The following is a 221,056-nucleotide window of genomic DNA, read 5'->3' on the forward strand; positions in this document are numbered from 1 at the left end:
AGCCGATCACTTCTTCTTGGCGTACCGGACGGAGGACGGGATCATCTCGGTGCGCGCGCCGCTGGCGGCCCGCAGCGCGGCCCGCTTGGGCCCGAGCGGCTCGTCCATGATCTTGGCGTGGATCTTCAGGATCGCGTCCAGCAGCATCTCCGGCCGCGGCGGACAGCCCGGCAGGTACATGTCCACCGGCACGATGTGGTCGACGCCCTGGACCACCGCGTAGTTGTTGAACATGCCGCCGGAGGAGGCGCACACGCCCATCGCGAGCACCCAGCGCGGCTCGGGCATCTGGTCGTAGATCTGGCGCAGCACCGGGGCCATCTTGTTGGTCACCCGGCCGGCCACGATCATCAGGTCGGCCTGGCGCGGGGAGGCGCGGAAGGCCTCCATGCCGAAGCGGCCGAGGTCGTAGCGCGGCGCGCCGGTGGTCATCATCTCGATCGCGCAGCAGGCCAGCCCGAAGGTGGCAGGCCACAGCGAGGACTTGCGCGACCAGTTGACCAGTTTCTCCACGCTGGCCAACAGGATTCCGTTGGGCAGCTTCTCCTCAAGACCCATGACTCAGCTCCAGTCCAGGCCGCCGCGCCGCCACACGTAGACGTAGGCGAAGCCGACCGTGCCGATGAAGAGGGCGATCTCTACCAGTCCGAACAGGCCGAGCTGGCCCGCGGTCACCGCGAAGGGGTAGAGGAACACCATTTCGATGTCGAACAGGATGAACAGCATCGCCGTCAGGTAGTAGGCGACCGGCATCCGCCCACCGCCGACCACCGGCTGGGGCGAGGGCTCGATTCCGCACTCGTACGCGTCGAGCTTGGCCTTGTTGTACCGGCGGGGCCCGATGTAGGGCGCGACCGCGACCGAGCCCAGGGCGAACACCAAGGCCAGCAAGAACATCAGCACGAGGGGGAGGTAAGAGTGGAGCACTGTCCCGCCGCCGTCCTTTCCTCATCCGCGCTCGTCAACGGCCGTGACAGCCGCCGTCCGATGGGCACCCTAGGCACCCGGTGCACCGCCCCTTGTAGTAAGGTTCACCTAACTAGCCGGGATGGTGCTGCCGGAGCTTGTGAACTCGTTCACGAACTCCAATGGGCAAGTGTATGACCTGTCCCACTGCCCCCGCGCGCCGGGATCACGGCCGTCCGCTCCGCCGCCGGGGCTGCGCCATCAAGATCAGTGACTACCACCGAACAGCCCAGCCCGCAGCGTGAATCGCTTGTGGGATCAGGCGGTCCATCGCGTCGCCGTGCTTGGGGGAACAATGGGTATGCGCACTCTGTTCGCCGCGCAGGCGGCCGCGGTCCTGCTGGCCGGTTGTGCACCGGAGGAGGCCGGCTACCCGGAGACCGCGCGGCCCTGCGGCAAGCAGAACCGCGAAGCGGCCACCCAGGCTTACCTCGACGCCCTCAACCGCAATGATCGCGAGCAGGTGAAGGCGGTCAGCGAAGGCGACGGCCCGGAACTGGAGACGGCGATCGACGTCCGGATGCGCGCTTTCGGCGGCCGCGGGATCGTCGTCGAACGGGTGCGGTTCGCCGACATCGTCCCCCACGTCGACAGGGCGCACCTGACCGGGACGATGACCGGTGGCGAGTACCGGGAAGTACTCCCGTTGGCTCGCCGGGCCAGCGGTTGGTGCGTCAGCATCCACGGGCGGCCGGTAATCACCGAAGTCCACTACCCCGCCCACTACCCCACCAGCACGCCGCTGGTGATCCCGCCGCCGTCCAGCACTCGTTAGGCCATGCCGGACGGCCGCGGAACCGGATCAGGCGGTCGGCGCGAGCTTGGTGGCGGCGGTGATCACGCGGTCCATCGCGTCGCCGTCCTTGGGGTCGTACAGGCCGGCCAGCAGCTTGAGCACGAAGCGCATCAGCGGCTTGATCGGCATGCCGTACTTGGTGGCGGTGCGCATGATCGTCGGGTTGCCGATCAGCTTGCTGAAGATGTTGCCGAGCCGGTAGTAGCCGCCGAGGGCCTCGGAGACGGCCACCGGGTAGCGGTGCAGGGCGCGCTCGCGGCTGAGGCCTTCCGGGCGGGCCAGGGCGTGCACGACGCATTCGGCGGCCAGCCGGGCGCTTTCCATGGCGTAGCCGATGCCCTCGCCGTTGAACGGGTTCACCATGCCGCCCGCGTCGCCGACCAGCAGCAGGCCGTTGCGGTAGTGCGGGGTGCGGTTGAAGCCCATCGGCAGCGCGGCGCCGCCGACCTTGCCGATCGCGTTGGGCTCGCGCAGGCCCCACTCCTCCGGCGTGCCGTCCAGCCAGGAGCGCAGCAGCTGCCGGTAGTCGACCTTGCCGTAGGCCTTGGAGGTGGACAGGATGCCCAGCCCCACGTTCACCGTGCCGTCGCCCATGCCGAAGATCCAGCCGTAGCCGGGCAGCAGCTTGGGCTCACCGGCGTTGGACTTGTCCCACAGCTCCAGGTGCGACTCGAGGTAGTCGTCCTTGCTGCGCGGGGACTCGTAGTAGCGGCGCACCGCGATGCCCATCGGGCGGTCGTCGCGCTTCTCCAGGCCGACCGAGAGGGCCAGCCGGGCGGAGACGCCGTCGCAGGCCAGCACCAGCGGGGCGCGGTAGGTGACCGGGGTCTTCTCCTTGCCCGCGTTGGCCGTCACGCCGATCACCCGGCCGGTCCGGTCGTCGGTGACCGCGCCGGTGACGTGCGTGTTCTGCAGCAGCCGGGCCCCGGCCAGCTGCGCGTTCTGGGCCAGCATCTCGTCGAAGTCCTGGCGCGGGCGGACCACGCCGTAGGGCGGGAAGGTGGCCAGGTCCGGCCAGTCCAGCTCCAGGGTGACGCCGCCGCCGACCACGCGCAGGCCGCGGTTGTGCAGCCAGCCCGCCTCTTCCCTGGTGTCGATGCCCAGGTCGATCAGCTGCTTCACCCCGCGCGGGGTGAGGCCGTCGCCGCAGACCTTCTCGCGCGGGAACTCGCTCTTCTCCAGCAGCAGCACGTCCAGGCCGGCGCGGGCCAGGTAGGTGGCCGCGGTGGAGCCGGCTGGACCGGCGCCGACCACGATGACCTCGGCGTCCTCGTGCGGCTGACGTCGGCTGGTCGGGGTGGTCATCGAGGCTCCTCAGTCATCGGGGCGAGCTTGTGAACTTCTTCACGAAGTCCCAAGTCGGAGTGTAGTCGGTGGTCAGGGCTTCACTGCGCGGTGCAGGGCGACCACGCCACCGGTGAGGTTGCGCCAGGCCACGTCCTCCCAGCCGGCGCCCGCGATCAGCTCGGCCAGCTCGCGCTGGTCCGGCCAGGCCTTGATCGACTCGGCCAGGTAGGCGTAGGCGTCGGTGTTGGAGGAGAACCGGCGCGCGATGACCGGGAAGGCGCGCAGGTAGGTGTGGTAGCCCAGCCGCATCGGGCCCCAGGTCGGCCGGGAGAACTCACAGATCACCAGGCGCCCGCCGGAGCGGGTGACCCTGGCCAGCTCGCTCAGCGCGACGCTGGTCTCCTGCATGTTGCGCAGCCCGAAGGACACGGTGACCGCGTCGAAGACCCCGTCGGCGAAGGGCAGCCGCAGGCCGTCGGCGGCCACCATGGGCAGCCCGCGCCGCTTGCCGCGCTGCAGCATGCCGAAGGAGAAGTCCGCGGCCACGCACCAGGCCCCGGTGCTGGCCAGGTCCGCGGTGGAGGTCGCGGTGCCCGCCGCGAGGTCCAGCACCCGGTCGCCCGGCCGCAGGTCCAGCGCGCGGGTGGTCTTGGCCCGCCAGCGCCGGTCCATGCCCATGGCGAGCACCGTGTTGGTGAAGTCGTAGCGCCGCGCGACGCCGTCGAACATCTCGGCTACTTCGCGCGGGTTCTTGTCCAAACCAGCCCTGACCATGGGGGCAGCCTAGGGCCTGCCTGCGGAGCACCGCCTGCGAGAGTCGTGATCGAGGCGGTTCCTGGTGGCGCAGCCGGACCGCCCTCATACCGGGCGTATTCGGGTGGTCCGGCTGTGTCACCAGGGACCGCCTCGGCGCGGCTATCGCGGGCGGTGCTCCGCAGGCAGGCCCTTGCCTATCGGCTGACTTGCAGCGCGTCTAGCATCCCGTCCACCGCGCGCGGCCACGGGAACTGCTCGGCGCGGGCGCGGGCGGCGGCGCGGCGGCCGACCTCCGGCTTGTCCAGCAGTGCGGTGACCGCGCCGGCGAAGGCGCGGGCGTAGTCGGGCACGGCGGCGCCGCAGTTCGGGCGGACGATCTCGCGCAGCGCGGAGGACTGGGAGACCACCACCGGGGTGCCGGAGGCCAGCGCCTCCAGTGCGGCCAGGCCGAAGGTCTCGTGCGGGCCGGGGGCCAGCGAGACGTCCGAGGTGGCCAGCAGGTCGGCCACGTCGTTGCGGGAGTTGACGAAGCCGAGGAAGGTCACCGGCAGCCCGGCGGCCCTGCGTTCCAGTGCCTCCCGGCGCGGGCCGTCGCCGGCGATCACCAGCCGCACGTCGTGGCCGGACTCGTGCAGCTCGGCCAGGGTGTCCACGCTGCGCTCCACGTGCTTCTCCACCGACAACCGTCCACAGTGGACAAGCAGGTTCTCCGCGCCGGCGGCCAGTTCCGCGCGCAGGGCGGGGTCGTGCCTGGCCGGGGTGAAGGTGTCCAGGTCGACCCCGAGCGGCACCCGCAGCACGTTGTCCGCGCCGATCCGGTCGAACTCCTCGCGGGCGAACTCGGTGGTGCACACCACGGTCTCGTACCCGGCGGCCATCCGGGTGTTCGCCCAGTCGGCGACCCGGCGGGCGGCGGGACCCGGCAGGAAGAACTGCTCCAGCAGCCGGTCGAAGCGCTCGTGCGAGATCACCACGTTGGGCACCCCGCGCTTGCTGGCCCAGCGGCCCATGCCGCGCAGGGTGATCCGGTCGGAGACCTCCAGCCGGTCCGGCCGCAGCCTGCTCAGCAGCGACTGCACCCGCAGCGGGTCGACCACCCGGTAGCCGCCCATGAACGGCACCTTCGGCGCGGGCAGGGTGATCCGCCGCACGCCGGAGGGCAGCAGCTCGTCGTCCCGGCGCGGGCCGGGCACGATCAGCACCACCTCGTGCCCCGCGGCCACGTACCCGGCGCCCAGGTGGTTCAGCGCGGTGCGCAGGCCGCCCGAACGCGGGCCGTAGAAGTTCGCCAGCTGCACGATCCGCATCGGGGCACCGGTCCTTGGTAGTCGGGCTGAGCCCTTCCAGGGTGCCCTACGCGGCGTGGCTGTCCGCTTCGGGCAGGGATGTGACCTCGGCGTAGTGACCGAGGAGTTCGTCACACACGGCAGGCCAGGTGCGGCGGAGCACCGATTTCCGGGCCTCCGCGCCGTACTTGGCCCGCAGCACCGGGTCACGCAGCGTGTTGACCGCGGCACAGAGCGCCTCGGCGTGCGCGTCCGCGTCGAAGGGCGGCAGCAGGAAGCCGGTGCGGCCGGGGGTGACCAGGTCGCGCGGGCCGCCGGCGTCCGGGGCCAGCGCGGGCACGCCGGAGGACAACGCCTCCTGCACCGCCTGGCAGAAGGTCTCGTACGGGCCGGTGTGCACGAACACGTCCAGGCTGGCGTAGGCGGTGGCCAGCTCCTCGCCGCCGCGGAAGCCGAGGAAGTGCGCGTCCGGCAGCAGCTTGCGCATGTGCCCCAGCTCGGGACCGTCGCCGACCACCACGACCTGCACCCCCGGCATGTCGTGCAGCGGGGCCAGCCGGTCGACGCACTTCTCCAGCGCGACCCGGCCGACGTAGCCGACCAGCAGCTCGCCGTTGGGCGCCAGCCGGGCGCGCAGCGACTCGTCCCGCTTGCCGGGGTTGAAGCGGACCGTGTCCACGCCCCGGGCCCAGCGGTGCACCCTCGGGATGCCGTGCTCCTCCAGGGCCTGCACGGCCCAGGTGGAGGGGGCCAGGGTGCGGTCGGCCATGGTGTGCAGCCACTTCGTCCACTTCCAGGCGGCGCGGGCGGTGAGCCCGAGGCCGTAGGAGGTGGCGAAGCCGGCCACGTCGGTCTGGTAGACCGCCACCGTCGGGATGCCCAGCTTGCGCGCGGCCACCAGGCCGCGGGCGCCGACCACGAACGGCGAGGCCAGGTGCACCACGTCCGGCCGGAAGTCCTGCAGGGCCTTGAGGATCTTGCGGCTGGGCCAGCCGATGGGCTGGGCCTTCAGCACGGGCAGCTGGAGCTCCGGCACCCGGACCACCGGGTAGCCGCAGTACTCGTTGACGCCGTTGCCGGGCGCGATGACCAGCGCCTCATGCCCCGACCTGCGCAGGTGTTCGAGCACTCGCATGACGGAGTTCGTCACGCCGTTCACCTGCGGAAGGAAGCTCTCGGTCACGATCGCGACTCGCACGGCACTCACGGTGCCGTCACTCGCGGCCCGTGGGTCGACACGGGCGTGACGCGCCGCGTAACTGTTGTCGAACTCCTCGTTGTCCTGCTTCACGACCGCCGCACCTCGCCTGCTCAGCTCCTTCCGACTACCCCGGCAGACGGATGTTCACCCTTGTCGCGGGTGCCCGCCACTCCGGCGCGCCGTGGGCCGAACCGCAGTCTTGACCTGGTGATCCCCGACACGTCATCTTCGCTTCGCGTCACTGACACCGTACGCGGTCAGGCTAGGTCGGCATGACCGTCGTGCCCCCAGCGCCTCCGCACCCCGTCGAACCAGGGCTTTTGTCCAGGGCGCTGGAGGTGGCGGGCCGGCTGGCCAACGACGCCGCCGACGTGATCACCGCCACCGCGGGCCGCGGCGCGCACCCGGAAGCCGGGGACAATCCCTTCGACTGGGTGACCGACACGGATCACACCTTGGAGCGGCACACCCGCCGGGTGCTGGCCAGGGAGTTCCCCGGCATCCCGGTGATCGCCGAGGAGTTCGGCGCCGAGGCGCACCCGCCGGGCGCGGAGTACCGCTGGCTGGTCGACCCGGTGGACGGCACCGCCAACTACGTGGCCGGCATCCCCTGGTGCGCCTACAGCCTGGCCCTGATGGACAGCGCGGGCCCGGTGGTCGGCGTGGTGGCCGACCCCTACCGCGGCCAGATCTACGCCGCCGCCCGCGGCCGGGGCATCCGGGCCAACGGCGCCCCGGTCCGGCTGGACCCGCACGCGGGCGTCTCCGGCGGCATCGTCTGCGCGGAGCTGACCAGGGCCGGGCCCTGGCCGGGGATGGGCGAGTTCATCACCGCCGCGGTCCTGGCGCACACCGGGGTGCGGGTGCTCGGCTCGGCGGCGCTGGCGGTGGCCCAGGTGGCGCTGGGGCACGCGGTGGCCGCGGTGCTGGACAGCTACCGCGAGTGGGACGTGGCCGGGTCGATCGCGCTGGCCCTGGAGTCCGGCGCGGTGATCCTGGACCGGGAGGGGCGCCGGCGGTCGCTGCCCGCGGACGGGATGCTGGTGGCCACCCCGGCCGCGGCCGCCGACGTGCTGTCCTGGTGGCAGGCCGGAACTACTTCTCGCCCTGGCTGACCCCGCCGCTGACGCTGCCCGCCTGCACCGAGCTGTCCATGTTGCCGCCGACGAAGTTCAGCCTGCCGCCGGTGTTGTCGATGTGGTTGTTGATCACCTGGTTGGCGCGGGCCTGGAACTCGACCACGGAGATGCCGCGGGCGGTGAGGAACTCGCCGATGGCCCGGAACGCCCTGGCCTCCAGCAGCTGCAGGTAGCGCTCCAGGTCCTTGCGCTGGAAGTAGTTGGCCACGTCCTCGTCGGCGGTCAGCTCGCGCAGGCTGGCGGCCGCGCCGTACTTGTCCGGCACCAGCATGCCGTGCGGCTGCGGGATCGGCCGCAGGGTGCGGAACAGGGCCTGGATCCGGCGGGGCGCGGTGACCGGCAGGCTGAGCAGGCTGCCGAAGGCGTGCCGGATCGGCGCCCAGGGGGTGGCCGGGCGGCGGTCGGCGACCCGGTAGTGCTCGGCCACCGGGCGCAGCACGCACGGGGTCCACTCCAGGTAGAGCATCTTGTCGTCCGCGGCCAGGTGCAGGTAGATCGAGACCACCAGGTTGCGGTCCCAGGTCTCCACCTGGAAGCAGCGGTAGTAGCGCATCCACTCCAGTGGCCGTTCGCGCAGCTCGGCGACGATCTCCGCGGGCAGGGTGCGCACCGGCGGCCGGTCCACGTCCGGCAGCACCCAGCCGGCCCGCTCGTCGTGCAGGTGGTCCAGCAGGGTCTCCGCGGCCACCACGACCTGGTGCCGCGGGGTCAGGCCGCCCAGCCGGCGTTCCGGGGACAGCGAGGCGGAGCCGCCCAGCTTGGCCAGTTCGGTGCTGACCTGGTCGTACAGCTCGGCGAGGGTGAACCCGGCCGGCTTGCTCGCCCCCGCCGGGTCCAGCGGCAGCGCGATGGACCAGGGCTGGAACGGCGCCCCGCTGCCGACGAAGGGGTGGTAGTCCCGGTAGACCAGCACGTCGCTGTCCTGCTCGGTCTCCTCGAACCGGCCCAGCGCGCGGCGCAGCCGGGGGAAACCGAGGTTGCGGACCAGGCGTTCGCCGGGCCAGGTGCCCTGGGCGGGCGCGGCCTGGAAACCGGGGCCGGGGCGGAAACTCCGGCTCAGCAGCGCGGCCAGCAGGAACTCATCCGCGAGCACCACCAGCAGCGCGATCAGCACGAACACCCAGGGCAGCAGACCGATGTCGGTCGGGTCCGGGGCACGGCGGGAGCCGGTGACCTCCCGTGGCGCGAACTGGTTGGCCACCACTAGCACCGCCAGCACCAGGAACAGGATCAGCGCCCAGCGCCGGATCCGGCGCACCACCTGGAGCTTGACCACCCCGCTCCACTCGCGCAGCAGGGTGGAGCGCTGGCCCGCGGCGTGCCGGGGTGAGAGGTAGCTCCAGGCGATGGCGTAGAGCAGCCACAGCATGAACAGGTAGCCACCGGTGTAGACCACGCCGAGCAGGCACACCAGCAGGATCGCGTCCCGGATCCGGCGGCGGGTGCGGGCGGCCACCGCCTCGCGCAGCACCGCGCCCACGTTCACCCCCGGCATCGGCGGGGCCGCGCGCAGCGGCTCGACCAGGGTCTCCCGGATCGCCTGGTCGGCGAACTCCTGGTCCAGGTGGGCAGCGGCGCACAGGTAGCGGGTGGTCTCGTCCTCCTGCCGCCACGGCGCCCTGGCCGCGTGGCGGGTCCCGGTCCTGGGCCAGGGCAACACGGTGTCGGTCACCGTTCTCCTCCGAATCCGCCGAACGGGCCGGTCGTAGTGGTCTCGCCGGTGGTGGTCGGCGTGGTGCGGCGGGTGGTGGGCCGGGTCGTGCGGGTGGTCGGGCGGGCGGTGGGGAAGTAGGTCGGGAAACGGGTGTCGGAGGGCTCGAAGCTCGGTTCGACGGGATATTCCTGGTAACTGTCGCCGGTCAGCGTGACCAGCGCGATCGCCCCACCGCTGACGGTGAGCCAGCCGAGCGCGAGCACCGCGCCCAGCGCCAAGGAACTCAGTTGCCTGGGGGTTCCGTTCGGAGGCACTCGAGGAAGCTAGCCCCGGCGGCGCAGCCCCACTGCGTCATAGGTCACAGAAGATTCGACCGTTATCGCCAGACTTCACCCATGACCACCGAAGTCCAGGCGGACCGACTGCGCACCATCGTGCGGGCCAAGTGGGGACTGCGGACCCCCGGCTCCTCCCCTGCCGACGAGCAGGTGCTGACCGCCGACGAACTGGCACTGGCGCAGGACCACGAGGCCGCGCTGACCGGCTACCGCACCGCGCTGGCCCAGGACCCGGCCAACGAGGTCGCCGCGCTGGGCGAGGTGGTCGCGCTGCTGGCCACCGGCGCCACCCAGCCGGCCCTGTCGATCATGGAGACCCGGTTCGCCCAGCACCAGGGCGATCCGGTGACCCGCTTCCACCTCGGCCTCGCGCTGTACGCGCACAGCCTGGAGATCAGGGCGCACACTCGAGGTGGCGCGCCGATGATCATCTCCCGGCGGCAGGCGGAGACCTGCCGGGAGCTGGCCGACCGGATCACCGCGCTGGGCCTGGCGGATCCGCTGCTCAACCAGGCCGCGGCGGACCTGCGCGCGGAGGCCGAGGCGGACCAGGCGTGGGTGTGGAGTCCCGGCACCAGGTACGCGCCCTTGGTGATCGGGCTCGGCCTGAGCCTGCTGCTGCTGGCGCTGGGCGCCGCGGCCGAGGACGGCACGCCGATGGCGGCGGGCGGGCTGCTCGGCGCGGTGACCCTGTTCCTGCACGTGGTGCTGAACCGGCGGCAGCGCCTGGACCTGCGCTCCCGCCGGTACGCCCGGCTACTGACCCATCGCGGGGCCTAGAGACCGGCGAGCACCTGCTCGGTGGCCTGGTTCACCGTGCCGCAGTCGGCGGGCGGCACCTGCTTGCCGTTCGGCGGCTTGCTGAAGTCGATCGAGACGTCGGCCTCCACCTTGACCAGGTGGGCGCTGAACTTCACGTCCTTCTGCCCCGGCTTCACCGTGATCGAGTTCAGGCAGCGGCCACCCTTGCCCTGGTCCACGCTCATCACCCGGACCCCCGGCAGGTCGGCCATGGTGATCTTCTCGGCGCGCAGGCCGCCGCTGGAGTTGGCCTCCGGCTCGTCGTCGAGGTCCCAGCTGACGCTGACCAGCAGCTTGAGCGGCTCAGTGGGGCTGGTCAGGTAGATCCGGCAGTCGTACGGGCTGACGTAGTCCACCCGCTGCGGCTGGTAGTCCGGGTACAGCGCGGTGAGCTGGTCCTTCTTGGCGCACGGGTCCTTGCCGAGCAGGCGGCTGTCCGGGGCCGCGGCGCGCGCGGGCGGCGACTCCAGCTTCGGCGCGAGCTGGGCCAGGTAGGCGCCTGCCTGCTGGCAGCGCTCCGGCCAGGGCGCGGGCTTGCCGGTGTTGGGCACCATCCGGGCACGCAGGGTGGCGGAGAAGTCGGTCTGGCCAAGCTGGATCTTGGCGTGGCAGGTGTCGTCCTTGTCGCCGGTGCTGAAGGTGGGGAAGTAGACCTTGCGGCCGCCCACGTCCTCGGCCTTGTCCTTGGCCTTGTCCTTCGGCTCGTACGGCGCGCCCACCTTGAGCTCGAACAGCCAGAAGTGCTCGGCGTTGGGCGTGCCGCCGATCCCGGTGCAGCCGTGGAAGCCCGGCCCGGGGTTGAGGACCACCTTGGGGCCGAACTTCTTCAGGAACTCCTGGTCGTGCAGGGCGCAGATGTCGGCTCCCTGGATCTTCTTCATCAGCGCGACCGCGGTCTCGGAGGACTTGTCCGACTCCACGGGCGCGCCCGGCCGTGCGGTGCTGGTGGGCCGGGCCGCGCCGCTGGGCGTCTGCGCGGCCTGCGGGGTGCCGGGGATGGCGGTGGTGCAGCCCGCCGCGATCACCGCGACAAGGCACACGACTCCGGGGAGGAGGCGGGACATGGCTGACATGGGGTCCTCTGGCGCACTCGGTCTGGTCCTTCCCCCCGTTCGGCGGAACGGTAACAGCGGGACCAGCCCGGCCGCCGGGAAACGAACTGATCAGGCGACGGCTCAGTCCGCCTGACGCAGGTGCGGCAGCTGCTGTTCGAGCAGCTGGAGCTGACTGTCCACCCGCTTGAGGTCGGGCTGGGCCATCAGCTGGGTGATCAGCTCGCCGATCCGGCGCTCGGTGGCCGAGAACTCCGCGGCCGCGGCCACCAGCCGCCGGTACAGCGGGTGCTCGGTGAGCCGGGGCTGCCGGGGCGGGTGCAGGCGGCGGCCGGTCTCGGCCAGCGAGCGCGCGGTGGGCAGCTCGGCCCGCATGGTGGCCACGATCTGGCCGAGCCAGTCCCGCGCGGGCGAGGGCGGCACCTGGGCCAGGGCCTGGTCGCAGCGCCACACCGGCCCCTCGCAGTCGGCCAGCAGCCGGGACCAGGCGTCGTTGACCGGCGGCAGCGGCGGCAGCGGCCGGTGCGCGGGCATCGGCGGTGGCGGCAGCGCCGGGCGGCGGCGCTCCCCCACCGTGCTGACCGCCATCACCACGCCGCCGATGACCAGTCCGGGCAGCCCGCCGATGATGGCTGGGCCGAACAGCAGCGCGAACATCGAGATGACCGCGGTGCCACCGACGAAGGACCCGCTGATGATCAGGAGCAGCAGGAAGGGCAGGAAGACCACGCCGTAGCCGATCAGGAACCCGGTCAGCACCGGGTTGTGCTGGCGGCCGCGCGGATCCCGGTCAGTCATGGTTGATCTGACGCAACAGGGGCAGCTGCTGTTCCAGCATGCGCAGTTCGTCACCCGCTCGATGCAGCCCGGGCGCGCCGGCCAGCCGCACGATGATCCCGCCGAGGTGCCGTTCGGCCGCGGCGAACTCGGCCACCGCCGCGGCCAGCCGCACCCGCGCCGGGTGCTCGGGCCCGGCGTGCAGCCGCCGCCCGGTCTCGGCCAGCGTCCGCGCCGCGTCCAGCTCCGCGCGCATGGTCCGCAGGATCCGGACCAGCCAGTCCTTGGCCGGGGACTCGGGCACCGCCTCGGCCGCGTGCCCGACCCGGCGCAGCGAACCGGCGCACTGCTCGTACATCGTTGTCCAGACATCCGGCGGTGGCGCGCGGTATCCGGCGGGCCGGGCCATCGAGGGCCGCGGCAACGCGACCGGCTGCGGCGCGGGCTCCGGGAGCGCCTCGGCAACCGGGCCACCTGCGCGCAGCAGCCCGAGCGTGGCCCCGGCCAGCGCGCCCAGCCCGCCGCCGGCCAGGCTGATCAGCACCAGCACCGGGAGCACCGGCAGGTCGGGGTCCACGGGCAGCAGCAGGTACGCGCCGAGCAGGGTCAGCACCACCCCGGCCAGCGAGCCGAACGCCGTCGGGGTGGACAGCCAGGAGGCTCGCACACGGGCCAGCGGCGCGCGTGGCCCGCGCTCGGGCAGGCCCGGTATGCCAGGCAGGGTGGTCACCCACCCCAATTTACGGCCTGCCGCAAGCTCAGGCGTCGAAGTCCACCGTCACGGTGTCGGTCACCGGCAGGGCCTGGCAGGTCAGCACGAACCCGGCCTCGACCTCGTGCGGCTCGAGCGCGAAGTTGCGCCGCATCCGCACCTCGCCCTCGGTGACCTTGGCCCGGCAGGTGCCGCAGACCCCGCCCTTGCAGGCGAAGGGCAGGTCGGCGCGGACCCGCTGCGCGGCGTCCAGGATCGGGGTGTCCCTGGGCAGCGCGAGCACGGTCTCCCTGCCGTCGAGCAGCACCACCACCTCGGCCGCATCACCGTCCACAATGGACTCTTCTTCGCGGACCAGCTCCGGCGGCGGCTCGTCGACGTAGAACAGCTCCTGGTGCACCCGCTCGACGGGCACCTGCCTGGCCAGCAGCACGTCCTGGGCCGCGGTGACCATGCCGTAGGGCCCGCACAGCCACCAGTGCGCCACCTCGCGCACCGGGACCAGCAGGTCCAGCAGCTTGCCGATCCGCTCGGCGTCCAGCCGCCCGGCGAACAGCTCCACGTCGCCGCGCTCCCGGCTGAGCACGTGCACCAGCTGCAGACGGCCGCGGTAGGCGTCCTTCAGGTCGGCCAGCTCCTCGGCGAACATCACCGTGTCGCTGCGCCGGTTGCCGTAGAACAGGGTCACCCGGCTGTCCGGGCAGTCGGCGAGCAGGGTGGCCGCGATGGACAGCACCGGGGTGATGCCAGAGCCCGCGGCCAGCAGCACGTGGTGACCGCCCAGCTCGGTCGGGCTGAACCCGCCGGAGGGCGGCAGCACGTCGATCTTCTCGCCCGCGCGGACCTCGTCCACCAGCCAGGAGGAGAACAGGCCGCCGTCCACCCTGCGCACGCCGATCTGCGGGGCCCGCCCGCGCGGGGCGCAGATCGAGTAGGACCGCCGCTCCTCCACGCCGTCGGGGGTGAGCCGGCGCAGGGTCAGGTACTGGCCGGGCCGGAAGGCGAACTCCGCGCCCAGCTCCTCGGGCACCGCGAAGGTGACCGCGACCGCGTCCGCGCACAACTGGTCGACCCTGGCCACCTCCAGGGTGTGGAAGGCCGCGCGAGGGCGCGACATCGCCGGAGCGGCCATCAGATCTCCTTGACGTGCTCGAAGGGTTCGGCGCAGGCCGAGCAGCTGCGCAGGGCCTTGCACGCGGTGGAGGAGAACCGGGACAGCTCGACGGTGTCCCGTGATCCGCAGCGCGGGCAGGGCACCACCGCGCTGGGCGGGTCCAGCCGCAGCGGCACCGGTCCGGCCAGCCGGGGCCCGATCCGCTGGGGCGGCGCGATGCCGTGCTCGAGGAGCTTGCGGCGGCCGTCCTCGCTGATCCAGTCGGTGGTCCAGGCCGGGCTGAGCACGGTGCGCACCTCGACCCGCTCGAACCCGGCCTCGCGCAGGCCTCTGCGCAGGTCGGCGCGCATCTCCTCCAGCGCGGGGCAGCCGGAGTAGGTGGGCGTGATGGTGACCAGCACGGTGTCGCCGCTGACCGCGACCTCGCGCAGCACGCCGAGGTCGGCCAGGGTGAGCACGGGCAGCTCGGGGTCGAGCACCGCTTCAGCCGCCGCGCGCGCTCGCTCTACTGTGGACGGTGCCATGGCGGTCACCACACCGCGTCCGGCTGGGAGCGGGCGATGTGCTGCATCTCGGCCAGCAGGTAGCCCATCGGCTTGGAGTGCACGCCGTCCCGCCCGGCCCGGCCGCCCACGGTGGCCAGCGGGAGCACCTCTGGCCGGGTCAGCGTGGCCGCGGAGAGCACCTGGTCCAGCACCGCGTCCACCTCCGCGCGCAGCTCGCCGGGGTCCACCGCGACCCCGGCCTCGGCCAGCCGCAGCTCCACCGGGTGCGCGGTGAACAGCTCCGCCAGGTACGGCCACATCCGGTCCAGCCCGTCCTGCATCCGCCGGTGCGACTCCTCGGTGCCGTCGCCGAGCCGGAGGGTCCACTGCGCCGCGTGGTCGCGGTGGTAGGCCAGCTCCTTGACGCCCTTGGCCGCGACCGCGGCGAGCACCGGGTCGGCCGAGGCGGACAACCTGGTGAACAGGGCCAGCCGGGCGGTGGCGAACAGCAGCAGGCGGGCGATGGTCTGGGCGAAGTCGCCGTTGGGCTGCTCGACCAGCCGGACGTTGCGGAACTCGGTCTCGTCCCGGAAGTAGGCCAGCCGGTCCTCGTCCCGGCCCGCGCCCTCGGCCTCGCCCGCCCGGCTCAGCAGCAGCCGGGCCTGGCCGAGCAGGTCGAGCGCGATGTTGGCCAGCGCCACGTCCTCTTCCAGCTCCGGCGCGTTCGAGCACCACTCGGCGGTGCGCTGGGACAGCACCAGCGCGTCGTCGCCGAGCATCAGCGCGTACCCGAACAGGTCCTGACGGTCCACAGTGGACGGAAACTCTCTGTCCACAGTGGACATCTCGTCGTGGAAGCCGGAACCATAGGCCCACCGGGCGTCGTCGTGCTCCTCGGCGAGTGCCTGGTAGGCGTTGTCGAAGGACATCAGTGCCTCACAGGTGCGGGACGCCGTCGGGGATGTCGTAGAAGGTCGGGTGCCGGTACACCTTGTCCCCGGCGGGCGCGAAGAACGGGTCCTTCTCGTCCGGGCTGGAGGCGGTGATCGCCTCGGCCGGCACCACCCAGATGCTCACGCCCTCGTTGCGCCGGGTGTAGAGGTCGCGCGCGTTGCGCACGGCCATCTCCGCGTCCGGGGCGTGCAGCGAGCCGACGTGCACGTGGTTGAGCCCGCGCCGGCCACGCACGAAGACCTCCCACAGCGGCCAGGAGGAACGCACCTCTGCCATCACGCGACTCCCTTCGCCCGTGCCGCCCGCTTGGCCGCGTAGGCCGCGGCCGCCTCCCGCACCCAGGCCCCGTCCTCGTGCGCCCGCCGCCGGTGCTCGATCCGCTCGGCGTTGCACGGCCCGTCGCCCTTGACCACCCGCATCAGCTCGGCGAAGTCCGGCGTGCCGAAGTCGTAGTGCCCGCGCGTGGCGTTCCAGCGCAGCTCCGGGTCGGGGAAGGTGACGCCGAGCGCCTCGGCCTGCGGCACCGACATGTCCACGAACTTCTGCCGCAGCTCGTCGTTGGTGTGCCGCTTGATCCGCCAGGCCATGGACCGCTCGGTGTTCGGCGAGCTGTCATCCGGCGGCCCGAACATCATCAGCGACGGCCACCACCAGCGGTCCACCGCCTCCTGCACCATCCGCCGCTGGTTCTCGCTGCCCCGCATCATGGTCATCAGCAGCTCGTAGCCCTGCCGCTGATGGAAGGACTCCTCCTTGCAGACCCTGATCATCGCGCGGGCGTACGGCCCATAGCTGGTGCGGCACAGCGGCACCTGGTTGCAGATCGCCGCCCCGTCCACCAGCCAGCCGATCACGCCGACGTCGGCGAAGGTCAGCGTGGGGTAGTTGAAGATCGAGGAGTACTTCTGCCGCCCGCTGATCAGCTTCTCGGTCAGGTCGGTCCGGTCCGCGCCCAGCGTCGCCGCCGCCGCGTACAGGTACAGCCCATGACCGGCCTCGTCCTGCACCTTGGCCAGCAGGATCGCCTTGCGCCGCAGGCTCGGCGCCCGGCTGATCCAGTTGCCCTCCGGCTGCATCCCGATGATCTCCGAATGCGCGTGCTGGGCGATCTGGCGGATCAGGGTGGCCCGGTAGGCCTCCGGCATCCAGTCCCTCGGCTCGATCCGCCCGTCCGCGGTGACCGTGGCGGTGAACTCGGCTTCCAGCTCTGGCGGTTCGGTTTCGAGCACGGCAGACACCTCCGGCCGGTTCGGGAACACGCTCGATGTTACACCGAATCGCCGAAGTTGGAAGAAAGTGTCACATCAGGTTTGCCGGCGCTTCTCCAGCCAGCGAACCAGGGGATACGCGATCACCCACGCGCCCGCGATCACCGCGATGATCGGCCAGATGCCCATCCAGGCGTGCCTGCCCGCGACGCGGACCAGGTCGTCAGGGGCGTTGAGGTCGTACTCGACCTGGACCATGTTGCCCTCGGCCAGGCCCTGCGGGTACAGGATGCCGCGGCTGGGGCTGTGGATGGCGCCGTCGGGGGTGTTGTAGCGGACGATGGTGCGGCCGAAGGTGACGGCCTGGACCTCGGCGACGGCGGTGCCGGTGCGTTTGCCGATCTTGTAGTCGTTGACCAGCATGGCGCCGAAGAGCACCACGCACATCAGGGTGATCAGGCTCGCGGCCGCCAGCACCGCGACCGAGGTGCGGCGCAGCCTGCGCGGCTTGGGCAGTGTCGCCACGCGACGGCGCAGCCGGTCCAGTAGTCCTGCGTTCTCCGCCACAGCACGAACTCTAGTGCGCGCGGCCGGGCGGGCGCGGGCCATACGCTGCTGGGGTGACCTTCGCTCCGTCTCGCCGCAGTGCGCGCGCCGTGCGGGTGCGCACCCGGGAACTTCCCGCCGGGGTTGACCTGCTCGGACAGCTGCCCGACTCCGATGACGTGCTCGCCTGGGTGCGGGAGGGGGACGGGCTGGTCGGGTGGGGAGTCGCGGCCGAGTTCCGTTGTGCCGGGCCGGACCGGTTCGCGGCGGCGGATGACTGGTGGCGGGAGCTGCGGGGCTCGCTGGCGGTCGAGGACGAGGTGGGACTGCCCGGGACCGGGGCGGTGGCCTTTGTCAGCGTGACGTTCGCGGATGGGCCTGAGGAATCGGTGCTGGTGGTGCCGCGGGTGATCGTCGGGCAGCGGGACGGGCGGGTCTGGCGGACACAGATCGGCGAGGTGGCCGGGGACCCGGTGCGGCCGGTGCGCGGGCCGGGGCTGGTGCGCTACGCCGAGGGCCGGCTGCCGGTGACCCGGTACCGGGAGGCGGTGCGGGCCGCGGTGGCCCGGATGCGGGCCGGGGAGCTGGCCAAGGTGGCGCTCGCGCACGACCTGCTGGCCACCGCGGCCGAGCCGTTCGACCCCCGGTTCCTGCTGGCCGGGCTGGCCCGCCGGTATCCGAGCTGCTGGGCTTACTCGGTGGCCGGGCTGGTCGGCGCGACGCCGGAGTTGTTGTTGCGACGCAACGGGTCCGAGTTCTCCTCCCGGGTGCTGGCCGGGACCACCTGGCCGCGCGAGGGCGCTACCGAGGACGAGCTGGCCGCGGAACTGCTGGCCTCGGCGAAGAACCGGGAGGAGCACGAGTACGCGGTGCGCTCCTTCGTGGACTGCCTCGGTCCGCTGTGCGCCGAGCTGGACGCCCCGGCCACGCCGGAGGTGTTGCGGCTGCGCAACGTGCTGCACCTGTCCACCGACGTGCGCGGCCGGCTGCACGACGACGGGTCGCTGTTGCGGCTGGCGCAGGCGGTGCACCCGACCGCGGCGGTGGGCGGCACGCCGACGCCGGACGCGGTGGCGCTGATCGCCGAGCTGGAGGGCATGGACCGGGGGCGCTACGCCGGGCCGGTGGGCTGGATCGACGGCGCGGGCGACGGGGAGCTGGGCATCGCGCTGCGGTGCGCGCAGCTGGACGGCAACACCGCGCGGCTGTTCGCCGGGTGCGGGATCGTGGCCGACTCCGATCCGGACACCGAGGTGGCCGAGGCGCGGGCGAAGATGATTCCGGTGCGGGACGCACTGGAAGGCGCATAAGGAAACGGCGGGACCCCCTTCGCGGAGAAGGGAGTCCCGCCGTCCTTTGTGGACCTACTTGCCCGCGCGGGCGGACAGGTCGTGCAGGATCTGCTGGTTCTCGATCGCCTTCTTGGCGTTCTTCGGCTCCTTCACCTTGGCCGAGCGCTCGGTGCCCTGAGTGGAGACCTCGGGGTTGAGCTTCGGCTTGCCCTTGGTGAACAGCCAGGTGTTGAAGACCTCGTCCAGCTTCTTGCCGGAGAGCACCTCGGCCAGCGCCTTGAACTCCTCGATGGTGGCGTTGCCGTACTTCTTGTTCTCGGTCCAGGTCTTCACCGTCTGGAAGAAGACCTGGTCGCCGACGGTCTTGCGGATCGCGTGCACGGCCATCGCGCCGCGGTCGTACACCGCGTTGTGGAACTCGTTGCCCGAGCCCGGCTCGCCGACGACGACCTGCCAGAACTGGTCGTTCTCCGGGTAGCGCGCGTAGGTGAAGTCGAACCACTCCTGCGCGGTGCCCTCACCCTTGTGCTCCGACCACAGCCAGGGCGCGTAGGTGGCGAAGCCCTCGTTCAGCCAGATGTTGCGCCACTTGGCCACCGACACCGAGTCGCCGAACCACTGGTGCGCCAGCTCGTGCACCACCACGTTGACGTTGACGCCGTTGCGGAAGAAGCCGGTCGCGTAGGTCGGCCGGGTCTGGTTCTCCAGCGCGAAGGTCAGGCCCTCCTTGGGCACCACCCCGCCCTGCGCCTCGAACGGCCACTCGCCGAAGACGGTCTCCAGGAACTCGATCACCTCGGGCGTGCGCTCCAGCGAGGCCTTGGCCGCGCCCTCGAACTCGCCGAGGCCCTCGGAGTAGGCCGTGATGAACGGCTGGCCCTTGTGCCCGGTGCTCTGGTGGATCTCGAACTGGCCGATGGTCAGGAAGGCCAGGTAGGTCGCCATCGGCTTGGTGGAGCGCCAGTTCCAGCGGGTCCAGCCGCCCGGCTGCACCGCCCGGCTCTTCAGCGAGCCGTTGGAGAGCACCTCCACCCCGGTGGGCACCGCGACGCTGATGTCGAAGGTCGCCTTGTCCGTGGGGTGGTCGTTGCTCGGGTACCACCAGCGCGCGATGTGCGGCTCGTTGATCGCGGTCGCCCCGTCGGAGGTCCGCTTCCACAGCGTCTGGCCGTTGATCTTGACCGTGGAGGGCACGCCCTCGTACTCCACCACCACGGTCAGCAGCGAGCCCTTGGCCGCCAGGCGGGCCGGGGTCACCACCAGCTCGGCCTCCGGCGTCTGGGTGAAGCTCGCCTTGGCCCCGTTGACCCGCACCGACTTCACCGGCAGCGCGAAGTCCAGGTTGAACCGGGTCAGGTCCTGGGTCGGCGCGGCCACGATGGTCGTGGTGCCGGAGAGCGTGTCGCTGGCCGGTTGGTACTTGAGGCGGATGTCGTAGTGCGAGACGTCGTATCCGCCGTTGCCGTCGTTCGGGTGGTACTCGTCACCGATGCCGGGAGTACCGGCCGAATCGATGCCAGCCGACGCCGGCCACGCGAGCAGCGCGACGGCCGCTGCCGTCGCCGCCGCCACGCGGAGGCTGTGTCGTCGAAGCATGGTTGCCCCTCCTGAGTGCGATCGTGCAGGTAATCGCGCAGGCTGGAACATAGTCAGATGCGCAGGTCAGCACCAGGCTGTTACCGGTATGCCCAGGACATGGGATGAGGTGAAACGGAAAAACTGAACGAGATCAGGACGCGGTGATCACGGCCCGCACCCTGGTCCGCAACAGCTCGTGCACGGCGCGCAGCCGTTGCCGGTCCGCGCGCACCTCCACCACCTGGATGCCCGGCGCCGGTCGCAGCGCCGCCCGGAAGTCCGCCCCGTCGGCCGCCAGCCGGTACCGGATGCCGTAACCAGCGCACAGCGCGCCGAGATCCGAGCCGTGCGGGGTGCCGAAGACCCGCTCGAAGGAGTCCGAGTGGTCCGGCGCGCCCTGCTCCAGCAAGGAGAAGATGCCGCCGCCGTCGTCGTTGAGCACCACGATGGTCAGGTCCGGCCGCTGCTCCAGCGGGCCGAGCAGCAGGCCGTTGAGGTCGTGCAGGAAAGTCAGGTCGCCCAGCAGCGCGTAGCCGTGGCCGACCCGGCTGTCCGCGCTGACCGCGCCGAGCACCGCGCCGATCGCGCTGGACACGCTGCCGTCGATACCGGCCACGCCGCGGTTGGAGATCACCACTGGGCCGAGCCTGCGCGCGCCGACCAGGTCGATGTCGCGCACCGGGTTGGAGCTGCCCAGGAACAGCACCGCGTCCTCCGGCAGCTCGCTCATCAGCGTGCGGGCCACGTGCAGCCCGGTGGGCCACTGCTCACCGGCGAGCAGCTCCGCCACCACCGAGGAGGCCAGCGCGTCGGCCTGCTGCCAGTCGGTCAGCCAGTCCGGGTCGCCGGGGTAGGTCTCCACCCAGTTGCGGCTGCCCTGCTCGATGTCCATGGCCAGGTAGTTGAGGTCGTCCAGGCCGAGGTAGCCGGTGACGTGCGTGGCCACGTGCTGCGGGTCGGCCCAGGACTCGCCGTTGCGCACCACGTGCACCACCGGCACCGTCTTGAGCAGCTTCTGCACCCCCCGGGAGAGGGTGGGCCGCCCGATCACCACCACCGAGTCCGGCCGCAGCTGCTCCGGCAGCTCGCCCGCGTTGAGCAGCAGCGAACCGTGTTGCAGCACCACCGCGCCGGAGGCCATTGGCCCGCCCATCGCGGTCGGTTCGGTGATCACCGGCCAGCCCAGCTTGGCCGCCACCTCGCAGGCGGAGTGCGCGGCGGCGGAGTCCGCGTCGCCCACCACGACCAGGGTGCGCGGCCGCAGGTGGAAGATCGGGCCGCCGCCGACCGGGTCGGTGCCGACGAAGCCGGGGCTGACCGAGGTCCAGCGCTCGGACTCCGGCCGCCCGTCCAGCGGTTCCGGCCAGTCGGCGAGGTCCCCGTCCGGCACCAGCGGTTCCCGGAACGGGATGTTGACGTGCACCGGGGTGCCGGTGTCGGCCTGCACCACCGCGCGGCAGACCAGCCCGCGCCACACCGCGTTCTGCCCGGCCCGCCGCTCGGCCACCGGGAAGTCGATGGTGCCGGCCGCGCCGCCGTAGACGCCGTTCTGCTGGATGGTCTGGTTCGCCCCGGTGCCGTAGACCTCCGGCGGCCGGTCCGCGGTGACCACCAGCAGCGCGGCGCCCGAGTGGTACGCCTCCAGCACCGCCGGGTGCAGGTTCGCCACCGCGGTGCCGGAGGTGCACACCACGGCGGCGAACCCGCGCCGGTGCGGCCGGTGCGCCAGTCCCTTGGCCAGGCCGAGGGCGAGGAAGCCCGCACTGCGCTCGTCGATGCGCACGTGCAGGGTGAGCCTGCCTGCCTTCGCGGCCTCGTAGAGAGCGAAGGACAGCGGAGCGTTGCGCGAGCCGGGGCAGAGCACGACCTGACGCACGTCGTTGCGGATCAACTCGTCAACGACGACCCTGGCTTGCGCTGTGGAAGGGTTCACGGTCGCTTCGGGAACTTCCCGAAGTCGGGCTTGCGCCGCTCGGTGTAGGCGTTGCGGCCTTCCTGCGCCTCTTCGGACATGTAGAAGAGCAGGGTGGCATCACCGGCGAGCTGCTGGATGCCGGCCAGGCCGTCGTCGGCGGCGTTGTGCGAGGCCTTGAGCATGCGCAGGGCCAGCGGCGAGTGCTGGAGCATCTCGCGGCACCACTGCACGGTTTCCTTCTCCAGGTCCTTCAGCGGCACCACCGTGTTGACCAGGCCCATGGCCTCGGCCTGGTGGGCGTCGTACTGGCGGCACAGGTACCAGATCTCACGGGCCTTCTTCTGCCCGACCATCCTGGCCAGCAGACCGGAGCCGTAGCCACCGTCGAAGGAACCGACCTTGGGGCCGGTCTGGCCGAACCTGGCGTTGTCCGCGGCGATGGTCAGGTCGCAGACGATGTGCAGCACGTGGCCGCCGCCGATGGCGTACCCGGCGACCATGGCGATCACCGGCTTGGGCGTGCGGCGGATCTGGATCTGCAGGTCGAGCACGTTCAGGCGGCCGATGCCCTTCTGGGCCACCTCGTCCTCGCCGATGTAGCCGTCGTTGCCGCGGATGCGCTGGTCACCGCCGGAGCAGAAGGCCAGGTCGCCCTGCCCGGTGAGGATGATGACGCCGACCTGGTCGTCGTCGCGCGCGCGGTTGAAGGCGTCGGAGAGCTCGAACAGGGTCTGCGGCCGGAACGCGTTGCGCACCTCTGGCCGGTTGATCGTGATCTTGGCGATGCCCTCCGCGGTCTCGTACCGGATGTCCCGGTAGTCGCCATCCGACTTCCAGTCGGCAGCGAGCTCGATCGAGGAGTGGGCGGGGTCGGTCGCGGTCACAAGATTAGGCTAACCCCGATGCGCTGCCGTCCGATTCTGACCCTGACCTGCGACAACACCGCAGGCTCGGCTAGTGATGCTCACCACGCCCTGCGCGCCGCGCTGGACGGCGGTCCGGCGCTGTTGCCGCTGGCCCCTGGCCTGGCCGGACAGCGGGTGGCCGCCGCCCTTAGACCGGAAGAGGGTGAGCAAGACCTCGGTGTGGCACTGATCGTGCCCACCTCCGGCTCGACCGGGACGCCCAAGGGCGTGCTGCTCACCGAGGCCGCGCTGCGCGCCTCGGCGGCCGCCACGCACGAGCGACTGGGCGGTCCCGGCCGCTGGCTGCTCGCGCTGCCGGTGCACCACATCGCCGGGCTGCAGGTGCTCACTCGGTCCCTACTGGCCGGTTTCGACCCCTGCGTGCTCGACTCCGCCACCGGCTTCCGCCCGGCCGCCTTCGCCGCGGCCGCCGAGCCGCTGCTGGCGCAGGGCCGGGCCTACACCGCGCTGGTGCCGACCCAGCTCTCCCGCCTGGTCGCCGAGGGCGGCGCGGCGCTGGCCGCGCTGCGCGGGTTCGCCGCGGTGATCGTCGGCGGCGCGGCCACACCCCCGGCGCTGCTGCGCGCGGCCAGGGACGAGGGCGTGGCGGTGACCACCACCTATGGCATGAGCGAGACCGCGGGCGGCTGCGTCTACGACGGCCTGCCGCTGACCGGGGCCAGGGTCCGGCTGGCCGAGGGCGGCGCGGTCGAGCTGGGCGGTCCGACGCTGGCCAACGGCTACCGGCTGGCCCCGGAGGCCACCGCGGCGGTGTTCGCCGACGGCTGGTTCCGCACCGGCGACCTGGGCCGCTGCACCGAGGACGGGCGGCTGGAGATCCTCGGCCGGGCCGACGACGTGATCATCACCGGTGGCGAGAAGGTGCCACCGGCGCTGGTCGAGCGCGCGCTCACGGACTGCCCCGGCGTGCTGGAGGCCTGCGTGGTCGGCGTGCCGGACCCGGAGTGGGGCCAGGCGGTCGCGGCCGCGGTGGTGCCTGCCGACTGGACCGAGCCGCCCGCGCCGGAGCGGTTGCGCGAGGCGGTCCGGGAGGTCGCGGGCCGGGCCTGCGCGCCGCGCCGGGTGGTGTTCCTGCCCGAGCTGCCCCTGCGCGGACCAGGCAAGATCGACCGGCGCGCGGTGGGCGAGCTGCTGGCCGAACCCGACTAGGCCAAACCGGTTACCAAGTTTCAACTAGTTCATACGATCCGTTGACAACTCACCACATGTCCGGTTTCCCTGTCTGGGCGATCCGGACATGCGGCCCCTGCTGCGGTTGATCCGCTCCGCGTGCTCCGGGGAACGGAGCAGTCATGCGCGTCCCGAACAAGGCCCGGACGCGATTACTGGGCCTCGCCATGCCAACGATTGCCCTGCTCGCCCTGCTAGCCGCACCAGCCATCGCCGCTCCCACCGGCCCGCCTACCTGGACCCCTGACCTCACGGTGGTCGACGAGGACGACAGCAACGTCAGCACCACCGGCGGCGCGGTCACCCTCGGCACCACCGCCGCCGAGCACGCCAGCGCGCGCACCGGCCTGGCCACCGGCTTCCTCCAGCTCACCCCGCACCAGCTCGACCAGCCGGTCAACCGCGTCGCGGCCGCCGTCCGCAGCGAGGTCCCGGCTGACACCGAACTGGCCATCGACGTCCGCGGTCAGCTCGGCGAGGACGAGTGGACCGAATGGGCCGAGGCAAAGCCCGGAGAGCCAGCGGTGATCTCCGCGCCGTCCAAGGTAATCCAGATCCGGGTGGCACTCACCGCACCCAAGGGCCAGACGCCCAAGCTCACCGCGCTCACCCTCACCGCCGACCTCGCGCCCAGCGTTCCGTCGGCGCAGGGCGTGCAGGGCCTGAGCTACCGGGTGTTCGCCACCAGGGAGGGCCTGGTCGGCGGCACCACCGCGAACGGTCACGTGATCGTGGCCAGGGACCACTTCGTCGCGCTGCCGTCCCGGCGCGGCCTGGCCAGCAAGGGCACCGGCACCTACAGCGTGAAGGTGTGCGCGGCCAACGGTCGCTGCGAGTGGGCCCCGGTGTGGGACGTCGGTCCCTGGAACATCAAGGACGACTACTGGAACCCCTCGGCCACCAGGGAGATGTGGAAGAACCTGCCGCAGGGCAAGCCGCAGGCCCAGGCCGCCTACCAGGACGGCTACAACGGCGGCAAGGACGGCTTCGGCCGCAAGGTGGCCAACCCGGCCGGGATCGACCTGGCCGACGGCACGTTCTGGGACGGCCTGAAGCTGACCGACAACTCCTGGGTGACCGTGGAGTACCTGTGGACCGGCGGTGGCACCTTCGGCACCGTGCGCACCGCGGGCGACACGCTCAACGTGCGCACCGGGGCCAGCTCGGCCAACGCCCAGGTCGGCCTGGCCGCGAACTTCGCCAGGGTCAAGGTGGAGTGCCAGGTGACCGGGGAGAACGTGACCGGCACCCAGGGCACCAGCAACGTCTGGTTCCGGATCAGCGCCGGGAAGTTCGTCTCGAAGGCCTACATCGCCGGGGTGGGCACGGTCGGCCGCTGCTGACCGTGGCGCGTGCCCGCCCGCGCGGGGGCGGGCACGCGTTCCCACCAGCCGTGTTGCAGGATGACGGCATGCCGACAGTCGCCCAGTGGGTTGAAGGTGCTCGTCTGCGGACCCTGCCGAACGCGGTGGCGCCGGTGGTGGTCGGCTCGGGCGCCGCCGCCGCGGTGGAGGGCTTCAACGCCCTGCAGGCCGTGCTGTGCCTGGTGGTCGCGCTCAGCCTGGTCATCGGGGTGAACTTCGCCAACGACTACTCCGACGGCATCCGCGGCACCGACGACAACCGGGTCGGCCCGCTCCGCCTGGTCGGCTCCGGCACCGCACCCCCGAAGACGGTGCTGCGCGCCGCCCTCGCCTGCTTCGCGCTGTCCGCGGTGGCGGGCGCGGTGATCGCGCTGACCTCCGGCCACTGGTGGTTCATCCCGCTGGGCGCGGTGTGCATCGCCGCCGCCTGGTTCTACACCGGCGGCAAGAAGCCGTACGGCTACGCGGCCCTCGGCGAGATCGCGGTCTTCCTCTTCTTCGGCCCGGTCGCGGTGCTCGGCACGCTGTACATCCAGTCCAGCGAGCTCACCGGCGCGGGCATCGGCGGCGCGGTCGGCGCGGGCCTGTTCTCCGCCTCGGTGCTGGTGTCGAACAACCTGCGCGACATCCCCTCGGACCGGGAGGCCGGCAAGCGCACGCTGGCGGTGCTGCTCGGCGACCGGGACACCCGAGGGCTGTACACCGCGCTGGTCGTGGTGCCGTTCCTGCTGACCACGCTGATCGGCTTCCGGGAACCGTGGGCGCTGCTCGGGTTCCTGGCCGCGCCGCTGGTGTTCTTCTCGCTGCGGCGGGTGCTGCGCGGGGACACCGGACTCAAGCTGATCCCGGTGCTGAAGGACACCGCACTGGCGATGCTGGTGTGGTCCCTCGGCACCGGGATCGGGCTCGCGCTCAGCTAGTCGTCACCAGGAGTCGTGGCGCAGCACGATGTTCTCGCCGCCGCCGCCGTCGTCGTCATCGTCGTCGCGGCGCCGCTGGGACTGCCGGTGCGCCTCGACCACCTCGTCCAGCGTGTGTCCCTCCTGGAACAGCTGGTAGGTCGTGCCCATCCGGCTCAGGTTCGGCTCCAGCGCCGCGCGCACGTCCGGGTCCGCGTACGCCCTGCCCTCCAGCACGTCCCGCCAGCTGAGGTCCCCGGACTCCACTTTCCGTTGCAGCGCACGGAGTTCCGCCGGCGCGTCGGGCTTGGCCGCCTCGCGCTCGATGGCGCGGACGTCCTCCTCGGAGGCCACCGGCTCTTCGGCGGGGCGCAGGCTGTCCTGGAGCTCCTGGGCTGAGCGGAGCACCTCCTCCATGGCGTCCATGGAGGCGTCCAGCTCGGCCTCGGCGCGCCGGACCTCCGGGGTGCGCCAGTCCTGTTCGGGAGTGGTCATCGCGGGCTCGCTCCAGCCGGTTCGCGCAGGTGGTCGTTGAGGGCCTTGGCGTCCTTGCCGGTTTCCCGGCCGGCCGCGCGGGCCTCCTTGGCCGAGTCACCGATGCCCCTGGCGTCGTCGCGGATGCTGGTGGCCCCGTCCTTGATGTCGGTGGCGGACTGCTTGAGCTCCTTGCCCACCTCGATCGCGTCGCCGACGCTGCGCACGTCCTTGATCTTGGACAGCTGGGACGGCACCTGGGAGACGGTGTCGTGCAGCTGCTTGGCGGTCTCGATGATCCGCTTCACCGCTTCTACGATCTCCATGATCTTGCGGTAGATCTGGTAGGCGTCCCAGATCAGCTCGGCGGCCTTGATCCAGCCGTAGGCGGGGACCCAGGCCTTCTTGATCGCGTCGACCAGCTTGTTGACCAGGAACTTGATCAGGTCCAGTGCCTTCTGGCACAGCTTCTTCGCGCCCTCGGCGACCTTGTCGAAGCCCTTGGCGATCAGCTTGGCGACCTGGGCCTCGGCCAGCAGCCCAGCCTTCCACACCGCCTTGACGAAGACCTCGTGCGCCACCGCGGCCGCGCCCTCCCAGGTCTCGCGGACCTGGTCGACACCGGCGTTGAGGTTGGCGGACATGGCGTTCATCGCCTCGGCGCCGCTGCGCCAGGCGTCGCCGTTCATCTGGATGCGGGTGTAGTCACCGGTGATCGGCATGATCACCTTCTGCACGATGCTCTCGCCGGTGACCTTGGTGAAGGCCCAGTCCACGGCCTGCACCTGCCAGCCCTGCTCCTTGATCAGCTCCTCGATCTTGGCGCCGGAGCTGTCCTCGGGCGCCTTGAGCAGGCCGCCGAGGTCGGTCTTGTCCGCGTATCCGGTGGCCATCAGACGCGCACCTGCCCGACCTGGTCGTTGATCCGGGCGAAGGTCTGCGCGACCTTCTGGTCGGTCTTCTCATAGTCCGCGGCGATCTGGGCCATCCGCTCGGCCGAGCCGTGCATCCGGTCCTGCCCGAAGTCCAGCGCCAGGTCGTAGGCGCCGCGCACCAGGTCCACCCCCGGCTGCAGGATGGTGAGCAGGCCGGTGAAGCCGCTCTTGTCGCAGCCGTGCTCGTGCAGGTACTTCTTGACCTGGTCGAACTGACCGGCCACGGTGCCGAGGTAGGCCGCGTAGGCCTTCAGCTCCTCGGTGTTGTGCCGCTGGACCATGTGGTGGACCCCCGATGCGCGCCGTCACTGACCGCGGTTGGACGGCGCGAGGCTATCGGGGGTTCCCGATCACTGTGCGCCGGGCCACTGTCCGGATCGGTGGAACTCGGTCACGGTCGCGGTCGGCCCGGTCAGGTCCAGCTGCTGCGCGCCCACCCACTCGTCGTCGTAGTAGGTGTTGTCGTAGCGCTCGCCGCCGTCGCACAGCAGGGTCACCACGCTGCCCTGCCGCCCCTGCGCCCGCAGCTCCGCGACCAGCTGGAACGCGCCCCACAGGTTGGTGCCGGTGGACCCGCCGACCCGGCGGCCGAGCACCTCCTCGGCGTGCCGGATCACCGCGACCGAGGCCGCGTCCGGCACCTTGATCATCCGGTCGATCACCTGGCCGACGAAGGAAGGCTCGACCCTGGGCCGCCCGATGCCCTCGATCCGGGAGCCCCTGGTGCCGGTCAGCTCCGGGTCGGCGTCCCGCCAGGCGTCGTAGAACACGGAGAACTCCGGGTCCACCACGGCCAGCCTGGTGCGCAGCTGCCGGTACCGCACGTACCGGCCGATGGTCGCCCCGGTGCCGCCGGTGCCCGCGCCGACCACCACCCACTCCGGTTCCGGGTGCCGCTCCAGCCGCATCTGCTCGAAGATCGACTCGGCGATGTTGTTGTTGCCGCGCCAGTCGGTGGCCCGCTCGGCGTGGGTGAACTGGTCCATGAAGTGCCCGCCGAGCTCGGCGGCCAGCCGCCGGGACTCGTCGTAGATCGCGCCTGGCGAGTCCACGAAGTGGCAGCGCCCGCCCTCCCGCTCGATCAGCGCGATCTTCTCCGGCGAGGTCGAACGGGGCATGACCGCGATGAACGGCAGGCCGAGCAGCCGGGCGAAGTAGGCCTCGGAGACCGCGGTGGAGCCGGAGGAGGCCTCGATCACCGGGGTGCCGCCGACGATCCAGCCGTTGCAGATGGCGTAGAGGAACAGCGAGCGGGCCAGCCGGTGCTTCAGCGAGCCGGTCGGGTGGGTGGACTCGTCCTTGAGGTAGAGGTCGATCCCCCACTCCGGCGGCAGCGGGTAGGACAGCAGATGGGTGTCCGCGCTGCGGTTGGCATCCGCCTCGATGATCCGGACAGCCTCGTTGACCCAGCCCCGGGTCTTGTCACAACAGCGATCGAGCACGGCCATGGGCCGCACTCTAGCCATGGGCCTGGTGTGGCTCAGCTCTCGCCGCGCAGCTGCGCGCGCAGCCGGGCGCGCTCGGTCCGGCGCTGCTCGCCGCGCTCGGCCAGGCCGCGGGCCACCCGCTGACGCAGGCCGCTGAACAGCACGAAGGACAGCGGCAGCGCGACCACGAAGCCGACCGCCAGTGCGACCAGCAGCGGGACGCCCACCGCGGCCAGGACGGCGGCGAAGAGCACGACCATGCCCAGCCGGCCCGCGGTGTACAGCGCCAGGTCGCGGTTGAGGTTGTTGTCCGGCGTGCCGGTGTTCGAGGTGTCGGTGGCCTCCACGGGTGTGAGGCTACGCGCCGGCGCCCGGGGTGTCGCCGGGAGCCGGGTCGGCGATGGAGCCCGGGGTGTTCGGCCTGCCCTCGAACCGGGTGCTGAGCACCACCGTGGTGCGGGTGCGGGCCACCCCGTCGATGCGGCGCAGCCGGACCAGTGAGCGCTCCAGGTCGTCCACGGTGGCCACCCTGATCTTCACCACGAACGCCTCGTCGCCCGCCACCGCGTAGCAGGACTCGACCTCTTGCAGCGCGGCCAGGCTGGCGGCGATCTTGTCCTCGTCGCCGGTGTCCGAGGGGTGGATGCCGACCAGCGCGGTCACCCCGAGGCCGACCGCCATCGGGTCCACCATGGCGTGGTAGCCGGTGATCACGCCGGAGTTCTCCAGCTTGCCCACCCGCTCGTGCACCGCGGAGGCCGACAGCCCCACCTGCCGGCCCAGGTCGGCGTAGGTCGCCCGCCCGTTGGCCCGAAGCGCCGCGATGATCTGCCGATCCACGAGATCCATGGCAGCAGACCCTAGAGCGTGCCCAGATGCTCCCATGATGGGCCGTTCGAGTGACCGATTCGTCCCTTACCTGCCCATTACCTACGGACAAACGTTCGAGTACCTGACGGGTGAAATGCCACCATTTCACCGAGTACGGACCCGAGGACCTCGGGTCCGTGGTGAGGAGGGAAAAGTGACCACCATGCGTCCAGCGCCCCGTCCCGCGGGAGCGGAGCGGCTGCTCACGCCAGGTGAGGTCGCCGGCCTGTTCCGGGTCGACCCGAAGACGGTGACCCGGTGGGCCACCGCGGGCCGCATCGGGTCGATCCGCACGCCAGGCGGGCACCGGCGGTTCCGGGAGTCCGAGGTCAACGCACTGCTGGCCGAACTCACCACCCCTGGTCCCGCGCTCGCCTGACCAGGAAAGAGTGATCGAGATCACCTCGGCGAGAACGGCCGGAAACGGCCCGTTCTCGCCGCTCGGCTTTTACCTCTCTTTACCTTTCGGGTGCACCTCGGGATGCGCCGCCCACCACGCGGCATAGCTCGGGTTCGAGCCCACCAGGCCCAGGTAGGCATCGGCCGCGGCCTCCAGCGCCAGCTCCTCGCCCACCGGCCCGGCCTCGTTCCAGGCCACGTCCAGCCGCCGCACCAGCGGGTCCCCGCGCAGCGGCCGGATCACCAGGCCGAGCCCCTCCCGCGCGGTGGCCTGCGCCAGGCTCACCGCCAGGCCGCTGGAGACCGCGCCGCGGGCCGCGCTGGTCTCGGTGGCGTGGTGCCTGATCAGCGGCTCGAACCCGGCCTCCTGGCAGCGGCGGCGCAGGTGCGCGGTCTCGCCGGAGTCCATCAGCGGGTCCACGATCCAGGGTTCCTCGGCCAGCTCGGCCAGGTCGATCACCGCCTTCGCGGCCAGCGGGTGGGTCTCGGCGACCGCCACGAACACCGGTTCCACCGGCACCAGCGGGGCCCGCCGCACGCCGGCCACCGAGGGCAGCTCGTGCCCGCTGAACTCCTCCACCACCGCCACGTCCATCCGCCGCCCGCCGAGCAGGCCGAGCATGGCGAAGGAGGACTGCTCGGCCAGGCTGTGCACCTCGATCTCGCCCGGGTAAAGGCGTTGCAAAGACAGCGCGAGCCGGGAGGCGATCGGACCGGGCACGCTGCCCACCTGGATCTTGGTCGCCCCGCCCGCGCCACCGGCCTGCCCGGCCCAGGACCGCAGCTCGTCCAGCTCGGCCAGCACGGTGCGCGCCTTGGCCAGCACGAACCGGCCGACCGAGGTGGGCTGCACACCCTCGGCCGAGCGGTCGAACAGCGGCGCGCCCATGCTCGTCTCGATCCGCCGTAGCTGGGCGGACAGGCTGGGCTGGGACAGTCCAAGGGTGCTGGCGGCCTTCGAGACGCTGCCCGCGTCGGCTACCGCGAGCAGCACCCGGAGGTGGCGTACCTCCAGTTCCATAACCCGCATGCTATGGCCAGCCGGGATGTGTGCAAGGTCATTCCTGGCTGCCAGAGTTGAACCCACAGCGGCAGGCATAACGACAAGAGCAGCCCGGGAACCAAGGTGGCCTGGAACCCGAGGCGCCCCTGCCGCAGGACCCCGGCGGGGCCGGTTGGATCACGTAGAGCGATCCGCCGGCTCCACCGGGGTCTTCTTCACGTTGTCACGCCGCCCTTTTGGCACCGACCCGCTCCGGTCAGCTTCGGTTAACCTCGGGAGTGGGTCTGTGAGAGGAGGCAGCGTTGCTGTACCTGTACCTGCTCGCGGTCATCGGGGCGGTCACCGTTGGCGCGCTGATGTGGCGGGCGTTCGGACCAGAACGGCCGAAGAGCTACCGCGCGGCCGGTGGCCCAGTGGCCCCGGACGACGACCCGGACTTCCTGCGCCGCCTGGACGAGAACCGTCGCAGGCAAAACCGCAAGGACTCCGACGAGTGAGCTGAGACCCGCCGGGACGGCCACTGGCCGCCCCGGCTGGCAAAACTAACGAGCCCGGGAGCGGGCGACCGCGTGCGGGAAGTCGTCGGCCACGGTGGCCGCGAGGTCCAGCATGGCCAGCCGGGTGTTCGGGGCCAGGCGCTCCAGCTCGATCTCCGCGCCCTCTTCCAGGTGCGGGTCGAACGGGATCCGGCAGACCGCGCGGCAGCGGGCCGCGAAGTGCTCGCTGAGCCGGTCCAGGTCCACCTTGCCGGAGCCCGGCCGGACCGAGTTGATCACTGCCACGGACCGGGCGACCAGGTCGCGGTAGCCGTGCGCGTCCAGCCAGTCCAGGGTGGCCGAGGCGCTGCGCGCGCCGTCCACCGAGCCGGAGGAGACGATCACCAGCGAGTCGGCGAGCTCCAGCACGCCCTTCATCGCCGAGTGCATCAGGCCGGTGCCGCAGTCGGTGAGCACGATGTTGTAGAAGACCTCCAGCAGCGCCACCGTGCGGCGGTAGTCGTCCTCGCTGAAGGCCTCGGACACGGCCGGGTCCTGCTCGCTGGCCAGCACTTCCAGGCGGCTGGGGCCCTGGGAGGTGTAGGCGCGCACGTCGCTGTACCGGCGGATCCGCTGCGCGTCGCGCAGCAGGTGCCGGACGGTGGCGGTGGTCTCCAGCGGGATCTTCTGCGCCAGCGTGCCGCGGTCGGGGTTGGCGTCCACCGCGACCACCCGGTCCCCGCGCAGCGAGGAGAAGGTGGAGCCGAGGCTGGCCGTGGTGGTGGTCTTGCCGACCCCGCCCTTGAGGCTCAGCATGGCGATCTTGTAGCAGCCGTGCACCGGCTGGTTGACCCTGGCGATCAGGTCCCGCCGCTGCACGTCGGCCGGGCTCTCGCCCAGGTTGAGCAGGTGGCCGGAGGCCTTGTAGACCGCGCGCCGCCAGCCGGTGGACGGCGGCCGCTTGGTCTGCCGGAGCAGCTGCTGGGAGGACAGGTCCGGCGCGCCGGACTGCGGCTGGCGCGGCTGGGCGTGCGCCTGCTGCGGGTAGCCGGGCGGCGGGGCCTGCTGGAACTGCGGCTGGTACTGCTGCTGCGGCTGCGGGCCGGAGGCGGTCTGCTCGACGTAGTAGGCGCCGGAGCTGTTCGGGTCCACCTGGTGCGGACCGGAGGGGCCACCGCTGACCGGGTACGGACCGGACGGGCCACCGCTGACCGGGTACGGACCGGACGGGCCACCGCTGACCGGGTACGGGCCGGAGGGACCGCCGCTGACCGAGTAGGCGCCGGACTGGCCGCCGCCGACCTGGTTGGGTCCGGAGGGGCCGCCGCCGACCTGGTACGGGCCGGAGGTCGACGGGTCCACCCGGTAGGGGCCGGACTGGCCGCCGCCCACCTGGTGCGCACCCGAGGTGTTCGGGTCGACGTAGAGCGGTTCAGGTTGCTGCTGCTGCTTTTCCGGCGGCACCCAGTGCACGTTCTGGGTCTCGGGCTCCTCGTACCGTCCGGTCACCGTTGGAGTCCTCCATCACCGGCGTAGCGTCAAGTCAACGCCTGCGACGGTAGCCGCCAGTGCGGGGACCGTGCGACTCGGGGTCACGGTGTGTCGGATCAAACTCCGGCGTAGGAGTGCAGTCCGGCGACCACCATGTTGATGAAGAACAGGTTGAACACCACACTGGCCCAGCCGAAGATGTTGATCCAGGCGGCGGGCTTGCCGCGCCAGCCGGCGGTGGCCCTGGCGTGCAGGTAGGCGGCGTAGATCACCCAGGAGACGAAGGCGACGATCTCCTTCGGGTCCCAGCCCCAGTACCGGCCCCAGGCGGACTCGGCCCAGATCGCGCCGGCGATGATGCCGAAGGTGAACAGCGGGAAGCAGAACACGGTCACCCGGTAGGCGATCCGGTCCAGGGTGTCGGTGTCCGGCAGCTTGCTGGCGAAGCTGGCCAGCCGGGCCGGGTTGTCCTCGTTGGCCCTGCGCACCAGGTACAGCATGCTGGCCACGCCCGGCAGCAGGAACAGCCCGCTGGCCACCACGATCACCGAGACGTGGATGACGATCCAGTACGAGCGCAGCGCCGGCACCAGCGGCGCGGCCTTGGCGTAGAGCACGGACCAGGCCAGGAAGAGCAGGATCACCATGGGCAGCAGCACGAACATGCCCAGCCTGCGCACGTTGTGCTTGCGCAGCAGCACCAGCCAGGCCACCACCGCGACCAGCACCACCGCGGAGACGTACTCGTACATGTTGCCCAGCGGCCAGCGGCTGGTGGCCAGCCCGCGCAGCAGCAGCGAGCCGAAGTGGAACAGCGCGCCCAGCCCGGTCAGCAGCACCGCGATCCGCCCGGCGCGCTCGGGCACGGTGGCCCTCGGCGGCTCGGCGATCCGGCCCGGCTGCACCGGTTCCGGCGTCGGCGCGCCGGCACCGACCAGCGCGCTGGTCTTGGCCTGCGCCGGCTTGCGGCCGAAGGCGTACTCCGCGGCGTAGGCGGCCATGGCCAGCACGTAGACGGCCAGCCCGCTGGTGTAGGACCAGTCGCTGTAGGTGGACAGGGTCTCGTTGACCGCCATCACTTGTCCTTTCCTGCGAACAGCTGGTTGGCCACGCGGGTGAACTCCTCGCCGTACCCGGCCTGGTCGGTGCGCGCGAGCCCACCGACCTCGACCAAGGTACGGCCGTCCTCGGCGGGCGAGATCCGCACCCACAGCCGCCGCCGCTTCACGATCAGCGACAGCGCGATGCCGATCATCACCGCCAGTCCGGCCAGCAGCACGGCCACCTGCGCCGGGTCGTTGGAGACCTGCAGCGAGACCCACGGCACCACGCCGTCGAAGCGGACCTTGGTGCCGTCGTCCAGGCTGACCTCCTCGCCGAGCGCGAGGTTCTTGCGCAGCACCTTGGTCAGCCGCCCCGACTCGACCATCGACTTGTCGACCTCGAAGATCGACTGGCCGCGGCCGGAGTCCAGGCCCAGGTCGCCGCGGTAGATGTCCACCGCGACCGCGGGGTCGTCGGCCGCGGGGAAGACCGAGGTGAGCACCGAGCCGTGGTAGCCGGCGGTCGGCGCGAACAGCCCGGTGATGGCCAGCTGCTTGCGGCGGCGCTCGTCCGGGTCGGTGACCCCCGGCGGGTCGAACTTGGTCGCACCCTCCGAGAGCAGGGTGGCCTGGTCCATCGGCTTCCACTGGATCAGGCCGGTGCGCTGCTCCCCGCCGGGGAAGGTGACCACGAAGCGCGGCGCGTAGCCGGTGCCGAGCAGGTAGACCCGGTCGCCGGAGAGCCGCAGCGGGTGGTTGACCTCCACGTCGGCGGCACGCCAGCCGGTGCCGTCCAGCTCGTGCGCGTCCTGGTAGGAGACCTTGGCGCGGTAGAGGTCGGGCTGCAGGTTGTCGAAGTAGCGGCTCTCGAAGCCGTCCACCCGCACGCAGAACGGGTTCAGCTCGGTGCCGTCCACGGTCAGGCCCGGCCGGAAGGAGTCGTAGGCGTAGATGCCCGCGTTGCAGAACTGGGAGCCGTTGGCCAGCACGATGACCTGGCCCTCGTAGCCGAACAGCTTGCCGGCCGCCATCCCCAGCAGCAGCGCCACCAGCGCGAAGTGGAAGACCAGGTTGCCCGCCTCGCGGGTGAAGCCGCGCTCGGCGCTGACCGTGGCCACGCCGCCGTCCTCGGTGCGCTCGACCTTGCGCCAGCCGCGCAGCGTGGACTTGGTGCCGGCCAGCACCTCGTCCACCGAACCGTCGACGGTGCCGTAGACGTGGTGCGGCATCCGGGCCAGCTTGCGCGGCACCAGCACCGGCTGCTGGCGCAGCTGCCTGGCGAACTCCACGGTGCGCGGCAGCAGGCAGCCGATCAGCGAGACGAACAGCAGCACGTAGATCGCGGCGAACCAGGGCGCGCCGTAGACGGCGAAGAAGCCGAGGTCGTCCAGGATCGGGCCAAGCGTGGGGTACTGCTTGAGGTAGTCGGCGACCTTGGCCGCGTTCAGCGAGTACTGCGGCAGCAGCGCGCCGGGCATCGCGGCCAACGCGAGCAGGAACAGCAGGATCAGCGCGGTGCGCATGCTGGTCAGCCCGCGCCAGGTGTTGCGCAGGAAGGCGAGGGCGGCGCGCGGGGCGCTCTGCCGGACCGGTGCGCTCACAGCGGCAGCCTGAAGTCGGCGACCAGGCTGATCTGGATCCAGGACACCAGCTGCCCCCACAGGCCGGTGACCAGCAGCACGCCCACCAGCACCAGCATCCCGCCGCCGAAGAGCTGCACGCCGCGGGTGTGCCGCCGCAGCCAGCCGGTGGCCCGCACCGCCCAGCGCGCGCCCAGCGCGAGCACCAGGAACGGCAGGCCGAGGCCGAGGCAGTAGGCCAGGATCAGCACGATCCCGCGCAGGCTGCCGCCGCCGGTGCCCGCGGCCACGGTGACCACGCCGGTGAGCATCGGCCCCATGCACGGCACCCAGCCCAGCCCGAACAACGCGCCCAGCACCGGCGCGCCTGCCAGGCCCAGCCTGGGCACGTGGTGCGAGCGGACATCGCGCTGGAGCAGCGGCACCAGGCCCATGAAGACCAGGCCCATGAAGATGGTGACGACGCCGCCGATGCGTTGCAGCAACGGGCCGTTCTCGATCAGCGCGTCGGCCACCCCGAGCACGCCGAGCATGCCGATGGCGAAGACCACGGTGAACCCGGCCACGAACAGCAGCGCCGCCCCGGCCACCCGCCAGCGGCCCTTACGCGCCTCGGCGGCCTCGTCGCTGTTGATCGGCGGCTGCTCCGCCCCGACCAGTCCGGCCAGGTAGGAGAGGTAGCCGGGGACCAGCGGCACCACGCACGGAGAGGCGAAGGACAGCGTCCCGGCGAGCACGGCCACCAGGGCCGCGAGGATGAGCGGCCCCGAGATGGCGAGCTGGGTGGCGGGGTCCACGAGTAGCCAGAGTACGTAACTCGTTCGCGCTTGACTTTTCGGGGTTGCGTCGTGGGCTCGGCCACACTGTCCAGTTGGGACGAACGGAGTCTTCTGCGCGAGCCCCGTGGCACCTAGCGTCTAGCCGTGCTTCGCCCCTTCGCCGCACTCGCCGGCGCGCTTTCCTGCACCGCCCTTGTGCTCTCGCTGTCCCAGCCGGTGGCCGACGCGGCTCCACAGAAGTTCGAGCTCCGCGAGGTCTTCGCCCCGGACGGCACGATCAGCAAGGTCAAGGTGCCGGTGCTGCCGGACCTGCCCAAGGCCGCCGACGAGATCCTGGCCCAGATCGGCATCGTGCACGAGACCGGACCGTCCACCGAGCGCTTCGACCTGGTCTTCGTCGGCGACGGCTACACCGCGGCCGACCTGCCCGCCTACGAGCGGCACGTGCGGGAGAAGTGGGCCGAGCTGGCCCAGGTGGAGCCGTTCAAGTCGCTGTCCGGACACCTCAACGTGTGGCGGGTGGACGTGGTGTCCACGGACTCCGGCGTCGACCACGACCCGGCGCAGGGCGTGCTCAAGGACACCGCGCTGGACATGGGCTTCTGGTGCCAGGGCAGCAGCGGCACCGAGCGGCTGCTGTGCGTGAACGAGACCGCGGCCAAGCAGTACGCCGCGCTGGCCCCGCAGGCCGACCAGGTGATCGCGCTGGGCAACACGGCCAAGTACGGCGGCGCGGGCGGCCCGGTGGCCACCGCGGCCGGCGGCAACGCCCAGGCCGGACAGATCGCCATCCACGAGCTCGGCCACTCCATGGGCGGGCTGGCCGACGAGTACTTCTCCCCTGGCGATCCCTACACCGGTCCCGAGCTGCCCGAGCCGAACGCCTCCGTGCTGACTGAGGCGCAGATGCGCGAGCAGCGGGTCAAGTGGCACGCGCTGATCGGCCAGCCGACCCCGGACGGCGGCGTGATCGGCGTCTTCGAGGGCGGCAGGTACCAGGAGCGCGGCATCTTCCGGCCCAGCCAGGACTCGATCATGCGCACGCTCGGCCGGGAGTTCAACCTGATCGGCCGCAAGGCGATGACCGACGCGATCCTGGCCAAGTCGCAGCCACCGGTGGACCTGGCGGCCCTGCTCCGGCAGCTGCGACTCCAGCCGAACTAGTTCTTCTCCGCGGCCAGTTCCTTGACCACCGGCAGCAGCTCGGCGTCGGTGAGCTTGCTCAGGAACACCGCGGCCACCCGGTGCTGGCGGTCCAGCAGGATGGTGGAGGGGACCGCGTTGCGCGGGTAGCCGCGCAGGCCCAGCAGCGACCGGCCGGGCGGGTCGTAGATGGACGGGTAGGTCTGCTTGTGGTCGCGCACGAAGTCGGCCGCGGCGCTGCGGATCTCGTCCCGCAGGTCGATGCCGAGGAACTGCACGCCGGAGTCCTTGGTCTGCTCGAAGACCCGCTCCAGGTCGTCCACCTCGTCCCGGCAGGGCGGGCACCAGCTGCCCCACAGGTTGAGCACCACGACCTTGCCCGCGTAGTCCGAGGTCTTGATCGTCTTGCCCTCTTCGAGCAGGTTGTCCCCGCTGAGCACCGGCGGCTTCTGCCGCTTGGCCGGCTCGTACCGGATGCGGGTCTGGCCGCCGGGGGCGACGAACTCGAAGTCGCCGCCGGTGGCCACCGCGTCGGTGCCGGTGGCGCAGCCGGTCAGCATCAGCGCGGCCAGGAGTGCGGGCACCAGTCGCCTCATGCCCCGGTCACCCTCGGGTCGGTGCGGCCGACCGGCTCGCGGTAGACGATCCGGACCAGCTCCTCGTCCTGGAAGACCAGGCTGGTCAGCGAGGCCAGCGAGCACTGGCGGCGGCGCGGGTCGTGCCACATCCGGCGGCCCTCCAGGAACCGGCGCACGGTCCAGATCGGCAGTTGGTGGGACACGCAGACCGCCTCGTGCCCGGCCGCGGCCACCCTGGCCCGGTGCACCGCGCCCAGCATCCGGTGCGCGATGTGCAGGTAGGGCTCGCCCCAGGACGGGCGGAACGGGTTGTACAGCTTGGCCCAGTGCCGGGGCGAGCGCAGCGCGCCGTCGCCGACGGAGACCTTGAGGCCCTCGAACTTGTTCGCCGACTCGATCAGCCGGTCGTCCACCGCGACCTCCAGCTGGTGCGAGTCGGCCAGCGGCCGGGCGGTCTGCTGCGCGCGCTCCAGCGGCGAGGCCACCACGTGCGTGATGTCCCGCTCGTTGAGGTGCTCGGCGACCAGCTTCGCCTGCTGCTGACCCGCGCCGGAGAGCCGGAACCCGGGCAGGCGGCCGTAGAGGATGCCGTTGGGGTTGTAGACCTCGCCGTGCCGGAGCAGGTGGACCACGGTGCGCGTCACGAGTTCTCCTTGGCTGCCGCCGCGGCCGCCGCGGCGTGCGGCAGGGCCTCGGTGATCCGCTCGAAGGCCCGCTCGTCCAGCGCCGCGGAGACGAACCAGGCCTCGAACGCGCTGGGCGGCGGGTACACGCCACGAGCCAGCAGCTCGTGGAAGAACGGGGCGAACCGCCAGGTCTGGGCCGCCTTGGCGCCCTCGTAGTCGCGCACCGGGTCCTCGGTGAAGAACACGCTGACCAGGTTGCCCGCGTACTGCACCCGGTGCGCCACGCCCTCGGCGGTGAGCGCGTCGGCCAGCAGCGAGCCGAGCTTGCGCGCGTTGGTGTCCAGCGCGGTGTAGACCTCGGCGGTGGCGTTGCGCAGCGTGGCCAGGCCCGCGGCCACCGCCACCGGGTTCCCGGACAGCGTGCCCGCCTGGTAGACCGGCCCGGCCGGGGCCAGCCGCGCCATCACGTCGGCCCGCCCGCCGAAGGCCGCCGCGGGCAGCCCGCCGGACATCACCTTGCCGAAGGTGTAGAGGTCGCCCGCGACCCCTTCCACGCCGTACCAACCGGCCGAGGAGACCCGGAACCCGGTCATCACCTCGTCCATCACCAGCAGCGCCCCGTTGGCCGAGCACAGCTCCTTGAGCGCGGCGTTGAAACCGGCCTCCGGCGCCACCGCGCCCATGTTGCCCGCGGCCGCCTCGGTGATCACGCAGGCGATGTCCGCACCGTGCTCGGCGAAGGCCGCCCGCACCGCGTCCAGGTCGTTGTAGGGCAGCACCAGGGTGTCCTCGGCCTGTGCGCCGGTCACGCCGGGCGTGGTGGGCAGCCCCAGCGTGGCCACGCCCGACCCGGCCTGGGCGAGCAGCGCGTCCACGTGCCCGTGGTAGCAGCCGGCGAACTTGACCACCTTGCGCCGTCCGGTGAACCCGCGGGCCAGCCGGATCGCGCTCATGGTGGCCTCGGTGCCGGAGTTGACCAGCCGCACCTGCTCCACCGGGGCCACCCTGGAGATGATCTCCTCGGCCAGCTCGATCTCGCCCTCGGTCGGCGTGCCGAAGGACAGCCCGCTGCTCGCGGCCCGCTGCACCGCCTCGACCACGGCGGGGTGCGCGTGCCCGAGGATCATCGGCCCCCAGGACGCGACCAGGTCCACGTACTCGTTGCCGTCGGCGTCGGTGAGGTACGCGCCCTGTCCCTTGACCATGAACCGCGGCGTGCCACCCACCGCCTGGAAGGCCCGGACCGGGGAGTTCACTCCACCCGGCGTGGCCTTGGCCGCCCGCTCGAACAGGGCGCGGGAGGTGGCGACGGAGGCTTCGTCACTGCGGTTGCTCACTGGCGTCGACGTCACTGCTCCAGTGTCGCAACACCCGAGCGGGGGGTGTCGTGGGGGCTGGTGTGCCCGAGCGGTAAACCGCTCGGGCACACCAGCCACCTGGGAGATCCACGAAACTGCTTCGCAATTACCGCGAGAAGGCGGAAGCGATCAGCTGTGCTCAGTTCTCCGAGGCGTTTTCCATCTCGGCCTCGACGCACGGGCCGTCGCTGTACTTCTTGTTCAGCGCGTCGACCGGCACCAGGCCGATCTCGTTGTCGTCCACGCACACCGGCAGCTGGATGTTCGTGTTGTTCAGGAGCTCGATGGCCGAGTCATCGTTCTTCCAGAACTGGGAGGCCGGGGTGTGGTCGTGCTTCGGCATGTCCTCGTCGGCCATGGCCGTGGCAGTGCCACCCAGCATCGCACCGGCAGCGGCCAGCAACGCAACAGTCTGCTTGATCACTTGAGACAAACCTCTCGAGTTGTTGCTTGTCACCCGGCAAGGGGCCGGATGCGCAGAAGCTAGCGGATCTCCAGTTGCCGACCGACCCACGTCACCCATCATCCGAATGAACCGCCACGGAAACTCGCAGGTCAAGCCACGGGCGCGCCGGATACTAATTCACACTTTCCGGTCCCGTCATTCTTTTGATTCGCGGTGACTCCCGGATTGCCCGGAGAACCGGCCGCGAATTAACCCGAAAGTAGAGGTTTGAGTCACCCACACCCGCGTGGAGCAGCACTGATAGCCGCTCGCCAAGAACCGAGCGAGTGGCACACGCCGTCACACTAGGTCACCGAGGGTGAGGTTTCGGGGCGGTCGCCAGGCCCCGGCTCCGGGGCCTGGCGACCCCCGCTCACTCGTGCCGCAGCGCCTGGATCGGGTGCAGCTTGCTGGCCCGGTTCGCCGGCAGCGCGCCGAAGAACAACCCGATCAGGGCCGAGACGCCGAAGGCCAGCAGCACCGAGGAGGGCACCACGGTCAGCTGCAGGCCGCGAATGCTGAACTGCCCGGCGACCAGGCCGACCACCACGCCGAGGAAGCCGCCGAACATGCTCAGCATGGTGGCCTCGGCCAGGAACTGGCCCATGATCGCGCCCCTGGTGGCCCCGATCGCCTTGCGGATGCCGATCTCGCGGGTCCGCTCGGTCACCGTGACCAGCATGATGTTGGTGATGCCGACACCGCCGATGAGCAGCGCGATGCCGCCGATGGCCAGGATCAGGTAGGTCAGCACGGTGTCGATCTGCCTGCTGCTGCGGGTCAGCTCCCTGGGGTCGCTGATCTCGAAGTCGGCTGGCTTGTCCGCGTCGATGCGGTGCTTGGCCCGCAGCACCTGGTCGATGGCGGCCCTGGCCTGGTCCATCTTCTCCACCGAGTGCGCCTGCACGGAGAACTGGCTCAGCGGCTGCTGCCCGGTCAGGGTGTTCTGCAGGGTGGACAGCGGCATGGCCAGCATCTCGTCGGTGGAGCGGCCGCGACCGCCCTCACCGGCCTCCTCCAGCACGCCGACCACCACGAACTGCATGCCGCTGATGATCACCTGCCGGTTCACCGGGTCCTGCCCGTTGAACAGCTCGCCGGCCAGCTTGCCGCCCATCACGATGACCTTGCGGGACTCGGTGACGTCGGCCTTGCTGAAGTAGGTGCCCCGCGCCAGCAGGGCGTTGTTCAGCTGGAAGAAGTCCGGGTGGGTGCCCAGCACCTGCGCGTTGTCCTTGGTGCGCACCCCGTCGTTGACCGAGCCCTGGCTCCACACCCCGGGCACGACCGCCTTGATCCGGTCGGCCAGCTCCGGCGCGGCCAGCGCCTCCGCGTCCTCCAGGGTCAGCGCGCGACCAGGGCCGGACTCGGAGTACTTCTGGTAGACGCTCAGGGTGTGCGCGCCCAGGCTGTTGATGCTGTTCATGATCATGTTGGACGCGCCCTGGCCGACCGCGACGATCACGATCACCGAGGCCACCCCGATCAGGATGCCCAGCGTGGTCAGGATCGAGCGGAGCTTGTTGGCCAGCAGGCCGCGCACCGCGGAGAAGAGGATCTCGCCCATCCTCATCGGGCCACCCCCACCGCGTGCCGGTTCGCCTGCTTGCGCTCCTCGTGCACGACCTTGCCGTCCACCATGTGCAGGATCCGGTGCGCGTGCTCGGCCACGTCCCGCTCGTGCGTGATCATCACGACCGTGCGGCCGGTGGCGTTGAGGCGGTCCAGGATGGCCAGCACCTCCGCGGTGCTCTTGGAGTCCAGGTTGCCGGTGGGCTCGTCGGCCAGCAGCAGCGCCGGTTCGGTGACCAGCGCGCGGGCGATGGCCACCCGCTGCTGCTGTCCGCCGGAGAGCTCGGTGGGCAGGTGCTTGACCCGGTCGGCCAGGCCGACGGTGTCCAGCGCGGCCAGCGCCCTGCGCCGGCGTTCGGCCTTGCGCAGCCCCGCGTAGCTCATCGGAAGCTCCACATTGGACAGTGCGTTGAACCTGGGGATCAGGTTGAAGGACTGGAACACGAACCCGATCTTCTGGTTGCGCACCCTGGCCAGCTGCCGTGGCTTCTGCTCGGCCACGTTGACCCCGTCGAGGAAGTACTCGCCCTCGGTGGCCGGGTCAAGGCAGCCCACGATGTTGAGCAGGGTGGACTTGCCGGAACCGGAGGCGCCCATGATCGCCACGTAGTCGCCGGTGGGCACCACGAGGTCGACCCCGGCCAGCGCGTGCACGGTGGCCTCGCCCATGCCGTAGGTCTTGCGCACCCCGCGCAGCTCGATGACCGGGTGGTTCCCGGGCGCGGGCTGGCTCACCGGCCCACCCGGACCGGCGCGGACTTGCCGGGGAAGCCACCCTCCGGGAACCGGCCGGGGCCGCCGGAGTCCGACAGCAGCACCACATCGCCCTCGCGCAGGCCGGAGGTGATCTCGATGATGTGGTCGCTGCGCACGCCCAGCTGCACCGGGGTCTGCTTGGGCTGGCCGTTCTCCATCACGGTCACCGTGCTCTTGCCGTCCACCGTGCGCACCGCGCCGGAGGGCACCTGGAGCACCGAGTCCGCCTTGGCGGTGGTGACCACCACGTTGGCCGACTGGCCGGGCTTGAGCTCGGCCGAGGCCTCGTCCAGCTCCAGCAGCACGCCGTACTGGACCACGCCGGAGGAGCTGGCCGGCATCAGGTCCACCTGCACCACCTTGGCCGGGAACTTCTTGCCGCCCAAGGCGTTCACCGCGACCTGGGCGGTCTGGCCGACCTTGACCTTGACGATGTCGATCTCGGAGAAGGTGGCCGCGATCTGGTAGCCGGACAGGTCGGTGACGGTGAGGAAACCGCTGCCGGAGGAGGAACCGCCGCTGGGCGGCTGCGGGACGTCCGGGATGCCGCTGGGGCCGCCCCGGCCACCACCGCCGCCCTGCCCGCCCTGGCTGCCGGCGGAACCGCCGGAGCCGCCGGTGTTGCCCGCGGAGGTGCCGCCACCGCCGGAGCGCTGGCCGACCGCGCCGTTCATCGCGGTGACCGTGCCGGCGAAGGGCGCGTAGATGGTGGTGGAGCGCACGGCGTCCTGGGCCTGCTCGACCTGGAGCTCAGCCTGCTTGACCTGGGCGTTGGGCCCGGTGACCGGCTGCTTGGCCTCCTTGGCCGCGGTGACCGCGGCCTTGGCGGACTCCAGCTGGGCCTTGGCCGCGTCCAGCTGGGCCTTGGCCTGCCGGTCGTCCGCGGTGGCCAGCTTCTGGTTCTTGCTGACCTTGTCGCCGAGCTTGACGAAGACCTTGTTGACGATCGCGCTGGTGCCGAAGTCGACGTTGGCCGACCGGGAGGCGCGCAGGCTGGCCGCCGCCGACACGGTGTCGATGACCGAACCCTTGCTGACCGTGGCGGTGGGCGGACCGGTCGGACCGCGTTCGGCGGCCGAGGTCGGCGCCCACCAGCGGTACCCCAGGTATCCGCCACCGGCAACTACGACGAGAGCGACGACGCCGACAATGATCCACCTACGGCGTCGAGGACGTGGTGACATTTCGCCACCCTATCCACCCAGTGCATAGCCAGATCAGGGGAATACCCTGATTTCCGGTGACTGTGACATGGCTATTACACAACCGACAGTACTGGCTCAGGCGCGGCGGCGTCCCCGGGTGCGGGCGGCCAGCATGACCTGCCGGATGGCGTCGACCACGGCCAGTAGCGCGCACAGCGCGAGCAGCGTGGCCAGACCCAGCCAGGGCCCGGCGTACCTGGTCAGCTCGTAGGGCGGCCCGCCCGGCTTGGCGTTGGGCAGGGTGATCGGGACCAGCCCGCGCTGCCAGGCCCAGCACGCGCCGAGCACCAGCAGCACCGCGAGCACCAGTTCCGCCAGTGCGACCAGCGCCCGCCATGGCTGGTGCAGCCGGGGCTGCGCGGGCGCCGCGGGCAACGGGCTCTCGGTCTGCGGGGAACTCACGCCGGACAGCTTCTCACGACCGCGCGTCCAACCGCCGTCGCAGTGCGTCACGCAGGCCTTCGGCGTCCCGCGCCCAGGCGAGCACCACCGAGTCGTCGGTCAGCCGCACCGGCAGCTCGTCACAGCCCTTGGGCACGCTCCAGCCGCCGCCGAGCACCCTGGCGCCCACCGGCGCGCCCACCTCCTCGCCGACCTCGGCGATCCGCTCCACCGGCAGCTGCTCACGGCCGCAGCGCAGGTGGTACGGGGTCAGCGAGACCGAGCACACCCGGCGCCGCGCCTGCACCCAGACCAGCGCGGCCACCCCGAACCCGCCGCCGATGAGCAGCCACGGCACCCAGTTCACCCGGCCGCCGGTGATCAGCTCGACCAGCAGCGCGACCGCGGCGAACCCCGGTCCCCACAGCACCGGCCACCAGCTGGAGCCGGGTTCGCCGTGCAGGACCGGGGCCGGTTCGTCGGGCTGGGTCACCGCGCGGTCTTCACCGCGATGAGCCAGTCGGTGCTGTTCCGCCACCAGGAGGTGAGCAGCGCCCCGGTGAGCAGGACCGCGATCAGCAGGCCTTCCGCGGTCAGCCCCTGCCGCAGCATGAACACCAGCTGGAGCACCGCGGCGATGGTCAGCGCCAGCCGCGCCCAGCTGAAGCCGCGGCGCAGCAGCAGCCCGAAGCCCACGTAGATGATCCCGAAGAACACCATGGTGACGCTGTGGAAGGTCAGCAGGGTGGTGGCGACCTTCTCCGGGTCCGGCACCTTCTGCTGGGTCAGTGCGTCCCGCACGGTCCCGTACTGGGTCCAGTAGAAGATCGTGTTCAGCACGCCGAAGGTCGCGGTGGCCAGCCAGAGGCCAACCGCGATCCTGATCGACCCCGGGTGCGGCGAAACTGCCGCCATCAGGCCTGCTTGAAGTAGAAGTTGGCGTTGCGCTGGAACATCAGCACGATGCCCGCGATGGCCAGCAGCGGCGGCAGGAAGCCCAGGTACATCGCGACCGAGGACATCGTCGGGACCTGGACCGGGCCGTCAGCGGGCAGGCTGGCCAGGATGCCGACGCCGGCCAGGCCGAACAGCCCGCTGAGGATGCCGAGGCCGCCGAGCACGGTGAGCACGACCCGCGCCCAGTTCCGGCCGTTGCGCATGAACACCGCGAACATCACGAACAGCCCGGCCATGATGATGCCGAACACCATGCCGGCGATGAGCGCGGTGCCGCCGGCGGACTCCATGGTCTGCGCGAACCGCTCCTGCAGCTCCGGCGGCAGGTTGTTGACCTGCGAGCGCTGGAACTCCTGCAGTCCGGCCAGCTGCTCCTTGCTGCCGATGTAGCCGAGCACGGAGCCGATCAGGTAGATCACCGCGCCGGCCACCCAGACCCAGAAGGCCAGCTCGACCTGCTGCGGGCGGGCGATCGCGCCACCGCCGCCGGGCATGCCGGGGGGCAGGTACTGGCCCTGCTGGCCGTACTGGCCGGGCTGACCGTACTGCGGCTGCTGCCCGTACTGGGGCTGGCCGTAGCCGGGCTGCTGCTGCTGCGGGTGCCCCTGCTGCGGGAAGCCCTGCGGGGTGGAGGGGTACCCCTGCTGGGGGTACTGCGGTTGACCCTGGTTGGGGTCGTACGGGTTGCTCACGCGCTCACGCTAGGGCCGACCACCGACACTGTCCAACGGCTATGCCGGTGTGTTACCTGGTCGGGTCCTGCGCACGCCGATGAAGTACGCCCGGGAGGTCGGGTGGAACATCATCACCAGCGCCCCGACGTCCAGCGCGAAGATCACCACGGACAGCGTGACCTGGATGAACCCGAGCTGGGCCAGCGCGGCCGAGGCCCCGCCCAGCAGGCCGAGCACGCCGATCAGCCCGAGGCCCACGCTCATCCCGCCGAGCACGGTCAGCACCACCCTGGGCGCCTCCGCGCCCTGCACCATCCGGGTGGCCAGCCACCAGAACAGCGCGATGAGGCCGAGCCGGAACAGCACCGCCATCACCACCGCGAGGCTCACCGCGCCGTCCACCTGGGCCATGGTCAGCTGCGGGGCGAACTGGCCGAGCATGTCGCTGATGCCGCGCCGGTCGAGCAGCCGCAGCACCACCGCGACCAGCCCGACCACACTGCTGGCCACCCACAGCTGCCGGGACCGCAGCAGCTGCGGCGGCGGGGTCAGCGCCTCGCTCATCCGCGGTCCAGCCACTGCGCGGCCTCGGTGGCCCAGTAGGTCAGCACGATGTCCGCGCCGGCCCGCCGGATCGAGGTGAGGGTCTCCAGCACGGTGCGCTCCCGGTCGATCCAGCCGTTGGCCGAGGCCGCCTCGACCATCGCGTACTCCCCGGAGATCTGGTACGCCGCGACCGGCACGTCACTGGCCTTGGCCACCTCGCTGAGCACGTCCAGGTAGGGCAGCGCGGGCTTGACCATGACCAGGTCCGCGCCCTCGGCCAGGTCCAGCGCCAGCTCGCGCAGCGACTCCCGCACGTTGGGCGGGTCCTGCTGGTAGGTCTTGCGGTCCCCGCGCAGCTGGGAGTCCACCGCCTCGCGGAAGGGCCCGTAGAGCGCGGAGGCGTACTTGACGGTGTAGGCCAGGATGCCGGTGCCGGTGAGCCCGGCGGCGTCCAGCGCCTCCCGGATGAACCCGACCTGCCCGTCCATCATGCCGCTGGGGCCCACCAGGTGCGCCCCGGCCTCGGCCTGCGCCACCGCCATCTCGCCGTAGAGGGTCAGGGTGGCGTCGTTGTCCACCGACCCGTCCGCGGCGAGCACCCCGCAGTGCCCGTGGTCGGTGAACTCGTCCAGGCAGCAGTCCGACATCAGCACGGTCGAGTCGCCAAGCTCACTGCGCAGCTCACGCAGCGCCGCGTTGAGGATCCCGTCCGGATCGATCCCGCCAGAGCCGGTGGCATCGCGGGTCTCCGGCACCCCGAACAGCATGATCCCGCCAACCCCGGCCTGCACGGCTTCCACCGCGGCCTTGCGCAGCGAGTCCATGGAGTGCTGCACCACCCCGGGCATCGACCGGATTGCGATCGGCTCGGCGGCGCCTTCCTTGACGAACATGGGCAGCACCAGGTGCTGCGGACGCACCGTGGTCTCGGCGACCAGACGGCGCAACGCGGGGGTGGTGCGCAGTCGGCGGGGGCGGTGGGACGGGAACACTGCGGAACTCCCTGGGAACGTGGCCGAGGTACAGATCCACGCTACGCGCCCCCCGCCAACGCTTCACGGGAAGGCAACCCAAACCACAAGCGAAACCACAGGCGCGAACCACTTGTCGCGAAAGAGGCGTGGCGCGCCAGCGACACGGCGGGCTCTTGGACCCGCGGTGGGTTTGATTTTTCGCGTCGCCTTGTCGTGCGTCCGACGCATCCGAAGCTTGCTTCGCGTGCGGCGGATGCACGACGAGGCGACTCAAGAGCGAAAAATCCCGCGCGCGGAGCGCGCCAATGTCACCGCCGGGCGCGCTTGGTCTTGCGAGGTGGCGGCAGTGCGCCCTCAGCCCGCAACCGAGCCGCGTGATCAGCCAGCGCGTCCACCAGCGCGGGCACCTGAGCGACCTCCGGCTGCACATCCACCCGCAACCCGAACTCGATCGCCGTCTCCGCGGTCTGCGGCCCGATACAAGCCACGATGGTCCGGGTGTGCGGCTTGCCCGCGATCCCCACCAGGTTCCGCACCGTGCTGGACGAGGTGAAGCACACCGCGTCGAACCCGCCGGTCTTGATCATCTCGCGGGTGTCGGCGGGCGGCGGCGCGGCGCGCACCGTGCGGTACGCGGTCACGTCGTCGGGCTCCCAGCCGCGCTCGCGCAGGCCGGCCGCCAGGGTCTCGGTGGCGATGTCCGCGCGGGGCAGCAGGATCCGGTCGACCGGGTCGAAGATGTCGTCGTGCGGCGGGAAGTCGGCCAGCAGGCCCTCGCTGGACTGGTCGCCGGAGGGCACCAGCTCAGGGGTGATACCGAAGGAGCGCACCTTCGCCGCGGTGGCCTCGCCGATGCAGGCGATCTTCACCCCGGAGAACGCGCGGGCGTCCAGGCCGAACTCCTCGAACTTCTCCCACACCGCGCGCACCGCGTTGGTGGAGGTGAAGATCACCCACTGGTAGCGGCCGTCGACCAGGCCCTTGACCGCGCGTTCCATCTGCGCGGGGCTGCGCGGCGGCTCCACCGAGATGGTGGGCACCTCGACCGGGATGGCGCCGTGCGCGCGCAGCCGGTCGCTCATCTCGCCGGCCTGCTCCTTGGTGCGCGGCACCAGCACCCGCCAGCCGTAGAGGGCGCGGGACTCCCACCAGGAGAGCTTGCTCCGGTTGCCCACCGAGCTGCCCACGGTGACCACCAGCGGGCCGTTGAGCTCGCCGGCGTCGGCGGCCAGCGAGGCCAGCGTGGAGTCGATGGTGCGCTGGGCGCAGCTGGTGCCCTCGGTGGTGACCGCGGCCGGGGTCTGCGGCGCCAGGCCGTACTCCACCAGCGAGGACGCCGCCTCGGCCAGGTGGCTCGCGGAGGCGTGCAGCACCAGGGTGCCGGGCGCGCCGGCCAGGGCGGCCCAGTCCACGCTGCCGCGCACGTCGGCCTCGGTGTGCACCGCGCCGAGCGCGACACCCGCGTAGGCGGGCACCGCGGTGCCCGCGGCCACGCCGGGGATGACGTCGAAGGCGACGCTGGTCTTGGCCACGGCCTGCGCCTCGGCCACCACCGCGTCGGCGGTGAGCGGGTCACCAGCGACCAGGCGGATCACCGAGCGGCCGTTCTTGGCCTCGGTGGCCAGGTCCTTGGCCACATCGGCCGGGTCGCCGACGGCGGGGCGGACCTCGATGCCCTCGGGGGCGAGCGCCAGCACCTCCTGCGGGACGTCCGGGTCGGTCACCACCAGCTCGGCGCTGGTGAGCAACTGCTGCGCCCGGACGGTGAGCAGGCCCAGGTCACCGGGACCGGAGCCGACGAAGGCGATCCGTCCGGGGGTCTTGCGTGCGCGGGTCATCAGGCACTCCCCATTCCATTAACTCCCTTGGGGCCGCTGAGCACGGCAGCGCCAAGGTCGAGCAGCTCCGCGGCCAGTGCGCGGCCCAGCTGCTCTGCTGCGGTCATCTCTCCGATGGCGGATGCGCGCAGCAACTCGTTCTGCGGCGTCGCGGCTACCCCGCGCAGGGACAGCCGTTCCACGACGCGTCCCTCCGCGTCCAGGTCCTCCACCACGTCGGCCAGCGCACCGATCGGCGCGCTGCAGCCCGCCTCCAGAGCGGCGAGCATCGCGCGCTCCGCGGTGACCGCGGCGCGGCTGGCCTGGTCGTCCAGCGTGGACCGGAGCAGGTGCTCGGTGTCCACGTCGTCAACGCGGCATTCCACCGCGAGGGCGCCCTGGGCCGGCGCTGGCAACATCTGCAGGGGGTCGAGCGCCTCGGTGATCGCGTCCAGCCTGCCCAGCCGGGCGAGCCCGGCGCGGGCCAGCACGACGGCGTCCAGCTCGCCGTTGACCACCTTCTTCAGCCGGGTGTCCACGTTGCCGCGGATCGGCTTGACCTCCCAGCCGAGGCCGAGCGCCTCGAGCTGCGCGGCCCGGCGCGGTGAGCCGGTGCCGATGACCGCGCCGGCGGGCAGCTCGCCGAGGGTGAGCCCGTCCCTGGCGCACAGCGCGTCCCTGGGGTCCTCCCGGCGCGGCACGGCGGCCAGCGCCAGGCGCGGGTCGGGCGCGGTGGGCAGGTCCTTGTAGGAGTGCACCGCGATGTCCACCTCACCGGCGGCGAGCGCGTCGCGCAGGGCCGAGGTGAACACGCCGATGCCGATCTCCGCGATCGGGGCCATGGACTGGTCACCGGGGGTGGACACGGTGACTATCTCCACGGTGGCGCCGGCCTGCTCAAGAGCCTGGGCGATGGTGCCGGTCTGGGCGAGCGCGAGGGCGCTGCCCCGCGTGCCGATGCGCAAGGTCCGTTTCACCGGGCCTCACCGTCCACTGTGGACATTGCGATGTGGTGGTTGGTCACACTCTCTGCTTCCGTTGCAGGCATTGCAGGTGTCGCGCTCACGGCGGCGGCCGACTGCGGGTCCAGGGCGAAGAGCTCGCGGAGGGCGTCCGCGTAGCTCGACCCGCCCGGCGCGGAGGCCAGCTGCTTCACCCGCACGGTCGGCATGTGCAGCAGCTTGTCGACCACCCGGCGGACGGTGCGGGACAGCTCGTCCCGGACGCCGGAGTCGAGATCGGGGAGCCGGGAGTCCAGTCGCAGCAGCTCGCTGTCGACCACCTCGGCGGCACGGCGGCGCAGCGCGGTCACCGTGGGTGTCACCTCGGCCGAGCGCTGTGCGGCCAGGTAGGCCTGCACCTCCTCGGCGACCAGCTCGGCGGCCCGCTGGGTGTCCCGGCCGCTGGGGGCTTCGCGCAGCCGCAGCTGCATGGTCTCCAGGTCGACCACGTGCACGCCGGGCAGCTCGCCGACCGCGGCTTCGACATCGCGCGGCAGCCCGAGGTCGCACACCACGAGGGCGCCCGGCTCGGTGCGCGCGGCGCGCACGGTCTCGGCGTCCAGCACGGGGGTGGACGCTCCGGTGCAGGCGACCACGACGTCGGCCAGCGCCAGCTCGGCCAGCAGCGACTCCAGGCCGATCGCGACCGCGGGGGTGCCGTCCTCAGCCAGCGCCTTGGCCAGCCGCTCGCCGTTGGCCGCGGTGCGGTTGGCCACCGCGATCCGGCCGACCCCGGCCCTGCGCAGCTGCGCGGCGGCCAGGCCGCCCATCGAGCCCGCGCCGATCACCAGCGCGCGACGGCCGGTCAGGCCGCCGAGCACCCGCTCGGCGTCGGCCAGCGCCTCGGTGACCACCGAGGGCCCGGCGTGGTCGATGGCGGTCTCGGTGTGCACGCGCTTTCCGACCCGCAGGCCGTGCTGGATCAGCTCGTGCAGCGTGCGGCCGACCGTGCCCATCTCGGTGGCCGAGGTGTAGGCGGCGCGCAGCTGGCCGAGGATCTGGGCCTCGCCCACGACCATCGAGTCCAGCCCGGCGGAGACCCGGAACAGGTGGTCCACCGCGCCGGCGGCGTAGTGCACGTAGAGGTGGTTGCACAGGGTGGTCACGTCCACGCCGGACTGGCGGGAGAGCACCCCGGAGATGTCGGCGAGGCCGCCGTGGAAGGTCTCCACCACGGCGTAGACCTCGACCCGGTTGCAGGTGGAGACGAGCACGGCCTCGGAGACGTTCGCGCACTCCACCAGCTCGGCCAGCAGCTTGGCCGCCTCGTCACCGGTGACCGCGGCGCGCTCCAGCACCGGCACCGGCGCGGTGCGGTGGGACAGACCGACCACGAGCAGGCTCATGGCCGCACCCCCACCTGGTCGGCGGCTGCGACCCGGGCACCGTTCGCCCTGGTGGCGGCGCTGCTGGGCGCCTCGGGCTCGGGCGCCTCATCGGCGCGACGGGCCACGTGGAAGGACAGGATCTGCATCTCCACCGCCAAGTCGACCTTGCGCACCTCGATGTCGTCCGGGACCTGGAGCACGACCGGTGCGAAGTTCAGGATGCATTGCACACCGGCGGAGACCAAACGATCACAGACGAGCTGAGCTGCCGCCGGAGGAGTGGCGATGACCCCGATGGTCACCTCGCGCTCCGCGCAGACGGTCGGGATGTCGTCCACGTGCTCGACCGGGATGCCGCCGACCGGCACCCCCATCAGGTCCGGGTCGACGTCGAAGAGGGCGGCCACCGGGAAGCCCCTGCCGGGGAAACCGCCGTAGTTGGCCAGCGCGTGGCCCAGGTTGCCGATGCCGACCACCGCGACGCTGTGCTTGCGGGTGAGACCGAGGATCCGCTCGATCTGGTCGACCAGCACCTCGACGTCGTAGCCGACGCCGCGGGTGCCGTAGGAGCCGATGTAGGAGAGGTCCTTGCGGAGCTTGGCGGAGTTGACGCCCGCCGCGGCGGCCAGCTCCTCGCTGGAGATGGTGCTCACGCCCTGTTCGACCAGGGTGGACAGCACTCGCAGGTAGACCGCGAGCCGGGCGACGGCCGCCTCCGGGATCGCCCTGGCGCGTTCACGGGCGCTGGGCACCTCGGGGGCGAGCGAGTCCTGGGCGACCGTCCCGGAGCTGCCGGCCGGGGCCGGTCGCCCCTCGTTCCGCTGCGCCGTCACGCGTTAACTCCCTCACCGAACACTCTGAGGTCACCGACACAGGTGCACCGAACGCGCCGAGCCCCGAACCCGCACGTCCACCCGGGTGACTGCTTATACGGTAGCCACTTGTGAACGCATGCACAAAGTCGCCGACCAAGGGCGTGACGAGGGCCCTTCGGAGTTGTGCTATAGGGGCTGGCGGCCACCGGGGCGAACGTGACGTCGCTCGCAACTGAGGGGGCTGTCAAGAGCCGGCCGGGTTGTCACCGGATCCGGTGATCCGCGCCGGTCAGGTCACGGTGAAGAAGATCGAGTGCCAGCCGGTGGCGCCGTCCGGCAGCACCTCGGCCCGCTCCGCGGTCTGCACGTAGCCGGATCGGTCGGTGGCCCGGCACTCCACGTTGTGCCCGCCCGGCGCGAGGTCGAACTCGATCCGCCACATCCGCCAAGTGTCCACATTGGACTCAGCGCTCAACGTGGCTGCCCGCCAAGGACCACCGTCCATCCGAACCTCCACTGTGGACACTCCGGTGTGCTGGGCCCACGCCGTCCCGGCGACCACCACGCGGCCGGCCGGCACCCTGGCGAACCCGGCGGGCTTGTCCACCCTGGACTGGGTCTTGATCGGCCCGAGCTTGCCCCAGCCGCGCCGGATCCAGTACGGGCTGAACGCGGCGAAGGTGGTCACCTCGGCCTCGGTGATCCACTTGGTCGCGCCGACGTACCCGTAGAGCCCCGGTGTGACCATCCGCACCGGAAAACCGTGCTCGGCGGGCAGCGGCTCGCCGTTCATGCCGATGGCCAGCAGCGCGCCCCGATCCGGCTCCAGCAGCACCGACAGCGGGGTGCCGCAGGTCCAGCCGTCCGAGCTGGTGGTGGCCAGCTGGTCCGCGCCGGGCTTCACCCCGGCCTCCAGCAGCAGTTCCCGCAGGTCCACCCCGGTGAAGGTGGCGGTGGACACGTACGGCCCGCCGACCTCGTTGGACACGCAGGTCAGCGTGATGGTCCGCTCCACCAGCGGCCGTTTCGCCAGGTCGTCGAAGGAGAGCGTGAGTTCCCGCTCGACCAGGCCGTGCACCCGCAGCCGCCAGTCCTCGGCGCGCAGCCGGGGCACGCTCAGCGCGGTGTCGATCCGGTAGAAGTCCGCGTTCGGGGTCAGGAAGCTCGGCGTGCCGTCCGCCGCGAAGTCCGCGCCCGGCGGGATCGCGGGCGCCTTGGCCGCCCTGGGCAGCACCGCGGCCACCGCGTCCTGGGAAGCGGCCACGTCCACCCGGCGGCCCAGCAGCTGCCCGGCAAGCCCGCTCAGACCGGCCCCGGCCGCGATGGCGACCGAGCCCAGCAGGAACCGGCGACGGGCCTCGGCCGGCGGCTCAGCGGCCCGCACAGCCAGCGCCCGCCCGTGCAGCCAGCTGAACACCCCGAGCCCGGCGAACAAACTCACCGCGGGCGCCAGCAGCCCGAGCTGACCCACGTCCGGCCGGCTGTACACCGCCAGCCCGCCGAGCACCCCCAGCGCCACCGCGAGCACCTGCCCCGGCAACGGCCGCGTCCTGGACAGCAGCCCGGCCAGCGCGCCCAGCCCGGCCAGCACCACCGCCATGCCGAGCAGTAGCACCAGCTTGTCCGCGGTGCCGAAGGTGCGCACCGCGAAGTCCTTGACCACGGCCGGGGTCAGGTCGATCGCGGCGTTGCCCACGGCCAGGTACGGCGAGGCGTTCGGTTCCAGCAGCCCGGCGGCCAGGTGCCCCGCGCCGAGCGCGGCCAGCACGGCCAGCAGACCGATCAGCGCGGCGACGGCCGCCGGGATGCGCGGAGTGTCCATGCCCTGCATTCGACGCCAGGCGAGGTCCGGTTCACATCGGTAACGACAGGCCGTCAGAAACCGGTAAGCATTGACGAAGGACTCGCTTGGGGGGAATCACCGTGGAACCGCTGGGCCCATCGCCGGTGTTCGACACCGGCACCAGGATGAACGCGCTGCCGCCGGAGTACGAGGCGCGGCCGGCCAAGGGGCGCAAGGCGCTGCTCGTCTCGCTGGTCGTGGCCTGCGCGGTGCTGCTGACCGGCACCGCCACCATGACCGTCATGCTGGTCAGCGCCCGGCAGCGGGCCGAGCTGAACGGCACCATGCTGGAGGCGTCCCGGCGCAGCCTGAAGACCGCGGAGACGCGGATCCAGCAGGCCAGGGCCGAGGCCTCGGACGCGGTCGCGGAGCTGAACCGGCTGCGGTCACAGCAGTCGCGGATCAACCAGTGCGAGATCGCGGCGCTGGTGGTCAAGGAGGCCATGGCGCGGCCGGACAACAAGTACTTCCTGGAAGCCGCGCTGAAGCAGCTCGAGCAGAGGTGCCAGAAGTAGCCCGGCCCGCGCCTAGCCCCAGCTGCGCAGGGCCGCGCGGAAGCGTTCCTCCTCGACCTTCCAGTACCCGTGCTCCTCGCCGTTGATCAGGATCACCGGCACCATGTCGCCGTACTCCGCGCGCAGCTCCGCGTCGGTGTCCACGTCCACCACGGTCAGCTCGATGCCGATCTCCCCGCAGATGCGTTCCAGGTCGGCCTTGGCCACCTCGCACGCGTGGCAGTCGACCCTGCCGAGCAGGGTCACCTGGTGGTCGCTCACCGCTGCCTGACCAGCGCGCGGCCGATCAGCATGCGCTGGATCTGGTTCGTGCCCTCCACGATCTGCAAGACCTTCGCCTCCCGCATGTACCGCTCGACCGGGTAGTCCTCGACGTACCCGGCGCCACCGAGCACCTGCACCATGTCCGTGGTGACCTTCATACAGGTGTCGGTCGCGATCAGCTTGGCCATGGCGGCCTGGGTGACGAACGGCAGACCGGCGTCCTTGCGGCGGGCGGCGGCCAGGTAGAGCTGGCGGGAGGCCTCGATGCCGGCTGCGGCGTCGGCGAGCAGGAACGAGACGCCCTGGAACTCGGCGATCGGCTGGCCGAAGGCGGAGCGTTCCCTGGCGTAGTCCACGGCCACGTCCAACGCGGCCTGGGCCACGCCGACCGCGGCCGCGGCGATGCCCAGCCGCCCGGAGTTGAGCGCGTCCATGGCGATGGCGAAGCCCTGGCCCTCCGCGCCGAGGCGGCGGTTGGCGGGGACGACCGCGGCGTCGAAGACCACCTGGGCGGTGGTGGATGCCTTCATGCCCATCTTGCGTTCCGGCGGCGCGGCGGTGACGCCCGCGGTGTCCGCGTCGATCAGGAACGCGGAGATGCCCTTGGGGCCGTCCTCGCCGGTGCGCGCGATCAGGGTGTAGAAGTCGGCGACCCCGCCGTGGGTGATCCACGCCTTGGTGCCGGAGACGGTGTAGTCGCCGGTCTCGCCCGGCTTGGCCGAGGTGCGCAGCGCGGCCGCGTCCGAACCGCAGTGCGACTCGGACAGGCAGTACGCGCCGAGCAGCTCGCCGCCGACCAGGTCGGCCAGCCAGCGCTCCTTCTGCTCCTCGGTGCCGTAGCCGGCCAGCGCGTGGCAGGACAGCGTGTGCACGCTGACGCCCAGCCCGACCGCGAGCCAGGCGCGGGAGAGCTCCTCGACCACCTGGAGGTAGACCTCGTAGGGCTGACCGCCGCCGCCGAACTGCTCCGGATAGGGCAGGCCGAGCAGCCCGGACCGGCCCAGCGTGCGGAAGACCTCGCGCGGGAACTCCCCGGTCGCCTCGGCCCGCGCCGCCCGTGGCGCGAGCTCCTTGTCCGCGATCTCCCTGGTCAGTTCGAGCAGAGCCGCGGCCTCGTCACCAGGCAGCTGTCGATCGATCACGGGAGCGCCCATCTCTGCCCACCTCCGTTGGCTGGCACGACGGTGTGCCAGGGGGTGTCCTACCGGTGGGCCAATTGTGGGGTCTCCGACACTCGGAAGTCCAACTATGCGTGCGGTGACTGCCGCCACGCCCGAAAGGCCTAGTCAGCGCAGGGAGCGGCGGGCCAGCTTGCCGGTGACCGAGTGCGGCAGCTCGCCGACGAACTCGACCTTGGTCGGCACCTTGAACTTGGCCAGGTGGCTCGCGCAGTGGGCGAGCACCGCCTCCTCGGTCAGCTCGGCGTCCTCGCGGCGGACCACCACCACCTTGACCGCCTCGCCGGTGGTCGTGTCCGGCACGCCGACCGCGGCCGCCTCGACCACCTCGGGCAGCAGGGTCAGCACGTGCTCGACCTCGTGCGGGTAGACGTTGAAGCCGTTGACGATGATCAGGTCGTTGGCCCGGTCGACCAGGTGCAGGTCACCGGCCTCGTCCAGGTAGCCGACGTCGCCGGTGCGGAACCAGCCCTCGGCGTCCGGGCCGTGCGCGCCGTCCGGCCAGTAGCCGCTGAACAGGTTCGGGCCGCGCACCGAGACCAGGCCCGCGCCGCCCTCGTCCTCCTCCTCCAGCGGGGTGCCGTCGGAGTCGACCAGGCGCAGCTCGACCTCGGGCAGCGGCTGGCCGACCGAACCGGCCTTGGGCTTGCCGGTGACCAGGGTGGAGGTGAGCACCGGGCCGGTCTCGGTGAGGCCGTAGCCCTCGTAGACGTCCAGCCCGGTGGCGGCCTTGATCCGGTGCAGCACCTCGCCCTCCAGCGGGGCCGCGCCGGAGGTGAGCAGCCGCAGCGTGGCCAGGCCCTCGCGCAGCTCCTGCTCCGGCCTGCCGAGCAGCGCGGTGTACATCGGTGGCACGCCGACGAAGGTGGTCACCCGGTGCCTGCGGATCGCGGCCAGCGCGCCCTCGGCGTCGAAGCGCTCCAGCAGCACGCCGGTGGCCCCCGCGGCCGCGGTCTGCAGGAGGCCGGGGCCCAGGCCGTAGGCGTGGAAGAGCGGGATGGCCAGCAGCACCCGGTCGGCCGCGTTCACCGGCGTCGGCCGCAGCTGGGCGCACTGGCGGGTGTTGGAGATCAGGGCCCGGTGGGAGAGCATCACGCCGCGCGGCAGGCCGGAGGTGCCCGAGGTGTAGGCCAGCACGGCCAGGTCCTCGTCCGCGCCGACGGTCTCGAACGGCTCCGCCTCGGCCAGCGCGGGCGCGGGCAGCACCTGCACGCCCTCGACCTCGCCCTCGGCCACCAGCAGCCGCGCGCCGGAGTCGGTGAGCACCCTGGTCAGCTCCGGTCCGGGCAGGCCGGGCGCGAGCGGCACCACGGCGCAGCCGGCGCGCAGCGCGCCGAAGAGGGCCACGCAGAACTCGATGCCGGTGGGCAGCCGGATGGCCACCCGGTCCCCGGCCAGCGCGCCCGCCATCCGCAGCCGGTGCGCCTGCGCGTCCACCGCGGCGTCCAGCCTGCCCCAGCTGACCTGGCTGCCGTCCGCGGCGTCCAGCAGCGCCGGGTGGTCGGCTTCGCGGTGCGCCGCCGACCTGATCAGGTCCGCGACGTTGCCCACGGCGGTCATCTGTCCTCCCGGTGTGGCCGGCCGAACGGGACCCGAAGTCTGACATGGGTGTTGTTCGTCACGCATCCACCGCCGAGACGTCTGTCTCCAAGACGGGCGAAATACCGCCGACCAACGCTACCTACTTTGGAGTAACAAAAGGTATGGTTCGGTCTACCCCCGGACAGACCGCCATCAAGCTCCGGGACCGCGAGCAAGGGAGCGCGCATGCCCCCACCGATGGGTTGGCCCTGCTCTACCGGGCGCCCTTCGCAGGCCGAGACCGTGGAGACACCGTCACCGGCCGGGGAAGCATGGGCATTGGTACAGGCCGCCCAGGCCGGGGACAGTGACGCCTTCGGCAGGCTTTACGACCAGTACGTGGACGTGGTGTTCCGCTACGTGCTCTTCCGGGTGGGCGATCGCAGCCTGGCCGAGGACTTCACCAGTGAGACCTTCCTGCGCGCGCTGCGCCGGATCAGCTCGGTCAGCTACCAGGGCCGGGACGTGGGCGCCTGGTTTGTCACCATCGCCAGGAACCTGATCCTGGACCACGTGAAGTCCAGCCGGTACCGCTTCGAGGTGCCCACCGCCGAGCTGGCGGACAACTCCGAGCCGCTGGCCGGTCCCGAGCAGGAAGTGCTGGCCGAGGCCACCAACGCGGAGCTGCTCAAGTGCGTCGGCCAGCTCAACACCGACCAGCGCGAGTGCATCGTGCTGCGCTTCCTGCAGGGCCTGTCGGTGGCCGAGACAGCGGAGGTCATGGGCCGCAACGAGGGCGCCATCAAGGCCCTCCAGCACCGGGCAGTACGCCGTTTGGCCCAGCTCCTGCCCCAGGGACTCCGCTAACCCGTACGGGCGTACGCGTAACTCATCGGGTCATTGCTTCGTTGTTGTGCTGAGAGCGCGGGCCTGCCGGGGCCTGGGCTACCGGCCAGCCGAAGGACACACGCGTGAGCACGGGTGAACCGCCCCCAGGGCCATCCGAGGGACCAGCGCAGTTCGCGCACGTGCTGCCGGCGCTCGCCGCCTACGAGGAACACCTGAACCCGGACAGCTCGGCACGGGACCGGATGCGGCAGCGCCTGCTGGCCGAGTTCCCCGCCGCGGTCCGCGAGGCCGACCGCCGCCCTGATCCCGCGGCCAGGCGGCGGCGCTTCGCCGTCGCGCTGGCCGCCAGCGTGGCGCTGCTCGGGACCGTGTCCGGGATGTCGCTGCTGCTCAGCCAGGACGCGGTGCCGGGGGACGCGCTGTACGCGGTCAAGCGCAGCGCGGAGTCCGCCGAGCTGGGCCTGACCTTCCGCGAGCGGCCCAGGGGCCTCAAGCACCTGGAGTTCGCGCGGGCCAGGGTGACCGAGCTGGGCACGCTGCTGGACCGGCCAGGGGTCACCGACGCCGACTTCACCAGGGCGCTCGGCGACTTCGAGGCCGACGCGGCCGCCGGGTCCCGGCTGCTCACCGAGCTGGGCGCGGACGCCGAGGACCAGCTCTTCGTCGCGCTGGCCGACTGGGCCACCAGCCAGCTCGACCGGCTGCGCGCGGCAGGCCCCACGCTGCCCGCGGCGGCCCGGCACCGGGTGCTGGGCACCGTGGAGCTGCTGGAGCGGATCCGGCAGCGGGCCAGCGACCTGCGCCAGCGCGCGGGCTGCCTGACCATCACCTCCGGCGCGGCCGACGACATCGGCGCGCTGCCCGCCACCGAGCGCTGCGTGCCCGCCCCGGCGCGGGAGGCCGGTGCGCTGCCGAGCTCCGGGGCGAACGGCCGGGAAGTGACCGAGTCCCCCACATCCGCCCCGACGGTCCGGGAAACCCCCACGGTCAGTGCGATCCCCACCACGTCCGCGCCGCCGCCGGCGCCGGTTCCGGTCAGCCCGCCGCAGCCCAGCCTGCCGCAGGTCAGCACGCCCGCGCCGGCGCCCTCGACCCCTGCGCCGACCGGGCTGCTGCCGGGTCTCCTCGATCTTCTGAAACTCCCCTTCGGCCTGCTCGGCCAGAACCGGTAACGTGCGGCGATCGCTACCCTGGGGCGGGTGAACCCGCTGACGCAGGAGGACGTGGAGGGGACCGCGGTGGCCAACCGGCGGGCGAACGAGGACCGGCCCGAGCGCAAGAGCAGTGCGGCACTGGCCGGGGAGGCCTCGGCCGAGGCCGCGGTGGCCGCCGCCGCCGAGTACGACGCGGCCGTGCCGCAGGACCTCACCGCGGCCGCGTTCTTCGACGTGGACAACACCATGATGATGGGCGCGTCGATCTTCCACTTCGCCCGTGGCCTGGCCGCCCGCAAGTACTTCGCCAGCTCGGACCTGCTCGGTTTCGCCTGGCAGCAGCTGAAGTTCCGGGTCGGCGGCAAGGAGAGCCCGGAGGGCATCCGGTCCAGCCGGGAGCAGGCGCTCTCCTTCGTGGCCGGTCGTCAGGTCAGCGAGCTGGTCACCCTCGGCGAGGAGATCTACGACGAGCTGATGGCCGACCGGATCTGGGACGGCGCCAGGGCGCTGGCCCAGATGCACCTGGACGCGGGCCAGCGGGTCTGGCTGGTCACCGCCACCCCGGTCGAGCTGGCCACCATCATCGCCCGCCGCCTCGGCCTCACCGGCGCGCTGGGCACGGTCTCCGAGCACCAGGACGGCGTCTACACCGGCCGCCTGGTCGGCGACCTGCTGCACGGCCCGGCCAAGGCGCACGCGGTGCGCGCGCTGGCCGCCCGCGAGGGCCTGGACCTGCGGCGCTGCACCGCGTACTCGGACTCCTCCAACGACGTGCCGATGCTGTCGGTGGTGGGCACCTCGGTGGCGGTCAACCCGGACCAGCGGCTGCGCGACATCGCCAGGGCGCGCGGCTGGGAGGTGCGCGACTTCCGCACCGGCCGCAAGGCGATGAAGATCGGCATCCCGGCCCTGCTGGGCGCGGGCGCGCTGACCGCGGCCTTCGCCGCCGGGGTGGCCTACCGCCGCAAGCGCCAGGGCTAGTCCTCTTCGTCGACCCACTCCAGCAGGTCGCCGGGCTGGCACTCCAGCACCCGGCACATGGCCTCCAGGGTGCTGAAGCGCACCGCCTTGGCCCTGCCGTTCTTCAGCACGGCCACGTTCGCCGGGGTGAGCCCGACCTTCTCGGCGAACTCGCCGACGCTCATCTTGCGCTTGGCCAGCTCCACGTCGATCCGCACCACGATCGGCATCAGATCACCGCTTCCAGGTCCGAGCGCAGCTCGACGGCCTGACGCAGCAGCGCGCGCAGCACGACCACCACCAGCACCAGCACACCGACCCCGGTGGAGAGCAGGAACAGCACCATCGGCACGCCGGGGTCGTCCGCGTTGAGCACCACCGCGGTCGCGATGCCGACCAGCACCAGCCAGCCGGCGAAGATCGCCCAGGCGATCGCGTCCACCCAGACCAGCGAGGCCTTGGTGAAGATGCGGTCCTTGCGGACCAGGGTGAGCAGCTTCCAGGTGGCGACCACCACCACCTGCACGCACAGGATCAGGAAGCCGGCCACCAGGGTCAGCGGCCAGCGCAGGTGGGCGCTCTGCGGCTGCACCTGCGCCATGTGCGCGAACTGCCCAGGGAAGGACAGGAACTGGAACACCAGCAGGATCGCGAAGAACAGCGCGAGGAACGCCCGGAGCGGCAAGATCACTCGATGCACGGTCAACATGCATCGAGTATCGACAGCCACCTATCGAAAGTCAATCGGTAGCTATCGCTTCGTGATCGGTCAGTGCTGCGGGGCGCCCTGCTGCTGCTCGGGGACGATGAACACGGCGGTGCCGTAGGCGGCGATCTCGGTGCTGCCGGGCACCACCTCGCCGCTCTCGAAACGCATCGCGATCACCGCGTTGGCGCCGCGCTGGGCGGCCTCGGCGCGCATCCGGTTGATCGCCTCCCAGCGGGAGTCGCTGAGCAGCTTGGTGTAGCCGACCTGCTCACCGCCGAACATGCCCTTGAAGCTGGCGCCGATGTCGGAGAAGGCGTTGCGGCTGCGCACGGTCAGGCCGAACACCTCGCCGAACACCTGCACGACCCGGTAGCCCGGGACGTCGTTCATCGTGCTGACCAGGATCGGCGGCGGCTGCTGCGGCGGAGGCTGCATCGGATGTCCCACGCGGCGCAGATTAGCCGAGGAAGACGTTCCTCCGCTGGGTCAACAGGCGGTAGAGGGTCTGCTGGATGGTTTCCCTGATCTGGTCGGTCAGGTTGAACACCAGCATCGGGTCCTCGGCGGCGTGCTGGTCGAAGCCGTCGGTGCGGATCGGCTCGCCGAACTCGATGTACCACTTGCTCGGCAGCGGGACCAGGCCGAGCGGGCCCAGCCAGGGGAAGGTCGGGGTGAGCGGGAAGTACGGCAGGCCCAGCAGCCGGGCCAGCGGGCGCAGGTCGCCGAGCATCGGATAGATCTCCTCCGCGCCCACGATCGAGCAAGGCACGATCGGCGCCCCGGTGCGCAGCGCGGCCGAGACGAACCCGCCGCGGCCGAAGCGCTGCAGCTTGTACCGGTCGCGGAAGGGCTTGCCGATGCCCTTGAAGCCCTCCGGCCACACGCCGACCAGCTCGCCGCGGCGCAGCAGCCGCTCCGCGTCCGGGTTGCAGGCCAGGGTGTGCCCGGCCTTGCGGGCCAGCGCGCCCAGCACCGGCACGTTGAACACCAGGTCCGCGCCGAGCATGCGCAGGTGCCGCTTGCCGGGGTGGTGGTCGTGCACGGCCACGCCGGTCATCAGCGAGTCCATCGGGAACATGGTCCCGGAGTGGTTGGCCACGATCAGCGCGGCGCCCTCGGCAGGCACGTTGGACAGGCCGGTGGCCTCCACCCGGAAGTACTTCTCGTACAGCGGGCGCAGCGGGGTCATCAGCAGGTTGTCGGTGAGGTCGGGGTCGAAGCCGAACTCGTCCACCTCGTACTCGCCGGTGAGCCTGCGCCGCACGAAGGCCATCGCCTCGGTGATCTTCTGCTCCCAGACCGAGGGGTCCGGCGGCTCCGGCGTCATCGGGACCGGCCCCCGCTGCCCCGTGCCGCTCCGTGGCTCGGCGGCCCGCTCGCGTCCGCCACCCCTGATCGGGATCACCCGTGCCTCTGCCACCGCTTCGCTCACCTCATCCTCGTCCGTTGCGGGAGAACACCGACTTCAGCGTCCGTTCCACGCCCGTGATCAACTCCGGGTCGAGCACCGGTCGCAGCCCTCGGCCGCGCACGTAGTCGTCGAAGGCCTGCTGGGTGGTCCAGCGCGGCTGGAAGCCGAACTCCTCGACCAGCCGGGTGGTGTCCACGACCCGGCCGAAGTTCAGGAAGCGCATCTGCTCGGGGGAGAAGTCCACCAGCCTGGCCCCGCGCACCAGCTGGCCGAAGGAGGGCACCAGCGCGCTGGGCACCGGCAGCGGCACCCGCCCGGCCCTGCGGATGGCCTGGGAGAGCATCAGCACGCCGTCCGCGCCCACGTTGAACACCCCGGGCAGCTCGTGCATGGTGGCCCGTTCCAGCACCGCCAGCGCGTCCTCGGAGTGCAGCAGCTGCACCCTGGCGTCGTAGCCGAGCACGGTCGGGATCACCGGCAGGGCGAAGTAGCGGGTGAGCACGGTGTCGATGCGCGGACCGATGAAGTTGGTGAAGCGCAGCGTGGTGACGTCCACGTCGGGCCGTCGCCTGCCGAAGCCGCGCACGTAGCCCTCGATCTCCACCGCGTCCTTGGCGTAGCCGCTGGAGGGCAGGTCCTTGGGACCCATGTCCTCGCTGAACACCGCGGGGTCCCGTGAGCTGGCGCCGTAGACCGCGCTGGTGGACTTGACCACCAGCTTGCGCATCGACACCGCCTTCTGGCACGCGGCCAGCAGCTGCATGGTGCCGATGACGTTCATCTCCTTCATCGCGGTGCGCCCGGTGGAGCCGGGGTTCGCGCTCACCGAGGCGTGCACCACGGTGTCCACCTTGGCGGTGGCGATGACCTTGGAGATGAGCGGGTTGCGGATGTCGGCGCGCACGAACTCGGCCCGGCCCATCCGGCGCAGCAGGTCCCTCGGCGGCGGCACGGTGTCCACGCCGAGGACGCGTTCGATGGACGGGTCGGCGGCGAGCCGGGCGGCGAGGTGGCCGCCGAGGAAGCGGCTCACCCCGGTGACGAGGACGACGTTGGGCGCCATGCGACTCCCTGGGCACGGGCGGTGACGGAAGGGGATGCTACTCGCGCGCCCCGCCCCGGCATGCCGCCTTGCGGGGAGTGCGGGATGAAGTTCCCTGGTCAGCCCGGTAACGCGAACCGCCGCCGGTATCGAGGCTCACACCTCGAACGCGGCGGCGGTTCGTTCGGTCTCAGGCCATCATCGGCGCAACGAGCGAAGCGACCTCAGACCCGAAGGTCACTTGCCCTGCTTGCGACGCGCGTGACGCGTCTTGCGGAGCAACTTGCGGTGCTTCTTCTTCGACATGCGCTTGCGGCGCTTCTTGATGACCGAGCCCATACGGGTTCCTCTTCACTATCGATGTTGGTCAGCTGAGCTTTCGCGTGTCGTCAGCGCGCGCTGCGGCCGCCGGCCGGGCGGCCGAATGACACGAACGGTCTACCAGGGTACCCGGGGGGTGAAATCGCCCCTCAGCCCGCGTTGTAGTACGCGTTCTCCAGGTAGGCGTGCACCTCGTTCTCGGGCACCCGGAAGGACCTCCCGACCCGGACCGCGGGCAGTTCGCCCGAGTGCACGAGCCGGTAGACCGTCATCTTGGAGACACGGATGAGCCCGGCCACTTCGGCAACCGTGAGAAACCGAACCTGACCGAGTCCAGCGTGATCCGTCTCCTTCTTCGCCGGCATGAGTCACCGTGTCCTTCGGCACGTGTCGCGCCGCCGGCTTCCCCACCGACGGAATCGACACGCACGTGCTGCCTACGAGGGTAGCCCCCCGGCCCGCACGCTGCGAGGACTCGACTTCCGATACCGTTCCGTGATAACGAGCTTACTTCTCGTGCGCCTCGCCCAGCTGGATCGACCGGTCCCGAGCGGCTTCGATGGCCGCGATCAGGGCCGCCCGCACCCCGTGCTTCTCCAGCTCCACAATGGCCGAGATGGTGGTGCCGGCAGGCGAGGTGACCGCCTCGCGCAGCGCCACCGGGTGCTCCCCCGAGTCGCGCAGCATGGCCGCCGACCCCACCGCGGACTGGATGATCAGATCCGCCGCCACCGCCCTGGGCAGCCCGAGCAGGATCCCCGCGTCGATCATCGCCTCGACCAGGAAGAAGAAGTACGCGGGCCCAGACCCGGACAGCGCGGTCACCGCGTCCTGCTGCGCCTCCGGCACCCGCACCACCTTGCCCACCGCGGCGAGCATGGCCTCGGTCAGCGCCAGGTGCTCGGACTTGGCGTGCCGCCCCCCGGAGATGGCGCTCATCGCCTCGCCAACGACCATCGGGGTGTTCGGCATGACCCGGACCACCGGCGTGCCCTCGGGCAGCCTGCGCTCGAACAGGGCGGTCGGCAGCCCCGCGCACAGCGACACGATGAGCGTCCCCGGCCGCAACACCGCACCCAGCTCGTCCAGCAACGGCTCGATGTCCTGCGGCTTCACGGCGACAACGAGCACATCGGCCAGCCCGGCCGCGGTCGGCACATCGACGCCGCGAACCCCGTAGCGCTTGGTCAGCTCGGCACTGCGCTCCGGATACCGCTCGGTGAACAGCAGCTCCTCAGGGCTCCGCCCGGACTGGAGCAGCCCGGACAGCAGCGCCTCACCGATCTTGCCCGCGCCAAGTACAGCGGTGGTGGTCATGCCGGAAAGCCTAGGACAGCACTCCGGGAGACCAGCCGCTGACCTGCTGCGGGAGAGGCGTGGCGGGTCAGTCCACCGGCGTCAGCGCCAGCTGCCGGGTCTGGCAGACCAGGCGGCCGGTGCTGTCGATGACCGTGGTGTCCTCGTCGAACCACTGTCCATAAACAGCCTTCGACTCCACCGACAGCCGCAACCACCCCGGCGCGGGCCGGGACCGCAGCAACGCCGTCAGCTGCACCGTGGGCGACCACGACAGCCGCCCCAGGTTGAACGTCACCGGCATCGAGATGTCCCCGGCCACCAACGCGAACAGCGGATCCGGCTGCCCCTCCCGTGGCCGCACCCACAACCGCAGCCGCAACGGACTGGTGTGATTGTCAGTCAAGAAGCCCGCGCCCTCCGGGTCGAGCATCAGCTGACAAGCCTTCGCCACCCGGAAAACCTTGGCGGCCTGCGTCGCGCCGACCTCGATCGCCCGCGCGGGCGGCTCGGCAGGCAGGTCCGGCAGATCGGTCCAGGCCGCGGGGTCATCCGGCAGGCGACCGGTGGTGACCATGGCGTGCACGCACACCCGGCCACGCTGTTCCAGCTCCGCCTTGACCACGGTCACGGTCCGCCCCGCCTTGACCACGCTGGTGCGCAGCAGCACCGGGCCCAGCTCCGGCGGGTGCAGGAAGTCCGCGCCCACGCTGAGCGGGTCGGCCGCGGTCGCGCCGCCTGCCTCCGCGGTGGCGATCGCGGCCCTGGCGAGCAGGGCCAGCAGGTAGCCGCCGTGCGGTTTGCCCGCGATGGTCCAGTCCGCGGCCAGCTCGGCGGTGAAGGTGCCGTCACCCATCGGGCGGACCGCGGTGGCGAGTCCGAACGGGGTGATCCGCAGTGGATCCGTACGGACCCTCACCGCTTGCTGGCCAGAGCCCGGAGGAAGAACGTGGTGTTCGCCGGTCGCTCGGCCAGTCGTCGCATCAGGTATCCGTACCACTCCTGGCCGTAGGGGATGTAGACCCGTACGGTCTCGCCCGCCTGAGCGAGCCGGAGCTGCTCCTCCGGACGGATGCCGTAGAGCATCTGGTATTCGTAGCTGCCGGGCTTGCGGTCGTGCCAGCGGGCACGCTCGTCGATGATGCCCACCAGCCGGGGGTCGTGGGTGGCGAACATCGGGTAGCCCTCGCCCTGCAGCAGCGTGTTGGCGCAGCGCACGTAGCTCAGGTCCACCTCGTGCGGGGCCTGGTAGGCCACCGACTCGGGCTCCTTGTACGCGCCCTTGCACAGCCGGACCCTGGAGCCGGGGCCGGAGAGCTCACGGCAGTCGTCCAGGGTGCGGCGCAGGTAGGCCTGGAGCACCGCGCCCACCGACGGCCAGGTCCGGCGCAGCTCGGTGAGCACGCGCAGGGTGGAGTCGGTGGTGGTGTGGTCCTCCATGTCCAGGGTGACCGTGGTGCCGCACTGCTCGGCGGCCGCGCAGATCCGGGAGGCGTTGTCCAGCGCGAGCCGCTCGTCCAGGGCCTGGCCGACCGCGGACAGCTTCACGCTGACCTCGGCCGAGGGCGCCAGGCCCGCGGAGTGCAGCTGGTCGAGCAGCTGGAGGTAGGACTGCACGGTGACCTCGGCCAGCTCCCGGTCGGTGGTGTCCTCGCCGAGGTAGTCCAGGGTCACGGTCAGCCCGTCGGCGACCAGCTTGGTGGTCGCGGCGACGGCGTCCTCGGTGGTCTCACCGGCCACGAAACGGCGCACCACGTCCCTTGACACGGGAGCGGTGCCGACCAGTCGCCGGATGCCGTCGTTTCTGGCAGCGGCGAGGATCAAGGCGCGCAACGGGTTCACAGGGCGGAACTGTACGTGAACCACCCGGACGGGTCAGGGCCTGAACAGCCTCTTCACGGGAGAGATATGACCGAAGACACGTTCCGTGACATACACCGTTTTACCGGCCCAGGTGCAGGCGGGCGAACAGCAGGGCTTCGGCCAGGTCGGCGAGCCTTTCCTCGCGGGTGCGGGCCTTGCGGGTGCTCACTTCCAGCACCACCGATCCGGTGAACTGGTTGGCCACCAGCTCCTCGCACAGCCGGGCGCAGGGCTGGTCGCCGCGGCCGGGCACCAGGTGCTCGTCCACCGGGGCTCCGGTGCCGTCGGCCAGGTGCACGTGCCGCAGGCCTGGGCCCATCCGCTTGGCCAGTTCCAGCGCGTCCACGTGCGCGGCCGAGGTGTGCGAGGTGTCCAGGGTGTAGTTGCGGTAGCCCACGTCGGTCGGGTCTGGCGAGGGGCGGAAGCCGGAGAGCCGGACCTGGCGCTTCCGGCCGAGCGGGCGCAGCGGGAACATGTTCTCCACCGCCACCGCGATGCCACTGACCTCTTCCAGCTCGGCGACCAGCGCGGAGAAGGTCTCGGCATAGCGGCGCTGCCAGCGGAACGGCGGGTGCACCACGACGGTCTCCGCGCCCAGCGCGCCGGCCGCGGCCACCGAGCGGCGCAGCCGGACCTCGGGGTCGGGCGACCAGACCCGCTGGGTGATCAGCAGGCAGGGCGAGTGGATGGCCAGGATCGGCATGTTGTGCGCGGCGGAGAGCTTCTCCAGCGCGTTGAGGTCCTGGCTGACCGGGTCGGCCCAGACCATCACCTCGACGCCGTCGTAACCCAGCTCGGCGGCCATCTGGAAGGCGGTGGCGGCGGGCTGCGGCCAGACCGCCGCGGTGGACAGCCCGATCGGGATGTCCCGGCGCCACTGGCCTGCCGGATGCGCGCGGGCGGGCGTCACTTGCCGACTAGCAGCAGCGCGGCCGGGGACACCGTGACGACCAGGCCGACCAGCACGGCCAGCAGGATGGTCTGCAGGTCGTCCGCCTTGCGGATCTTGCGGACCAGCCACACCATGCCGCCGATCACGGCCAGCGCGAGGAACAGGGTGATCGACGGGATGGCCCGCCACAGCCACTGGAAGCCCAGCCACAGCCCGGCGCCGCCGAGCACGCCGCCGCCCAGCTGGACGACCATCATCAGCCATTCCTTGGCCGGGGACCGCGGTTCCTCGTCCTCGTCGTAGTCCTCCGGCACCTCGGCGTCCTCGTCCAGCCCGGCCGGGCCGCGCGCCGGGCGCGGTTCCTCGTCCTCGGACTCGGCCTCGGGCTCCGCCTCGGGCACCCGCACCGCCTGGTACTGCGCGGTGTGCTCGCCCTCGTCGGTGTAGACCTCTTGGTAACCGGTGTCGGTGAACCAGTCCTCGCCCTGCTCGCGCTGGGCCGTCTCGTCCTCGGCCGGCTGCGGGTCGTCGATGACCGGCAGCACCTCGGTGACCGGGTCCGCCTGCACCCTCGGCTTGGCCCTGGGCGCCGGTTTCGGCGGCACCGGCGGGACGTCCGGGCGCGGCAGGCGGCCACTGGTGGCGGTGCCCGGCGGCGGTCCGGCGGCGGGCGGCTCGGCCAGCGTCGGGTACTCGTCGGTGATCGCCGGGACCTCGGTGGTCAGCTCGGCCGCGTCCGGGGCGGCCACCGGCGGCGGCGCGAGCGGGGGCACCGGGCGGGTCGGCGTGGCGGGCCTGGCGAACCGGCCGCTGGGGGTGTCGTAGCTGGGCGCGTCGTAACTGGGTAGGTCACGCCGGGAGGGTGCGTCCACGTTCGCCGCGCGCGGCGGCGCCGGCGGCGGCTGCTCGACCGGCGGCTGCTCATCGCGCAGCGCGCGCATCTGACCGGAGTCGGAGTTGATCCGGTCGATGATCTGCTGCGGGGCGGTCTCGTTGGCGTCCTCGGCACGACGACGCCGGCGCCTGGGCGCGGCGTTGCCGGACCCCTCGCCGTACTGCGCGAGGAGATCCGCAACGGTGCGCTGGCTGTCGCGCTCCGACTCGCTGTCCCGATTCATTGGTTCCACCGTGCCCCGTGCTGGCCCATCCGTCCAGTGTTGTGACCTTGCTCCTGCCCAGCGTCAGGCCCGGAGCCGTTGGTCGTCTCGGCTCCGCCAGGGTCGGAGACAGTGTGGTCGTCGCCGTCCGTCTGGTCCAGCCGCCGGAGAATGACACCCTCACGGAGGGCCCACGGGCAAATCTCCAGCTGCGGGAGTGACAACGCTCGCATGGTGGCCTCGGCCACCAGCGCGCCGGCCACCAGCTGGTGCGCCCGGCTCGCGCTGACCCCCTCCAGGTCGGCCAGGTCGGCGGCGGACATCCGGGAGATGAAGGCGATCAGCTGGCGCAGCCCGCTGTCGGTGAGCACCCGGCTGACCCTCGGCCCCGCCGAGGAGGGCGCGGCGCCGGTGAGCCTGGCCAGCGTGCGGAAGGTCTTGGAGCTGGCCACCGCGCGGTCCGGGACGCCGCTCTTGCGCAGCACCCTGGTCACCTCAGCCAGTTCTTCGGTCAGCCACTCCCGGGTGGCCCTGATCTCGCGCTGGTGCGGCGGGTCGTGCCGGAACCGGGTCCTGGTGAGCCTGCCCGCGCCCAGCGGCACCGAGAAGGCCAGCTCGGGGTCCTCGTCCATGCCGCTGGCCAGCTCCAGCGAGCCGCCGCCGATGTCCACCACCAGCAGCCTGCCCGCGGACCAGCCGAACCAGCGGCGCACCGCGAGGAAGGTGTAGCGGGCCTCGTCGGCGCCGGAGAGCACCTTGAGGTCGACGCCGGTCTCCTTGCGCACCCGGCTGAGCACCGCGGCGGAGTTGCCTGCCTCGCGCACCGCGGAGGTGGCGAAGGCCATCAGGTCGTCGCAGCCCAGCTTGGCCGCCTCGTGCTTGGCCGCGGCCACCGTGCGTACCAGGTTGTCCGAGCCCGCCTTGGTCAGCCTGCCGTTGCGGTCCAGCTGCTCGGCAAGGCGGAGCATGGTCTTGATCGAACTCATCGGGGTCGGCTGGGCACCCCGATGCGCGTCCACCACGAGGAGATGGACGGTGTTCGAACCCACGTCGAGCACGCCGAGCCGCACCAGAGCAAAGTACCTGGCGGCATCCGCGGGTTCACCGGCACCGGTCGGATCTGCGCCGATCTCGGGAAAAAGCACGCCTGTCAAGATCACTTAGCGTGCTTTTTCCCATGATCATTAGGCCGATTGGCTCAGCTCTCGAACTTATAGCCCAAGCCGCGGACCGTGACCAGGTGCCGAGGGGCTCCCGGGTCGGGTTCGATCTTGGAGCGCAGCCGCTTGACGTGCACGTCCAGCGTCTTGGTGTCGCCGACGTAGTCCGCGCCCCACACCCGGTCGATCAGCTGGCCGCGGGTGAGCACCCGGCCGACGTTGCGGAGCAGGTACTCCAGCAGGTCGAACTCCTTCAGCGGCAGGCTGACCTCGCCACCGCTGACGGTCACCACGTGCCGCTCCACGTCCATCCGCACCGGGCCCGCCTCCAGCACCTGGGGCAGCAGCTCCTCGGACTCGCCGCCGCGGCGCAGCACCGCCCTGATCCGGGCGATCAGCTCGCGGGCCGAGTAGGGCTTGGTCACGTAGTCATCCGCGCCGAGCTCCAGCCCGACCACCTTGTCGATCTCGCTGTCCCGCGCGGTCACCATGATCACCGGCACCGCGGAGCGCTGCCGCAGCGCCTTGCAGACGTCGGTGCCGCTCATACCGGGCAGCATGAGGTCCAGCAGCACGATGTCCGCGCCGTTGCGGTCGAACTCCTCAAGCGCCTCCTGCCCGGTGGTCGCCACCGCGGTGGCGAAACCCTCCTTGCGCAGCAGGAACGCCAGCGGGTCGGCGAAGGACTCCTCGTCCTCGACGATGAGCACCCTGGTCACTGCACTCCTCCATGCTCGACGCTGCCAGCGTTGACGGGGCGCGGGTCGTCCGCGTCCCGTACGTCCACTGTGGACGAATTGGGGGTTCCGCCACCATGGTCGGCCCGGTGTGCCGGGATGCGCATGGTGAACGTGGAACCGGTGCCGGGGCGGCTCCACAGCCGCACCTCACCAGCGTGGTTGGCGGCCACGTGTTTGACGATGGCCAGCCCGAGTCCGGTGCCGCCGGTGGCGCGGGAGCGCGCGGGGTCGATGCGGAAGAACCGCTCGAACACCCGGCCCTGCAGCTCGGCGGGGATGCCGATGCCCCGGTCGGTGACCGAGATCTCGACGAAGTTGTCCACCAGCCGCCTGCTCACCGACACCGGGCTGTCCGGCGGGGAGTAGGCGACCGCGTTGTCGATCAGGTTGGCCAGCGCGGTGACCAGCAGGGTCCGGTCGCCGTCCACGATCAGGCCGCTGGCCTCGTCCGCGGCGATCTCGATGCCGAGGGACTCCGCGGCCAGCTTGCACCGGCCCAGCGCCTCGGTGACCACCGCGTCCAGCTCGACCGGGGTCAGCTCGGGCAGCCGTTCCGCGCCCTGCAGCCGGGACAGCGCGATCAGCTCGGTGACCAGGGTGCCCAGCCGGTTGGCCTCGTGCAGGATCTTGCTGGCGAACCGGCGGACCTCGTCCTCGTCGTCCACGGCGTCCAGCACCGCCTCGGCCAGCAGCGCGAGCGCGCCGACCGGGGTCTTGAGCTCGTGGCTGACGTTGGCCACGAAGTCCCGGCGGATCGCCTCCAGCCGGACCGCGTCCGACTCGTCGGAGGCGTCCACCACCACGAAGCCGTCGCCGAGCAGCCTGGCCTCGCCGAGCACCGCGGCCGGCTGGCGGCTGGACAGGGTGGCCCGCTCCAGCGGGGAGAGGTCGACCTCCAGCACCTCGCCGGTCTCCAGCACCACCTCGGCGGCCTTGCGGGCCCTGGGGTCGGCCCTGGCGTCCACCACCACGCCCAGCTCCTCGGCGCGCGGGTTGTGCAGCACCACGTCGCCGAACCGGTTGAGCACGGCCACCGCGTTGTGCGAGGAGTGCACCACCCGCTGCATCAGGTCGGCCACGGTCAGGCCGGGCGGTTTGCGGTGGGCTCGGGCGGTGATCGACCGGCCGAGGAAAAAGCCGAGGACCGCGGCGACTAGGGCCGCGCAGATCGACAGGGCGAGCAGGCCCGATGCGGTCACGGGCGCATGGTAAGCAGCCGAACGGGCTCCCGGCCTACTCCCAGAAGGCTATACGTGACCGTGGTGACACCAGAATGGTGTGAGGTACACCGCACGTTAGGCGCTGTGTCACCCGATGTTCATTTGACGCCACTCCTTCGGTGGAAACGTCAAACGCGCCCGGACACTGTCCGAGCGCGTTTGGCGAGTAGTCGGAGTGGTTTTTCAGCGGCCCTGGTTGGCCACGGCCTTGATCGCGTCCGCGGCCGCGTTCGGGTCGAGGTACTCCCCGCCTGCCTTGAGCGGCCGGAGCTGCTCGTCCAGGTCGTAGCGCAGCGGGATGCCGGTGGGGATGTTCAGCCCGGCGATGGCCTCGTCGCTGATCCCGTCCAGGTGCTTGACCAGCGCGCGCAGCGAGTTGCCGTGCGCGGCCAGCAGCACCGTCTGGCCTGCCCGCAGGTCCGGCACGACCTCGTTCTCCCAGTACGGGAGCATCCGCGCCACCACGTCCTGGAGGCACTCGGTGCGCGGCAGCGCGGCGCCGAGCCCGTCGTAGCGCGGGTCGCCGTCCTGGCTGTAGGTGCTGCCCAGCTCGATCTCGGGCGGCGGGGTGTCGTAGGAGCGGCGCCAGAGCATGAACTGCTCCTCGCCGTAGGTCTCCAGGGTCTGCTTCTTGTCCTTGCCCTGGAGCGCGCCGTAGTGGCGCTCGTTGAGCCGCCAGTCCCGCTTCACCGGAATCCAGTGCCGGTCGCAGGCGTCCAGCGCGAGGTTCGCGGTGGAGATCGCGCGGCGCAGCAGCGACGTGTGCAGGATGTCCGGCAGCAGCCCGGCGTCCCTGAGCAGCTCACCGCCCCGGCGTGCCTCGGCCTCACCCTGCTCCGACAGCGGGACGTCCACCCAGCCGGTGAACAGGTTCTCGGCGTTCCAGACGCTCTGGCCGTGACGGAGCAACACCAACGTGCCTGTCATGGGCCACAGCCTGCCAGATCACCGTTAGTGGTGACGTCGCCACCGGTTGCCGGTTCCGGCTCCCTGGCCAGCTGGAGCAGCAGGTCACGGGACTCCGCAGGCCCCTTGGCGAGTCGCCGGAGGGTGTCGAGGACGGTCTCGTAACGATCAAGCGAGGTCGGGTGCTCCAGGAACAGGCTGGCCGTCTCCAGCTCCACGTGCACCAGCGGCCCGTGGTCCCGGAAGGACAGCCGGGTGAAGGAGTTCACGCTGGTCCTGGCCGCGGAGACGGACATCGGCACCACCCGGATCCGGCAGCGCGCCCAGTCCACCCTGCGGGCCAGGAACTCCAGCTGGCGCCGCATCACCACCGGCGGGCCGACCCTGGCGCGCAGCGCGGCCTCGTGGATGTAGAAGGTGGCCAGGCCCACGCTGGGCAGCACGGCCTGCCGGTCCAGCCGGGCGCGCAGGCCGGCGTCCTCGCCGAGCAGCGCCCTGGCGTAGCCCTCGGTCTGCAGCAGCGGCGGCACCACGGCGAGGTCGTAGCTGGCCAGCGTGCAGGCGGTGGACTCGTGCAGCAGCAGGGTGCGCAGGGCGTCGGCGAACCGGCCGGAATGCGGCCGGGCCCAGTAGCCGGTGTCCGGTTCCCGGTGAATGGCGAGCAGCCGGTCCACCTCTTTGTTGGCCGCCCGGCAGTAACCGAGGAAGCGGGTGACATCGGTTTCCGAGATACCGCGTTTGCCCGCCTCCAGCCGGGAGAACTTGCTCGCCGACCAGTCGAAGTGCTCGATCAGCTCCGCCCTGCTCAGTCCGGCCCGCTCACGCTGGATCCGCAGGCCTTCCCCCAGTTCGCGCCGCTGCGCCGTGCTTTCCTCCTCCACCACGCGCGCAACATAACCGGACCCGGCTCGAATTCCGGCCCTTTTTCCGGAAGATCCACCCCTTAGCGGAATGGCGAGAGTTGTTGTTGCCATTCTCTCCCGAATATTGCCATTGGAATTCGAGTTAAACGGGTTAACGGGCGTGCAGCCGGGCGGCCTGGCGGGTCAGGTGTTCGACCTCGGCCAGGGTGGTCGCCTTCCGCGCCGCCTCGGCGTACAACCGGGCCGCCGTGGCCAGGTCCCCGTCGCGCTCGTGCAGGTAGGCCGCCACCGCGGTGTGCCGGGGCAGCGACTCGTCCAGCTCGGCCAGCGCCTTCAGACCGGCGCGCGGTCCGTCCGCCTCGCCGAGGGCGACCACGCGGTTGAGCCGGACGACCGGGCTGTCGGTCAGGCTGAGCAGCTCGTCGTACCACTCCACGATCTGCACCCAGTCGGTCTCCTCGGCGGCCGGCGCGTCCGCGTGCAGCGCCGCGATGGCCGCCTGGGCCTGGAACTCGCCCAGCCGGTCGCGGGCCAGCGCCGCCTGCAGGATCTCGACGCCCTCGGCGATCAACTTCGTGTCCCACCGGCCGCGGTCCTGCTCGGCCAGCGGCACCAGGCGGCCCTCCGGCGTGGTCCGGGCGGCGCGGCGGGCGTGGTGCAGCAGCATCAGCGCGAGCAGCCCGGCCACCTCGGGATGGTCGATCGTGGTGGCCAGCTGCCTGGTCAGCCGGATGGCCTCGGCGGCCAGGTCCACGTCGCCGGAGTAGCCCTCGTTGAACACCAGGTAGAGCACCCGCAGCACGGTGGCCACGTCACCGGGCTGGTCGAACCGGACACCGGCCACGGTGCGCTTGGCCCGGCTGATCCGCTGCGCCATGGTCGCCTCGGGCACCAGGTAGGCCTGGGCGATCTGCTTGGTGGTCAGCCCGCCGACCGCGCGCAGGGTGAGCGCGACCGCCGAGGACGGCGTCAGCGACGGGTGGGCGCACAGGAAGTACAGCTGGAGCGTGTCGTCCACCCCCGGCGCTGGCCCCGGCGCCGGTTCCTCCTCCTGGAGGTCCTCGCGCCTGCGCCGGGCGGTCTCCGCGCGGGCCGCGTCCAGGAACTTGCGCCAGGCCGCGGTGACCAGCCAGCCCTTCGCATCCCTCGGCGGGTCGGCAGGCCAGACGCGGATCGCCTCGATCAGCGCCTCCTGCACGGCGTCCTCGGCCGCCACGAAGTCAGCTCCGCGGCGGACGAGGACCCCGAGCACATTGGGCGTGAGGCTCCGGAGCAGGGCCTCGTCCAGACCAGTGGTCATTCCGTGATGGTGGCCGGCACGCCGTAGAAGGGGCGCAGCTCCAGCCACTCGTGGATCGGCTTGCCGCCCGCGCCGGGGGCGGCGGAGAGCTCCCCTGCCAGCTCGATCGCCCGTTCCTGGCTCTCCACGTCGATCACCATCCACCCGGCGATCAGGTCCTTGGTCTCGGCGAAGGGACCGTCGGTGATCGGCGGCCTGCCCTCGCCGTCGTAGCGGACGAACATGCCCTCCGGCGCGAGGGCCTGGCCGTCGACGTACTCGCCGGTCTGCTCCAGCCGGTCGGCGAAGTCCCGCATGTACTGGATGTGCGCCGAGACCTCCTCGGGCGTCCACTCCGCCATCGGCACGTTGTTCACCGCGTCCGGGGCGCCGCGGTAGTGCTTGAGCAGCAGGTACTTGGCCATCGTGGTTCTCCTCAGTGCGGGTGCGGCCCATTCTGGCCGCTTTCACCCCTGGGACGGAGCGGGTTCCGGGTTCTCGACATCCCCGGCCAAGATTTTTTTCGGACCCGGTCAGCCGGTGCCCCACCAGCGGCCGAGCGCGGTGATGGCGGCCCGGTACTCCTCGGCCCGCTCGGTCATCCGGCGCACCCCGGCCGGGTCGGGTTCGTGCGCGCGGACCACCTCGGCGGTGGCCGCCGCCTCGGTCAGCCCGGCGAAGCGCCCGGCGCCGATCCCGGCCAGCAGGGCCGCGCCACGCGCGCCCGGTTCCGCGCCCGCGGTGACCTCCAGCGGCAGGTCCACGGTGTCGGCCAGCAGCTGGCTCCAGGCCGGGCTGCGCGCGCCGCCGCCGGAGAGCCGGCCCGCGCCGGTGAACGGGAATGCCTCGCGCAGCGCGGACAGGTGCGTGCGGTGGTTGAGCGCCACCCCCTCCCAGAGCGCACGCAGCAGGTCACCCCTGGTGTGCCAGCCGCGCACACCGAGGAATCCCGCTGAGGCGGCCGGGCCGGGGTCGACGGGTGCGCCGAACAGGAACGGCAGGTAGAGCGGCAGGTCGGGGCGGGTGCTGGCGGCGACCTCGGCGGCCACGAAGGCGAACGGGTCCTCACCGTGGGCGGCCTCCGGGCACAGCGTGCGGACGAACCACTCCAGGTTCGAGGAGGAGGCCGGGCTGGTGGACATGGCCAGCCACTGGCCGGGTCGCAGGAAGGCGCGGGCCTGCCAGCGGTGGTCCAGCCGGACCGTGCCGGTGACCACCTGGTTGATGCTGAAGGTGCCCATCACCATCGACACCGCGCCGGGGGTCACCGCGCCCATGCCGAGCGCGGCCGCGTCCACGTCGTGCGCGCCGGTGACCATCGGAGTGCCCGCGCGCAGGCCGGTCAGCCCGGCCGCCGCCGCGGTGACCCGGCCGGCGACCTCCGCGCTGCCCAGGATCGGCGGCTGCTTGTCCGCGAGCTCGGTCAGGCCGTAGAGCTCAAAGGCGGCCGGGCTGTAGCGCTGGCTGCGCACGTCGGTGAAGGAGGCGGAGGCCTCGGTCGGGTCGGTGGCCACCTCGCCGGTCAGGCACAGCCGCAGCCAGTCCTTGCAGAACAACAGCCACCTGGTCCTGGCCATCGCCTCCGGTTCCTCGGCCAGCAGCCAGGCCTGCACCGCGGCCGGGCTGGCCGCGAACGGGGACTGGCCGGTCAGCGGCAGCGCGGCCTCGGCGGCCCCGATGTCCCGGTAGTGCCGGACCTGCTCGTGCGCGCGGGAGTCCATGGCCAGGACGGCGGGCCGGACCGGGCGCAGGTCCGCGGCCACCGGGTAGCAGCCGTCGTTGTGCCCGCACAGACCGATCGCGGCGATCCGGCCGCTGTCGATCCCGGCCAGCGCGGCCCGGACGGCCCGCACGCAGCCGTCCCACACCTGGTCCTGGTCGCGTTCCACCCAGCGCGGGTGCGGGGTGGACACCGGCACCCTGGCCTGCCCGACCGCGACCTCCCGGCCGGTCTCCGCGTGCACCAGCACCGCTTTGGTGACGGTCTGCCCGGCGTCGATGCCGAGCAGCAGATCGGTCACGACCAGCCCAGCAGGTCCGCGTTGGCCGCGGTGCGCACCCGGCCGGTCTCGGTGAACTCGGCCACCGCCTCGGCGACCAGGGCTGCCGAGGTGCGGTTGGTCTGCTCGGTGTCTCCGCCGAAGTGGGTGGTCAGGGTGACGTTGTCCAGCCGCCGCCAGGGCGAGTCCGGCGCCAGCGGCTCCTCGTCGAAGACGTCCAGGCCCGCGCCCGCGATCCGGCCCTCGGCCAGCGCGGTGTAGAGCGCCCCGGTGTCCACCACCCGGCTGCGGGCCACGTTGACGAAGTACGCGCCCGGCTTGAGCAGGGCCAGCTCGCGGGCGCCGATGAACCGGTCGGTCTCCGCGCTGTGCCTGGCCTGCACCACCACGAAGTCCGCGCCGGGCAGTAGATCGTCCATAGTGGACGCTCGGCGGACACCGGACTCGGCCAGCGCCTCGTCCGGGGCGTAGGGGTCGTAGGCGAGCAGCGTGCAGCCGAAACCGCTGAGCTTGCGGGCGAAGTGGCGGCCCACCTGGCCGAAGCCGATCATGCCCACGGTGCTGCCGCCCAGCTCGACCCGGCGGCCGGGGAACTCCTTGCGCCAGCCGCCGTTCTTCACCGAGGCGTCCGCGCGGGCGATGTCGCGCGACTCGGCCAGGATCAGCCCGATCTGCAGCTCGGCCACCGCGGAGGCGTTGCGCCCGAACACCGGCACCACGCCGATGCCGCGCGCGCTCGCGGTGTCCAGGTCCACGTTCTCCAGCCCGGTGCGGGCCACCGCGACCAGCCGCAGGCCGTCCGCGGCGGCCAGCAGGTCGGGGCCGACCGGGGCGAAGTGCACGCACAGCACCTCAGCCCCCGGCACCGCGGCGAGCAGCTCCGGCGGGGCGGGCACCGCGGCCGCACCGTGCACCTCCATCCGCTGCTGCGCCTCGTGCTGCGTCGCCTTCTCCCCCGACCAGTCGGCCACGGTGACCGGGGTGCCGGGCAGCCGGGCCTCGATCTCCTCGGCGAAGGTGCCGCCCGGGATGAAGCGGTCGCCCGCGACCAGGACGTTCATGCGCGCTCCTCGAGTTCGGTGGTGGTGACCAGCTCCGGGGCCACCGGGTGGTCGGGCAGCTCCGCGGTGCCCTCGGCCAGGCAGGCGCCGGTGCCCCAGGCGACCGCGCGGGCCAGCCGGGCCGCGGCCGGGCCCTCGGCGGCCAGCCAGCCGGCCAGCAGCGCGTCCCCGGCCCCGGCGGTGTTGACCACGGTGACCGGCGGCGGGACCGCGTGCATGGCGGTGCCGTTGGGCCGGACCAGCACCGCGCCCAGCTCGCCGAGGCTGACCAGCGCGGTGCCGGAGAACAGGTTCGCGGCGGCCTCGGCCGCGCTGTCCGGTCCGGTGACCGGCTGCCCGGCCAGTTCGGCCAGCTCCTCGCCGTTGGGCGCGACCAGGTCCGCGCCCGCGCGCACCGCCTCGGCCAGCCCGACGCCCGAGCTGTCCACCGCGACTGCGGCCCCGCCCGCGTGCCCGGCCGCGACCAGCCGGGTGACCAGCCCTGGCGGCGCGCCCGGCGGCAGCGAGCCGCAGATGGCCAGCCAGCGGGCCTGGCTCGTGCGCACCGCTTTCGCCGTGGTGGCAACCAGTTCGTCGACCTCCGCGGCGCTCAGCTCAGGGCCGGGCTCGTTCAGCTTGGTGGTGCCCGAGCGGCCGTCCAGCACGGTGACGTTGCCCCGGATCCGCCCGGCGATGGGCACCGCGGCGAACGGAACCTGCTGTGCGACAAGCAATGCGCGCAGTTCGGCCCCGGCGGCGCCGCCCAGTGGCAGCACCGCGGTGGAGTCGATCCCGTTGGCGCGCAACACCCTGGTCACGTTGACGCCCTTGCCGCTGGCCTCGGTGCGGCTCGCGGTGGCCCGGTGCACCTGGCCCGGCCGCAGCCGTCCGGCCAGCACCAGGGTCCGGTCCAGGCTGGGGTTCGGGGTAACCGTGACGATCATGCGCGCACCACCTCGGGGCCGAGCAGGGAGTACCGGCGGGCCTGCGCCGCGGGCAGGCCGGTGTCGGTGACGATCACGTCGAAGTCGGCGACGTCGGCGAAGCGGCAGAAGCTGTTCACGCCGAACTTGGTGTGGTCGGCGATCAGGATCTTGCGCCCGGCGCGGGCCAGCGCCTTGGACTTGATCGCGGCCACCGCCGGGTCGGGTGTGGTGAGGCCGTGTTCCCTGCTGATCCCGTTGGCGCCCAGGAAGACCACGTCCAGCACCAGGTCGGCGAGCATCCGGGTGGCCCAGTGGTCCACGGTGGCCAGGGTGTTGCCGCGCAGCCGGCCGCCGAGCACCAGCACGGTGGCCGCGGTGCCGGTGGCCAGCGCGGTCGCGGTGGGCAGCGCCGAGGTGACCACGGTGCACCGGCGGTCGGCCGGGAAGGCGTCGGCCAGCGCGCGGCCGGTGGAGCCCTCGTCGAGGTAGACCGACTCGGCGTCGCCGAGCTGGTCCAGCGCGGCCCGCGCGATCCGCTGCTTCTCGGCCAGGCGGCGGTGTTCCCTGGTGGCCAGCTCGATCTCGTAGCCGGCCCGCTCCACCGGCCGCGCGCCGCCGTGCACCCGGTGCAGCAGCCCGTGCTTCTCCAGCAGCGCCAGGTCGCGGCGGATGGTCTCCGGCGCGGTGTCCAGCACGGCCGCGGCCGCGGTGACCTCCACCCGGCCCTCCGCGCGGGCGGCGGCCACCAGCCACCGGCGACGCTGCTCGGCATCCACGATCGGCCACCTCCGTGCCCTTGTTCTAACCCGGCGCGGAACCAGGCCGCCAGCAAGGCACCGATGCTGAATCTGCCCGGTTGTGCCCGCCTCGACAACTCGAAGCCGCAGCACGCCTCAGCCGCGGACGCCCGTTCCGGCCCGCGCGGGCACCCGGCCGGGCAGCAACGCCACCGCCAGCACCGCGCCGAGCAGGGCCGCGGCGGACGCGGTGCCCACCGCGGCGGCCATCCCGTCCAGGAACGCGGCGAAGGCCGCCTCGCCCAGCTCGCCCGCGCCCGCACCGGCCTGCCCGCGCACCGCGAGGGTCGCGCCGAGCGAGTCGGCGGCCTGCGCCCGCAGCGGTTCGGGCAGCAGCCCGGCCGCGCCGCCGAGGGAGCTCCGGTAGCCGACGGAGAGCACCGAGCCGACCACCGCGATGCCCAGCGCCGCGCCGATCTGGCGCACCGCGCTGTTGACCGCGGAACCGGCCGCCACCTGCTCCGGCGGCACCACGCTCATCGCGGCGGCGGTGGCCGGTCCGAGCACGCAGCCGAAGGCCAGCCCGAACACCCCGAACAGCAGCTCCAGCAACCACACCGGCGTGCTCGCCGCCCAGAACGCGCTGCCCGCGAAGAACAGCCCGGAGACCGCCAGCCCGCCGCCGACCACCACGTTCGCGCCGAACCGCCTGCTCAGCGCGGCGCCGCGGGTGGAGCCGAGCACCGTGCCCAGGGCCACCGGCAGGAACAGCAGCCCGGTTTCCAGCGGTGAGTTGCCGCGCAGCAGCTGGAGGTAGAACACCAGCGCGAAGAACCCGCCGGACTGCACGAAGAACCCGATCGCCACCGCACCGGAGCCCGCGGTGAACACCGGGCTGCGGAACAGGCCGAGGTCGACGGCCGGATCACTGGTCCGCCGCTCCGCCAGCACGAACAGCGCCAGCAGCGCCACCGCCCCGCCCAGCGGCAGCAGCACCCCCGCGCCCAGCCAGTCCCCGGCCTCGCCGCCGTGGATGATCGCGTACACCAGCAGCCCGATGCCGCCGATGGACAGCAGCGCGCCGAGCGGGTCCAGCGGCCGCCGCCGCGCCGATCGCGACTCCGGCACCAGCCAGCCGACCAGCGCCAGCCCGGCCAGCACCACCGGCACGTTCACCAGGAACACCGAGCCCCACCAGAAGTGCTCCAGCAGCACCCCGCCGACCACCGGCCCGAGCGCCACCCCCAGCCCCGAGACACCGGAGAAGATCCCGATCGCCCGCGCCCGCTCCTCCGCCGGGAACACCGTGGTCAGGATGGCCAGGCTGGTCGCGGGCACGGCGGCCGCGCCGATCCCCTTGATCGCCCGGAACAGCACCAGCTCACCCGGCGAGGTGGCGAAGGCGCACAGCGCGGAGGCGATACCGAAAGCGAGCAGCCCGAGCAGCAGGATCCGCTTGCGCCCCACCGCGTCGGCCAGCGCGCCGGTGGTGAGCAGCAGCGCGGCGAAGACCAGCGTGTAGGCGTCCACCGCCCATTGCAGCTCGGACTGGGTGGCGCCCAGCTCGGCCTGGATCCGCTGCAACGCGACCTGGAGGATCATGGTGTCCAGCACCGGGATGAGCAGACAGCTGCTCAGCACGGCGAGGATGCCCCAGCGCCGCCGGTGCGTCAGCTCGTCCATGGCTGCCAGTGGGCCAGCGCGCAGGGGACCGCACAAGGCAGCCGCAGGGTTTCTGATATGCCGTTCGGTGGACGCGGAAATGCCGTACGGGGCCTACCGTCGAGGGCCAGGGGAAGTTCTTCAGCCACAGGGGGTTCCACGATCATGTCCGCGTTCACGCGCGCCTGCACACCGGTGCTGGCGCTGTCCTTGTTACTGGTCGCCACACCGGCGAACGCCGCGCCCGCGCCGGAGTCCATCGCCTCGTTCCAGGCCTCCGACGAGCTCGGCGGCCACGAGCTGCACCGCTACGACAACGGCGCGGGCACGGTCGCGGAGAGCGCCTATCCCAAGCCACGCCAGTTCAACGGGGTCAGCGCCGAGTCCCGCATGATCGGCGCCTCACTCGGCGGCCGCCAGGCGCTGTTCCAGGCCGTGGCCGCGAACCCGGACGGCACGCTCACCCTGGGCGTCGGCGCGCCAGGGGCCACCGAGCTGCGGTCCTGGACCCAGCGCTTCGCCGCCGCCGAGACGCCGTTCGACCTCACCCCGGACGGCTACGGCGTGGTCACCACCGAGACGGTCGGCGACACCGAGACCGTGCTGCGCCGCTACCCCGTGGGCCGGGCGGGCAAGGGAGTGGTGCTGGCCCGGCTGCCCGAGGTCAAGCGGTTCCCCGACCGGGCGGAGTTCCAGTACAGCGGCAACTACGACCGGACCACCCACAAGCACGTCAACGTCAGCCTGGGCTACGGCCAGGACCGGCTCTACGCCAGGGGCGAGCAGGGCCCGCTGTGGGCGCGCTACGGCGGCACGTTCGGTCCGATCACCACCCCGGACGGCGCGACCGCGGACCGGATCCTGGTGAGCGCCAGCGGGATCGCCGTGGTGCGCACGCCCAAGGGCTTCTGGCGGATCAGCGCGGGCCGGGTCGAGCCGCTGGCCGCGGAGCACTTCGGCGCGGACCGCGGTGAGCGGGTCTTCGGCGAGAACTTCCACGACAACGAGCACCGCTCGGCGCTGTCGGTGCGGGGCGACAAGATCGCCTACGCGGTGCCGCCGCCCACCCCTCCGGACTTCGAGGCCCTGGTGGTGCTGGACCTGCGCACCGGCACGCACACCAGGTACGTGCTGCCGCCCAACTCGATGACCTTCCCGTTCATCCCGTGGGTGATGGGCTCGGCGGCCTGGTCCTGGCGGGACGACTCGGTCTACCTGATGCGCTACAACCGCTGGCTGTCCCCGCACCAGCCGCGGATGCTCACCGTGCAGTCGCTGAACCTGGCCGACGGCAAGGTCAGCACGCTGTGGCCGCACGACGGCGGCAGCGTGCGGGGCTGGCAGCCGGTGCTGCTCGGCGCGGACGTGCACCCCTGACGGGCCGGGGCTGACCCCGGCCCGCCGGGGACGGGGTCAGCCCGCCTCGCGGGCGCGCAGGTCCTTGCGCAGGATCTTGCCGCTGGCGGACTTGGGGATGACGTCCAGGAACTCCACCACGCGGACCTTCTTGTGCGGGGCCACCTGCCCGGCCACGAACGCCATCACCGCGGCCTCGTCCAGGCCGTCAGCGCCCTGCTGGCGCACCACGAACGCCTTGGGCACCTCCTCGCCCTCGGCGTCGCGCACCCCGATCACCGCGGCGTCCGCGATCTGGGGATGGGTCAGCAGCAGGGCCTCCAGCTCGGCGGGCGGCACCTGGTAGCCCTTGTACTTGATCAGCTCCTTGACCCTGTCCACAATGGACACAACTCCGCGCTCGTCGATCACCGCGACGTCGCCGGTGTGCAGGAAGCCATCCTCATCCAGCGTGGCCCTGGTCGCGTCCTCGTTGTTCAGGTAGCCCTTCATCACGTTGGGCCCCTGGCACCACAGCTCGCCGGGCTGGCCGGGCGCGGCCTCCGCCTCGGTGGCCGGGTCGACGAGCTTGCACACCATGTTCGGCAGGATCAGCCCGACCGTGCCCACGTTGATGTCCGGCCGGTCGCTCGGGATGGCGTGGCTGACCGGGCTCATCTCGGTCATCCCGTAGCCCTGCCGCACCTCCACGCCCAGCCGCTTGGCCACCGCGCCGGCCAGCTCCGCGTCCAGCGGCGCGGCCCCGGAGAACAGCATCTTCATCGCGGACAGGTCGTACTGCTCCACCATCGGGTGCTTGGCCAGCGCGACCGCCACCGGCGGGGCGATGTAGACGTAGCTGGTGCGGTGCTCGGCGATGACCCGGAGGAACTCGGCCAGGTCGAACTTGGGCATGGTCACCACGGTCGCGCCCACCGCGAGCGCGTGGTTCATGGTCACCTGCATGCCGTAGATGTGGAAGAACGGCAGCACCGCGAGCACCCGGTCCTCGGCGGTGATGTGCACGACCTGCTTGAACTGCTCGATGTTGGCCACCAGGTTGCGGTGGGTCAGCATCACGCCCTTGGCCCGGCCGGTGGTGCCGGAGGAGTAGGGCAGCACGGCCAGGTCCTCGGCCGGGTCGATCTGCACCTGGGGCGGGGCCGCCTCGGTGGCCAGCAGCTCGGCCAGCGACGGGTGGCCCGCCAGCCCGTCCAGGAACACCACCTCGGCGATCCCGGCGGCCTCGGCTGCGGCCAGCGCGCGATCGGCGAAGGCGGAGACGGTGACCAGCAGCTTCGCCCCCGCGTCGGTGAGCTGGTGGGCCAGCTCCTCGGCGGTGTAGAGCGCGTTCACCGTGGTGGCCACCGCGCCCGCCCGCAGCACCCCGTGGAAGATCACCGCGTAGTAGGGCGTGTTCGGGCTGAAGATGCCGACCACATCACCCTTGTTGATACCGCGGGCAACAAGCCCGGCAGCCGCCTTGTCGACCAGCGCGGCCAGCTCCCCGTAGCGCAGCACTCGGCCACTCGGACCATCGATCAGCGCAGGCGCCGCAGCCTGTTCCGGGCTCAGCGAGCCGAAGAGCAGCTCGGGCAGCGAGACGTCCGGAATCGCGACATCGGGGTACGGACTGCGAAAAGCCATGGTGTTCCCTCCAACGGCGGACGCCAATCGGGCGATCAATCGTGACTACGCTCACAGCTCCCAGTCAAGTTGTTGTCAACACGGGCCGACCAGACATCATCCCGTTATCCCACCGAGCTAATTACACTCGAATGGAGCAGTGGGCCGGGCTTGTGATTGCCACATCGAATCTGCCAAGTTGACATCACTCTTTCAGATCGGCTCCCACGCACTCCCCGATCTCGAGAGGGTGTCCATCGCGGTTCGTATCCCCCGTCGAACCGCGGCCCGCCCGGACCCGGGGCTCCCCCCGCCCGCAGTGGTCCGACGTAGCGGGAGCTTGTGGACGCGGGGCGGCTCGAGCTCGCGACTCCCCCTCTCTCCCGGGCCGCCCCGCGCGACAACTCTCAGCCCGCCGGTGTCTCGGCGGTCACCGGCTCGACGGGCTTGCGCTTGCGGCGGCGCAGCACCATCAGCAGCAGTGCGCCGAACAGGCCCAGCACCACCAGGAACGGCAGCATCGCGCCGAAGGCCACCAGCAAGGCGTTGACCGTGCTGAGGAAGGCCCGCCAGCCCGCGGCCAGCCCGCTGAGGAAGTCATCCGAGCTGGGTGCGACCGCCTGGCCCTCGCGCACCAGGGTCACCGTGACGGTGGACATCGCGACCTGCTTGGACATCGACTCCAGCCTGCGCTGCAAGGACTCCAGCTCGGCCTGCCGCTTGGTCAGCTCGCCCTCGACCTGGACGATCTCGCTGACCGACCCGGCCCGCTCCAGCAGCGCGCGCACCCGGTCCACGCTGGCCCGCTGCGACTCCAGCCTGCTCTTGGTGTCCACCAGCTGGTCGGTGACGTCCTGGGAGCGCTGCTCGCGCACGATGACCTTGCCGAGGTCGTCCAGGCGGTTGAGCACCTCGTCCAGCTTGTCCGCTGGCACCCGCACGGTGAGCGTGGCCCGCTGCTCGCGGGCGTTCTCCTCGCTGGCGAACCCGCCGGCGGCCTTGGCCTCCTCCTGCGCCTTGCGCACCGCCTCGGCCACCTCGGCCACGCTCAGCTCGATCCGCGCGGTCCTGATCAGCTGCCTGGCCTCCAGCGCGGCCTGCTCCGGCGGGGCCGCGGCCTGACCCTTCTCCGGCTGGACCTTGGCGTCGCCGGAGCCGCCACTGCTAAAGCCCGGCTGCGCCTGGCCCTGCGCGACCTCGGGCGCGACCGCCGCGTTGGTCCGCTCACCAGCGCCTGAGCACCCGGCCACCAGCACCAGGCTGAGCGCGCCGAGGGCGAGCAATGATCGTCCTGCCATGTCGTCCGACCCCCATCGTCGTAAGCGGTACAACGATCGGACGGTGGCTGGGGTGACGGCCGTTGCGCGGCCCCGGTCACGATCAGGACTCGGCGTGCACCGGCCCCTCGTGCGGCGAGGTGACCAGGTGCTTGAACGCCTGCAGGTTGGCCAGCGACTCGCCCCTGGACACCCGCCAGTCCCACTCCCGCTTGATGGCCCCGGCGAAACCCAGCTCCAGCAACGGGTTGAAGTCGCCGTCGGCGGCCTCCAGCACCTGGCCGAGCACCCGGTCCAGCTCATCGGCGGTGACCGCGTGCAGGCCGACCCTGCCCACCAGGTAGATGTCGCCCGCCGGGTCGATGGTGTAGTGCACGCCGTAGAGCTTGGCGTTGCGGCGCAACAGGAACCGGTAGACCTGCTCGTGCCCCTCGTCCGGGCGGCGGCAGACGAATGCCTCCACCAGCAGCGACTGGCGGCCCAGGATCAGCCACAGGTTGGTCTGCAGCTTCTTCACCCCCGGCAGGGTGACGAACCACCGGCCGTCGCCGCGCTTGGCGTACTTCAGTTCTTGACCGTCCAAAGTGGACTCGATCAGCTGGTCCAGGCTCATACCGCGATCTCCAGGGTGGTGCGCAGCTCGGCGGCCGCCTGGTCGTACACCGCGAGCAGCCGCTCGGTGGTGCGGTCCCAGGAGAACGCCGAGGCGTGCGCGGACGCGGCGGTGGCGAACTCCCGCCACCGCGCAGGCTCCAGTGCCAGGTACCCCAATGCGTCCGCCCAGGAACCCGCGCGGCGGTCCGGGACCAGGATTCCGGAGACCCCGTCGGCCACCGCGACCGGCAGCCCGCCGACCGCGGCCGCGGCCACCGGGGTGCCGCAGGCCTGCGCCTCCAGCGCGACCAGGCCGAAGGACTCGGAGTGGCTGGGCACCGCGACCACGTCCGCGGCCCGGTACACCGTGGCCAGCGCCGCGCCCGGCCGCGGCGGCAGGAAGCGCACCAGCTCGGTGATGCCCAGCCGCCCGGCCAGCTCGTGCAGCTCGGCGGGCCGCTCCAGCCCGGTGCCCGAGGGGCCGCCGACGATGAGCACCACCAGCCGGGCGCGCAGCCCGGGATCGCGGCGGACCATCTCGGCGGCGGCGTGCAGCAGCACGTCCGGGGCCTTGAGCGGCTGGATCCGGCCGACGAAGGCCAGCACCACGGCCTCCGGCGCGAGCCCCAGCTCGGTCCTGGCCTGCGCCCGGCCATCGGGGGTGAAGCGTTCGAGGTCCACGCCGGGCGGCACCACGGTCAGCTGCTCGGGCCGGGCGCCGTAGAGCTCGGCCAGGTCGGCCGCCTCGGCCTCGGTGTTCACCACCAGCTTGTCCGCCTCGGCGACCACCCGCTCCTCACCGGCCACCCGCACCGGCGGCTCCGGCGACTCGCCCTCGGCCAGCGTGCGGTGCTTGACCTTGGCCAGGGTGTGCGCGGTGTGCACCAGCGGCACGCCCCACCGGTCCCTGGCCAGCCAGCCGACCTGGCCGGAGAGCCAGTAGTGCGAGGCGACCACGTCGTAGTAGCCGGGCGAGTGGCTGGCCTCGGTGCGCAGCACGCCGGCGTGGAAGGCGCACAGGTGGCCGGGCAGGTCGTTCTTGGCCAGGCCCTGGTAGGGACCGGCGGCGATGTGCCGCACGGTGACGCCGGGGGCCAGCTCGGCGGTGGGCGGCAGGTCGGCGGAGGTGGCCCTGGTGAACACCTCGACCTCGGTGCCGCGCTCGGCCATCCGGGTCGCGGTCTGCGCGATGTAGACGTTCATGCCGCCGGCGTCACCGGTGCCGGGCAGCTCAAGAGGGGAGGTGTGCAGGGACAACACGGCCACTCGGCGCGCCCGGGCAGGGTCTCTGCGGCGTCTCACAACCCCATTTTGCCGTGTTCGGCGTGGCTGCGCGTCAGGAAGTGGGCCAGGTCAACGTCGAAGTCAGCCGGTCGCTCCAGGAACGGGGCGTGCCCGCAGCCCGGGTACCAGCTGGCCGCCGCGCCGGGCACGGTGTCCGCGGCGTAGCGACCGGCCATCGGCAGCACCACCTCGTCGGAGTCGCCGTGCAGCACCAGGGTGGGCACGGTCACCCCGGCCAGCGCCTCGGCGCTGCCGATGTCCCGCTTGAACAGCGCCCTGCGCACCGCGGCCGGGGTGCTCAGCGCCACACCCAGCTGCCGGTCCTGCTCGTCCTGGCTCAGCGGCAGCGCGGTGCCGCGCTCGATGAAGGTGCGCAGCGCGGGACGGGCGATCTCGTCGTCCGGGGAGAGCATCTCGCGCAGCCCCGCGTTCATCACCGGCCCGGTCAGCCCGCCCTGCCGGTCCGGCCCGATCTCGGTGATCGCGCCCAGCAGCACGATCCCGGCCAGCGCGGCGTCCCCGTGCACCCGCAGGTAGTCCGCGATCACCAGCCCGCCGTAGGACCAGCCGAGCACCACGGCGGGGCCATTGGCCTCGGCCAGCACCGCGGCCAGGTCACCGGCCCAGACCTCCGGGTCGTCGTAGCCGTTCTCCGGGACCTCGGAGTCGCCGTGCCCGCGCAGGTCCGGCGCGAGCAGCCGGTACCGCTCGGTCAGGCCGGGGTCGGCGAGCAGCCGCCGCCAGACCGCGGCGCTCTGCGCCCAGCCGTGCAGCAGCACCAGCGCGGGCGCGCCCAGCGGGCCGGCGGTGCGCAGCGCGAGGCGCGCACCGCCGTGGCCGGTGACCGTGGTGCTCACTTGAGCGCCGACTTCGACAGCCAGGTCGGCCAGTCGATCCGCCAGTCGTAGGTGTCCGACACCGCGCCCTTGGTGGCCGCCGAACCGGAGATGATCACCGGGTCGCCGATCATCGCCTGGTCGAAGTACTTCTTGGCGTCCGCCTCGAGCAGGTTGATGCAGCCGTGCGAGGTGTTCCGCTTGCCGATGTTGCCCGCGTTGTCGTTGTTCTCGTGGATGAACTCACCGCTGTTGGCGATGCGCACGGCCCACTTCTTGACCACGTCGTACTTGTACTTCTCGTTGACCATGCGCTCGGTGGCGTTGCGCTCGGAGACCATGTAGATCCCGTTCGCGGTGCGCAGGTCCGGCTTGCTCTCATCGCCCAGGCTGGCCGGCAGGTTCATGATCTCCTTGCCGTCCTGCTTGACGATCATGCGGTGGGTGCGCACGTCCGCCTCGACCACCTGCGCGCGGCCGATGGTGAACTTGGTGCTCAGGTTGGCCCGGCCGAAGACGTTCTTGCCGTAGGGCACCGCGAACAGGTCCGCGGTCACCTTGACCTTGGTGTTGGCCGGCCAGAACTCCTTGGGCCGGTAGTGCACTTCCTTGGGGTTCAGCCAGGCCCACGCGCCCTCGACCGGCACCGAGGTCTCCACCTTCAGCGCCTTCTCCACCGCGGCCCGGTCCTGCGGGGCCTCGTCGAACTCGACCTTGATCGGCATCGCGATGCCGACGGTGGCGTTGTCCACCGGGTTGATCGTGGCCCGCAGCAGCTTGCCTGCCGTCTGGGTGGCGAAACTGCCCTTGATCTCGACCTTCTTGCCGTCGGTCCCGGTGGCCGAGCCGCCGACGGTGTAGCTCTTGCCGAACTCCAGCACCTTGTCCGGGGCCCAGGTCTTCTTGTCCTCGCTGAGCTTGCCGGGGACGTTCTTGCCGTCCGCGCTCAGCTTCACCTCATCGAGCGTGCCCTCGGCCACCGACACCTTCACCGGCGCCCTCGGGCTGACGTCCTTGGCGCCCTCACCGGGCTCCACACTCACCTTGGCGACCGGTGGCGCATCCGGCTTGGCCGGGTCCCCGCCGTCGCCGCCCGCGCCGCCGGTACAGGCGGAAAGCAGCAGCGCACCGGCAGTGAGCAACCCCGCGAAACCGAGCAGGGACCGTCCCCGTCCCCGTCGTTCACCAACCACAGTCGACCTCCAACACTCCGGCACCCCGTCAAGGGTGCCCCCATCTCCAGGACGCCCTACGCCCATGCCGGGGTGCCCTGGATGGATGTGTCACTTCTCACAAGGGGGTTGCGAGTGAACGAAATTATCCGGACGGGCCGTTCTAGGCCAGCACCACGTCCAGCTCGTCCAGCACCCGGTTGATCGGGTTGGCGAAACCGCTGCCGCCGCCCAGGGTGCCCGCGCAGTGCAGGCCCACGACCTGGTTGTCCGCGTCCACCAGCACCGCCCCGGAGTCGCCCCGGTCGCCGAAGACGCCCTCGGCCGCGGTCACCCGGATCTGGTCGCGCAGGCGGCGGTGGCCGAGGCTGTCGCCGTAGTCCAGGCACAGCGTGACGTCGGTGGAGACCACCACGCCCTGGGTGAGCCCGGTGGTCCGGCCACGCTTGCGCACCTGGCTGCCCAGCAGCGCCTGCCCGCAGCCGCCCGGCCTGCCCAGCTGAGCGATCTCCCGCCGCCACGGCCGGTCGGTGGCCAGCGCGATCAGCGCCGCGTCCACCGAGCCGGACAGCGCCGAGCTGGCCAGGCTGCCCACCACGTCGGCAGGGCAGCGGCCGCCGTCCACCCTGGACGGGTGGGTCATCCGGTCGCCCACCGCCCAGGCGTCGTCCACGCAGGCGATGTGGAAGTTGGTCAGCCCGAACACCCGCCGCCGGTCGTCCCTGGCCGCCACCAGCAGGCCGAGGGTGCCCACGGTGACGTACTCACCGGCCTCCGGGGCCTGCGGCGGCACCATCTGGATGGACCGGCAAGGGCCGACGCTGATCCCGCCGACCAGCGGCGCGTAGGACTCCCCGGTGCGCTCCGGGGCGGCGTCGGCGCGCAGCAGCGCGGGGTGCAGCAGGACGTCCTCCTCGATGACGTCCACCGGCACCCCGTCGATCCGCTCGGGCAGCAGCTGTCCGTGCGCCACCGCGATGGCGGGCCGCTTGGCCCGCACCGACACCACGATGGCCGGCCGGCCGGTGCGCACACCGTTGGTGGTCTGCGCACCGATGTCCACCGCGACGACGCCGGGCAGGTCGAGCAGGGTGTCCTCGTGCCGTCGCTTCACCGGCCGGATCGCTGCCCTGCGCCTGTCCTCCGCGCTGGTCATGCGCACTCCTCGATCCGGCGATAGGTCGTGTCCCATGGCTCTCGCACGCGAGCGCCGGGCCCAGCCCGTTCCTAGCGGCACCGCCGGAACGACCAAGTACGCCCAGTACGAGGCCGTCCAGGCGGCACCGCCAGGAACGACCTGGACTCCGGCGCTCACGCACGAGAGCCATGGGACGCGACCTACACCGTCTATGTAACCCCCGGGTGAGGAACCCGTCACTTGGCGTCACTCGTTTGGCCGGTTGCCCCGCTTCAGAGCGAGCAGCCCACGAACACCGGTTCCGGGTGCAGTTCGACCTCGAAGGCCGCGCGCACGCCGTCGCGCACCTCGCGGGCCAGGGTGAGCAGGTCTTCGGTATCGGCCTTGCCGCGGTTGGTCAGGGCCAGGGTGTGCTTGTGCGAGAGCGAGACCCGGCCGTCGGCGGCCTCGTGCCCGCGCAGGAACCCGGCCCGCTCGATCAGCCAGGCCGCGGACAGCTTCACCTTGCCCGCGCCGCCCGGGTACTGCGGCACCTTGACCTCGGGGCCGAGCCGGGCGTGGATCAGCGAGAGCACCCTGGGCAGGTCGGCCTCGGCCACGATCGGGTTGGTGAAGAAGGACCCGGCGCTCCAGGTGTCGTGGTCGTCCGGGTCGAGCACCATGCCCTTGCCGGTGCGCAGCGCGAGCACCGCCTCCCGCACCAGCGCGGCGGGCACCCTGGCGCCCAGCTCCACGCCCAGGGTGTTGGCCAGCTCGGCGTAGCGGACCGGGGCGGACTGGCCGCCGGTGCGCAGCGCGAAGGAGACCCGCAGCACCACCGCGTCGTCGGTGCCCTTGAGCACGCTGGTCCGGTAGCCCAGGCCCAGCTCGGCGGTGCTGACCTGGCGCACCTGGCCGCTGCGCCGGTCCAGCAGGTCCACCGAGAGCAGCAGGTCGGCCACCTCGACGCCGTAGGCGCCCACGTTCTGCACCGGGGTCGCGCCGACCAGGCCGGGGATGCCGGAGAGGGCCTCCAGGCCGCCGAGGTCGTTGGCCACCGCGTCGGCGACCACGTCGTCCCAGTTCTCGCCGGCCTCCACGGTCAGCCGGACCAGGCCGTCGCCGAGCGGGTCGTGGCCGCGGCCCCTGGTGGCGATGCGCACCACGGTGCCGTCGAAGCCCTCGTCGCCGATGACCAGGTTGGACCCGCCGCCCAGCACGAGCAGGGGTTCACCTGCCTGGTCGGCGGCGCGTACGGCTTCGATGACCTCGGTGGACTTCGCTGCTTCCAGGAACACCGAGGCCGGGCCGCCAAGGCGCAGGGTGGTGTAGCCAGCCAACGGCACGGGTGTGGTCACGACGTTCAACGGTAGCGTGACACCCCGTGGCAACCAGCACCGAGACCTCGCACGGCTACTCCTTCCCCGCCGCACGGGTGGCCGCGACCATGGTCGACGAGACCTACCTGCGGGACCGGCTGGCCGCGGTGGGCGGCACCAAGGCCGAGCTGCTCTCCCTCGATGTCAGCGGCGCGGAGACCGTGCTCAAGCTGCGCCAAGGCATCCCGGCGGACAAGCTGCCCGCCCTCGTGCGCACGCTGGTCTCCGGCGACCTGGTGATCGAGCGGGCAGAGACCTGGCGGTCCACCGGCGAGGGCGCGACCGCAGTGGTGAACGCCACCGTGCCCGGCGCGCCGGCGACCATCGGCTGCTCGATCGCGGTCGGCCCGGACGGCGCGGGCTGCCGGGTGCGCGCGAAGCTCACCGTGTCGGTCTCGCTGCCCTTCGTCGGCGGCAAGGTGGAGAAGGCGATCATCCAGCAGATCCAGCGGCTGCTGACCACCGAGCACGAGTTCACCGAGCGCTGGCTGCGCGAACACCCGTGAACCAGGTCCGCAAGCGCGCGCCCCGCTACGCCGCGGGCCGGGCCAGGGCGCTCGGCCTGCCCACCAGGGGCACCACCAACCCGAACCGGCTGCGCAAGGTGGACCGCTGGATCGCCGCCACCCCGCTCACCGCGGACGTGCTGCGCGCCGCGCCGGACCCGCTGGTGGTCGACCTGGGCTACGGCTCCTCGCCGATCACCACGGTGGAGCTGGCCGACCGGCTGGCCGGGCTGCGGCCGGACCTGCGAGTGCTGGGCCTGGAGATCGACCAGGAGCGGGTGGAGGCGGCCAAACCGGCCGAGCGGCCGGGCCTGGAGTTCCGCCGCGGCGGGTTCGAGCTGGCCGGACGGCGGCCCGCGCTGGTGCGCGCGTTCAACGTGCTGCGCCAGTACGAGGAGGACGCGGCCGAGGAGGCCTGGGCGACCATGCAGGCCCGGCTGGCCCCCGGCGGGCTGCTGGTGGAGGGCACCTGCGACGAGATCGGCCGCCGCTGCTGCTGGGTCACCCTGGACGCCGGCGGCCCGCTGACCTTCACCCTGGCCTGCCTGCCCTCGGACCTGGAGCAACCCTCCGACCTGGCCGAGCGGCTGCCCAAGTCGCTGATCCACCACAACGTGCCCGGCGAGCGGGTGCACGCCCTGCTGGCCGAGCTGGACGCCTGCTGGGCCACCGCGGCCCCGTTCGCGCCGTACGGGCCAAGGGCTCGCTGGGTGGAGGCGGTGCGGCTGCTCGCCGCGCGGGACTGGCCGGTGCTGGACCGCCGGAACCGGTGGCGGCTGGGCGAGGTCACGCTTAATGCGGACGCGGTCTACGGCCCGCGTCCGTAGGCTCGGTGACGTGCAGCACAACGACTTCATCGAGCAGATCAGGGTTCATTCCGAGGCGATGCGGGCGGCCGCGCTGAAAGCCGGTCCCGAGGCGCGGGTCCCCACCTGTCCGAAGTGGGAGGTGCGGGAGCTGGTCTCGCACCTGGCCAGGGTGCAGTGCTGGGCTGGGGACAACCTGGCCGCGGGCATCCGCGACGCGCGGCCGGAGTTCCCGCCCGCGCCCGAGGACTGGGCCGAGCTGCACGCCTGGTGGCTGGCCAAGCAGGAGCGGCTGACCGGCCTGCTCGCGGAGAAGGGCACGGACACCCCGGCGTGGACCTTCGGGTACGAGGTGGCCGAGCCCGGCGCGTTCTGGGCCCGGCGGCAGGCGCACGAGGTGGCCATCCACCGGCTGGACGCCGAGCACGCGCTGTTCGAGGTCGCCGGCGGCACCGACCCCGGCAAGGAGCTGAGGTTCGACCCGGCCTTCGCCGGTGACGGCATCGAGGAAGCCCTGTGGATGGCCCTGGTCTTCCGCAAGCACGCCGAACGCACCGAGGAGGGCACGGTCCTGTTCCACGCCGCCGACGCGGGCGTGGCCCTGGTGCTCACGCTGACCCCTGGACAGCCCGCCGAGCTGGGCCCGGTGCGCGGCACCGGCACGGACACCGACGCGGTGGTCGCGGGCACCGCGGACGCGATCTACCGGTACCTGTGGAACCGGCCGAACAACGCCGTGGTGACCGGGAAGTCTGAGTTGCTGGACCGGATCGGCACCCCCTGACCAGGTGAAGCCGTTCGCACGGGGCAGACTGACCAGCCATGTCCGCACGTGAACGACGCTACGTGATCACCCTCGGCTGCCCGGACCGCACCGGCATCGTGGCCCGGATCTCCACCTTCCTCGCCGAGCAGGGCGGCTGGATCGTGGAGGCGGCCTACCACACCGACACCGACACCAACTGGTTCTTCACCCGCCAGGAGGTGCGCGCGGACTCGCTGCCCTACGACGCGACCGAGCTGCGGCGCCGGTTCAGCTCGGTGGCCAGGGAGCTCGGCGTGCGCAGCGACTGGCGGGTCACCGACACCGGGGAGAAGCGGCGGGTGGTTATCCTGGTGTCCAAGGCAGGGCACTGCCTGTACGACATCCTGGGCCGGGTGGCCTCCGGCGAGCTGGACGTGGACGTGCGCGCGGTGATCGGCAACCACGCGGACCTGGCCGGCATCACCAGGGCGCACGGCATCCCGTTCCACCACGTGCCGTTCCCGGTGGCCGGCAAGGACCCCGAGGGCAAGACGGCGGCGTTCGCGCAGATCCGGCAGCTGGTGGACTCCCAGCGCCCGGACGCGGTGGTGCTGGCCCGGTTCATGCAGGTGCTGCCGCACGAGCTGTGCGCGGCCTGGTCCGGCAAGGCGCTCAACATCCACCACAGCTTCCTGCCCTCGTTCATGGGCGCCCGCCCGTACCACCAGGCCTACGCGCGCGGCGTGAAGCTGGTCGGCGCGACCTGCCACTACGTCACCGCGGAGCTGGACGCCGGGCCGATCATCGAGCAGGAGGTGGGCCGGGTGGACCACACCGATTCGGTGGCCGACATGGTGCGCAAGGGCACCGACATCGAGAAGGTGGTGCTGGCCAGGGGTCTGCGCTGGCACGTGGAGGACCGGGTGCTGGTGCACGGCAACAGAACTGTCGTTTTCCACTAGCGGAGAGCTCCCGGCCCTACCCTGGGCGGCGTGCGGATCGAGATCGGTGAGCTGGACGCGCTGCGGGAGCACCGGGCAGCCGGGCGGGACCTGCGGCACACGGTGCTGGTCGGGCTGGACCTGACCGGCCAGCAGGAGAACGAGCTGCTGCGCACCAGCCTGGACGGCGCGCTGCTGCTGGGCTGCCGCCTGATGCCGACGGCCAGGGACCGCGCCGAGGCCAGCGGCGCGCTGGTGTTCCCGGACATCCCGGAGTTGCCCTACCGCGCCTACCGCTCCGCGCTGTACACGGTGGCCGAGCTGTTCGAGGGCCTGGACCCGCGCCGCCCGGAGACCTACCGGGACACCCCGGACGCCAGGGTCTACCGGCACAGCCGTTCGATCGGCGGCAGCACCGGCAACCACCCGGACCCGCTGCACGCACTGGCCGAACGCCTGCACGACCACGCCATCACCGAGGCGCTGGAAGACCTGCTGGCCGCCTGCGCGGTGCAGGGCAGGGCCAACCCAGTCGCGGTGATGGGCGGCCACGCCTTCCGCCGGGACAGCCCCGAGTACCGCCAGGCCGCCGAACTGGGCCGCGCCATCGGCCGCAGCCCCGCCGGTTTCACCGTCCTCACCGGCGGCGGCCCCGGCGCCATGGAAGCCGTCCCCCTCGGCGTCCGACTGTCCACAGTGGACGACGACCAGCTCGCCAAAGCCTTGTCGGAACTGGCCGCCGCCCCGGCCTTCCACGCCGCGGATTCGTCCACAGTGGACGATGCGACGATCGGCCGCTGGGTGCAGGCCGGCCTGTCCCTCGACCTGCCGGAACCGCAGGCGCTGCCCCGCACCATCGGCATCCCGACCTGGTTCTACGGCCACGAACCACCCAACCCGCTGTGCGAGCTGCACGCCAAGTACTTCGCCAACTCCGTCCGCGAGGACGGCCTGCTCACCGTCGCCACCGGCGGCGTGCTCTACACCCCGGGCCGCGCGGGCACCGTCCAGGAGATCTTCCAGGACCTCACCCAGAACTACTACGAGAGCGTCGGCCCCGCCGCGCCCATGGTGTTCCTGGGCAAGCGGTTCTGGACCGAGGAACTGCCAGTGGCCGACCTGGTGCACCGGCTGACCAGCGGCAGGCCGGCGGAGCGCTGGATCCTGGTCACCGACGACCCGGGCGAGGCGGTCGCGCTGCTGGAGGACTACGCGGGCACCGGCTGAGTCGTTTCGGTCGAGTCACGATACGGCCAACCGGCCTGACATCGCGCGCTCCCGCACGACGGACGGGACACCCCAGCCGAATCGAGGGACCCCGTGAAGCTCGCCGCCGCCTGCCTGCACCACGACCACAACCACCACACCGCCAGCGCCAAGCAGCACTACGGCCCCGAAAGCAGTCCGCACGCTCGTCTACCGGATGGCCAGCGACGTCGGCTGGGATCGGACCTACTGAGCCAACCCCGGCAACACTTCCGCGTTCGGCAGCTTCGCCAGCAGCGACCCCGGCACCAGCAGCTTGCTGTGCCGCACCCCGCTGCCGATCACCAGTTCCGGCGCCTCCGCCACCTCCGGCGCGAGCAGGATCGGCCAGTCCGCGGGCAGGCCGATCGGCGTGATCCCGCCATAGGCCATGCCGGTGCGGGTGACTGCCTCGTCCATCGGGGCGAAGCTGGCCTTGCGGGCGTCCAGGCGTTTGCGGACCACGCCGTTGACGTCGGCCCGGGTGGTGGCCAGGACCAGGCAGGCGGCGTAGCGGGTGACCTCGCCGCGGCGGCCGGCCACCACCACGCAGTTGGCCGAAGCGGCCAGTGGGGAGCCGTACTTGGCGCAGAAGGCTGCCGTGTCGGCCAGGTCGGGGTTGATCTCGGCCACGCCGCAGCGCTCGGCCGCCAGGGTGCGGAGCATGGTGGCCACCGGGGCGGCCAGCAGGTCGAGGCGCTCTTGGGCGGGGTGGACGGTGAGGGTGCCCGCGATGGTCCAGCCGGTCATGTCCGGCAGGCTAGCCGAGGCCGAACTCCTTGAGCGCGGCCTGGTTGAAGGCAGGCAGGTCCTTCGGGGTGCGGCTGGTGATCAGCCGCCATTCGCGGTGGTCGCAGACCTGGACCTCCCGGTCGACCCACTCGCCGCCCGCGTTGCGGATGTCGGTGGCCAGGCTGGGGAAGGAGGTCAGCACCCGGCCGTTGACCAGCTCGGCCTCGACCAGCAGCCACGGGGCGTGGCAGATCGCCGCGATGGGCTTGCCCGCGGCGGCGATGGCCTGGACGAACCGGACGGCGTCCTCGTCCATCCGCAGCTCGTCGGCGTTGGCCACCCCGCCGGGCAGCACCACGCCCGCGTAGTCGGCCGGGTTGGCGTCGCTGAGCGCTACGTCCACGGTGAACTCGTCGGCCGGGTCCAGGTGGTGGTAGGCCCGGACCGTACCCAGCTTGGTGGACAGCAGCCGCGGCACGCCGCCCGCCTCCTCGACGGCGGCCCAGGGGTCGGTCAGTTCGGCCTGTTCGATGCCCTCGCTCGCGACGAGGAACGCGATGCGCTTGTCCATGCCCAGGGGCCTACCCGGTGCCGCCGGGGTTACACCGCCCAGTCGGCCAGCAGGGCGCGCAGTTCGCGGCGGTGGGTGACCAGCGGGATGAGCGCGGGCAGCACCGCCAGCCGGGCGGCCGGGAAGGCGGCGGCCACCGACTTGGCCACGTGCTCGGGGTGCAGCGGGTCGCCGGTGGGCGAGACCACCAGCACCTTGGCGGTCACCTCGGCCAGCGCGGCCACGTCGGCCACCGGAACCTGGGGCGGCAGCTGGCGCAGCGCCGGGCGCAGGCGCAGCACCGCGGCCACCCGCTTGTCCACGTAGTCGGCGAGGTGCTGGCCGGGCGGCAGGTCCGCGGCCACCACCGCGTGCAGCAAGCCGCTGTCGCCGGTGGCCAGGGCGTGCTCGGTGGCCTCGCACAGCCGGGTCAGCGGGTCGGCGGCCTCGGCCGTGCGGGGTTCGTCGAGCACCGCGGGCAGCAGCAGGGCGAGCCGCTCGAAGCGGGCCGGGTGGCCTGCGGCGATGTGCAGCAGGGCGCTGGCGCCGAGCGAGGTGCCGATCGCGGCGGTGGCGCCGACCTCGTCGGCCACCGCGAGCACGTCGGCGGCGATGGTGTCGTAGCGGAAGTAGCCGGGCGGGGCGTCCGGGGACTCGCCGTGGCTGGGCAGGGTGAGCACCACCCTGGTGCCGGGCAGGCCGGTCGCGGGCAGCCGCGCCTCACCCGGTGTGGCGCCCAGTCCGGGAACCACCAGGGTGACCGGGCCGCCGGTGCCGTGCGCGCTCCAGCGCACGCCGTTGGCCTCGGCCGTGGCCAGTGGCGAGCTCACCACCGGGGGCCGCGCTGGGCCTCGATCACCTTCGGTCGCACGTCCACCAGGTAGACCAGGACCGCGACCAGTCCGGCCATCCAGAACAGCGAGCCCGGCCCGCCGAAGACGAACAGCGCCAGCGCGGCGGTGCCCCCGCCGGTGATGCCGAGCCAGGCCGGCTTGCTGAGCTTGTCCGCCGCGGTGAAGGCGTCCGCGCGCTGAATGAGGGCGTGCACGAACGCGAACAGACCGACCGGGATGGCGGCGAAGTAGATGATTTTCATGATCAGGATGGCTGGTTCGAGCACACCACCAGGGTACGGCGAAGCACCGCCGGGGCGGAGCCACCTGGAGACGAAAACCACCGCCGGCCAGTTCGGGGCTGGTCGGCGGTGGCAGCTTCGGCGAGATCCAGCCTGGTCAGCTGGTGGTCTTGCGGGCACCGGTGGTGGTGCCACCGGTGGTCTTGCGAGCACCGGTGCTGGTCTTGGCGGCCGGCTTGCGGGCGGTGGCGGCCTTGGTGGCGGCGGCCACGTCCGCGCCGGCCTCCTCGACCTTGACCGCGACGTCCTCGATCTTCTCCGCGACCTTCTCGGCGGCCTCGGCGGTCTTCTCGCCGGCGGCGCGGGTCCGGCGGGTGACCTTGCCGAGCACGTCGTCGGCCAGCTCGCGAACCTCGGCCGCGGCCTCCTCGACCCGGTGCTGGGCGGTCTGCACCTGCGGGTTGGCGCGCAGCTTGTCCAGGGTGGCCTCGCCGCGCTCGGCCAGGTAGCCGTAGAGCTGCTGGACGGCCTGGGTGTAGGCGTCCACGATCTTGCGGAACTCGGCCGGGTCCAGCTTGCTGCGCAGCTCGCCCAGGTCGGCGGGCAGGTCGTTCACGGCGGTGGTGGCCTTCTCGGCGCGCTCGCCGACGGTCTCGCGGGCCTTGGTCAGCGCGTCCACCACGGCCTTGGCGGCCAGGTCACCGGCGCCGAGGGCGGCCAGCAGCGGGGTGCGGGCCTGCTCGATGGCGGCGTTGAACACGGTGGCGGCCTGCTCGGTGGCCTTGCGGACGTCTTCAGCGGTGGGCAGTGCGGGCATTACTGGATCACTCCTCGGTGGGTGAATCGGCTGGCGGGGTCGCGGCGGCGTTCTCCCGCCGGAACGACTCGTAGACGTCGAGCAGCACCTGCTTCTGCCGCTCGTTCAGGTCTGGGTCGGCGAGCACGGCGTCGATGACGGGCCCGCCAGGGCGCTCCTGCAGGATTCCGGCCTGGACGTAGAGCGCCTCGGCGGAGATCCGCAGCCCCTTGGCGATCTGCTGCAGGATCTCGGCGCTCGGCTTGCGCAGCCCGCGCTCGATCTGGCTGAGGTACGGGTTGGACACACCGGCGAGCTTGGCCAGCTGGCGCAACGAGATCTGCGCGGTCGCCCGCTGGGTGCGGATGTAGTCACCGATATCACGGCCGAGATCAGCGACCACCTGGTTGACCGACTTGCTGTGGTCTTCCGTCATGGGGTCACCTCCTCTCGCCTGTCTCCGACCGTACGCAAGAGTGCTAGCTCCTGCAAGCGCTCTGCTAACAGATCCGCGGTGGGCTCGCACACACCCGATCGGGCCAGCGCCTACCGTGGTCCGGTGCGCGTCCTACTGCTCATCTCCGCCGGTGGCGTGCTCGGCGCGCTGGCCAGGCATGCCGTCGGCACGGCCTTCCCAGGCCCGTGGCCGACGGTCGGCGTGAACCTGCTCGGCTGCTTGCTGATCGGCCTGCTGATCAGCCGCACCGGCCCGGAGTCGACCTTGCGCCCGTTCCTCGGCACCGGGGTGCTGGGCGGGTTCACCACCTTCTCCGCCTACGCCGTGGACGTGGTCCGGCTGACCAACGAGGGCCGCGCCGCCGAGGCCGCCGCCTACCTCGCGGTCACCCTGCTCGGCGCGCTCGCCGCGGTCTGGGCCGGCCGAGCGCTCGGCGCGGCGCGGTGAACGCGCTGCTGGTGGCGCTGGGCGCGGCCGTGGGCGCACCGCTGCGCTACCTGGTCACCGAGTGGGCGCGGCGGCGCTTCCCCGGCCTGCCCTGGGGCACCTTCGCGGTGAACACCGCGGGCTCCCTGCTGCTCGGCCTGCTCGCCGGGGCCGCGGTGGCCAGCCCGGCGATGGCGCTGCTGGGCACCGGCTTCTGCGGCGCGCTGACCACCTACTCCACCTTCGCGCTGGAGACCAGCCAGCTGCCCAAGGGCAAGGCCGCGCTCAACGCGGCGGGCAGCGTGGTCGCCGGAGTTCTGGCCGCCGCCACCGGCTTCCTGCTCGGTACCCTGGGCTGGTGATCTGCCCGAAGTGCCAGGACATCATGCAGACCGTGGACCGCACCGGTGTGCACATCGACGTCTGCCAGGACTGCAAGGGCATCTTCCTGGACCGCGGTGAGCTGGAACGCCTGGTCGACGCGGCGCTGATCTACCGCCAGGCCGCCGAGGCCCGCGAACGCGAGGCGGCCGCCACCGCGAGCACCGGCGCCAACCCGGTCACCAGCGAGCAACCGGTATCCGCCCAGCCGCCGCCCTACCAGCCGGAACCCGGCTACGCCCCGCCGCCACCGGCCTACCAGCAGCCGGGCTACCCCGCGCCGCCGATGCCGCCGGGCTACGGCCAGCCCGCGCCCTACGGCCACGACCCGTACGCGCACGACCCGTACCACCGGCGACGCAAGAAGAAGGACATCCTCTCCGAGCTGTTCGACCTGTAGCGCCTGCTCAGACCAGCTCGTCGGCGATCTTGGCGATCAGCGCCACCGAGTCCTTCTGGCTCATCGCGGCCATGGTCAGGTGGTCCATGGCCAGCTTGTACCGGCGCACGTCGGCCGCCTTCTTCATGCCCTGCCAGCCGGCCGAGTTCTCCAGGAACACCACCGGCGGGTCCACCGGGTCCGGGAACTCCAGCAGCGCGACGTTGTCCCCGATCAGCGGGTGCGCGCCGGCCGCGTTGGGCAGCACCTGCACGGTCACGTTGGCCCGGTAGGCCAGGTGCAACAGGTGCCGCAGCTGCTGGCGCATGGCATCGGCGGGCACCACCAACCTGCGCAGCGCGGACTCCTCCACCACCGCCCACAGGGTGAGCGGGTTGATCCCGGTCAGCCGCTCCTGCCTGGCCAGCCGCAGCGCCAGGCTGCTCTCCACGTCGGTGCGCTCCACCGGGGACCAGGCGTTGAGCAGCTCGTAGGCGTACTCCTTGGTCTGCAACAGACCCGGGACCAGGCCGCTGCTGAAGGTGCGCAGCGAGCTGGCCGCGGCCTCCAGGCCGAGGAAGGTGTCGAAGCCGGGCGGCACCGCGCCGGTGCCGTAGGACTGCCACCAGCCCTTCTGCTTGGAGTCCTTGGCCAGGCCCAGCAGGATCTCGATCTTGTCGTCGGCCGCGCCGTAGAGCTCGGCCATGGCCCGGACCTCCAGGGTCCGCACCGGCACCCGGCCCGTCTCGATCTTGGAAATCTTGCCCTGGGAGCAGTCCAGCGCCTCGGCGACCTGGACGTGGGTGAGCCCCGCTGCCTCGCGGAGCTGTCGTAGTTCGGTGCCGAGTCGGCGGCGCCCCACGGTCGGGCTTTGCACCTGGGCCACGCGTTCGCTCCCCTGTTCGGCTCTACTGCTCGCGGCAGTGTCGCGCGATCGGGGACCAACCCTCAACAGGGCTCACCGTAGGTCACGAAAACGACCCGCATTCGGCCCATCGCCGCAGCGAATATTCTCATCTAGCGTCAAGACCGGCCGGGCGGTGCGCGCGCCCGCACCGCCCGGCCGCCTGGAATATGTGTCGCTCAGAAGCGCCAGTCCACACTGCCGAGCAAGCTGCCGCCGCTGGCCAGCACGCAGAACCGGATGATCCGGCCGAGCAGCGCGGCGGGCAGCAGCACCCGCAGCGGCAGCCGGCCTGCCCCGGCCACCACGACCAGGATCGTGTACGGCGGGATGCCCACCGAGGCGCTGAGCAGCACCACGAAGAGGCTCCACCACGGCCGGTGCGCGCAGGTGTCCTGGAAGTGCCGGAACCAGGTGGCGAACCGGCCTTTGGAGGTGCCCAGCCTGCGGGTCACCCAGGGCATGTTGATCACTCCGCGCGCGGCGTAGTAGTGCACCATCTTGCCCAGCACATGCCCTGCGCCGGTCACCACACCGGCCGCGAGCCAGTGCAGGTCCGGCCGGGCCGCGGACAGCCCGACCAGGTACAGCTCGACGCTGAAGACCGGCAGGATGCCACTGCCGACCGCCGCGCCGAACAGGCTCAGCAGCGGCCAGCTCACTCGAAGCGCAGGCCGCTCGGGCGGACCGCGGAACGCAGGGCCGGCAGGGTGGACAGGGTCACCAGCACGATCAGCGCGGCGCCCGCGCCCAGAATCATCGCCACGTCTCCCCAGTTCACCACAAGCTCGAGCAGGATCGAACCGCTGCTGGTCATGACGCCCAGCACCAGCACGGCCAGGCCGATGCCGATCGGGGGCGCCAGCGCCAGGCCGATCGCGGTGGGCACCGCGTTCTGCCACAGCGTCGCCCAGCCCAGGGTACGGCGTGGCACGCCGCTGGCGGCCAGCACCGAGTACTGCCGCCTGCGCTCCTGCAGCTGGTCCACCGCGGCCACCACCAGGCTCAGCAGCGCCAGCAGCACCACCACCGCGGTGCCGGCCAGCACCCCGCCGCGCACGCTGTCGAACGCGGCCACCTCCCGCGTGGGCGTGTCGTAGGCGCGCACGGACAGGTCCACCCGGCCGGTGGCGGCCAGCACCCGGTCCTGCAGGTCGGGCTCTGGCGGGCCCTTCACCCAGATGTAGTTGGCCTGCGCCGCGTCCAGCCGGGGGTCGGTGCCGGTGGCCACCAGCACGGAACCCAGGTTGCCCAGCCAGGGGCTGCCGGTGCGGACCTGCTGCACCGGCGGCACGGTCCAGTTGAAGGGCCGGTCGGCGCCGGAGGGGCGCAGCCGCACCACCTGTCCCTGCTGGAACTCCGGCCGCCAGCTGCTCACCTGGTAGAGCCTGCCCGGCTGGCAGCCGGCCACCCCGAACAGCTGCTGGATGGTCGGGCAGTCCGCGACCTGGAGGGTGCGGTTGTCCTCGGCGTAGAGCGAGCGCAGCGCCCCGGCGTGCACCACGCCCGGCACCCGGCCCGCCGCGTCCAGCACCCGCGCCTCGTCGGTCCGGTTGTCCGGCCCGCCGCCGGTGACCAGCATGACCTCGCCGGAGCGGCTGCCGCGGTAGCCCTCCGCGCTGACCTCGGTGTGCGCGATGGTGCTCAGCAGCACCTGCAACGCGATCGCGCCGATCAGCACGGTGACCACGCCGGCCACCACCCGGGTGGTGGCGTACTCGAAGCGCAGCCGCCGCACCGCGAGCAGCGCGGGCACCCACCGCGGCCGCCAGCGGTCGGCCAGCCGCTCCACCAGCCAGGGCAGCACCGCGGCGGCGCCGGCCAGCACCAGCGCGATGCCCGTGGAGAGCAGCGTGCCGCGCCAGTCGTCCTCGCGGGCATAGCGCCGTAGCGGGATGTTGGCCGCGAGCACCAGCACGCCGAGCCCGGCCAGGGCCAGCCGCCAGCGCAGCCTGCGCGGCGGCGGATCGGCCTTGCGGACCACGCCCAGCGGCCCGATCTCCAGTCGCCGCAACGCAATCAGCGCAGCGGCCACCGCGGTGGCGGGCACCCCGAGCAGCAGCAGCACGGTGATCGGCGCGCTGGGCACCAGGTCACCGGGGTAGAAGCCGACCTGCTCGATCTGCACCACCGCGGCCAGCGAGCGCACCAGCAGGAACAGCCCCGCGCCCACGCCGAGGCCGAGCAGCGCGGCGGCCAGCGACTCACCGGCCGCGATCCGCCTGGCCTGCCCGGGATCGGCGCCGACCAGCCGGATCGAGGCCAGCCGCTGCTCCCTGGCCCCGGCGCCGATCTGGGTGGCGACCAGCACGAACACCCCGATCGGCACCAGCAGCGCGGCCGCGGCCGCGGTGAGCAGCAGCTGGAACAGCTCCGGCAGCGCCGTCGACTGGGGGGCGCTGCCGATCCGCAGCACCGGCAGGGCCCGGCCCCGCTGGTCCTCGGGCAGCCCGGCGTAGAAGTACAGCTCGCCCGGCCTGGCCAGGCCGGCCTCGCCGATGTGGCCGGCGATCGTGGCGGGCAGCCGCGCGCGCAGCAGCTCGTTGCCCGGCTCGGCGAGCAGCCGGTCCAGCGCGGGCGAGACGATGACCTCGCCCGGCCCCGGCAGCCGGTCCAGCCCCGGTGGCAGCTTGGGCACGCCACCGCTGACCGGGGCCAGCTCGACGCCCTGGATGTAGGTGCTGCGCCAGACCTGACCGGCCTGCCTGGCCAGCAGGTGGGTCGGCTCCGCCCCGCCCGCACGGGCCGGATCGCCGGTCTCCAGCTGGCGGGCGGCCGTCCGGTCAGCCTTGGCCTCCTGCGCGGGGCCGACCGAGGCGGCCAGCAGCAGCACCATGACGCCGAGGCCGATGCCGACCGCGGAGAGCATCAGCCTGGCCCAGGCGGCGCGGCCGCCGGTGAGCGCGAGCCTGGTGCCGAGCAGCAGCTCGCTCAGCCACTGCCCGATCCGGACCTCGTCCGCCGACGACCGCTGCGTCATGCTCGTGCTCATTCCGCTCGTAGGCCCTCCGGCCGCATGGCTCGCAGCACCGACGGTAGCGTCAGCAGGCTCACCGCGAGCGCTGCCAGCAGCGCCGCGCCAGCGGACACCCCGACCGAGGTCCAGTCCAGCAGCAGCGGCCGCCGCACGGTGCGCAGCAGCAGCGCGCCGAGCCCGATCCCGGCCCCGCTGGAGACGACCACGGCCAGCAGCACCGGCACCGCGTTCTGCCACAGCACCGACCCGGCCAGGGTGCGCCTGGGCACCCCGTTGGCGGAGAGCACGGCCAGCGGCCGCCGCCGTTCCCGCACCTGCTCGAAGCCGATCACCAGCAGGCTGGCCGCGGCCAGCAGCAGCGCGACCAGCACGCCGGCCAGCACACCGCGGCGCACGGTGGCGTAGCTCTGCGCGCGCTCCCGGTTGTAGGAGTCGTCGCGGTAGGCCGGGTACACCGAGGCCCGCCAGCCCATCGGCCCGAGCAGGTTGCGCACGTGCTCGGCGGCGTCCGGCTGGGCCGGGTCGACCTTCAGCTGGGCCTGCAGGTACAGCTGCTTGGCCACCTCGGGCGGCAGGGTGCCCACGGCCACCAGGATCCCGTCGCCGACGCCGTACTCGGCCACGTCGCGGGCGGCGACCGGGGTGAGGTTGGCAGGCACCGTCCAGTCCGGCTGCCACGCGAGGCGGGCGGCCGCCGAATCGGTGCGCAGCATCAGCTGCTGACCGGGCTTGGGCTGCGGGGCGGGCGTGGCGGAACCGGACGCGGAGCTCTGCTGCTGCCGGGGCTGGACCAGCCAGGCCCGGCCGGGCCGGCAGTCGCTGATCTCGGCGTGCCTGGCCAGCTCGGCGCAGTCGGCCATGGTCACCGAGAAGTACTCGTCCTTGCCCGCACCGCGCGCGGTCACGCTCGCGGTGCCGGTGACCGAGAGCAGGCCAGGGGTCCGGCGCAGCTCGGTGAGCAGGGCCAGCGGGTCCGCCAGCCCGGAACGCGCGCCCACCGTCAGCTTGGTCGCATCGGCGGGCTGTTCCGGCGGGTACTCCCGTTCGGTGGTCATCAGCACGGTCTGCAACGCGATGCCGCCCGCCAGCACCACCGCGAGCCCGCCGATCACCCTGGCCGAGGTGCCGCTGTCCAGCTGCATCCGGCGCACCGCCAGCTGCCAGGCCGGATGACCGCCGCTGCCGCGCGCGACCAGCTTCTCCACCACCCACGGCAGCAGCATCGGGATGCTCAGCAACAGCAGCACCACGCCGGCCGCGATCATCGTCATGGACCAGTCGGAGAAGCCGCGGCCGGTGGCGAGGTGGCCGGTCTGGGTGGCCAGCAGCGCGAAGCCGAGCACCAGCGGGACCAGCCGCCAGATCAGCCTGCGCCGGACCGGCTTCGCCTGCCGGACCGAGCCGAGCGGGTCGACCAGGGTGTTACGCAGGGTGGCCATGGACACCGCGACCGCGAGCACCGGCACGCCGAGCACGATCAGCGCGGCCAGCCACGGCGAGGGCCGCACGTCCACCGCGAACACGCTGACGCCGAAGACTTCCACCAGTTCCACCAGCTGCCTGCCGAGCAGGAACAGCAGCCAGCCGAGCAGCACGCCGAGCACCGCGCCGATCAGCGTCTCGCCCGCGGCCACCCGCCTGGTCTGCACCGCGTCCGCGCCGACCAGCCGCAGCGCGGCCAGCCTGCGGTCGCGGGCGGCGGCGGCCAGCCGGGTGCTGGTGCCGATGAACACCACCACCGGGATCAGCATGGTGGTGGCCCCGACCAGCACCAGCAGCGCCAGCAGCGGCTCCAGCGGCCGCGGTTGCGGCGTCTCGCCGAAGGCGTACAGGGTCCGCACGTCGCTGGCCCAGGTGAGGTCGTTGGCGCCGGCGTAGAAGAACAGCTCGTGCGGCCCGACCAGGCCCTCGTCCGCGATCAGCCGCCGGGGCCCGTCGAACCGGGGCCGCAGCAGCTCGCCCTCGGCCGAGCTCAGCAGCCGGTCCAGTGCGGGCGAGACCACGAACTCGCCCAGCCCGGGCAGCGTGCTGACCCCCGGCGGCAGCGGCGGGGTGGCGCCCAGCGGCTGGACCAGGACGCCCTGGACGGTCTGCCCGCGGAACTCGGTGCTGGTCCTGGTGGCCAGCAGCGGATCCTTGCCGGGCACCGGTTTCTGTTGCTGCTGGCTGACCGTGCGGTCGTACCGGCGCGCGTCGTGGTCTTCCTTGATGTTGAAGAAGGAGGCCGCGAGCAGCAGCACGGCCACGCCGATGCCGATGCCGACGGCGGTGAGGGTGAGCCTCGCCCAGGAGTTCCGGCTGCCCCCGACGGCCAGCCGGATGCCCAGGGCGAGGTCGTCAACCCAGCGGCGGACCGCGGTCCGCTTGTCCATCTCGCCTGTACCCCTCACGCGGCACTTCCAAACCTGTTCCGGCGCAACGGGATCAGCCCACCAGCTCGACGTCGCGGGTCCGGCCGTCGCGCACCACGACCTCGCGGTCGGAGTAGGCGGCCACCCTGGCCTCGTGCGTCACCAGCACCACCGCGGCCCCGGTGTCCTTGGCCGCGGTGACCAGCAGCCGCATCACTCGTTCACCGTTGAGCGAGTCCAGCGCGCCGGTCGGCTCGTCGGCGAAGATCACCCGGGGACCGGTGACCAGCGCGCGGGCCACCGCGACCCGCTGGCCCTGGCCGCCGGAGGTCTCGCCGGGCCGCTTGTTCCGCACGTCGGCGACCTCCAGCCGCTCCAGCCAGTCGGTCGCCTTGGCCTCGGCCTCCTTGCGCTTGATCCCGCCCAGTCGCAGCGGCAGCGCCACGTTCTCCACCGCGGTCAGCTCCGGCACCAGCTGGCCGAACTGGAAGACGAAGCCGAACTCGGTGCGCCGCAGCGCGCTGCGCTCGGACTCGCCCATGGCCGACATCTCCCGGCCGCGGTAGGTCACCCGGCCCGAGTCCGGCACCAGGATCCCGGCCAGGCAGTGCAGCAGGGTGGACTTGCCGGAACCGGAGGGCCCCATCACGGCGACCACCTCACCGGGGCTGACCTGCATGCCGGCCCCGTCCAGGGCTGGGGTCGGGCCGAAGGTCTTGTGCAGGTCGAATCCGGCCAGCAGCGGCCCGTTCACGTTGGTCATGCCCCGACTTCCTTCGCGAGCTGGTGCAGGCGGGCCGCGGTGAGCTCCAGCCACCGCAGGTCGGCCTCCAAGTGGAACAGCGCGTGGTCGCAGATCAGCTGGTCGGCGAGGTCACCGGCGCTCTTGCGCTGGGTCAGCTCGCGCATCAGCCGCAGGTGCTCGGCGCGCTGGGTGTCCAGCAGGTCGGTGGCGCTGCGGCCGGAGAGCAGGGCCAGCACGACCTTGGTGTAGAGCGTGTTCTGCAGGTACGGCTCTGGTTTCTCCGGCGTGGCCAGCCAGGTGCCGACATCGGTGATGCCGGCGCCGGTGATCGCGTACCGCTTGCGCTCGGGACCCTCGCCCTGCTCGACGCCCTCGACCTGGACCAGGCCGTTGCGGAGCAGGCGGGACAGCGTCGAGTAGACCTGCCCGTAGTGCAGCGGGCGGTCCTGCCCAAAGCGCTCGTCATAGGCGCGTTTGAGGTCGTAGCCGTGCCGAGGACCGCCTTCCAGCAGCCCGAGCAGGGTATGGCCGATTGACATGGCGGCGACTCTACATGGCAGGTATACACCCGGTCTATACATGGCCCGAATAGGACATTCGGGCCAGCATGCAACCCGCCGCCCGGGCGTGCGCGTATCAGCGGCGAGAGGAGGTCGCGCGTGCGACGGAAGATCATCGGCCTGACCCTGGCGATCGGCCTGACCGGCGCCCTGCTCGGCGTGCTGGGCACCACCGGGGTCTGGCAGGACGCGGCCGAGTGGGCAGGCCTGGACGCGGCGGCCACCACCACCAGCCGGACCAGCCCGCCGCCCGTGCAGACCTCGGTGGAGGTGGTGACCGTGCCGGACAACCCGGCCCAGCCGCCGAACAGCCCAGGTCCGCAGCCGGAACCCAAGCTGGACAAGAACGGCAAGCCGATCTGCGCGGTGGACCCGAGCTACTTCGACAAGAAGGTCGACGGGCTCAAGGACGCGGCCGAGCAGGCGTGGAAGCGGGCCAGGCAGGCGGCCTGGGAGGCCGGGCTGACCCTGTGCGTGCACGACGGCAAGCGCAGCACCGCCGCCCAGCAGGCCGAGTTCGACGCCGCGCTGGCCCTGCACGGCAGCGTGGCCAAGGCCCGGCAGTACGTGCTACCACCGGAGAAATCTCTGCATGTGAAAGGACTCGCGGTGGACGTGCAGCCCCGAGCCTCGGCAGCATGGTTGGAGCGGACCAAGGGCGAGTTCGGCTGGTGCAGGCGCTACGCCAACGAGCCCTGGCACTTCGAGTACTCCGCCGGCTACCAGAGCGGCGGCTGCCCTGAGCTGCTGCCGCACCCGTGAGCTGCCGTCGGCGTGGTCGCCCCCCGACATGCCAGCGGCATGGCTGGACCGCCCGGACTTCGCGCCGGGCGGTCCGGTCCTTTAGTCGGTGACCAGGCAGAACGGGTGCCCGGCCGGATCCGCGTAGACCCGGAAGCCGTCCTTCGACGTGCCCTGCACCTCGCCAAGGGCCACCGCCCCGCAGGCCAGCGTGCGCTCGTGCTCGGCGTCCAGGTCGGCCACCCGGAGGTCCAGGTGCAGCATCTGCGGCCGGGGGCCGGTGGGCCAGGTCGGCGGCTGGAAGTCGGGGGCCAGCTGGAAGGCCAGCCGCACTCCGTCCGGGCCGTGCAGCTTCAGGAAGTCCTCCCGCCCGGTGATCTTGTCCCAGCCGAGCAGCCTGCCGTAGAACTCGGCCAGCTCCCTGGGGTTCGGGCAGTCGAACACGGTCGACTCCACGCTGATGCCAGCGGCCATTCCTGATCTCCCCTTCCTAGAACAACAGCTGGGACAGGGTGTGGATGCCCAGTCCGGCCAGCGCGCCAACCACCGTGCCGTTGATCCGGATGAACTGCAGGTCCCTGCCCACCTGGAGCTCGACCTTGCGCGCGGTCTGCTCGCCGTCCCAGCGCTCCACCGTGTCGGTGATCAGTGTGACGATCTCGGCCTGGTAGTTGGTCACCAGGTAGACCGCCGCGCCCTCCAGCCAGCCGTCCACCTTGGCCCGCAGCGCCGCGTCCTCGCCCAGCTTGCGGCCCAGCGTGCGCAGGCCGTCGCGGACCCGGACCCGGAACTCGCTGGAGGGGTCCTCGGCCGCGTTGAGGATCATCTTCTTCGCGGTGCCCCAGGCGGAGCCGACCAGGTTCTGCACGTCCGGGTGCTCCACCACCTGCTGTTTGACCGCCTCGGCGCGGGCCATGGTGTCCGGGTCGTGCTGCAGGTCGTCGGCGAACTCGCCGAGGAACTTGTCCAGGGACAGCCGGACCGGGTGGGCGGGCTCGGTCTTGACCGCCCAGGCGAAGGCCAGCAGCTCGTTGTAGACCTTGTCCGCGACCAGGCCCTCGACGAACTTGGGCGACCAGGACGGGGCCCGGTCGGAGACCAGGGACTTGAGGGTCTGCTCGTTGGTCAGCACGTAGTCGTAGGCGCGGTCGAAGAGCAGGTCGACCAGCTTGTGGTGGGCGCCGTCGGTGAAGGTCTGGCCGAGCAGCTTGCCCAGCGGCGGCCCCCACGGCCGGTCCACCACCTTCCGCAGCACGGCTTGCTCCAGCACCGCCTGCACGTCCTCGTCACGCAGCACGGTGACCGCGCCGCGCACCGCGGTGGCCAGCTCCTCGGTGACCCGCTCGGCGTGGCCGGGCGCGGCCAGCCACTGGCCGAGCCGCCCGGCGATGCCGACCCGGCTCAGCTTGTCCCGCACCACCTCGGTGGAGAGGAAGTTGGCCCCGACGAAGTCGCCCAGGCTGGTGCCCAGCTCGTTCTTGCGGGTCGGGATGATCGCGGTGTGCGGGATGGGCAGCCCGAGCGGCCGCCGGAACAACGCGGTGACCGCGAACCAGTCCGCGAACGCGCCGACCATGCCCGCCTCGGCCGCGGCCCGCACAAATCCCACCCAGGCCGGCGCGCCGGACGACTCCTGCCAGCGCGCGAACAGGTAGATGACCACCGCTCCGAGCAGGAACGAGGTGGCCACGGCCTTCATCTTGCGCAGCTCGGCCCGCTTGACGCGTTCGGCTGGTGTCAGCTCTTGCACACCTCCGATTGTGGCTCAGCCCGGTGAAGTTGCAGGATCACTCCCGTGACCATTCCCGCTCTCGTCTCCCGGCTCCAGCCGTTCACCTCGACGATCTTCGCCGAGATGACGGCGTTGGCGCAGCGCACCGGCGCGGTCAACCTGGGTCAGGGCTTCCCCGACACCGACGGCCCCGCCTCGATGCTCGCCGCCGCCCAGCAGGCGATCGGGGACGGGATCAACCAGTACCCGCCCGGTCCAGGCCGCCCCGAGCTGCGCGCCGCGATCGCCGAGCACCGCGCGGGCCAGTACGGCCAGGAGTTCGACCCGGACACCCAGATCCTGGTCACCGTCGGCGCCACGGAGGCCATCGCGGCCAGCCTGATCGCCCTGGTCGAACCGGGCGACGAGGTCATCCTGATCGAGCCCTACTACGACTCCTACGCCGCCTCGGTCGCGATGGCCGGCGGCGTGCGCCGCGCGGTGGCCCTGCGCCCCGACCCGGAAACCGGCCGCTTCACCCTGGACATCGAGGCCCTGCGCGCCGCCGCGGGCCCCAGGACCAAGGCCCTGCTGCTCAACACCCCGCACAACCCCACCGGCACCGTGCTGACCGACGCCGAGCTGGCCGAGATCGCCGACCTGGCCCAGCGGCACGACTTCCTGGTGATCTCCGACGAGGTCTACGAACACCTGCTCTACGACGGCCGCGCGCACCGCCCCATCGGCACCCTGCCCGGCATGGCCGAGCGCACCCTGACCATCTCCAGCTGCGGCAAGACCTTCAACGCCACCGGCTGGAAGATCGGCTGGGTCTGTGGCAGGCCGGACCTGATCGCCGCGGTCCGCGCCGCCAAGCAGTTCATCACCTTCGTCGCGGGCGCCCCCTTCCAGCCCGCCGTCGCGCACGCCCTGCGCACCGAGCTCCCGTGGGTGGAAAACCTCCGCCAGGACCTGCAACGCAAGCGCGACCGCCTGGCCGGGGGCCTGTCCGACGCGGGCTTCAAGGTCCTGCCCAGCGAAGGCACCTACTTCATCTGCACCGACGTCCGCCCCCTCGGCTTCGACGACGGCGCCACCCTCTGCCGCGAGCTTCCCGAGCGCATCGGCGTGGCCGCCATCCCGGTCCAGGTCTTCTGCGACGACCCGGCCACCGCCCGCCACCTGGTCCGCTTCGCCTACTGCAAACGCGACGAGGTCCTCGACGAAGCCCTGCTCCGCCTGGCCAAACTGACCCCCTGACCCACGCAGACGAACCCCCGGTGCCCGTGCACCCGCTGCACCACGGCCAACGCGGCCGCCGGGGGTTCCACCCGCAGCCGCCGGTGCAGCTCCAGCATCAGCGCCCCGGTCCCGGCATCAGCCACCTCCAGCACACTCGCCACCACCACCCCGCGCCCCCGCCGCAACGCCCGCCCAGCCCCGCACGCGGACAACACCACCGGCCCACCCGCCAGCCCCAGTAACTCGGCCACCCGCAACCGCCCATCGGCCAGCTCCAGCCCCGCGCCCTGCTGACGACCGTGCGCGGCCACGTGCACCAGCCCGGCCTCCGCCACGGCGCGCAAGGTCCGCGCCACGGTCGCCCTGGACCCGGTGAGCAAGCGGCCCCCGAGCTCCCGGTGCAGCTCCCGCACCTCCGCCTCGGCCCCCGGCAACCCCGGCCCCGCCACCCACAACGGCGCACCCGAACGCTCCGGCCCGGCCACCCCCGGTGAGGGCTCCCGTCCCCACCCCGGCGGCAGCACCCGAACCTCCCGCCCAGCCAGCGAGGGCAGCCCGTTCCACGGCACCCCGAGCAGTTCTCCCGGCACCAGCACCACCACCGGCCCGGAACCCAGCTCCGGCAACAACAACCGCTCCAGCCGGGCCAGGGACCCACTGCCCAGGCGCACCCCGGCCAGCTCCCACTCGACCTCGCCCAGCCCGGCCATCCGCCGCACCCGGCCCGCGCTCCCGACCCAGACCTCTCCCCGGTGCACGAAGTACTCCAGCGTCCCCGACGCCCCATCGCCCCGGCACCGCCGAGCCCAGCGCAGCGCCGCCCCGGCATCGCCGCTGGCCAACGCGGCTGCCAGCCCGATCTCGGCCAGCTCCGGATCCCACCCGGCCCGCAGCCCCCTCCGGCACACGGCCAACACCTCGCCCGCACCGGCCAGCTCCACCCGCGCCCGCCACCGCCCCGCGCCGCGCACCTGGCCAAGCAGCTTGCGGCCCAAGGCTTCCCGCCCGCCCCGCCGAGCGGCCCGCCCCGCGACCAGCCGCAGCTCCTCGGCGTCCTCGGGCCATCCGGCCCGCGCGCACAGCGCGGCCACCCGTCCCGCCGCTGACCACCGCGCAGGTGTGCTCCCCGCCGCCAACGCCGCCCGCAGCGCCAGCGCCCTGGCCAGCGCCGCCCACCCGGGCCGCCGCTGCCGCCGGAACAACTCAACCGCGGCAAGCGCCTCAGCCTCGGCAGCCCGAAAGTCCTTGTCTCGCAACGCACACCGCGCCAACGCCACCTTCGCCTCAGCCAGCTTCCGCCCCTTACCCGCCGCCGCAAGCAGCGCCACCGCCTTCCGCAGCACCGGCAACGCCTCCGCCGGTTCGAGCGCCTCGGCCCGGTCGAGCAACATCTCCGGATGCCGCAGCGGATCCGCGCCCGCCCGTTCGGCGGCGTCGAACAACCGAAGCGCCGCAACGGAATCCCCCGCCCGCAGGGCCGCGAACCCCTGGTTGTGCACGCACACCGCGGCCCGCTCGGTCAACCCGAGCACGGCCAGAACCCGTTCCGCCGCAGCGAAATCCGCCCGGCCACGAGCCGCCTGCCCTCGGTAGCAGGCGTCCGCGCCGCGCACGATGAGCGCGTTGGCCAGCCACCGTGGCGCTTCACCCAGCCCGGCCACCGCTGCGGTCAGCTCCGTCTCCGCCGGTTCCCGCAACGCGAACAGCGCTGCCCCGCGCAGGCACCGGGCCTTGGCCAGCTCGATCCCGCGCAGTCCGACCGCCCGGTCCAGCTCGGCCAGTGCCGCCCTCGGCCGTCCCCGGTCGACCGCGAGCCAAGCCCTGGCCAGCCGCACCGACGCGGTCAGCTCGGTCAGCCCGGCCCGTTCCGCCGCGGCCAAGGCCAGGCGGGCGTGCCGAGCGGCCGGAGTGGGTTCGCCCAGTTCCACGTGCGCGAGGCAGGCCGCCAGCCGCAGGGTCACCAACTCGGCGCCTCTGGCCGTCGGCAGACCGGCTGCGGCCTGGCGCAGCACCAGCTCGGGCTCGGTCGCGGCCCGGTCGACCAGGCTCACCACGTCAGCCACTCCCCGACCAGGAGGGCCTCCCCGTGCACGCGCAGGCTCAGCGGGCCGTGCGGCACGCCCTCGAAGGTGAACCGGCCAGCCGGGTCGATGTCGGCGAACCTGGAGCCGTCCGGGGTGCGGGCCTCGATCGTGCCCGCGGTGCCGGTGATCACGCCGGTGAGCGGGTCGCCGAGCTCCACCCGGACCGTGACGCCGTAGGCGGACAACACGATCAGGTCCGCACCGGCGCGCATGCCCTGCTCGACCTCGCGCAGCCGGGGGCCGTGGACCGGCGGCAGGTTCCCGGCGGCCCTGGCCGCGGCGAGGACCGCGGGGGGCAGTGGGTCGGTGGCGGAGACCGTCTCGGTGAGTTCGGCGAAGAGGTCGTCGTCGGTCATCCCGCTGCTCCCAGCTCGCCGACCAGGCGGCGGCGCAAGGCGGCCAGGCACCGGCCTCTGGTGGGGCCGATGCTGCCCAGTGGCATGGCCAGCAGTTCGGCGATGCGGGTGTACGGCAGGTCGGGGGCGTAGGCGGCGATCCAGAGCAACTGCCTGCAGCGCAAGGGCATTCGGGCGAAAGCTCGCCAGAGTCTGCCCGCGCGGTCGCCTTGGACGACCAGGTCCGCCGGGTCCGGGGCGCGGAAGCGGTCCAGGTGTGCCACGCGGCCAAGGGTGTCCAGGTCGAGGGGGTGTTCGCGGTGGCGGGCGGCCAGGGTGCGCAGGGACTCGCGGCGGGCGGTGGTGACCAGCCAGGCCTGGACGCGGTCCGGGGCGGTCAGCTCGTGGCGGTGTTCGGCCAGTTTCAGCCAGGTGGTCTGGCTGACGTCGGCGGCTTCCTGGTCGTCCAGGCGGTGCGAGCGGGCCACCGCCCACACCAGTCTGGCGTAGCGGTTGATGAGGTCCTGCCATTCCGGGTCCATCGGCTCTCCCCTGCGTCGGCGGCTCGGCAGGCACTTGGAAGCCGCGGGGGCGGTCCTGGATCCGTCAGCCGCCCAAAGGCGTTACCGCGGTCACTCGCCCGAATGACAATTGCCCTCGGTGACTGGGCACCGGCCCACCAGCTCGGGAGACCGCTTCCCTACCTGGCGTTATCGACGCAGGGTGATCGTTTCGCGCACGTCTGGAGCAACACGACCCACCTCCGGGTGGAAACCCGCCAGTACGCTCGCGCATACCGGCAAACGGGCCAACCATGGTTGACACACCTGGGAAGAGATCTGTCTTTCCTTCAGTCGTCCGGTGATCGGTAGGTGGTGGTGACGGTGACCAGCGCCGGGGCGGTGCGCAGCCGGGGAGAGAGGCTGCGCGTCGTTGCCGTCCGGCTGGCCATTGCCAGCGGCCTGGCTGCGGCCGCCTGGCTGGCCGGAGCTGTCGCCGCCCATGCCGACGAGTCACCGGCCCGCGCAGACGTTCTGAGCCCGTCGACCGTTTCGGAAGTCCAGGAGCCGGCCAAGACGGATGCCGTCGCGCGGGCCGGTGGCCTCGGCGCACGCATCACCGAGCGGGTCACCGCCCGGCTGGGCCGTCCCGACACCGCGCTCCGCGGCACCGCTACCCCGATGACCAGCGAGGACGAGGCTGACGCCGCTGGTGGCGGCATGGTCACCGTCGGCTCGGACGAGGTGCGGCCGCTGCCCGAAGAGGACGGTCCGGCTCCGGCGCCGACCAGGCCGACCCGCACCGCGAAGTCCGCCGAGGGGTCGGTCAGCGCGGTCCGCCCGCCGCGGCAGGCCCCGCCGCCACCGCCGCCGGTCCAGGAGCCCGCGCCGGTTGAGCCAGTCGCCGAGCCGGTGGTGGAGACGCCGCCGGCCGCGCCCGTGCTGAGCTCCCGCCCGATGGTCACGGTCCGCACGGTCGAGCCCAAGGCCGCCGAGCCGCCCGCCGGCAGCAGGACCAAGCACGACGACGTGCCCGACCTGCCCATGCCTGATCCCCGCAAGCCTGCCCCCAGCGCGCCGTCCTCGGCCTCGCTGGGCGGCACGGCTTCCGACAACGGTGGTGCCCGTGGCGCCACCGCCCTGGTCACCGCCCCGCTTCCGCAGCTGCCGAAGCCGAGCCTGGTGACCGTCGAGCACCCGCGCAACGCGGGCTCGCCGAGCAACACCCCGGGCCTGCCGCCCACCTCGCCCGACTGACTGAGTCGGTAACACGCCACCGGTGTGCGCACAGCCAGTGACGGCTTGCGCCATCCGAGCGGCATTCCTGGCGCGGCCTTTTCGCCGCACCTGCGTTGAGCAGGGACAACCACCCGCGTGAAGCAGTGATCGGCGTTTCGTCGCCGCGGTTGCCGGACTTTCCGAGCAACGCCGACGAAGGAAGCCAGCGTCCTGTGGACACGCCCCCGATCTCCCAACCGGCCGACCGCGCCCGGCCGTGTTGGGTGCGCAGCCCCGGTACCGCGTTGCCCCCGCGGTACCGGGGCTCCTTTATTTTCCCAGGTCAGGTCACTGCCAGCAGGTCATCCGTCGCGCCGGTGAGGGTCGCGGCGGCGCGGGCCAGCCGGTTCGCCGCCTCGGTGAGCACCTCGGGTTCCTGGGCGAAGGACAGTCGCAGCCACCGCTCCAGACCGCCGTTGACCCCGAAGCGGGGGCCTGGCACCAGGTGCAGGCCGTGGTTGATCGCGGCGGCGGCCAGCCGGGTGCTGATCGGTCCGTCCAGCTCGCACCACAGGCTCAGCCCACCGGCCGGCCGGTGGACCGTCCAGGTGGGCAGCCGGGCACGCAGCGCGTCCACCAGGACGTCGCGCGCGGTGGCGAAGTGGGCCCGTCTGCGGGCCAGCAGCGGCTCGGGGTCGGTGAGCAGCTCGGTGAGCACCAGCTGGTCCAGCACCGAGGAGCCGAGGTCGATGGAGGCGCGCACCCCGGCCAGCTGCCGGATCAGCTCCACCGGTCCGCGCAGCCAGCCAAGGCGCAGCCCGCCCCAGAGCATCTTGGACGCCGAGCCCGCGGTGAGCACCAGCCCTTCGGCGAAGGCGGCCAGCGGCGGCGGGCCGTCCAGCGGGTCGCCGTCCAGGTCCAGCTCGGCCAGGGTCTCGTCCACCAGCGCCAGCGTCCTGGTCCGGCGCAGCGCGGCGGCCAGCTGCTCCCGGCCCTGCGCGGACAGGCGCAGGCCGGTCGGGTTCTGGAAGTCCGGGATCAGGTAGGCCAGCCGGGGCGCGACCTGGCGCAGGGTGGCCTCGATGCCGGGCAGGTCCCAGCCGTCCGGGGCCATCGCCACCGGCACTGGCTGGGCGTGCGCGGCCCGGATGCCGTCCACCGCGTTCGGGTAGGTCGGGTTCTCCAGCAGCACCCGCTGGCCGGGCATGACCAGCAGGCGCAGCGCCAGCGCCAGCGCGTGCTGCGCGCCCGAGGTGATCATGACCTGGTCCGGCCCGGTGGGCAGGCCGCGCCGGGTGTAGCGCTCGGCGATGCGTTCCCGCAGCGCCGGCAGCCCCATCGGGGCGTAGCCGGGGCCGCTCAGGTACTCGGGCAGGCGCAGCCGGGCCGCGTCCACCGCGGCGGCCAGCTCGGCAGGCGCGACCGGGGTGGCCTGCGCCAGGTTGATCGTCTCGTCCTCCGGCAGCGAGGTGAACCCCTGCGGCCCGAACTCCTTGCCGGGCAGGGTGATCCAGGAGCCCGCGCCGCGGCGGCTGGCGATCAGGTCCTGTTCGCGCAGCCGGTCCAGCATCGCGGTGACCGTGGTTCGGCTGAGGTTGAGCGCCTGGGCCAGCTCCCGTTCCGCGGGCAGCCGGGTGCCAGCGGGCAGCCGGCCCTCCAGCACCAGCAGCCGCAGCGCGGCGGCCAGGTCGGCGGACTGGGCCCGGTTCGGCCCGTCGCGCCAGCAGCCGAGCAGGTCGGCGAGGTGCGGCGCGGAGATCCGGCCACCGGTGGGCAGTGCCTGGCTCATGTGGGCCAATTTTTCCACTTTGGCCCTCGAAGTAAAGGCCAATCCCGGCAGAGGATGGCCGCATGGCCTCCCCGACGATCCCCCTGCACCCGCTGCCCGTGGCGGACCGGCCGCTGCGCCGGCTCAGCCAGCTGCTGGCCGGGCTGCTGCTCTACGGCGCGAGCATGGCGCTGATGATCAGGGCCGGGCTCGGCCTGGACCCGTGGGATGTCCTGCACGAGGGCCTGACCAGGCACATCCCGGTCAGCTTCGGCACCGTCACGGCGATCACCGGGGTGATCGTGCTGCTGGGCTGGATCCCGCTGCGGCAGCGGCCGGGCATCGGCACGGTGGCCAACGTGGTGCTGATCGCGGTCGCGGTGGACGCCTCGCTGTACCTGCTGCCCGCGCCTTCGGCCTGGTGGCTGCGCGCGGTGTTCCTGGTCTCCGCGATCGTGCTGAACGGCCTGGCCACCGCCGCCTACATCGGCGCCCGGCTCGGGCCGGGGCCCAGGGACGGGCTGATGACCGGGCTGTGCGCGCGCACCGGCTGGTCGATCCGCCTGGTGCGCACCGGGATCGAGATCACCGTGCTGGCGGTGGGTTTCCTGCTCGGCGGCACGATCGGCATCGGCACCCTGCTGTACGCGATCACCATTGGTCCACTTGCCCAGTTCTTTGTGCCGTTCGTGGCGCTGCGTACTCCGGCTGAGTGGAAAACCGAGCGGTAGCAGGCTTTTCCGGGTTTTCGCATTAGGGTCCCGGACGTGCCGGCGATCGAAATGGCTGAACGAGCAGGGGTCCAGCTGACCGGCGGGTCCGCCGAGAGCGAGGACCGCATCGTGGTCCTGCCGAACGCGGTGGTGCTGCTGGACGGCGCGACCCAGCTGGAACCTGGGCGCCACACCGGCGGCTGGTACGCCGAGCGCCTCGGCGACCGGCTGCGCCGTGAGCTGACCGCGCAGCCCGACATCGACCTGGCCGAGCTGCTGGCCGCCTGCATCAGCCAGGTGGCCGCCGACCACGGCCTGGAGCCGGGCAAGGCCCCGTCCAGCACGGTGGCGCTGCTGCGCTGGGACGACGAGCGGGTGGACGCCCTGGTGCTGGCGGACAGCCCGGTGGTGGCCTTCACCGTCGGCGACGTGCACGTGCTCTCCGACACCCGGCTGGCGAACCTGGCCGTCCCGCGCCGCACCGGCTACCGGGACCAGCTCCGCGAGGGCGCGGGTTTCTCCACCGACCACGCGGACGCGCTGCGCGCCTCGGCGGCCGAGGTGGGCCAGTGGCGCAACCGCCAGGGCGGCTTCTGGGTGGCCGAGGCCGACCCGGACGCGGCCAAGCAGGCCATGCGGGCGAGCTGGATGCGGGACCAGGTGCAGGCGATCGTGATGGCCAGCGACGGCGTCTCCTGCGGCGTGGACGACTACGGCGTGTTCGCCGACTGGACCGCGCTCTACGACCAGGCGGTGCAGGACGGCCTGCACACGGTGCTGGACGCGGTGCGCAAGGCCGAGGAGTCCGACCCGGACGGCCGCAAGTGGCCGCGCCCGAAGCGGCACGACGACCAGAGCCTGGTCGTGGTGCACTTCGACGACGACTGGTTCCCCCGCTTCTGAGCACCTACGCTCCCAGCATGCCGCCGGAGCCCCAGCCGGACCCGTTCGCCACCGCCCTGCGCGCGGCGATCGCCGGCCGCGGCCTCGGTCTGCACCGCATCCGTGAACGCCTGCGCACCAGGGGCGTCACCATCTCCGCGGCCACCCTCAGCTACTGGCAGTCCGGCCGTAGCCGCCCAGAACGCCACGAGTCCTTGACGGCCCTGCACCACCTGGAGGAGGTCCTGGAAGTCCCCCAGGGCTCCCTGACCACCCTGCTGGGCCCACCCCGCCCCCGCGGCCCGCACCGGATCACCGACCCGCCGGACATCGACGCCTTCTGGCCGGTCCCCACCGAGGTGGCCGAAGCCCTCACCGAGATCAACACCAGCTGGGACACCCGCCTGACCCGCCTCAGCCAGCACGACACCATCCACATCGGCCCGCACCGGGAGGAACTGGTCTCCGTCTCCCGCCAGGTCCTCAGGGCCAACGCCGACGGCCCCGACCGCTGGGTGGTCATCCTGCACCTGGACGAGCACGACCACCCCCTCCCCGAGGTCCGCCCCCTGCGCCACTGCACCCTGGGCCGCACCTCCGCGCACCCCCGAACCGGCCTGCTGACCGCCGAGCTCCTCTTCCCCAAACCCTTGCGCCGCAACGAAACCATCATCACCGAACACGAGCTCCGCAACCACGCCCCACACCCCACCGCCACCAACTACGAACGCAAGTTCCGCCTCCCCGTCCGCGAGTACGTCCTCGAAGTCCGCTTCGACCCCACCTGCCCCCCAGCCACCATCACTCGCAGAACAACAACCCAGACAACCACCCAAGAGGACCAAGTCCACCTGGACGAGCTCACCTCAATCCACGGCGTGGCAACGGATTTCGGCCCAGGAACATACGGCTTCCACTGGACCTGGCCGTAAAAAACGGGACGCCCCACCAGGAGCGCCCCGTCGAATCACACCGAGATGGACCAACTGCTCAAGGTCCCGGTATCCCCAGGCCCGTTGTCCCCGATCCGCAACGTCCAGTTCCCCCCAGCCTGCTCCGAGGTCCGCACCGTAAAGGTCCGAGCCCCCGGAAACGCATGGCACTCAAACCCACCGGCCCGGTGCAGCGAGTAGTACCGCCCAGAAGGCCCCACCAGGTTGATGTTCAAGTCCTCCTGACAAGTGTGCGAGGCATTAACCACCACAGTCACCGGCACCACAGCACTCCCGCTGGCCGTAGACCGCACCGGACTGACCGCCACCGCGAAGTCCCGGATCGGATAAGCGTTGGCATTGCTGAAGGTCCGGGCCCCCGCATCCCCCTTGGCCGTCCGAGCCGTCACCGCCGCACTGGCCCCCGACCGGTTCCCCGCCGCATCCCGAGCCCGCACCACAAACGAGTACTCGGTATCCGCGGCCAACCCGGAAACAGTCGCCGAGGTCCCCTCAACACTGGCGACCACCGTCTCGCCCCGGTACACGTCGTACCCACTCACCCCAACGTTGTCAGTAGCCGCGTCCCACGCGAGCCCCACGGTGGAGGCGGTGCTGCCGGTTGCCCGCAGGTTCCCCGGCACCGAAGGCGCCTCCGTGTCCCCGCTGCTCCCGCCCGTCACCAACGTCAGGTTCCACTTCTTCAGCGCCTCACCCACCGGCTGGAAGATCGACTGGTTGTCGGCACCGCCCGGCTCACAAGACGACTGCCCACCCGAGTGCAGCCCCACCGCCTTGTCCCCCACCAGCCAGCCCCCGCCAGAGTCCCCACCCTTGGAACAAGCAGTGGTCGTGGCCAACCCCTCGATGACCAGGTTCCCGTAGTTGATCGTCTGATTGACCGCGGTCACCCGCCCGCACTGCCACTTGGACGTATTCCCCGAGTGACATACCGTCTGGTTGACCACAGGCTCCACAACACCCGCCACAGTGACAGCCGCCCCACCCCAGGTGTTCACCGACGCGGAGAGCCCCCATCCAGGCTCAGTGACCGCGACAACCCCCATATCCCCTTCCCGCGCATTAACGCTACGCGAGCCCCCCACATTCGAGGTGCCAACCCGATTCTGCTGACCAGACTGCCCATAAGCAGCCTGATTGACATCATTGGTGCAGTGACCAGCGGTCAGAAAATGCTTTCCACCAGCGGAATCCGTAGCGCCAAACCCAACAGAGCAGTTGTTCTCACTCCCCGGCCACCAGGGATTCCCCGTCCGCGCCTCCCCACCCTGCTGCACCGGCGCGGAAACGTCCACCACAACCCGCACCGCCTCGCCGAGCTCGCGGATGCGCTCGACGACGCCCCGGTCAGCCGTGCCCACGGTCCGCACCACCACCTGCGCGCTGACCGGATCAATCCCCCAGGAGGTGACCCCAGTAGGCCCAGCAGCCAACTGCCCAACCCGCAGGACCAACCCATCGAGCTGAGCCCGGCTACGCCCCATCACCTGAGCCCGATCCCCGGCCCGCCGAACCTGAACAGCGGTGGCCTCATCCGCCACGGACACCACAATCTGCCCATTAGCCGGATCGATCCACTTGCCAATGACACCGCCAGGCTCAGCCGAAGCAGAAACCGGAAAAGCCAACAAAAGCAAAACCGCAGGGATAACCGCCCTCATCGCAGGGCTCCTCTCAAAGCAGGGAGCCCAAAGCTAGAACGCAACCACAAACAACCGGCAGACCAAAACCGCGTTAACAGTTAACCAACGAGGATTAACCGTTAACACCTGTGGACAACCTGTGGATAACCCCACCACGCGACCACCACGCAACCACGCTGGTCCGGCACCGCTCGCACCGTGGGGGTCCGGGGGGCTCGGCCCCCGGGTCAAAGACCACCGAAAAGTGCGAAGCCCCCTGCGGGCAAGCAGGGGGCTCCCATTTCGGTGGCCAGGGGCGGGGTCGAACCGCCGACCTACCGCTTTTCAGGCGGTCGCTCGTACCAACTGAGCTACCTGGCCGAAAGGGGTCCGCTCCACGGAGCGAACCCCTTCGCGCGACCCAGACGGGACTCGAACCCGCGACCTCCGCCGTGACAGGGCGGCGCGCTAACCAACTGCGCCACTGGGCCTTGCTGTACTGCCGTCTTGCTGTGTTGCCGTACCCCCAACGGGATTCGAACCCGCGCTACCGCCTTGAAAGGGCGGCGTCCTAGGCCACTAGACGATGGGGGCCAGGATGCTTCTGACTCAGTGAATCAGAACTTCTCCCGCACCTCCAACGGCTTTCCGTTGGGAGCATGGATAGCTTAGGGGGCCGGGGGCGGAAGTTCCAAATCGGGGGTCCTGAAACGCTCCTACCAGCCCCAACAGCTCCCAGCCGACCGCGGCCAGCGATCAAGTCCGGCCCGCTGACAAGCCAAACTCACCCATCCGAGCCCAGAACCCCGGATGGAGCAGCGGCCACCGAACCCTTGTGAGTTCCGCCACTGCCCCATCCGCCAGTTCACGGGGTCGGCAGCGCCAGCATCAGTTCCTGGAACTCGGCCAGCTCGGCCTCGGACAGCGTGGCCGCCAGGGTCCCGCCCATCGCCTCGTCGGTCAGGTCCTCGGCCTGGCGCCAGCGGCGCGGCAGGTCGGGCTTGGCCTGGGTGGCGGCGATCAGCGCGTCGGCCTCCTCCTCCTGCCAGGCCAGCCTGGTCATGATCTGCTTGCCGCTCTCCGGGTTGACCGCGAGCGCCTCGTCGATGCCGATGCCGCAGGCGCGCAGCGCGCAGAAGTGCAGGCCGCCGCGGTACTCGCGCAGCAGGTTGAGCGAGTGCGCGAGCCGGGCCGGGGCGTCCTCTGGCCGGGTGGCCTCGCGCCAGCCCGCGAACAGCGGCAGGTTGCCGGCGTCGGCGGCGTCACTGACCTGGAACAGCAGTTCGGCGGTGCGCTCGGCCGCAGGGACCTCGGCCAGGGCTTCCCGGCCCCACTCCCAGCAGGCCGCGGAGTAGGCGGCGACCGCGGCCTTGGCCGGCAGCAGCTGGGTGACCTGGGGGATCACCGCGTGCATCAGCCACTTCGGGAAAATCCCGTACAGCTCGGCGACCACGGTGGACGAGGGGTCGCCGAGCACCGCGGCGCGACCGCGGAAGTACAGGCCGCCCCTGGGTAGTTCGAGCGCCTTGGTGTGCGCGTTCATCTGGGGCGAGGTCATGAAGACCCCGCCGAGCTTCACCAGCGGTTTCCGGGTCGCCGCTGCGACCTCGGCCGGACTGGTCACGTGATGCCTCCTCAGCCCCCGAACCCGGGGGCGGTTTTCCAGTCGGTCAGCCACTCCTCGGTGGCGATGGCAGGCAGCAGCACTCGCCACGCCTGCTCCATCCGGGTGACGTAGTCCGCGTACCCGGTGAGGGCCGCGGCGATCTCCCGGTTACCAGCGAACACGGCGTTGAGCACTCGCGCCACTGCCACCGGGTCGGCACCGGGCCGCAGCAGGCCTTCTTCCCGCGCCCGCTCCAGCAGCGCGGTCAGCAGGGACTCCCAGTTCAGGTACTGCGGGCGCAGGCCGGAGGCGTGCACCTCGGGGTCGGTGGACAGGCGCACGCCCGCGCGAACAATGGGGTCGTTGGAGATCAGCTCGACGGCCTGGGTGGTGGAGCCGATCAGCGTGCGCAGGGCGTCCAGGTCGCGTTCGTCCCAGCCGCGGGTGAGCTCCGGCCAGATCGCCTGCTCGGCCTCCATGATGGCCGCGGCCAGCCCGATCTTGGACGGGAAGTGGAAGTAGAAGGCCCCTTTGGACACGCCGCTGCGCTCCAGGATGAGGCTGAGCGGGACGGCGGCATAGCCGAGCCGGTCGAACTCGGACGCGGCGGCGACCATGATCGATTCTCGGGTTACCTGGGCCCTGGACTGCTGGGGCATGACGGCTCCGGTGATCACTTGCGGTACCGCAAGCTACCGCCTCGGACGGCCCGCGCACAGCCTTCCACCACCGGGTGAGGCGAGGTCACGCTGTGCTGTCCGCGACACCGTGAAACTGATCCATTGCCGGATAACCCGACCGCTCGGTATGTTCCGGCCAGGCAGCCCGAGGCGGGCGCCGGGGGGTGTGCGTCTCGGGGGTCCGGGACGTGGCTTCTCGGCCACGTCCCGGCCCAGCCCAATCGTTTGTCGCGAAGCGCCCCTACCGGCGCACCGGCGGGATGCCGTCCTCCTCACTGGGCACGAGTCCCAGCATGTCAAGCAGCATGCGGCAGTCCTCGGCGTCTAAAGCGCCACGGGCCACGGCCATGCGCGCCCTGTGCACCTGTTCCGCGGAGATCCGGGATGGTTCTCCGTTCCGCGGCAGCGGCACCCCGCTGCCCTTGGCAACCGTGTCGTCCTGCTCCCACAGGTACTTCCGCACCTCGAGCGACCCGTGCATGGCGCCTCCCCGACGTTGGCTTCGCAGGCAGGCTAGCTACTGGCTCTCGCCCTCACAGCCCCCCGCAGAGTGATTCATCCAGAACCCTGTGTAATCAACGGTTGGCAATCTGTCCCTTGACAGGACAAGCGTTCTGTGAGCCGGAGCACCCCATGTGGATTTACCCCTACCCCCTAGGGGTATGCTTCGATCATGGCCGAGGAGCACAGCCACCCGTACAGCAAGCGCAAGGACGCCCACCTGCGCCGACTCCGTCGAGTCGAGGGGCAGGTCCGCGGACTTCAGCGGATGGTCGACGACGACACCTACTGCATCGACGTGCTGACCCAGGTGTCCGCGGCGACCAGGGCGCTCCAGGCATTCGCCCTCGAACTGCTCGAGGAGCACATGGCCGGCTGCGTGGTCGAGGCCGCGCGCACCAGCGACGAGGCCGCCCAGGCCAAGGTCCGCGAGGCCGCGGACGCGATCGCCCGCCTGGTCAAGTCGTAGCGAACAACTCGCCGCCGCCAGCCGTACCAAGACATACAGAACCGAAGGAGCACGCATGTCCGTCAGCGCCACCTACACCGTCACCGGCATGACCTGCCAGCACTGCGTCAGCTCGGTGACCGAGGAGCTGTCCGAGGTCGCCGGGGTCACCGGCGTGACCGTGGACCTGCCCACCGGCGCGGTGACCGTCACCAGCGAGCGCGAGCTGGCCGAGGCGGAGGTCAAGGCCGCGGTGACCGAGGCCGGTTACCAGCTCGCGAGCTGATTTTTCGAGCAGGACAGCGGAGGGGAGCGGTTGTGACCACCACGGAGGCCGGTCAGCGGGTCGAGCTGGCCATCGGCGGGATGACCTGCGCGGCCTGCGCCGGGCGGATCGAACGCAAGCTGAACAAGCTCGACGGCGTGACCGCCACGGTCAACTTCGCCACCGAGAAGGCTACCGTGGCCTATCCGGACGGCCTGGACGTGGACACGCTGGTGGCCACGGTGCGGACCGCCGGGTACACCGCGACCCCGCCACAACCGTCCACTGTGGACGATGTGGCCGATGCGCCGGAGGACACCGACGAGCGGGCCGAGGAACTGAAGGCGCGCTTCGTGATCGCCGCGCTGCTCGGCCTGCCCGTGGTGCTGCTCTCGATGATCCCGGCGCTGCAGTTCCCGTTCTGGCAGTGGGTCGCGCTGGCGCTGACCTCGCCGGTGGTGCTGGTCTGCGGCTGGCCGTTCCACCGCACCGCCGCGGTGAACCTGCGGCACGGCGCGACCACGATGGACACCCTGGTCTCCATGGGCGTCGCGGTGGCCTACCTGTGGTCGGTGTACGCGCTGGTCTGGGGCGGCGCCGGGATGCCGGGCATGGTGCACGAGTTCAGCCTGCTGCCGCGCGAGTCGACCACCGCGGACATCTACCTGGAGGTCGCCGCCGGGGTGACCGTGTTCCTGTTGCTGGGCCGCTGGCTGGAGGCCAGGTCGAAGCGGCGCAGCGGGGCCGCGTTGCGCGCGCTGCTGGCCTTGGGGGCCAAGGACGTCGCGGTGCTGGAGGACGGCCGCGAGCGCCGGGTTCCGGTGGAGTCGCTGGCCGTGGGCACGCGGTTCGTGGTGCGGCCGGGCGAGAAGGTGGCCACCGACGGGGTGGTCGAGGAGGGCACCTCGGCGCTGGACCGGTCGATGCTGACCGGGGAGTCGGTGCCGGCGGAGGTCGGGCCGGGCGCCCAGGTGGCGGGCGGCACGGTGAACGCGGGCGGGCGGCTGGTGGTGCGCGCCACCAGGGTCGGCGCGGACACCCAGCTGGCCCAGATGGCCCGGCTGGTCGAGCAGGCGCAGGCGGGCAAGGCGCAGGTGCAGCGGCTGGCCGACCGGGTCTCGGCGGTGTTCGTGCCGGTGGTGCTGCTGGTCGCGGTGGCCACGCTGGCCTTCTGGCTGCTGTGGGGCGCGGGCGCGTCCTTCGCGCTGACCGCGGCGGTGGCCGTGCTGGTGATCGCCTGCCCGTGCGCGCTCGGGCTGGCCACGCCGACCGCGCTGCTGGTGGGCACCGGCCGGGGCGCGCAGCTGGGCATCCTGGTGAAGGGGCCGGAGGTGCTGGAGTCCACCCGCCGGGTCGACACCATCGTGCTGGACAAGACCGGCACGGTGACCACCGGCGTGATGACGCTGGCCGGGGCGGTGCCGGCCGAGGGCTTCGACCGGGCCGAGCTGCTGCGGCTGGCCGGGGCGGTGGAGGCGGCCTCGGAGCACCCGATCGCGCGGGCCATCGCCGAAGGCGCGAGCGCGGAGGCAGGCGAGCTGCCCGCGGTGACCGAGTTCGCCAACAACGAGGGCCTCGGCGTGCAGGGGCAGGTGGCCGGACGGGCCGTGCTGGTCGGCAGGCCGCGGCTGCTCGCCGAGCGCGGGGTCGAGCTGTCCGCCGAGCTGGCCGAGGCGGTGCGGGTGGCCGAGGCCTCGGGCCGCACCGTGGTGGCCGCGGCGGTGGACGGCGCGGCGGCCGGGCTGCTGATGGTCGCCGACACGGTGAAGCCGACCAGCGCCGAGGCGGTGCGCAGGCTGCGCGAGCTCGGGCTGCGGCCGGTGCTGCTGACCGGGGACAACGCCACGGTGGCCGCCGCGGTGGCGGCCGAGGTGGGCATCCCGGCCGAGGACGTGATCGCCGAGGTGCTGCCCGCGGGCAAGGTGGCCGCGGTGCGCGGGCTGCAGGAGCAGGGCCGGGTGGTGGCCATGGTCGGCGACGGGGTGAACGACGCGCCCGCGCTGGCAGCCGCTGACCTGGGGCTTTCCCTGGGCACGGGCACCGATGTGGCCATCGAGGCCGGTGACCTGACCCTGGTCCGGGGGGACCTGCGGGTGGCCGCGGACGCGATCCGGCTGTCCCGGCGCACCCTGGGCACCATCAAGGGCAACCTGTTCTGGGCCTTCGCCTACAACGTGGCAGGTTTGCCACTGGCCGCGGCCGGGGTACTCAACCCGATGCTGGCCGGCGCGGCGATGGCGTTCTCCAGTGTGTTCGTGGTCACAAACAGCTTGCGCTTGCGGAAGTTCCGGTCTTGGGCGGAGTGAGATCGCATTTACTCCACACTGTGTCCAAACCTGGACACCAAGTGTTCATAACGCCGTTTTGGTGAATAAGTACGCGCGATAAACAAAGAAAATCGACGACATCACTGGGCACCGACGAGTGAGCATGCAACAATCACTTTGCTGACACACCCCCGGTCAGCGCCTGTGGAGATCCCCTCCGGCCCCCGTGCTCCTCCCCCTGGCGCGGGGGCCTCTCCATGTCAATAGGCCGTTCGCGGCGTTACACACTGACGGGTAACTCACAAGCCTCGAACTTCCTTCATCAGTTCGTTACCGTGTTCGCCGTGCTTCTCAGTCGATCGAAGAACGGCCGTCATCGCCCGGCTCCGGCAGCCGAGACCGAACTTCTCGCCCCCGACGCGGAGTTGGACAACTACCTCGCCGCCCTCGCTCCCGAGGCCGACGTGGAGACCACGGCCACCGGCCGCCGCTTCGGCAACGCCGAAGTTCACCAGCTCCGCCTGAGCCTGATCGCGAACGAGCAGCTCCGCGAGCTCGCCGCGCAGCGTCAGACCTCCCCGATGGCGCTGGCCCAGGAGTGGGTCATGCAGCGCCTGGACTGGGAGTTCCGCCAGCAGGCGCACTGAAACCTCTTGTGGCGCGCTGAGCATCCCGAGCCTCAGCGCGCCGCGACCGCCCTGGTCGCAGGCACCAACCGCACCACGTCGTCGCCAGCGGCTGTCTCTCCGAGCAGTCCGGCCTGGTAGGCCAGGGCCACCGCGTGCGCCCGGTCCCGCGCGTCGAGCTTGCGCAGCATCCGCCGGACGTGGGTCTTCACCGTCTCCTCGGAGACCTCGAGCCGGTGCGCGATGTTCTTCGCGGTGAGCCCGTCCGCGATCAGCCGCAGCACCTCGAACTCCCGCTTGGACAGCGCGGGCCCGTTGCCCCGCTGGGCGCCGACGACCCGGCCGGGCGCGAGCAGCGGGGCCAGCGAGGGCTCCACGTACAGCCCCAGCTCCACCGCCTGGCAGATCGCCTCCGGGAGCCGGGCCGGGTCCAGTTCGCGCGGCAGGAAGCCCTTGGCGCCGCTGCGCCGGGCCACCTCCACCTCACCGGCCAGCCGCGCGCCGGGGCGGAACAGGGTCACCACCGCCAGGTTCGGCTGCATCCCGGCCAGCATCCGGCACAGGTGCGCGCCGGGGTCCAGCTCGGAGTCGATGAGCAGCACGTTGGGCTGGGCCGCCCGGCAGAGCTGCACGGCGCTGCCCGGCGAGCTGGCCGCGCCCACCCACTGCACCCTGGGGTCGCGACCGAGGACCGCGGCGACGCCGTGCTGGAACAGCGGCACGGAGTCGATCTGGGCGACCCGGTACGCGCCGACCCGAGCCCTCAAGCCGGCGGCGCGTGCACGCAGTGTCACTGGATCCACGGCGGTCCCCTTTCGACGTCTTGCCTTCTTGGAGTCGCCTCACACCCGATCGTGACGCCACCTATGAAGGTAGTCGGGTTCGACGCGGGGTTCTGACGTTGGAACCAGCACTTCCAGCCACTCGTTGTCACTCGATTGGAGGACAAAACCGACCTTCTGGTCTGTCTTCGGACAAGCGAACGTTCGGCGCAGCGTGGCTGCAACATTCGGCCTAGTTTGTGTCCGGTTTCGCTGCGTGGTCAACTAATTACGCTGTGACCCTGGAGGTGCCCATGACTACGCGGCGTGCACTGTTGACCGGCCTGGCCGGACTGGCGGGTGCGGCGTTCACCGGCGCGGGCACGGCCCTTGCCGCGCCCCGGCAGCCGCCGGCCGAACTGGCCCCGCCGGGCCGGGACGACCTGAAGGTGCGGATCCGGACCAGGGCGGAGTGGGGCGCGGACGAGAAGCTGCGCTTCGGGCCGAAGGGTGAGCTGTGGCCGCCGACGTTCAGCCCGGTGCAGTGCCTGACCGTGCACCACTCGGCGATCGGGGTGGACGGCGACCGGGACGCGGCGGTGCGCTCGATCTACCACGGGCACACCGTGGGCAACGCCTGGGGCGACATCGGCTACCACCTGCTGATCGACCCGGAGGGCGTGCTCTACCAGGGCAGGCACACCGGCGGCGTGGCGGTGTTCGGCGCGATGCAGGCCAACGGCAGGGCGACGGAGGCGGTGACCGCGGGGCACGTGCGCGGCCGCAACCCCGGCAACATCGGCATCTGCCTGCTCGGCGACTTCACCGGCGGCCTGCCCGCCCCGGGGGCGTGGAGCACGCTGACCAGGACGCTGGCCGCGCTGACCCTGCTCTGCGGGCTGGACCCGCTGGCCAAGCTGACCTACGTCAACACCGAGGACGGGCAGCGCTACGAGGGGCCGGTGCTGGCCAGGCACCGGGACTGGGTGTCCACGCAGTGCCCTGGCAACCTCTTCGCGGAGACCTTTGAGCCGGTGCGGCTCGAGGTGGCCAGGCTGCGCGGCGCACGGCGGCGCTAGCGGGGATCGGGGCAACCCTTGCCTGCCCAGTCCGCGCTGTGCTCGAAGTGCCACCACTCGCGGGCGATGGTGCGGCACAGGCCCCACTTGCTGCCGTAGCGCTCCAGCCACTTCGCGCCGGACTGCGGCTTCACATCCACCGCGGTGCCCTTGACGTGCGCGGACTCCTCCGGCGGCAGCACCCACTTGCGCGCCTCGGCCGCCGAGCCGCGCTTCTTGATCTCCGCGCGGTACAGCCTGCGCTGCTCGGCCGCGGTGCGCCGGGCCGACTTCACGAAGATGTCCACGCCGTCGGCCCGCGCCGCGCAGCGGGCGGCCTGGAAGGCGTCCCGCATCGCGGGCTCCAGCCGGTCCGGCTCCAGCTCGCTGGGCACTTCCAGGCGCTCGGCCTGCTGCGGCTCGAAGATGCAGTTCGGGTTGTTCTCGGTGGTCTTGCCGGTGCTGCTGCCCGTGGTCAGGCCGAGCAGCTGACCGCCGGGGTGAGCGGGCGAGGGCAGCCCGTAGACCACGAAGCCGGTCACCAGCAGCAGTGCGACGCTCAGGCCGGCCACTCCGGTCCAGGTGCGGAACCGGCGGCGGGGCTGGGTTCCGGGCACCGGGATGGGTGCGGTCGGCGCGTCCAGGTAGTGGGTCTGGTTGCGCATGCCACTCACGGTCGGCGCTGGATGTCCCCGGCTGGTCCGCGCCTTGTCATGGTTCTGCTACAGCAGTCGCACCAGGTCGGCGGCGGTGTCCTCGGGGGCCAATAATCGGTGCCATGCCGAGGGTGCTGTTGATCGAGGACGACCATGCCGTGCGCGAGGGCCTGCAACTGGCCCTGCGCAGGCAGGGCTACACCGTGGACGCGGCGGCCACCGGCGAGCTCGGCCTGGACGCGCTGCGCGCGCAGGTGCCGGACATCGTGGTGCTGGACCTGATGCTGCCGGGCATCGACGGCTTCGAGGTGTGCCGCCGGATCAGGGCAGGCGGCGAGGTGCCGATCATCATGCTGACCGCGCGCAGCGACGATATGGACATCGTCGGCGGGCTGGAGGCGGGCGCGGACGACTACGTGGTCAAGCCGGTGCAGCCCAGGGTGCTGGACGCCCGGATCAGGGCGGTGCTGCGGCGCGGGGCCAGCGAGCAGACCAGCAAGGAGCGGCACGGGTCGCTGGAGATCGACCGGCAGGCGCTGGTGGTGGTCAAGGGCGACAGGCAGGTCGGGCTGACCCCGACCGAGCTGCGGCTGCTGCTGGAGCTGTCCGCCTCGCCCGGCCAGGTGTTCAGCCGCCAGCAGCTGTTGCAGGCGGTGTGGGAGCACGACTACCTCGGTGACTCGCGGCTGGTGGACGCGTGCGTGCAGCGGCTGCGGGCCAAGATCGAGGACCGGCCGGCCAGCCCGGTGTACGTGCAGACCGTGCGCGGTTTCGGCTACCGGTTCGGCCCGGTATGAGCCGCCTGATCGACTCGCTGCCCACCTGGGCCCGCGGCCTGCGCGCGCGGCTGGTGTTCGCCTTCCTGGCCGTGGCCGCGCTCGGCGCGGCGGCCGCGGCGGGGGCCAGCTACGTCTCGGCGCGCACCACGGTGCTCAAGTACGCCCAGGACCAGGTCATGAAGGCCACCAGGGACGCGGTGAGCCAGTTCGCGCCCGAGCTCAGCTTCCCGCCGACCCAGGCCACCCTGGACCAGCTGGTCAGCAAGCTCCCGGACAGCGCGGCGGTGGTGACCTACCGGGACCTGCGGTCGCGCCCGCTGGGGTACCGGCTGGAGGACATCCCGGCCGAGCTGCGGACCGCGGTGCGGACCAGGGGCACCCTGGTGTTCCAGCGGGGCACCTCTGGCAGCTCGCCCATGTTCTACGTCGGCATGCCGGTGCTGACCAAGCGAGCGGGTGGTGAGCTGGAGCCCTCCGGCATAGAGGTCTACCTGGCGCGGGGCCTTGGCGGACCCTCGGACCAGATCAGCGACCTGGCCCAGACCGCGTGGCAGACCAGTCTGCTGGCGCTGCCGCTGGCCGCGCTGCTGGCGCTGCTGGCCGCGCGCGGGGTGCTGCGGCCGGTGCGCGAGCTGCGCGGGGCGACCCGGCGGCTGGCCGGTGGCGACCTGGGCGCGCGGCTGGAGGTCAAGGGCTCGGACGAGCTGGCCGACCTGGCGCACACCTTCAACGACACCGCGGCCACGCTGGACCGGACGGTGACCGGGTTGCAACGGATGGAGGCGGACGCGCGGCGGTTCGTGGCCGACGTCTCGCACGAGCTGCGCACCCCGCTGGCCGCGATGACCGCGGTGACCGACGTGCTGGACGAGGAAGCGGAGAACCTGCCCGAGGACGCGCAGATCGCGGCCAGGCTGGTCGGCCAGGAGACCCGCAAGCTGGCCAGGATGGTGGAGGACCTGATCGAGATCTCCCGGTTCGACGCGGGCGCGGCCAGGCTGGTGCTGACCGAGGTGGACGTGGCCGAGGCGGTGCGCAACACGCTGCGCGCCAGGGGCTGGACGGACCAGGTGACCACCGAGCTGCCCGAGGGTGTGCGGGTCAAGCTGGACGCCAGGCGGCTGGACGTGATCGTGGCCAACCTGGTCGGCAACGCGCTGCGGCACGGGCAGCCGCCGGTGGTGGCCACGCTGACCGCGAGCCCGCAGTGGATCGAGCTGACCGTCACCGACCACGGGTCCGGGCTGCCGGAGGCGGTGCTGCCGCAGGTGTTCGCCCGCTTCTACAAGGCCGACTCGGCCCGGTCCCGGTCCGAGGGCAGCGGGCTCGGGCTGGCCATCGCCTGGGAGAACGCGCAGCTGCACTACGGCACCATCGAGGCGGCCAACGCGCCGCACGGCGGGGCCAGGTTCACCCTGCGGCTGCCCCGGCTGGCCAGGGGCGTGGAGGAGGGTGGTCCGCGGTGAAGCGGCTGGTGACGGTGCTGCTGGGGGTGGCGCTGCTGGCCGGGTGCGGGGTGCGGCCCACCCCACCGGTGGGCGGCGGGGACGCACCGCGCGGGGTGGCCGAGGGGCCGACCCTGTACTTCCTGCGCGGCGGCAGCCTGGTGCCGGTGGTGCGCAAGATCGGCAAGCTGGGCGACTACCCGACCGCGCTGCGCGAGCTGTTCTACGGGATCGCCGAGGACGATCCGCCCGGCTTGACCAGCGCGCTGCCCACGGGCGGGTTCGGCGAGCTGACCGCGGGGGTGACCCAGCGCAACACCGTCGAGGTGCGGGTGCTCAGGGGCGACGGGCGGCCGCTGACGCTGTCCGGGGCGGCACTCGACCAGATCGCGTGCACCGTCTCCGCCCGGCACCTGGCCGCGGACCGGGTGTACAGCGTGGAGTCGGTGATCGTGAACGAGGTGCCGCGGCGCTGTCCGATTGGGGTTTAGGTGATCGTGCCGCGCAGGGCGAGCACGTCCAGCTGGTCGCGGGAGGAGTTGAGCCTGCGGGTCCAGGAGGTGGCCAGCTCGGCGATCTCCTCAGGGCTCAGGTAGGCGGCCTCGGTGAGCTGCCAGCCGGCGGTGGCGTAGGCCTTGGCCAGCACCTCGGTGGCCGACTCCGGGGTGGGCTCGGCGGTGTCGCCGACCTCGGGCACCGGCGGGCGCCAGGCGTGCAGGTTCAGCGTGACCAGGAAGTCCGCGCCGGGGCGGCAGCAGGCGGCCAGCCCGCGCAGCACCGCGCCCTCGGTGTCCAGCACGCCGCGCAGCAGGCTGCCCCAGGGCATCAGCACGTGCAGCTCGTCGATCTCGCGCAGCTCCGGCGGCAGCGACTCGGCGGCGTGCCAGAGGTAGACCAGGTTGGGCAGACCGCCCTTGGCCGGTTTGGCCGCCGCCTTGCCCGCGGTCTTGCGCAGGTTGTCCGGGGCCGCGTCCAGGCCGATGACCAGCTGGTCGGGATGCTTGCGAGCCAGGTGCAGCGGGTGCTTGCCGTCGCCGGTGCCCACGTCGAGCAGGACCGAGGTGTACTGGGCGCGGAGCTCGGCGAACTGCTCCGCGGTCAGGTCGACGACCTGCTTGCCGGTTACGCGACGCACCTCAGGAGCCTAGATCCTTCAGTTGTTGGACCGCGTCGTAGGCGGTGCGGCGGGTGAAGCCGGGCAGCTCGGCCAGGGTCTGGGCGAGGCTCTTGGCCGGCACGCCTTGGGCAAGCAGGCCGGTGATCAGCTTGTGTAGCAACGGGTCCAGGCCCTGGCTGAAGACCGGGTCGAGGCAGAGCCAGAACTCGCCGCGGGCGGGCAGCGGGAGGGTGTCCAGCTCGCCCCAGCGCGGGCGCTCGCTCTCGGCGTAGGGCTCGGTGGCCACGGCGAGGGTGCGGGTGCCGCGGTCGCGGGCGGCGGCGAGCACCTTGGCCGCGGTGTCGGCGGCGACGCGGATGACCACCTTGGCGTCCAGGGGGGCGGCGCGCAGGGTGTCGGCGGGTTTGCGGGACAGCACGGTGAGGTGCAGCGGGGCGGCGGACGGGGAGGCGGCCGCGGCGGCCAGGCCGGGGGGCAGGCCGATGACCTCGGTGGGGCCGCCGAGCAGGTGGCGGGCGGTGCGGCCGGGGAGGTCCTCGGTGGCCAGGACGAGGATGCGGCCGGTGACGCCGGCGGTCACGGCGCGCGCGGGGGCGGCAGCGGTCATCCGGGCGAGCAGGGACCGTGCGCCGGAGTCTTCGGCGAACACCATGTCGGCAGCGGCCAGTTCGGCGCTCAGGCGCGGGCTGGGGCCGGTGGCGTGGCACAGGACCACCGTGCCGGGATCGTCCACAGCGGACACCTCGACCAGGACCTCGGTGGCCGGGTCGGTCAGCCGGGCGGTCAGGTCGCGGGGCAGGTCGGCCGCGGACAGGTCGGCGTCGGTGGCCAGGGTGCCAGGCAGGCGGAGGTGGCTGCGGCGGATGACGGCCGGGCCGCCGGGAACCCAGTTCGGGTTGCCGACGGCCCGGACGGTCGCGCTGTGCCCACCCGCGCTGATCCGCAGCTGCACCGGACCGGCCAGCGGGCCGCCCTCGGTCACCGCGCCGACGCCGAGCACGCAGGTGGCGCGGGCGGTCAGCTCGGTGTCCGGGGTCAGCTCCCACGTCTTGTCGTGGGTGGCCCTGATCTCCGGGTGGCCGGTGGCGCGGATGGTGGTCATCCCGCCCAGTGTGCCCGGTCAGGCGAAGCTGAACGCGCCCCGGTCCAGGGTGACGCCGCCCTCCTTGGTCTCGGTGCGGAAGGCCACCTCGGTGCCCTCGGCCCAGGCGTGCACGATCAGCTCCTGGCCGGGCAGCACCGGGGCGGTGAACCGGCCGAAGATCCGGCGCACCCTGCTGACCTCGCCGCCGCAGAAGTGGCCGGTGAGCAGCCGGGCGGTGATGCCGTAGGTGCACAGGCCGTGCAGGATCGGCCGCGGGAACCCGCCCCGCCCGGCGAAGGCGGGGTCGGAGTGCAGCGGGTTGTGGTCGCAGCCGCCCAGCCGGTACAGCAGGGCCTGGCTGGGCGCGGTCTGGAAGGTGAGCACCGCGTCCGGCTCGCGCGCCGGCGGCGCCCAGTCCTCCGACGGACCGCGTTCGCCGCCGAACCCGCCCTGGCCGCGGACGAACACCGAGGACATGGTGGACAGCAGCGGTTCGCCGTTGATCGTGCTGCCCTCGGTCTTGGCCACCACCAGGGCGCCCTTGCCCTTGTCGAAGACGTCGGTGACCGTGCGGCGCAGGCTCATCCGGCCCTCGGCGGGCAGCGGCCGGTGCAGCACCAGCTCCTGCTCGGCGTGCACCAGCAGCGCCGGGTCGAAGTCGCCGAAGGACTGCGCGGGGCCGCTGAACTGGGCCAGCACCACGCCGAAGGTGGGCAGCACCTGCTGCCGCACTCCGGCGGTGTTCTCGGTGGTGTAGGCCAGTTCCGCCAACGGGTCCTCGGCGCCCGCGCCGACGCCGAGCGCGTACAGCAACGCCTCCTCCGCCGTCCAGCTGCGTTCCCACGGGCCGACTGCGCGGCCCACCGCGGACAGGTCGATCGGCAACTTCTCGCTCCCCTCAGCCGAGTGCGCCACGCACGTTCGCGTGGCCCTTCAACAGGTTCCGGGCGATGGTGCGGCGCTGGATCTCGTCGGTGCCCTCGTAGATGCGCAGCAGGCGCAGCTCGCGGTACCAGCGCTCCAGCGGGAGTTCCTTGGTGTAGCCCATGCCGCCGTGGATCTGCAGCATGCGGTCGACGATCTCGTTGGCCTTGATGCCGCCGTAGAGCTTCGCCATGGACTGACCCTGCCGGGAATCCAGGCCCGCGTCCACCTGCCAGGCGGCGGTGAGCACCAGCCAGCGCAGCGCCTCGATCTCTACCGCGGAGTCGGCCAGCATCCACTGGATGGCCTGCCGCTCGGCCAGCAGCTCGCCGAAGGTCTCCCTGGTGCGCGCGTAGTCCAGGCCGAACTCGACCAGCCGGACGCAGGCGCCCAGCGCGCGGGCGGGCAGCAGGTAGCGGCCGCGGCCGATCCAGCTCATGGCCAGCGCGAAGCCCTGCCCGACCTCGCCGAGCACGTTCTCCTCGGGCACCCGGACGTTGTCGAAGACCAGCGCGGCCGGTCCCCACTCGCCCATGGTGGCGATCGGCTCGGACTTCCAGCCCATGTCCCGGTCCACCAGGAAGCAGGTGACGCCACCGTTGGCGCCCTTCTCCTTGTCGGTGACCGCGAAGACCATCACGAAGTCGGCGTCGTTGCCCCTGGTGATGAAGGTCTTCTCACCGTTGATGACCCACTCGTCGCCGTCCTTGACCGCGCTGGTCCTGATCGCCTTGGCGTCGGAGCCCGCGCCCGGCTCGGTGATGGCGAAGCAGGAGGTCCGGTCACCGGCGATGGTGGGCAGCAGGTACTTCTCCCGCTGCGCCTCGTTGCCGGAGTAGAGGATGTTGTCGGCCTCGCCGCCGAAGTGGAAGGGCACGAAGCTGTAGCCCAGCTCGCCCTCCACCAGCGCGGTCATCACCGCGCCCATGCCCATGCCGCCGTAGGCCTCCGGGGTCTGGATGCCCCAGAACCCGGCCGCCTTGGCCTTGAGCTGCAACTCGCGCAGCTCGTCCTTGGTGATGCCCGGCTGGCCGAGGCGTTCCCTGCGGAGCACCTCCGGCTCCAGCGGGATGAGCTCCTTGCGGACGAAGTTGCGCACCCAGTCCCGGATGTCGCGTTCGGTGTCGTTGAGGGAGAAGTCCATTGCGCTGCTTGCCTTTCTAGCGGCCACCGTCGACGTAGAGGATCTGACCGTTGATGAACGAGGAGTCCTCGCTGACCAGGAAGGCCACCGTGTTCGCGATGTCCTCGGGCTTGCCGGTGCGGCGCACCGAGATCTGCTCGGCGGCGGCCTTCTTGAACTGCTCGAAGTCCATCCCGATCCGGGCCGCGGTGGCCGCGGTCATGTCGGTCTCGATGAAGCCGGGGGCGATGGCGTTGACGTTGACACCGAACGGGCCCAGCTCGATGGCCAGGGTCTTGGTGAAGCCCTGCAGGCCGGCCTTGGCCGCGGCGTAGTTGGCCTGGCCCCGGTTGCCGAGCGCGGAGGTGCTGGACAGGTTGACGATCTTGCCGAACTGCTGCTGCACCATGTGCTTCTGCGCGATCTGGCTGCACAGGAAGGCGCCGCGCAGGTGCACCGACATGACCGTGTCCCAGTCCTCGTCGGTCATCTTGAACAGCAGGTTGTCCCTGGTCACCCCGGCGTTGTTGACCAGGATGTGCAGCCCGCCCAGCTCGGCGACCACCCGGTCGAAGGCCAAGGTGACCTGCTCGCGGCTGGTCACGTCGCAGCCGATGCCCACCGCCCTGCCACCGGCCTCGGTGATCGCCTTGACCGTCTCGGCGGTGGCCGCCTCGTCCAGGTCGATCACCGCGACCGCGGCGCCGCGCTCGGCCAGCGTGCGGGCGGTGGCCGCGCCGATCCCGCGTGCCGAGCCGGTCACCACCGCGACGCGTCCGTCCAGAGTTCCCACGAGTTTCCCTTTCCTCACTTGACCTTGCCGGTGGCCACCCACTGGCGGAGCTCGCGCTTGAGCACCTTGTGGCTCGGGCCAACGGGCAGTTCCTCGACCACGACGACTCGTCGCGGATACTTGTGGTGGCCAAGGCGTTCCCTGGTCCAGGCGATCACCTCGTCCTGGGTGACCTGCTGTCCCGGCTTGGGCACCACCACGGCGCAGACCTCCTCACCGCTGCGCTCATCCGGCAGGCCGATCACCGAGACCTCGGCGATGGCGGGGTGCCGGATGAGCATCTCCTCGACCTCGCGCGGGTAGACGTTGAACCCGCTGCGGATGATCAGGTCCTTCTTGCGGTCCACCACCGAGAGGTAGCCCTCGGCGTCCTTGACCCCGATGTCGCCGGTGCGGAACCAGCCGTCCACCATGGCCGCCTCGGTGGCCGCCGGGTCGTCGAGGTAGCCGGCGAAGACGTTGTGGCCCCTGATGACGATCTCGCCGGTCTGCCCGGCTGGCAGGAACTCGTTCCGCTCGTCGATGGCCGGGTCCGCGACCTCCACCTCGACGCCCCAGATCGGATGGCCGACGGTGCCCGGCCGCGCGCCGAAGACCGGCTGGTTGACGGTGGCCGTCGGTGAGGTCTCGGACAGGCCGTAGCCCTCCAGGATCTCGGTGCCGAAGCGCTCCTGGAAGGCCTCCAGCACGGCCACCGGCAGCGGCGCCCCGCCGGAGGTGCAGCCGCGCAGCTGGGGCACCTCGGCCTGGCCCTCGCTGACCTCCAGCAGCCGCAGGAACATGGTGGGCACGCCCAGGAAGATCGACACCTGGTGCCCGCGCATCAGCTCCAGCGCCTCGGCGGCGTCGAAGCGGGGTTGCAGCAGCAGGGTGGCGCCGACCCGGAAGCCGGAGTTCATCGCGCTGGACTGGCCGAAGATGTGGAACAGCGGCAGGCAGCCCAGGATCACATCGCCCGCCGCCAGCTTGTCCACGTCGAAGGCGGCCACGGTGGCGTTCATGACCAGGTTGAGGTGGGTGAGCACGGCGCCCTTGGGGCGGCCGGTGGTGCCGGAGGTGTAGAAGACCACCGCCGGGTCCTCCGCGGCGCGGGTGCGGAAAGTGGGCAGTGGCTCGGTGGCCGCGGCCAGCTCGGTCAGCGAGGGGTGCTCGGGGGTGGCCGGGCCGAGCGTGCGCAGCTCGACCCCGGCGGCCTTGGCGGCGGGCGCGCCGAGGGGCAGCTGGGAGACGTGGCAGAGCACCAGCTTGGCCTTGGCGTGCGAGATCAGGTAGGTGGCCTCATCCGGCACCAGCAGCAGCGGGATCGGCACCACCACCGCGCCGGCGGCCAGCACGCCGAAGTAGGACTCGACGAAGCCGATCACGTTGGGGGCCACGATCGCGACCCGGTCGCCCTCCCGGATGCCCAGCTCGCGCAGGGCCGCGGCGTGCCGCCTGGCCCGCTCCCAGAGCTCCGGGTAGGTGAGCTGCTGATCGCCCTGGATGAGGGCGACCCGTTCGCGGTGCAGCCGCGCCGACTCCGCGAGGACCATCGCCAGCGAGAGAGTCATCCGGCCTCCGTGACTTCATCGTCGTGGGTGCTGACCCGGAAAACTAACCGTGTTAGTTTTCATCGAGGCTAGGACGGCGGTGAGCGCACGGCAAGACCGCGGCGCGAAGTCGAGCGAGACTCATCCACGAGGAGCAACGGTGCCCAGACCCCCAGCCCCGCTGCTGTCGGTCGACCGGATCCGGACGGCCGCGCTGGAGATCATCGACCAGCACGGGCTGGAGGCGCTGACCATGCGCAGGCTGGCCCACCACATCGGCGTGCAGGCCGCCTCGCTGTACAACCACGTGCGCACCAAGGAGCAGCTGTTGCACGACGTGGCCAACGAGCTGGCCACCGAGGTGGACACCTCCGCCTTCGGCCGCTGCGACTGGCGGGAAGCGCTGACCATCTACCTGCGCTCCTACCGGTCCGTGCTGGCCCGCCACCCCAACATCGTGCCGCTGCTCTCGGCAGGGCCCGGCCGCCGCGAGTCCGGCCTGAAGCTGGCCGACGCGGTGCACGGCGGCCTGGTCTCCGCGGGCTGGCCGCCCAAGTACGCCACCATGATCGGCGCGGCCACCAAGTACCTGGTCTTCGGCGCGGCCATGGGCTCGTTCTCCCAGGGCTTCGACGACGACGAGCAGCTCTACGCCGAGCGCTACCCGAACCTGGCCCAGGCGCACCTGCTGCGCGGCCGGGCCGAGATCGACACCGAGGCCTTCGAGCTGGCCCTACGCGTGATGCTGGACGGGCTGACGAACCTGTGGGAAAGCCTGGAGCACCCCGACGGCCAGCAGCGCGACCAGCCCGCCGGTGACCATGGTGACCGAGACTGAGCTCGCGTCCACCAGCACGCCACCGAGCAGCGCGCCGGTGGACAGGGTGGCCTGGAAGGCCGAGGTGAACAGCACGGTCGCCGCCTCCGGCGCATCCGGCGCGGATTGGGCCAGCCAGGTCTGCGCGCAGGCGGGCACCGCGCCGTAGGCCAGTCCCCAGAGCACCAGCAGCGGCAGCTCCCAGCCGCCGAGCACCGGCAGCAGCACCGTGGCCAGCGCGATCATCCCGGCCGCCAGCGCGAACACCCGGCGCACCGAGGTGGCTGCCCAGGCCCCGGCGAGGAAGTTGCCGAGCACCCCGGCCAGGCCGTAGGCCAGCAGGTACGGCGTGGGACTGGCCTGGGTGGCCTGGTGCAGGAACGGGGTCACGTACGTGTAAGTGCCGAAGTGGGCGAGCACCACCAGGAAGGTCACCGCCAGCCCAAGCCGGGCACTCGGCAGGCGCAGCAGCCCGGCCAGCACCCGGGGACTGGTCGCCCGCTCGGCGGGCAGCGGCGGCAGGAACACCAGCAGCGCCAGCCACACCGCCGCGGTGAGCACCCCCAGCACCACGAACGCGGCCCGCCACCCGGCCAGCTCGCCGAGGAAGGTCCCGGCCGGCACACCGAGCACCGAGCCGAGCGGCACCGCCGCGAAGATCACCGCGGTGGCCGCACCCACCCGGTGCGCCGGCACCAGCCGCGGCGCCAGCCCGGCCCCGATGGACCAGAACCCGCCGATGACCACGCCGAGCAGCACCCGGGAGAGCAGCATCAGCCAGTAGCCGGGCGCCACCGCGGCGAGGAAGTTCGCCACCGCCAGCAGCAGCGCCAGCGCGCCCAGCATCCGCCGCCGGTCCAGCCGCGCGGTGGCCACCGTGACCAGCGGCGCGGCCAGCGCGGCCAGGAAACCGGGCATGGTCATCATCAGGCCCGCGGTGCCCGGCGAGATACCGAAGGTCGCGCCGATAGGGGTGAGCAGGCCGATGGGCAGGATCTCGGTGGTGACGATGGCGAAGATGCCCAGCATGACGGAGACGACCGCGGGCCAGCGGGAGTGAACGGACATGCGGCCAGCCCAGCAGTCCGGGGCGGCCCCGGTCTCGCGAGATCGCGACCAGGCAGTGGGCTCAGCCCTCGGCCAGCTCCTTGAGGCCGGCCAGGGTCTGGTCGATGTTGCGCTTGTTGCGGGCCGCGCGGTCCTTGACGCCGACGATGCGGTTGAACAGCCACTTGATCACCGGGTTGCGCAGGTCGACGAAGGACTCGGTGACCCGGCAGCCGGTGTCGGTGGGCTCGAAGGTCCAGGCCCAGTCGGCGACCCGGATCGGCCCGGCGGTGACGCGGTAGGCGAACGCGCGACCGGGGTCGGCCTTGGTGACCCGGCAGGTGGTGGACCACTTGGCCTTGCCGACCTCGTTGTGGCCGCGGAAGCGGGCGCCGACCACGGGACCGGTGGCCGGGGGCGACCAGTCGGCGGCGCGGCACTCCCTGGTGAACCGGTGCTGGTTCGGCACGTCGGACACCAGGGCGTAGACCGCGGCCGGGGTGGCCGCGATGTCGGTGGTGCCTGCGATCTGCTCGGTCATGTGGTGCCTCCGCTGGACGGGGGTTGGCCGGGACCGCGCGCGCGGCGGACCCGGCCAGTGCGCCGTCAGTAAATCGGATAGGCCCTGCCGAGAGCCATGGCGATGGCCAAGGTGTCCTCGACGACCCGGTACTCGTGAATCAGCCCGGCCCGCACGGAAAGGCTCACCGCGAAATCCTGGGCGAATACGCGACCGGTTCCGGTGGCCCGGTATCGGCCGCCGCCGAAGACCACCGCATCATCACCGTCGACCAGGACCTTTCGCACGGTCACCGCGTGGAACTCCAACCGGTGGAACAGCGCCAGGAAGAACGCCTCGATTTCCCGGCGGCCGTGGGACCGCACCGGCCAGGGATCTCCTGGGATTTCCGAGGAATGGCACTGGGCGTCCACGTGGAACAACTGGGCGATACCCGCGGCGTCCTGCGCGCCGAACCGGGTGAGCAGTCGTTGCACCATTTCCAGGGTGGAGGACGTCCGATTCGTCATGACACCGGCCCGGTGCCGGAAGCCAGCCGCCAGGTCGCGGTCGCCGCCCGCTGGCCGTCCTGCTCCACCGCGACCCAGCACATGCCGTTCGCGGTGCGCAGCACGCTCACCTCGGCCGGCCGGTCCAGCTCGACGAACCGGCCGGTGCGGGCCTGGCAGGAGACCAGGTATCCGGGACCCACGACGGCCCGGACCGCCTGGCGCATGGCCGCGAAGACCACCATGCCCGGCACGTGGTCGACCGCGTGGTCGAACAGCGCCGGATGGCTGGCATCCACCAGCAGGCCCCAGCGGTTCGCCTTGTTCACGCTGGTCAACAACACGTCCCTGACATCGCGCCTGCCCACCAGCTCCGGCGGCACCGGCGCCGGCCGCTCACCGGCCACCTGACTGGGCACCCTTGGCGGGCGCAGCCTGGCGTACACCGCCGGCGGCAGCGCGCCCAGCGTGCCGCCGCCCTGACCGAACCGGCGGCCCTCCCGGTACAGCTCGGCCTCCACCGCGAGCGTGGAGGCGTGCCCCGGCCGCACCCTCGGATCCCTGGTACGCACCACCAGCTGGATGTCGACCGGCCGGTCCCCGACCCGCAGCGCCGCGGGATCCACGGCGTAACTCATTCCCCGCATGACGAACTTGTGGTCAAGCGGTATGTCCCAACCCGTATGGGCAATCAACAGCCCGGTTTGGCGAATGGTCTCCAGAATCAGCAGCGGGTCGGCCCGGCCCTGTTCTGGCTGGTAGAACGCGTGCGCCCGAGGTAGCTGGGCACAGATCCGGAAGTCGCCGGTGCGGCGGCGCACCCATCTGGTCAGCAGCACCTCGGCCACGGACTCGCGATGCACCAGCCTGCGCGGTACGGTCGTGTCGAATCCCACCTCTCCACTCATTTCGAGTGCAACGAATAGTGAGTCTTTGCTCTTCGGCACCTGGTCGTTGCCCAACCGCAACATGTCGGCCAACATACCGGTACAGATTAGTTTCGACGGCAAGAACACCTGGATGGCGGAGCAGTCGATGTTCAAGCGTGAACAATCGAGCAACACGAAGCAAAGCCTGCTGCTGGCGGCAGCGAACACTTTCGACCGGAAGGGCTTTCTCGGTACCAATCTCACCGACGTTTGCGCAAGTGCGGGGGTCACAAAAGGGGCTCTTTACTGCCATTTTCCCTCGAAGGAAGCACTCGCGGTCGCTTTGATCGAGACCCAGTTACGTCTCTGGCACGAAGTCCACCACCATTTGGCCCAGCAGCCATTGAGCCCGATGCAGTCGCTCATCGACCTCTCACACGAGTTCGGCAACCGGTTGCGCACCGACGTGCGGGCCAGGGTGGGCGTCCGGCTGCTCTTCGAGGCCGACCTGTTCGACCGCGAGGCGGGCGGTCAGTTCCACGGCTGGGTCACCATGGTCCGCGACCTGTTGATCCTGGCGAGCGCGGCCGGGCAGCTGCGGCCCGAGGTGCACCCGAGGGAGGCCGCGGAGTCCCTGGTGGCCGCCTTCACCGGCACCCAGCTGCTGTCCAGGGCCACCAGCGGGCACGACGACCTGCCGGCCAAGTTCACCGCGCTGTGGCGGCTCTGGCTGCCCGCCCTGGTGGTGCCCTCGGCCCTGGTCGCGCTGCGCATCGGCCCACCGACAAGCGAGCCCGAAGTCTTTGTGCCAGTTCAACAAACCGCCGGTATCACCTGATCTGGCCCGGCCACGGCGGCGGCGGGCGCGGCAGGGTGAGGACCATGCGCGACAAGAGGTCCCGCCCGGCAAGCACCGCCGTCGACTGGCAGGAGTGCCTGCGCCTGCGGCCCGCGCTGCTGCGGCTGGCCAGGCAACGCTGCCCAGCCGGCGCCGAACCCGAGGACCTGGTGCACGAGGCACTCGCCCAGGCCGCCGAGCTGGGCCGGGTGCCACCGGACCGGCTGGCCGCGTTCCTGGCCCTGGTGGTCGGCAGGCTGTGCGCGGAGGAACACCGGCGGCAGCACGAGGACGCGGTCCTGTTCGACCACCCGCGGCTCCGGCCGAGCACCCCGGAGGATCCGACCGAACGGGTCAACGACCGGTTGGAGGGGCGCTGGTTCCGGCAGCGGCTGCGCGACTTCTCCACCCGCGACCGCAACCTGCTGCTGCTCTTCGCCGACGGCCTGCCGCATACCGAGATCGCCAGGGAGCTGCGCACCACGGTGGGCGCGACGCAGTCCGCGCTGCACCGCATCAGGGAGAGGTTGCGCTAGGGCGTCTCCGCCGTGTCCCGCGCGTGAGCGCCGGAGTCCGGGTCGTTCCTGGCGGTGCCGCCAGGGGCGGGCTGTGCCCGGCGATAGCGTGCGGGACACGGCGGAGACGCCCTAGGGTCACAAGTCAGCGGTGGGAGCAACGAGTGGGTGAACTCGGCTGCTAGATGTACGGACATGCGGGTTCACCATCTCAACTGCGCGAGCATGGCTCCGCTCGGCGGGCGCCTGATCAACGGCGACGCCCCGCCGCACCGAGCGGCCCGGCTGGTCGCGCACTGCCTGCTGATCGAGACCGAGCAGGGCCTGGTGCTGGTGGACACCGGGCTCGGCCTCGACGACCTGCGCTCGCCGGGCAGGCTGGGCGCGCTGTTCCGGCTTTCCTGCCGGCCGAAGCTGGCCGAGAGTGAGACCGCGGTCCGGCAGATCGTCCGGCTGGGTTATTCACCGGCTGACGTCCGGCACATCGTGCTGACCCACTTGGACCTGGACCACGCGGGCGGGATCGCGGATTTCCCGCAGGCCAAGGTGCACGTGCATGCCGAGGAATACGCCGCGGCAATGGCCAGGCGGACCTTGGGGGAACGTTCGCGCTATGTGCCGGCGCAATGGGCGCACGGCCCGGACTGGGCCACATACGGCCGGACCGAGGGCGAGGGGTGGTTCGGCTTCGAGGCGGTGCGGCAACTCGACGGACTTCCGCCGGAGATCCTGCTGATTCCACTGGCTGGACACACCCACGGCCATAGTGGAGTCGCGGTGGCGGCCGGCGGCGACCGCTGGCTGTTGCATGCCGGGGACGCCTACTTCTTCCACGGCGAGGTCAATGGGCGGCCGTCTCGCGGCACCCCGGGGTTGGACCTATTCCAATCCGTGGTGGCGGTCGACCGGACAAAACGTCTGGACAACCTGCGCAGGCTGCACGCGCTGGCGGCGGCGCAGCCCCAGCGGATTCAGGTCTTTTCCGCGCACGATCCGCTGGAGTTCGAACGCTGCCGCGAAGGCGGGGCCTGACCCGACCAGACAGGCTTCGCCTTCGCGGCAGCGCTTGACGTTCCGCGAACTCAGGAAGCGTGGGCTTCCTGGAACTTCACGACCAGCTCCTGCGGAATGCGGCCGCGCTCGGAGACCTGGTGGCCCTGGGTGCGGGCCCACTGCCGAATCTCCTGGTTGCGGTCGCGCTCGCCGGCGGCCTTGGCGCCGCCGCCGCGGGTGGCCCGCTGCTTGCGGCCACCGGTGCGCCGGGCCGCGGCGACATACGCCGCAACGGCGTCGCGAAGAGCCGCCGCATTGTCCGCGGACAGGTCGATGACGTAGTCGACGCCGTCGAGGCCGAAGGAGACGCTCTCCTCGGCCTTCGACCCGTCGAGGTCGTCCACCAGCTCGACCGTGACTTTCTCCGCCATTTGCACTCCCCGTTTGGATAGGTGGCTCGTGGCAGTAAATATCCGAACGGGCGTGAAGTCAAATTTCCCGGTGGGTCAGCAACCAGGATGTGACCGGATCGCGTGATGGGGCAACGGAATCATAAACCCTTCACCGAGCGGCCGCACCGTGGTAGAAGAAATCTCCGAAGCCGATGGTGAAGACCAGCAGGCCATAGAGCCCGTGCTCCACCCAGGCGGCGAACAGCGAGCGGGTGCGCCGGTATCGGTTGCTGAAGATCCAGCCGCCGATGACGGTGAGTACCACGCTCAGCACGTTGCCGAAGATGATGTGCACGAAACCGAAGGCCGCGGCACTCGCCGCGACCATTCCCAGGCCGTTGCCGAACACCGGCGCGTACCGGTGGAACAGGAACGCCCGGAAGATGAGTTCCTGCGGGTAGACCGACAGCAGCGGGTACAACACCATGATGAACAGCCACACCGTCGGGTTGTTCCTGGGCAGCTCGAACAGGCGCTCCGGGCTGAACAGCCACAGCGACAGCAGGCCGAGCGCGGCGGTGGCACCCCACAGCAGCAGCATCCTCGGCAGCACCGGCCACAGCGCGGCGGCCCGCCAGAAGTTCGACCGGTCGAAGTCCGGCTGTCGGCGCAGGTAGAGCACCGCGGTGATGCCGAGCATCACCAGCAGCGGAATGGGCCCGCCGGGAATGCGGAAGACGGTGTAGACCGAGACCGCCCCGAAGAACAACAGGAGGAACTCGGCGGCCAGGTAGTTGCGGCGACTCCGGCCGACACCGGGAGCGACCGCGTCGGCGGTGGTCGTCATGCCTGCCGACTTTACCGAGGGAAACTGAGGATCTCTTCAGCTTCCGGGCGGCCAGTGCCCGCCGCGCAGCCGCCCTTCCCGAATCGCCCGCGCCCAGTAGTCCCCGGCCCGCGAAGCCAGCTCGGCGTAATGCGCGCAGGCCGCGCCGAGCGCGCTGTCCACCACGTCAGCCGGCAGTCTGCCCAGCCAGGCCGCCCACACCGGGCGGTGGATCGGCGGGTCGACCGGCAGCACCACCACGTTGTCATCCGGCCAGGCCGCAGCCAGCGGGGCGGCCAGGCTGACCGCCTGCCCCGAGGAGACCAGGTTGCGCACCGTGTTCGAGGAGTCGGCCACGTGCAACACGTGCGGACGAATTCCGGCCGAGGTGAACACCGCGGCGCACACCTGGGCCAGCACGGTGTCCGGCGGCGGCGCCACCCAGCGGTCGGCGGCCAGCTCGGCCAGGTGCACGGACTCCGCGGCGGCGCACCGATGGGCGGCCGAAAGGGCCACGTAAATCGGTTCATGCAACAGAATTTCGGCTTGGGCACCCGGCGGTAACGAGGGTTGCGTCCCTGGCGGGCCATAGCCGAGGACAAGATCGACTTCCCCGCGTTCCAGTGCCTGCACGGCCAGGTCGGGGGTGGTGGTCAGGGTGGCCACCTGGACCTCGGGCAGGGCCTTGGTGAGCCGGGCGGTCAGCTCGGAAACGCCGATCGGGTAGGTGGCCAGCCGGAGCTGCACCTGACCATGGCCGGCGGCGGTGACATCGGCCCTGAGCTGCTCGGCGAGCTCCTCGGCCCGCCTGGCGTGGGTGTAGAGGGCGTGCCCGGCCGGGGTGAGCGAGACCGCCCTGGTGCTGCGCCGCAGCAGGCTCACGCCGAGGCTGCGCTCCAGCCGCTGCACCTGGCGGGACAGACCGGACTGCGGAACACCCAGACGTGCCGCGGCGCGGGTGAAGTTCAGCTCCTCCGCGAGCACCCGGAACGCCTTAAGATGCCGGAACTCGATATCCATGCTCATCCTGCATCAATCTTGGTCACCCGTTGGTATTTCCGCTTGTCCGTCGGCCACTGCTGCAATGCGCGCGGCGCATAACCGCAGTTCGTTCCGTGAGCGTGCCGCTTGGACACGGACGTGTCCAGCCGGGTCACGTCGAGGAGGCAATGAACGTGAAGGTCAAGAAAATCCTGACAGCCGGGCTGGCTGTGCCGGTCGTGGCAGGTTCCCTGCTGCTGGCCGGTGGCCCGGCGGGTGCCGCGGGCACGGCATCCCAGCAGGCTCAGTCCGACTACACCGTGCTGGTCGCCGACGGCGCCAGCCGGGAGGCCGCGATCCGCGCGGTGCAGGCTGCCGGCGGCACCGTGACCAAGGAGAACGCCGCGATCGGCGCCCTGGTCGTGCGGGCCCCGCAGCAGGGCTTCATCACCCAGGTCGCCGGGTCCAAGGACCTGGGCGGCGCGACCAGGGCGCGGCCGGTTGGCCAGGCGCCCAAGCAGAAGCTGGAGAAGGCCAAGCGGGACGCGGTCGAGAAGGAGTCCGCTGGCAAGCAGGGTCCGGCCGAGGCCAAGACCCAGCAGTCCGGCATGGACCCGCTGGACGACAAGCTGTGGGGCCTGAAGATGCTCCGCTCCGACCTGGCCCGCGCCAAGCAGCCGGGTGACAAGCGGGTCACCGTCGGCATCCTGGACACCGGCGTGGACGGCAACCACCCGGACATCGCGCCGAACTTCTCCAAGGAGCTGTCCCGCAACTTCACCACGGACCTCCCCTACGACGAGAACGGCGCCGAGGTCGACGGCGAGTGCGAGTACCGCGGCTGCGTGGACCCCAACGACCACGACGACAGCGGCCACGGCACGCACGTCGCGGGCACCATCGGCGCGGCGGTCAACGGCTTCGGCGTCTCCGGCGTCGCGCCCGGCGTCACGCTGGTGAACATCCGCGGCGGCCAGGACAGCGGCTACTTCTTCCTGCAGCCGGTCATCGACGCGCTGACCTACGGCGCGGACGCGGGCCTGGACGTGATCAACATGTCCTTCTACGTCGACCCGTGGGCGTTCAACTGCGTGGCCAACCCGGCCGACACCCCTGAGCAGCAGCAGGAGCAGCGCGCCACCATCAAGGCGATCAACCGCGCGCTGAACTACGCGCACAACAAGGGCGTCACCCTGGTCGGCGCACTGGGCAACAACCACGAGGACCTCGGCAAGCCGCGCACCGACAAGTCCAGCCCGAACTTCCCGGCAGGCAACACCCACGAGCGTCCGATCGACAACTCCTCCTGCTTCGACCTGCCGGTCGAGGGCGCGCACACCATCGGCGTGTCCAGCCTCGGCCCGTCGGGCAAGAAGTCGGACTTCTCCAACTACGGCCTGGAGCAGATCTCGGTGGCCGCCCCCGGCGGTTACACCCGCGACTACTTCGGCACCCCGTGGTTCAACGCCAACGAGAACCGCATCCTGTCCTCGTACCCGAAGAACGTGCTGCAGGCCGAGAAGCTGGTCGACGCCGAGGGCAACGTCACCCCGGACGGCGTCAAGGCGGGCGTGACCAAGTACGTGCAGGGCGACAAGGTCGGTTACTACCACTACCTGCAGGGGACCTCGATGGCCTCCCCGCACGCGGCCGGTGTGGCGGCGCTGATCGTCAGCCAGTACGGCAAGAAGGACCGGAAGAACCCGGGCCTGACCATGTCCCCGGACAAGGTGGAGAAGGTGCTCTACGGCACCGCGCAGAAGCGCCCCTGCCCGACCCCGCGCACGGTGGACTACCTGAAGGAGGGCCGGAGCGCGGAGTTCACGGCCACCTGTGAGGGTGACACCAAGTTCAACGGGTTCTACGGGCACGGCATCGTGGACGCGTGGAACGCGGTGACCCGCGGCGCGGAGTTCGCCCGGTAGTCAACGGTTTTGCTCAGTCGCCCCGCGGACCTCTCAGGACCGCGGGGCGACTGCCGTTTTGGGGTCGCCAGACGATCTCTAGCTCAGGGCGCTCCCGCAGCGGACCGAGGATGGTCGGATTGGCGCAGACGATGTTCAAGTGGCGCAGGGCCTTCAGCTCCCGGAGCGAAGTGACATCGAGGTTCACCAACGGCTCGAGTGGCACGATCAGGATTTTTTGCAGCCGGGGCGCGGACCTGAGCATGGACAGATCACTGACATCCTCGATGTCGAGCAGCGCAAGGTTTTTCAGCTTGGGCAACGGCGGGAGCCCGCCCAGATCCGTGGCACTGAAGACGTCGAGCTGACGCACTCCAGGCGGCACATCATGCAGATCAAAACCATAGTCGACGGTCAGGTTCCGGAGTCCGCGCAGGTGGCGCACTGACGGGTCGACTCCCTCGACGGTCAGCTCACCCGCGTATTCGGCAAGGACACTGCGGGCGTACTCGTCCCGGTCGAACCGGTCCCACATCAGCAGAAGTTCTTCCTGGACCTCCTCTCGTTTGTCTGCGGCGAACTTGCCCAGCAGCGGTATCGCCTCGGCCAGCCCGGTCTCCGCCATCGCCCTGATGGTGGTCACCACTTCCCGTTCCGTACGGGGATTGGCGCTTGCGAGCAGATCGAGGGCAAAGGCACCGGCGGAGGCGAAGACCCGCGCCTGGGTGCGGGACTTGGGCGGCACCAGATCGGCCGCCTGGCGCTGGATTTGGGCGCGGAGCTCGGCATTCAGGTCCGGCGCGGTTTCCAGGCAGGCCAGCGCGAGTAACTGGAGGTTGCGCTTGCCCTGGACTTTGGTCAGGCCGGAGAGCAGGGCTTCGCGCTGGCGGCTGGAGGCGTGGCCGACCGCCAGTACAAAGACCTCGTGCCAGCTGGCCGCGTTCTTCAGCAGCACCTCCACGTCGTCGAAGTCCTGCATCGCCGAACGCGCGGCCAGGTATTCCTGGAAGGTCCGGTGCACGAAGTCGGTCCGGCCTTCCACCGGTTCGCGCAGCAAGCCCGAGCGGATCAGCAGGTGCCGGTACACCTCTTCCGGCTCGGCCTGGACCTGTGCCATTGATCGCAGGCGACGACCCAGCTGCTCGATGGCGCGTTCGGTTTCGATGTCGCTGCGCTCGTTGCGGATCAGCCAGTAGGCCAAGTCGCCCAACAGCAAGGTTTTCTCGGTGCGGTTCAGGCCGGCCGGGGCGGGAATGCGGCGTTCGGCGTCGCGGCGTTCCAGCAGCATGTGCAGGGCGACCTCGTACAGCTCCATCCGGTTGTCCGGCAGCGCGGCGCGGCGGTCTTTATGCAGCGCGCATAACAGGGCGCACAGCAGGGGATAGCCCGCCAGGCGGCGGAGGTGGTTGCGGGTGTCCAGCTGGGTGCGCAGGTTCTGGTGGTAGGACTCGAGCTGCGCCTTGGCCTCCTCGTCGGCGCACAGCGACTGCATGGCGGTGTGCCAGCGCTGGATGAAGGTGCGCACGTCCGGTGGCGTCATGGGTTGCAGGTCGAGGCTGAGGAAGCCGTCGGTGGCCAGCCAGTCCGGTTGGGCGGCGCCGGGGCGGGAGGTGATGACCCAGCGGGCCTTGGGGAAGCTCAGGGTGAGGTAGCGCAGCCAGTCGCGGGCCTCCTCGCGGCGGGCCGGGGCCAGCTCGTCCACGCCGTCGATGAGGACCACCGCGTGGCCGCCGCGCAGGTGTTGCTGCACCCAGCCCTTGGGCATCTCGTCGGCGATGTGGCGGCCGACCTCGTCCAGGAACTGCTCAGGGCGGGGCAGGTCGCGGTCGGCGTAGCGGCGCAGCGGGACGAAGAACGGGATGGTGTCGTTCCACGCGGCCAGCGCGGGCGGGAAGTCGCGGCGGGCGCTGCGCACCGCGATCCAGTGCAGCAGCGTGGTCTTGCCGAGGCCCGCCTCGCCGCGGATGAACAGCTTGCTGCTCCTGGCCAGCAGGTCCTCGATGCGTTCCGGGCGGCCGTGCCCGGTGTCCGCGGTGAGGCTGATGTAGGCCACGCTGAGCGGGTAGCGCCTGCTCGCGTCGTCCAGGGTGACGCCGAAGAGCTCGATGTGGTCCAGCTTGCGGGCAGCCTGCTGGCGGTAGTCGTAGTCGAAACCGGCGCTGCGGTCCCGCGGCGGCAGCCGGGCCAGCACCTCGCGGATGCCGTTGATGATCTCGGTGTCCCTGCGCAGCAGCTCGGTCAGCGCGGCGGCGCTGAAGCCAGGCAGGCCGCGGGCGATCTCGATGACGTAGCCGCAGGACTCGCGCAGCAGCAGGTCGTAGAGGGCCTCGGCGTCGGTGGAGAGCAGGCGGGCGTGGCCGGGGGCCTGGCGGCGCAGGGCGCGGTCCAGGTGGCGGGCGTCCAGGTCGGCGGCGAAGAGGTCCTTGTCTACCAGCGCGGCTTGCTCGAAGGTGTCCTGGACCGCCTGCACGGCGGCGGCGCGCTCGTGCTCGGGCAGGGCGGCGAACTCGGCCTCGATGACGGGTTCCAGCCGGTCCACCACGGCCTCGGCGAAGGTGTCCAGCATCCGGGCGAAGCGGCGTTTGTCGCGCTGGTTGCCGAACCGCTCGGACACCAGGTCCACCGCGCTGGCGCCCACCTCGGCGGCGACCTTGTCATCGGCCAGCCACAGCTTGGTGGCGGTGCGCACGGCGGCGGTGCCGAGCTTGAGCAGGGCGGCTTCGAGCAACACCTGGCTCATTCAACACCTGAGCAGGCACGCTAGTCATCCGACAAGGTCCATTGTGGACTTTCACCTGGCGTTCTGGCCAGTAGTTGGTTCTGGTTCAGGTTATGAACAACAACCTGCCGGTGTTGCGGACCCGGTTCCTCCGAGTTGTGATGGCGCTGCTGGTGGCCCTCGGGGCGCTGGCGGTTGCCCCGGTCGCGGCCGCCTCGGCCGCCGATTCCGGTTCGACGGTGGTCGAGCAGGGCAAGAAGAAGGTCAAGGTCAACGCGAAGGCGAACAAGAAGAAGGTCAAGAAGGGCGACGAGGTCAAGATCGACGGCTCGCTGGAGGAGCTGGCGGGCGCCCGCTCCGCGGCGCTGCTCGGCTCGGTGATTCTCCAGCAGTGGACCAGCGCCGGGGTGTGGGGGAACGTCGGCGGCTGGAGCGACTGCCGCCCCAACGGCACGTTCAGCCTGTCACTGCTGGTGCAGACCTCGCTGACGCTGCGGGTGCAGGCCAAGGGCCCGGACATCGACGTGAGCACCGCGGTGTCCTCGGCGATCTCGATCACGGTCGGCTAGCAGGGGAAGGTCACGGTGGAGTCGGGATCGGGGCCCTGACACCGACCCCACCGTGACCTCGACACCGGATTCCCACTGGCCAGGGCAGCGCGTGAACCTCAACCAGAACTTCCTCCGGTGCTGGTGGACACCACCGCGTGTGCTGCGCGGCGCGGTCAATGCCTGCTGCGTCCACCACTGTGTTGTCGCGCGGGACCGCCCGGACCCGCAAAAAGATCTTGTCGATTTTTCCCGGCCTGGCCAGACCTCTGCCCTGACCAGCCAGAACTTTGGAAATTTTGTCCTGGGTCAGCTGGTTTGCGACCCCGGTCCTTGCCGTTGCCGTTGCCGTCCTTGCCCTTGCCGTGCGCGGGCGGGCCGGATTTGGCGTTGCCCTCGGAGCCGGACCGGCCGGGCGAGCCGGGCTGGCGGGTGTCCGAGGCGGGCGGGTCCACCTGGGTGTTGCCCTGCGCCGGCGGCGGCACCGGCTGCGGGGTCTCCTGCGGCACCTCGACCAGGGCCAGCGGCGGCGGTTCGGGGCTGAACTCCGGGCCCGGCAGCGGAGGCAGCACGGCCAGCGAGCCCAGGGCCAGCGGGACCGACACCGCGGCCAGCGCGACCTTGGCCCCGGCCAGGTTGCCCGCGCCCAGCCAGCGCCAGATCCCGGCCAGGCCGGCGCCCAGCGGCAGCACCGCGGCCGCGGCCAGGCGGCGCAGCAACCTGCGCGCCCTGGTCAGGTGCGACTCGACCGAGCGGTTGCTCAGGCCCAGCTCGGTGGCGATCTCCGTGGGCGGCACGCCCGCGCCCGCCATGGCCACCACCTCGCGGGTGGTCTCGGGCAGCTCGTCCAGCGCGGCGGCCATCCAGCGGGCCTGGTCGCGGTCGGCCACCGCCTCGGACGGGTCGGCGCCGAACACCGCGAGCTGGGCGTCACTGCGGGCCAGCGCGGTCTGCTCTCGCCTGCGGCGGCGCAGCTGGTCGACGAACCGGCGCCGGGAGACCGTGGTCAGCCAGGCCTCCGGCCGGTCGACCGGCGCGGTGTGCGCACTGGCCAGCAGATCGACCACCGCGTCCTGCACGCAGTCCTCGGCCTGTTCCTTGCTGGCGCCTGCCGCGCGGACGCGCACCAGCGCCCGCTGGGCGGCGGCGGCAAGTCGCTCCTGGTCCATGCACAAGCCCCCAGGTCGGCGCGGATTCGGAGCACGATCGTGACACATGGCCGTGCGGACCAGCCAGCGTCGTTATACGGCCTTAGTGCTGAGTTCTTCCGGTACGCAGTTCGGGCCCGGTGCGAACTTCCGCACCGGGCCCGTGCCGCGCGATCGGCTCAGGCGGCCAGCTTGGCCGAGACGATCACGTTGTCCTGGTAGCTGTGCGCGGCCTTGTCGAAGGCGCCGCCACAGGTGATCAACCGCAGGATCGGGTCGGGGCTGTCGCCGTACACCGCCTCGGTCGGGAACTCGTTCTTGGGCTTCTGCTCCCTGGCGGTGACCACGAACTTCACCTCCTTGCCGTCGCTGCGCTTGACGAACACCTCGTCGCCGACGGCCAGCTCGTGCAGCTTGAAGAAGATGCCGGGCTGCTTGTTGCCGTCCACGTGGCCGAGGATGATCGCCGGGCCCTTGTCCCCCGGCACCGGGCTCATCCGGTACCAGGCGGCCTGCATGGGCTTGTCCGCCTTGGGCACCTCGAGCGACCCGTCCGGGTTGATCGCGGTGCTGATCAGCGAGGACTGCGCGCCGATCTTCGGGATGCGCACGTCCGTCGGCTTGAGCTTGGTCTCGGCCGAGGCCGCTGCGCTGGTCTGCGGCGCGGAAGTCTGCGGCGGGGCGGGCTCGCCGCCACCGCCGCACGCGCTCACCAGCAGTGCGGTGGCGAGCAGGACGGTGGCCGCGAAACCGCGGCCACCACTGCGCTTGGTCGTCGACATGCTCAGGCGGTGCCGCCGACGCCGGTCTCCACGCCGCCCCGCGGGGTGAAGCCGATCTGCGAGTTCTTCTTGCCCTTGCCCGGCTTGCCCAGCACCGGGGTCTTGCCACCGGACTGCTCGTCGCCGATCACCCGGAAGGTGAAGCTGAGGGTCTTGCCACCGCACTTGGCGGTGACCTGGTACTCGCCCAGCGCGACGCCGTCCTTGAGGCGGGCCAGCGCGACGTAGACGCGCGGGTCGACCTCGCTCTGGATGGCCTCGTCGATGGTGAGCGCGACCGAGCTGATGTCGGTCGGCTTACCGGCGGCGCAACCGATGATGATCGCGGCCTGGGTCGGGTCGTTCGGGTTGGAGGCCAGACCGAAGATCTGGTCCTGCCACGGCTTGCCGCCCGGGTCCGGCTGCTCGCTGGTCGAGGTGGTCGGCCGGATCGAGGTGGTCGGCCGCGGGCTGGTGCTGCTGGTCACCGGGTTCGTGGTGGTCGACGGCGTGGTCGTCGGCACCGCGCTGGAGGTGGACGGCGTGGTGGTCGGCGCGGTGGTGCTGCTGACCGGGTTGCTCGTCGTAGGCGTGGTGGTGCTGGAGGTGGTCTGCGCCAGTGCCATCGGCGCGGCGATCACCGCGAGTGCGGCAGCGGTCGCGACGGCACGGGTCAGCAGACCCAAGGACTTCTGCACGTGATTCCCCAAAATGTGTACGCGCGCTCGGGCGCGATCCCAGTCCCCCCGGGTGAGTCCGGTTGGGATGGGCAGAGCTTGCCCGAAAAGGCGGCTGCGGAGGGAATCCACACGGCGTGAGAAAAGCCACCCAAAAGGGGCGTAACGACTGGGCTCGAGCAACCGATACACGTTGTCGCAGACGCCCGGCCACGAGCGGTGGTCCGGCCGCGGCGTCCTCACTCACCGCGACCGGCGAAGATCAGCTTAGGCGCGGCTGCTGAGCGTGCGCTGAAGATGCGCGTAGAACCTCGCGGGACGGGTAGCCGAGACCATGAGGTCCGGTCTGGCGCAACAAGATCGTACGGTGAGTGAGCGGGTGACCCGCCGGGCCAGGCGGACCCGCGGCCGGATCAGCCGGGCTTGGGCCTTCGCCTACTTCCTGCTGGGCCTCCAGGTCTTCACCCTCGCGCTCGGCGAACACGGCGACAGCGCGCTGCAGTACCTGGCCCTGCTCGCGTTCAGCCTGTTCCTCTACGTGCTGCGGCACGAGCCCAACGTGGCGAAGGTGGCCGGGGTGGTGGTGTTCTTCACCGGGGCCCGGATGCTTGCGCTCGGCGAGGGCCACACGGCCTGGCTGATCGCACTGGCCACGCTGGCCGGCCTCACCGTGGCGCTGGTGCCGAACTGGCCGGAACCGACCCCGTGGGTGCGCCCGGCGCGGGCCCGCCGACCTGACGAAAGTCAGGGGTAGCCGCTGCCGATCGAGCACTGTGGACGGTGGGGCGCCCTGCCTAGCTTTCCTTGAGTGTCCCTGATCCCTGATGTGAGCATCGACCTCTACCGCGCGGTCACCGGATTCGCCGCGAGCAGCCCGGAATGGGTGCGCTCGCTGGTGGAGTTCGGCACCGACGCCGGACTGTTCGTCTTCGGCGCCTTCTTCCTGGTCCTGTTCTGGCGGGCCCGCGACCGCGCGCCCCTGACCCTGGCCACCGCGCTGGCCGTGCCGCTGGCGGTGGTCGGCGGTTATGCGGTCTCCGAGGCGCTCAAGCTTGTCCTGCAAGAGGAACGGCCCTGCCGCGCGGTGGCCGGGGCGGCGGCCATCACGCACTGCCCCGAGGTCGGCGACTGGTCCTTCCCCAGCAACCACGCCACGCTGGCCGCCGGTTCGGCCTTCGCGCTGGCCTTCGTCTGGCGGCGCACCGCCTGGTGGCTACTGCCGCTGGCCGTGCTGATGGCCGGTTCCCGGGTGTTCCTCGGCGTGCACTACCCGCACGACGTGCTGGCCGGGTTCCTGCTCGGCGCGCTGCTGGCGCCCGCACTGGTCGCGCTGGTCGTGCGGGTGCTCGCGCCGGTGCTGGCGCGGCGGCTTCAGTCCAGGCCGCGGACCAGCCCGGCCTCGTAGGCCAGGATCGCCGCCTGCACCCGGTTGCGCACGCCGAGCCTGCTCAGGATGGTGCTGACGTAGGCCTTCACGGTGCCCTCGACCAGGTGCAGGCGGCGGGCGATCTCCGCGTTGGACAGGCCACCGCCGACGAAGGCGAGCACCTCCCGCTCCCGCTCGGTGAGGCGGCCGGTCTGCTCCCGCGCGGCCGCGCCGCGGGCCATCAGGCCGCCGCTGAGCTCGGTGAGCACCCGGTGCGCGACCTTGGGCGAGAGGTAGGCGGCTCCCTCGGCCACCGCGCGCACCCCGGCGATCAGCTCCCGTGGATCACCGGCCTTGAGCAGGAAACCGCTGGCGCCGTCACCGAGTGCGCGGGCGATGTAGGCGTCCTCGGAGAAGGTGGTGAGCATGACCACCGCGGTCCGCGGCGCCAGGCGGCGGATCTCCGCGGCCGCGGCCAGCCCGTCCAGCTTGGGCATCCGGATGTCCAGCAGCACCACGTCCGGCCGCAGCTCGCGGACCCGCTCGATGGCCTGGTGGCCGTCCGCGGCCTCGCCGACCACCTCGATCTCGGTGTCCACGGCCAGGATGGCCCGGACGCCGGCCCGGATCACCGCCTCGTCGTCGGCCAGCACCACTCGGATCACCGCAGCCCCCGTGCAATCACGTACTTGTAGATCAGCACCTCGCCCGCGAAGCACAGCTGGTGCACGTCGACCTGGTTGAACACCCCGGTCGAGGAACGGTAGTACGCGCAGCGCACCCCGGGCTCCGGTTGCAGGCCGCGCTCCGACGGCGGGTCGGCCATCTCGTAGCGCGGCAGCGCCTCCGCCAGCTCCGCCCTGGTCTGGCCGATCCGCAGCTGGTCGAACGGCTCCGGCTTGAGCACCGAGTTGACCGTGACGAAAAGGTAGACGCCGAGCACGCCGAGACAGAGCACGATGCCCGCGCCGACCGGGATGAACACCGCGGCCAGCAGGCCCCGCCACACCCGGCGCTGCGCCCTGGCCAGCTGACTCGCCGACTCCGAGCGCTCGGCCGCTTCCGGTTGCGGCGCAACGGACCTGCTCTGGTGCGGCAGCCGGGCGGCGACCCGGAACCCGCCCTGGTGCGGACCGGCGGTCAGGCTGCCGCCGAGCAGCCGGACCCGTTCCCGCAGTCCGAGCAGGCCGCGCTGCCCGGAGGCCAGGCCGTTGCCGGGCTGCCGCGGCTGCTCGTTGGTCACGGTCACCGCGGTCTCGCCGTCGCCGTGCTCGATCCGCACCGTGACCAGCGCGCCCGGCGCGTGCTTGGTGGCGTTGGTCAGCGCCTCCTGCACCACCCGGTACAGCGCGCGGTCCACCATCGGCGGCAGGGTCGCCGCGCCGGTGACCACCAGGTCGATGGCCATGCCGGAGGCGCGGGCGCGCTCGATGAGCTCGGCGGCCTGCTCGCCGACCGGTTCCAGCGGCACCGGGTCAGTCTCATCGCGCAGCACGCCGATGATGTCGCGCAGCGACTCGGTGGCCGCGGTGGCGGTGGCGCGCAGCTCCCCCGCCGAGCCGCGGTGGCGTTCGCTGAGGTCGGGCGCGATCTCCAGGGCGCCGGCCCGCAGCGCGATCAGGCTCAGTTCGTGGCCGAGCGAGTCGTGCATGTCCTGGGCGATCCGCGCCCGCTCCCGCAGCCTGGCCCGGTCGGCCAGGATCAGCTGCTGGCTCTCCAGCTGCTCCGCCCGCCGCCAGCCTGCGGACACCAGGTCCTGGTAGAGCCGCCAGCAGCGCCCGGCCAGCACCGGGAAGATCACCGCGAGCAGCAGCACGAACACGCCGGTGACCAGCTCGCCGACCGGCTGGCTGGCCAGGGTCAGCCACAGCGCGCCGGCCACGACCACGCCGGCCAGCCAGAGCAAGGCAGGCGGGCCGCGGTCCGGGCGGCGACCGGCCAGGAAGCTGAGCAGGGCGAGCAGGAAGACGAAGGTGAGCAGCCAGGCGGCGCCGAACATGGCCAGCGCCAGGCCGAGCGCGGGGCTGATCCGGCTGACGAACACCGCCACCAGGGTGAGCAGCACCACCCCGGCCACGGTCGGCCAGAACCACGGACTCGCCTTGGGCACCTGGCTACCGCCCACCGCGACCATGCCGAAGGTCAGCCACAGCGCCAGGTCAAGGGTCAGCGTGGTCGGGGTCCAGCGGGAGCGCACCTGCGCGAGGCTACGCAGCAGCGCAGTGCCCCGGTACTGCCGAAAGTCAACGGTGGCACTGGCATCGCGAACACGCGCTGTGCCAGCATCAACACCGACCGCAGTCGCCTGGGCAGGGGGAACCATGCCGGAACCAGTCCTCGCCACCATCGCCGCCGCACTGGCCAGCCGCCGCCACACCGGCCTGTACGAGCTGGTCCAAACCCGGTTCACCGACGACCGGACGGCGACCAAGGCGCTGGTCGCGGCCGAGGGCGAGGCGGCGGACTCCCGGCAGGTGCGCAAGCTCACCGCGGTGCTGGCCAGCGCCGAGGCGGCCGACCCGGAGTTCGGCGAACGGCTGCGCGCGGAGTGGGCGAACGCCGCCCAGCACGCCGAGACCGACGGCGTGACCAACCACATCTCCGGCACCGTGACCGGCAACGTGGTGCAGGCCAGGGACATCCACGGCGGAGTGCGGTTCACCTCGTAAGATCACCGCTCGTGCCTGGACAGCGGTGGGTGAAGGTGCCGATCGGGCCGCACAGTCCACAGTGGACGACGGTGCGGACCGAGCACACGGTGCTGGCGGTGGTGCACAACCTGACCGCGGCCACCCGCCTGCTGGACCTGCTGCCACTGGTCGCCGACGATCCCCGGGTGCAGGTGGTGTTCACCTGTCCCGGTTCCTCGCCGTTCTCCGGGCGGACCGAGGAATGGCTGCATGAACGCGAGATGGCGGTCATTCCGTGGAGCCAGGCGATCCAGGTGGAGTTCGACCTGGCGATCTCCGCCAGCTACGGCGGTGACCTGCGGGATCTGCAGGCACCCCTGGTCGTGGTGCCGCACGGAATGGGCTACAATAAATACTCGCCCGGAAATCGGAAATCGGAAATCGGAAATCGGAAATCGGTTTTCGGTCTTTCGTCCCGCTGGCTGCTCTCCGATGGTGAACTCATCCCGTCGCTGATCGTGCTCTCGCACGAGGAACAGCTGACCCGCCTGGCCGCCGCCGTGCCCGAGGCCGCCGAGCGTGCCCTGGTCGCCGGCGACCCCTGTTTCGACCGCCTGCTCGCCGGGCTGCCGCTGCGCCCCAGCTACCGCGCCACCCTGGGTGCCACGGACACCCAGCGGATCGTCCTGGTCTGCTCCACCTGGGGCCCGGACTCCTTGTACGGCAACGATCCACAGCTCATCCGCCGACTGCTCGAAGCCCTCCCGCTGGACGACTACCGGATCGTGGTCGCCCTGCACCCCGCGGTCTGGGACGCGCATTCCCGCTGGCAGCTGCACCGCTGGCTGGCCGAGTGCACCCGCGCGGGCGCGGTCGTGCTGCCGCCGGAGGAGGGCTGGCGCGCGGCCACCATCGCCGCCGACCTGGTCATCGGCGACCATTCCAGCCTGAGCTTCTACGCCGCCGCCCTGGGCCGCCCGGTGCTGCTGGCCACTGCCCCGGCGCACGCGGTCGATCCGGACTCCGCCGTCGGCCGGTTCCTCGCCACCGCACCACGACTGGCCGCCGACCTCCGCGCAGGCGTCGACCAGGCCATCGCCACCCACGACCCGGTTGCCGCGGCCGAGGTCACCAGCCTCGCCACCTCGGTGCCCGGCGAGTCAGCCCCGTTGCTGCGCAAGGCTTTCTACGAGTTGCTCGACCTGCCCGAACCCGGCACCCCGGCCCGCCTGGCCGCCCCGCCACTGCCCCCGGCGGCTCCAGAACCCGTTGCCGCCCAACTGGTCCAGGTGCAGCTCGACCTGCCCAAGGCCACCGTCACCCGCCACCCGGCCGAGCTGCTGCGCCAGCAGTCCGTCATGCCGCCCGGCGCGCACCTGGCCGCCGACACCACCGAGCCCTACCGCGCCTGGCTGGACCTGGCCGAGGTGGTGCTGCACACGCACACCCCGGTCACCGCGGAGTGGGTGGCCGCGACCCTGGCCGCGCTGCCGTCCTGCCAGGTCGCGGCGGGTCCGCTGGATGCGAGCAGCTGGCTCGCGGGCACCAGGGACGGCCGCGTCTTCCGGTACCTGGCCGACGGGCTGACCGGCAGGCTGGCCGCCTCGGTGCTGCGGGTGGCCGGTGACCTGCCGCCGGAGCTGACCATCGAGGTCGGCGGGCGGACCGTTCAGGCCACCCGGAAGTAGGCCACCGCCCGCTGCACCTGCCGCACCAGGCCCAGCTCGGCATAGATGTCGGCGGCGGCCCGGTAGTGCCGCTGGGCCGAGTCGTGCTCGCCCCGCGCGGTGGCCAGCTCGGCCAGGGCCTCGTGCACCTCGCCGCGGTCGAAGTCCCGCTCCAGCCTGGTCATGGTGTCCAGCGCCGCGGCCAGCGGAGTGCCCGCGTCACCGAGCTGTCCCGCCTCGATGAGCTTCTTTCCCTGCCACAACTGGACTTTCGCCGCGTTGTCCTGCTCGCCCAGCCCGCGGAACGTCGCCTCGGCGGCCGTGAGCAGCACCTGCGCGACACCCGGCTGTTCCGCCTTGGCGTCGTGCAGCTCGGCCAGTGCGATCCGGCGCGGATCCTCGATCAGCCGGGCACCGGCCAGGTTCTCCCGCAACAACTCCAGCGCCTCCGGGACCCGGCCCTGGTCCAGCAGCATCAGGCCAAGGCCCTCGCTCGCGCTCAGCCGCGCCTCCAGGTCCCCGGCCGTCCTGGCCAGGGCGATCGCGGCGTCGAAGGCGCGCTGGCCGTCGTCGAACTCCTCGCAGTGCCGGTGCACGAACCCGATCTGTGTCCGCAGCACGCTCTCCACCAGCGGCGACCGCAGCGCCTGCGCGGACCGCGCGGCCGCCTGGAACACCGCCAGCGCCTCCGGATGCCGCTTCAGCGCCAGGAACAGCGACCACAGCAGGACGCCGAACCGGACCACCTTCTCGTGCTCACCGGCCGCCTCAGCCAGTTCCACCACCGCGCGCAGGTTCTCGACCTCGACCAGCAGCCACTTCTCGGCGTTCTCCCGGCCAACACTATCCACTGTGGACAGTTCGGGGAACATCCGCGCGCGCCAGGGGCGGTTGGGGCACAGTGCCTGGTCCACGGACGCGGCGACGGTCAGGTAGCTGTCGACCGTCCTGGTCAGGATCTCGTCGTCCGCCCCGGCCGGGAACCGCCGGACCAACCCGGCGGCGTGCGACCTGATCCACGGGTGCATCGCGTACCGGTCCGCCGTCGGCGGCTCCACCAGACGCAGCCCCAGGAGCTCACGCATCCCCTTGCGCACCTCGGCCTCGGTCAACCCGGTGGCCGCGGCGAGCACACCGACGGACAGCGCGGCGAACCCGGGGTGCAGACCGTAGAACCGGTGGCAGGCCGCGGCTTCCGGGCCAAGCTTGCCGACCACCACGTCGAAGATCAGGTCCACCGGCTCGCCGCCGGAGGTGCGCATCGAGGTCACGCCGTGCCCGGCCGCGTCCAGCTCGGCGAGCAGCTCCCGGAAGTCCAGGCCGGGGGTCACCAGCAGCATCGCGCGCACCGCGTCCAGCAGCACCGGCACCCCGTGGCAGCGGTCGAGCACGGCCCGCACCGCCTCAGCCTGCTCCGCCATCAGCGGTACCAGCGGTTCGGCGAGGGAGAGGAACAGCTCGGCCATGTCGTCTTCCAGCGGCGCCAGCTCGATCGAGTGCGCGCCCTGCACGGCCAGTGCGCGGAGGTTGTCCGAGCCGGTGGCCAGCACCATCGACCGGCCGCGGCTGGGCAGCAGCGCGGTGACCTGGTTGGGCGCCACCACGTCGTCGAGCACCAGCAGGTAGGCCTTGCCCCTGGTCAGCTCGCGGAACAGGCTGGACAGCGCGCCCAGCTCGGTCGGCTGACCGGCCCTGGCGCAGCCCAGCTGCTCCAGCACCTCGGCCAGCACCTCCGCGGTGCCGCGCGGGCGGTCGGTCCAGGCGCCGAAGCCGACGTGGATCCGGCCGTCCGGGAACTCCGATTCGTGCTGGTTCCCCCAGTGCAGGCACAGCGCGGTCTTGCCGAAGCCCCGGCCAGCCGAGATCGTGGCCACGATCGGCTCGTGCTCCTCGGGCCGGTCCACCAGCAGCCGGTCCAGCGCGGCCAGCGGGCCGACCTGGTTGACGAAGGCGCGCGGCCCGCTCGGCAGGCTGGGCCGCCGCGCCGGGGACACCGCCCCGCTGTGGTGCAGGTGCACCCCGCCGTGCACCACCCCGACCTGGACCAGGTCCCCCATCACCCGGTCGACCTGGTTGTGGTTCTCCGCCCGCTCGTCCCGCATCGCCAGCTCCCCCGTCGTCGACGTGGGTCAGGCTACTGGCCTGGCGATGCGGGACGAGTGCGATCAGCGGACGGTGTGCCTGGTCTGCGGCACCAGGTCACCCTGACGGCTGATGCCGACCGCCCACACCGCGTTCGACCCCGGCACCGTGCTGAACGCCCTGGCCACGATGCCCGGATCGGCCAGGCGCTGCCAGGCGTTCGCGGCCGGGTCCCAGCGGAGCAGCACCGCGACCGCGCCCTTGCCACCGGCGGCCAGCAGCTCACCGGCGGCGGTGCGGCCGACCGCGCGCAGGCGACCGTCCGGGACCGGCGGGACCTGGGTGGCGGCCCAGGCGGAGCCGTTCCAGCGCAGGGCGAGGGGTTGTTCGACGCCGTTGACCGAGGTGGCGCCGACCGCCCAGGCTTCGGTGGGACTGACGCTGGTCACCGCGCTCAGCCAGCTGTGCCCGGCCAGCTGGGGCGCGGGTTCGGTGCGCCACTGGCCGTTGTTCAGGCGCAGCACCAGGGGGCGCTGCGGCTGGCTCGCGGTGGCGAACTGGGCGCCCACCGCGAGGGCCTGGCCCGCGCCGAGGGAGACGATGCCGTTCAGCTCGCCCTTGCCGAGGGCGGGCAGGGTCTGCCGCCGCCAGGCCGTGCCGTCCCAGCGCTGGACCGCCGGGGTGCCGTTCTTGATCGCGCCCGGCACCGCCTTGCCGGCCACCCAGACCGCGTTGTTCTCGGCCAGGGCAAGGGCTTCCGGGGTCATCGTGCCGCCTGGATCGGTGGCCAGCGCACGGCGGACCCAGCTGGACCCGTTCCACTGCGCGGTGCCCGCGCCCGCGGCCCACATGTCGGTGGCCGAGCGCACCGCCAGCGCCTGCGGGAAGCTCTCCGCGGGCAGGGTCGAGTGCTGGGTCCAGGCCCGGCCGTCCCAGCGCAGCACGAGCATGTCCGCCACGGTGTCGCTGCGCAGCCGGTAGCCGACCGCGTAGGCCTGGGTGTCGCTGAGCGCGGCCACCGCGTTCAGGTCGCCCTTGGCCACCGGGACCGGCACCGCCTGCCAGTTCAGCGTGTCCGCGCCGGCGGTCGGCGCGAGCAGCACGCCCACCACCGCCAGCGTCGAGGCCAGCCAGCGCCCGCTCATGACACGGTCCGCTTGACCACGAAGTCGAACCGGCCACCGTAAGCGCCGGAACCGTTGGCGTTCAACATGATCGTGCAGGCCCGGTTGATCAGCGCGTCCTGGGCGTTGAGCGCGGCGAAGTCCCGCCCGTAGGCGACCGTGTTGTCCGGGAAGTACAGCTGGGTCACCAGCAGCGGCCCGCCGGGCGCCTGCACGTGGGTGTGGATGTGCGGGGCCCGGCGGCCCCAGCGGCCGTAGTAGTCCCTGGGGATGATCGTCTCCAGCCGGTAGCCGCCGTCGGCCCCGGTGTACTGGTGCCCGCGCAGCGAGAACCCGCTGACGTCGTAGTCGCCGTGCTGGTCGCACTGCCAGAACTCCAGCAGCGCGCGGGGAACCGGCCGGCACCCGGTGTCGTAGACGATCCCGCGCAGGGAAAGGAAAACCCCGGTGATGGCCGGCGTGCGGAAGTCGGTGCGCTCTGGCGACTCGGGCCGGAACAGCGGGCCCTCCATCGCCGCTGGGGTCTCCCGGCCGGAGCAGGCCGGGGTCACCGGCGCCGGTGAGCCGTCCGCCGGTGGGCGGACCGGCTGGCCGAATGCCGCCACGGCCTGCCCACCGCTCGCGGTCACCCCGCCCGCGGCAAGCGCCGCCGCGGTCATGCCGAGCGCGCCGGAGCGGATGAATCGTCGTCGGGAACTTGCCTGTGGTGGTGGTGCGTCATCGCGCCGCATGATTCAAAGTTAAACTAGCTCGTCGGAGGCCGGGGTCCGCCGGAGGGAGGGCCGCGACCAGACTTTCGTAAGGTCTGGACATGTCGACGCGCCAGGACAGCCGCAGCGTGCTGTTCGTCGTCCACACAGTGGCCTCGGCCAACCGGCTGCTCGACCTGGTGCCGTTGTTCGACGCCGATCTGCGGGTTGAGCTGCATTTCACCTGTCCCGAGGATTCCACCGCACCGGAAGGAGTGGCGGAATGCTTTGCCGCGCTGGGCATCCAGCCACTGTCCTGGCGGGCGGCACTGGCCGCCAAGTTCGACCTGGCGATCACCGCGAACCACCGGGGTGACCTGCATGAGCTCAGCGCGCCGGTGATGATCGTTTCACACGGTGTGGGATATACTAAGAATTCGCCCGGAAATCGGAAATCGGAAATCGGAAATCGGAAATCGGCCTACGGCCTTTCGCCGGAGTACGTGCTGCGTGACGGCGAGGTCATCGCCAGTTCGCTGGTCCTCTCCCATTCCGAACAGCTCGACCGTCTGGCCCGGGACGTGCCGCAGGCCCTCGGTGTGGCCACCGTCGCCGGTGACCCCTGCCTGGACCGCCTGCGCGCCAGCACCCTGCTCCGCCGCCGCTACCGCGACCAGCTCGGTCTCCGGCCCGGCCAGCGCCTGATCGTCATCTCCTCCACCTGGAACCAGGGCTCGGTCTTCGGCGCCTGGCCACAGCTCTACGGCCAGCTGATGGCGGAGCTGCCGGTGGACGAGTACCGGGTGGCCGGGATCGTGCATCCTCATGTGTGGCACGGTTTCGGTCCGTTCGAGCTGCGCCGCTGGCTGGCCGACTGCGTGCGCGCCGGCCTGCTGCTCATCCCGCCGCTGGAGGGCTGGGGCGCGGCGCTGATCGCGGCGGACGCGGTGGTCGGCGACCACGGCGCGGTCACCGCCTACGGCGCGGCCCTGGACCGCCCGGTGCTGCTGGCCGCCTTCCCGGAACCGGAGGTGGTGCCCGGCACCTGCGTGCACCTGTTGGGCCGCACCGCGCCCCGGCTCGATCCCGCCCGCCCGCTGCGCCCGCAGCTGGACCGGGTGCTCGACGAGTTCCGCCCCGGGCAACACCGCGCGGTCGCCGACCTGGTGTCCAGCCATCCCGACCAGGCCGCCGCCCGCCACCGCGCCCTGGCCTACCACCTGCTCGGCCTGCCCGAACCCGCCACGCCAGCCCTGGTCCCGCTGCTCGCCCCAGACCGCCTGCCACTGCCCACGCGCGCCGCCGCCGTGCGGGTCACCGGCCGCCTCGACGGCGAGGCGGTGCACCTGACCCGGCACGCCGCCGACGTGCTGCGCGGCCGCCCGCTGGATGCCCCCGAGCTCGCCGACCCGCACCTGGTCGCGCACCTGCACCACCCGGACCGCACCCTGCGGCAGACCGCGGAAGTCCTGCTCTGCCAAGAAAACGAGCTGTCCTTCGAGGCCCTGCTCAGCTGCCGGATCTTCCTGCTCGGCGACGAGCTCCGCCTGCGCGACGGCCGCCGCTACCGAGTGGAGTCCATAGTGGACAGTGATCCGGCGCTGGCCGCCTCGGCCGTCCTGCTGCTGCCCAACCCGCCTCACGAGCTGCGCGTGGTCACCGGCGCGATCGAGCACCGGTTCCGGCTCACCCCGTTGGCCGCAGCCCCAGGCTGATCTCCAGCTGGACGATCTCCTGGCTGTCCGGCTCCAGCTCACGCAGCACGGCGAGCAGGCTGCGCAGCGAACCGTCCGCCCGGAACAGCTCCGCCGCCCGCCGCAACTCCGCCGTGCCCGGTTCGCCGAGCTCCCGCCGGGCCAGCCCCAGCTCCGCGGCCACCTTGGCCTGATTGTCGGTCTCCGCCGTCCCCGCGAAGTGCTCCGCCGCTGCCAGCAGCAGTTCCACCGCCTCGGCCGGCCGCCCGGTCGCCCGCAGCAACCGGGCCCGCTGCAACCGCAGGATCGCGAACGTACGCGGCCGAGCGGCATCCGGCACGAGGGTTTCCGTTGCCAGCCAAGACTTCTCGAACCACTCCGCCGCTTCTCCGGCGTCCCCGCGCTTCGCGGCGATCTTGCCCCGCCACTCCAGCGCGCTCTGCTGTCCCGACCCGTCCGCACAGCGCGCCGCGGCCTCGTGCTGCTCGGCGAAGCACTCATCCGCCGCCGCGTACTCGCCGACCGCGAAGTGCGCCGACCCGAGCTGCCCGGCCATCCGCATGATCGCCGCGTCCGCCTCCAACCGCCGGGCCGCGGTCAGCCCGAGCTGGTGCGTCTCGATCCAGTCGTCGTAGTGCCCGTGCAGGTGGTAGAGGCCCCACAGCGCTTCGCACAGCTGCCAGGCCGCCGCGTCGAACCCGTGCTGCTCGGCCAGCCGCACCGTGCCGCGCAAGGCGTCCCGATGCCCGGACAGCCAGGCCAGCGCCTCGGCCCTGCTGACCCGCGCCGGTGCCAGCTCGATGAACAGCGGCCCGGACCTCGGCCGGTCGGAGAGCACCTTGTCCCTGGTCACCGCGCCGTGCAGGTAGTGCTCGATGATCCGTCCGAGCACCTGCTCCAGCTCGCGGAAGCCCTCCTCGGCCAGCGCACGGGCGGCCGCGTCCCGCCAGACCAGCTCGTCCAGCCGGTACCGGCCGTCCTGCTCGGTCAGCAGGGCCAGGTCGGCCAGCTCGGCCAGCAACTCCTCCGCGTCTCCACCGAGCAGCGCGGTGGCCGCCGCGAGATCCAGCTCAAGGCCTGGGTGCAGGCCGAGTCGCCGGTAGGCGCGGCGGAGATCGGGTTCCAGACCCTGATAGGTGAGGTCGAAGGAAGCGGCCACCTCGTCGCGGCCTGCCCGGCCCACCGCCGCGAGCCCCTGCTTGGTGATCCGGTCCAGCACCTTGGCCGCCCTGCCCTGCGCGGCTGCCACCTGGGCGGCGATCACCCGCAGCGGCAGCGGACGGCCGCCGGTGAACTTGGCCACCGAGGTCAGCTGGTCCTGGGCGAGCGAGGCGGCGAGCGGCCCGAGGATGTGCCGGAACAACTCCAGCCGGTGCGGCATCTCCAGCCCGTCGATCTCGACCAGCCGGTAGCCACGACTGATGAGTCCTGGCGCGAGCAGCCTGCTGGTGGTCACCACGACCGCCGAGCCAGGGGTGGCCAGCTGGAACCAGTCGACCTGCCCGGCCGAGGTGACGTTCTCCAGAACGAGCAGCAGTCGCAGGCCCGCTGCCTTGTTGAGCAGGGCCTTGCGTCGTTCTTCTGGGCGGGCCGGCTGGGTTTCCGGCGGCATGCCCAGTGCGGTCAGCGCCTCGCCCAGTTTCTCGCCGACCGCCGCACCGGCATCCCGTTCCGGTCCATCGAGCCGGATGTGGATGTGTCCGTCCGGAAACCGGTCAGGGGTATCCCGGTACCACTTCACGACCGCGCTGAACCGGCCGGCGCCATCCGGCCCGCACACCGCCAGGAAGGTCGGCCGTCCGGCCGCGCACTCCTGCTCGTGCAGCGTGCTCATGGTCTGCCGGTGCCGGTCCCGGTTGACGAACCAGGCCGCGCTCGCGGGCAGCTCCCTCGGCGGCGCGAAGCCCGGCGCGGCGCTGTGGAAGTGCACACCGCCGTGGACCTGCCCGGCCTGCACAGCCCCTGCCACCGGCCCGGCGATCGAGTTCGCCGCCCCGTTCCCCTGCTGTTCCGCCACGCCACCCGACCCTACACACGCCCGGTGACCTGCGGTGGGCGAACGATCACGCCCCGCGCAGGACCTCCCCGACCAGGCGACCCGTCTCCGCCTGCCCCAGGTAGGCCCGTGCGGCATGCGGCTCGCGCCCGTTGTCCACCAGCCGGTGCGGCTCGACCACCCCCGCCGCGCCGGGGAACAGCCCGCCCAGCTCAGCCTCGGCCGCGATCAGGTCGTCCCGGTCCAGGATGTTCACCCAGCGGCGCAGCAGCGGTGGGACGTGCGGTGGCTGGGGCTCCAAGCGCTCGTAGATCACCGTGCGCAACCCGAGCGGGGAACCCAGGGTGACCAGCAGCGGCAGTGGATGGGCGAGGCGGTGCAGGGCCTCGTAGGCGACCACGGTGCCCAGGGAGTGCGCGACCACGATCTTGGTCTCCGGGCCGAGCTGGGCTGTCAGGCGTTCGACGATCTGGTTCCGGGTGTCCGGTTCGGTGAAGTACTGGGCGACTTGGCCGAGGGCCTGCCAGAAGTACTGCTCGGCCAGCGCGAACCCGAGCCTGCCGAAGGTGCTCATCCGGGTAGCCGCGCGCAGCAGCGGACGCAGCGCGGCACGCGGGCCCTGGGCGTCGGGGTGTTCGCCGGTGGCCACCGCGAGGGCGCGGGTGGCCTCGTCACGGTCCGCCGCCTGTGGGCCGCGGGCGGCGGCGTTGCGCAGGATGTCCGCGAGCAGTCCGGCGACCAGGTCCTCCTGGGCGGGCATGGCCACGCCCTGCTGGTCAGGGCGACCGAACAGGTCCGCGAAGTAGGCCAGGGTGGTCCGGCTGGGCAGTGCGTCGGCTTCGGGGGTGAACCCGGCCGCGCGCAGGCCGACCGCGAGATCGGCGGTCATGCTCGCGCCCAGGTCGGCCGGATCGTGCCGTTCCTGCCCGATCCCGTGCACCAGGACGACCTCGGCCACCGGTTCCCCCGATCTCTCGACACCCGTGGGTGCACCGTAGCCCGGCGGCTTGCCCGCGGCCGGGGCGGTGGGAGATCTTTCTCGGGTGGAGCGACTGGCGCTGGTGATCAGCTCGGAGTGGCATGCCTCGGGGCGGCTGGTGCCCGTGCTGGGCAAGCACGCCGAGGCGGTCGCCAGGGTGCTCACCGATCCGGTGACCGGCGGCTGGACCCCGGCGCTGCCCGGCCGCCCGCTGCTGCTGGACCCGACCGCGGCGGAGCTGGACGAGGCGCTGCGGCTGGCCTTCGAGCGCGCGCACCGGGAACGCGCGGTGCTGCTGGTGTTCTTCGTCGGCCACGGCGTGCTGACCGAGGACGACTACTACCTGATGGCCACCGACAGCACCGACCTGCCCGACTCGCGGGACTCGCTGCTGCTCGGCCAGCGGTTCAAGGAGCTGCTGCGCCGCTACTCCGGCCTGGACGGGCTGGTCCTGGTGGTGGACGCCTGTCACTCCGGCCGGGCGATCCGCGCCGCTGGCCGGCACTTCCTGGACCAGATCAGCCGGGCGCGGCGCCGGGTGGAGGTGCTGACCGCCTCCGACGACGACCCGGCCTTCGGCGCCTGCCTGGCCCGCGCCGTGGTCACCCAGGCCGCGATCGGGCACGCCGACTACGGCGAGCGGCTGCGGGTGGCGGATGTGCGCGAGCTGGCCAGGGACACCTGCCGTCTGCAAGTGCCGCAACAGTTCTCCTTCGACGGCACCAGCCAGCTCAGCGATGGCGACCCGGCGCTGTGGCTGCTGCACAACCCCGGTAGCCGCTGGCTGCGCTCGCCGCTGGCCGGCACCGCTCTGCTCGGCGAGGTGGAAAGACTGCTGACCAACCGGGTGCACCGGCCGGTGTTCGCCGAGGCCGGGCGCGCGCTGGCCGGGCAGGCCCGGTGCGTGGTGCTGCACGGGCCGAGGGGCAGCGGCAAGTCGGTGGTGGTGGCCGGCCTGCTGGAGCGGGGCACGCCGGTGCACGCGGCGATCCTGCTGCGCGGCGGCGAACTGCTGTCCCAGGTGGCCGCGGAGCTGCGCAGGCAGCTGACCGCGCAGGTCGAGGGGTTCGCCGAGGCGTTCGCGGCCTACTGCGGGCGCGGGGACCTGGTGTCGCCGGGGGCCGACCCGTTCGAGCTGAACCTGCTGGGCCCGTTGCGGCTGCTCCCGGCTCCGGCCGAGGTGCGGATCGTGGTCGACGGCGTGGACGCGCTGTCCGGCCAGCGGGATCGGCTGTGGGCCGGGCTGATCGCGCTGGCCACCGATCCGGCGGTGCCGGTGCGGCTGCTGGTCGCCACCCGTGCCGTGCCGGACGGGTTGGCCGGGGCCGAGGTGGTCGCGGTGCCGAGGGCCACCGTGGCGGAGCTGACCGAGTTCGCCCGGCTGCGCGAGCTGGAAGAGCACCAGGTCCAGCAGGTGGTCGAGCAGGCCGACGGGAACTGGGCGGCCGCGCACCTGTTCGCCGAAGGTTTTGTGCAGCGGCGCGGATCCGCCGACGGCGGCCAGGTCCCGCGCGGACTGGCCGAGGCCTACACCGAGCGGCTACGGCGGGCCAGGCTGCACGACGAGTCGGACCCGCTGCGCCCGCACACCAGGAGCGTGCTCGCCGCACTGACCGCCGCGGGCGCCGGGCCGGTGCTGCCGTTCCCGTTGCTGGCCAAGGCATGTGGGCTCACCGAGACGCAGACGCACGCGGTGCTGCCCAGGCTCGGCTCGCTGATCGTGCGCGGCCAGCCCGGCACCGCGGCCGAGCGGGCCGGTCTGGCCGAACCGGAGCTGGCCGAGCACCTGGCCGGCGGCACGGTGCTCGGCGTCGACCCGGCCGAGTGGCACGCCCGCCTCGCCGACGCCATCACCGAACTGGCCCCGCCGGGCAGCTCCGGCCCGATCGCGGACTACGCGGCGGCAGCTGAAGCCCGGCACCGCTGGCGGGCCGGCCGGTTCGCCGCGGCGCTGGACAGCCTGGACGAGCGCGAGGCGCAGATCCCGGTGGAGCAGCGGGAACGCTGGATCGCGCTGGCCCGGCTGACCGACGAGCAGTTCGGCGCGGACCACCCGCTCACCCTGCGCGCGCAGGCCAGGACCGGGACCTGGACCGCCAAGGCCGGTGACCCGGCAACCGCACTGGACACCTTTGCGCAGCTGCTCGACCAGGCCAGTCCGCTGCTCGGCGAGGACCATCCCGAGGTGCTGAACCTGCGGGAGAACCAGGCGTTCTGGCTCGGCGAGACCGGGAACTGGCCGCTGGCGCGGGACCTCTTCGACGCGCTCGTCGCCGACTGCGCCCGGCTGCTCGGACCGGAGCACCCGCAGACGTTGATGGCCCGCCAGCACGTGGCGCTCAGCGCGACGAAGTGTCGGCAGGAGCAGCGCGGCCTGGCGCTGTTCCACGAACTGCTGCCACTGCGCGAACGGGTGCTCGGCCCGGCCCACCTGGACACTCTCCGTACCCGGCACAACATCGCTTTCTGGGAGTCGTACCTGGCATACCCCCCCCCCGTCCGTTTTTCCTTCGCGGTGCTGGTCGACGACCTGGCTTCCTCGGTCGGGTCGGACCACCCCGAAACGCTCACCGCGCGTTACCACCAGGCGGTGTTCCTGCCGGAAACCGAACGCGCGCAAGCGATCGCGCTGCTGCGCGAGCTCCGGCCGGCCATCGAGCGGGTGCTCGGCCCCTGGCACGGCGACCTGCGCCGGCTCGACGCGAAGCTGGCCGAATATGAGGAGCCGGCCGGCAGGTAGCGCGGTGGCGGCATGACGCGCCCGCTGCGGATCGCGCTGCTGACCTATCGCGGCGCCCCGCACTCCGGTGGCCAGGGCGTGTACGTGCGGCACCTCAGCCGGGAGCTGCGCGCGCTCGGCCACTCGGTCGAGGTCTTCGCCGGACCGCCCCATCCGGAGCTGGATCCCGGCATCCCGCTCACCAGACTGTCCACTTTGGACATATTCGGCGAGCCGTCGCCGTTCCAGCTCCCGCCGCTGCGGCAGGTGCGCAGTGCGGCGGACTGGGTCGAGTACCTGGACTTCCGGTGCCGCGGCAACTACCCGGAGCCGCTGTCCTTCTCGCTGCGGGTGCTGCCGGAGCTGTGGGCCCGCCGGGCGGAGTTCGACGTGGTGCACGACAACCAGGGCCTGGGCTACGGGCTGCTCGGCCTGCGCTGGCTCGGCTTGCCGCTGGTGGCGACCGTGCACCACCCGGTGGCCATCGACCGCGACTTCAAGCTGGCCACGACCACCGGCGCGCACCGCCGCGGCGCGCTGCGCTGGCACCGCTTCGCCGACATGCAGGGCCGGGTGGCGCGGCGGGCCGACGCGGTGCTGACCGTGTCCGCGGCTTCCAGGGCGGCGATCGTGCGCCGGATGCGGGTGCCCGCGAACCGGGTCTCGGTGGTGCCGCTGGGCGTGGACCACTCGGTGTTCACCGCCGGGTCCACCGCGAAGGTGCCGGGCCGGATCGTGACCACGGCCAGCGCGGATGTGCCGATCAAGGGCTTGCGCACGCTGCTCGCGGCGCTGGCGCTGGTGCGCGCGGAGGTGCCTGCCGAGCTGGTGGTCATCGGGCGGCCCAAGCCGGACAGCCCGGCCGCGGAACTGCTGGCGCGGTCGGAACTGGCTGGTGCGGTGCGGTTCGCCCCCGATCTGTCCACTGTGGACCTTGCCGAGCTGCTGCGGTCGGCGGCGGTGGTCTGCGTGCCCTCGCTGTTCGAGGGCTTCTCGCTGCCCGCGGCCGAGGCGATGGCCTGCGGCACCGCGCTGGTGACCACCTGGGCGGGCGCGCTGCCGGAGGTCGTCGGCCGGGACGAACAGGCCGCGTTGCTGGTGCCGCCAGCCGATCCGGTCGCGCTGGCCGCCGCGCTGACCAGGGTGCTCACCGACACCGCACTGCGGGAGCGACTGGGCAAGGGCGGTCTGCGCCGGGCCGCCGACCTGTCCTGGCGGCGCGCCGCGCTGGCCACCGTCGAGCAGTACCACCGCGTTCTCGCTGATTCCTGCCACCGGAGCGAACTTGCTGACCATTGACTTCAACCGGTTCCCGATCGCGGCCGGGGACCGGGTGCTCGACTTCGGCTGCGGGCAGGGACGGCACGCCTACGCGGCCTACCGGCGCGGCGGACGGGTGCTGGCGCTGGACCTGGACGGCGCGGTGCTCAAGGAGGTCAGGGACATGTTCGGCGCGATGGCCCACGTCGGCGAGCCGCCGCCGGGCGCCACCGCGCACGCGGTCCAGGGCGACGGCGCCGCGCTGCCCTTCCCCGATCACGCCTTCACCAGGGTGATGGCCGCCGAGGTGCTGGAGCACCTGCCGGCGGACGACGCGGTGCTGGCCGAGCTGACCAGGGTGCTCGCACCGGGTGGGCTGCTCGCGGTGACCGTGCCGCGCTGGCTGCCGGAGCGGATCTGCTGGGCGCTGTCCAGGGAGTACCACGAGGTCGAGGGCGGGCACGTGCGCGTGTACCGGCGGCGGGCGCTGCGGAAACTGTTGCGGCGGCACGGTTTGATCCCGCTGGGCGGCCACCACGCGCACGCGCTGCACACACCGTACTGGTGGCTCAAGTGCGCGGTCGGGCCGAGCAACGAGACCCGGCTGGTCCGCCGCTACCACGAGTTCCTGTGCTGGGACATCGAACACGGCAACTGGGCCTCGCGCACGGTGGACCGCCTGCTGAACCCGGTGATCGGCAAGAGCCTGGTGCTCTACGCGGTCAAACCGGCATGACCCCGGCGGAGGTCAGCGCCACCGCGCGCTGGATCCTGGCCGTCCAGCGCGCGGACGGCGCGATCCCCTGGGACGACGGCGGCAAGCTCGACCCGTGGAACCACGTGGAAGCCGCGATGGGCCTGGACTCAGCAGGCCACCACGCTGAAGCGGCAGCCGCGTTGCGCTGGCTGGCCGGACGCCAGCGCCCGGACGGCTCCTTCGCCACCACCTACCAGGACGGCCTGGTCACCGATCCGCACGGCGACAGCAACTTCACCGCCTACCTGGCCGTCGGCCTGCGCCACCACCTGCGACACACCGGAAACCTCGCACTGGTCAGGGAGCTGTGGCCGGTGGTGTGGGCGGCGATGGGGTTCGTGCTGGAGCTGCAACGCCCAGACGGCGCGATCGGCTGGCACCGCAGGCCGGACGGCAGCGCCTGCGAGCTAGCGCTGCGCGCCGGGTGCGCGAGCATCCACCACGCGCTGCGTTCCGCGGCGCTGCTGGGCCAACGGCTCGGCGAGCCCACCGCGGACCTCTCGGCCGCCGCCGACCGGCTGCGCAAGGCACTGCTGGACGCCACACTCTTCCTGCCCAAACCGCATTCGATGGACTGGTACTACCCGGTGCTCGGCGGCGCGGTCACCGGTGCGGTGGCCCGTGCCTGGCTGATCGCCGACTGGCACCGGTTCGTGGTGCCCGGCCTCGGCGTCCGCTGCGTGCACGACCAGCCGTGGGCGACCGGCGGGGAGACCGCGGAGCTGGCCCTGACCCTCGCGGTGCAGGGCGAGTCCGCGCTGGCCGGGGCGCTGCTGCGGGACCTGGCCCGGCTGCGCTGCCCGGACGGCGGCTACTGGACCGGCTACCAGTTCGCCAACCGCGTGCTGTGGCCGGACGAGCGCACCACCTGGACCGCGGGCGCGGTGCTGCTCGCCGCCGCGGCGCTCGCGGGCGACCGTGCCACACTCGGCACGTTCGCCCCGGTCCCCGCCGACAAGGAAGCGTTGTGAGCAAGCAGCTGATCCCGGTCATCGTGGTCGCCGGATTCCTCGGCTCCGGCAAGACGACCCTGCTCAACCACCTGCTGCACCACAGCAGGGGCGCCCGGATCGGAGTGGTGGTCAACGACTTCGGCCAGGTCAACATCGACGCGATGCTGGTGGCCGGGCAGGCCGACTCGATGGTGTCGCTGTCCAACGGCTGCCTGTGCTGCGTGGCCGACACCTCCGAGCTGGACGAGCTGCTGGACCGGCTGGCCCGGCCGCAGGCCCGGATCGACGTGATCGTGATCGAGGCCAGCGGCCTGGCCGAACCGCAGACCCTGGTGCGCATGGTGGCCACCAGCGAGAACCCCCGGCTCGGCTACGGCGGGCTGGTCGAGGTGGTGGACGCGGTGGAGTTCGAGGCCACCCGGCAGCGGCACCCCGAGCTGGACAAGCACCTGCGGCTGGCGGATCTGGTGGTGCTCAACAAGACCGACCGGATCGACGACACCGAGCGGTTGCTGCTGCTCAACGAGCTGGAGCAGCTGGCCCCCGGCACGCCGATCGTGGCCGCCGAGCACGGCAGGGTGGACACCGGCCTGCTCTTCGACCACGAGCCGCGCGCCGAGGACCTGTCCCAGCCCCGCCAGCTGACCCTGGACGAGCTGCTCCGCGAGCACGACGACCACCACGAACACCTGCACACCGGCTACGACAGCGTGACCTTCACCGAGCCCGCGCCGCTGCACCCGGGGCGGCTGATGGACTTCCTCCAGGACCGCCCCACCGGCGTCTACCGGATCAAGGGCTTCGTCCACTTCGGGCTCCCCGGCCACGACCAGCGGTTCACCCTGCAGACCGTCGGCAGCCACCTGCGGGCGACCCGTTCGCCCTGGCCACGCGGGGAGTCCCGGCTCAACCAGCTGGTGCTGATCGGCACGGACGTGGATCCCGGCGAGGTGCTCGGACGGCTCGCCGAGTGCGTGGACCCGGACCCGGCGAGCACCGAGGAGCGCACCATGCTGCGGCTGCTGGCCGCGCTGGACGAACCTCAGCCGGAGAACTGACCGAGCACCGCCTCGAAGCCGTCCGGCCACGTGCCCAGGTTGTCCTCGCCGCGGGCCAGCAACACCACCCGCGCGGGCACGCCGGCCTCGGCATAGGCAGCCAGCTTGTGGTGCCCGTCCAAGGCCACGCCGACCAGGAACCGCTCCTCGTGCTCGGCTGCCACGTAGCCGTCCTCGACCCAGCCGAGCACCACCGCGGCGGGCCGCGCACCGGCCTCGACGGCTTTCCGGTACCGGGCAACGGTATCCGGGTTCAGCGCCGCCAACGGCTGCCCGGGCAGCAGCGCGCCGAAGGTCGGCATCGGCCCCGGAACAGGTTCCGGCAGCTGGAAGTGCTCCACCCCCGGCCAGTCCTCCTCGCCCAGCTCGGCGCCCTCCCGGAACGCCCAGCGCCGCACCCACCACGACCGCGCGGGCTCGCACACCCGCTCCACCGGCAGATCGACGAGGTAGACGCGGTAGTGCCCGGTCGGCAGCTCCCGCACCAGCGGCGCGAGCGCGGTCAGCACGCCGTCCGCCAACGAGTCCACTGTGGACAGTTCAGTGCGCAGCCGGTCCGCCGTCGCGGCAGCCACCCGCTCCGGCCAGCCGAGCAGCCGCATGGTGGTCTCGCAGGTCCCGCAGTCCGAGCTGACCCGGTACAGCGGAGTCCCGTCCACCAGCAGCGACTTGTTCCAGCGCGGCCAGGACGAGCCCGGCGCGGGCGGGTCGTAGTCAACCCGGAGCCGCCCCCGGCCCTCGTGCAGCTCGAACCGCGCCCGGCGCGCCGACTCCACGGCCAGCCCGCGGATCTCCGGCTCGGCTCGCGCGGCCGGGTCGACCTGGGACCAGCTGCGCCACAACGCCTTCCGGTGCGCCCGGGACGGCCCGGCCCACAGCGGGGTCAGCGGATCCCGCCCGGTCAGCCGGATGAGCGCGTGCTGCACATCGCCCGGCGCGTCCACCTCCTTGAGCAGCCGCACCAGGTACGGCACCGCGGCCGGATCGCCCAGCAGCTCCAGCGCGACCACGAACGCCGTGTGCGTGAGCCCCTGCACCCGGCGCAGCCGCTCCGCGATCGGCACGGTCCAGCGCCGATCGCCCAGCCGTCCCAGTCCGATCGCCGCCGGTCCCTGCTTGCCCGGCGTGTCCAGCTGCTGCCCGAGGTAGTCGGCGAACCCGGCGTCCCCGGAGAGTCCCATCGCGTGCAGCACCGGCTCAGCCGAGCCAAGATCGCTTTCCAGCCGCCACAGCAACTCGGCGGGCACCCGCAGCCCCAGCTGAACGGCTGTGGTGAGCAGGTCGTGCGCGTCGTCGCCGGAGTGCCTGTCCAGCAACCGCAGCAGCGCCGGTCCGGCCGGTTCTCCCAGGTAGCGCAGCAGCCAGCTCAGCTGCCGCCGCTGTGCGGGTTCCGCCGTGGCATACCGGGCCTCGGCCACCTCGATGAGATCCGGCAGTCCGGCCGCGTCCAGCTCACTCAGCGCGCGCCACGGATCTGCCGCCGCCAGCGCCGCGTCCAGTACCGCCCGGGTCCCACCCATCGCCATCCCCGTTGACCCCGTTCGAATATGACCATAATCTAACGCTGTGCCACCGACCGCCGACCACGAGGCCCGCCGCCACCAGGTGGCCACGGCCCTGCTGTCGGTGATCGCGACCCACGGCCTGGAGGCGGCCAGCATCGCCAGGGTGGCCGAGGCGGCAGGCGCGTCGACCGGCCTGGTGCAACGGTACTTCCGCAGCAAGGACGAGCTGCTGCTTTTTGCCTTCGACCACCTCGTCGAGCAGACCCTGGCCCGGCTGGTGGCGGCCCAGCACGTCGGCTCGATCCGGATCCGGCTGTTCCGGGGGCTGCGCACCATGCTGCCGCTGGACCAGGAGCGGATCACCGAGGCCAGGGTCACCCAGGCCTTCGCCACCCGCGCCCTGCACAGCCCTCGGCTACGCAAGGTGATCGACGCCTCGGCGCAGATGGTGCGCAAGCAGTGCGCGGCCACCCTGCGCCGGGCCCAGGAGCTGGGCGAGGCTCCCGCGCACCTGGACGCCGACTTCGAGGCCACCATGCTGGTCGCCTTCACCGACGGCCTGACCTCGACCATCGTCGCCGACCCGGCCGCGATCAGCCCTGGGGAGGCTGACCGCATGCTGCTCCGCTACCTCGACCGGGTCTTCGAGGTGGCCGCACCGCACTAGAGATCCACCTTGGGGGAGAACAGAATGCTCGTGCTCACACTGTCCGTGCTCGGCCTCGCCGTGGTGGACAGCATCAACCCGTCAGTCCTCGGCGTCACGCTGTTCCTGCTGCTCAAACGCCAGACCGGCCGCTCGGCCACGATCCAGGTGCTGACCTACCTGGCTGCGGTGGCCGCCACGTACTTCACCCTCGGCGTGCTGCTCATGCTCGGCCTGAGCGCGTTGTCCGGGCAACTCGGCAACCTGCTGCAGAGCCCGGTCACCTACGCGATCACCGGCGTGCTCGGGGTGGCGCTGTTCGCCTGGAGCTGGGTGGATCACCGGCGGGACAAGAAGAACCCGGAACGCCACCGTGACCGCAAGCCCCGGCTGCCGATCTCCGACCGCCTGCCCGCGCTGTTCGCCCTCGGCCTGCTGGTCTCGATCCTGGAGTTCTCCACCGCGCTGCCGTTCCTGGCCGCGGTGGCCCTGATGACCACCAACGGCCTCTCCGCCGCGGTCTGGCTGCCGCTGCTCGCGGTCTACGTGCTGATCATGGTGCTGCCCGAGCTGGTCCTGCTCGCGGTGTTCCGCCTGCTCAGCGAGAGCCGGCGGGCGCGGCTGGAACGCCTGCGGGACAAGATGTCGGCCAACACCCGCAAGACCGTGCAGTGGATCGCCGCGATCGTCGGCTTCCTGCTGATCCGCAACGCCGTTGGCTACTTCGCGATCGCCCTCGGCTGGTACACACCGAAGTCCTGAGTGGGCGAGACTGGCCCGGTGCTCGCCGAGGAGATCGCCGCCGTCGAAGCCGCCCTGGGCAGCAGGGTGCTGGCCAGCCGCACCCTGGCCGGTGGTTTCTCGCACCAGACCAGCCTGCTCACGCTGACCGACGGCCAGGTGGTGGCCCGCCGCGGCGGCCCCGATCCGGCGATCGAGGCGGCGGTGATGGCCGCGGCCCGCCCGCTGGTGCCGGTGCCCGCGGTGCTGCTGGTCCGGCCGGTCATGGTGATCGAGCACATCACCGGCACCCTGCTCAGCCACCTGCTCGCCGACGACTCGCTCAGTCCGGCAGACCTGCGCGCGCTCGGCGCCGAGGTCGGCCGGGTCGCGGCGGCGGTGAGCGCGCGGGCGTTCGACCGGCCGGGCTTCTTCGCCGACGAGCAGCTCACCGTCCGCCCGGAACGCCCCTGGTCCCAGCAGCTGCCGGAGGTGGTGGCGGAGTGGCTGGCGGCCACCCCGGAGTCCCGGCTGCCCGCCGCCGCCAAGTCCGCCTGGCTGGCGCTGTGCACGGCGCACGCCCCGGCGCTGACCGCGGTCGACGGGCACGCGCGGCTGGTGCACTCCGACCTCAACCCGAAGAACATCCTGGTCAGCAGGGCCGGTCGCGGCTGGCGGGTGGACGCGCTGCTGGACTGGGAGTTCAGCTACTCGGGCTGCCCGTACGGCGACGCGGCGAACATGGCCCGCTTCGAGGACAACGCCGACTTCCGCACCGGTTTCCGCGCCGCCTTCGCCGAGCACCAGCCCACCGACCTGCCGCCCCCCGCGGACTGGGCCTACCTGGGCCGGGTGCTGGACATGTTCGCCCTCACCGAGCTGGTCACCCGCCCGGAGCCGCACCCGATCGCGGACCAGGCGGCCGAGCGGATCCGGCACTGGTCGGAGCACGGCATCCCCAGCTGATCGAACAGGTGTTCGAGTTGTCCACAGAGTTGTCCACACCGGGGGATAACTCGCAGAGTTGTACCCATGACCGACCCCAAGGCGGACCTGCGCCACTACCTCCAGACCGCCCGCGAAGCCCTGCTATGGAAGCTCGACGGCCTCGGCGAGTACGACATCCGCCGCCCGCTCACGCCCACGGGCACGAACCTGTTGGGCCTGGTCAAGCACGTGGCAGGCTGCGAGATCGGCTACTTCGGCCTGGTCTTTGGCCGCCCGTTCGCCCAGGAGCTGCCCTGGCTGTCCGATGACGCCGAACCCAACTCCGACCTGTGGGCAACCGCGGACGAGTCCCGCGCGGACATCATCGACCTGTACCGCAGGGTGTGGACACATTCAGACCAGACGATCACCAGCCTGCCCCTGGACGCGGTCGGCCGGGTGCCGCACTGGCCGGCCGAGCGCGCCGAGGTGACCCTGCACAAGGCGCTGACCCACATGATCGCCGAGACCCACCGGCACGCCGGCCACGCCGACATCGTCCGCGAGCTGATCGATGGCACCACCGGCCTCCGCCCGGACAACGACAACCTGCCGGAAGCTGATAAGTCCTGGTGGACGGCCTATCACGCCAACCTGGAGCAGGTGGCCAAACAAGCGGGCCGGCCCGCCTGACGCCACCCCCGACTTGCCATGGCACCAAAGTGATGCCATAGTTGTGCCATGGACCTGACGCCCTACGTCGAGAACCTCCGCAACGAGCTCGCGGTAGCCGCCGGAGCCGGTGGCGAGGAAGCTCGGGCGCTGGCGGACCGGCTCAGCGCACCACTGGAGTCAGCTGTGCGGCTGACCCTGCTGGAGGCCCTGTCGACGGCCGCGGACGAGATCACCCGGGAGCTGGCTCCCGGCTCGGTCGACCTGCGGCTGCGCGCCGGTTCGCCGACGTTCGTGGTCACCCCGGCGCCCGGGGCGGCCGCGTTCGAGGACACCGCGCGGCAGCACGATGGCACCACCGATGCGCCACAGCTGGCCGCCGAGGGCGACGACGGTCCGATGACCAGGATCAACCTGCGCCTGCCCGAACAGCTCAAGGCCAGGGTCGAGGAGGCCGCGGGCCGCGAACGGCTCTCGGTCAACGCCTGGCTGGTCCGGGCCGCCGCCGCGGCGCTCCAGCCAGAACCGCCCGCCCGTCGAGACCGGGCGTTCGGCCAGAAGTTCACCGGCTGGGTGCGCTAACCCCCACGCCGCTCCACCCCACACGTTCCCCACCAGCGGGAACGCTTACCAACCACCCCAGAAGGGCACAGCCATGCCAATTTTCCCCACCCCCGCCCCGATCACCGTCGACCTGTCCCTGGTCTCGGCCAACGTCCGGATCAACGCCACCGACCGCATCGACACCGTGGTCGAGGTGCGCCCGGCCAAGGAGTCCAACAAGCACGACGTCACCGCCGCCGACCAGACCGACGTCAGCTTCACCAACGGCACCCTGGTCGTCCGGATGCCCAAGCCAAAGCTGTTGGGCGGCAAGGGAACCATCAACCTGGTGATCGACCTGCCCACCGGCTCCCAGCTGAAGGGCGACTCCGCCATCGCCGACCTGCGCGCCTCCGGCCTGCTCGGCGACTGCCACTTCACCACCGCCACCGGCGACCTCCAGTTCGACCACACCGGCCCCCTGTGCCTGGAAACCACCAGCGGCCGCATCCGGGTGGAACACGCGGACGGCCACACCGACGTCACCAGCGGCTCCGGCGAGGTCTGGCTGCACACCGTCAACGGCACCGCGGTCGTCAAGAACTCCAACGGCCCCACCACCATCGGCGACATCACCGGCGACCTCCGGGTCAACGTCGCCAACGGCAACACCAGCGTCGAACGCGCACACAGCACCGTCGCGGTGAAGGCCGCCGCCGGCAGCATCCGCATCGGCGAACTCACCCGAGGCACCGCAGTCCTGGAAACCAACGCCGGCGACGTCGAACTGGGCATCCGCCAAGGCACCGCCGCCTACCTCGACATCAACACCCTCACCGGCCGCTTCATCAACGACCTCGCCACCATCGGCAGCCCCGAGATCAACACCGAAACCCTCAAAATCCACGCCCGCACCGTCACCGGCGACATCATCATCCGCCGCAGCCAGCCCGCCGCAGCCTGACTCAGCCCTCGGCACGAACAGCGCGGAGTCTGTTTCCTCGCCCGGTGCACCGGGCCGCAGCAGCGCGTGCGGAGCCGCGGTGTCGCGACGGCTACCGTCGACGCGTGGAGCGGATCGTGAACCTCGATGTGGCGGCCCAGCAAATCGTGACCCGCCGGGCGGCATGGGAACTCGCTGGGTTCACCGTCGGCCCGTTGACCTGGCGGGACCACAGCACGGCCACGCGGGAACTGACCACCGACCGGGCCGCCGTCGCTGATCCGGACTCCGTGGGCGTGACACTCGACTTCGGAGACTGGCCAGCCGCGGTGTGCGTGTTGTTCCGGGGCGGATGGGCTGATGTTGACGTGGTCGACTTCCGAACCAAGGAAGCCCGCGCCCTCGATGGGCGCGGTGTCACCAGTCCTGCGGTCTTTGGGGAGAGAGCCCGAGCAATACGGGAACCCAAGAATTTGAATCTTGACACGCAAAACCCCCAGGCGTGTTACCAGGGGGTTTGGGCCGCGTGGGACTCGAACCCACAACCCGAGGATTAGAGATCTACTCCAGTCGTTGCCTATCAACAGTTTCCGAAAGCAGTCACCAACAGGCCAGATAGCGCCTGCAAGCGTCCACGTTTTGCCGTCGTCTGTGGACATTTCTCATTGATTGGTGCGGGCAAAGTGGGGATGATCTTGCCGTGAGCCGGGATTCCCGAGCGGATACACGCCGCCCGCAGCAAGCCCCACTCTGGTGGCCACATGGCCCGGTGGCAAGTCGGCGCTTGCGACGACGCGGCAGCGATCGCCGGAACCAACCGAGCAGGGCGACCACTCCGGTGATTGTCACGGCCTGGAGCGGGCTGGGACCTGGATCAGTGATCCGCGCGCGGCTACCGGCACCGGCTGGCAACCGCGGGCTCGCCGGGCGCAGCGACGGGCCGGTCGCCGCAGCGGAGCGGATGGCGAACGTGCCCGGATGGCTGCGCCCGGCGCAGCCAGCGCGACCACCCGCCGCGCGCCGCCGAGCGGCGCGCCTTGATCCCATAGAGCCAAATTCGGCAACAGACGCCGCCCGCCCGGCATGTGACGAGGCTCGTCACCCGCTAGGCAGGACGTCCTGGCTGAACGCTGGCTTGAAGCTCGTGAGGTCGTCAAGCTCCGGCTTGATCCACTTAGCCTTTGGGCTCCGTTCCAACATCTCGCCATTGTTTCGAGATCTCCAGCGGACACCATCGGGGCTCGTCCAGGTGACGACTAGTTCGAGATGTTTTTGAAGTTCTTTCGAATCCAAGCGTGGCACTTTGGCTGAGAGGTCGTTCCACCACCTCTCTTCGCCACCAAGAATGAACTCCCTGCTGATATAGTTGACCAAGGTGAAACCTTCCTCTGAGAAAACGACTGGAATAGGCGATTGGTCACCAGCCAGCTGAAACCAGACCTCGACATCCAGCATGACGTGTGACCCGTTGTTGCGGACCACCACCCGCTTGAGCAGCCCAGCGTCCACCACAGCCTTCGAGGCGACTAGCCGCGCCTGTGTGAGCTGGGCACGCTCTGTCTCCTCAAGCCGCCAGCGCGACTGCCTGAAGAAGCCGAGAACGGCTGCGATAAGTGCACCTGCGGTCGCAAGCGGACCGACTACCTGCGCGCATTCCATGAAGGTTGTTGGATAAATGCTCATGCTCGGTGATCGATGCGATCGCGACCGCGTTAACCACCGTCTCAGATTTGAGACCAGAGCGATGCGGCACGTATGCGTACGGAAGCGCTAAGGACACCGCCCATGACGGGGTGTCGTCGGTGGCCCGACCCCGTTCCCACACGATCATTGTCGCGAAAGCCCGAAACTTCTCGCCGTCAGATCAGGCGACTGGTGTACCCGGCGTCAACAAGCCGTTGGTAAGCCGTCTCGACTTCAGCAGGCACGTCCTGGTGGATCGCAAAGCCGCGCTTCGCGTACTCAGCCACACGCTGGGTGTCGCCGACCAGCATGTTGATCACGCGATCGGCGTCACCGATGCTGGCTACGTAGTCGTCCATGGGGAGCGGGCGGGAAGCGCAGCGAACCTCAACCTCCGGCCACAGCTTCCGGCAGGTCGCGAACGCGCGGCGCTGCTGATACGGGCGTGAGATCAAGGTGATCGACTGGACGTTGATTCCCTTGTCTGCCAACAGGTTGCGGGTCAGCTCGATGTTGGCACCGGTGTTGGTCGCCTCGGGCTCCACGAGGATCGCCTCATCCGGAACGCCCAACTCCAGTGCATGCTCCCGGTAGTGCACAGCTTCGCCACGCGGGAAACGCTCGATCGTGGTGGGCGCGTTGGCCCCGGTGAAGACGATGAGGGGAAACATCCCACGCTGATACAACTCGGCGGTGAAGGTCGCCACGCCCAAGTCATGACTGCCCAGACCGATACCGATATCGGTCGCCCGGATCTCGTGGTGCATGTCGTGGAAGTCCCACAGCGTCTGTACGTCCTCGCGGAGAGATGCCGGCAACGTGGACTTCCGGCCTGTGCTCAACGCTTTCTCCTGGGGATTCACTCGGGGATCTTGAAAGTGTACGACCATGCGAAACGGCTGGCGGGCCTCCGGCACGGTGGATCGGCAAGTACCTGCGGTACCGGCCCGCCGACGTCCAGACCTGGGTGGACCAGCTTGATGGGGAGGTGGCCTGATGGGACGGCCACCCTTCCCGGTCGGCACAGCCGGACAGGTGCGGATCTACCCCACGAAAAACGGCTACCGTGCCTGGCTGCAAGTTCCGGGACTTCGACGGGATCACCCGGCCGATCGAGCGGCATGGCAAGACCAAGGGCAATGCACAGGACACGCTGCGGGAGGCGATCCGAGATCGGGTTCTGGTGGATGTGAGCGCGGAGATCAACGCGAACACCACCGTGAACGACCTGGGGAACGCCTGGTTCGCCGAACTCCAGGAGCGGGACATCCCATCGGCCGACGGGACGCTGCGGGCCTACCGGGATCGCCTGGACAAGCAGGTGTTCCCGGAACTGGGGTCGCTGCGTATCCGGGAGGTGACGGTCTCGCGGGTGGACCAGGTGGTGAAGGGGTCAGGAAGAAGCACGGGCCGTCGGTGGCCAAGGTGACCAGGACGGTGGTCAGCGGGCTGTTCGGGATGGCCGTGCGGCACGACACCATGGACGCCAACCCGGCCCGGGACGTCGCCAAGATCCAGACGCAGCCAAAGAAGTCGACCCGGGCTCTGGAGTTGACGGAGGCCCAGGTGTTGCGGACAAAGATCCACGCGGACCCCTAGCCAAACCGAACCAGTGGGGTGTGGTGTTCACCGCTCCCCTGGGCGAGCTGCGGGACCCGAGCAACACCCAGGCGGACCTTCGGGTGATCTTCAAGGCGGCTGGGTTCGCCTGGGTGACCAGCCACGTGTACCGGAAGACGGTGGCGACAATGATGGATGAGGCGGGGCTCTCCGCACGGCAGGCGCCGGACCAGCTCGGGCACGCCAAGGTGTCCATAACCCAGGACAACTACTTCGGGCGGAATCGGGCCGCGACCGGGGCAAAGGCGTTGTTGGAGGGCGTGGTCACAGCCGAGGCGGGCCAGAAATAAAGGATGGGTAAGGTGCCGGTTCGGTCTTGACACGCGAAACCCCCAGGCTTGTGACCTGGGGGTTTGGTGGGCCGCGTGGGACTCGAACCCACAACCCGCGGATTAAAAGTCCGCTGCTCTGCCAGTTGAGCTAGCGGCCCGGGGACACTCTACCGACACCGGGCCGGGTGGTGTGCTGTGGTTGGCGATCACGGGCCGGGTGGGGGTTGCCAGTTGGCGAGCAGGCGGGGGAGTTCGGCTTGGAGGAACTCGAAGAAGTCTCGGGTTTGTTCCAGGCGGTGGGCGGTGGGGGTGGTGGGGCCGACGGCCTGGATGCCTTCCTTGATGCTCTGGATCCAGCGGGCGATCTGCTCTTCGCGGCGGAGCAGGGACTCGAACCACAGGTCGTCGCGGACGCGGTAGTGGTCGCGGCGGGCGCCTGGGGAGCGTTCCTTGGTGACCAGGCCGATCTGGGTGAGGTAGCGGACGCCTCCGCTGACGGCGGCGGGGCTGATCTGCAGGTGGGCGGCCAGGTCTGCCGCAGTGCGGGTGCCGTCGTCGCTGGCGAGGAGGCTGGCGAAGATCCTGGCCGGCATGCGGCTCCAGCCGGCGTCAGTGAGGACCAGGGCGAAGCGTTCGACGAAGCGGGCTACCGCTGCCTCGTCGCGGGCGGGTCCGGTCATGTGTAGGCCCTCCTCTCCGTCACCCCCGTGACCAGCCGGTTTAGTTTAGCTGTTTCAGGAAGATGTGAAGGTAGGTCTGTGTGGTGGGGGCCACCCGCGGTGTCAGGGTCGCGGAAACGTGGCCGCTGCGAGCGTCAGGAGCGCGTAGGGAGCGGTGACGGGTGGGCTGGTGCGGCGTTTTCTCGTCATGGGCGGGCAACGTGCCCGTGACAAGTGCCTGCGGAGGCCGTCGTGACCCTGGAGTACCTCATTCCTTCGCTGCAACGCTCGCTGCGCAGCCACCTGGAGCCGGGGATCTGGCCGGCCGGAACCGAGCTGGGGCCGGAGAACGATCTGCTGGTCGGCGGGGTTTCGCTGCGGCGGGTCGCGGCTGACTTCGGCACTCCCTCCTACGTGCTGGACGAGGCGGCGGTCCGGCTGCGGTGCCGGGAGTACCGGGCCGCGTTGCCGGAGGTCGAGATCGCCTATGCGAGCAAGGCGTTGCTGACCAAGGCGGTGGCGCGGTGGGTGCGGGAGGAGGGGCTTTCGCTCGATGTGTGCTCGGCTGGGGAGCTCGCCGTCGCGCGGGCGGTGGACTTCCCTGCGGAGCGGGTCATCCTGCACGGGAATGCCAAGACGCCGGAGGATCTGAAGGCGGCGGTGGGCTACGGGGTTGGGCGGGTTGTGGTGGACTCGTTCGACGAGATCGAGCAGCTCGGCGCGTTGGCGCGGTATCCGCAGCAGGTGCTGGTGCGGGTGACGCCCGGTGTGGACGGGCAGACGCACAAGGCGATCGCGACCGGCGTCGAAGACCAGAAGTTCGGGTTCTCGCTGGCCAGTGGGGCCGCGGCGGAGGCGGTGCGGCGGGTGCTCTGCCAGCCGAACCTGCATCTGGTGGGGCTGCACTGCCACATCGGGTCGCAGATCGGGCGGGTGGCCGGGTTCGAGCTGGCGGCGCGGCGGATGGTCGGGTTGCTGGCCGCGGTGCGGGATGAGCACGGGATCGTGTTGCCACAGTTGAACATCGGCGGTGGGCACGCGGTGGCCTATCTGCCCGGTGAGGAGGAGTTCGATCTCCAGGGGTTCGCGGCCAGGGTGCGGTGCGCGGTGAACTACGAATGCTCGGCGCGCGGGTTGCCGGTGCCGCGGCTGGTGGTGGAGCCGGGGCGGTCGCTGGTCGCGCGGGCCGGGGTCACGCTGTACCGGGTGGTCGTGGTCAAGGACGTGCCCGGCGTGCGGACCTTCGTCGCGGTGGACGGCGGGATGAGCGACAACCTGCGGCCCGCGCTCTACGGATCCCGTTACGCGGTGCGGATGTTCGGCCGCACCAGCCACGCGGCCGCGCGCACGGTGACCGTGGTCGGGCGGCACTGCGAGGCCGGGGACGTGATCGCGCGCGATGTGCCGTTGCCCGCTGACATCCGCGCGGGCGACCTGCTGGCCGTGCCCTGCTCCGGCGCCTACCACCACTCGCTCGCGTCCAACTACAACCTGGTCGGCCGGCCGCCGGTGATCGCGGTGGCCGAGGGGCGCTACCGGCCGATCATCCGGCGGGAGACGGATGAGGACGTGCTGGCTCGCGATCTGGGCTGAGCCGGACGGTGCCCCCCTTGCCCGTGCGCTCGCGCCAGCCGAGGGCGGTCACCGCGACCACCAGCAGCGCGAAGCCCAGCCACTGGGTGCCGGACAGGCGCGCGCCCAGCAGACCGACGCCGATCAGCGCGGCGGTGGCCGGGAAGGCCAGCTCGGCCAGGGTGGCGCGGGCCGCCGGGGTGCTGCGCAGGCCCTGGTAGTACAGGGTCAGTGCGAGCAGGCCGGGCACGATCGCGAGCAGCAGCAGGGCAGGGGCGTTCGCCCAGTCCACCAGGAACGGGGCGCCCTGGCCTGCCACCACCACCGCGGTCGCGGGCAGGCCGATGGCGAAGCGCAGCACCGTGACGTCCCACGGGCGCAGCTCAGTGCTGACCAGCCTGCCGAGCACGGTGCCGCCCGCCCACAGCGCGGCCGCGCCCAGCGCCAGCAGCGCCGGAACCGCCGCGCTGACCCGCACCTCCAGCGGGTTCGCAAAGCTCAGCAGCCAGGCGCCGAGCAGGGCCGGCGCGGCGAAGTAGGCGTAGTGCGCGCGCGGCCGCTCGCCGAGCAGCACGAAGGCGGCCAGCAGCACGAACACCGGCTGGAACTTCTGCAGCACCAGCGGGGTCACCGGGTCGCCGTAGCGGAAGGCGGCGGTGAACAGCGCGGTCGCCACCGCTGAGGAGCCGACCCCGATGACCAGCACCGCGAACCGGCGCGGCCAGTTGAGCCCGGCGAAGGCGCGCAGCGCGCGCGGCACCCAGGGCAGCAGCAGGGCCACCACGATCAGATGCTCCCAGAAGACCACGGTGGCCGAGGGCAGGGCCTGCGCGAGCGGGGTGCGGAGCAGCGCGTCCGTGCCCCACAACGCGGCGGCCAGCGCCACCAGCCAGGTCCGATCCCGCATTCCTGCCCCCATATCAGCCGGTCATAACTTCACTCGCCGCCGCTGCCGGAACGCACGGAGCGTGCCAAGGTGGTCACCATGCGACGTCATCCCCTCGCCGCGGCCGGTGTCGCGGCCGCGTTGCTGCTGATCACCGGCAGCACAGCGCCCGCAGGCGCCGATCCGGTCAACTCCATCTCCCCGGATTCCATTCCCGTGCTCACCGTCGGCCGCTTCGCGCCGTACAGCCCGGAAGCCAAGGCCGTCACGCACGACCCGAAGCTGGTGCCGGAGGGCTCCGGTGTGGTGGTCGCCGCGACGCACGTCCGGCACGGCGGCACCCTGGTGCTGCTCTCGGTGCGCGGTCTGGTGCCCCAGCGCACCTACGGCGCGCACGCGCACACCAAGCCGTGCGGGCCCGCGCCCGCCGACTCCGGGCCGCACTACCAGGACGTCCTGGACCCGGTGCAGCCCTCGGTCGATCCCAAGTACGCCAACGCGTCCAACGAGATCTGGCTGGACTTCACCACCAACCGGCACGGCGTCGGCGTCAGCAAAACCGTGGTGCCCTGGCACTTCGGCGAACGCAGGGCCAAGTCGGTAGTGATCCACTTCGAGCGAACCAAAACCCACCATGGGCACGCCGGGACCGCGGGCGCGCGGCTGGGCTGCGTGAACGTGGACTTCTAGTCCGCGCCCAAGAGCTTCGGCACGATCTGCTCGGCCAGGGCCTTCTCCAGGCCGCGACGGGCCTCGTCGGTGCGGTTGTCGCCCAGTGCCATCAGCCGCACCGCGAGCAGGTTGTCCATGTTGTCCCGCAACAGCACCCCGGTGCCGCTGAGCACGCTGCCCACCTTGGCCGGGCGGCCGGCCACCGAGATCTCCGCGCCGTTGTACAGCGAGCCCTCCAGCTTGGTGGAGAGCACCTGGATCCACACCGTGTGCGCGCCGCCCTTGAACGGCTCGCCGCCGGAGATCGTGCAGTCGCCGCCATAGGTCAGCTGCCGCTCGCGGACCGGCACGCCCAGGATGCTCTGGAACATCTCGTCGCCGGCCGCGGTGCACAGCGCGGCGGCGCGCTGCGGGTGCGGCAGGTCGACCACGCCGGCGGCCGGTGGCGGCGGGAACGGGGTGTACGGCAGCGCGCCCTTCTCCCCCGGCGCGGGCGCGGCCGGGCCAGGCTTGGTCAGCTCGGCGAGCAGCTTCTGGGCCAGCTCGTGCAGCACCTGCTTCGGCGACTTCGGCGGGTTGCTGCCGGGGGTCGCGGTCATGTGCAGGGTGCCCTTGGGCACCGCGTCCTCGCTGTCGCCGTACTTCCGCTTCTCCAGCTCCTGCTCGCCGAACTGGTTGAACGGCACGCACAGCACCTCGCCGCCGCCGCTGGCCGCCACCGAGGTCGCCGGCCTGCCGCCCACGTCCACCTGCTGCGGGTTGGCCAGCGTCTTGCAGGGCTGCTGCCAGCTCAGGCTCAGGTACACGGTCTGGCGCCCGCCCTCGACCAGGCAGCCACCGCGCTGCACCCACCGGCTCTGCACCGGCCCGCCGAGCAGCTCCGACCATTCCTGCGCGGACAGCGTGCCGCACAGCAGCTGCGCGGTCGGCTCGGGGTTGAGCAGCGAGACCAGCTCCCCGCCCGGCGAGCTGACCTTGCGCGCCGCGGAACCGCGCTTGTCGTAGCCCTCCACCGGATCACCCGCTTCGGCCACGCCACGCACCGTGGTGCACCCGGCGAGCAGCGCCGCGGTGGCCAGGAGCAGCGCGCCGGTCCGGCGGGCGTTGGTCATCAGTGGTTCCTCCATCCGGACGAGCGTTGCCGGTGTGATGTTCCCAGCAGCAGCTGACGGTTGTCCCGGCAACTCCGGAATCCGGTGGCGCGGGTGTGATCTCGGCGGCACTTCCTAAATCGAGCTGATCTGGTTCCGAAAATAGGGGGATGAACGCGACTCGCAGGCAGGGCGTGGTGGACGCGTTGGAGGCGCTGGCCGGGTTCACCCCCGCCAACGTCAACGGCTGGCCGGACCTCAGCGGCACGGTGCAGGTGCTGCTGGCCGACACCTGGTGGGACCGGTTCGACCCGGCGGAGAGCGTGGGCGAGCTGCTCAGGGACGAGGCCGAGGTCGCCGCGGTGAAGGCCGCCATTGAACCGCTGCTGGAGGTGCTGGAGGCCTACAACCCGGCCACGCCGGATGAGACTTACCTCACTCATCCGCGCTGGCCGGAGGTGGCGGCCAAGGCGGGTGCGGCGCACCGGTTGCTGGCCGGCGCGGGCTGATGTCATCCGGCACTCCCGACGTGCCGGACAATGGAGCGGTGAACGCGCGTCCGCCCTTGCTGCGGGTCGGCCCTTACCAGGTCGATCCGCCGGTTGTGCTCGCGCCGATGGCCGGGATCACCAACGTGGCCTTCCGGCAGCTCTGCCGCCAGTACGGGGCTGGGCTGTACGTGTGCGAGATGGTCACCACCCGGGCGCTGGTCGAGCGGGACCCGATGACCATGCACATGATCACCTTCAGCGCGGACGAGCACCCGCGCTCGCTGCAGCTCTACGGGGTCGACCCGGTCACCATGGACAAGGCCGTCCGGATGATCGTGGACGAGAACCTGGCCGACCACATCGACATGAACTTCGGCTGCCCGGTACCCAAGGTGACCCGCAAGGGCGGTGGCGCGGCGCTGCCGTACAAGCGGCGGCTGTTCGGCGACATCGTGCGGGCCGCGGTGCGGGCCGCCGAGCCCGCGGGCATCCCGGTGACGGTGAAGTTCCGGATCGGCATCGACGAGGACCACCTGACCTACCTGGACGCCGGGCGGATCGCCGAGGCCGAGGGCGCCTCCTGGGTGGCCCTGCACGGGCGGACCGCGGCGCAGCGCTACTCCGGGCAGGCCGACTGGTCGGCGATCGCGCGGCTCAAGGAAGCGGTGCGGACCATCCCGGTGCTGGGCAACGGCGACATCTTCTCCGCGGCCGACGCGCTGCGGATGATGGCCGAGACCGGCTGCGACGGGATCGTGGTGGGCCGGGGCTGCCTGGGCAGGCCCTGGCTGTTCCGGGACCTGGCGGCCGCCTTCGCCGGAGAGCCGATTCCGGAAGGCCCTTCGCTGGGCGGGGTGGCCGAGGTGCTGCACCAGCACGCCGAGCTGCTCATCGACCACCTCGGGCCGGACAAGGGCATCCGCGACCTGCGCAAGCACATGGCCTGGTACCTGCGCGGCTTCCCGGTCGGCGGTGACCTGCGGCGCAGCTTCGCCATGGTGTCCAGCCTGGCCGAGCTGGAGGACCTGCTCGCCCAGCTGCCGCCGGAGGTGCCGTTCCCGCAGGACGCGGAGGGGCCGCGCGGACGCCAGGGCTCACCGGCGAAGGTCAGCCTGCCGCAGGGGTGGCTGGACGATCCGGAGGACGCCTCGGTCCCGCTCGGCGCGGAGCTGATGCACTCCGGCGGATGAGCGCGCGGCTGGGTGGCGCGCTGCTGGTCACGCTGGTCACGGCGGGCTGCGCGGTCGGAGTGGCCGGCACGCCGAGGGAGGCGTCCCAGGAAGCGGTGGACGCCGGGCTGGTCGGCGGTTACTTCAGCGACGGGCTGGCCGCGGCGCGGACCGGGGTGGCCGCGCAACGGGAGTTCCTGACCCGCACCCAGCACCCGGACTTCCGCGCCGGCGCCTGCGATCCCGGCGAGCTGGTGCTGACCGTGGAGCCCGCGCTGTCCACCCTGCGGCCCGATCCGGGGTGGACCGCGGGCAGCCGGGGAAGGCCGAGGGGGCGGGTGTACGTGGTGGCGGTCTCGGTCACCGCGAAACGGGACGGCGCCACGGTCGGTATCCAGATCGGGTCACAGCACGTGGTCGTCCTCGACGGGGCGGCCTACGGGTTCGCACCCTGTCCGCGCTGAGCGTGACGACGCCCACATCCCTTGGGCTACCGGCAGTTTCCTGCTGGGCCAAGTGGGTGGGCTATGGCCGAACAGCTTGGGCGGCCCCGCCATTTGCGGGTACACAACCAAGTGCGTGGTGGATCACGCTGAGTCACCGGGTCGGAGCAGCCCACGGTCAGCCAGTTAAGTGAAATACGACACCGGGCCGGTCCAGTGGCTCAAGCGTGCCGCCGTAGCCGACGACACCACCGTGGTAGGGAGGTGAACGCGGTGACCGTACTGCGACCTGACATCGCCGAGTCTGATCCGCTCCGCGATGGCGCGCGGCCGGTCTGCTCCGCGCCCACCCCACCGCGTTCGCCCGTCTCCGCCGCGGGGCATCCGGGCCCGCTACCGCCGTCATCGCCCGCCAACTCCGGGCTGGTGCAGTTACACGAGTCGATCGCCGCGCTGTTCGCCTCCCGTGGGCAGTGGCGGCAGGCCTATCAACACCTGCGTTCGGCGCTGGACCTGCTCTCCTCCGAGCAGACCAACCCGCCGCAGGTGCCCGAACAGCTGCGCCGCGAGGTGGACCGGCTGCGTCGCGAGCACGCCGAGGCGCGCGAGCAGAGCCTGCGGGACAGCCTCACCGCCAGCTACAACCGGCGCTACCTCGACCAGCGGCTGCTCGGCCTGCTCGGCGAGGCGGACCGGCAGGGCGGGCTGGCCGTGGCCCTGGTGGACCTGGACTTCTTCAAGCAGGTCAACGACACCTTCGGCCACCTCATCGGCGACCGGGTGCTGCAGCGGGTGGTGGAGCTGCTGCAGGACGGGCTGCCCGAGGGCGCGTTCTGCGCCCGCTACGGTGGTGAGGAATTTGTGCTCGTGGTGCCGGGCATCGACACCGGGACGGCGGTCGCTGTCTGTGAAGCGGCACGTGCACGCGTCGAGCGGTACCCGTGGACGCAGCTGGCTCCGGACCTGCGGGTCACGGTGAGTATTGGGCTGGCGCACGAGCTGACCGGCTCACCTGCGGACACACCGGCGACTGATCCGAAGGAACAGTTGTTGCGCGCGGACAGCTTGCTCTACGTGGCCAAGCAGTCCGGCCGGAACGCGGTCGCGTACCGGGAAGAGGACGGTCGCGTTCGGCTCGCCGGAGCGGCCGGTGGGCGACGGGCAGTGGCTCAACCGCGCCCGGTTGGCTATAACTGATCTTGCTCGGTACGGCCCGATCGGGCTAAGCGACTCGGCAATTTTCCGTACAGGACGTGACAAAGCTCGCGGCCGTGCTCGTGTGTCTTACCCGTTATCCGTACTATCGGGCACCGGGCGATCCGTCGGGGGTTACAACCCGTTCGGTTCGCCCTGCGTCATTAGTCGGAGAGTCACACGATCGGGAAGGAGACCGGGTGCCGGACGACCACCGCGAGGGCGGTTACGGTTCCCGCTCCGGACGACGTCGGCGGGCTGAGGACGAGACCCCCGATCTGGACCAGCCCAGCAGGCGCCGCCGGTCCCTGGACGACGGCGGGGGCACCTCGGTGTCGGACCTGCTCGCCAAGCACGGCGGCACTTCCGACAAGCTGCCCCGCCCGGCCCCGCCACCCGCGCCGCAGCACGACTTCGCGCCGCCGCCCATGCCGCCGGTGCCACCCATGCCGCCCCGGGATGCCGCGCCGCCGATGCCGCCGAGGGACGCGCCGCCGCCGATGCCGCCGCGATCCGCTCCGGTCCGGCCGCCGCGCGCACCGATGCCGCCGCAGGGCAGGCCGCAGGAGGATCTGGGCCAGCCGAGCGGCGGGCGCATGCCGCCGCCGATGGACCAGCCGAGCGGCGGGCGCATGCCGCCACCAGCAGACCAGCCCAGCGGTGGGCGGATGCCGCCGCCCATGGACCAGCCCAGCGGTGGGCGCATGCCGCCGCCGATGGACCAGCCCAGTGGTGGCCGGATGCCGCCGCCCCGGGATCTCGGGCAGCCCTCCGGTGGCCGGATGCCGCCGCCGGACAACGGCGGGCGGATGCCGCCAAGGGACATCGCCCAGCCGACCGGTGGGCGGATGCCGCCGCCGGGAGACCTCGCCCAGCCCACGGGCGGCCGGATGCCGCCGCCACGGGACCTTGGCCAGCCGAGTGGTGGGCGGATGCCGCCGCCACGGCCGCCGCGCGGACGACCGCAGGGTGGGCCGCCTGGCGCACCGCAACAGGGTGGGCCGCAACAGGGTGGGCCGCAACAGGGCGGTCCCCAGGGTGGGCCGCCGCCGGTGGATCCGCCGACGGGGGGCGGTTTCGCGGCGCTTGACGAGCCGGTCGCGCCGGCCGGCGGGCGTCCCGGGCCGCCGCAGGGTGGCAGGCCGCCTCGGCCGCCGCAGGGCGCTCGGCCGGGGAACCGGCCGCCTGCGCCGCCCGTGCCGCCGACGCCGCCTGTGCAGCCCGCTGAGCCGGTGGACGGCGAGATGGACGACAAGCGGCGCAAGATCGACGCCACCTTGTCCCGGTTCTCCGCCGTGCACGACGAGATGGCCGAGATCGAGGAAGCGGAACGGGAGCGGCGCGGCAAGCTGACCCAGTTCATCCGGATCGGCGGCAAGGACAAGGACAAGACCGACAAGCCCGCGGACAAGCCCGACCCCGCTGAGCAGACGCAGCTGGTCGAGCGGCCCGGTTCGGTGGACGTGCCCACCATGGGTGTGCCGTACCACGAGCTGGTCGACGAGGACGAGGACGAGCCGCCGCGCGAGGCGGCCCACGCCAGCGCGCCGCCGGCGGACGAGGACCCGGACGCGCTGCGCAGGCGGCGGCTGGTGCTGGTGGGCAAGGCGCTGGTGGTCGCGGTCGCCGCGGTGGTGCTGGTGGCCACCGGGATCGGCTGGGCGGGCAAGCAGTGGATCAACGGGCAGATCCGCGAGGTGTCCGCGCTGGACCCGAACTCCGACCAGATCCAGGACAAGGACAAGCAGTACGGCGCGGAGAACTTCCTCATGATCGGCTCGGACACCAGGGCCGGGGCCACCGCCGAGGACGGCGTGGGTGACGAGAAGATCTCCGGCGGCGCGCGGGCGGACACCGTGATGGTGGCGCACGTGCCCGCGGACCGGAAGCGCGTGGTGATCATGTCCTTCCCGCGCGACATGGACGTCACCATCCCGGCCTGCGAGGGCTGGGACGCCAAGACCGGCAAGTACACCGGCAAGACCGAGCCCGCGCGGAAGAACCAGAAGCTCAACGCGGCCTACGCCGTCGGCGGCCCGAAGTGCATCACCAAGCTGGTGCTCCAGCTCTCCGGGCTCAACATCAACCACTTCGTCGGCATCGACTTCCACGGCTTCAAGGCCATGGTCAACGCGGTCAAGGGCGTTGAGGTGTGCGTGCCGAAGCCGTTGATCGACGAGGAGCTGGGCGCGGTCATCACCCAGACCGGGCGGCAGACCATCTCCGGCGACACCGCGCTGAGCTACGTGCGCATCCGCAAGGTCAAGGGCCAGGCGCAGAGCGACTACGAGCGGATCGAGCGGCAGCAGCGGTTCCTGTCCTCGTTGCTGCGCAAGGTGATGTCCCAGCAGGTGCTCACCAGCCCGACCCAGCTGCAGGACTTCGTGAAGGCCTTCGCCAGCTCCACCTACGGCGAGAACATCGGCATCGACCAGATGCTCACCCTCGGCACTTCCTTGCAGGGCTTGGAAGCGGGCCGGGTGACCTTCGTGCAGGTGCCGGTGCGCACGGTCGAGCTGGCGCCCAAGAAGTACCGGGAGGAGTTCCGGGAGAAGGACGCCAAGGCGCTGTTCCAGGCGATCATCAACGGAACCCCGCTGCCGCAGGAGAAGCCGGCCGGTGGCGCGGCCAACCAGAACCCGATGCCGCAGGCGCAGAACAACCCGCCGGTGGACCTGAGCCCGGCCGCGCTGGTGGACCCGAAGACGGTGAAGATCCAGGTGCTCAACGGATCCGACAAGGCAGGCAACGCGGCCAAGGCGGTCACCGGCCTGGAGGGCCTCGGTTTCTCGGTGGTGAAGAAGGGCACCTCGCCCGCGCCGAGCAACAAGACGGTGATCCGCTTCGCCGACGAGCGCAGGGATGCCGCGCGCACGCTGGCCGCCGCGGTGCCCGGCGCCACGCTCACCCCCGATCCCAGCATGGGCGGGGCGATCCAGCTGATCCTCGGGCCGGAGTTCGACGGCAAGGTGGTCAAGCCGAGCGGCGGCGGTGGCGGCACCAGCACTCCTGGGCAGACGCCGACCAGCAAGCTGCCCGGTGATCTGTCCACTGTGAACGGTGCGGACAACAGCTGCACCTGACTCGGCCACACTGCCGCTGACCGGGCCTTTGCATCAGCTGTTCCGGTCGCGTTTACGGCTGGTTCACCAATGGATGCAGACCTCGCGACCATGGCGACGTAGGCTGACGGGCATGCGCGAGGCCTATCACGAGCAGCTCGATCGTTTCGCCGAGATCCTCGGTGACATGACCGCCGATGTCGCGAAAGCGATGGAGAAGTCGACCGCAGCGCTGCTGAACGTCGACCTCGGCCTTGCCGAACAGGTGATCGACGAGGACGCCAAGATCGACGACGCCCGTGCGGCGGCGGAGGAACAGGCGTTCGCGCTGCTGGCCCTGCAGGCGCCGGTGGCCACCGACCTGCGGGTGGTGGTCGCCGCGATCCACGCCGCGGAGGACCTGGAGCGGATGGGCGACCTGGCCCTGCACGTGGCCAAGGCCACCAGGCGCAGGCACCCCAACGGTGTGCTGCCCGACCAGGTGCGCGAGGACTTCGCCCAGATGGGCCGGGTCGCGGTGGAGCTGGCCAAGAAGGCCGAGCTGGTCATCCGCAACCGGGACGTCACACTGGCCGAGCAGCTGGAGCAGGACGACGACGAGATGGACGACCTGCACAAGCACCTGTTCACCGTGCTGATGGCCAAGGACTGGCCGCACGGGGTGGCCCCGGCGGTGGACATCACGCTGCTGGGCCGCTTCTACGAGCGCTTCGCCGACCACGCGGTGGCGCTGGCCCGCCGGGTGGTGTTCATCGCCACCGGCAAGATGCCCGGCCGCGAGGACTGATTCCCCTTACGACACAACGAAGGCCGGGTCCCAGTCACGGGACCCGGCCTTCGTGGTTCAGCAGAACCCTTGGGGCTTAACCGAAGCGGCCGGAGATGTAGTCCTCGGTGGCCTTCTGGGTCGGGTTGGAGAAGATCTTCTCGGTGTCGTCGACCTCGACCAGGCGGCCCGGCTGGCCGACGCCGGCCAGGTTGAAGAACGCCGTCTGGTCGCTCACCCGCGCGGCCTGCTGCATGTTGTGGGTGACGATGACGATCGTGTAGTCCTTCTTCAGCTCGGTGATCAGGTCCTCGATCGCCAGCGTGGAGATCGGGTCCAGCGCCGAACAGGGCTCGTCCATCAGCAGCACGTCCGGCTGCACCGCGATGGCGCGGGCGATGCACAGGCGCTGCTGCTGACCGCCGGAGAGGCCGCCGCCGGGCTTGTCCAGGCGGTCCTTGACCTCTTCCCAGAGGTTCGCGCCGCGCAGCGAGCGCTCGCAGACCTCCTCCAGCTTCTTCTTGCCCTTCATGCCTGCCAGCTTCAGCCCGGCCACCACGTTGTCCCTGATGGACATGGTGGGGAACGGGTTGGGCCGCTGGAACACCATGCCGATGGTGCGCCGGACCGACACCGGGTCCACCGCGGCGGCGTAGATGTCCTCGCCGTCCAGCAGGACCTGACCGTCCACCCGCGCGCCCGGGATCACCTCGTGCATGCGGTTCAGCGAGCGCAGCACGGTGGACTTGCCGCAACCCGAGGGCCCGATGAACGCGGTGACACTGCGCGGCGGCACCTGGAGGGTGACCCCGTCCACGGCGTGGAACTTGCCGTAGTAGATGTTGAGGTCTTTGACGTCGATGCGCTTGGCCATGACTCCTACCGCCCGCTCACTTGGTCTTGATGGCCGAGAGCCGCGAGATGATCGAGGCTACGAGGTTGAACAACATGATCACGATCACCAGGGTGAGCGCCGCGCCCCAGGTCCGGTCGAAGCCGGCGGTCTCGGGGTTGGCGAACTCCGAGTTCATCATCAGCGGCAGGTTGGCCATGTTGCCGTCGAAGATGTTGAAGTTGATGAACGGCGCGTAGGCCACCAGCACCAGCGCCGGGGCCGTCTCGCCCATCACCCTGGCCACGCCGAGCATCGCGCCGGTCACGATGCCGGACATCGCGGTCGGGATGACCACCTTGACGATGGTCTTCCACTTCGGGATGCCCAGCGCGTACGAGGCCTCGCGCAGCTCGTTGGGCACGATCTTGAGCATCTCCTCGGTGACCCTGATGACCACCGGCACCATCAGCAGCATCAGCGCCAGCGTCACCGCGAAGGAGCTGCGGGAGAAGCCGAAGATGCTGATCCACACCGAGTAGACGAACAGCGCGGCCACGATCGAGGGCACACCGGTGAGGATGTCCACCATGAACGTGGTCAGCTTGCCCAGCTTGCTGCCCACGCCGTACTCGACCAGGTAGATGCCCACCATCACGCCGATCGGCACCGACATCAGCGCGGTGACCAGGCCTTGCACGATGGTGCCGAAGATGGCGTGGTACGCGCCGCCACCCTCCTCGTAGGGCCGCAGGCCGGAGAGCGAGTGGGTCCACCAGGTGCTGGACAGGATCGGGCCAAGGCCGCGGGACAGGGTGGTGTAGAGCACCCAGACCAGCGGCACGATCGCGACCAGGAACGCCAGCCCGACCAGCACGGTGGCCAGCACGTTCTTGGTCTTGCGGACGCCGCTGACCGGCTGGAAGGCCGGGGGCGCCGCCGGGCGTTCGAGGTCGACAATCGCCGTGGTCACGAGTACTCCTTCTTGCGGGCGACGATCGAGCGCGCGGTGGCGTTGACCGCGAAGGTCAGCACGAACAGCACCAGGCCCGCGGCGATGTAGGCGCCTGCCGCCAGCGGGCTGCTGGCCGCCTCGCTGATGCCGAGGGCGATCTTGGAGGCGAACGTCGAGCCGCCGTCGAAGAGGCTGAAGAACGGCTGCTGCGCGGTGGTGGACAGGATCAGGTACAGCGCCATGGTCTCGCCGAGCGCGCGGCCGAGGCCGAGCATGGAGGCGTTGACGAACCCGGCCTTGCCGAAGGGCAGCACCGTGGTCTGGATGACCTCCCAGCGGGTCGCGCCCAGGGCCAGCGCGCCCTCGATGTGCTCGCGCGGGGTGCGCGCGAAGACCTCGCGGCTGACCCCGGTGACCGTGGGCAGGATCATCACCGCGAGCACCACGCCCGCGGTGAAGATGTGGCCGCCGCCCGCCGGGTTCACGTTGCCCTTGGCGAACAACGGGAACCAGCCGAGGTTGGCGGTCAGCCACTCGGCGAAGGGGGTCAGCACCGGCGCGAGCACCTGGATGCCCCACAGGCCGAAGATGATCGAGGGCACCGCGGCCAGCAGGTCGACCACGTAGGCGAACGGCCTGGCCAGGCGGCGCGGGGCGTACTGGGTGAGGAACAGCGCGATGCCCAGCGACACCGGCATGGCCAGCAGCAGGGCCAGCAGGGAAGAGGCCACGGTCACCCAGAGCAGGTCCGGGATGCCGAAGCGCAGGTTGTTGAGGTCGTTGGTGTCCCAGGAGTAGGAGAACAGGAAGTTCGCGTTGTTCGCCTGCAGGGACGGAATGGCCTGCAGCAGCAGGAAGATCCCGATGGCGCCGATCAGCGCGACGATGAAGACGCCGGAGCTGCGGGCGAGCCCGCTGAAGATGCGGTCGCCTGGTCGTCGGACCGGCTTGCTCGGCGCGGTGGTCACGGTGGAGATGTGTGCCTCCGGTAGTTCCGGCGATGCGGGCGGTCCTGGTGGGGAACCGCCCGCATCGGGTCGCTCATGACGTCGCGAGCTGGGGTCAGGAGATCGACTTGATCGACTCGGTCAGCTTGGTGCGGAACTCCGAGGGGACCGGCACGTAGCCGATCTTCGGCAGGCGGTCCTGGCCGCTGGTGGAGGCCACGGTCAGGAAGTTCTTCAGCGCGGTCGCGGTGTCCGCGTCGGCGCTCTTGGAGCAGACGATCTCGTAGGTGACCAGCACCAGCGGGTAGGAGCCCGCGGTCTTGTCGGCGTAGAGCGCCTTGAGGTCCAGCACCAGGTCGCCGGGGGTCTTGGTGGTCTGCAGCTTGGCGTTGGCGATGGCCTTGCCGGTGCTGGCGTCGGTCAGCTCCACGGCGCCGGCGCCGCTGTCCAGCTTGGCGATGCCCAGCTTGCTGGCCTTGGCGAAGGAGACCTCGACGTAGGTGATGCCGCCCTCGGTGGCCTTCACCGCGCTGGCCACGTCGGCCGACTTGGCCTTGCCGTCGCCGATGCCGCCCTTGAACTCCTTGCCGTCGCCCTTGGTCCAGGCCTGCGGGGCCGCGGCGGCCAGGTACTTCTGGAAGTTGTCGGTGGTGCCGGACTGGCCGGAGCGGAAGACCACGCCGATCGCCTTGTCCGGCAGGGCAGCCGAGCCGTTGGCGGCCTTGATGGCCGGGTCGTTCCAGTTCTTGATCGCGCCGCTGAAGATCTTGGCGATCAGGTCCGGGGTGAGGGTCAGGCCCTCGACGCCGGGCAGGTTGTAGGCGATCGCGACCGGGCCGAAGACCAGCGGCAGGTGCAGCGGGGCGGCGCCGCCGCAGCGCTCGGTGGCCTTGGTGACCTCGTCGGCCTTGAGCGGGGAGTCCGAGCCGGCGAAGTCGACCTGCTTGGACAGGAAGTTCTTGATGCCGTCGCCGGAGGAGGAGACGTTGTAGGCGACGTTGAAGTCCTTGCAGGCCTCGACGTAGGAGGCGGTGAACTCGGTCATGGCGTTGCCCTGGGCGGACGAGCCGTCGCCGTTGACCGACTTCTTGCCGCCGCAGGCGACCGAACCGGCGGCCGAGCTGGTGGAGCCGCCGGGGGTGGGGGCGTTGTTGTCCGAACCACACGCCGAGAGCAGAAGCGCGCCCGCGGCCACGACTCCGAGCACGGCAGCGTGCTGCTTGATCTTCACCTGAGTCCTCCAGAACGTGGACGGGCGGCGGCACCCGCCCTTCGATTCGGGACGTTAGGGACTGAGGGTGGACAGGTGGCCGTCAGCAGGTGAACGGAAGGTGAACAAGCCACCCCCAGTGACCATTCACACCCCATTGAGGTGATCCTGTGACCCTGGTGCGACCTGCGCGTTTGCACTCCGTGACCGCGCCGTCATCTATTCGTCGCCGCGTCACCGTGACCGCGCGTACTGCACATCGCTGTCCCAATGCGCGAATCCCAGCTTCTCGTATACCCGGATGGCCGCGGTGTTGTCCGACTCCACATAAAGCATTACGGCGGGCAGGCCGCGAACGATCAAATGCCGCAACCCGGCCAGCGTGAGCACCGAGCCGAGCCCGCCGCCCTGGGCGTCCGGGTCCACTCCGACGACGTAGACCTCCCCGATCGGCTGGTTTCCGGTGTCCGGGCGTGGCGCGTGCACCTTGGTCCAGTGGAAACCGACCACCCGCTCGTCCCGGACCGCCAGGAAGAAGCCCTCCGGGTCGAACCAGGGCTCGGCCTCGCGCAGCTCGACGTCCGCGGCGGTCCAGCCGCCCTGTTCCGGGTGCCAGGAGAAGGCCCGGTTGTTCACCTCGACCACGGCGGCCTCGTCCTGGCCGGGCACGAAGGTGCGCAGGCTCAGGCCCTCGGGCAGGGCGCGCTCGGGCAGCTCGCCGCCGAAGGTCATCTTCATCCGCCACAGGTCGCGGGCGCGGGTGAAGCCCAGCTTGGCGCCGATGGCCTGGCCACCGGGGTGGTCGCCGTGCGCCCAGATCCGCAGCTCACCCTCGCCTGCCCGCTGGATCAGCTGGTTGACCAGCTCGGTGCCCAGGCCCAGGCGGCGGTGCCGCGGGTGCACGGCGAGCTCGGCGACGTAACGGCCGTCGTTGTCCCGATCGAGGTTGACATAGCCGCCGAGCTCGCCGTCGGCCTGTCTGGCGAGCAGGTGCTCGCCAGACAGGGACATCAGCACGCGCTCGCCGACCGGGGCTCGCCCGTCGGCCTCGGCGGCCGCGGCCACCAGGGAACGGACGGCTTCGGCTTCGTCAGGGGACAGCTGGGCCGCCCACGTCATCTGCACCACGGGCTCAACCGTAATCGCGATGACGCGGGCGGGCAGCCGCGGAGATCAGGTGACCGGGATGAAGTCCGGGATCTGCTCGTCCTGGGCCAGCTCGACCCTGGCCGAGCCGGCGCGCGGCGGGCGGACGAACTTGTAGCCCACGTTGCGCACGGTGCCGATCAGGGTCTCGTGCTCGAGGCCGAGCTTGGCGCGCAGCCGCCGCACGTGCACGTCCACCGTGCGGGTGCCGCCGAAGAAGTCGTAGCCCCAGACCTCCTGGAGCAGCTGCGCCCTGGTGAAGACCCGGCCCGCGTGCTGGGCCAGGTACTTGAGCAGCTCGAACTCCTTGTAGGTCAGTTCGAGCGGGCGGCCGCGCAGGCGGGCGGTGTAGGTGGCGTCGTCGATCACCAGCTCACCCAGCACCAGCGCGCCGTCGTTGCCGCGGTGCGCGGCGGCCCGCCGGGAACGGACCAGGCGCAGCCGGGCGTCCACCTCGGCCGGGCCGGCGGTGGGCAGCAGGATCTCGTCGATGCCCCAGTCCGCGCTGACCCCGACCAGGCCGCCCTCGTTGACCACGGCGACCACCGGGACGTCGATGCCGCTGCTGGTCAGCAGGCGGCAGAGGCTGCGGGCGCCGACCAGGTCGGTGCGCGCGTCCACCAGCACCGCGTCGTGCGGACCGGCCTCCAGCAGCTGGGAGACATCGGGCACCAGCGGCCGCACCTGGTGCGGCAGCAGGGCGAGGGCGGGCAGCACGGACTCCGGGTCGCGGTCCGTGGTCAGCAGAAGCAGGTCCACGCTGGTCATGGCGCCGCCTCCTTTCCACGCTCACCGGGTCGCCCCGGCCGCGCGTAGTAGTCAGGCTTCGGCGCCATTGCCGCTGGATGAACGGGAGGATACTCGGCATGGCACTCGTGACAACAGGCCACGAAACCGGTGTCACACTTCTGACCTCGGACAAGGTGCGGCTGAACGGGTTACTGCTCGGGCCGCGCGACCCCTCGGCCAGCCCGACCGCGGTGGTGGTCGCACACGGTTTCACCAAGCACACCGGCCGGCCGGACGTACGCCGGCTGCTGCGCCGTTTGGCCTTGCGGCACACCGTGCTGGGCCTCGACCTGCGCGGGCACGGGCGCTCCGGCGGGCGGTCCTCGGTGGGCCTGGACGAATGGCTGGACGTGACCGCGGGCGTGGCGTTCCTGCGCGGCCTCGGCTATCCGAGGGTGACCACACTGGGATGTTCCCTCGGCGGGTCGGTGGTGTTGCGTCAGGCGGCGCTGGCCGAGGGCGCGGCCAAACCGGACGCGGTGGTCGCGGTCAGCCCGCCCGCGCGCTGGTGGGTGCGCGAGACCAGCAAGATGCGCCGGGTCAACCAGCTGCTGGAGCTGCCCGGCGGACCGGCCTTCGGCCTGCTGCTCGGGGTCCGGCTCGGGCCGAGGTGGACCCAGGCGCACCCCTCGCCGATCGAGCTGGCGCCGCGGATCGCGCCTGCCCCGCTGCTGCTGGTGCACGGCACCTCGGACAACTACTTCCCGGTGGCCGATGTCACCGCGATGCACCGGGCCTGCGGGGCGAGCGCGGAGTTGTGGCTGGAAGAGGGCATGGGGCACGCCGAGTCCTCGCTCACGCCCGCGCTGGTGGACCGGATCCGGGAGTGGCTGGGCGCAACCTCGGAGTCAGTACCCTCGTCTTTGAGGTAACTGCCTCCGACATCCGGAACGGGTTCGTGTGAAGAAGCTAGCCATCGTCCTGGTCGTGCTCATCGGGCTGCTGGTCGCCGCCGACTTCGGCGCGGCCGCGGCGGCGGAGTACCAGGTGTCCACCCGGTTGCGCGCCCAGCTCAAGCTGGCCGACGACCCCTCGGTGCGGATCAACGGCTTCCCGTTCCTCTATCAAGCGCTGGCCGGGGACTACCGCGAGGTCGAGGTCAAGGCCAGCGGGGTGCCGGTGGCCGAGCTGCGCAACGTGGAGGTCGAGGCGACCCTGCGGCACGTGCGCGCGCCACTGTCGGAGCTGCTGTCCGGCTCGGCGCAGAACGTGACCATCGACGAGGTCACCGGCCGGGTCAAGCTGCTCGCCGCCGAGGTGGGCAAGCTGATCAACGTGGCCGACCTGAAGATCGAACCGGCCAACCCGGACGAGCTGCTGGAGCGCAAGCCCAACGGCGACCCGGTGCAGCCGACCGGCAAGCCGCCGGTGACCGATGACAAGACCGCGCCGGTGAAGCTGACCGGCAGCACCGACATCGCGGGCACCCGCACCCAGGTCACCGTGGTCGGCGTGCTCTCGCTGGTGGAGAACCAGATCGAGGTCAGCCCCAAGCGCCTGCGGGTGAGCAACGAGACCGGCGAGGTGCCACTGCCGCCCGCGGTGGACCGGCTGATCCGGCGCGCCTTCAGCACCCGGATCGACCCCGGCGGCCTGCCGTTCACCGTGGTGCCCACCGGGGTGCGGGCCGAGCACGGGGCCCTGGTGGTGGAGGGCAGCGCGAAGAACGTGCAGCTCGGCGGCGGCGCGGTGCCCAACAGGGGCGGGTCGTGACCCAGGTGTGGGTGGTCCTGGGCGTGCTGGCGCTGACCGGCGCGCTGGGACTGCTGTATCGCTGGCGGAACGGGAAGGTGCGCACGGCGGTGCCCGGTGCCGAGTTGCCTGAAGAAGTCAGGGGCGTGCTGGCCCCCGCCCCGGCGATCACGCTGGTGCAGCTGTCCACCACCTTCTGCGCGCCGTGCCGGCACACCAAGGTGCTGCTCGGCGAGGTGGTCCGGCAGGAGCCGAGGCTGCACCACGTGGAGCTGGACGTGACCGAGCGGCCCGAGCTGGCCGAGCGGCTGAAGGTCATGCGCACCCCCACGACGCTGGTGGTGGACGCCAAGCAGCGGGAACTGTTCCGCATCTCGGGACTGCCGAAGCGGGACGAGCTGATCAACGCTTTGCGCCCGCTCCTGGGCTAGCGGCCTGCGTCCAAGCCGGCCAGCTGCGACTTCTGCGAAAAGAGGCGTGGCGCGCCAGCGACACGGCGGGCTCTGGACTCAGCGGCGGGGTTGATTTTTCGCGTCGACGAGGCGACTCAAAAGCGAAAAATCCCGCGCGCGGAGCGCGCCAATCCAACACCTTCCCATCCAGTGGACGCCCCTCCCGGAGAGCGGGCGGCGCGAGTAGCCTGCGAGTTGTGTACGTGCTGCTTACTCAACGTCGCGCGGTGGACAACTGCCGCGTGGACAGCAGCCTGTGTCGGTTCAGCTGACTTCGGCGGTGTAGATCCGGCTTGCCCGCTGCGCCTGGCGCGCGGATGTGCCGATAACCGCCACTGACGGACTCACCCGTGTCCCACCGTCAGGAGGTCCCCATGGCCGGCGATGTTCCCGTTGACCCCAGAGGCCCGCGCTTCACCGCGTGGATGACCAGCCTTGTGCTGGTGATCGTGCTGCTCACCGGGGTCTGGCAGCTGCTTGCCGCGCAGACCGTGATCTTCGCGATGTGCGCGTTCATCGGGCTGCGCCTCAATCCCTACGGCCAGCTCTTCCGCAAGGCGGTCCGGCCGAGGCTGAAGCCGACCAGCGAGCGCGAGGCGCCGGAGCCGCTGCGCTTCGCCCAGGGCGTCGGTTTTGTCTTCGCGCTGGTCGGCACGATCGGCTACGCGTCGGGGCTGACCACGCTCGGGGTGGTGGCGACCGCGGCCGCGCTGGTGGCCGCGCTGCTCAACGCCGCGTTCGGGCTCTGCCTGGGGTGCGAGATGTACCTGCTCATCCGCCGGTTCTCGCCGGCCAAGAGCACCTAGATCGTCCACAGTAGACAGACACAGAAACTGAGGAGCCGCGTCAATGAGCCGCGAGAACGTCCTGGTATCGGCCGCGTGGGTCGAAGAGAACCTCGACGCCCCCGGCGTCGTGTTCGCCGAGGTGGACGAGGACACCACAGCGTACGAGGGGGGTCACATCCCCGGTGCGGTCCGGATCGACTGGAAGACCGAGCTCCAGGACCAGGTCCGGCGTGACTTCGTCGACCGCGCTGGCTTCGAGAAGCTGTTGTCCGCCAAGGGCATCGGCAACGACGACACGGTCATCCTCTACGGCGGCAACAACAACTGGTTCGCCGCCTACGCCTACTGGTACTTCAAGCTGTACGGGCACGACAACGTCAAGCTGCTCGACGGCGGCCGCAAGAAGTGGGAGCTGGACGGCCGTCCGCTGACCAAGGACCCGGTGTCCCGCCCGGCCACCGACTACAAGGCGCAGGAGCAGGACCTGTCCATCCGGGCCTTCCGGGACGAGGTCGTGGCCGCGATCAACGCCAAGAACCTGGTCGACGTGCGCTCCCCTGACGAGTTCTCCGGCAAGCTGCTCGCGCCCGCGCACCTCCCGCAGGAGCAGGCGCAGCGCGGCGGGCACATCCCGAGCGCGATCAACGTGCCGTGGAGCAAGGCGGCCAACGAGGACGGCACCTTCCGCTCCGACGAGGAGCTGACCGAGATCTACGGCGCGGCCGGCCTGGACGGCGGCAAGTCCACCATCGCCTACTGCCGCATCGGCGAGCGCTCCTCGCACACCTGGTTCGTGCTGCGCGAGCTGCTGGGCCACAGCGATGTGAAGAACTACGACGGATCGTGGACCGAGTACGGCTCGCTGGTCGGCGTGCCGATCGAAACCGGCGCCGGAAAGTAAAGGGAGACAACATGAGTGACGGTTGCGGCGCTCCGGTCCAGGGCAGCGTGCTGCCCGCGGGTGTGGACGCGGAGAAGGAGATCGTGGTGACCGGCAAGGTCACCTCGGCTGGGTCGCCGGTCGGCGGCGCGTTCGTCCGGCTGCTGGACGCCAGCGGCGAGTTCACCGCCGAGGTGGTCTCCTCGCCAGAGGGCGACTTCCGGTTCTTCGCCGCGCCAGGCGACTGGACCGTGCGGGCGCTGCACCGCACCGGCACCGGTCAGGCCGAGGTGCGGGCGAGCGGTCCCGGGCTGCACAGCCTTGAGGTCGCGGTGGCCTGACAGACGTCTGGACGTGGTCCCGGTTGCCCCGGAGTCGGGGTGATCGGGACCACTTTTTTATGCCGAAATGACGGCAACCGGTTCCGCGTGCCAAGCGTGTTGAGGGAGGAACGCGCCAGGAATGGCCTGGCGACAACTCGGGGAATTCCACAGGGGGAATTGTCATGCGTAAGTGGGCTGCACGCGGAATGGTCCTCGCCATGCTGGCACTGGGGACCATCGGCTTGAGCTCGACCGTCGGCGCGACCACCGCGTCGGCTTGTGCCAGCCAGGAGGACTCCTCGGCGTTCGCAGCTACGTTGCCGCAGGTCAACCAGGGACAGCGGGGCGCTGAGGTGCGGGGGATGCAGCTCGCGCTCAAGGACCGGGGATATGCCCTGACCGGCACCGGCTTCTACGGTGAGAGCACGCTGACCGCGGTCAAGGACTTCCAGCGCAAGAACGGGATCAACGACAGCGGCATTGTCGGCTCGAAGACCTGGCAGGCCCTGGTCGGCCGGATGCCGCTGCATTCCACCTACGCCGGCGAACCGCCTGCCGCGGTGTTCCAGCCGGGCGGTCGCTACCCGGACCACATGTTCTTCCTCATCAATGCGCTGAACCGGGTCAACGGTGAGTCGGCCGGCGAGTTCCCGGAGTACTACGACGCCGGAACGCAGGCGAAGGTGCGCGAGTTCCAGCGCACGGTCGGCCTGGCGGATGACGCCGTGGTGAACGCCCCGACCTGGAAGGCGCTCTACACCACCTTCCGCGTCGCGGGCCGCTCCGGCTGCTGATCCGCTATAACGCTCATCACGGCCGGGGTGGCGGGGCGGGTGCCCCGCTGCCCCGGCCGTTATGCTGCCTCGTTGTGGAAATCTTCTTCACCGGCCTGCTCGTGGCGGCCAGCCTGGTGATCACCTGGTTCGCCGTGTACGTGGTGTACCGGCTGTACTCCGACCAGCGCTGAGCCATGACGGACCAGAGCACGCCCCAGCCGGGCAGCGGTGACGCGGCGATCCAGGCCGCCGAGCAGCGGGCTGCCGCGACCCGCGACCGCAACCTGCCCCAGTTCGCTGACCTGCCGGTCGCCGAGGACACCGCGAACCTGCGGCTCGGCCCGAACCTGAACGACCAGCTGCTCGCCCTGCTGCCCCTGGTCGGGGTCTGGCGCGGCGAGGGCGAGGTGGCCTACAGCTCGCTGGAGGGCGGCCCGTACCGCTTCGGCCAGCAGATCACCTTCGCGCACGACGGCAGGCCGTTCCTGTACTACGAGTCCCGGTCCTGGCTGCTCAACCCGGACGGCAGCGTGCTGCGCCCGGCCGCCCGCGAGGTGGGCTGGTGGCGGTTGCAGGCCGACGACACCATCGAGGTCCTGCTCGCACACGCGACCGGGATCATGGAGATGTACTACGGCAAGCCGCGCAACCAGACCTCCTGGGAGATCGCCACGGACGCCATCGTGCGCACCGCGGGCGCCAAGGAGGTCACCGCGAGCCAGCGGCTCTACGGCATCGTCGAGGGCGGCGACCTGGCCTACGTGGACGAGCGGGCCATGGTCGGTGAAGCGATGCAGCCCCACCTGTCGGCTCGGTTGACCCGTATCGCTGGTTGATGCGGGTCTTGCCCTGCGGGGCGGACGCCGTGCTGGTCGAGCTGGACTCGGCCGAGCAGGTGCAGGCCGTGCACGCCCGGCTGCGCGCCGCGGACCTGCCCGAGGTGGTCGAACTGGTGCCGGCGGCGCGGACCGTGCTCATCGAGGTGCGCCCGGGTTCGGACGGCCTGGCCGCGGTCCGCGAGCTGCTCGGCTGGGTGGACCCGAGCGAGCCGCCCGCGATCGGCCGGGAGGTCGTGCTGCCGGTGGTCTACGACGGCCCCGACCTGGACCTGGTGGCGCGCACCGCGGGGCTGACCACCGGCGAGGTGGTCGAGCTGCACACCGGGGCGCTCTACACGGTCGCCTTCTGCGGGTTCGCGCCCGGTTTCGGCTACCTGACCGGCCTGCCGGAGCCACTGCGCCAGCCCAGGCTGGACTCGCCGCGCGAACGGGTGCCCGCTGGGTCGGTCGGCCTGGCCGGGGAGTACACCGGGGCCTATCCGCGCTCCTCGCCCGGCGGGTGGCGGCTGATCGGGCGGACCACGGCGACGCTGTTCGACGTCGACCGCGATCCGCCCGCGCTGCTCGCCCCCGGCGACCGGGTGCGCTTCGCGGCTCAGTCCCGGTAGTTCGACTCGTACAGCTCGCTCAGCTCCGCGTGCAGCTCGGCGCTGGCCGCGACCGGCTGGCCGTTGAGCGAGCGGACCTGGGTGACCCGGCGCACGCTGGAGAGGAACCACAGCCCGTCCGCGCTGGTCAGCTCCTCGGCCTGGATCGGCTCGATGACGGTCTGCCAGCCGGCCTTCTCCGCCGCGCGGAACAGCGCGGCCTGGGTGGTGCCGGGCAGGATGCCGATCACCGGCGGGGTGGTGCGCAGGGTGCGGCCGTTGGCCACCACCAGGTTCGCGGTCGGGCCCTCCAGCACGCTGCCGTCGCTCGCGGTGAAGACCACCTCGTCCGCGCCGTTGGCCTCGGCGTAGCGGATCGCGGCCATGTTCACCGCGTAGGACAGCGACTTGGCGCCCAGCAGCAGCCAGGGCGAGCGCTCGGCCTCGGCCGGGTCGAAGCCCCGGGCCAGGGTCAGCGCGGACACCCCGTCCCGGCGGCGGCGCACGACACCCTCACCGATCTGCAGGCCCATCCCGTACGCGGTGGTGCCCTCGCCGAACTCCGGGCCGCGGCTGTAGACCAGCTTCAGCGCCATCTCCGGGCTGACCGAGAAGTCCCAGGCGTCGATGACGGCCTTGGCGCAGTGCTCCCACTGGGCCGCGTCCGGCTCCGGCAGGTCCAGCATGTGCGCCGAGCGGGCCAGCCGGTCCAGGTGCGGACCCAGCTCGCGGGGCTTGCCGTCGACCACCAGCACGGTTTCGAAAACACCGTCGCCGCGCAGGATGCCAAGATCATCCGCTCGCAGCATGGGGGCGTCCGGGTCGAGGATGGTTCCGTCCAGAGATGCCAGCACGCGCATGCTCAGCAGCGTAGACCCGCCCGGAGTGCTTAGGATCACTGGTGTGGACAGTGCGCCGGAGGCCCTTCGCCGGACCTTGCACGAGCGCGGCATGCGGATGACGCCGCAGCGCCAGCTGGTGCTGGACGCGATCAACGAGCTGGCGCACGCCACGCCGGAGCAGATCTGCGCGCACGTGCGGCGGATCACACCCACGGTGAACATAACCACGGTCTACCGGACGTTGGAACTGTTGGAGCGGCTCGGCGTGGTCCGGCACACGCACCTCGGCCACGGCGCACCGGTCTACTCCCTGGACGAACACGAGCACGTGCACCTGGTCTGCCACCGCTGCGGCCAGGTGGACGAGGTCCCCTGCGAGGCGCTGGCCGACCTGGGGCGGGCATTGCGGGCGGTGAAGAACTTCCGCCTGGACCCGAGCCACCTCGCGCTTTCGGGAGTGTGCGGGCAGTGTGGGGCGAAAGAGAGCTGAGGGAGACATCGTGAGTTCACCGTTGCTGGGCAGGCCGGGCGCGATCGCCGCGCCAGAGGGTTCACCGGACCTGGGCGTGCCATGGCACTTCGGTGACCCACCGGCCGAGGCCAGGACCGCGGCCCGGCGCGCGGCCGTGGTGGACCGCTCGCACCGCACGATCATCGCGGTGCCCGGCGCGGACCGGCTGGACTGGCTGCACTCGCTGACCTCCCAGCACTTCCACCAGCTGGCCCCGGCCACCGGCTCGGAGACGCTGGTGCTGGACGCCCAGGGCCGGGTCGAGCAGCACGCGGTGGTGGCCCACCACGACGACACGGTCTACCTGGACACCGAGCGGGAGACCGCGCCGGCGCTGCTGTCCTACCTGACCAAGATGGTCTTCTGGAGCAAGGTCGAACCCAGGGACGCCACCGGGGAGTTCGCGCTGCTCACCCTGCTCGGCCCGGAGACGGCCGAGGTGCTGGCCAAGGCCGGGGCCGAGGTCCCGGACACCGCGTACGGCCTGACCGGTCTGCCCGGCGGCGGCTTCGCCCGCCGGATGCCCTGGCCCACCCTGGACGTGGTGGACCTGCTAGTGCCGCGGGCGGAGCTCATCGACTGGTTCCAGCGCCTCGCCGACGCCGGGGCCCGGCCTGCGGGGAGCCTGGCGTACGAGTCGCTGCGGGTGGAGGCGTTGCGGCCACGGCTGGGCCAGGACACCGACAACCGGACCATCCCGCAGGAGGTCAACTGGATCGGGGTGGCGGTCCACCTCGACAAGGGCTGCTACCGCGGCCAGGAGACCGTGGCCAGGGTGCACAACCTGGGCCGCCCGCCGCGCCGGATGGTGCTGCTGCACCTGGACGGGTCCTCGGACGCGGTGCCGGAGACCGGCGACCCGGTGGAGCTGGACGGGCGCGTGGTCGGGCGGCTGGGCAGCGTGGTGGAGCACCACGAGCTGGGGCCGATCGCGTTGGCGCTGCTCAAGCAGTCGGTGCCGGTGGACGCTCAGCTGCTGGCTGGGGCGCAGGACCGGGTGGTGGCGGCGACCATCGACCCGGATTCCGTGCCCGCGGCGACCGGTGAGCCGCCGGGGAAGGCTGCTCTGCGCCGCCTGCGCGGCTGAACTGCCGGGTGCTGACTTGCCCGGGTCCTGCCTGGCAGGATCCGGGTCATGACAGCGCCGTCGCCCACCGCAGGGACTCTCATCACCGTCGCGCCTACTGGTGCTGAGCACGAGAAGGCCGAGGTTCCCAACCTTCCCGTCACGCTGGACGAGCTGGTCAAGACCGCCGCTGACTGCCAGCGGGTGGGGGCTGGGCTCATCCATGTGCACATCAGGGATGACGATGCCCAGCCCACGCTGGACCTGGGGCGGTTGAAGGAGACCGTGGACGCGCTGCGGGCCGAGACCGACCTGGTGGTGCAGCTGTCCACCGGGGGTTCGGTGACCGACCCCGAGGAGGACCGGCTGGCGGTGCTGGACGCGCTGCCCGACTCGGCCACCTGCACGATGGGGACGGTCAACTTCGGGGACGCGGTGTTCATGAACCGCTGGGAGTTCATCGTCGAGCTGCACAAGCGGATGCAGGAGCGGCACATCGTGCCGGAGTACGAGATCTTCGACCTCGGCCAGCTCTCCTCGCTCCAGCGGCTGCTCGACCAGCACGGACTGCCCGCCGGCGGGCACGTGCACGTCGATCTGGTGATGGGCGTGCCCGGCGGGATGCCGGGGGACACCGCCACGCTGACCGCGGCGCTGCGGCTGCTGCCGGAGAGCGCTACCTTCTCCGCCACCGGGGTCGGGAGGAGCACGCTGCCCGTGCTGCTCGCCTCTCTGTCCGCGGGCGGTCACCTGCGGGTCGGGATGGAGGACACGCTCTCCTATGCCAAGGGCGAGCGGGTCCGCGACAACGCCCAGCTCGTGGCGCGGGCCGCGGCCGTGTCCAGGATTGCCCAACGTCCCCCGCTGGCGCCCGAGCAGGCCAAAACACTGCTCGGGGTGCGTCAGGCTGGGTGAATAACCGGGAGAGGCGAAGCGATTGTTGGCGGCTGACCGAAACGTCCCGCAGGATGGTCACGTGATGGAAGTCCGTCCAGGTGGGCGCCGGCGCATCGACCGGGTGCTCGCCCCGGACTACGCCCAGGACTGTGAGCAGCGACCGCTGAGCGAGGTGCGCGCGCTGCGGGACGATGCCGCCCAGGAGGAGACCGACCTGTCCTACGTGCGCAGGCTGCTGCACGGCCGCATAGACATCGTGCAGGCCGAACAGCAGCGGCGCAGGGACGGCGGCTCGACCTCGGTGGTGGAGCAGCTGGTGGCGATCCTGGCCAAGAACGCGGTGGGCCCGGCGACCGGGCTCGGCCGCTACCAGACCCAGGTGCCCTCGCGGGCCGAGGCGCACCGGCGGCATGTGGAGGCGCTGGTCTCCGACGTTGACTTGTCGGACGTCACATCGCTCTCCGATGACAAGCTGCTGGAGACCCTGCGAGCCTATAGAGCCGAGGAAGAGGCCGTGTCCAGGCACCGCCGCGAGGTTCAGCTGGTCGTGGACCGGTTGAACGAGGAGATCGCGCGGCGCTACCGGGACGGCGGCGCCTCGGTGGACGAGCTGCTGAACGCGCAACGCTTCCGGCAGCCGGTCGTGGAGCCGCGCGAGGAGGAGTAGCCCTGAGCACCGAACTGGTCGAGGTGGTCCGTTCCGGATTCCGGGAAGGAGTGCACCGCGGTTCGGTGGTCATCGTCCGGCCCGACGGCGTGCTCCGGCACGTGCGCGGGAGCGGGCGGGACGTCGTGCTGCCCCGGTCCTCGAACAAGCCATTCCAGATCCTGGGCATGCTGCGCTGCGGGCTGGACCTGCCCGACGAGGCCGACCTCGCGGTGGGCTGCGCCTCGCACAGCGGCGAGGCCGAGCACGTGGCCAGGGTGCGCGGCATCCTGGCCAAGCACGGGCTGACCGAAGCCGACCTGCGCTGCCCGCCGGACCTGCCGGTGCACGCAGGCACCGCCGAGGCGGTGCTGGCCGCGGGCGGCAAGGCCGAGCCGGTGACCATGAACTGCTCCGGCAAGCACGCCTGCATGCTGGCCACCTGTGTGCAGCGCGGCTGGGACACCGCGAGCTACACCGACCCCTCGCACCCGTTGCAGGTCACCATCAGGGACACCCTCGGCGAGCTGGGCGAGGAGCCGGTCACGGTGACCGCGGTGGACGGCTGCGGCGCGCCGCTGTTCGGGCTGTCGCTGGTCGCGCTGGCCAGGGCCTTCGGCAAGCTGGTGCAGGCGGCCGAGGGCAGCCACGAGCGGCGGATCGCCGATGCCATGCGGGCGCACCCGTACCTGGTCGCGGGCACCGGCCGGGAGGACACCCGGCTGATGCGCGCGGTGCCCGGCCTGCTGTCCAAGGCGGGTGCGGAGGGCGTGTACGGGGCGGCGCTGCCGGATGGCACCGCGATCGCGCTGAAGATCGACGACGGCAACCCGAGGGCCCGGCTGCCGGTGATGACCGGCGCGCTGCGCTTCCTCGGCGTGGACAACGCCGAGCTGGCCGAACTGGCCGAGGAGACGGTGTTCGGCGGCGGCCGCCCGGTGGGCTCGGCCCGGCTGCTGCCCGGCGTGTTCTGATCCCAGCCAGCGGGAGATCACTCCCGGATGGTGGGCAGGCGGGCTAGCGTGACGGGAGTGTCCCGTTATCGCTGGGTCGTGCTCGCGGTCGGCGCGCTCGCGCAGGGGGTCAACGCGGCCGGGTTCCTCGGCCTGCCCTCGATCACTCCGCAGCTGCGCGCGCACTACGGACTGGACCTGGCCGAGGTCGGCCTGCTGGTCGGCGCGGTGAACCTGGGCAACGTGCTGGCGCTGGTCGCCTGGGGGCTGGCCGCGGACCGCTACGGCGAGCGGCTGGTGATGACCGCGGGCCTGGCCGGAACCGCGGGCTGCCTGGCGGTGGCCGGGCTGGTCGACTCGCCGGTGCAGGCCGGGCTGGCCCTGCTGGCCTCCGGCGTGTTCGGCGCGAGCACCAACGCGGCCAGCGGACGGGCCGTGATGACCTGGTTCGACAGCGGCCAGCGCGGCCTTGCCATGGGCGTGCGGCAGACCGCCACCCCGCTCGGCGCGGCACTGGCCGCCCTGCTGCTGCCCGCGGTGGCGGCCTGGTGGCAGGCCCCGGCCGCGTTCCTGGCGCTGGCCGCGCTGAACGCGGTGATCGGCGTCGCGGTGGCCGTCTGGGTGCGCGAGCCACCGGGGCGGACCCGGCCGGTGAGCTCGCTCGGCGGGCTGAGCCTGCTGCGGGACCGGCGGATGCTGCGGATCAGCCTGGCCAGCGGACTGCTGGTGGTGCCGCAGTTCGTGGGCGCCTCGATGCTGGTGGAGCTGCTGCACCGGTACGGGCTCTCGCTGGGCGTGGCAGGCGGACTGCTCGCGGTGGCCCAGGTGCTGGGCGGGGCCGGGCGGCTGGGCAACGGGGTGTGGTCGGACCGGGCCGGCAGCAGGCTGGTTCCGCTGCGGATCGTCGCGCTGGGCATCCTGGCGCTGTTCAGCCTGGCCGCGGCGCTGGACCCACTGGCGGGCACAGTGCCGGTGTGGCTGCTGGTGACGCTGCTGCTGCCCGCGGTGGGCCTGGCGATCAGCTGGAACGGGCTGGCACTGACCGCGGCCGGGGAGATGGCGCCGCCGTCGAGCACCGGGGTCGCGCTGGGCATGCAGAACACGGCCAACTACGTCAGCGCCGCGATCACCCCGGCGGCGGCCGGCTGGGTCGCCACGACGGTGTCCTGGCCCGCGGCTCTGCTGCTGGCGGCGGCGGGCGGCGGGCTGGCCTGGATCGTCTTGCGGGGGCTGCGCGAGGGCCACTAGTTGTGCTGCTCGCGGTTGACCAGGTCGTCCCAGAACTCGCGGAGCTCGGCGTAGCGTTCGGCGACCTCTTCGGCGTCGCCGGCTTCCAGGGCCGCGATCACCGCTTGGACGTCCTGGGCCGAGGTGTCGGCGAGCAGGGTGTCGTCGTCGATGAGCTGGACCAGGCCGCCGTAGTCGAGCTCGACCACCGAGCGCGGGTGGAAGTGGGCCAGCCAGCGGCCGGTGTCGCGCAGCACCCTGGCCGGGCTCTCCTCGCCGAGGGCGTTGTGCACCACGGTGAAGGCGTGCGAGACGCGGCTGCGGGCGTCGGTCATGCTGACCCGCCAGCAGCACATCCGCTCCGGGTCGTCCGGGGCGGCCAGCACCAGGTGCCGCGCCTCCGGCTCGACCATGGCGAACCAGGGCAGCGGCACGCTCCAGGTGGCCGAGATGACGTGTGCGGCGCCGCCGGGCATCTCGGCCAGTGCGGCGGCCGCGCGGGCCTTCACCACGTCGGCAGGCTGCTGCAGCGCGGCGTCCAGCAGCGGCAGGGTGGCGGTGCCGACGAAGCCGACCAGGCCGGCCGCGCTGCGCGCCCTGATGTCCAAGGGGCACACCAGGGGGCCGGGGCCGATCTCCGCGCCCTCGGCCAGCGGCACCTCGGCCGGGTCCAGGACGAGCACGTCCAGCGGTTGCGCGCCGACCGTGTCAGCAGGTAGGAGCCGGGGCGGGGCGGCTAACTGTGATCGAAGCCACAGTTCGCGTTCCCGGTCACCGACGGCACCACGCGCCGTCCCGCCGACCCCAAGAGCCTGCTCCACTTGGGCGCGTAACGGCTGATCCAGCACGGACAGTGGTTCGTACACCCGCAGGTAGGCGACGAACGGACGTGGCACGCCGGAATCGTGCCACGCGGCCAGAGCAGTGCCGCACCCCGGTCGGCGGAGGTGTTGTGACGCACGCCTGCGCAGGCGTGGCCACGTCGCGATCGGGGGCACTGACACGGTACTGTGGCGGCCAGGAAAATACCGTTGAGACGAGTGGGGCCGCCGTTCCCCCGGCCGCCCCCGTCCCTGTGCGAGGGGGTCGAGCCATGGGGCGCGGCCGTGCGAAGGCCAAGCAGGCGAAGGTGGCCCGGGAGCTCAAGTACAGCACCCGGTCCACGGACTTCGACGCCTTGCAGCGCGAGCTGTCGGGTGGCAAGTCCGATGGCGATCGGTCCGATGAGGACCGCGTCGACGACTCGTACGACGACGGATACGACGACCGGCGTTGAATGACGCGAACTAGGCGGTGGCCGATCTTTCGGCCACCGCCTAGTTCGCGCCTTCATGCGTTGGCGCGTTTCCGGCGTCCCGAGTGGCTCCCCGCAGGCGGGTGATTGGCGTGCCCTGCTGCGGTAGACAGGGTCATGGCCGAGGGCCTGGTGACGATGGGCCATGTGGCCGTCGCGCTGGGCAGGCGGTCCCTGGCGGTGGGCCGGTTCCGGACCGCGCTGGTGATCTTCGAGCAGTTCGGGCTGGCCGCGGGTGTGGCCGAGGTGCGCGAGCTGCTGGCCGCGCCGAATGGCCCCGACCCGCCAACGGGTCAACAATCAGCGCATGGGTGATCTGTTGCTCCGGCGCTGGTGGCTGGTGGTCGTGCGCGGCGTGGCCGCGATCCTCTTCGGTGTGCTCAGCCTGCTCTGGCCGGGCCTGACCCTGCTCGTGCTGGTGGTGCTGTTCGCGGTGTACGCGCTGCTGGACGGCATCGCGGCGATCGCGGGCGCGGCGGCGGACAAGCTCGCGCCGTCTGCGGACCGCTGGCTGGTCGGCCTGCTCGGCGCCTTCGGCGTGCTGGCGGGTCTGGTGGCCCTGCTGATGCCCGGCATCACCGCGCTGGTGCTGCTGTTCCTGATCGGCGCCTGGGCGGTGGTCACCGGCGTGCTGGAGATCATGACCGGCTGGCAGCTGCGCAAGGTGATCACCGGCGAGTGGCTGCTGTTCGTCAGCGGCGCGCTGTCGGTGGTGCTGGGCGGCCTGCTGTTCGCCTTCCCCGGCGAGGGCGCGGTGGCGCTGGTCGTGACCATCGCGATGTTCGCGATCCTGTGGGGGATCGTGCTGGTGCTGCTGGGCATCCGGCTCCGCAAGCTGGGCCGGGACCTGGCTTCGACCCAGCCGCGCTAGCTGAAGTCGAACTCGCCAGCCTTGACCCCGGCGAGGAAGGCCTGCCATCCGTGGGGACGCGCGTCCGCCGAGCACGCCTCGGCCCAGGACTGTTCCTGGGCGCATGAGGCGAACGGTCGCCCTGGGCAGTGCGCGGGCTGAGGCCCGTGCTCAGCCCAGGTAGCGGAGCTGTCTCGCCTTCTCGGTGGCCGCGGCCTGGTGTGCGGTGGTGATCTCGGTGCGGTGCGCGGTCTCCGGGATGCCGACCTCCCACCAGGCGCCTGCCTCGGTCCAGGCGGACGGGTGGGTGCGGATGACCACCACGGCCGGGCGGTGTTCGGTGCGGGCGGTCTGCTTGGCCTGGCGGTAGGCCTCGGCCAGGGCGGTGAGGCTGTCCACCGCGGTGACCGCGCAGCCCAGGCTGGCCGCGTGCGCGGCGAAGTCGACCCTGGGCTTGCCGCCGGTGGCGGAGCGGCAGTGCTCGTACATGTTGTTGAAGCCCGCGCCGCCCTGGCCCTGTTGCAGGCGGTTGATCACCGCGTAGCCGTCGTTGTCGCAGACCACCGCGACGAAGCCGTGGCCGGCGAAGGCGGCGGAGAACAGCTCGGCGTTGAGCATCAGGTAGGAGCCGTCGCCGAGCAGGGTGGTGACCACGCCGTCGGGCTGGCTGGCCGACCTGGCCATGGCCGCGCCCCAGGCGCCGGCGAGCTCGTAGCCCATGCAGGAGAAGCCGTACTCCACGTCCATGGTCTGCGCGCCCTTGGCCCGCCAGCCGCCGATCAGCTCGCCGGGCAGGCCACCGGAGGCGGTCATCACGTAGTCGTGCTTGCCGGACTCCTCGTTGACCACGCCGACCACCTGGGCGTAGGTGGGCAGGTCGGCGGGGGTGGTGCGCAGGGACTCGATGTGCGCGTCCCAGCGGACGCGTTCGGTTTCCGCGGTGGCGGTCCAGTCGGCCGGGGCCTGCCAGGAGCCCAGGGCCTGGCCGAGCTCGCGGATGCCTTCCTGGGCGTCGGCGACCAGCTCCTGGGCGGCGTGCTTGACCGCGTCGAAGCGG

Annotated in this window: 237 protein-coding genes and 4 tRNA genes (1 of these 241 only partly in view); 90 read left to right on the plus strand and 151 right to left on the minus strand. The window is 71.6% G+C overall.

What is annotated here, in order from left to right:
* Positions 1-6: 6 nt before the first annotated feature.
* Both ACWDY5_RS04510 and ACWDY5_RS04515 read right to left on the minus strand, forming a co-directional pair.
* Positions 7-558: a NuoB/complex I 20 kDa subunit family protein gene (locus tag ACWDY5_RS04510; RefSeq protein ID WP_185000556.1), complete on the minus strand. Its 552-nt coding sequence runs from the start codon at positions 556-558 to the stop codon at positions 7-9.
* A gap of 3 nt (positions 559-561) precedes the next feature.
* Positions 562-927, minus strand: coding sequence for an NADH-quinone oxidoreductase subunit A (locus tag ACWDY5_RS04515; RefSeq protein ID WP_283661859.1), 366 nt, complete (start codon positions 925-927; stop codon positions 562-564).
* Between the two features lie 340 nt (positions 928-1,267).
* Here ACWDY5_RS04515 and ACWDY5_RS04520 point away from each other — a divergent pair, with 340 nt between their 5' ends.
* Positions 1,268-1,741, plus strand: coding sequence for a hypothetical protein (locus ACWDY5_RS04520; protein WP_449720922.1), 474 nt, complete (start codon positions 1,268-1,270; stop codon positions 1,739-1,741).
* Between the two features lie 27 nt (positions 1,742-1,768).
* Here ACWDY5_RS04520 and ACWDY5_RS04525 read toward each other — a convergent pair whose 3' ends face one another.
* The 4 genes from ACWDY5_RS04525 to ACWDY5_RS04540 form a co-directional block, all read right to left on the minus strand.
* Complete coding sequence (locus ACWDY5_RS04525) at positions 1,769-3,067, minus strand: geranylgeranyl reductase family protein (RefSeq protein WP_252480487.1); 1,299 nt, start codon at positions 3,065-3,067, stop codon at positions 1,769-1,771.
* A 72-nt stretch (positions 3,068-3,139) separates the two neighbouring features.
* A complete protein-coding gene (locus ACWDY5_RS04530; protein ID WP_449720923.1) occupies positions 3,140-3,823 on the minus strand; it encodes a demethylmenaquinone methyltransferase in 684 nt (227 codons plus the stop codon).
* A 176-nt stretch (positions 3,824-3,999) separates the two neighbouring features.
* Positions 4,000-5,112, minus strand: coding sequence for a glycosyltransferase (locus tag ACWDY5_RS04535; protein ID WP_449720924.1), 1,113 nt, complete (start codon positions 5,110-5,112; stop codon positions 4,000-4,002).
* Positions 5,113-5,158: 46 nt separating this feature from the next.
* Positions 5,159-6,241, minus strand: coding sequence for a glycosyltransferase family 4 protein (locus ACWDY5_RS04540; RefSeq protein ID WP_449720925.1), 1,083 nt, complete (start codon positions 6,239-6,241; stop codon positions 5,159-5,161).
* A 323-nt stretch (positions 6,242-6,564) separates the two neighbouring features.
* Between ACWDY5_RS04540 and ACWDY5_RS04545 the strand changes: the two genes are divergently transcribed.
* Positions 6,565-7,407: an inositol monophosphatase family protein gene (locus tag ACWDY5_RS04545; protein WP_449720926.1), complete on the plus strand. Its 843-nt coding sequence runs from the start codon at positions 6,565-6,567 to the stop codon at positions 7,405-7,407.
* Here the strand turns inward: ACWDY5_RS04545 and ACWDY5_RS04550 are convergent.
* The gene (locus ACWDY5_RS04550; protein ID WP_449720927.1) at positions 7,388-9,103 is read right to left on the minus strand and encodes a hypothetical protein; all 1,716 of its coding nucleotides are present in this window, start codon (positions 9,101-9,103) and stop codon (positions 7,388-7,390) included. The genes ACWDY5_RS04545 and ACWDY5_RS04550 overlap by 20 nt on opposite strands.
* A complete protein-coding gene (locus tag ACWDY5_RS04555; RefSeq protein WP_449720928.1) occupies positions 9,100-9,399 on the minus strand; it encodes a hypothetical protein in 300 nt (99 codons plus the stop codon). Before ACWDY5_RS04555 ends, ACWDY5_RS04550 begins: the two co-directional genes overlap by 4 nt.
* Before the next feature lie 81 nt (positions 9,400-9,480).
* On the opposite strand from ACWDY5_RS04555, the gene ACWDY5_RS04560 reads away from it, so the two are divergent.
* Positions 9,481-10,203, plus strand: coding sequence for a hypothetical protein (locus ACWDY5_RS04560; protein WP_449720929.1), 723 nt, complete (start codon positions 9,481-9,483; stop codon positions 10,201-10,203).
* On the opposite strand, the gene ACWDY5_RS04565 is transcribed toward ACWDY5_RS04560, so the two are convergent.
* From ACWDY5_RS04565 to ACWDY5_RS04605, 9 genes are all read right to left on the minus strand, one after another.
* On the minus strand, positions 10,200-11,288 hold the full coding sequence (locus ACWDY5_RS04565; RefSeq protein WP_449720930.1) for a hypothetical protein: 1,089 nt from the start codon (positions 11,286-11,288) through the stop codon (positions 10,200-10,202). The two genes, ACWDY5_RS04560 and ACWDY5_RS04565, sit on opposite strands and share 4 nt — an antisense overlap.
* A 111-nt stretch (positions 11,289-11,399) precedes the next feature.
* A complete protein-coding gene (locus ACWDY5_RS04570; RefSeq protein WP_449720931.1) occupies positions 11,400-12,074 on the minus strand; it encodes a hypothetical protein in 675 nt (224 codons plus the stop codon).
* Positions 12,067-12,783, minus strand: coding sequence for a hypothetical protein (locus ACWDY5_RS04575; protein WP_449720932.1), 717 nt, complete (start codon positions 12,781-12,783; stop codon positions 12,067-12,069). The genes ACWDY5_RS04570 and ACWDY5_RS04575 overlap by 8 nt, the downstream gene beginning before the upstream one ends.
* A gap of 28 nt (positions 12,784-12,811) precedes the next feature.
* Positions 12,812-13,897 carry a 1,2-phenylacetyl-CoA epoxidase subunit PaaE gene (gene paaE, locus ACWDY5_RS04580; protein WP_449720933.1) on the minus strand — a complete coding sequence of 362 codons (1,086 nt, stop codon included), beginning with the start codon at positions 13,895-13,897 and terminating at the stop codon, positions 12,812-12,814.
* Entirely contained in the window at positions 13,897-14,403 is a 507-nt protein-coding gene (paaD, locus tag ACWDY5_RS04585) for a 1,2-phenylacetyl-CoA epoxidase subunit PaaD (protein ID WP_449720934.1), read from the minus strand. The genes paaE and paaD overlap by 1 nt, the downstream gene beginning before the upstream one ends.
* Before the next feature lie 5 nt (positions 14,404-14,408).
* On the minus strand, positions 14,409-15,293 hold the full coding sequence (paaC, locus tag ACWDY5_RS04590; protein ID WP_449720935.1) for a 1,2-phenylacetyl-CoA epoxidase subunit PaaC: 885 nt from the start codon (positions 15,291-15,293) through the stop codon (positions 14,409-14,411).
* Between the two features lie 7 nt (positions 15,294-15,300).
* Positions 15,301-15,594, minus strand: a complete 294-nt coding sequence (paaB, locus tag ACWDY5_RS04595; RefSeq protein ID WP_086783046.1) for a 1,2-phenylacetyl-CoA epoxidase subunit PaaB — start codon at positions 15,592-15,594, stop codon at positions 15,301-15,303.
* Positions 15,594-16,547: a 1,2-phenylacetyl-CoA epoxidase subunit PaaA gene (paaA, locus tag ACWDY5_RS04600; protein ID WP_449720936.1), complete on the minus strand. Its 954-nt coding sequence runs from the start codon at positions 16,545-16,547 to the stop codon at positions 15,594-15,596. The genes paaB and paaA overlap by 1 nt, the downstream gene beginning before the upstream one ends.
* 75 nt (positions 16,548-16,622) lie before the next feature.
* Positions 16,623-17,093 carry a DUF3592 domain-containing protein gene (locus tag ACWDY5_RS04605; RefSeq protein WP_449720937.1) on the minus strand — a complete coding sequence of 157 codons (471 nt, stop codon included), beginning with the start codon at positions 17,091-17,093 and terminating at the stop codon, positions 16,623-16,625.
* 53 nt (positions 17,094-17,146) lie between these two features.
* On the opposite strand from ACWDY5_RS04605, the gene ACWDY5_RS04610 reads away from it, so the two are divergent.
* Complete coding sequence (locus tag ACWDY5_RS04610) at positions 17,147-18,382, plus strand: isochorismate synthase (protein WP_449720938.1); 1,236 nt, start codon at positions 17,147-17,149, stop codon at positions 18,380-18,382.
* 54 nt (positions 18,383-18,436) lie between these two features.
* Here the strand turns inward: ACWDY5_RS04610 and ACWDY5_RS04615 are convergent, their stop codons facing one another.
* The 3 genes from ACWDY5_RS04615 to menB form a co-directional block, all read right to left on the minus strand.
* A complete protein-coding gene (locus tag ACWDY5_RS04615; RefSeq protein WP_449720939.1) occupies positions 18,437-19,960 on the minus strand; it encodes a M1 family metallopeptidase in 1,524 nt (507 codons plus the stop codon).
* Between the two features lie 133 nt (positions 19,961-20,093).
* Positions 20,094-21,875 carry a 2-succinyl-5-enolpyruvyl-6-hydroxy-3-cyclohexene-1-carboxylic-acid synthase gene (gene menD, locus ACWDY5_RS04620; protein WP_449720940.1) on the minus strand — a complete coding sequence of 594 codons (1,782 nt, stop codon included), beginning with the start codon at positions 21,873-21,875 and terminating at the stop codon, positions 20,094-20,096.
* A complete protein-coding gene (gene menB / locus ACWDY5_RS04625) occupies positions 21,872-22,741 on the minus strand; it encodes a 1,4-dihydroxy-2-naphthoyl-CoA synthase (protein ID WP_449720941.1) in 870 nt (289 codons plus the stop codon). Before menB ends, menD begins: the two co-directional genes overlap by 4 nt.
* A gap of 18 nt (positions 22,742-22,759) precedes the next feature.
* Here menB and menE point away from each other — a divergent pair, with 18 nt between their 5' ends.
* The 3 genes from menE to ACWDY5_RS04640 all read left to right on the plus strand — a co-directional run bounded on the left by menE (position 22,760) and on the right by ACWDY5_RS04640 (position 26,237).
* Positions 22,760-23,932 (plus strand): o-succinylbenzoate--CoA ligase, encoded by a 1,173-nt coding sequence (menE, locus tag ACWDY5_RS04630; RefSeq protein ID WP_449720942.1) that lies wholly within the window; start codon positions 22,760-22,762, stop codon positions 23,930-23,932.
* Positions 23,933-24,075: 143 nt separating this feature from the next.
* A complete protein-coding gene (locus ACWDY5_RS04635; RefSeq protein WP_449720943.1) occupies positions 24,076-25,296 on the plus strand; it encodes a hypothetical protein in 1,221 nt (406 codons plus the stop codon).
* Between the two features lie 68 nt (positions 25,297-25,364).
* Positions 25,365-26,237, plus strand: coding sequence for a 1,4-dihydroxy-2-naphthoate polyprenyltransferase (locus tag ACWDY5_RS04640; RefSeq protein ID WP_449720944.1), 873 nt, complete (start codon positions 25,365-25,367; stop codon positions 26,235-26,237).
* A 3-nt stretch (positions 26,238-26,240) separates the two neighbouring features.
* Here ACWDY5_RS04640 and ACWDY5_RS04645 read toward each other — a convergent pair whose 3' ends face one another.
* The 6 genes from ACWDY5_RS04645 to ACWDY5_RS04670 all read right to left on the minus strand — a co-directional run bounded on the left by ACWDY5_RS04645 (position 26,241) and on the right by ACWDY5_RS04670 (position 29,901).
* On the minus strand, positions 26,241-26,711 hold the full coding sequence (locus tag ACWDY5_RS04645; protein ID WP_449720945.1) for a hypothetical protein: 471 nt from the start codon (positions 26,709-26,711) through the stop codon (positions 26,241-26,243).
* Complete coding sequence (locus ACWDY5_RS04650) at positions 26,708-27,583, minus strand: WXG100 family type VII secretion target (RefSeq protein WP_449720946.1); 876 nt, start codon at positions 27,581-27,583, stop codon at positions 26,708-26,710. The genes ACWDY5_RS04645 and ACWDY5_RS04650 overlap by 4 nt, the downstream gene beginning before the upstream one ends.
* On the minus strand, positions 27,583-27,906 hold the full coding sequence (locus ACWDY5_RS04655) for a hypothetical protein (protein WP_449720947.1): 324 nt from the start codon (positions 27,904-27,906) through the stop codon (positions 27,583-27,585). The genes ACWDY5_RS04650 and ACWDY5_RS04655 overlap by 1 nt, the downstream gene beginning before the upstream one ends.
* Before the next feature lie 69 nt (positions 27,907-27,975).
* The gene (locus tag ACWDY5_RS04660) at positions 27,976-29,073 is read right to left on the minus strand and encodes a PLP-dependent cysteine synthase family protein (RefSeq protein ID WP_449720948.1); all 1,098 of its coding nucleotides are present in this window, start codon (positions 29,071-29,073) and stop codon (positions 27,976-27,978) included.
* A 32-nt stretch (positions 29,074-29,105) separates the two neighbouring features.
* A complete protein-coding gene (locus ACWDY5_RS04665) occupies positions 29,106-29,399 on the minus strand; it encodes a DUF4229 domain-containing protein (RefSeq protein ID WP_449720949.1) in 294 nt (97 codons plus the stop codon).
* 10 nt (positions 29,400-29,409) lie between these two features.
* A complete protein-coding gene (locus ACWDY5_RS04670) occupies positions 29,410-29,901 on the minus strand; it encodes an Lrp/AsnC family transcriptional regulator (protein WP_449720950.1) in 492 nt (163 codons plus the stop codon).
* A gap of 184 nt (positions 29,902-30,085) precedes the next feature.
* On the opposite strand from ACWDY5_RS04670, the gene ACWDY5_RS04675 reads away from it, so the two are divergent.
* Complete coding sequence (locus ACWDY5_RS04675; protein ID WP_252483534.1) at positions 30,086-30,301, plus strand: BldC family transcriptional regulator; 216 nt, start codon at positions 30,086-30,088, stop codon at positions 30,299-30,301.
* Between the two features lie 69 nt (positions 30,302-30,370).
* Here ACWDY5_RS04675 and ACWDY5_RS04680 read toward each other — a convergent pair whose 3' ends face one another.
* The gene (locus tag ACWDY5_RS04680) at positions 30,371-31,342 is read right to left on the minus strand and encodes a LysR family transcriptional regulator (protein WP_449720951.1); all 972 of its coding nucleotides are present in this window, start codon (positions 31,340-31,342) and stop codon (positions 30,371-30,373) included.
* Between the two features lie 284 nt (positions 31,343-31,626).
* Between ACWDY5_RS04680 and ACWDY5_RS04685 the strand changes: the two genes are divergently transcribed.
* Positions 31,627-31,821: a hypothetical protein gene (locus tag ACWDY5_RS04685; protein ID WP_252483546.1), complete on the plus strand. Its 195-nt coding sequence runs from the start codon at positions 31,627-31,629 to the stop codon at positions 31,819-31,821.
* A 45-nt stretch (positions 31,822-31,866) separates the two neighbouring features.
* Here ACWDY5_RS04685 and ACWDY5_RS04690 read toward each other — a convergent pair whose 3' ends face one another.
* From ACWDY5_RS04690 to ACWDY5_RS04705, 4 genes are all read right to left on the minus strand, one after another.
* Complete coding sequence (locus ACWDY5_RS04690) at positions 31,867-33,309, minus strand: nucleotide-binding protein (RefSeq protein ID WP_449720952.1); 1,443 nt, start codon at positions 33,307-33,309, stop codon at positions 31,867-31,869.
* A gap of 98 nt (positions 33,310-33,407) precedes the next feature.
* Complete coding sequence (gene ccsB / locus ACWDY5_RS04695; protein ID WP_449720953.1) at positions 33,408-34,367, minus strand: c-type cytochrome biogenesis protein CcsB; 960 nt, start codon at positions 34,365-34,367, stop codon at positions 33,408-33,410.
* Positions 34,367-35,857 (minus strand): cytochrome c biogenesis protein ResB, encoded by a 1,491-nt coding sequence (gene resB / locus ACWDY5_RS04700; RefSeq protein ID WP_449721166.1) that lies wholly within the window; start codon positions 35,855-35,857, stop codon positions 34,367-34,369. The genes ccsB and resB overlap by 1 nt, the downstream gene beginning before the upstream one ends.
* Positions 35,858-35,931: 74 nt before the next feature.
* Positions 35,932-36,711, minus strand: coding sequence for a cytochrome c biogenesis CcdA family protein (locus ACWDY5_RS04705; protein WP_449720954.1), 780 nt, complete (start codon positions 36,709-36,711; stop codon positions 35,932-35,934).
* A 126-nt stretch (positions 36,712-36,837) separates the two neighbouring features.
* On the opposite strand from ACWDY5_RS04705, the gene ACWDY5_RS04710 reads away from it, so the two are divergent.
* The gene (locus ACWDY5_RS04710) at positions 36,838-37,857 is read left to right on the plus strand and encodes a M64 family metallopeptidase (protein ID WP_449720955.1); all 1,020 of its coding nucleotides are present in this window, start codon (positions 36,838-36,840) and stop codon (positions 37,855-37,857) included.
* Here the strand turns inward: ACWDY5_RS04710 and ACWDY5_RS04715 are convergent.
* The 18 genes from ACWDY5_RS04715 to ACWDY5_RS04800 form a co-directional block, all read right to left on the minus strand.
* Positions 37,854-38,432 (minus strand): redoxin domain-containing protein, encoded by a 579-nt coding sequence (locus tag ACWDY5_RS04715; protein ID WP_449720956.1) that lies wholly within the window; start codon positions 38,430-38,432, stop codon positions 37,854-37,856. The genes ACWDY5_RS04710 and ACWDY5_RS04715 overlap by 4 nt on opposite strands.
* Positions 38,429-39,058: a histidine phosphatase family protein gene (locus tag ACWDY5_RS04720; RefSeq protein WP_252483375.1), complete on the minus strand. Its 630-nt coding sequence runs from the start codon at positions 39,056-39,058 to the stop codon at positions 38,429-38,431. The genes ACWDY5_RS04715 and ACWDY5_RS04720 overlap by 4 nt, the downstream gene beginning before the upstream one ends.
* On the minus strand, positions 39,055-40,377 hold the full coding sequence (hemL, locus tag ACWDY5_RS04725) for a glutamate-1-semialdehyde 2,1-aminomutase (RefSeq protein WP_449720957.1): 1,323 nt from the start codon (positions 40,375-40,377) through the stop codon (positions 39,055-39,057). Before hemL ends, ACWDY5_RS04720 begins: the two co-directional genes overlap by 4 nt.
* A gap of 160 nt (positions 40,378-40,537) precedes the next feature.
* Positions 40,538-40,822 (minus strand): hypothetical protein, encoded by a 285-nt coding sequence (locus tag ACWDY5_RS04730; protein WP_449720958.1) that lies wholly within the window; start codon positions 40,820-40,822, stop codon positions 40,538-40,540.
* 394 nt (positions 40,823-41,216) lie between these two features.
* Entirely contained in the window at positions 41,217-42,416 is a 1,200-nt protein-coding gene (locus ACWDY5_RS04735; RefSeq protein WP_283661901.1) for an ABC transporter permease, read from the minus strand.
* The gene (locus tag ACWDY5_RS04740; protein ID WP_449721167.1) at positions 42,413-43,084 is read right to left on the minus strand and encodes an ABC transporter ATP-binding protein; all 672 of its coding nucleotides are present in this window, start codon (positions 43,082-43,084) and stop codon (positions 42,413-42,415) included. The genes ACWDY5_RS04735 and ACWDY5_RS04740 overlap by 4 nt, the downstream gene beginning before the upstream one ends.
* Positions 43,085-43,146: 62 nt before the next feature.
* Positions 43,147-44,355, minus strand: coding sequence for an efflux RND transporter periplasmic adaptor subunit (locus ACWDY5_RS04745; protein WP_449720959.1), 1,209 nt, complete (start codon positions 44,353-44,355; stop codon positions 43,147-43,149).
* A gap of 96 nt (positions 44,356-44,451) precedes the next feature.
* Positions 44,452-44,778, minus strand: coding sequence for a hypothetical protein (locus ACWDY5_RS04750; protein ID WP_449720960.1), 327 nt, complete (start codon positions 44,776-44,778; stop codon positions 44,452-44,454).
* A 13-nt stretch (positions 44,779-44,791) separates the two neighbouring features.
* Positions 44,792-45,250 carry a hypothetical protein gene (locus tag ACWDY5_RS04755; protein WP_449720961.1) on the minus strand — a complete coding sequence of 153 codons (459 nt, stop codon included), beginning with the start codon at positions 45,248-45,250 and terminating at the stop codon, positions 44,792-44,794.
* Positions 45,247-45,672: a hypothetical protein gene (locus tag ACWDY5_RS04760; protein WP_449720962.1), complete on the minus strand. Its 426-nt coding sequence runs from the start codon at positions 45,670-45,672 to the stop codon at positions 45,247-45,249. The genes ACWDY5_RS04755 and ACWDY5_RS04760 overlap by 4 nt, the downstream gene beginning before the upstream one ends.
* Positions 45,672-46,406 carry a hypothetical protein gene (locus ACWDY5_RS04765; RefSeq protein WP_449720963.1) on the minus strand — a complete coding sequence of 245 codons (735 nt, stop codon included), beginning with the start codon at positions 46,404-46,406 and terminating at the stop codon, positions 45,672-45,674. The genes ACWDY5_RS04760 and ACWDY5_RS04765 overlap by 1 nt, the downstream gene beginning before the upstream one ends.
* 39 nt (positions 46,407-46,445) lie before the next feature.
* Positions 46,446-46,952 (minus strand): hypothetical protein, encoded by a 507-nt coding sequence (locus tag ACWDY5_RS04770; RefSeq protein WP_449720964.1) that lies wholly within the window; start codon positions 46,950-46,952, stop codon positions 46,446-46,448.
* Positions 46,949-47,926, minus strand: a complete 978-nt coding sequence (gene hemB, locus ACWDY5_RS04775) for a porphobilinogen synthase (protein WP_449720965.1) — start codon at positions 47,924-47,926, stop codon at positions 46,949-46,951. The genes ACWDY5_RS04770 and hemB overlap by 4 nt, the downstream gene beginning before the upstream one ends.
* A 290-nt stretch (positions 47,927-48,216) precedes the next feature.
* Positions 48,217-49,746 (minus strand): bifunctional uroporphyrinogen-III C-methyltransferase/uroporphyrinogen-III synthase, encoded by a 1,530-nt coding sequence (locus tag ACWDY5_RS04780; RefSeq protein ID WP_252483386.1) that lies wholly within the window; start codon positions 49,744-49,746, stop codon positions 48,217-48,219.
* The gene (gene hemC, locus ACWDY5_RS04785; protein ID WP_449720966.1) at positions 49,746-50,702 is read right to left on the minus strand and encodes a hydroxymethylbilane synthase; all 957 of its coding nucleotides are present in this window, start codon (positions 50,700-50,702) and stop codon (positions 49,746-49,748) included. Before hemC ends, ACWDY5_RS04780 begins: the two co-directional genes overlap by 1 nt.
* Positions 50,699-52,072: a glutamyl-tRNA reductase gene (locus ACWDY5_RS04790; RefSeq protein ID WP_449720967.1), complete on the minus strand. Its 1,374-nt coding sequence runs from the start codon at positions 52,070-52,072 to the stop codon at positions 50,699-50,701. Before ACWDY5_RS04790 ends, hemC begins: the two co-directional genes overlap by 4 nt.
* Positions 52,069-52,806 (minus strand): redox-sensing transcriptional repressor Rex, encoded by a 738-nt coding sequence (locus ACWDY5_RS04795; RefSeq protein ID WP_252483538.1) that lies wholly within the window; start codon positions 52,804-52,806, stop codon positions 52,069-52,071. The genes ACWDY5_RS04790 and ACWDY5_RS04795 overlap by 4 nt, the downstream gene beginning before the upstream one ends.
* 352 nt (positions 52,807-53,158) lie before the next feature.
* Positions 53,159-54,691: a molybdopterin-dependent oxidoreductase gene (locus ACWDY5_RS04800; RefSeq protein WP_449720968.1), complete on the minus strand. Its 1,533-nt coding sequence runs from the start codon at positions 54,689-54,691 to the stop codon at positions 53,159-53,161.
* A 101-nt stretch (positions 54,692-54,792) separates the two neighbouring features.
* Here ACWDY5_RS04800 and ACWDY5_RS04805 point away from each other — a divergent pair, with 101 nt between their 5' ends.
* The gene (locus ACWDY5_RS04805) at positions 54,793-55,227 is read left to right on the plus strand and encodes a hypothetical protein (protein ID WP_449720969.1); all 435 of its coding nucleotides are present in this window, start codon (positions 54,793-54,795) and stop codon (positions 55,225-55,227) included.
* 12 nt (positions 55,228-55,239) lie between these two features.
* Here ACWDY5_RS04805 and ACWDY5_RS04810 read toward each other — a convergent pair whose 3' ends face one another.
* From ACWDY5_RS04810 to ACWDY5_RS04820, 3 genes are all read right to left on the minus strand, one after another.
* Positions 55,240-55,488 carry a glutaredoxin family protein gene (locus ACWDY5_RS04810; protein WP_283661912.1) on the minus strand — a complete coding sequence of 83 codons (249 nt, stop codon included), beginning with the start codon at positions 55,486-55,488 and terminating at the stop codon, positions 55,240-55,242.
* Positions 55,485-56,645 carry an acyl-CoA dehydrogenase family protein gene (locus tag ACWDY5_RS04815; RefSeq protein ID WP_449720970.1) on the minus strand — a complete coding sequence of 387 codons (1,161 nt, stop codon included), beginning with the start codon at positions 56,643-56,645 and terminating at the stop codon, positions 55,485-55,487. The genes ACWDY5_RS04810 and ACWDY5_RS04815 overlap by 4 nt, the downstream gene beginning before the upstream one ends.
* A gap of 132 nt (positions 56,646-56,777) precedes the next feature.
* Complete coding sequence (locus ACWDY5_RS04820; RefSeq protein ID WP_449720971.1) at positions 56,778-58,229, minus strand: AMP-binding protein; 1,452 nt, start codon at positions 58,227-58,229, stop codon at positions 56,778-56,780.
* Between the two features lie 207 nt (positions 58,230-58,436).
* Here ACWDY5_RS04820 and ACWDY5_RS04825 point away from each other — a divergent pair, with 207 nt between their 5' ends.
* The 3 genes from ACWDY5_RS04825 to ACWDY5_RS04835 all read left to right on the plus strand — a co-directional run bounded on the left by ACWDY5_RS04825 (position 58,437) and on the right by ACWDY5_RS04835 (position 61,174).
* A complete protein-coding gene (locus ACWDY5_RS04825) occupies positions 58,437-59,057 on the plus strand; it encodes a sigma-70 family RNA polymerase sigma factor (protein WP_449720972.1) in 621 nt (206 codons plus the stop codon).
* Positions 59,058-59,161: 104 nt separating this feature from the next.
* Positions 59,162-60,211 (plus strand): DUF5667 domain-containing protein, encoded by a 1,050-nt coding sequence (locus tag ACWDY5_RS04830; protein WP_449720973.1) that lies wholly within the window; start codon positions 59,162-59,164, stop codon positions 60,209-60,211.
* Between the two features lie 51 nt (positions 60,212-60,262).
* Positions 60,263-61,174: an HAD family hydrolase gene (locus tag ACWDY5_RS04835; RefSeq protein ID WP_449721168.1), complete on the plus strand. Its 912-nt coding sequence runs from the start codon at positions 60,263-60,265 to the stop codon at positions 61,172-61,174.
* Here the strand turns inward: ACWDY5_RS04835 and ACWDY5_RS04840 are convergent.
* The 24 genes from ACWDY5_RS04840 to ACWDY5_RS04955 all read right to left on the minus strand — a co-directional run bounded on the left by ACWDY5_RS04840 (position 61,171) and on the right by ACWDY5_RS04955 (position 82,338).
* Complete coding sequence (locus tag ACWDY5_RS04840; protein ID WP_449720974.1) at positions 61,171-61,383, minus strand: helix-turn-helix domain-containing protein; 213 nt, start codon at positions 61,381-61,383, stop codon at positions 61,171-61,173. The genes ACWDY5_RS04835 and ACWDY5_RS04840 overlap by 4 nt on opposite strands.
* Entirely contained in the window at positions 61,383-61,844 is a 462-nt protein-coding gene (locus ACWDY5_RS04845; protein ID WP_449720975.1) for a DUF2975 domain-containing protein, read from the minus strand. The genes ACWDY5_RS04840 and ACWDY5_RS04845 overlap by 1 nt, the downstream gene beginning before the upstream one ends.
* Before the next feature lie 78 nt (positions 61,845-61,922).
* Positions 61,923-62,309 carry a YbjQ family protein gene (locus ACWDY5_RS04850; protein ID WP_252483398.1) on the minus strand — a complete coding sequence of 129 codons (387 nt, stop codon included), beginning with the start codon at positions 62,307-62,309 and terminating at the stop codon, positions 61,923-61,925.
* Positions 62,310-62,319: 10 nt separating this feature from the next.
* Entirely contained in the window at positions 62,320-63,189 is an 870-nt protein-coding gene (locus ACWDY5_RS04855) for a lysophospholipid acyltransferase family protein (protein ID WP_449721169.1), read from the minus strand.
* Positions 63,190-63,295: 106 nt separating this feature from the next.
* Positions 63,296-64,336: an NAD-dependent epimerase/dehydratase family protein gene (locus tag ACWDY5_RS04860; RefSeq protein WP_252483400.1), complete on the minus strand. Its 1,041-nt coding sequence runs from the start codon at positions 64,334-64,336 to the stop codon at positions 63,296-63,298.
* A gap of 216 nt (positions 64,337-64,552) precedes the next feature.
* Entirely contained in the window at positions 64,553-64,654 is a 102-nt protein-coding gene (locus tag ACWDY5_RS04865) for a 30S ribosomal protein bS22 (protein ID WP_076993459.1), read from the minus strand.
* A gap of 131 nt (positions 64,655-64,785) precedes the next feature.
* Complete coding sequence (locus ACWDY5_RS04870) at positions 64,786-65,001, minus strand: helix-turn-helix domain-containing protein (protein WP_185000615.1); 216 nt, start codon at positions 64,999-65,001, stop codon at positions 64,786-64,788.
* 142 nt (positions 65,002-65,143) lie between these two features.
* Positions 65,144-65,953, minus strand: coding sequence for a pyrroline-5-carboxylate reductase (gene proC / locus ACWDY5_RS04875; protein ID WP_449720976.1), 810 nt, complete (start codon positions 65,951-65,953; stop codon positions 65,144-65,146).
* Positions 65,954-66,020: 67 nt separating this feature from the next.
* Complete coding sequence (locus ACWDY5_RS04880; protein ID WP_449721170.1) at positions 66,021-66,788, minus strand: thioesterase family protein; 768 nt, start codon at positions 66,786-66,788, stop codon at positions 66,021-66,023.
* A 59-nt stretch (positions 66,789-66,847) separates the two neighbouring features.
* On the minus strand, positions 66,848-67,774 hold the full coding sequence (locus tag ACWDY5_RS04885; RefSeq protein WP_449720977.1) for a proline dehydrogenase family protein: 927 nt from the start codon (positions 67,772-67,774) through the stop codon (positions 66,848-66,850).
* Between the two features lie 100 nt (positions 67,775-67,874).
* Positions 67,875-68,705 (minus strand): sugar phosphate isomerase/epimerase family protein, encoded by an 831-nt coding sequence (locus ACWDY5_RS04890; RefSeq protein WP_449720978.1) that lies wholly within the window; start codon positions 68,703-68,705, stop codon positions 67,875-67,877.
* A complete protein-coding gene (locus tag ACWDY5_RS04895; protein ID WP_449720979.1) occupies positions 68,702-69,805 on the minus strand; it encodes a hypothetical protein in 1,104 nt (367 codons plus the stop codon). Before ACWDY5_RS04895 ends, ACWDY5_RS04890 begins: the two co-directional genes overlap by 4 nt.
* A complete protein-coding gene (locus ACWDY5_RS04900) occupies positions 69,802-70,854 on the minus strand; it encodes a Ppx/GppA phosphatase family protein (protein WP_449720980.1) in 1,053 nt (350 codons plus the stop codon). Before ACWDY5_RS04900 ends, ACWDY5_RS04895 begins: the two co-directional genes overlap by 4 nt.
* Positions 70,855-70,982: 128 nt before the next feature.
* Positions 70,983-71,663: a response regulator gene (locus ACWDY5_RS04905; protein WP_449720981.1), complete on the minus strand. Its 681-nt coding sequence runs from the start codon at positions 71,661-71,663 to the stop codon at positions 70,983-70,985.
* Complete coding sequence (locus ACWDY5_RS04910) at positions 71,660-72,883, minus strand: sensor histidine kinase (protein WP_449720982.1); 1,224 nt, start codon at positions 72,881-72,883, stop codon at positions 71,660-71,662. Before ACWDY5_RS04910 ends, ACWDY5_RS04905 begins: the two co-directional genes overlap by 4 nt.
* Before the next feature lie 204 nt (positions 72,884-73,087).
* Positions 73,088-73,831: a phosphoglyceromutase gene (locus ACWDY5_RS04915; RefSeq protein ID WP_449720983.1), complete on the minus strand. Its 744-nt coding sequence runs from the start codon at positions 73,829-73,831 to the stop codon at positions 73,088-73,090.
* Entirely contained in the window at positions 73,828-74,694 is an 867-nt protein-coding gene (locus tag ACWDY5_RS04920) for a helix-turn-helix domain-containing protein (RefSeq protein WP_449720984.1), read from the minus strand. The genes ACWDY5_RS04915 and ACWDY5_RS04920 overlap by 4 nt, the downstream gene beginning before the upstream one ends.
* A 130-nt stretch (positions 74,695-74,824) precedes the next feature.
* The gene (locus tag ACWDY5_RS04925) at positions 74,825-75,973 is read right to left on the minus strand and encodes an RNA polymerase sigma factor (RefSeq protein ID WP_449720985.1); all 1,149 of its coding nucleotides are present in this window, start codon (positions 75,971-75,973) and stop codon (positions 74,825-74,827) included.
* A complete protein-coding gene (locus ACWDY5_RS04930; protein ID WP_252483411.1) occupies positions 75,970-76,377 on the minus strand; it encodes a YciI family protein in 408 nt (135 codons plus the stop codon). Before ACWDY5_RS04930 ends, ACWDY5_RS04925 begins: the two co-directional genes overlap by 4 nt.
* 108 nt (positions 76,378-76,485) lie before the next feature.
* The gene (locus ACWDY5_RS04935; RefSeq protein WP_449720986.1) at positions 76,486-77,973 is read right to left on the minus strand and encodes an FGGY-family carbohydrate kinase; all 1,488 of its coding nucleotides are present in this window, start codon (positions 77,971-77,973) and stop codon (positions 76,486-76,488) included.
* Positions 77,970-79,013, minus strand: coding sequence for an NAD(P)-dependent oxidoreductase (locus ACWDY5_RS04940; protein ID WP_449720987.1), 1,044 nt, complete (start codon positions 79,011-79,013; stop codon positions 77,970-77,972). Before ACWDY5_RS04940 ends, ACWDY5_RS04935 begins: the two co-directional genes overlap by 4 nt.
* Positions 79,010-79,936 (minus strand): 1-phosphofructokinase family hexose kinase, encoded by a 927-nt coding sequence (locus tag ACWDY5_RS04945; protein ID WP_449720988.1) that lies wholly within the window; start codon positions 79,934-79,936, stop codon positions 79,010-79,012. Before ACWDY5_RS04945 ends, ACWDY5_RS04940 begins: the two co-directional genes overlap by 4 nt.
* Positions 79,933-80,694 carry a DeoR/GlpR family DNA-binding transcription regulator gene (locus ACWDY5_RS04950; RefSeq protein ID WP_449720989.1) on the minus strand — a complete coding sequence of 254 codons (762 nt, stop codon included), beginning with the start codon at positions 80,692-80,694 and terminating at the stop codon, positions 79,933-79,935. Before ACWDY5_RS04950 ends, ACWDY5_RS04945 begins: the two co-directional genes overlap by 4 nt.
* A 117-nt stretch (positions 80,695-80,811) precedes the next feature.
* A complete protein-coding gene (locus ACWDY5_RS04955; RefSeq protein WP_449720990.1) occupies positions 80,812-82,338 on the minus strand; it encodes an MFS transporter in 1,527 nt (508 codons plus the stop codon).
* Between the two features lie 144 nt (positions 82,339-82,482).
* Here ACWDY5_RS04955 and ACWDY5_RS04960 point away from each other — a divergent pair, with 144 nt between their 5' ends.
* Positions 82,483-83,694, plus strand: a complete 1,212-nt coding sequence (locus tag ACWDY5_RS04960) for a hypothetical protein (RefSeq protein ID WP_449720991.1) — start codon at positions 82,483-82,485, stop codon at positions 83,692-83,694.
* Between the two features lie 36 nt (positions 83,695-83,730).
* Here the strand turns inward: ACWDY5_RS04960 and ACWDY5_RS04965 are convergent, their stop codons facing one another.
* From ACWDY5_RS04965 to ACWDY5_RS05000, 8 genes are all read right to left on the minus strand, one after another.
* On the minus strand, positions 83,731-85,299 hold the full coding sequence (locus ACWDY5_RS04965; protein WP_449720992.1) for an AMP-binding protein: 1,569 nt from the start codon (positions 85,297-85,299) through the stop codon (positions 83,731-83,733).
* Positions 85,300-85,685: 386 nt separating this feature from the next.
* Positions 85,686-86,576: a DUF4349 domain-containing protein gene (locus tag ACWDY5_RS04970; protein WP_449720993.1), complete on the minus strand. Its 891-nt coding sequence runs from the start codon at positions 86,574-86,576 to the stop codon at positions 85,686-85,688.
* Between the two features lie 82 nt (positions 86,577-86,658).
* On the minus strand, positions 86,659-87,168 hold the full coding sequence (locus ACWDY5_RS04975) for a YbjN domain-containing protein (protein WP_449720994.1): 510 nt from the start codon (positions 87,166-87,168) through the stop codon (positions 86,659-86,661).
* Positions 87,165-88,451 (minus strand): D-inositol-3-phosphate glycosyltransferase, encoded by a 1,287-nt coding sequence (gene mshA / locus ACWDY5_RS04980; protein WP_449720995.1) that lies wholly within the window; start codon positions 88,449-88,451, stop codon positions 87,165-87,167. The genes ACWDY5_RS04975 and mshA overlap by 4 nt, the downstream gene beginning before the upstream one ends.
* Positions 88,448-89,290 carry an alpha/beta fold hydrolase gene (locus tag ACWDY5_RS04985; RefSeq protein ID WP_449720996.1) on the minus strand — a complete coding sequence of 281 codons (843 nt, stop codon included), beginning with the start codon at positions 89,288-89,290 and terminating at the stop codon, positions 88,448-88,450. The genes mshA and ACWDY5_RS04985 overlap by 4 nt, the downstream gene beginning before the upstream one ends.
* A complete protein-coding gene (locus ACWDY5_RS04990; protein ID WP_449720997.1) occupies positions 89,287-90,411 on the minus strand; it encodes a L,D-transpeptidase in 1,125 nt (374 codons plus the stop codon). The genes ACWDY5_RS04985 and ACWDY5_RS04990 overlap by 4 nt, the downstream gene beginning before the upstream one ends.
* A gap of 193 nt (positions 90,412-90,604) precedes the next feature.
* A complete protein-coding gene (locus ACWDY5_RS04995) occupies positions 90,605-91,597 on the minus strand; it encodes a hypothetical protein (RefSeq protein ID WP_449720998.1) in 993 nt (330 codons plus the stop codon).
* A 254-nt stretch (positions 91,598-91,851) separates the two neighbouring features.
* Positions 91,852-92,925 carry a UDP-N-acetylmuramate dehydrogenase gene (locus ACWDY5_RS05000; RefSeq protein ID WP_449720999.1) on the minus strand — a complete coding sequence of 358 codons (1,074 nt, stop codon included), beginning with the start codon at positions 92,923-92,925 and terminating at the stop codon, positions 91,852-91,854.
* A 17-nt stretch (positions 92,926-92,942) separates the two neighbouring features.
* On the opposite strand from ACWDY5_RS05000, the gene ACWDY5_RS05005 reads away from it, so the two are divergent.
* The 5 genes from ACWDY5_RS05005 to ACWDY5_RS05025 are packed head-to-tail and all read left to right on the plus strand — an operon-like array spanning position 92,943 to position 97,162.
* Entirely contained in the window at positions 92,943-93,443 is a 501-nt protein-coding gene (locus tag ACWDY5_RS05005; protein WP_449721000.1) for a DUF2505 domain-containing protein, read from the plus strand.
* Entirely contained in the window at positions 93,440-94,270 is an 831-nt protein-coding gene (locus ACWDY5_RS05010; RefSeq protein WP_449721001.1) for a class I SAM-dependent methyltransferase, read from the plus strand. Before ACWDY5_RS05005 ends, ACWDY5_RS05010 begins: the two co-directional genes overlap by 4 nt.
* A gap of 10 nt (positions 94,271-94,280) precedes the next feature.
* On the plus strand, positions 94,281-95,033 hold the full coding sequence (locus ACWDY5_RS05015; RefSeq protein WP_449721002.1) for a maleylpyruvate isomerase family mycothiol-dependent enzyme: 753 nt from the start codon (positions 94,281-94,283) through the stop codon (positions 95,031-95,033).
* Positions 95,034-95,071: 38 nt separating this feature from the next.
* Positions 95,072-95,956 carry a formyltetrahydrofolate deformylase gene (gene purU / locus ACWDY5_RS05020; RefSeq protein WP_449721003.1) on the plus strand — a complete coding sequence of 295 codons (885 nt, stop codon included), beginning with the start codon at positions 95,072-95,074 and terminating at the stop codon, positions 95,954-95,956.
* Between the two features lie 30 nt (positions 95,957-95,986).
* Complete coding sequence (locus ACWDY5_RS05025; RefSeq protein ID WP_449721004.1) at positions 95,987-97,162, plus strand: LOG family protein; 1,176 nt, start codon at positions 95,987-95,989, stop codon at positions 97,160-97,162.
* Positions 97,163-97,387: 225 nt separating this feature from the next.
* Here ACWDY5_RS05025 and ACWDY5_RS05030 read toward each other — a convergent pair whose 3' ends face one another.
* From ACWDY5_RS05030 to ACWDY5_RS05055, 6 genes are all read right to left on the minus strand, one after another.
* Positions 97,388-97,930 carry a YbaK/EbsC family protein gene (locus ACWDY5_RS05030; protein ID WP_449721005.1) on the minus strand — a complete coding sequence of 181 codons (543 nt, stop codon included), beginning with the start codon at positions 97,928-97,930 and terminating at the stop codon, positions 97,388-97,390.
* Between the two features lie 10 nt (positions 97,931-97,940).
* Positions 97,941-98,483, minus strand: a complete 543-nt coding sequence (locus ACWDY5_RS05035; RefSeq protein ID WP_449721006.1) for a type 1 glutamine amidotransferase domain-containing protein — start codon at positions 98,481-98,483, stop codon at positions 97,941-97,943.
* A 29-nt stretch (positions 98,484-98,512) separates the two neighbouring features.
* Positions 98,513-99,292 carry an alpha/beta fold hydrolase gene (locus ACWDY5_RS05040; protein WP_449721007.1) on the minus strand — a complete coding sequence of 260 codons (780 nt, stop codon included), beginning with the start codon at positions 99,290-99,292 and terminating at the stop codon, positions 98,513-98,515.
* The gene (locus ACWDY5_RS05045) at positions 99,289-99,558 is read right to left on the minus strand and encodes a DUF2516 family protein (protein ID WP_449721171.1); all 270 of its coding nucleotides are present in this window, start codon (positions 99,556-99,558) and stop codon (positions 99,289-99,291) included. Before ACWDY5_RS05045 ends, ACWDY5_RS05040 begins: the two co-directional genes overlap by 4 nt.
* A 136-nt stretch (positions 99,559-99,694) precedes the next feature.
* Positions 99,695-100,354 carry a hypothetical protein gene (locus ACWDY5_RS05050; protein ID WP_449721008.1) on the minus strand — a complete coding sequence of 220 codons (660 nt, stop codon included), beginning with the start codon at positions 100,352-100,354 and terminating at the stop codon, positions 99,695-99,697.
* A gap of 7 nt (positions 100,355-100,361) precedes the next feature.
* Positions 100,362-100,769 carry a helix-turn-helix domain-containing protein gene (locus ACWDY5_RS05055; RefSeq protein ID WP_283661956.1) on the minus strand — a complete coding sequence of 136 codons (408 nt, stop codon included), beginning with the start codon at positions 100,767-100,769 and terminating at the stop codon, positions 100,362-100,364.
* Between the two features lie 123 nt (positions 100,770-100,892).
* Here ACWDY5_RS05055 and ACWDY5_RS05060 point away from each other — a divergent pair, with 123 nt between their 5' ends.
* From ACWDY5_RS05060 to ACWDY5_RS05070, 3 genes are read left to right on the plus strand one after another with little or no spacing between them, the layout of a single operon-like run.
* On the plus strand, positions 100,893-101,237 hold the full coding sequence (locus ACWDY5_RS05060) for a fluoride efflux transporter FluC (RefSeq protein WP_449721009.1): 345 nt from the start codon (positions 100,893-100,895) through the stop codon (positions 101,235-101,237).
* Positions 101,234-101,578: a fluoride efflux transporter FluC gene (locus tag ACWDY5_RS05065; protein WP_449721010.1), complete on the plus strand. Its 345-nt coding sequence runs from the start codon at positions 101,234-101,236 to the stop codon at positions 101,576-101,578. Before ACWDY5_RS05060 ends, ACWDY5_RS05065 begins: the two co-directional genes overlap by 4 nt.
* Entirely contained in the window at positions 101,575-101,997 is a 423-nt protein-coding gene (locus tag ACWDY5_RS05070) for a TFIIB-type zinc ribbon-containing protein (protein WP_449721011.1), read from the plus strand. The genes ACWDY5_RS05065 and ACWDY5_RS05070 overlap by 4 nt, the downstream gene beginning before the upstream one ends.
* Before the next feature lie 7 nt (positions 101,998-102,004).
* On the opposite strand, the gene ACWDY5_RS05075 is transcribed toward ACWDY5_RS05070, so the two are convergent.
* The 6 genes from ACWDY5_RS05075 to ACWDY5_RS05100 all read right to left on the minus strand — a co-directional run bounded on the left by ACWDY5_RS05075 (position 102,005) and on the right by ACWDY5_RS05100 (position 109,492).
* On the minus strand, positions 102,005-102,862 hold the full coding sequence (locus ACWDY5_RS05075; RefSeq protein ID WP_449721012.1) for a helix-turn-helix domain-containing protein: 858 nt from the start codon (positions 102,860-102,862) through the stop codon (positions 102,005-102,007).
* Between the two features lie 197 nt (positions 102,863-103,059).
* Positions 103,060-103,542 (minus strand): VTT domain-containing protein, encoded by a 483-nt coding sequence (locus ACWDY5_RS05080; RefSeq protein WP_449721013.1) that lies wholly within the window; start codon positions 103,540-103,542, stop codon positions 103,060-103,062.
* The gene (locus tag ACWDY5_RS05085; RefSeq protein WP_449721014.1) at positions 103,539-105,860 is read right to left on the minus strand and encodes an FtsX-like permease family protein; all 2,322 of its coding nucleotides are present in this window, start codon (positions 105,858-105,860) and stop codon (positions 103,539-103,541) included. The genes ACWDY5_RS05080 and ACWDY5_RS05085 overlap by 4 nt, the downstream gene beginning before the upstream one ends.
* 8 nt (positions 105,861-105,868) lie before the next feature.
* Positions 105,869-108,229 (minus strand): FtsX-like permease family protein, encoded by a 2,361-nt coding sequence (locus ACWDY5_RS05090; RefSeq protein ID WP_449721015.1) that lies wholly within the window; start codon positions 108,227-108,229, stop codon positions 105,869-105,871.
* Positions 108,230-108,281: 52 nt separating this feature from the next.
* Positions 108,282-108,971 (minus strand): ABC transporter ATP-binding protein, encoded by a 690-nt coding sequence (locus ACWDY5_RS05095; protein WP_449721016.1) that lies wholly within the window; start codon positions 108,969-108,971, stop codon positions 108,282-108,284.
* Positions 108,968-109,492, minus strand: a complete 525-nt coding sequence (locus ACWDY5_RS05100) for a PadR family transcriptional regulator (RefSeq protein ID WP_252483446.1) — start codon at positions 109,490-109,492, stop codon at positions 108,968-108,970. The genes ACWDY5_RS05095 and ACWDY5_RS05100 overlap by 4 nt, the downstream gene beginning before the upstream one ends.
* 120 nt (positions 109,493-109,612) lie before the next feature.
* Between ACWDY5_RS05100 and ACWDY5_RS05105 the strand changes: the two genes are divergently transcribed.
* On the plus strand, positions 109,613-110,275 hold the full coding sequence (locus ACWDY5_RS05105) for a D-alanyl-D-alanine carboxypeptidase family protein (RefSeq protein ID WP_449721017.1): 663 nt from the start codon (positions 109,613-109,615) through the stop codon (positions 110,273-110,275).
* An 81-nt stretch (positions 110,276-110,356) separates the two neighbouring features.
* Here the strand turns inward: ACWDY5_RS05105 and ACWDY5_RS05110 are convergent, their stop codons facing one another.
* On the minus strand, positions 110,357-110,728 hold the full coding sequence (locus ACWDY5_RS05110; RefSeq protein ID WP_449721018.1) for a VOC family protein: 372 nt from the start codon (positions 110,726-110,728) through the stop codon (positions 110,357-110,359).
* Positions 110,729-110,744: 16 nt separating this feature from the next.
* Entirely contained in the window at positions 110,745-112,004 is a 1,260-nt protein-coding gene (locus tag ACWDY5_RS05115; protein ID WP_449721019.1) for a DUF445 domain-containing protein, read from the minus strand.
* A gap of 45 nt (positions 112,005-112,049) precedes the next feature.
* Here ACWDY5_RS05115 and ACWDY5_RS05120 point away from each other — a divergent pair, with 45 nt between their 5' ends.
* Positions 112,050-113,225, plus strand: coding sequence for a pyridoxal phosphate-dependent aminotransferase (locus ACWDY5_RS05120; RefSeq protein ID WP_449721020.1), 1,176 nt, complete (start codon positions 112,050-112,052; stop codon positions 113,223-113,225).
* Here the strand turns inward: ACWDY5_RS05120 and ACWDY5_RS05125 are convergent.
* From ACWDY5_RS05125 to ACWDY5_RS05135, 3 genes are read right to left on the minus strand one after another with little or no spacing between them, the layout of a single operon-like run.
* Positions 113,162-115,270: a CHAT domain-containing protein gene (locus ACWDY5_RS05125; protein ID WP_449721021.1), complete on the minus strand. Its 2,109-nt coding sequence runs from the start codon at positions 115,268-115,270 to the stop codon at positions 113,162-113,164. The two genes, ACWDY5_RS05120 and ACWDY5_RS05125, sit on opposite strands and share 64 nt — an antisense overlap.
* On the minus strand, positions 115,255-115,647 hold the full coding sequence (locus ACWDY5_RS05130) for a hypothetical protein (RefSeq protein WP_449721022.1): 393 nt from the start codon (positions 115,645-115,647) through the stop codon (positions 115,255-115,257). Before ACWDY5_RS05130 ends, ACWDY5_RS05125 begins: the two co-directional genes overlap by 16 nt.
* A complete protein-coding gene (locus tag ACWDY5_RS05135) occupies positions 115,644-116,168 on the minus strand; it encodes an RNA polymerase sigma factor (RefSeq protein WP_252483452.1) in 525 nt (174 codons plus the stop codon). Before ACWDY5_RS05135 ends, ACWDY5_RS05130 begins: the two co-directional genes overlap by 4 nt.
* A 342-nt stretch (positions 116,169-116,510) precedes the next feature.
* On the opposite strand from ACWDY5_RS05135, the gene ACWDY5_RS05140 reads away from it, so the two are divergent.
* Positions 116,511-117,383 (plus strand): hypothetical protein, encoded by an 873-nt coding sequence (locus tag ACWDY5_RS05140; RefSeq protein ID WP_449721023.1) that lies wholly within the window; start codon positions 116,511-116,513, stop codon positions 117,381-117,383.
* Between the two features lie 304 nt (positions 117,384-117,687).
* Here the strand turns inward: ACWDY5_RS05140 and yczR are convergent, their stop codons facing one another.
* Positions 117,688-119,133, minus strand: a complete 1,446-nt coding sequence (gene yczR / locus ACWDY5_RS05145) for a MocR-like transcription factor YczR (protein ID WP_449721024.1) — start codon at positions 119,131-119,133, stop codon at positions 117,688-117,690.
* A 62-nt stretch (positions 119,134-119,195) separates the two neighbouring features.
* Here yczR and yczE point away from each other — a divergent pair, with 62 nt between their 5' ends.
* Genes yczE through ACWDY5_RS05160 form a run of 3 tightly spaced genes read left to right on the plus strand, consistent with a single transcriptional unit; the run spans position 119,196 to position 121,639 of the window.
* Positions 119,196-119,843 carry a membrane protein YczE gene (gene yczE, locus ACWDY5_RS05150; protein WP_252483455.1) on the plus strand — a complete coding sequence of 216 codons (648 nt, stop codon included), beginning with the start codon at positions 119,196-119,198 and terminating at the stop codon, positions 119,841-119,843.
* A gap of 36 nt (positions 119,844-119,879) precedes the next feature.
* Complete coding sequence (locus ACWDY5_RS05155) at positions 119,880-120,728, plus strand: protein phosphatase 2C domain-containing protein (protein ID WP_449721025.1); 849 nt, start codon at positions 119,880-119,882, stop codon at positions 120,726-120,728.
* 17 nt (positions 120,729-120,745) lie between these two features.
* A complete protein-coding gene (locus ACWDY5_RS05160) occupies positions 120,746-121,639 on the plus strand; it encodes a helix-turn-helix domain-containing protein (protein WP_449721026.1) in 894 nt (297 codons plus the stop codon).
* A 35-nt stretch (positions 121,640-121,674) separates the two neighbouring features.
* Here the strand turns inward: ACWDY5_RS05160 and ACWDY5_RS05165 are convergent, their stop codons facing one another.
* From ACWDY5_RS05165 to ACWDY5_RS05195, 7 genes are all read right to left on the minus strand, one after another.
* On the minus strand, positions 121,675-123,321 hold the full coding sequence (locus ACWDY5_RS05165; protein WP_449721027.1) for a proprotein convertase P-domain-containing protein: 1,647 nt from the start codon (positions 123,319-123,321) through the stop codon (positions 121,675-121,677).
* A gap of 268 nt (positions 123,322-123,589) precedes the next feature.
* Positions 123,590-123,663: transfer RNA gene (locus ACWDY5_RS05170), tRNA-Phe, on the minus strand.
* A 36-nt stretch (positions 123,664-123,699) separates the two neighbouring features.
* Positions 123,700-123,773 (minus strand) — tRNA-Asp (locus ACWDY5_RS05175).
* A gap of 30 nt (positions 123,774-123,803) precedes the next feature.
* Positions 123,804-123,876: transfer RNA gene (locus tag ACWDY5_RS05180), tRNA-Glu, on the minus strand.
* Positions 123,877-124,147: 271 nt separating this feature from the next.
* Positions 124,148-124,906 carry an SCO6745 family protein gene (locus ACWDY5_RS05185; protein WP_449721028.1) on the minus strand — a complete coding sequence of 253 codons (759 nt, stop codon included), beginning with the start codon at positions 124,904-124,906 and terminating at the stop codon, positions 124,148-124,150.
* Between the two features lie 11 nt (positions 124,907-124,917).
* A complete protein-coding gene (locus ACWDY5_RS05190; RefSeq protein ID WP_449721029.1) occupies positions 124,918-125,547 on the minus strand; it encodes a ScbR family autoregulator-binding transcription factor in 630 nt (209 codons plus the stop codon).
* Positions 125,548-125,809: 262 nt separating this feature from the next.
* Positions 125,810-126,049 carry a hypothetical protein gene (locus ACWDY5_RS05195; RefSeq protein ID WP_246492451.1) on the minus strand — a complete coding sequence of 80 codons (240 nt, stop codon included), beginning with the start codon at positions 126,047-126,049 and terminating at the stop codon, positions 125,810-125,812.
* A 192-nt stretch (positions 126,050-126,241) separates the two neighbouring features.
* Between ACWDY5_RS05195 and ACWDY5_RS05200 the strand changes: the two genes are divergently transcribed.
* From ACWDY5_RS05200 to ACWDY5_RS05215, 4 genes are all read left to right on the plus strand, one after another.
* Positions 126,242-126,538 carry a metal-sensitive transcriptional regulator gene (locus tag ACWDY5_RS05200; protein ID WP_252483461.1) on the plus strand — a complete coding sequence of 99 codons (297 nt, stop codon included), beginning with the start codon at positions 126,242-126,244 and terminating at the stop codon, positions 126,536-126,538.
* A gap of 55 nt (positions 126,539-126,593) precedes the next feature.
* On the plus strand, positions 126,594-126,803 hold the full coding sequence (locus ACWDY5_RS05205) for a heavy-metal-associated domain-containing protein (protein ID WP_449721030.1): 210 nt from the start codon (positions 126,594-126,596) through the stop codon (positions 126,801-126,803).
* 80 nt (positions 126,804-126,883) lie between these two features.
* Positions 126,884-129,088, plus strand: coding sequence for a heavy metal translocating P-type ATPase (locus ACWDY5_RS05210; RefSeq protein ID WP_449721172.1), 2,205 nt, complete (start codon positions 126,884-126,886; stop codon positions 129,086-129,088).
* Positions 129,089-129,393: 305 nt separating this feature from the next.
* Positions 129,394-129,696 (plus strand): hypothetical protein, encoded by a 303-nt coding sequence (locus ACWDY5_RS05215; RefSeq protein ID WP_247755390.1) that lies wholly within the window; start codon positions 129,394-129,396, stop codon positions 129,694-129,696.
* Between the two features lie 32 nt (positions 129,697-129,728).
* Here the strand turns inward: ACWDY5_RS05215 and ACWDY5_RS05220 are convergent, their stop codons facing one another.
* Complete coding sequence (locus tag ACWDY5_RS05220; protein ID WP_449721031.1) at positions 129,729-130,478, minus strand: LuxR C-terminal-related transcriptional regulator; 750 nt, start codon at positions 130,476-130,478, stop codon at positions 129,729-129,731.
* A gap of 272 nt (positions 130,479-130,750) precedes the next feature.
* Between ACWDY5_RS05220 and ACWDY5_RS05225 the strand changes: the two genes are divergently transcribed.
* Positions 130,751-131,515 carry a peptidoglycan recognition protein family protein gene (locus tag ACWDY5_RS05225; protein WP_449721032.1) on the plus strand — a complete coding sequence of 255 codons (765 nt, stop codon included), beginning with the start codon at positions 130,751-130,753 and terminating at the stop codon, positions 131,513-131,515.
* Here the strand turns inward: ACWDY5_RS05225 and ACWDY5_RS05230 are convergent.
* On the minus strand, positions 131,512-132,159 hold the full coding sequence (locus ACWDY5_RS05230; RefSeq protein ID WP_449721033.1) for a M15 family metallopeptidase: 648 nt from the start codon (positions 132,157-132,159) through the stop codon (positions 131,512-131,514). The two genes, ACWDY5_RS05225 and ACWDY5_RS05230, sit on opposite strands and share 4 nt — an antisense overlap.
* Before the next feature lie 113 nt (positions 132,160-132,272).
* Between ACWDY5_RS05230 and ACWDY5_RS05235 the strand changes: the two genes are divergently transcribed.
* The 3 genes from ACWDY5_RS05235 to ACWDY5_RS05245 are packed head-to-tail and all read left to right on the plus strand — an operon-like array spanning position 132,273 to position 134,865.
* The gene (locus tag ACWDY5_RS05235) at positions 132,273-132,947 is read left to right on the plus strand and encodes a response regulator (RefSeq protein ID WP_449721034.1); all 675 of its coding nucleotides are present in this window, start codon (positions 132,273-132,275) and stop codon (positions 132,945-132,947) included.
* Complete coding sequence (locus tag ACWDY5_RS05240; RefSeq protein ID WP_449721035.1) at positions 132,944-134,395, plus strand: sensor histidine kinase; 1,452 nt, start codon at positions 132,944-132,946, stop codon at positions 134,393-134,395. Before ACWDY5_RS05235 ends, ACWDY5_RS05240 begins: the two co-directional genes overlap by 4 nt.
* On the plus strand, positions 134,392-134,865 hold the full coding sequence (locus tag ACWDY5_RS05245) for a hypothetical protein (protein WP_449721036.1): 474 nt from the start codon (positions 134,392-134,394) through the stop codon (positions 134,863-134,865). The genes ACWDY5_RS05240 and ACWDY5_RS05245 overlap by 4 nt, the downstream gene beginning before the upstream one ends.
* Here the strand turns inward: ACWDY5_RS05245 and kamB are convergent.
* From kamB to ACWDY5_RS05275, 6 genes are read right to left on the minus strand one after another with little or no spacing between them, the layout of a single operon-like run.
* Positions 134,862-135,509 (minus strand): 16S rRNA (adenine(1408)-N(1))-methyltransferase KamB, encoded by a 648-nt coding sequence (gene kamB, locus ACWDY5_RS05250; RefSeq protein WP_449721037.1) that lies wholly within the window; start codon positions 135,507-135,509, stop codon positions 134,862-134,864. The genes ACWDY5_RS05245 and kamB overlap by 4 nt on opposite strands.
* Before the next feature lies 1 nt (position 135,510).
* On the minus strand, positions 135,511-136,593 hold the full coding sequence (locus tag ACWDY5_RS05255) for a DUF371 domain-containing protein (protein ID WP_449721038.1): 1,083 nt from the start codon (positions 136,591-136,593) through the stop codon (positions 135,511-135,513).
* 18 nt (positions 136,594-136,611) lie between these two features.
* On the minus strand, positions 136,612-137,460 hold the full coding sequence (locus ACWDY5_RS05260) for a MaoC/PaaZ C-terminal domain-containing protein (protein ID WP_449721039.1): 849 nt from the start codon (positions 137,458-137,460) through the stop codon (positions 136,612-136,614).
* 13 nt (positions 137,461-137,473) lie between these two features.
* On the minus strand, positions 137,474-138,643 hold the full coding sequence (locus ACWDY5_RS05265) for an acyl-CoA dehydrogenase family protein (RefSeq protein ID WP_449721040.1): 1,170 nt from the start codon (positions 138,641-138,643) through the stop codon (positions 137,474-137,476).
* 16 nt (positions 138,644-138,659) lie between these two features.
* On the minus strand, positions 138,660-139,406 hold the full coding sequence (locus tag ACWDY5_RS05270) for an SDR family NAD(P)-dependent oxidoreductase (protein ID WP_449721173.1): 747 nt from the start codon (positions 139,404-139,406) through the stop codon (positions 138,660-138,662).
* 23 nt (positions 139,407-139,429) lie between these two features.
* Complete coding sequence (locus tag ACWDY5_RS05275; RefSeq protein WP_449721041.1) at positions 139,430-140,965, minus strand: long-chain-fatty-acid--CoA ligase; 1,536 nt, start codon at positions 140,963-140,965, stop codon at positions 139,430-139,432.
* Positions 140,966-141,104: 139 nt separating this feature from the next.
* Between ACWDY5_RS05275 and ACWDY5_RS05280 the strand changes: the two genes are divergently transcribed.
* The gene (locus tag ACWDY5_RS05280) at positions 141,105-141,782 is read left to right on the plus strand and encodes a TetR/AcrR family transcriptional regulator (RefSeq protein WP_283661992.1); all 678 of its coding nucleotides are present in this window, start codon (positions 141,105-141,107) and stop codon (positions 141,780-141,782) included.
* On the opposite strand, the gene ACWDY5_RS05285 is transcribed toward ACWDY5_RS05280, so the two are convergent.
* The 4 genes from ACWDY5_RS05285 to ACWDY5_RS05300 all read right to left on the minus strand — a co-directional run bounded on the left by ACWDY5_RS05285 (position 141,678) and on the right by ACWDY5_RS05300 (position 144,712).
* Positions 141,678-142,829, minus strand: coding sequence for an MFS transporter (locus tag ACWDY5_RS05285; RefSeq protein WP_449721042.1), 1,152 nt, complete (start codon positions 142,827-142,829; stop codon positions 141,678-141,680). The two genes, ACWDY5_RS05280 and ACWDY5_RS05285, sit on opposite strands and share 105 nt — an antisense overlap.
* Positions 142,830-142,890: 61 nt before the next feature.
* Positions 142,891-143,349: an SRPBCC family protein gene (locus ACWDY5_RS05290; protein ID WP_449721043.1), complete on the minus strand. Its 459-nt coding sequence runs from the start codon at positions 143,347-143,349 to the stop codon at positions 142,891-142,893.
* 65 nt (positions 143,350-143,414) lie between these two features.
* Entirely contained in the window at positions 143,415-143,804 is a 390-nt protein-coding gene (locus tag ACWDY5_RS05295; RefSeq protein ID WP_252483479.1) for a nuclear transport factor 2 family protein, read from the minus strand.
* 29 nt (positions 143,805-143,833) lie between these two features.
* Complete coding sequence (locus ACWDY5_RS05300; RefSeq protein WP_449721044.1) at positions 143,834-144,712, minus strand: ScbA/BarX family gamma-butyrolactone biosynthesis protein; 879 nt, start codon at positions 144,710-144,712, stop codon at positions 143,834-143,836.
* Between the two features lie 37 nt (positions 144,713-144,749).
* On the opposite strand from ACWDY5_RS05300, the gene ACWDY5_RS05305 reads away from it, so the two are divergent.
* The 3 genes from ACWDY5_RS05305 to ACWDY5_RS05315 all read left to right on the plus strand — a co-directional run bounded on the left by ACWDY5_RS05305 (position 144,750) and on the right by ACWDY5_RS05315 (position 147,070).
* Positions 144,750-145,523: a ScbR family autoregulator-binding transcription factor gene (locus ACWDY5_RS05305; RefSeq protein ID WP_449721045.1), complete on the plus strand. Its 774-nt coding sequence runs from the start codon at positions 144,750-144,752 to the stop codon at positions 145,521-145,523.
* 44 nt (positions 145,524-145,567) lie between these two features.
* A complete protein-coding gene (locus ACWDY5_RS05310) occupies positions 145,568-146,059 on the plus strand; it encodes a sigma-70 family RNA polymerase sigma factor (protein ID WP_449721046.1) in 492 nt (163 codons plus the stop codon).
* A 174-nt stretch (positions 146,060-146,233) separates the two neighbouring features.
* Positions 146,234-147,070 (plus strand): MBL fold metallo-hydrolase, encoded by an 837-nt coding sequence (locus ACWDY5_RS05315; RefSeq protein WP_449721047.1) that lies wholly within the window; start codon positions 146,234-146,236, stop codon positions 147,068-147,070.
* Between the two features lie 50 nt (positions 147,071-147,120).
* Here ACWDY5_RS05315 and ACWDY5_RS05320 read toward each other — a convergent pair whose 3' ends face one another.
* The 3 genes from ACWDY5_RS05320 to ACWDY5_RS05330 all read right to left on the minus strand — a co-directional run bounded on the left by ACWDY5_RS05320 (position 147,121) and on the right by ACWDY5_RS05330 (position 149,269).
* The gene (locus ACWDY5_RS05320) at positions 147,121-147,462 is read right to left on the minus strand and encodes a histone-like nucleoid-structuring protein Lsr2 (protein ID WP_252483542.1); all 342 of its coding nucleotides are present in this window, start codon (positions 147,460-147,462) and stop codon (positions 147,121-147,123) included.
* Positions 147,463-147,592: 130 nt separating this feature from the next.
* Positions 147,593-148,270, minus strand: a complete 678-nt coding sequence (locus ACWDY5_RS05325; protein WP_449721048.1) for a CPBP family intramembrane glutamic endopeptidase — start codon at positions 148,268-148,270, stop codon at positions 147,593-147,595.
* A 36-nt stretch (positions 148,271-148,306) separates the two neighbouring features.
* Positions 148,307-149,269: a LysR family transcriptional regulator gene (locus ACWDY5_RS05330; protein ID WP_449721049.1), complete on the minus strand. Its 963-nt coding sequence runs from the start codon at positions 149,267-149,269 to the stop codon at positions 148,307-148,309.
* A 149-nt stretch (positions 149,270-149,418) separates the two neighbouring features.
* On the opposite strand from ACWDY5_RS05330, the gene ACWDY5_RS05335 reads away from it, so the two are divergent.
* Entirely contained in the window at positions 149,419-151,155 is a 1,737-nt protein-coding gene (locus ACWDY5_RS05335) for a S8 family serine peptidase (RefSeq protein WP_449721050.1), read from the plus strand.
* A 13-nt stretch (positions 151,156-151,168) separates the two neighbouring features.
* Here the strand turns inward: ACWDY5_RS05335 and ACWDY5_RS05340 are convergent, their stop codons facing one another.
* Entirely contained in the window at positions 151,169-153,874 is a 2,706-nt protein-coding gene (locus tag ACWDY5_RS05340; RefSeq protein WP_449721051.1) for an NACHT domain-containing protein, read from the minus strand.
* A 92-nt stretch (positions 153,875-153,966) separates the two neighbouring features.
* On the opposite strand from ACWDY5_RS05340, the gene ACWDY5_RS05345 reads away from it, so the two are divergent.
* The gene (locus ACWDY5_RS05345) at positions 153,967-154,422 is read left to right on the plus strand and encodes a hypothetical protein (RefSeq protein ID WP_449721052.1); all 456 of its coding nucleotides are present in this window, start codon (positions 153,967-153,969) and stop codon (positions 154,420-154,422) included.
* A gap of 155 nt (positions 154,423-154,577) precedes the next feature.
* On the opposite strand, the gene ACWDY5_RS05350 is transcribed toward ACWDY5_RS05345, so the two are convergent.
* From ACWDY5_RS05350 to ACWDY5_RS05360, 3 genes are all read right to left on the minus strand, one after another.
* A complete protein-coding gene (locus ACWDY5_RS05350) occupies positions 154,578-155,570 on the minus strand; it encodes a sigma-70 family RNA polymerase sigma factor (protein WP_449721053.1) in 993 nt (330 codons plus the stop codon).
* A gap of 158 nt (positions 155,571-155,728) precedes the next feature.
* On the minus strand, positions 155,729-156,331 hold the full coding sequence (locus ACWDY5_RS05355) for a class F sortase (protein WP_449721054.1): 603 nt from the start codon (positions 156,329-156,331) through the stop codon (positions 155,729-155,731).
* A 2-nt stretch (positions 156,332-156,333) separates the two neighbouring features.
* Positions 156,334-156,798 carry a hypothetical protein gene (locus ACWDY5_RS05360; RefSeq protein ID WP_449721055.1) on the minus strand — a complete coding sequence of 155 codons (465 nt, stop codon included), beginning with the start codon at positions 156,796-156,798 and terminating at the stop codon, positions 156,334-156,336.
* On the opposite strand from ACWDY5_RS05360, the gene ACWDY5_RS05365 reads away from it, so the two are divergent.
* The 3 genes from ACWDY5_RS05365 to ACWDY5_RS05375 all read left to right on the plus strand — a co-directional run bounded on the left by ACWDY5_RS05365 (position 156,785) and on the right by ACWDY5_RS05375 (position 158,392).
* Entirely contained in the window at positions 156,785-157,012 is a 228-nt protein-coding gene (locus ACWDY5_RS05365; RefSeq protein WP_449721056.1) for a hypothetical protein, read from the plus strand. The two genes, ACWDY5_RS05360 and ACWDY5_RS05365, sit on opposite strands and share 14 nt — an antisense overlap.
* Before the next feature lie 342 nt (positions 157,013-157,354).
* On the plus strand, positions 157,355-157,741 hold the full coding sequence (locus ACWDY5_RS05370) for a hypothetical protein (RefSeq protein WP_252483492.1): 387 nt from the start codon (positions 157,355-157,357) through the stop codon (positions 157,739-157,741).
* Positions 157,742-157,795: 54 nt separating this feature from the next.
* Positions 157,796-158,392 (plus strand): phosphatase PAP2 family protein, encoded by a 597-nt coding sequence (locus ACWDY5_RS05375; RefSeq protein WP_449721057.1) that lies wholly within the window; start codon positions 157,796-157,798, stop codon positions 158,390-158,392.
* Here ACWDY5_RS05375 and ACWDY5_RS05380 read toward each other — a convergent pair.
* On the minus strand, positions 158,359-159,018 hold the full coding sequence (locus ACWDY5_RS05380; protein WP_449721058.1) for a response regulator: 660 nt from the start codon (positions 159,016-159,018) through the stop codon (positions 158,359-158,361). The two genes, ACWDY5_RS05375 and ACWDY5_RS05380, sit on opposite strands and share 34 nt — an antisense overlap.
* Positions 159,015-160,550 carry a sensor histidine kinase gene (locus tag ACWDY5_RS05385; protein ID WP_449721059.1) on the minus strand — a complete coding sequence of 512 codons (1,536 nt, stop codon included), beginning with the start codon at positions 160,548-160,550 and terminating at the stop codon, positions 159,015-159,017. The genes ACWDY5_RS05380 and ACWDY5_RS05385 overlap by 4 nt, the downstream gene beginning before the upstream one ends.
* Before the next feature lie 124 nt (positions 160,551-160,674).
* Here ACWDY5_RS05385 and ACWDY5_RS05390 point away from each other — a divergent pair, with 124 nt between their 5' ends.
* Together ACWDY5_RS05390 and ACWDY5_RS05395 are read left to right on the plus strand one after the other, a co-directional pair.
* Positions 160,675-161,022 carry a hypothetical protein gene (locus tag ACWDY5_RS05390; protein ID WP_449721060.1) on the plus strand — a complete coding sequence of 116 codons (348 nt, stop codon included), beginning with the start codon at positions 160,675-160,677 and terminating at the stop codon, positions 161,020-161,022.
* Positions 161,023-161,033: 11 nt separating this feature from the next.
* Positions 161,034-162,671 (plus strand): hypothetical protein, encoded by a 1,638-nt coding sequence (locus ACWDY5_RS05395; protein ID WP_449721061.1) that lies wholly within the window; start codon positions 161,034-161,036, stop codon positions 162,669-162,671.
* On the opposite strand, the gene ACWDY5_RS05400 is transcribed toward ACWDY5_RS05395, so the two are convergent.
* From ACWDY5_RS05400 to ACWDY5_RS05410, 3 genes are all read right to left on the minus strand, one after another.
* Positions 162,653-164,752 carry an NB-ARC domain-containing protein gene (locus ACWDY5_RS05400; RefSeq protein ID WP_449721062.1) on the minus strand — a complete coding sequence of 700 codons (2,100 nt, stop codon included), beginning with the start codon at positions 164,750-164,752 and terminating at the stop codon, positions 162,653-162,655. The genes ACWDY5_RS05395 and ACWDY5_RS05400 overlap by 19 nt on opposite strands.
* A gap of 63 nt (positions 164,753-164,815) precedes the next feature.
* On the minus strand, positions 164,816-165,877 hold the full coding sequence (locus ACWDY5_RS05405) for a hypothetical protein (protein ID WP_449721063.1): 1,062 nt from the start codon (positions 165,875-165,877) through the stop codon (positions 164,816-164,818).
* Positions 165,874-166,587, minus strand: coding sequence for a dioxygenase family protein (locus tag ACWDY5_RS05410; protein ID WP_449721064.1), 714 nt, complete (start codon positions 166,585-166,587; stop codon positions 165,874-165,876). Before ACWDY5_RS05410 ends, ACWDY5_RS05405 begins: the two co-directional genes overlap by 4 nt.
* 80 nt (positions 166,588-166,667) lie before the next feature.
* Here ACWDY5_RS05410 and ACWDY5_RS05415 point away from each other — a divergent pair, with 80 nt between their 5' ends.
* Positions 166,668-168,260, plus strand: a complete 1,593-nt coding sequence (locus ACWDY5_RS05415) for a hypothetical protein (protein WP_449721065.1) — start codon at positions 166,668-166,670, stop codon at positions 168,258-168,260.
* Here ACWDY5_RS05415 and ACWDY5_RS05420 read toward each other — a convergent pair.
* The gene (locus ACWDY5_RS05420; protein ID WP_449721066.1) at positions 168,232-170,256 is read right to left on the minus strand and encodes a hypothetical protein; all 2,025 of its coding nucleotides are present in this window, start codon (positions 170,254-170,256) and stop codon (positions 168,232-168,234) included. The two genes, ACWDY5_RS05415 and ACWDY5_RS05420, sit on opposite strands and share 29 nt — an antisense overlap.
* A 46-nt stretch (positions 170,257-170,302) precedes the next feature.
* Positions 170,303-171,193, minus strand: coding sequence for a hypothetical protein (locus tag ACWDY5_RS05425; RefSeq protein WP_449721067.1), 891 nt, complete (start codon positions 171,191-171,193; stop codon positions 170,303-170,305).
* An 85-nt stretch (positions 171,194-171,278) separates the two neighbouring features.
* On the opposite strand from ACWDY5_RS05425, the gene ACWDY5_RS05430 reads away from it, so the two are divergent.
* Genes ACWDY5_RS05430 through ACWDY5_RS05450 form a run of 5 tightly spaced genes read left to right on the plus strand, consistent with a single transcriptional unit; the run spans position 171,279 to position 177,961 of the window.
* Positions 171,279-173,954, plus strand: a complete 2,676-nt coding sequence (locus ACWDY5_RS05430) for a caspase family protein (RefSeq protein ID WP_449721068.1) — start codon at positions 171,279-171,281, stop codon at positions 173,952-173,954.
* A gap of 12 nt (positions 173,955-173,966) precedes the next feature.
* The gene (locus ACWDY5_RS05435; RefSeq protein ID WP_449721069.1) at positions 173,967-175,232 is read left to right on the plus strand and encodes a glycosyltransferase family 4 protein; all 1,266 of its coding nucleotides are present in this window, start codon (positions 173,967-173,969) and stop codon (positions 175,230-175,232) included.
* The gene (locus ACWDY5_RS05440) at positions 175,219-175,929 is read left to right on the plus strand and encodes a class I SAM-dependent methyltransferase (protein ID WP_449721070.1); all 711 of its coding nucleotides are present in this window, start codon (positions 175,219-175,221) and stop codon (positions 175,927-175,929) included. Before ACWDY5_RS05435 ends, ACWDY5_RS05440 begins: the two co-directional genes overlap by 14 nt.
* The gene (locus ACWDY5_RS05445; RefSeq protein WP_449721071.1) at positions 175,926-176,921 is read left to right on the plus strand and encodes a prenyltransferase; all 996 of its coding nucleotides are present in this window, start codon (positions 175,926-175,928) and stop codon (positions 176,919-176,921) included. The genes ACWDY5_RS05440 and ACWDY5_RS05445 overlap by 4 nt, the downstream gene beginning before the upstream one ends.
* On the plus strand, positions 176,918-177,961 hold the full coding sequence (locus tag ACWDY5_RS05450; RefSeq protein ID WP_449721072.1) for a CobW family GTP-binding protein: 1,044 nt from the start codon (positions 176,918-176,920) through the stop codon (positions 177,959-177,961). The genes ACWDY5_RS05445 and ACWDY5_RS05450 overlap by 4 nt, the downstream gene beginning before the upstream one ends.
* Here the strand turns inward: ACWDY5_RS05450 and ACWDY5_RS05455 are convergent.
* Complete coding sequence (locus tag ACWDY5_RS05455) at positions 177,946-179,481, minus strand: hypothetical protein (protein WP_449721073.1); 1,536 nt, start codon at positions 179,479-179,481, stop codon at positions 177,946-177,948. The two genes, ACWDY5_RS05450 and ACWDY5_RS05455, sit on opposite strands and share 16 nt — an antisense overlap.
* Positions 179,482-179,527: 46 nt before the next feature.
* Here ACWDY5_RS05455 and ACWDY5_RS05460 point away from each other — a divergent pair, with 46 nt between their 5' ends.
* The 7 genes from ACWDY5_RS05460 to ACWDY5_RS05490 all read left to right on the plus strand — a co-directional run bounded on the left by ACWDY5_RS05460 (position 179,528) and on the right by ACWDY5_RS05490 (position 184,474).
* Positions 179,528-180,133 (plus strand): TetR/AcrR family transcriptional regulator, encoded by a 606-nt coding sequence (locus ACWDY5_RS05460; protein WP_449721074.1) that lies wholly within the window; start codon positions 179,528-179,530, stop codon positions 180,131-180,133.
* A 24-nt stretch (positions 180,134-180,157) separates the two neighbouring features.
* Positions 180,158-180,874 (plus strand): GAP family protein, encoded by a 717-nt coding sequence (locus tag ACWDY5_RS05465; protein WP_449721075.1) that lies wholly within the window; start codon positions 180,158-180,160, stop codon positions 180,872-180,874.
* Positions 180,875-181,798 carry a phosphotransferase gene (locus tag ACWDY5_RS05470; RefSeq protein ID WP_449721076.1) on the plus strand — a complete coding sequence of 308 codons (924 nt, stop codon included), beginning with the start codon at positions 180,875-180,877 and terminating at the stop codon, positions 181,796-181,798.
* A 66-nt stretch (positions 181,799-181,864) separates the two neighbouring features.
* A complete protein-coding gene (locus ACWDY5_RS05475; RefSeq protein WP_449721077.1) occupies positions 181,865-182,452 on the plus strand; it encodes a DinB family protein in 588 nt (195 codons plus the stop codon).
* Positions 182,453-182,500: 48 nt separating this feature from the next.
* Positions 182,501-183,013, plus strand: a complete 513-nt coding sequence (locus tag ACWDY5_RS05480) for a toxin-antitoxin system HicB family antitoxin (RefSeq protein ID WP_449721078.1) — start codon at positions 182,501-182,503, stop codon at positions 183,011-183,013.
* Between the two features lie 73 nt (positions 183,014-183,086).
* Positions 183,087-183,938: a DUF4097 family beta strand repeat-containing protein gene (locus ACWDY5_RS05485; RefSeq protein WP_449721079.1), complete on the plus strand. Its 852-nt coding sequence runs from the start codon at positions 183,087-183,089 to the stop codon at positions 183,936-183,938.
* Between the two features lie 104 nt (positions 183,939-184,042).
* Positions 184,043-184,474 (plus strand): hypothetical protein, encoded by a 432-nt coding sequence (locus tag ACWDY5_RS05490; RefSeq protein WP_449721080.1) that lies wholly within the window; start codon positions 184,043-184,045, stop codon positions 184,472-184,474.
* A 541-nt stretch (positions 184,475-185,015) separates the two neighbouring features.
* On the opposite strand, the gene ACWDY5_RS05495 is transcribed toward ACWDY5_RS05490, so the two are convergent.
* Positions 185,016-185,600, minus strand: coding sequence for a hypothetical protein (locus tag ACWDY5_RS05495; protein ID WP_449721081.1), 585 nt, complete (start codon positions 185,598-185,600; stop codon positions 185,016-185,018).
* 176 nt (positions 185,601-185,776) lie between these two features.
* Positions 185,777-186,367 (minus strand): YdcF family protein, encoded by a 591-nt coding sequence (locus tag ACWDY5_RS05500; RefSeq protein ID WP_449721174.1) that lies wholly within the window; start codon positions 186,365-186,367, stop codon positions 185,777-185,779.
* Between the two features lie 299 nt (positions 186,368-186,666).
* On the opposite strand from ACWDY5_RS05500, the gene ACWDY5_RS05505 reads away from it, so the two are divergent.
* The 3 genes from ACWDY5_RS05505 to ACWDY5_RS05515 are packed head-to-tail and all read left to right on the plus strand — an operon-like array spanning position 186,667 to position 187,510.
* Complete coding sequence (locus ACWDY5_RS05505) at positions 186,667-187,029, plus strand: hypothetical protein (RefSeq protein ID WP_449721082.1); 363 nt, start codon at positions 186,667-186,669, stop codon at positions 187,027-187,029.
* Positions 187,017-187,199: a hypothetical protein gene (locus ACWDY5_RS05510; RefSeq protein WP_449721083.1), complete on the plus strand. Its 183-nt coding sequence runs from the start codon at positions 187,017-187,019 to the stop codon at positions 187,197-187,199. The genes ACWDY5_RS05505 and ACWDY5_RS05510 overlap by 13 nt, the downstream gene beginning before the upstream one ends.
* 23 nt (positions 187,200-187,222) lie before the next feature.
* A complete protein-coding gene (locus tag ACWDY5_RS05515; protein WP_449721084.1) occupies positions 187,223-187,510 on the plus strand; it encodes a tyrosine-type recombinase/integrase in 288 nt (95 codons plus the stop codon).
* A gap of 64 nt (positions 187,511-187,574) precedes the next feature.
* Here the strand turns inward: ACWDY5_RS05515 and ACWDY5_RS05520 are convergent.
* Both ACWDY5_RS05520 and ACWDY5_RS05525 read right to left on the minus strand, forming a co-directional pair.
* Positions 187,575-187,650, minus strand: a tRNA-Lys gene (locus ACWDY5_RS05520).
* Between the two features lie 48 nt (positions 187,651-187,698).
* Positions 187,699-188,172: a GbsR/MarR family transcriptional regulator gene (locus ACWDY5_RS05525; RefSeq protein ID WP_449721085.1), complete on the minus strand. Its 474-nt coding sequence runs from the start codon at positions 188,170-188,172 to the stop codon at positions 187,699-187,701.
* A 231-nt stretch (positions 188,173-188,403) separates the two neighbouring features.
* On the opposite strand from ACWDY5_RS05525, the gene lysA reads away from it, so the two are divergent.
* On the plus strand, positions 188,404-189,744 hold the full coding sequence (gene lysA / locus ACWDY5_RS05530) for a diaminopimelate decarboxylase (RefSeq protein ID WP_449721086.1): 1,341 nt from the start codon (positions 188,404-188,406) through the stop codon (positions 189,742-189,744).
* Here the strand turns inward: lysA and ACWDY5_RS05535 are convergent.
* Positions 189,695-190,630, minus strand: a complete 936-nt coding sequence (locus ACWDY5_RS05535) for a DMT family transporter (RefSeq protein ID WP_449721087.1) — start codon at positions 190,628-190,630, stop codon at positions 189,695-189,697. The genes lysA and ACWDY5_RS05535 overlap by 50 nt on opposite strands.
* 78 nt (positions 190,631-190,708) lie before the next feature.
* Here ACWDY5_RS05535 and ACWDY5_RS05540 point away from each other — a divergent pair, with 78 nt between their 5' ends.
* Positions 190,709-191,299 carry a superoxide dismutase gene (locus ACWDY5_RS05540; RefSeq protein ID WP_252483519.1) on the plus strand — a complete coding sequence of 197 codons (591 nt, stop codon included), beginning with the start codon at positions 190,709-190,711 and terminating at the stop codon, positions 191,297-191,299.
* Here the strand turns inward: ACWDY5_RS05540 and ACWDY5_RS05545 are convergent.
* On the minus strand, positions 191,296-192,408 hold the full coding sequence (locus ACWDY5_RS05545; RefSeq protein WP_449721088.1) for a hypothetical protein: 1,113 nt from the start codon (positions 192,406-192,408) through the stop codon (positions 191,296-191,298). The genes ACWDY5_RS05540 and ACWDY5_RS05545 overlap by 4 nt on opposite strands.
* A gap of 134 nt (positions 192,409-192,542) precedes the next feature.
* On the opposite strand from ACWDY5_RS05545, the gene ACWDY5_RS05550 reads away from it, so the two are divergent.
* From ACWDY5_RS05550 to phoU, 6 genes are all read left to right on the plus strand, one after another.
* Positions 192,543-192,881 carry an SCO4402 family protein gene (locus ACWDY5_RS05550; protein WP_449721089.1) on the plus strand — a complete coding sequence of 113 codons (339 nt, stop codon included), beginning with the start codon at positions 192,543-192,545 and terminating at the stop codon, positions 192,879-192,881.
* Between the two features lie 38 nt (positions 192,882-192,919).
* A complete protein-coding gene (gene dusB / locus ACWDY5_RS05555) occupies positions 192,920-194,053 on the plus strand; it encodes a tRNA dihydrouridine synthase DusB (RefSeq protein ID WP_449721090.1) in 1,134 nt (377 codons plus the stop codon).
* Complete coding sequence (locus ACWDY5_RS05560) at positions 194,050-194,496, plus strand: hypothetical protein (protein ID WP_252483523.1); 447 nt, start codon at positions 194,050-194,052, stop codon at positions 194,494-194,496. The genes dusB and ACWDY5_RS05560 overlap by 4 nt, the downstream gene beginning before the upstream one ends.
* A 252-nt stretch (positions 194,497-194,748) precedes the next feature.
* Positions 194,749-195,672, plus strand: coding sequence for a GGDEF domain-containing protein (locus ACWDY5_RS05565; protein ID WP_449721091.1), 924 nt, complete (start codon positions 194,749-194,751; stop codon positions 195,670-195,672).
* A gap of 197 nt (positions 195,673-195,869) precedes the next feature.
* The gene (locus ACWDY5_RS05570; RefSeq protein WP_449721092.1) at positions 195,870-198,752 is read left to right on the plus strand and encodes an LCP family glycopolymer transferase; all 2,883 of its coding nucleotides are present in this window, start codon (positions 195,870-195,872) and stop codon (positions 198,750-198,752) included.
* A gap of 112 nt (positions 198,753-198,864) precedes the next feature.
* Complete coding sequence (phoU, locus tag ACWDY5_RS05575; protein WP_449721093.1) at positions 198,865-199,518, plus strand: phosphate signaling complex protein PhoU; 654 nt, start codon at positions 198,865-198,867, stop codon at positions 199,516-199,518.
* A 76-nt stretch (positions 199,519-199,594) separates the two neighbouring features.
* Here phoU and pstB read toward each other — a convergent pair whose 3' ends face one another.
* The 6 genes from pstB to ACWDY5_RS05605 all read right to left on the minus strand — a co-directional run bounded on the left by pstB (position 199,595) and on the right by ACWDY5_RS05605 (position 205,355).
* Positions 199,595-200,371 (minus strand): phosphate ABC transporter ATP-binding protein PstB, encoded by a 777-nt coding sequence (gene pstB, locus ACWDY5_RS05580; protein ID WP_252483526.1) that lies wholly within the window; start codon positions 200,369-200,371, stop codon positions 199,595-199,597.
* 16 nt (positions 200,372-200,387) lie between these two features.
* A complete protein-coding gene (gene pstA / locus ACWDY5_RS05585) occupies positions 200,388-201,302 on the minus strand; it encodes a phosphate ABC transporter permease PstA (RefSeq protein WP_449721094.1) in 915 nt (304 codons plus the stop codon).
* Positions 201,299-202,252 carry a phosphate ABC transporter permease subunit PstC gene (gene pstC / locus ACWDY5_RS05590; RefSeq protein ID WP_449721095.1) on the minus strand — a complete coding sequence of 318 codons (954 nt, stop codon included), beginning with the start codon at positions 202,250-202,252 and terminating at the stop codon, positions 201,299-201,301. The genes pstA and pstC overlap by 4 nt, the downstream gene beginning before the upstream one ends.
* Before the next feature lie 94 nt (positions 202,253-202,346).
* Positions 202,347-203,462 carry a phosphate ABC transporter substrate-binding protein PstS gene (gene pstS / locus ACWDY5_RS05595; protein ID WP_449721096.1) on the minus strand — a complete coding sequence of 372 codons (1,116 nt, stop codon included), beginning with the start codon at positions 203,460-203,462 and terminating at the stop codon, positions 202,347-202,349.
* 213 nt (positions 203,463-203,675) lie between these two features.
* Positions 203,676-204,569: a mycothiol synthase gene (gene mshD, locus ACWDY5_RS05600; RefSeq protein ID WP_449721097.1), complete on the minus strand. Its 894-nt coding sequence runs from the start codon at positions 204,567-204,569 to the stop codon at positions 203,676-203,678.
* A gap of 45 nt (positions 204,570-204,614) precedes the next feature.
* Positions 204,615-205,355 carry a winged helix-turn-helix transcriptional regulator gene (locus tag ACWDY5_RS05605; protein ID WP_283662049.1) on the minus strand — a complete coding sequence of 247 codons (741 nt, stop codon included), beginning with the start codon at positions 205,353-205,355 and terminating at the stop codon, positions 204,615-204,617.
* Positions 205,356-205,453: 98 nt separating this feature from the next.
* Here ACWDY5_RS05605 and ACWDY5_RS05610 point away from each other — a divergent pair, with 98 nt between their 5' ends.
* The 9 genes from ACWDY5_RS05610 to pxpB all read left to right on the plus strand — a co-directional run bounded on the left by ACWDY5_RS05610 (position 205,454) and on the right by pxpB (position 211,734).
* A complete protein-coding gene (locus tag ACWDY5_RS05610; RefSeq protein WP_449721098.1) occupies positions 205,454-206,248 on the plus strand; it encodes an alpha/beta hydrolase family protein in 795 nt (264 codons plus the stop codon).
* Positions 206,249-206,276: 28 nt separating this feature from the next.
* Entirely contained in the window at positions 206,277-207,089 is an 813-nt protein-coding gene (locus ACWDY5_RS05615) for an LmeA family phospholipid-binding protein (protein ID WP_449721099.1), read from the plus strand.
* The gene (locus ACWDY5_RS05620) at positions 207,086-207,499 is read left to right on the plus strand and encodes a TlpA family protein disulfide reductase (protein WP_449721100.1); all 414 of its coding nucleotides are present in this window, start codon (positions 207,086-207,088) and stop codon (positions 207,497-207,499) included. Before ACWDY5_RS05615 ends, ACWDY5_RS05620 begins: the two co-directional genes overlap by 4 nt.
* A 395-nt stretch (positions 207,500-207,894) precedes the next feature.
* Complete coding sequence (locus ACWDY5_RS05625; protein ID WP_449721101.1) at positions 207,895-208,326, plus strand: DUF4395 domain-containing protein; 432 nt, start codon at positions 207,895-207,897, stop codon at positions 208,324-208,326.
* A gap of 43 nt (positions 208,327-208,369) precedes the next feature.
* Positions 208,370-209,209: a sulfurtransferase gene (locus ACWDY5_RS05630; RefSeq protein ID WP_449721102.1), complete on the plus strand. Its 840-nt coding sequence runs from the start codon at positions 208,370-208,372 to the stop codon at positions 209,207-209,209.
* A gap of 11 nt (positions 209,210-209,220) precedes the next feature.
* On the plus strand, positions 209,221-209,529 hold the full coding sequence (locus tag ACWDY5_RS05635; RefSeq protein WP_283662055.1) for a DUF1416 domain-containing protein: 309 nt from the start codon (positions 209,221-209,223) through the stop codon (positions 209,527-209,529).
* A gap of 200 nt (positions 209,530-209,729) precedes the next feature.
* A complete protein-coding gene (locus ACWDY5_RS05640) occupies positions 209,730-210,305 on the plus strand; it encodes a peptidoglycan-binding protein (RefSeq protein ID WP_449721103.1) in 576 nt (191 codons plus the stop codon).
* Between the two features lie 176 nt (positions 210,306-210,481).
* Positions 210,482-211,123: an FABP family protein gene (locus ACWDY5_RS05645; RefSeq protein ID WP_449721104.1), complete on the plus strand. Its 642-nt coding sequence runs from the start codon at positions 210,482-210,484 to the stop codon at positions 211,121-211,123.
* On the plus strand, positions 211,123-211,734 hold the full coding sequence (pxpB, locus tag ACWDY5_RS05650) for a 5-oxoprolinase subunit PxpB (protein WP_449721105.1): 612 nt from the start codon (positions 211,123-211,125) through the stop codon (positions 211,732-211,734). Before ACWDY5_RS05645 ends, pxpB begins: the two co-directional genes overlap by 1 nt.
* Here pxpB and ACWDY5_RS05655 read toward each other — a convergent pair.
* Positions 211,722-212,573 (minus strand): aminodeoxychorismate lyase, encoded by an 852-nt coding sequence (locus ACWDY5_RS05655; protein ID WP_449721106.1) that lies wholly within the window; start codon positions 212,571-212,573, stop codon positions 211,722-211,724. The two genes, pxpB and ACWDY5_RS05655, sit on opposite strands and share 13 nt — an antisense overlap.
* A gap of 91 nt (positions 212,574-212,664) precedes the next feature.
* Here ACWDY5_RS05655 and ACWDY5_RS05660 point away from each other — a divergent pair, with 91 nt between their 5' ends.
* The 6 genes from ACWDY5_RS05660 (at position 212,665) to ACWDY5_RS05685 (ending at position 217,876) form a co-directional block, all read left to right on the plus strand.
* Positions 212,665-213,045, plus strand: coding sequence for a Fur family transcriptional regulator (locus ACWDY5_RS05660; protein ID WP_449721175.1), 381 nt, complete (start codon positions 212,665-212,667; stop codon positions 213,043-213,045).
* A 10-nt stretch (positions 213,046-213,055) separates the two neighbouring features.
* Positions 213,056-214,153, plus strand: a complete 1,098-nt coding sequence (gene ygfZ / locus ACWDY5_RS05665; RefSeq protein ID WP_449721107.1) for a CAF17-like 4Fe-4S cluster assembly/insertion protein YgfZ — start codon at positions 213,056-213,058, stop codon at positions 214,151-214,153.
* A 48-nt stretch (positions 214,154-214,201) separates the two neighbouring features.
* Complete coding sequence (locus tag ACWDY5_RS05670) at positions 214,202-215,047, plus strand: 3-keto-5-aminohexanoate cleavage protein (RefSeq protein ID WP_449721108.1); 846 nt, start codon at positions 214,202-214,204, stop codon at positions 215,045-215,047.
* 61 nt (positions 215,048-215,108) lie between these two features.
* Positions 215,109-215,696, plus strand: coding sequence for an RsiG family protein (locus tag ACWDY5_RS05675; RefSeq protein ID WP_449721109.1), 588 nt, complete (start codon positions 215,109-215,111; stop codon positions 215,694-215,696).
* Positions 215,697-215,710: 14 nt separating this feature from the next.
* Positions 215,711-216,649: an asparaginase gene (locus tag ACWDY5_RS05680; RefSeq protein WP_449721176.1), complete on the plus strand. Its 939-nt coding sequence runs from the start codon at positions 215,711-215,713 to the stop codon at positions 216,647-216,649.
* A 57-nt stretch (positions 216,650-216,706) separates the two neighbouring features.
* The gene (locus ACWDY5_RS05685; RefSeq protein ID WP_449721110.1) at positions 216,707-217,876 is read left to right on the plus strand and encodes an MFS transporter; all 1,170 of its coding nucleotides are present in this window, start codon (positions 216,707-216,709) and stop codon (positions 217,874-217,876) included.
* On the opposite strand, the gene ACWDY5_RS05690 is transcribed toward ACWDY5_RS05685, so the two are convergent.
* Positions 217,873-218,751, minus strand: coding sequence for a hypothetical protein (locus tag ACWDY5_RS05690; RefSeq protein ID WP_449721111.1), 879 nt, complete (start codon positions 218,749-218,751; stop codon positions 217,873-217,875). The two genes, ACWDY5_RS05685 and ACWDY5_RS05690, sit on opposite strands and share 4 nt — an antisense overlap.
* A gap of 197 nt (positions 218,752-218,948) precedes the next feature.
* On the opposite strand from ACWDY5_RS05690, the gene ACWDY5_RS05695 reads away from it, so the two are divergent.
* From ACWDY5_RS05695 to ACWDY5_RS05705, 3 genes are all read left to right on the plus strand, one after another.
* Positions 218,949-219,131, plus strand: coding sequence for a DUF3073 domain-containing protein (locus tag ACWDY5_RS05695; protein ID WP_252483844.1), 183 nt, complete (start codon positions 218,949-218,951; stop codon positions 219,129-219,131).
* 135 nt (positions 219,132-219,266) lie between these two features.
* On the plus strand, positions 219,267-219,464 hold the full coding sequence (locus ACWDY5_RS05700) for a hypothetical protein (protein ID WP_449721112.1): 198 nt from the start codon (positions 219,267-219,269) through the stop codon (positions 219,462-219,464).
* Positions 219,457-220,020: an HdeD family acid-resistance protein gene (locus tag ACWDY5_RS05705; RefSeq protein WP_449721113.1), complete on the plus strand. Its 564-nt coding sequence runs from the start codon at positions 219,457-219,459 to the stop codon at positions 220,018-220,020. Before ACWDY5_RS05700 ends, ACWDY5_RS05705 begins: the two co-directional genes overlap by 8 nt.
* Positions 220,021-220,170: 150 nt before the next feature.
* On the opposite strand, the gene iolD is transcribed toward ACWDY5_RS05705, so the two are convergent.
* Positions 220,171-221,056 carry the final stretch of a 3D-(3,5/4)-trihydroxycyclohexane-1,2-dione acylhydrolase (decyclizing) gene (gene iolD, locus ACWDY5_RS05710; RefSeq protein ID WP_449721177.1) on the minus strand. The gene runs 980 nt beyond the window's last position, so only the last 886 of its 1,866 coding nucleotides appear in the window; its start codon lies off the right edge, out of view; it ends in the stop codon at positions 220,171-220,173.

This window comes from Crossiella sp. NPDC003009 (genome assembly GCF_053591555.1).

Bases quoted from the DNA above. Each gene is read 5' to 3' on its own strand.
- ACWDY5_RS05135 (WP_252483452.1), bottom strand. From the start codon at position 116,168: ATGGACCCGGAATGGCAGGACCTCATCAACCGCTACGCCAGACTGGTG.
- ACWDY5_RS04745 (WP_449720959.1), bottom strand. From the start codon at position 44,355: ATGTCACCACGTCCTCGACGCCGTAGGTGGATCATTGTCGGCGTCGTC.
- ACWDY5_RS05195 (WP_246492451.1), bottom strand. From the start codon at position 126,049: ATGCACGGGTCGCTCGAGGTGCGGAAGTACCTGTGGGAGCAGGACGAC.
- ACWDY5_RS04520 (WP_449720922.1), top strand. From the start codon at position 1,268: ATGCGCACTCTGTTCGCCGCGCAGGCGGCCGCGGTCCTGCTGGCCGGT.
- proC (WP_449720976.1), bottom strand. From the start codon at position 65,953: ATGACCACCACCGCTGTACTTGGCGCGGGCAAGATCGGTGAGGCGCTG.
- ACWDY5_RS05095 (WP_449721016.1), bottom strand. From the start codon at position 108,971: ATGACCAACGTGAACGGGCCGCTGCTGGCCGGATTCGACCTGCACAAG.
- ACWDY5_RS05660 (WP_449721175.1), top strand. From the start codon at position 212,665: ATGCGGATGACGCCGCAGCGCCAGCTGGTGCTGGACGCGATCAACGAG.
- ACWDY5_RS05130 (WP_449721022.1), bottom strand. From the start codon at position 115,647: ATGACCGACGACGACCTCTTCGCCGAACTCACCGAGACGGTCTCCGCC.
- ACWDY5_RS04650 (WP_449720946.1), bottom strand. From the start codon at position 27,583: ATGGCCACCGGATACGCGGACAAGACCGACCTCGGCGGCCTGCTCAAG.
- ACWDY5_RS05550 (WP_449721089.1), top strand. From the start codon at position 192,543: ATGAACGCGACTCGCAGGCAGGGCGTGGTGGACGCGTTGGAGGCGCTG.
- ACWDY5_RS05540 (WP_252483519.1), top strand. From the start codon at position 190,709: ATGCGACGTCATCCCCTCGCCGCGGCCGGTGTCGCGGCCGCGTTGCTG.
- ACWDY5_RS05390 (WP_449721060.1), top strand. From the start codon at position 160,675: ATGCCGGAACCAGTCCTCGCCACCATCGCCGCCGCACTGGCCAGCCGC.
- ACWDY5_RS04680 (WP_449720951.1), bottom strand. From the start codon at position 31,342: ATGGAACTGGAGGTACGCCACCTCCGGGTGCTGCTCGCGGTAGCCGAC.
- ACWDY5_RS05315 (WP_449721047.1), top strand. From the start codon at position 146,234: ATGCGGGTTCACCATCTCAACTGCGCGAGCATGGCTCCGCTCGGCGGG.
- ACWDY5_RS04895 (WP_449720979.1), bottom strand. From the start codon at position 69,805: ATGAATCGGGACAGCGAGTCGGAGCGCGACAGCCAGCGCACCGTTGCG.
- ACWDY5_RS04645 (WP_449720945.1), bottom strand. From the start codon at position 26,711: ATGACCACTCCCGAACAGGACTGGCGCACCCCGGAGGTCCGGCGCGCC.
- ACWDY5_RS05045 (WP_449721171.1), bottom strand. From the start codon at position 99,558: ATGAAAATCATCTACTTCGCCGCCATCCCGGTCGGTCTGTTCGCGTTC.
- paaE (WP_449720933.1), bottom strand. From the start codon at position 13,897: ATGGCCGCTCCGGCGATGTCGCGCCCTCGCGCGGCCTTCCACACCCTG.
- ACWDY5_RS04715 (WP_449720956.1), bottom strand. From the start codon at position 38,432: ATGAGGCGACTGGTGCCCGCACTCCTGGCCGCGCTGATGCTGACCGGC.
- ACWDY5_RS04735 (WP_283661901.1), bottom strand. From the start codon at position 42,416: ATGAGGATGGGCGAGATCCTCTTCTCCGCGGTGCGCGGCCTGCTGGCC.
- ACWDY5_RS05335 (WP_449721050.1), top strand. From the start codon at position 149,419: ATGAACGTGAAGGTCAAGAAAATCCTGACAGCCGGGCTGGCTGTGCCG.
- ACWDY5_RS04525 (WP_252480487.1), bottom strand. From the start codon at position 3,067: ATGACCACCCCGACCAGCCGACGTCAGCCGCACGAGGACGCCGAGGTC.
- ACWDY5_RS05455 (WP_449721073.1), bottom strand. From the start codon at position 179,481: ATGGGTGGGACCCGGGCGGTACTGGACGCGGCGCTGGCGGCGGCAGAT.
- ACWDY5_RS04790 (WP_449720967.1), bottom strand. From the start codon at position 52,072: ATGAGCCTGCTCGTGGTCGGTCTGTCCCACCGCACCGCGCCGGTGCCG.
- ACWDY5_RS05330 (WP_449721049.1), bottom strand. From the start codon at position 149,269: ATGGATATCGAGTTCCGGCATCTTAAGGCGTTCCGGGTGCTCGCGGAG.
- resB (WP_449721166.1), bottom strand. From the start codon at position 35,857: ATGCGCACCGCGCTGATCCTGCTGTTCCTGCTCGCGTTGGCCGCGATG.
- ACWDY5_RS04510 (WP_185000556.1), bottom strand. From the start codon at position 558: ATGGGTCTTGAGGAGAAGCTGCCCAACGGAATCCTGTTGGCCAGCGTG.
- yczE (WP_252483455.1), top strand. From the start codon at position 119,196: ATGGCCTCCCCGACGATCCCCCTGCACCCGCTGCCCGTGGCGGACCGG.
- ACWDY5_RS05435 (WP_449721069.1), top strand. From the start codon at position 173,967: ATGACGCGCCCGCTGCGGATCGCGCTGCTGACCTATCGCGGCGCCCCG.
- phoU (WP_449721093.1), top strand. From the start codon at position 198,865: ATGCGCGAGGCCTATCACGAGCAGCTCGATCGTTTCGCCGAGATCCTC.
- ACWDY5_RS05705 (WP_449721113.1), top strand. From the start codon at position 219,457: ATGGGTGATCTGTTGCTCCGGCGCTGGTGGCTGGTGGTCGTGCGCGGC.
- ACWDY5_RS05345 (WP_449721052.1), top strand. From the start codon at position 153,967: ATGAACAACAACCTGCCGGTGTTGCGGACCCGGTTCCTCCGAGTTGTG.
- ACWDY5_RS05485 (WP_449721079.1), top strand. From the start codon at position 183,087: ATGCCAATTTTCCCCACCCCCGCCCCGATCACCGTCGACCTGTCCCTG.
- ACWDY5_RS04780 (WP_252483386.1), bottom strand. From the start codon at position 49,746: ATGACCCGCGCACGCAAGACCCCCGGACGGATCGCCTTCGTCGGCTCC.
- ACWDY5_RS04870 (WP_185000615.1), bottom strand. From the start codon at position 65,001: ATGCCGGCGAAGAAGGAGACGGATCACGCTGGACTCGGTCAGGTTCGG.
- ACWDY5_RS05405 (WP_449721063.1), bottom strand. From the start codon at position 165,877: ATGAGCGGGCGCTGGCTGGCCTCGACGCTGGCGGTGGTGGGCGTGCTG.
- ACWDY5_RS04960 (WP_449720991.1), top strand. From the start codon at position 82,483: ATGTCCGCGTTCACGCGCGCCTGCACACCGGTGCTGGCGCTGTCCTTG.
- ACWDY5_RS04965 (WP_449720992.1), bottom strand. From the start codon at position 85,299: ATGGCTTTTCGCAGTCCGTACCCCGATGTCGCGATTCCGGACGTCTCG.
- ACWDY5_RS04860 (WP_252483400.1), bottom strand. From the start codon at position 64,336: ATGGCGCCCAACGTCGTCCTCGTCACCGGGGTGAGCCGCTTCCTCGGC.
- ACWDY5_RS04940 (WP_449720987.1), bottom strand. From the start codon at position 79,013: ATGAACGTCCTGGTCGCGGGCGACCGCTTCATCCCGGGCGGCACCTTC.
- ACWDY5_RS05110 (WP_449721018.1), bottom strand. From the start codon at position 110,728: ATGGCCGCTGGCATCAGCGTGGAGTCGACCGTGTTCGACTGCCCGAAC.
- ACWDY5_RS04865 (WP_076993459.1), bottom strand. From the start codon at position 64,654: ATGGGCTCGGTCATCAAGAAGCGCCGCAAGCGCATGTCGAAGAAGAAG.
- ACWDY5_RS05310 (WP_449721046.1), top strand. From the start codon at position 145,568: ATGCGCGACAAGAGGTCCCGCCCGGCAAGCACCGCCGTCGACTGGCAG.
- ACWDY5_RS04530 (WP_449720923.1), bottom strand. From the start codon at position 3,823: ATGGTCAGGGCTGGTTTGGACAAGAACCCGCGCGAAGTAGCCGAGATG.
- ACWDY5_RS04675 (WP_252483534.1), top strand. From the start codon at position 30,086: ATGCGTCCAGCGCCCCGTCCCGCGGGAGCGGAGCGGCTGCTCACGCCA.
- ACWDY5_RS04635 (WP_449720943.1), top strand. From the start codon at position 24,076: ATGCGCGTCCCGAACAAGGCCCGGACGCGATTACTGGGCCTCGCCATG.
- ACWDY5_RS05500 (WP_449721174.1), bottom strand. From the start codon at position 186,367: ATGCACCACGAGATCCGGGCGACCGATATCGGTATCGGTCTGGGCAGT.
- ACWDY5_RS05480 (WP_449721078.1), top strand. From the start codon at position 182,501: ATGGACCTGACGCCCTACGTCGAGAACCTCCGCAACGAGCTCGCGGTA.
- ACWDY5_RS04565 (WP_449720930.1), bottom strand. From the start codon at position 11,288: ATGTCCCGCCTCCTCCCCGGAGTCGTGTGCCTTGTCGCGGTGATCGCG.
- paaB (WP_086783046.1), bottom strand. From the start codon at position 15,594: ATGGCAGAGGTGCGTTCCTCCTGGCCGCTGTGGGAGGTCTTCGTGCGT.
- ACWDY5_RS05285 (WP_449721042.1), bottom strand. From the start codon at position 142,829: ATGTCCGTTCACTCCCGCTGGCCCGCGGTCGTCTCCGTCATGCTGGGC.
- ACWDY5_RS05605 (WP_283662049.1), bottom strand. From the start codon at position 205,355: ATGACCAGCGTGGACCTGCTTCTGCTGACCACGGACCGCGACCCGGAG.
- ACWDY5_RS05320 (WP_252483542.1), bottom strand. From the start codon at position 147,462: ATGGCGGAGAAAGTCACGGTCGAGCTGGTGGACGACCTCGACGGGTCG.
- ACWDY5_RS05415 (WP_449721065.1), top strand. From the start codon at position 166,668: ATGTCGACGCGCCAGGACAGCCGCAGCGTGCTGTTCGTCGTCCACACA.
- ACWDY5_RS05630 (WP_449721102.1), top strand. From the start codon at position 208,370: ATGAGCCGCGAGAACGTCCTGGTATCGGCCGCGTGGGTCGAAGAGAAC.
- ACWDY5_RS04955 (WP_449720990.1), bottom strand. From the start codon at position 82,338: ATGGACGAGCTGACGCACCGGCGGCGCTGGGGCATCCTCGCCGTGCTG.
- ACWDY5_RS05350 (WP_449721053.1), bottom strand. From the start codon at position 155,570: ATGGACCAGGAGCGACTTGCCGCCGCCGCCCAGCGGGCGCTGGTGCGC.
- ACWDY5_RS05165 (WP_449721027.1), bottom strand. From the start codon at position 123,321: ATGAGGGCGGTTATCCCTGCGGTTTTGCTTTTGTTGGCTTTTCCGGTT.
- ACWDY5_RS05205 (WP_449721030.1), top strand. From the start codon at position 126,594: ATGTCCGTCAGCGCCACCTACACCGTCACCGGCATGACCTGCCAGCAC.
- ACWDY5_RS05610 (WP_449721098.1), top strand. From the start codon at position 205,454: ATGGCACTCGTGACAACAGGCCACGAAACCGGTGTCACACTTCTGACC.
- ACWDY5_RS04925 (WP_449720985.1), bottom strand. From the start codon at position 75,973: ATGACCACTGGTCTGGACGAGGCCCTGCTCCGGAGCCTCACGCCCAAT.
- ACWDY5_RS05085 (WP_449721014.1), bottom strand. From the start codon at position 105,860: ATGACGCAGCGGTCGTCGGCGGACGAGGTCCGGATCGGGCAGTGGCTG.
- ACWDY5_RS05210 (WP_449721172.1), top strand. From the start codon at position 126,884: ATGACCTGCGCGGCCTGCGCCGGGCGGATCGAACGCAAGCTGAACAAG.
- ACWDY5_RS05495 (WP_449721081.1), bottom strand. From the start codon at position 185,600: ATGAGCATTTATCCAACAACCTTCATGGAATGCGCGCAGGTAGTCGGT.
- ACWDY5_RS05655 (WP_449721106.1), bottom strand. From the start codon at position 212,573: ATGCGCGTGCTGGCATCTCTGGACGGAACCATCCTCGACCCGGACGCC.
- ACWDY5_RS05240 (WP_449721035.1), top strand. From the start codon at position 132,944: ATGAGCCGCCTGATCGACTCGCTGCCCACCTGGGCCCGCGGCCTGCGC.
- ACWDY5_RS05410 (WP_449721064.1), bottom strand. From the start codon at position 166,587: ATGCGGCGCGATGACGCACCACCACCACAGGCAAGTTCCCGACGACGA.
- pxpB (WP_449721105.1), top strand. From the start codon at position 211,123: ATGCGGGTCTTGCCCTGCGGGGCGGACGCCGTGCTGGTCGAGCTGGAC.
- ACWDY5_RS05090 (WP_449721015.1), bottom strand. From the start codon at position 108,229: ATGGACAAGCGGACCGCGGTCCGCCGCTGGGTTGACGACCTCGCCCTG.
- ACWDY5_RS04660 (WP_449720948.1), bottom strand. From the start codon at position 29,073: ATGGCCGTGCTCGATCGCTGTTGTGACAAGACCCGGGGCTGGGTCAAC.
- ACWDY5_RS04800 (WP_449720968.1), bottom strand. From the start codon at position 54,691: ATGGACACTCCGCGCATCCCGGCGGCCGTCGCCGCGCTGATCGGTCTG.
- ACWDY5_RS04770 (WP_449720964.1), bottom strand. From the start codon at position 46,952: ATGAGCGAGGCGCTGACCCCGCCGCCGCAGCTGCTGCGGTCCCGGCAG.
- ACWDY5_RS04840 (WP_449720974.1), bottom strand. From the start codon at position 61,383: ATGCCGATCGTGGTGCGGATCGACGTGGAGCTGGCCAAGCGCAAGATG.
- ACWDY5_RS05625 (WP_449721101.1), top strand. From the start codon at position 207,895: ATGGCCGGCGATGTTCCCGTTGACCCCAGAGGCCCGCGCTTCACCGCG.
- ACWDY5_RS04880 (WP_449721170.1), bottom strand. From the start codon at position 66,788: ATGGGTGACGGCACCTTCACCGCCGAGCTGGCCGCGGACTGGACCATC.
- ACWDY5_RS05255 (WP_449721038.1), bottom strand. From the start codon at position 136,593: ATGACCACCATCCGCGCCACCGGCCACCCGGAGATCAGGGCCACCCAC.
- ACWDY5_RS04560 (WP_449720929.1), top strand. From the start codon at position 9,481: ATGACCACCGAAGTCCAGGCGGACCGACTGCGCACCATCGTGCGGGCC.
- ACWDY5_RS04570 (WP_449720931.1), bottom strand. From the start codon at position 12,074: ATGACTGACCGGGATCCGCGCGGCCGCCAGCACAACCCGGTGCTGACC.
- ACWDY5_RS05230 (WP_449721033.1), bottom strand. From the start codon at position 132,159: ATGCGCAACCAGACCCACTACCTGGACGCGCCGACCGCACCCATCCCG.
- ccsB (WP_449720953.1), bottom strand. From the start codon at position 34,367: ATGGCGGTCAACGAGACCCTGTCCACCTACAGCGACTGGTCCTACACC.
- ACWDY5_RS04945 (WP_449720988.1), bottom strand. From the start codon at position 79,936: ATGATCGTCACGGTTACCCCGAACCCCAGCCTGGACCGGACCCTGGTG.
- ACWDY5_RS05290 (WP_449721043.1), bottom strand. From the start codon at position 143,349: ATGACCGAGCAGATCGCAGGCACCACCGACATCGCGGCCACCCCGGCC.
- ACWDY5_RS04815 (WP_449720970.1), bottom strand. From the start codon at position 56,645: ATGGGCGCTCCCGTGATCGATCGACAGCTGCCTGGTGACGAGGCCGCG.
- ACWDY5_RS04545 (WP_449720926.1), top strand. From the start codon at position 6,565: ATGACCGTCGTGCCCCCAGCGCCTCCGCACCCCGTCGAACCAGGGCTT.
- ACWDY5_RS04825 (WP_449720972.1), top strand. From the start codon at position 58,437: ATGCCCCCACCGATGGGTTGGCCCTGCTCTACCGGGCGCCCTTCGCAG.
- ACWDY5_RS05560 (WP_252483523.1), top strand. From the start codon at position 194,050: ATGAGCGCGCGGCTGGGTGGCGCGCTGCTGGTCACGCTGGTCACGGCG.
- ACWDY5_RS05225 (WP_449721032.1), top strand. From the start codon at position 130,751: ATGACTACGCGGCGTGCACTGTTGACCGGCCTGGCCGGACTGGCGGGT.
- ACWDY5_RS04855 (WP_449721169.1), bottom strand. From the start codon at position 63,189: ATGACGCCGGAGCCGCCGGACCCCTCGGTCTGGGAGCAGAAGATCACC.
- ACWDY5_RS05100 (WP_252483446.1), bottom strand. From the start codon at position 109,492: ATGTCAATCGGCCATACCCTGCTCGGGCTGCTGGAAGGCGGTCCTCGG.
- ACWDY5_RS04970 (WP_449720993.1), bottom strand. From the start codon at position 86,576: ATGGCAGGACGATCATTGCTCGCCCTCGGCGCGCTCAGCCTGGTGCTG.
- ACWDY5_RS05445 (WP_449721071.1), top strand. From the start codon at position 175,926: ATGACCCCGGCGGAGGTCAGCGCCACCGCGCGCTGGATCCTGGCCGTC.
- ACWDY5_RS05545 (WP_449721088.1), bottom strand. From the start codon at position 192,408: ATGGAGGAACCACTGATGACCAACGCCCGCCGGACCGGCGCGCTGCTC.
- ACWDY5_RS05525 (WP_449721085.1), bottom strand. From the start codon at position 188,172: ATGACCGGACCCGCCCGCGACGAGGCAGCGGTAGCCCGCTTCGTCGAA.
- ACWDY5_RS05695 (WP_252483844.1), top strand. From the start codon at position 218,949: ATGGGGCGCGGCCGTGCGAAGGCCAAGCAGGCGAAGGTGGCCCGGGAG.
- yczR (WP_449721024.1), bottom strand. From the start codon at position 119,133: ATGAGCCAGGCACTGCCCACCGGTGGCCGGATCTCCGCGCCGCACCTC.
- ACWDY5_RS05055 (WP_283661956.1), bottom strand. From the start codon at position 100,769: ATGACGGAAGACCACAGCAAGTCGGTCAACCAGGTGGTCGCTGATCTC.
- ACWDY5_RS05190 (WP_449721029.1), bottom strand. From the start codon at position 125,547: ATGCCCCAGCAGTCCAGGGCCCAGGTAACCCGAGAATCGATCATGGTC.
- ACWDY5_RS04535 (WP_449720924.1), bottom strand. From the start codon at position 5,112: ATGCGGATCGTGCAGCTGGCGAACTTCTACGGCCCGCGTTCGGGCGGC.
- ACWDY5_RS05235 (WP_449721034.1), top strand. From the start codon at position 132,273: ATGCCGAGGGTGCTGTTGATCGAGGACGACCATGCCGTGCGCGAGGGC.
- ACWDY5_RS05275 (WP_449721041.1), bottom strand. From the start codon at position 140,965: ATGACTCTCTCGCTGGCGATGGTCCTCGCGGAGTCGGCGCGGCTGCAC.
- ACWDY5_RS04820 (WP_449720971.1), bottom strand. From the start codon at position 58,229: ATGACCGCCGTGGGCAACGTCGCGGACCTGATCAGGTCGGCGGCGCAC.
- ACWDY5_RS04760 (WP_449720962.1), bottom strand. From the start codon at position 45,672: ATGGCGGCAGTTTCGCCGCACCCGGGGTCGATCAGGATCGCGGTTGGC.
- ACWDY5_RS05340 (WP_449721051.1), bottom strand. From the start codon at position 153,874: ATGAGCCAGGTGTTGCTCGAAGCCGCCCTGCTCAAGCTCGGCACCGCC.
- ACWDY5_RS05635 (WP_283662055.1), top strand. From the start codon at position 209,221: ATGAGTGACGGTTGCGGCGCTCCGGTCCAGGGCAGCGTGCTGCCCGCG.
- purU (WP_449721003.1), top strand. From the start codon at position 95,072: ATGTCCGCACGTGAACGACGCTACGTGATCACCCTCGGCTGCCCGGAC.
- ACWDY5_RS04655 (WP_449720947.1), bottom strand. From the start codon at position 27,906: ATGGTCCAGCGGCACAACACCGAGGAGCTGAAGGCCTACGCGGCCTAC.
- ACWDY5_RS05400 (WP_449721062.1), bottom strand. From the start codon at position 164,752: ATGCGGGACGAGCGGGCGGAGAACCACAACCAGGTCGACCGGGTGATG.
- ACWDY5_RS05645 (WP_449721104.1), top strand. From the start codon at position 210,482: ATGACGGACCAGAGCACGCCCCAGCCGGGCAGCGGTGACGCGGCGATC.
- pstB (WP_252483526.1), bottom strand. From the start codon at position 200,371: ATGGCCAAGCGCATCGACGTCAAAGACCTCAACATCTACTACGGCAAG.
- paaC (WP_449720935.1), bottom strand. From the start codon at position 15,293: ATGTCCTTCGACAACGCCTACCAGGCACTCGCCGAGGAGCACGACGAC.
- ACWDY5_RS04995 (WP_449720998.1), bottom strand. From the start codon at position 91,597: ATGACCAGCGCGGAGGACAGGCGCAGGGCAGCGATCCGGCCGGTGAAG.
- menE (WP_449720942.1), top strand. From the start codon at position 22,760: ATGCGCTGCCGTCCGATTCTGACCCTGACCTGCGACAACACCGCAGGC.
- ACWDY5_RS05325 (WP_449721048.1), bottom strand. From the start codon at position 148,270: ATGACGACCACCGCCGACGCGGTCGCTCCCGGTGTCGGCCGGAGTCGC.
- ACWDY5_RS05535 (WP_449721087.1), bottom strand. From the start codon at position 190,630: ATGCGGGATCGGACCTGGCTGGTGGCGCTGGCCGCCGCGTTGTGGGGC.
- ACWDY5_RS05030 (WP_449721005.1), bottom strand. From the start codon at position 97,930: ATGACCGGCTGGACCATCGCGGGCACCCTCACCGTCCACCCCGCCCAA.
- ACWDY5_RS05355 (WP_449721054.1), bottom strand. From the start codon at position 156,331: ATGTCGACGACCAAGCGCAGTGGTGGCCGCGGTTTCGCGGCCACCGTC.
- ACWDY5_RS05475 (WP_449721077.1), top strand. From the start codon at position 181,865: ATGACCGACCCCAAGGCGGACCTGCGCCACTACCTCCAGACCGCCCGC.
- ACWDY5_RS04615 (WP_449720939.1), bottom strand. From the start codon at position 19,960: ATGCTTCGACGACACAGCCTCCGCGTGGCGGCGGCGACGGCAGCGGCC.
- ACWDY5_RS05160 (WP_449721026.1), top strand. From the start codon at position 120,746: ATGCCGCCGGAGCCCCAGCCGGACCCGTTCGCCACCGCCCTGCGCGCG.
- ACWDY5_RS05050 (WP_449721008.1), bottom strand. From the start codon at position 100,354: ATGCCCGCACTGCCCACCGCTGAAGACGTCCGCAAGGCCACCGAGCAG.
- ACWDY5_RS04740 (WP_449721167.1), bottom strand. From the start codon at position 43,084: ATGGGCGAGGCCACCGTGCACGCGCTGGCCGGGGTCGACCTCGTGGTG.
- ACWDY5_RS04640 (WP_449720944.1), top strand. From the start codon at position 25,365: ATGCCGACAGTCGCCCAGTGGGTTGAAGGTGCTCGTCTGCGGACCCTG.
- ACWDY5_RS04930 (WP_252483411.1), bottom strand. From the start codon at position 76,377: ATGGCCAAGTACCTGCTGCTCAAGCACTACCGCGGCGCCCCGGACGCG.
- ACWDY5_RS05670 (WP_449721108.1), top strand. From the start codon at position 214,202: ATGACAGCGCCGTCGCCCACCGCAGGGACTCTCATCACCGTCGCGCCT.
- ACWDY5_RS05465 (WP_449721075.1), top strand. From the start codon at position 180,158: ATGCTCGTGCTCACACTGTCCGTGCTCGGCCTCGCCGTGGTGGACAGC.
- ACWDY5_RS05200 (WP_252483461.1), top strand. From the start codon at position 126,242: ATGGCCGAGGAGCACAGCCACCCGTACAGCAAGCGCAAGGACGCCCAC.
- ACWDY5_RS05700 (WP_449721112.1), top strand. From the start codon at position 219,267: ATGGCCGAGGGCCTGGTGACGATGGGCCATGTGGCCGTCGCGCTGGGC.
- ACWDY5_RS04915 (WP_449720983.1), bottom strand. From the start codon at position 73,831: ATGACAGGCACGTTGGTGTTGCTCCGTCACGGCCAGAGCGTCTGGAAC.
- ACWDY5_RS05265 (WP_449721040.1), bottom strand. From the start codon at position 138,643: ATGGACTTCTCCCTCAACGACACCGAACGCGACATCCGGGACTGGGTG.
- ACWDY5_RS04975 (WP_449720994.1), bottom strand. From the start codon at position 87,168: ATGAGCCTGGACCAGCTGATCGAGTCCACTTTGGACGGTCAAGAACTG.
- ACWDY5_RS05035 (WP_449721006.1), bottom strand. From the start codon at position 98,483: ATGGACAAGCGCATCGCGTTCCTCGTCGCGAGCGAGGGCATCGAACAG.
- paaD (WP_449720934.1), bottom strand. From the start codon at position 14,403: ATGGCACCGTCCACAGTAGAGCGAGCGCGCGCGGCGGCTGAAGCGGTG.
- ACWDY5_RS05640 (WP_449721103.1), top strand. From the start codon at position 209,730: ATGCTGGCACTGGGGACCATCGGCTTGAGCTCGACCGTCGGCGCGACC.
- ACWDY5_RS04670 (WP_449720950.1), bottom strand. From the start codon at position 29,901: ATGGATCTCGTGGATCGGCAGATCATCGCGGCGCTTCGGGCCAACGGG.